At 71.8% G+C, this 203,125-nt stretch carries 169 protein-coding genes, 3 tRNA genes, 4 pseudogenes and 1 riboswitch (1 of these 177 cut by a window edge); of the genes and pseudogenes, 78 read left to right on the top strand and 98 right to left on the bottom strand.

Annotated features, from left to right (window positions below; all coding sequences use genetic code 11):
• Positions 1–363: 363 nt before the first annotated feature.
• On the bottom strand, positions 364–1,371 hold the full coding sequence (locus ACFPZJ_RS22865; protein WP_381024622.1) for a stage II sporulation protein M: 1,008 nt from the start codon (positions 1,369–1,371) through the stop codon (positions 364–366).
• 137 nt (positions 1,372–1,508) lie between these two features.
• Between ACFPZJ_RS22865 and ACFPZJ_RS22860 the strand changes: the two genes are divergently transcribed.
• Positions 1,509–2,498, top strand: a complete 990-nt coding sequence (locus tag ACFPZJ_RS22860; RefSeq protein ID WP_381024620.1) for an RDD family protein — start codon at positions 1,509–1,511, stop codon at positions 2,496–2,498.
• 59 nt (positions 2,499–2,557) lie between these two features.
• Here the strand turns inward: ACFPZJ_RS22860 and ACFPZJ_RS22855 are convergent, their stop codons facing one another.
• Positions 2,558–3,172, bottom strand: a complete 615-nt coding sequence (locus ACFPZJ_RS22855; RefSeq protein ID WP_381024617.1) for a hypothetical protein — start codon at positions 3,170–3,172, stop codon at positions 2,558–2,560.
• Between the two features lie 146 nt (positions 3,173–3,318).
• On the bottom strand, positions 3,319–4,776 hold the full coding sequence (ahcY, locus tag ACFPZJ_RS22850) for an adenosylhomocysteinase (RefSeq protein WP_381024615.1): 1,458 nt from the start codon (positions 4,774–4,776) through the stop codon (positions 3,319–3,321).
• 352 nt (positions 4,777–5,128) lie between these two features.
• Here ahcY and lepB point away from each other — a divergent pair, with 352 nt between their 5' ends.
• Positions 5,129–5,794 carry a signal peptidase I gene (gene lepB, locus ACFPZJ_RS22845; protein ID WP_381024612.1) on the top strand — a complete coding sequence of 222 codons (666 nt, stop codon included), beginning with the start codon at positions 5,129–5,131 and terminating at the stop codon, positions 5,792–5,794.
• Between the two features lie 63 nt (positions 5,795–5,857).
• Here the strand turns inward: lepB and ACFPZJ_RS22840 are convergent, their stop codons facing one another.
• The 7 genes and pseudogenes from ACFPZJ_RS22840 to ACFPZJ_RS22810 all read right to left on the bottom strand — a co-directional run bounded on the left by ACFPZJ_RS22840 (position 5,858) and on the right by ACFPZJ_RS22810 (position 12,354).
• Entirely contained in the window at positions 5,858–6,838 is a 981-nt protein-coding gene (locus ACFPZJ_RS22840; protein ID WP_381024610.1) for a cation diffusion facilitator family transporter, read from the bottom strand.
• 146 nt (positions 6,839–6,984) lie between these two features.
• Positions 6,985–8,136 carry a mannose-6-phosphate isomerase, class I gene (gene manA / locus ACFPZJ_RS22835; protein WP_381024608.1) on the bottom strand — a complete coding sequence of 384 codons (1,152 nt, stop codon included), beginning with the start codon at positions 8,134–8,136 and terminating at the stop codon, positions 6,985–6,987.
• Positions 8,137–8,243: 107 nt separating this feature from the next.
• Positions 8,244–9,371 carry an SIS domain-containing protein gene (locus ACFPZJ_RS22830; RefSeq protein ID WP_381024605.1) on the bottom strand — a complete coding sequence of 376 codons (1,128 nt, stop codon included), beginning with the start codon at positions 9,369–9,371 and terminating at the stop codon, positions 8,244–8,246.
• Between the two features lie 174 nt (positions 9,372–9,545).
• The gene (locus ACFPZJ_RS22825; protein ID WP_020940431.1) at positions 9,546–9,716 is read right to left on the bottom strand and encodes a Trm112 family protein; all 171 of its coding nucleotides are present in this window, start codon (positions 9,714–9,716) and stop codon (positions 9,546–9,548) included.
• 145 nt (positions 9,717–9,861) lie between these two features.
• Entirely contained in the window at positions 9,862–11,226 is a 1,365-nt protein-coding gene (locus ACFPZJ_RS22820; RefSeq protein WP_381024604.1) for a phosphomannomutase/phosphoglucomutase, read from the bottom strand.
• A 104-nt stretch (positions 11,227–11,330) separates the two neighbouring features.
• Positions 11,331–11,722, bottom strand: a pseudogene (locus tag ACFPZJ_RS22815) (L-lactate permease); the annotation flags it as partial.
• A gap of 209 nt (positions 11,723–11,931) precedes the next feature.
• Positions 11,932–12,354, bottom strand: coding sequence for a DUF3499 domain-containing protein (locus ACFPZJ_RS22810; RefSeq protein WP_200705038.1), 423 nt, complete (start codon positions 12,352–12,354; stop codon positions 11,932–11,934).
• A 295-nt stretch (positions 12,355–12,649) separates the two neighbouring features.
• Between ACFPZJ_RS22810 and ACFPZJ_RS22805 the strand changes: the two genes are divergently transcribed.
• Entirely contained in the window at positions 12,650–13,099 is a 450-nt protein-coding gene (locus ACFPZJ_RS22805) for a metallopeptidase family protein (RefSeq protein ID WP_381024602.1), read from the top strand.
• Positions 13,100–13,333: 234 nt separating this feature from the next.
• Here ACFPZJ_RS22805 and ACFPZJ_RS22800 read toward each other — a convergent pair whose 3' ends face one another.
• The 3 genes from ACFPZJ_RS22800 to ACFPZJ_RS22790 all read right to left on the bottom strand — a co-directional run bounded on the left by ACFPZJ_RS22800 (position 13,334) and on the right by ACFPZJ_RS22790 (position 19,051).
• A complete protein-coding gene (locus ACFPZJ_RS22800) occupies positions 13,334–14,839 on the bottom strand; it encodes a DUF5719 family protein (RefSeq protein WP_381024600.1) in 1,506 nt (501 codons plus the stop codon).
• Entirely contained in the window at positions 14,836–18,573 is a 3,738-nt protein-coding gene (locus ACFPZJ_RS22795) for a glycosyltransferase family 2 protein (RefSeq protein ID WP_381024598.1), read from the bottom strand. Before ACFPZJ_RS22795 ends, ACFPZJ_RS22800 begins: the two co-directional genes overlap by 4 nt.
• Before the next feature lie 214 nt (positions 18,574–18,787).
• Entirely contained in the window at positions 18,788–19,051 is a 264-nt protein-coding gene (locus ACFPZJ_RS22790) for a WhiB family transcriptional regulator (RefSeq protein ID WP_003975777.1), read from the bottom strand.
• Positions 19,052–19,765: 714 nt separating this feature from the next.
• On the opposite strand from ACFPZJ_RS22790, the gene ACFPZJ_RS22785 reads away from it, so the two are divergent.
• Genes ACFPZJ_RS22785 through ACFPZJ_RS22770 form a run of 4 tightly spaced genes read left to right on the top strand, consistent with a single transcriptional unit; the run spans position 19,766 to position 23,652 of the window.
• On the top strand, positions 19,766–20,266 hold the full coding sequence (locus ACFPZJ_RS22785) for a cysteine dioxygenase (protein ID WP_381024595.1): 501 nt from the start codon (positions 19,766–19,768) through the stop codon (positions 20,264–20,266).
• A 58-nt stretch (positions 20,267–20,324) separates the two neighbouring features.
• The gene (gene cofD / locus ACFPZJ_RS22780) at positions 20,325–21,284 is read left to right on the top strand and encodes a 2-phospho-L-lactate transferase (protein ID WP_381024592.1); all 960 of its coding nucleotides are present in this window, start codon (positions 20,325–20,327) and stop codon (positions 21,282–21,284) included.
• Complete coding sequence (locus tag ACFPZJ_RS22775; RefSeq protein WP_381024590.1) at positions 21,281–22,591, top strand: coenzyme F420-0:L-glutamate ligase; 1,311 nt, start codon at positions 21,281–21,283, stop codon at positions 22,589–22,591. The genes cofD and ACFPZJ_RS22775 overlap by 4 nt, the downstream gene beginning before the upstream one ends.
• A 59-nt stretch (positions 22,592–22,650) precedes the next feature.
• A complete protein-coding gene (locus tag ACFPZJ_RS22770; protein ID WP_381024587.1) occupies positions 22,651–23,652 on the top strand; it encodes a DNA-3-methyladenine glycosylase family protein in 1,002 nt (333 codons plus the stop codon).
• Positions 23,653–24,114: 462 nt separating this feature from the next.
• Here the strand turns inward: ACFPZJ_RS22770 and manB are convergent, their stop codons facing one another.
• Positions 24,115–25,197 (bottom strand): mannose-1-phosphate guanylyltransferase, encoded by a 1,083-nt coding sequence (gene manB / locus ACFPZJ_RS22765; RefSeq protein WP_381024584.1) that lies wholly within the window; start codon positions 25,195–25,197, stop codon positions 24,115–24,117.
• Between the two features lie 164 nt (positions 25,198–25,361).
• Positions 25,362–26,948 carry an N-acetylmuramoyl-L-alanine amidase gene (locus ACFPZJ_RS22760; protein ID WP_381024581.1) on the bottom strand — a complete coding sequence of 529 codons (1,587 nt, stop codon included), beginning with the start codon at positions 26,946–26,948 and terminating at the stop codon, positions 25,362–25,364.
• 150 nt (positions 26,949–27,098) lie between these two features.
• Here ACFPZJ_RS22760 and ACFPZJ_RS22755 point away from each other — a divergent pair, with 150 nt between their 5' ends.
• The 6 genes from ACFPZJ_RS22755 (at position 27,099) to ACFPZJ_RS22730 (ending at position 36,756) form a co-directional block, all read left to right on the top strand.
• Entirely contained in the window at positions 27,099–27,854 is a 756-nt protein-coding gene (locus ACFPZJ_RS22755) for a TIGR03089 family protein (protein WP_381024579.1), read from the top strand.
• A gap of 169 nt (positions 27,855–28,023) precedes the next feature.
• Positions 28,024–29,322, top strand: a complete 1,299-nt coding sequence (locus ACFPZJ_RS22750) for an LCP family protein (RefSeq protein ID WP_381024576.1) — start codon at positions 28,024–28,026, stop codon at positions 29,320–29,322.
• A 239-nt stretch (positions 29,323–29,561) separates the two neighbouring features.
• A complete protein-coding gene (locus ACFPZJ_RS22745; protein ID WP_381024573.1) occupies positions 29,562–31,316 on the top strand; it encodes an LCP family protein in 1,755 nt (584 codons plus the stop codon).
• A 114-nt stretch (positions 31,317–31,430) separates the two neighbouring features.
• Positions 31,431–33,146, top strand: a complete 1,716-nt coding sequence (locus tag ACFPZJ_RS22740; RefSeq protein ID WP_381024571.1) for an LCP family protein — start codon at positions 31,431–31,433, stop codon at positions 33,144–33,146.
• 122 nt (positions 33,147–33,268) lie between these two features.
• A complete protein-coding gene (locus tag ACFPZJ_RS22735; RefSeq protein WP_381024568.1) occupies positions 33,269–35,053 on the top strand; it encodes an LCP family protein in 1,785 nt (594 codons plus the stop codon).
• A 62-nt stretch (positions 35,054–35,115) separates the two neighbouring features.
• Positions 35,116–36,756: an LCP family protein gene (locus tag ACFPZJ_RS22730; RefSeq protein WP_381024565.1), complete on the top strand. Its 1,641-nt coding sequence runs from the start codon at positions 35,116–35,118 to the stop codon at positions 36,754–36,756.
• A 38-nt stretch (positions 36,757–36,794) separates the two neighbouring features.
• Here ACFPZJ_RS22730 and ACFPZJ_RS22725 read toward each other — a convergent pair whose 3' ends face one another.
• Positions 36,795–37,844 (bottom strand): glycosyltransferase family 2 protein, encoded by a 1,050-nt coding sequence (locus ACFPZJ_RS22725; protein WP_381024562.1) that lies wholly within the window; start codon positions 37,842–37,844, stop codon positions 36,795–36,797.
• A 130-nt stretch (positions 37,845–37,974) separates the two neighbouring features.
• Here ACFPZJ_RS22725 and ACFPZJ_RS22720 point away from each other — a divergent pair, with 130 nt between their 5' ends.
• Positions 37,975–39,456, top strand: a complete 1,482-nt coding sequence (locus ACFPZJ_RS22720) for an LCP family protein (protein WP_461097561.1) — start codon at positions 37,975–37,977, stop codon at positions 39,454–39,456.
• Between the two features lie 9 nt (positions 39,457–39,465).
• Here the strand turns inward: ACFPZJ_RS22720 and ACFPZJ_RS22715 are convergent, their stop codons facing one another.
• Entirely contained in the window at positions 39,466–40,023 is a 558-nt protein-coding gene (locus tag ACFPZJ_RS22715; protein WP_381024557.1) for an acyl-CoA thioesterase, read from the bottom strand.
• Positions 40,024–40,141: 118 nt separating this feature from the next.
• Between ACFPZJ_RS22715 and ACFPZJ_RS22710 the strand changes: the two genes are divergently transcribed.
• Positions 40,142–41,443, top strand: a complete 1,302-nt coding sequence (locus tag ACFPZJ_RS22710; protein ID WP_381024555.1) for an LCP family protein — start codon at positions 40,142–40,144, stop codon at positions 41,441–41,443.
• A gap of 61 nt (positions 41,444–41,504) precedes the next feature.
• Here the strand turns inward: ACFPZJ_RS22710 and ACFPZJ_RS22705 are convergent, their stop codons facing one another.
• On the bottom strand, positions 41,505–41,870 hold the full coding sequence (locus ACFPZJ_RS22705) for a four-helix bundle copper-binding protein (protein WP_381024552.1): 366 nt from the start codon (positions 41,868–41,870) through the stop codon (positions 41,505–41,507).
• Positions 41,871–42,011: 141 nt separating this feature from the next.
• Positions 42,012–43,169 carry an acyl-CoA dehydrogenase gene (locus tag ACFPZJ_RS22700; protein WP_381024551.1) on the bottom strand — a complete coding sequence of 386 codons (1,158 nt, stop codon included), beginning with the start codon at positions 43,167–43,169 and terminating at the stop codon, positions 42,012–42,014.
• 185 nt (positions 43,170–43,354) lie between these two features.
• Between ACFPZJ_RS22700 and ACFPZJ_RS22695 the strand changes: the two genes are divergently transcribed.
• Positions 43,355–44,698 (top strand): UDP-glucose dehydrogenase family protein, encoded by a 1,344-nt coding sequence (locus tag ACFPZJ_RS22695; RefSeq protein WP_381024548.1) that lies wholly within the window; start codon positions 43,355–43,357, stop codon positions 44,696–44,698.
• A 191-nt stretch (positions 44,699–44,889) separates the two neighbouring features.
• Here ACFPZJ_RS22695 and ACFPZJ_RS22690 read toward each other — a convergent pair whose 3' ends face one another.
• Positions 44,890–45,393 (bottom strand): CGNR zinc finger domain-containing protein, encoded by a 504-nt coding sequence (locus ACFPZJ_RS22690; RefSeq protein WP_381024546.1) that lies wholly within the window; start codon positions 45,391–45,393, stop codon positions 44,890–44,892.
• A gap of 117 nt (positions 45,394–45,510) precedes the next feature.
• Here ACFPZJ_RS22690 and ACFPZJ_RS22685 point away from each other — a divergent pair, with 117 nt between their 5' ends.
• Both ACFPZJ_RS22685 and ACFPZJ_RS22680 read left to right on the top strand, forming a co-directional pair.
• The gene (locus ACFPZJ_RS22685; protein ID WP_381024543.1) at positions 45,511–45,870 is read left to right on the top strand and encodes a VOC family protein; all 360 of its coding nucleotides are present in this window, start codon (positions 45,511–45,513) and stop codon (positions 45,868–45,870) included.
• A 25-nt stretch (positions 45,871–45,895) separates the two neighbouring features.
• Positions 45,896–46,282: a VOC family protein gene (locus tag ACFPZJ_RS22680; RefSeq protein ID WP_381024540.1), complete on the top strand. Its 387-nt coding sequence runs from the start codon at positions 45,896–45,898 to the stop codon at positions 46,280–46,282.
• Between the two features lie 49 nt (positions 46,283–46,331).
• On the opposite strand, the gene ACFPZJ_RS22675 is transcribed toward ACFPZJ_RS22680, so the two are convergent.
• The 3 genes from ACFPZJ_RS22675 to ACFPZJ_RS22665 are packed head-to-tail and all read right to left on the bottom strand — an operon-like array spanning position 46,332 to position 49,187.
• The gene (locus ACFPZJ_RS22675; RefSeq protein ID WP_381024538.1) at positions 46,332–47,525 is read right to left on the bottom strand and encodes a dipeptidase; all 1,194 of its coding nucleotides are present in this window, start codon (positions 47,523–47,525) and stop codon (positions 46,332–46,334) included.
• A 4-nt stretch (positions 47,526–47,529) separates the two neighbouring features.
• Positions 47,530–48,051 (bottom strand): 5-(carboxyamino)imidazole ribonucleotide mutase, encoded by a 522-nt coding sequence (gene purE, locus ACFPZJ_RS22670; RefSeq protein WP_381024535.1) that lies wholly within the window; start codon positions 48,049–48,051, stop codon positions 47,530–47,532.
• Positions 48,048–49,187, bottom strand: a complete 1,140-nt coding sequence (locus tag ACFPZJ_RS22665) for a 5-(carboxyamino)imidazole ribonucleotide synthase (protein ID WP_381024532.1) — start codon at positions 49,185–49,187, stop codon at positions 48,048–48,050. The genes purE and ACFPZJ_RS22665 overlap by 4 nt, the downstream gene beginning before the upstream one ends.
• 153 nt (positions 49,188–49,340) lie before the next feature.
• Between ACFPZJ_RS22665 and ACFPZJ_RS22660 the strand changes: the two genes are divergently transcribed.
• Positions 49,341–49,832, top strand: coding sequence for a GtrA family protein (locus ACFPZJ_RS22660; protein ID WP_381024530.1), 492 nt, complete (start codon positions 49,341–49,343; stop codon positions 49,830–49,832).
• 13 nt (positions 49,833–49,845) lie between these two features.
• Here the strand turns inward: ACFPZJ_RS22660 and ACFPZJ_RS22655 are convergent, their stop codons facing one another.
• Together ACFPZJ_RS22655 and ACFPZJ_RS22650 are read right to left on the bottom strand one after the other, a co-directional pair.
• Positions 49,846–51,120, bottom strand: a complete 1,275-nt coding sequence (locus ACFPZJ_RS22655) for an ATP-binding protein (protein ID WP_381024528.1) — start codon at positions 51,118–51,120, stop codon at positions 49,846–49,848.
• A gap of 42 nt (positions 51,121–51,162) precedes the next feature.
• Entirely contained in the window at positions 51,163–51,840 is a 678-nt protein-coding gene (locus ACFPZJ_RS22650; protein WP_381024525.1) for a response regulator transcription factor, read from the bottom strand.
• A gap of 507 nt (positions 51,841–52,347) precedes the next feature.
• Between ACFPZJ_RS22650 and ACFPZJ_RS22645 the strand changes: the two genes are divergently transcribed.
• Positions 52,348–53,844, top strand: coding sequence for an oligopeptide:H+ symporter (locus tag ACFPZJ_RS22645; protein WP_381024522.1), 1,497 nt, complete (start codon positions 52,348–52,350; stop codon positions 53,842–53,844).
• 512 nt (positions 53,845–54,356) lie between these two features.
• Here ACFPZJ_RS22645 and ACFPZJ_RS22640 read toward each other — a convergent pair.
• The 4 genes and pseudogenes from ACFPZJ_RS22640 to ACFPZJ_RS22625 all read right to left on the bottom strand — a co-directional run.
• Positions 54,357–55,184, bottom strand: a pseudogene (locus ACFPZJ_RS22640) (hypothetical protein); the annotation flags it as partial.
• A 168-nt stretch (positions 55,185–55,352) separates the two neighbouring features.
• The gene (locus ACFPZJ_RS22635; RefSeq protein WP_381024519.1) at positions 55,353–56,048 is read right to left on the bottom strand and encodes an LPXTG cell wall anchor domain-containing protein; all 696 of its coding nucleotides are present in this window, start codon (positions 56,046–56,048) and stop codon (positions 55,353–55,355) included.
• A 319-nt stretch (positions 56,049–56,367) separates the two neighbouring features.
• Positions 56,368–57,054: an ATP-binding protein gene (locus tag ACFPZJ_RS22630; protein ID WP_381024516.1), complete on the bottom strand. Its 687-nt coding sequence runs from the start codon at positions 57,052–57,054 to the stop codon at positions 56,368–56,370.
• Between the two features lie 237 nt (positions 57,055–57,291).
• Positions 57,292–57,669 carry an STAS domain-containing protein gene (locus ACFPZJ_RS22625; RefSeq protein ID WP_381024514.1) on the bottom strand — a complete coding sequence of 126 codons (378 nt, stop codon included), beginning with the start codon at positions 57,667–57,669 and terminating at the stop codon, positions 57,292–57,294.
• A gap of 238 nt (positions 57,670–57,907) precedes the next feature.
• Here ACFPZJ_RS22625 and ACFPZJ_RS22620 point away from each other — a divergent pair, with 238 nt between their 5' ends.
• Both ACFPZJ_RS22620 and ACFPZJ_RS22615 read left to right on the top strand, forming a co-directional pair.
• Entirely contained in the window at positions 57,908–58,828 is a 921-nt protein-coding gene (locus ACFPZJ_RS22620) for an RNA polymerase sigma factor SigF (RefSeq protein ID WP_381024511.1), read from the top strand.
• A 273-nt stretch (positions 58,829–59,101) separates the two neighbouring features.
• The gene (locus ACFPZJ_RS22615) at positions 59,102–60,667 is read left to right on the top strand and encodes a ricin-type beta-trefoil lectin domain protein (protein WP_381024508.1); all 1,566 of its coding nucleotides are present in this window, start codon (positions 59,102–59,104) and stop codon (positions 60,665–60,667) included.
• A 120-nt stretch (positions 60,668–60,787) separates the two neighbouring features.
• Here the strand turns inward: ACFPZJ_RS22615 and hutI are convergent, their stop codons facing one another.
• The 4 genes from hutI to hutU are packed head-to-tail and all read right to left on the bottom strand — an operon-like array spanning position 60,788 to position 66,400.
• Positions 60,788–62,086, bottom strand: coding sequence for an imidazolonepropionase (gene hutI, locus ACFPZJ_RS22610; RefSeq protein ID WP_381024505.1), 1,299 nt, complete (start codon positions 62,084–62,086; stop codon positions 60,788–60,790).
• On the bottom strand, positions 62,083–63,447 hold the full coding sequence (locus ACFPZJ_RS22605) for a formimidoylglutamate deiminase (protein ID WP_381024676.1): 1,365 nt from the start codon (positions 63,445–63,447) through the stop codon (positions 62,083–62,085). Before ACFPZJ_RS22605 ends, hutI begins: the two co-directional genes overlap by 4 nt.
• Complete coding sequence (locus tag ACFPZJ_RS22600) at positions 63,438–64,667, bottom strand: allantoate amidohydrolase (protein ID WP_381024502.1); 1,230 nt, start codon at positions 64,665–64,667, stop codon at positions 63,438–63,440. Before ACFPZJ_RS22600 ends, ACFPZJ_RS22605 begins: the two co-directional genes overlap by 10 nt.
• Positions 64,664–66,400 carry a urocanate hydratase gene (gene hutU / locus ACFPZJ_RS22595; protein ID WP_381024499.1) on the bottom strand — a complete coding sequence of 579 codons (1,737 nt, stop codon included), beginning with the start codon at positions 66,398–66,400 and terminating at the stop codon, positions 64,664–64,666. Before hutU ends, ACFPZJ_RS22600 begins: the two co-directional genes overlap by 4 nt.
• Before the next feature lie 128 nt (positions 66,401–66,528).
• Between hutU and ACFPZJ_RS22590 the strand changes: the two genes are divergently transcribed.
• Positions 66,529–67,929 carry a type III PLP-dependent enzyme domain-containing protein gene (locus ACFPZJ_RS22590; RefSeq protein WP_381024496.1) on the top strand — a complete coding sequence of 467 codons (1,401 nt, stop codon included), beginning with the start codon at positions 66,529–66,531 and terminating at the stop codon, positions 67,927–67,929.
• A 111-nt stretch (positions 67,930–68,040) separates the two neighbouring features.
• Here ACFPZJ_RS22590 and ACFPZJ_RS22585 read toward each other — a convergent pair whose 3' ends face one another.
• Together ACFPZJ_RS22585 and ACFPZJ_RS22580 are read right to left on the bottom strand one after the other, a co-directional pair.
• Positions 68,041–68,640, bottom strand: coding sequence for a hypothetical protein (locus tag ACFPZJ_RS22585; protein WP_381024493.1), 600 nt, complete (start codon positions 68,638–68,640; stop codon positions 68,041–68,043).
• A 94-nt stretch (positions 68,641–68,734) separates the two neighbouring features.
• Positions 68,735–69,577: a MurR/RpiR family transcriptional regulator gene (locus tag ACFPZJ_RS22580; RefSeq protein ID WP_381024491.1), complete on the bottom strand. Its 843-nt coding sequence runs from the start codon at positions 69,575–69,577 to the stop codon at positions 68,735–68,737.
• Between the two features lie 315 nt (positions 69,578–69,892).
• Between ACFPZJ_RS22580 and ACFPZJ_RS22575 the strand changes: the two genes are divergently transcribed.
• From ACFPZJ_RS22575 to ACFPZJ_RS22565, 3 genes are all read left to right on the top strand, one after another.
• Complete coding sequence (locus tag ACFPZJ_RS22575) at positions 69,893–70,408, top strand: hypothetical protein (protein ID WP_381024488.1); 516 nt, start codon at positions 69,893–69,895, stop codon at positions 70,406–70,408.
• Positions 70,409–70,522: 114 nt separating this feature from the next.
• Complete coding sequence (locus tag ACFPZJ_RS22570) at positions 70,523–72,052, top strand: SPFH domain-containing protein (RefSeq protein ID WP_381024487.1); 1,530 nt, start codon at positions 70,523–70,525, stop codon at positions 72,050–72,052.
• A 221-nt stretch (positions 72,053–72,273) separates the two neighbouring features.
• Entirely contained in the window at positions 72,274–72,696 is a 423-nt protein-coding gene (locus tag ACFPZJ_RS22565) for a hypothetical protein (RefSeq protein ID WP_381024673.1), read from the top strand.
• Between the two features lie 707 nt (positions 72,697–73,403).
• Here ACFPZJ_RS22565 and ACFPZJ_RS22560 read toward each other — a convergent pair.
• Positions 73,404–74,798 (bottom strand): cystathionine beta-synthase, encoded by a 1,395-nt coding sequence (locus ACFPZJ_RS22560; protein ID WP_381024484.1) that lies wholly within the window; start codon positions 74,796–74,798, stop codon positions 73,404–73,406.
• A 209-nt stretch (positions 74,799–75,007) separates the two neighbouring features.
• Here ACFPZJ_RS22560 and ACFPZJ_RS22555 point away from each other — a divergent pair, with 209 nt between their 5' ends.
• The 3 genes from ACFPZJ_RS22555 (at position 75,008) to ACFPZJ_RS22545 (ending at position 78,596) form a co-directional block, all read left to right on the top strand.
• On the top strand, positions 75,008–76,027 hold the full coding sequence (locus ACFPZJ_RS22555) for an SGNH/GDSL hydrolase family protein (protein WP_381024483.1): 1,020 nt from the start codon (positions 75,008–75,010) through the stop codon (positions 76,025–76,027).
• A gap of 272 nt (positions 76,028–76,299) precedes the next feature.
• Positions 76,300–77,517, top strand: coding sequence for an acetyl-CoA C-acetyltransferase (locus ACFPZJ_RS22550; RefSeq protein WP_381024481.1), 1,218 nt, complete (start codon positions 76,300–76,302; stop codon positions 77,515–77,517).
• A 296-nt stretch (positions 77,518–77,813) separates the two neighbouring features.
• Positions 77,814–78,596 carry a hypothetical protein gene (locus tag ACFPZJ_RS22545; RefSeq protein ID WP_381024479.1) on the top strand — a complete coding sequence of 261 codons (783 nt, stop codon included), beginning with the start codon at positions 77,814–77,816 and terminating at the stop codon, positions 78,594–78,596.
• Between the two features lie 54 nt (positions 78,597–78,650).
• Here ACFPZJ_RS22545 and ACFPZJ_RS22540 read toward each other — a convergent pair whose 3' ends face one another.
• Positions 78,651–78,962 (bottom strand): hypothetical protein, encoded by a 312-nt coding sequence (locus tag ACFPZJ_RS22540; protein WP_381024476.1) that lies wholly within the window; start codon positions 78,960–78,962, stop codon positions 78,651–78,653.
• A gap of 102 nt (positions 78,963–79,064) precedes the next feature.
• On the opposite strand from ACFPZJ_RS22540, the gene ACFPZJ_RS22535 reads away from it, so the two are divergent.
• Positions 79,065–79,289 carry a DUF4287 domain-containing protein gene (locus ACFPZJ_RS22535; RefSeq protein ID WP_240119104.1) on the top strand — a complete coding sequence of 75 codons (225 nt, stop codon included), beginning with the start codon at positions 79,065–79,067 and terminating at the stop codon, positions 79,287–79,289.
• Positions 79,290–79,374: 85 nt separating this feature from the next.
• Here the strand turns inward: ACFPZJ_RS22535 and ACFPZJ_RS22530 are convergent, their stop codons facing one another.
• From ACFPZJ_RS22530 to ACFPZJ_RS22520, 3 genes are all read right to left on the bottom strand, one after another.
• Positions 79,375–80,286, bottom strand: a complete 912-nt coding sequence (locus ACFPZJ_RS22530; protein WP_381024473.1) for a Bax inhibitor-1/YccA family protein — start codon at positions 80,284–80,286, stop codon at positions 79,375–79,377.
• A 235-nt stretch (positions 80,287–80,521) separates the two neighbouring features.
• Positions 80,522–81,697 (bottom strand): 4-hydroxybenzoate 3-monooxygenase, encoded by a 1,176-nt coding sequence (locus tag ACFPZJ_RS22525; RefSeq protein WP_381024471.1) that lies wholly within the window; start codon positions 81,695–81,697, stop codon positions 80,522–80,524.
• 162 nt (positions 81,698–81,859) lie between these two features.
• A tRNA-Leu gene (locus tag ACFPZJ_RS22520) sits at positions 81,860–81,943 on the bottom strand.
• A 422-nt stretch (positions 81,944–82,365) separates the two neighbouring features.
• Between ACFPZJ_RS22520 and ACFPZJ_RS22515 the strand changes: the two genes are divergently transcribed.
• Complete coding sequence (locus ACFPZJ_RS22515) at positions 82,366–83,136, top strand: ABC transporter ATP-binding protein (RefSeq protein WP_381024468.1); 771 nt, start codon at positions 82,366–82,368, stop codon at positions 83,134–83,136.
• 41 nt (positions 83,137–83,177) lie between these two features.
• Positions 83,178–85,706 carry an ABC transporter permease gene (locus ACFPZJ_RS22510; RefSeq protein ID WP_381024466.1) on the top strand — a complete coding sequence of 843 codons (2,529 nt, stop codon included), beginning with the start codon at positions 83,178–83,180 and terminating at the stop codon, positions 85,704–85,706.
• Positions 85,707–85,762: 56 nt separating this feature from the next.
• On the opposite strand, the gene ACFPZJ_RS22505 is transcribed toward ACFPZJ_RS22510, so the two are convergent.
• From ACFPZJ_RS22505 to ACFPZJ_RS22440, 14 genes are all read right to left on the bottom strand, one after another.
• On the bottom strand, positions 85,763–87,055 hold the full coding sequence (locus tag ACFPZJ_RS22505) for a class I SAM-dependent methyltransferase (RefSeq protein ID WP_381024463.1): 1,293 nt from the start codon (positions 87,053–87,055) through the stop codon (positions 85,763–85,765).
• A gap of 320 nt (positions 87,056–87,375) precedes the next feature.
• On the bottom strand, positions 87,376–88,764 hold the full coding sequence (locus ACFPZJ_RS22500; protein WP_381024460.1) for an NAD(P)/FAD-dependent oxidoreductase: 1,389 nt from the start codon (positions 88,762–88,764) through the stop codon (positions 87,376–87,378).
• 491 nt (positions 88,765–89,255) lie between these two features.
• Positions 89,256–90,197, bottom strand: coding sequence for a Ppx/GppA phosphatase family protein (locus ACFPZJ_RS22495; RefSeq protein ID WP_381024457.1), 942 nt, complete (start codon positions 90,195–90,197; stop codon positions 89,256–89,258).
• Positions 90,194–90,727 carry a DUF501 domain-containing protein gene (locus ACFPZJ_RS22490; protein WP_381024454.1) on the bottom strand — a complete coding sequence of 178 codons (534 nt, stop codon included), beginning with the start codon at positions 90,725–90,727 and terminating at the stop codon, positions 90,194–90,196. The genes ACFPZJ_RS22495 and ACFPZJ_RS22490 overlap by 4 nt, the downstream gene beginning before the upstream one ends.
• 80 nt (positions 90,728–90,807) lie before the next feature.
• A complete protein-coding gene (locus tag ACFPZJ_RS22485; protein WP_381024452.1) occupies positions 90,808–91,284 on the bottom strand; it encodes an FtsB family cell division protein in 477 nt (158 codons plus the stop codon).
• A gap of 126 nt (positions 91,285–91,410) precedes the next feature.
• On the bottom strand, positions 91,411–92,700 hold the full coding sequence (gene eno, locus ACFPZJ_RS22480) for a phosphopyruvate hydratase (RefSeq protein ID WP_381024449.1): 1,290 nt from the start codon (positions 92,698–92,700) through the stop codon (positions 91,411–91,413).
• Between the two features lie 268 nt (positions 92,701–92,968).
• Entirely contained in the window at positions 92,969–93,646 is a 678-nt protein-coding gene (locus ACFPZJ_RS22475; protein ID WP_381024446.1) for a transglycosylase family protein, read from the bottom strand.
• 4 nt (positions 93,647–93,650) lie between these two features.
• Positions 93,651–93,822, bottom strand: a riboswitch (cyclic di-AMP (ydaO/yuaA leader).
• A 205-nt stretch (positions 93,823–94,027) separates the two neighbouring features.
• Positions 94,028–95,020 (bottom strand): transglycosylase family protein, encoded by a 993-nt coding sequence (locus ACFPZJ_RS22470; protein ID WP_381024443.1) that lies wholly within the window; start codon positions 95,018–95,020, stop codon positions 94,028–94,030.
• Positions 95,021–95,165: 145 nt separating this feature from the next.
• Entirely contained in the window at positions 95,166–96,473 is a 1,308-nt protein-coding gene (locus tag ACFPZJ_RS22465; RefSeq protein ID WP_381024440.1) for a cytochrome P450 family protein, read from the bottom strand.
• Positions 96,474–96,628: 155 nt separating this feature from the next.
• Entirely contained in the window at positions 96,629–97,630 is a 1,002-nt protein-coding gene (locus ACFPZJ_RS22460) for a nucleoside triphosphate pyrophosphohydrolase (protein ID WP_381024438.1), read from the bottom strand.
• Positions 97,631–97,716: 86 nt separating this feature from the next.
• A complete protein-coding gene (locus tag ACFPZJ_RS22455) occupies positions 97,717–98,364 on the bottom strand; it encodes a SurA N-terminal domain-containing protein (protein ID WP_381024436.1) in 648 nt (215 codons plus the stop codon).
• Between the two features lie 145 nt (positions 98,365–98,509).
• Positions 98,510–99,997, bottom strand: coding sequence for a serine/threonine-protein kinase (locus ACFPZJ_RS22450; RefSeq protein ID WP_381024670.1), 1,488 nt, complete (start codon positions 99,995–99,997; stop codon positions 98,510–98,512).
• A 38-nt stretch (positions 99,998–100,035) separates the two neighbouring features.
• On the bottom strand, positions 100,036–100,704 hold the full coding sequence (locus ACFPZJ_RS22445; protein WP_381024434.1) for a hypothetical protein: 669 nt from the start codon (positions 100,702–100,704) through the stop codon (positions 100,036–100,038).
• A gap of 167 nt (positions 100,705–100,871) precedes the next feature.
• Positions 100,872–103,148 carry an N-6 DNA methylase gene (locus tag ACFPZJ_RS22440; RefSeq protein WP_417801333.1) on the bottom strand — a complete coding sequence of 759 codons (2,277 nt, stop codon included), beginning with the start codon at positions 103,146–103,148 and terminating at the stop codon, positions 100,872–100,874.
• A gap of 192 nt (positions 103,149–103,340) precedes the next feature.
• Here ACFPZJ_RS22440 and ACFPZJ_RS22435 point away from each other — a divergent pair, with 192 nt between their 5' ends.
• From ACFPZJ_RS22435 to ACFPZJ_RS22425, 3 genes are all read left to right on the top strand, one after another.
• Positions 103,341–104,027: a hypothetical protein gene (locus ACFPZJ_RS22435; protein ID WP_381024432.1), complete on the top strand. Its 687-nt coding sequence runs from the start codon at positions 103,341–103,343 to the stop codon at positions 104,025–104,027.
• A gap of 68 nt (positions 104,028–104,095) precedes the next feature.
• Positions 104,096–104,926, top strand: coding sequence for a hypothetical protein (locus ACFPZJ_RS22430; RefSeq protein WP_381024430.1), 831 nt, complete (start codon positions 104,096–104,098; stop codon positions 104,924–104,926).
• Positions 104,927–105,013: 87 nt separating this feature from the next.
• A complete protein-coding gene (locus tag ACFPZJ_RS22425; RefSeq protein WP_381024427.1) occupies positions 105,014–105,358 on the top strand; it encodes an SDR family oxidoreductase in 345 nt (114 codons plus the stop codon).
• 28 nt (positions 105,359–105,386) lie between these two features.
• Here the strand turns inward: ACFPZJ_RS22425 and ACFPZJ_RS22420 are convergent, their stop codons facing one another.
• A complete protein-coding gene (locus ACFPZJ_RS22420; protein ID WP_381024665.1) occupies positions 105,387–106,121 on the bottom strand; it encodes an HNH endonuclease family protein in 735 nt (244 codons plus the stop codon).
• A gap of 220 nt (positions 106,122–106,341) precedes the next feature.
• Here ACFPZJ_RS22420 and ACFPZJ_RS22415 point away from each other — a divergent pair, with 220 nt between their 5' ends.
• A complete protein-coding gene (locus ACFPZJ_RS22415) occupies positions 106,342–106,521 on the top strand; it encodes an antitoxin (RefSeq protein ID WP_381024425.1) in 180 nt (59 codons plus the stop codon).
• A 260-nt stretch (positions 106,522–106,781) separates the two neighbouring features.
• On the opposite strand, the pseudogene ACFPZJ_RS22410 reads toward ACFPZJ_RS22415, so the two are convergent.
• From ACFPZJ_RS22410 to ACFPZJ_RS22395, 4 genes and pseudogenes are all read right to left on the bottom strand, one after another.
• Positions 106,782–107,102 (bottom strand): annotated as a pseudogene (locus ACFPZJ_RS22410) (helix-turn-helix domain-containing protein); the annotation flags it as partial.
• Between the two features lie 298 nt (positions 107,103–107,400).
• Entirely contained in the window at positions 107,401–110,934 is a 3,534-nt protein-coding gene (gene mfd, locus ACFPZJ_RS22405) for a transcription-repair coupling factor (protein WP_381024422.1), read from the bottom strand.
• A gap of 327 nt (positions 110,935–111,261) precedes the next feature.
• Entirely contained in the window at positions 111,262–113,826 is a 2,565-nt protein-coding gene (locus ACFPZJ_RS22400) for an ABC transporter permease (protein ID WP_381024420.1), read from the bottom strand.
• Positions 113,823–114,611, bottom strand: a complete 789-nt coding sequence (locus ACFPZJ_RS22395; protein ID WP_381024417.1) for an ABC transporter ATP-binding protein — start codon at positions 114,609–114,611, stop codon at positions 113,823–113,825. Before ACFPZJ_RS22395 ends, ACFPZJ_RS22400 begins: the two co-directional genes overlap by 4 nt.
• 494 nt (positions 114,612–115,105) lie before the next feature.
• On the opposite strand from ACFPZJ_RS22395, the gene ACFPZJ_RS22390 reads away from it, so the two are divergent.
• The 4 genes from ACFPZJ_RS22390 (at position 115,106) to ACFPZJ_RS22375 (ending at position 119,574) form a co-directional block, all read left to right on the top strand.
• Entirely contained in the window at positions 115,106–116,608 is a 1,503-nt protein-coding gene (locus ACFPZJ_RS22390) for an MFS transporter (RefSeq protein ID WP_381024414.1), read from the top strand.
• A 21-nt stretch (positions 116,609–116,629) separates the two neighbouring features.
• Positions 116,630–117,133, top strand: coding sequence for a GNAT family N-acetyltransferase (locus ACFPZJ_RS22385; protein WP_381024412.1), 504 nt, complete (start codon positions 116,630–116,632; stop codon positions 117,131–117,133).
• A gap of 399 nt (positions 117,134–117,532) precedes the next feature.
• Positions 117,533–117,964, top strand: a complete 432-nt coding sequence (locus tag ACFPZJ_RS22380; RefSeq protein ID WP_381024409.1) for a DUF485 domain-containing protein — start codon at positions 117,533–117,535, stop codon at positions 117,962–117,964.
• Positions 117,961–119,574, top strand: coding sequence for a sodium/solute symporter (locus ACFPZJ_RS22375; protein ID WP_381024407.1), 1,614 nt, complete (start codon positions 117,961–117,963; stop codon positions 119,572–119,574). The genes ACFPZJ_RS22380 and ACFPZJ_RS22375 overlap by 4 nt, the downstream gene beginning before the upstream one ends.
• 70 nt (positions 119,575–119,644) lie before the next feature.
• Here ACFPZJ_RS22375 and ACFPZJ_RS22370 read toward each other — a convergent pair whose 3' ends face one another.
• From ACFPZJ_RS22370 to ACFPZJ_RS22360, 3 genes are all read right to left on the bottom strand, one after another.
• Positions 119,645–120,535 (bottom strand): cellulose-binding protein, encoded by an 891-nt coding sequence (locus ACFPZJ_RS22370; protein ID WP_381024405.1) that lies wholly within the window; start codon positions 120,533–120,535, stop codon positions 119,645–119,647.
• Between the two features lie 232 nt (positions 120,536–120,767).
• Entirely contained in the window at positions 120,768–123,593 is a 2,826-nt protein-coding gene (locus ACFPZJ_RS22365) for an SUKH-4 family immunity protein (RefSeq protein ID WP_381024403.1), read from the bottom strand.
• A gap of 7 nt (positions 123,594–123,600) precedes the next feature.
• Positions 123,601–124,656 carry an SMI1/KNR4 family protein gene (locus tag ACFPZJ_RS22360; RefSeq protein ID WP_381024400.1) on the bottom strand — a complete coding sequence of 352 codons (1,056 nt, stop codon included), beginning with the start codon at positions 124,654–124,656 and terminating at the stop codon, positions 123,601–123,603.
• 307 nt (positions 124,657–124,963) lie between these two features.
• Between ACFPZJ_RS22360 and ACFPZJ_RS22355 the strand changes: the two genes are divergently transcribed.
• Both ACFPZJ_RS22355 and ACFPZJ_RS22350 read left to right on the top strand, forming a co-directional pair.
• Positions 124,964–125,524: a YwqJ-related putative deaminase gene (locus ACFPZJ_RS22355; protein ID WP_381024398.1), complete on the top strand. Its 561-nt coding sequence runs from the start codon at positions 124,964–124,966 to the stop codon at positions 125,522–125,524.
• Positions 125,525–125,656: 132 nt separating this feature from the next.
• Positions 125,657–126,151, top strand: coding sequence for an SUKH-3 domain-containing protein (locus tag ACFPZJ_RS22350; RefSeq protein ID WP_381024396.1), 495 nt, complete (start codon positions 125,657–125,659; stop codon positions 126,149–126,151).
• 51 nt (positions 126,152–126,202) lie between these two features.
• Here ACFPZJ_RS22350 and ACFPZJ_RS22345 read toward each other — a convergent pair whose 3' ends face one another.
• Positions 126,203–127,516: a sensor histidine kinase gene (locus tag ACFPZJ_RS22345; RefSeq protein ID WP_381024394.1), complete on the bottom strand. Its 1,314-nt coding sequence runs from the start codon at positions 127,514–127,516 to the stop codon at positions 126,203–126,205.
• 167 nt (positions 127,517–127,683) lie between these two features.
• Here ACFPZJ_RS22345 and ACFPZJ_RS22340 point away from each other — a divergent pair.
• The 8 genes and pseudogenes from ACFPZJ_RS22340 (at position 127,684) to ACFPZJ_RS22305 (ending at position 134,071) form a co-directional block, all read left to right on the top strand.
• Positions 127,684–128,404: pseudogene (locus ACFPZJ_RS22340) on the top strand (GNAT family protein).
• 14 nt (positions 128,405–128,418) lie between these two features.
• Positions 128,419–128,494: transfer RNA gene (locus ACFPZJ_RS22335), tRNA-Gln, on the top strand.
• A gap of 133 nt (positions 128,495–128,627) precedes the next feature.
• Positions 128,628–130,076, top strand: a complete 1,449-nt coding sequence (gene glmU / locus ACFPZJ_RS22330) for a bifunctional UDP-N-acetylglucosamine diphosphorylase/glucosamine-1-phosphate N-acetyltransferase GlmU (RefSeq protein ID WP_381024391.1) — start codon at positions 128,628–128,630, stop codon at positions 130,074–130,076.
• A 137-nt stretch (positions 130,077–130,213) separates the two neighbouring features.
• Positions 130,214–131,194, top strand: a complete 981-nt coding sequence (locus ACFPZJ_RS22325; protein WP_381024389.1) for a ribose-phosphate diphosphokinase — start codon at positions 130,214–130,216, stop codon at positions 131,192–131,194.
• Between the two features lie 219 nt (positions 131,195–131,413).
• Positions 131,414–132,010: a 50S ribosomal protein L25/general stress protein Ctc gene (locus tag ACFPZJ_RS22320; RefSeq protein WP_381024387.1), complete on the top strand. Its 597-nt coding sequence runs from the start codon at positions 131,414–131,416 to the stop codon at positions 132,008–132,010.
• 69 nt (positions 132,011–132,079) lie between these two features.
• On the top strand, positions 132,080–132,682 hold the full coding sequence (gene pth / locus ACFPZJ_RS22315; RefSeq protein ID WP_381024384.1) for an aminoacyl-tRNA hydrolase: 603 nt from the start codon (positions 132,080–132,082) through the stop codon (positions 132,680–132,682).
• A 42-nt stretch (positions 132,683–132,724) separates the two neighbouring features.
• Positions 132,725–133,234, top strand: coding sequence for a hypothetical protein (locus ACFPZJ_RS22310; protein ID WP_381024381.1), 510 nt, complete (start codon positions 132,725–132,727; stop codon positions 133,232–133,234).
• Positions 133,235–133,372: 138 nt separating this feature from the next.
• Positions 133,373–134,071: an LPXTG cell wall anchor domain-containing protein gene (locus ACFPZJ_RS22305; protein WP_381024379.1), complete on the top strand. Its 699-nt coding sequence runs from the start codon at positions 133,373–133,375 to the stop codon at positions 134,069–134,071.
• 66 nt (positions 134,072–134,137) lie between these two features.
• Here the strand turns inward: ACFPZJ_RS22305 and ppc are convergent, their stop codons facing one another.
• A complete protein-coding gene (gene ppc, locus ACFPZJ_RS22300) occupies positions 134,138–136,879 on the bottom strand; it encodes a phosphoenolpyruvate carboxylase (protein ID WP_381024377.1) in 2,742 nt (913 codons plus the stop codon).
• A 290-nt stretch (positions 136,880–137,169) separates the two neighbouring features.
• Here ppc and ACFPZJ_RS22295 point away from each other — a divergent pair, with 290 nt between their 5' ends.
• Together ACFPZJ_RS22295 and ACFPZJ_RS22290 are read left to right on the top strand one after the other, a co-directional pair.
• Entirely contained in the window at positions 137,170–138,192 is a 1,023-nt protein-coding gene (locus tag ACFPZJ_RS22295) for an acyl-CoA desaturase (RefSeq protein ID WP_381024374.1), read from the top strand.
• Positions 138,189–138,866, top strand: coding sequence for a TetR family transcriptional regulator (locus ACFPZJ_RS22290; RefSeq protein WP_381024371.1), 678 nt, complete (start codon positions 138,189–138,191; stop codon positions 138,864–138,866). The genes ACFPZJ_RS22295 and ACFPZJ_RS22290 overlap by 4 nt, the downstream gene beginning before the upstream one ends.
• A gap of 117 nt (positions 138,867–138,983) precedes the next feature.
• Here ACFPZJ_RS22290 and ACFPZJ_RS22285 read toward each other — a convergent pair whose 3' ends face one another.
• Positions 138,984–139,805 (bottom strand): trans-aconitate 2-methyltransferase, encoded by an 822-nt coding sequence (locus tag ACFPZJ_RS22285; protein ID WP_381024368.1) that lies wholly within the window; start codon positions 139,803–139,805, stop codon positions 138,984–138,986.
• Positions 139,806–139,948: 143 nt separating this feature from the next.
• Between ACFPZJ_RS22285 and tamR the strand changes: the two genes are divergently transcribed.
• Positions 139,949–140,446 carry a MarR family transcriptional regulator TamR gene (gene tamR, locus ACFPZJ_RS22280; protein WP_030242768.1) on the top strand — a complete coding sequence of 166 codons (498 nt, stop codon included), beginning with the start codon at positions 139,949–139,951 and terminating at the stop codon, positions 140,444–140,446.
• On the opposite strand, the gene ACFPZJ_RS22275 is transcribed toward tamR, so the two are convergent.
• Entirely contained in the window at positions 140,405–141,172 is a 768-nt protein-coding gene (locus ACFPZJ_RS22275; RefSeq protein ID WP_381024366.1) for a LuxR C-terminal-related transcriptional regulator, read from the bottom strand. The genes tamR and ACFPZJ_RS22275 overlap by 42 nt on opposite strands.
• 301 nt (positions 141,173–141,473) lie before the next feature.
• On the opposite strand from ACFPZJ_RS22275, the gene ACFPZJ_RS22270 reads away from it, so the two are divergent.
• Positions 141,474–141,929: a GNAT family N-acetyltransferase gene (locus ACFPZJ_RS22270; protein ID WP_381024363.1), complete on the top strand. Its 456-nt coding sequence runs from the start codon at positions 141,474–141,476 to the stop codon at positions 141,927–141,929.
• A 91-nt stretch (positions 141,930–142,020) separates the two neighbouring features.
• Here the strand turns inward: ACFPZJ_RS22270 and galK are convergent, their stop codons facing one another.
• From galK to galT, 3 genes are read right to left on the bottom strand one after another with little or no spacing between them, the layout of a single operon-like run.
• Positions 142,021–143,193 (bottom strand): galactokinase, encoded by a 1,173-nt coding sequence (gene galK / locus ACFPZJ_RS22265; RefSeq protein WP_381024360.1) that lies wholly within the window; start codon positions 143,191–143,193, stop codon positions 142,021–142,023.
• Positions 143,194–143,215: 22 nt separating this feature from the next.
• On the bottom strand, positions 143,216–144,178 hold the full coding sequence (galE, locus tag ACFPZJ_RS22260; RefSeq protein ID WP_381024358.1) for a UDP-glucose 4-epimerase GalE: 963 nt from the start codon (positions 144,176–144,178) through the stop codon (positions 143,216–143,218).
• Entirely contained in the window at positions 144,175–145,260 is a 1,086-nt protein-coding gene (galT, locus tag ACFPZJ_RS22255; protein WP_381024355.1) for a galactose-1-phosphate uridylyltransferase, read from the bottom strand. Before galT ends, galE begins: the two co-directional genes overlap by 4 nt.
• A gap of 206 nt (positions 145,261–145,466) precedes the next feature.
• On the opposite strand from galT, the gene ACFPZJ_RS22250 reads away from it, so the two are divergent.
• Entirely contained in the window at positions 145,467–147,155 is a 1,689-nt protein-coding gene (locus ACFPZJ_RS22250) for a sodium:solute symporter family protein (protein ID WP_381024352.1), read from the top strand.
• A 29-nt stretch (positions 147,156–147,184) separates the two neighbouring features.
• Positions 147,185–147,514 carry a hypothetical protein gene (locus tag ACFPZJ_RS22245; RefSeq protein ID WP_381024350.1) on the top strand — a complete coding sequence of 110 codons (330 nt, stop codon included), beginning with the start codon at positions 147,185–147,187 and terminating at the stop codon, positions 147,512–147,514.
• A gap of 820 nt (positions 147,515–148,334) precedes the next feature.
• Here the strand turns inward: ACFPZJ_RS22245 and ACFPZJ_RS22240 are convergent.
• The 10 genes from ACFPZJ_RS22240 to rsmI form a co-directional block, all read right to left on the bottom strand.
• A complete protein-coding gene (locus tag ACFPZJ_RS22240; RefSeq protein ID WP_381024347.1) occupies positions 148,335–149,027 on the bottom strand; it encodes a helix-turn-helix transcriptional regulator in 693 nt (230 codons plus the stop codon).
• Positions 149,028–149,397: 370 nt separating this feature from the next.
• Positions 149,398–151,209: an outer membrane protein assembly factor BamB family protein gene (locus tag ACFPZJ_RS22235; protein ID WP_381024344.1), complete on the bottom strand. Its 1,812-nt coding sequence runs from the start codon at positions 151,207–151,209 to the stop codon at positions 149,398–149,400.
• A 153-nt stretch (positions 151,210–151,362) separates the two neighbouring features.
• The gene (locus ACFPZJ_RS22230) at positions 151,363–153,171 is read right to left on the bottom strand and encodes an ABC-F family ATP-binding cassette domain-containing protein (RefSeq protein ID WP_381024341.1); all 1,809 of its coding nucleotides are present in this window, start codon (positions 153,169–153,171) and stop codon (positions 151,363–151,365) included.
• 98 nt (positions 153,172–153,269) lie between these two features.
• Entirely contained in the window at positions 153,270–154,397 is a 1,128-nt protein-coding gene (locus tag ACFPZJ_RS22225) for a peptidoglycan recognition protein family protein (protein WP_381024339.1), read from the bottom strand.
• 139 nt (positions 154,398–154,536) lie between these two features.
• Entirely contained in the window at positions 154,537–155,463 is a 927-nt protein-coding gene (locus tag ACFPZJ_RS22220; RefSeq protein WP_381024663.1) for a 4-(cytidine 5'-diphospho)-2-C-methyl-D-erythritol kinase, read from the bottom strand.
• A 6-nt stretch (positions 155,464–155,469) separates the two neighbouring features.
• On the bottom strand, positions 155,470–156,336 hold the full coding sequence (rsmA, locus tag ACFPZJ_RS22215; RefSeq protein WP_381024336.1) for a 16S rRNA (adenine(1518)-N(6)/adenine(1519)-N(6))-dimethyltransferase RsmA: 867 nt from the start codon (positions 156,334–156,336) through the stop codon (positions 155,470–155,472).
• Between the two features lie 20 nt (positions 156,337–156,356).
• Positions 156,357–157,862: a ubiquitin-like domain-containing protein gene (locus ACFPZJ_RS22210; RefSeq protein ID WP_381024334.1), complete on the bottom strand. Its 1,506-nt coding sequence runs from the start codon at positions 157,860–157,862 to the stop codon at positions 156,357–156,359.
• A 120-nt stretch (positions 157,863–157,982) separates the two neighbouring features.
• Entirely contained in the window at positions 157,983–158,882 is a 900-nt protein-coding gene (locus tag ACFPZJ_RS22205; RefSeq protein ID WP_381024331.1) for a TatD family hydrolase, read from the bottom strand.
• 80 nt (positions 158,883–158,962) lie between these two features.
• Positions 158,963–159,379 carry a hypothetical protein gene (locus ACFPZJ_RS22200; protein WP_381024329.1) on the bottom strand — a complete coding sequence of 139 codons (417 nt, stop codon included), beginning with the start codon at positions 159,377–159,379 and terminating at the stop codon, positions 158,963–158,965.
• A gap of 212 nt (positions 159,380–159,591) precedes the next feature.
• A complete protein-coding gene (gene rsmI / locus ACFPZJ_RS22195; RefSeq protein WP_381024327.1) occupies positions 159,592–160,440 on the bottom strand; it encodes a 16S rRNA (cytidine(1402)-2'-O)-methyltransferase in 849 nt (282 codons plus the stop codon).
• Positions 160,441–160,502: 62 nt separating this feature from the next.
• Here rsmI and ACFPZJ_RS22190 point away from each other — a divergent pair, with 62 nt between their 5' ends.
• The 6 genes from ACFPZJ_RS22190 to ACFPZJ_RS22165 all read left to right on the top strand — a co-directional run bounded on the left by ACFPZJ_RS22190 (position 160,503) and on the right by ACFPZJ_RS22165 (position 167,843).
• Entirely contained in the window at positions 160,503–162,251 is a 1,749-nt protein-coding gene (locus tag ACFPZJ_RS22190) for a dolichyl-phosphate-mannose--protein mannosyltransferase (protein WP_381024325.1), read from the top strand.
• A 234-nt stretch (positions 162,252–162,485) separates the two neighbouring features.
• Positions 162,486–162,998, top strand: a complete 513-nt coding sequence (locus ACFPZJ_RS22185) for a DUF6232 family protein (RefSeq protein ID WP_381024322.1) — start codon at positions 162,486–162,488, stop codon at positions 162,996–162,998.
• Positions 162,995–163,309: a hypothetical protein gene (locus ACFPZJ_RS22180; RefSeq protein WP_381024320.1), complete on the top strand. Its 315-nt coding sequence runs from the start codon at positions 162,995–162,997 to the stop codon at positions 163,307–163,309. The genes ACFPZJ_RS22185 and ACFPZJ_RS22180 overlap by 4 nt, the downstream gene beginning before the upstream one ends.
• Before the next feature lie 223 nt (positions 163,310–163,532).
• Positions 163,533–165,164 (top strand): penicillin-binding transpeptidase domain-containing protein, encoded by a 1,632-nt coding sequence (locus ACFPZJ_RS22175; protein WP_381024317.1) that lies wholly within the window; start codon positions 163,533–163,535, stop codon positions 165,162–165,164.
• A 117-nt stretch (positions 165,165–165,281) separates the two neighbouring features.
• Positions 165,282–166,961: a penicillin-binding transpeptidase domain-containing protein gene (locus ACFPZJ_RS22170; protein WP_381024315.1), complete on the top strand. Its 1,680-nt coding sequence runs from the start codon at positions 165,282–165,284 to the stop codon at positions 166,959–166,961.
• A 10-nt stretch (positions 166,962–166,971) separates the two neighbouring features.
• Positions 166,972–167,843, top strand: a protein-coding gene (locus tag ACFPZJ_RS22165; protein ID WP_417801332.1) for an IS5 family transposase whose coding sequence is annotated in 2 segments (ribosomal slippage) — positions 166,972–167,332 and positions 167,332–167,843 — 873 coding nt in all. Because the reading frame shifts where the segments join, the coding sequence is not laid out codon by codon here.
• Between the two features lie 52 nt (positions 167,844–167,895).
• Here ACFPZJ_RS22165 and ACFPZJ_RS22160 read toward each other — a convergent pair.
• Entirely contained in the window at positions 167,896–168,258 is a 363-nt protein-coding gene (locus ACFPZJ_RS22160) for an SsgA family sporulation/cell division regulator (RefSeq protein WP_381024309.1), read from the bottom strand.
• Between the two features lie 168 nt (positions 168,259–168,426).
• Here ACFPZJ_RS22160 and ACFPZJ_RS22155 point away from each other — a divergent pair, with 168 nt between their 5' ends.
• The 6 genes from ACFPZJ_RS22155 (at position 168,427) to ACFPZJ_RS22130 (ending at position 173,281) form a co-directional block, all read left to right on the top strand.
• Positions 168,427–169,476, top strand: a complete 1,050-nt coding sequence (locus ACFPZJ_RS22155) for an energy-coupling factor ABC transporter permease (protein WP_381024306.1) — start codon at positions 168,427–168,429, stop codon at positions 169,474–169,476.
• 1 nt (position 169,477) lies between these two features.
• Positions 169,478–170,239 carry a cobalt ECF transporter T component CbiQ gene (gene cbiQ / locus ACFPZJ_RS22150; RefSeq protein ID WP_381024303.1) on the top strand — a complete coding sequence of 254 codons (762 nt, stop codon included), beginning with the start codon at positions 169,478–169,480 and terminating at the stop codon, positions 170,237–170,239.
• Positions 170,227–170,985: an energy-coupling factor ABC transporter ATP-binding protein gene (locus ACFPZJ_RS22145; protein ID WP_381024301.1), complete on the top strand. Its 759-nt coding sequence runs from the start codon at positions 170,227–170,229 to the stop codon at positions 170,983–170,985. Before cbiQ ends, ACFPZJ_RS22145 begins: the two co-directional genes overlap by 13 nt.
• Positions 170,982–171,455 carry a MarR family winged helix-turn-helix transcriptional regulator gene (locus ACFPZJ_RS22140; RefSeq protein WP_381024299.1) on the top strand — a complete coding sequence of 158 codons (474 nt, stop codon included), beginning with the start codon at positions 170,982–170,984 and terminating at the stop codon, positions 171,453–171,455. Before ACFPZJ_RS22145 ends, ACFPZJ_RS22140 begins: the two co-directional genes overlap by 4 nt.
• A gap of 105 nt (positions 171,456–171,560) precedes the next feature.
• A complete protein-coding gene (locus ACFPZJ_RS22135) occupies positions 171,561–172,022 on the top strand; it encodes an organic hydroperoxide resistance protein (protein ID WP_381024296.1) in 462 nt (153 codons plus the stop codon).
• 74 nt (positions 172,023–172,096) lie between these two features.
• Positions 172,097–173,281, top strand: coding sequence for a serine hydrolase domain-containing protein (locus ACFPZJ_RS22130; RefSeq protein WP_381024294.1), 1,185 nt, complete (start codon positions 172,097–172,099; stop codon positions 173,279–173,281).
• Here the strand turns inward: ACFPZJ_RS22130 and ACFPZJ_RS22125 are convergent.
• The 5 genes from ACFPZJ_RS22125 to ACFPZJ_RS22105 form a co-directional block, all read right to left on the bottom strand.
• Positions 173,278–173,556, bottom strand: coding sequence for a DUF1876 domain-containing protein (locus ACFPZJ_RS22125; RefSeq protein ID WP_381024292.1), 279 nt, complete (start codon positions 173,554–173,556; stop codon positions 173,278–173,280). The two genes, ACFPZJ_RS22130 and ACFPZJ_RS22125, sit on opposite strands and share 4 nt — an antisense overlap.
• Before the next feature lie 81 nt (positions 173,557–173,637).
• Complete coding sequence (locus ACFPZJ_RS22120; protein WP_381024289.1) at positions 173,638–174,483, bottom strand: EamA family transporter; 846 nt, start codon at positions 174,481–174,483, stop codon at positions 173,638–173,640.
• Complete coding sequence (locus ACFPZJ_RS22115) at positions 174,480–174,995, bottom strand: YbaK/EbsC family protein (RefSeq protein WP_381024286.1); 516 nt, start codon at positions 174,993–174,995, stop codon at positions 174,480–174,482. Before ACFPZJ_RS22115 ends, ACFPZJ_RS22120 begins: the two co-directional genes overlap by 4 nt.
• 438 nt (positions 174,996–175,433) lie before the next feature.
• On the bottom strand, positions 175,434–177,644 hold the full coding sequence (locus ACFPZJ_RS22110; RefSeq protein ID WP_381024283.1) for an MMPL family transporter: 2,211 nt from the start codon (positions 177,642–177,644) through the stop codon (positions 175,434–175,436).
• 115 nt (positions 177,645–177,759) lie between these two features.
• On the bottom strand, positions 177,760–178,365 hold the full coding sequence (locus ACFPZJ_RS22105) for a TetR/AcrR family transcriptional regulator (RefSeq protein WP_381024281.1): 606 nt from the start codon (positions 178,363–178,365) through the stop codon (positions 177,760–177,762).
• Positions 178,366–178,519: 154 nt separating this feature from the next.
• Here ACFPZJ_RS22105 and ACFPZJ_RS22100 point away from each other — a divergent pair, with 154 nt between their 5' ends.
• Entirely contained in the window at positions 178,520–181,972 is a 3,453-nt protein-coding gene (locus ACFPZJ_RS22100) for a S41 family peptidase (protein ID WP_381024278.1), read from the top strand.
• A 56-nt stretch (positions 181,973–182,028) separates the two neighbouring features.
• On the opposite strand, the gene ACFPZJ_RS22095 is transcribed toward ACFPZJ_RS22100, so the two are convergent.
• The 4 genes from ACFPZJ_RS22095 to ACFPZJ_RS22080 form a co-directional block, all read right to left on the bottom strand.
• Positions 182,029–182,253 carry a hypothetical protein gene (locus ACFPZJ_RS22095; RefSeq protein ID WP_381024276.1) on the bottom strand — a complete coding sequence of 75 codons (225 nt, stop codon included), beginning with the start codon at positions 182,251–182,253 and terminating at the stop codon, positions 182,029–182,031.
• Between the two features lie 76 nt (positions 182,254–182,329).
• Positions 182,330–183,214: an SDR family oxidoreductase gene (locus ACFPZJ_RS22090; RefSeq protein ID WP_381024273.1), complete on the bottom strand. Its 885-nt coding sequence runs from the start codon at positions 183,212–183,214 to the stop codon at positions 182,330–182,332.
• Positions 183,211–184,128: an alpha/beta fold hydrolase gene (locus ACFPZJ_RS22085; RefSeq protein ID WP_381024271.1), complete on the bottom strand. Its 918-nt coding sequence runs from the start codon at positions 184,126–184,128 to the stop codon at positions 183,211–183,213. The genes ACFPZJ_RS22090 and ACFPZJ_RS22085 overlap by 4 nt, the downstream gene beginning before the upstream one ends.
• Positions 184,125–185,648, bottom strand: coding sequence for a flavin-containing monooxygenase (locus ACFPZJ_RS22080; protein ID WP_381024268.1), 1,524 nt, complete (start codon positions 185,646–185,648; stop codon positions 184,125–184,127). Before ACFPZJ_RS22080 ends, ACFPZJ_RS22085 begins: the two co-directional genes overlap by 4 nt.
• 134 nt (positions 185,649–185,782) lie before the next feature.
• Here ACFPZJ_RS22080 and ACFPZJ_RS22075 point away from each other — a divergent pair, with 134 nt between their 5' ends.
• The gene (locus ACFPZJ_RS22075; RefSeq protein WP_381024266.1) at positions 185,783–186,436 is read left to right on the top strand and encodes a MerR family transcriptional regulator; all 654 of its coding nucleotides are present in this window, start codon (positions 185,783–185,785) and stop codon (positions 186,434–186,436) included.
• Here the strand turns inward: ACFPZJ_RS22075 and ACFPZJ_RS22070 are convergent.
• On the bottom strand, positions 186,433–187,236 hold the full coding sequence (locus tag ACFPZJ_RS22070; protein WP_381024263.1) for an exodeoxyribonuclease III: 804 nt from the start codon (positions 187,234–187,236) through the stop codon (positions 186,433–186,435). The two genes, ACFPZJ_RS22075 and ACFPZJ_RS22070, sit on opposite strands and share 4 nt — an antisense overlap.
• A gap of 77 nt (positions 187,237–187,313) precedes the next feature.
• On the opposite strand from ACFPZJ_RS22070, the gene ACFPZJ_RS22065 reads away from it, so the two are divergent.
• Positions 187,314–187,790 carry a GNAT family N-acetyltransferase gene (locus ACFPZJ_RS22065; protein ID WP_381024261.1) on the top strand — a complete coding sequence of 159 codons (477 nt, stop codon included), beginning with the start codon at positions 187,314–187,316 and terminating at the stop codon, positions 187,788–187,790.
• Positions 187,791–187,919: 129 nt separating this feature from the next.
• On the opposite strand, the gene ACFPZJ_RS22060 is transcribed toward ACFPZJ_RS22065, so the two are convergent.
• From ACFPZJ_RS22060 to galU, 7 genes are all read right to left on the bottom strand, one after another.
• Positions 187,920–187,993, bottom strand: a tRNA-Ala gene (locus ACFPZJ_RS22060).
• Between the two features lie 94 nt (positions 187,994–188,087).
• Positions 188,088–189,245 carry a divisome protein SepX/GlpR gene (sepX, locus tag ACFPZJ_RS22055; protein ID WP_381024258.1) on the bottom strand — a complete coding sequence of 386 codons (1,158 nt, stop codon included), beginning with the start codon at positions 189,243–189,245 and terminating at the stop codon, positions 188,088–188,090.
• A 172-nt stretch (positions 189,246–189,417) separates the two neighbouring features.
• Entirely contained in the window at positions 189,418–190,044 is a 627-nt protein-coding gene (locus tag ACFPZJ_RS22050; RefSeq protein WP_381024255.1) for a GNAT family N-acetyltransferase, read from the bottom strand.
• 26 nt (positions 190,045–190,070) lie between these two features.
• A complete protein-coding gene (locus ACFPZJ_RS22045) occupies positions 190,071–190,571 on the bottom strand; it encodes a MogA/MoaB family molybdenum cofactor biosynthesis protein (protein ID WP_381024253.1) in 501 nt (166 codons plus the stop codon).
• Positions 190,568–191,077 (bottom strand): cyclic pyranopterin monophosphate synthase MoaC, encoded by a 510-nt coding sequence (gene moaC, locus ACFPZJ_RS22040; RefSeq protein WP_381024252.1) that lies wholly within the window; start codon positions 191,075–191,077, stop codon positions 190,568–190,570. Before moaC ends, ACFPZJ_RS22045 begins: the two co-directional genes overlap by 4 nt.
• Before the next feature lie 129 nt (positions 191,078–191,206).
• Positions 191,207–192,529, bottom strand: a complete 1,323-nt coding sequence (gene glp / locus ACFPZJ_RS22035) for a molybdotransferase-like divisome protein Glp (RefSeq protein ID WP_381024250.1) — start codon at positions 192,527–192,529, stop codon at positions 191,207–191,209.
• Complete coding sequence (gene galU / locus ACFPZJ_RS22030; RefSeq protein ID WP_381024247.1) at positions 192,526–193,437, bottom strand: UTP--glucose-1-phosphate uridylyltransferase GalU; 912 nt, start codon at positions 193,435–193,437, stop codon at positions 192,526–192,528. The genes glp and galU overlap by 4 nt, the downstream gene beginning before the upstream one ends.
• 92 nt (positions 193,438–193,529) lie before the next feature.
• Between galU and ACFPZJ_RS22025 the strand changes: the two genes are divergently transcribed.
• Positions 193,530–194,144 (top strand): 5-formyltetrahydrofolate cyclo-ligase, encoded by a 615-nt coding sequence (locus ACFPZJ_RS22025; RefSeq protein ID WP_381024244.1) that lies wholly within the window; start codon positions 193,530–193,532, stop codon positions 194,142–194,144.
• A 66-nt stretch (positions 194,145–194,210) separates the two neighbouring features.
• On the opposite strand, the gene ACFPZJ_RS22020 is transcribed toward ACFPZJ_RS22025, so the two are convergent.
• On the bottom strand, positions 194,211–197,036 hold the full coding sequence (locus tag ACFPZJ_RS22020) for a penicillin acylase family protein (protein ID WP_381024241.1): 2,826 nt from the start codon (positions 197,034–197,036) through the stop codon (positions 194,211–194,213).
• Between the two features lie 255 nt (positions 197,037–197,291).
• Between ACFPZJ_RS22020 and ACFPZJ_RS22015 the strand changes: the two genes are divergently transcribed.
• From ACFPZJ_RS22015 to mscL, 6 genes are all read left to right on the top strand, one after another.
• A complete protein-coding gene (locus tag ACFPZJ_RS22015; protein WP_381024239.1) occupies positions 197,292–198,815 on the top strand; it encodes a potassium/proton antiporter in 1,524 nt (507 codons plus the stop codon).
• Positions 198,816–199,146: 331 nt separating this feature from the next.
• The gene (locus ACFPZJ_RS22010; RefSeq protein ID WP_381024236.1) at positions 199,147–200,436 is read left to right on the top strand and encodes an MFS transporter; all 1,290 of its coding nucleotides are present in this window, start codon (positions 199,147–199,149) and stop codon (positions 200,434–200,436) included.
• Between the two features lie 67 nt (positions 200,437–200,503).
• Positions 200,504–200,821 (top strand): FmdB family zinc ribbon protein, encoded by a 318-nt coding sequence (locus tag ACFPZJ_RS22005; protein ID WP_381024233.1) that lies wholly within the window; start codon positions 200,504–200,506, stop codon positions 200,819–200,821.
• A gap of 77 nt (positions 200,822–200,898) precedes the next feature.
• On the top strand, positions 200,899–201,741 hold the full coding sequence (locus tag ACFPZJ_RS22000) for an S-methyl-5'-thioadenosine phosphorylase (RefSeq protein WP_381024231.1): 843 nt from the start codon (positions 200,899–200,901) through the stop codon (positions 201,739–201,741).
• A gap of 455 nt (positions 201,742–202,196) precedes the next feature.
• Positions 202,197–202,721 (top strand): CpaB family protein, encoded by a 525-nt coding sequence (locus ACFPZJ_RS21995; protein ID WP_381024229.1) that lies wholly within the window; start codon positions 202,197–202,199, stop codon positions 202,719–202,721.
• Between the two features lie 129 nt (positions 202,722–202,850).
• Positions 202,851–203,125: the 5' portion of a large conductance mechanosensitive channel protein MscL gene (gene mscL / locus ACFPZJ_RS21990; RefSeq protein ID WP_381024227.1), read on the top strand. Its footprint extends 202 nt past the window's final position; the window shows 275 of its 477 coding nt (coding positions 1–275); it begins with the start codon at positions 202,851–202,853; its stop codon lies beyond the right edge, outside the window.

Below are 203,125 nucleotides of genomic sequence, written 5' to 3'. Positions count from 1 at the left end.
TTTCCTCCGGGCGCTTCCCTTCGGTGTTTCCGACTCTATCAGATCCTTTCGGACCCGATTCCCGGTCGGCGGGATTTGCCTTTCGGCTGCCTTTCCAGGTTCCGCTTCCGCGTTTCCCTTTCCGGCGCTTCCGAGTTTATCAGAGGTTTCAGGCCGGACTGACCGGCCATCCATTTCCGATGTGATCGGGAGGAGGCTTCTGCGAAATCAGCGTTTCAAGAAGCAGATAGATGTTCCCTGCTACCGGAGCGGGCGATACCTCATCTCCAGGCAACTGTTCGAATCTACCTCCCCACACGGTCCGTGTCAACGGCTCCTGCGGGGCGAAGAGGAGACTAGCAGCTCAGCTGACGTGTCCGCACATCAGGCGGCTGTGGGCACGGTGGCGCTGCGCTCGTCGGCTTCGAGGTCGCCGGTTTCGCCCGCCCGTGCCGCACGGCCCCCGAGGATGTACACGTAGGCCAGGAAGGCCAGCTCGGCGGCGACTCCGATGCCGATCCGAGCCCAGGTGGGGAGGTCGGACGGGGTCACGAAGCCCTCGATGGCGCCGGAGACGAAGAGCACCAGGGCCAGGCCTATCGCCATGCCGATGGCGGCTCGGCCCTCCTCCGCGAGGGCGGTGCGCCGGGTGCGTGGGCCGGGATCGATGAGGGTCCAGCCGAGGCGCAGGCCGGTGCCTGCTGCCACGAAGACCGCCGTCAGTTCGAGGAGACCGTGCGGAAGGACGAGACCGAGGAAGGTGTCGAGCCGGCCGGCGGAGGACATCAGCCCGGCGCCGATGCCGAGGTTGAGCATGTTCTGGAAGAGGATCCAGATGACGGGCAGGCCCAGGAACACGCCCAGGATCAGGCACAGGGCCGCGGCCCAGGCGTTGTTCGTCCAGACCTGGGCGGCGAAGGACGCCGCGGGGTGGCTCGAGTAGTACGTCTCGTACTGGCCGCCGGGACGGGTGAGCTCCCGCAGCTCGCTGGGGGCGGCGATGGTGGCCTGCACGTCGGGGTGGGTGCCGATCCACCAGCCGAGCAGGGCCGCGACGGCGGTGGACAGGAGCGCCGTGGGCACCCACCAGTGGCGCGACCTGTAGACGGCTGCCGGGAATCCGTGGGCGAGGAACCGGGTGACATCGCGCCAGGAGGCACGGCGGGTGCCTGTCACGGCACTACGCGCGCGTGCGACCAGTTGACTGAGTCGGCCGGTCAGCTGAGGGTCGGGGGCGCTGGACTGGATCAGGGAGAGGTGAGTGGCGGCGCGTTGGTAGAGGACGACGAGTTCGTCGGCCTCGGCGCCGGTGAGGCGGCGCTGGCGCCGGAGCAGCGCGTCGAGGCGGTCCCACTCCGCGCGGTGGGCGGAGACGAAGACGTCCAGGTCCATCTGTGTGCCTGCTCCTCGGCTGTACGGGCGGCGGCTCGTCGGGGCTCAGCTTGATCTGCTTGTCGTACTGCGGTGCGATGTGCCCTCAGCTTGGCAGACTGGCGGTGTCGGGGGCAGGCCAGGGAAGGACGGCGGGCGTGAGTGAGCTGGTGACGGGCGAGGCGGTGGCGTTGGAGCTGCGTCCCGCGAGGCTGCCCAGCAGGGCGCTTGCGGTGTTGCTCGATCTGGTGGTGGCCGTGGCGGTGTATGTGGCGGTGGTGATCGCCCTGGTGGCTTCCACGGCCTCGCTGGACGAGGCGGCGCAGACCGCGGTGTCGATCGCGACGTTCGTCCTTGTGCTGGTGGGCGGGCCGATCGCCGTCGAGACGCTCACTCATGGGCGGTCGCTCGGGAAGGCGGCGTGCGGACTGCGGGTGGTGCGGGACGACGGGGGGCCGATCCGCTTCCGGCATGCGCTGGTGCGGGGTCTGATCGGGGTGATCGAGATCCTGATGACGTTCGGGGTCGTCGCCTGTATCGCCTCGCTCGTGTCGGTACGCGGGCGGCGGCTCGGGGACGTGTTCGCGGGCACGCTCGTCGTAAGGGAGAGGGTGCCGCTCGCGCGGACGGGGTTCGTGCCGCCGCCTCCGCCCTGGCTGGCCGGGCGGTTCTCCGGGCTCGACCTGTCGGCGGTCCCCGATGGTCTCTGGCTGGCCATACGGCAGTACCTGACGCGGATGCAGCAACTGGACCCCCAGGTGGGCCGGGCCATGGCGGAGCGGCTGGCCGCTGATCTCGCGGATCGTACGGGCGCTCCGGTGCCGCAGGACGTTCCGCCCCCGGCCTATCTGGCCGCGGTGGTGCACGAGCGGCAGGCACGGGAGGCCCGGCGGGCCTTCTCGCCCGCGGCTCCGGGAAACTTCGAGCCTCCGGTCGTGTGCCCTGTTTCGACGGCTACCGGACACGAGCAGCCTCGGGCCGGTGGAGACGCGGCCCCACAGCCTGCTCCGTACGGCTCGGGAGTGGCTTCGCTCGGTGGGCAGGGCGGGGACGCGGCCGGCGAGGGCACGCCGCCGACAGTCGTGCGAGGCGGGCGGGGCCTGGAGGCCGCCGACCGTCCCGCCACCGGGTTCGTGCCGCCGGCGTAGGTACGCCGCAGGCTCAGGCACCTGCGGGGGCTCAGGGCCCCGTGGGACTCAGGTGCGACTCAGGGGAACACCGACGGCGGCGACTCCAGGTCCTCCAGCTCGATGCCGGGGGCCGCAAGAACCACGTCGCCGGTGATGTGGACCGTGTGCTGCTCGCCGGTGTCCAGGGCTGTGACCTGGTATTCGTCCACGGTCAGAGGGCCGTTGTCAGTGGCGTGTGTTTCCCTGTTCACCAAGGCCCAGGACTGGTCCACGGTGCGGGGGGCGAGGACCGGTTCCGTGAGGGCGACGAGGCGTACGCGGGTGGCCGGGCCGGAGGGGGTGAGGCGCAGGAGACGGGCAGTGGCGACGAGGAAGGCGGGGGACGTGCCGGTGAAGGCGTGGGCGCGCACATTGCCTTCCGTGGCATGGGTGCCGGTGGGATCGGTGCGGACCCAGGTGACGCCGTCGAGGGCCGCGCCGCGCACCTGCCATTCGGCCGCGTGGAGTTCCAGGCGGATGGGACGGCCGAGTTCGTCGAGCGTGAGGTCGACGGAGCCACGGTGATCGCCCGCGGGGGTGGTCAGCTGGGAGACGTAGCGCCAGCCGGAGGGGCCGACGGCGCAGTGGAAGTGTTCTTCCGCGAGGGGGGTGTGATCGTGCGGATCGTGGAGCGAATAACGGCCGCGGGGCATGGAGGTCCTGGGTCTTGACGGGCTGGTCCGGCCGCTGGTCGGGCGAACGGGGCAGGCCCCCGGCACGGGGGTGCGGGGGCCTGCCTCGGAGGACCTGCGGGTGAGGAGCGCGTCCGTGCACGGGCGCGCTCCCCACGGGGCGCGGCTCAGTAGCGGTAGTGGTCCGGCTTGTACGGGCCTTCGACCTTCACGCCGATGTACTCGGCCTGCTCGGGGCGGAGCGTGGTCAGCTTCACGCCGAGCGCGTCGAGGTGGAGGCGGGCGACCTTCTCGTCGAGGTGCTTGGGCAGCACGTAGACGCCGGTCGGGTATGCGTCGGGCTTGGTGAACAGCTCGATCTGGGCCAGGGTCTGGTCCGCGAAGGAGTTGGACATCACGAACGACGGGTGGCCGGTGGCGTTGCCCAGGTTCAGCAGGCGGCCCTCGGACAGGACGATGATCTTCTTGCCGTCGGGGAAGGTCCAGGTGTGGACCTGGGGCTTGATCTCGTCCTTGACGATGCCGGGGACCTTGGCGAGGCCGGCCATGTCGATCTCGTTGTCGAAGTGGCCGATGTTGCCGACGATGGCCTGGTGCTTCATCTTGGCCATGTCCGAGGCCATGATGATGTCCTTGTTGCCGGTCGTGGTGATGAAGATGTCGGCCTTGTCGACGACCTCGTCGAGGGTCGTGACCTGGTAGCCGTCCATCGCGGCCTGCAGGGCGCAGATCGGGTCGATCTCCGTGATGATCACGCGGGCGCCCTGTCCGCGCAGGGACTCCGCACAGCCCTTGCCCACGTCGCCGTAGCCGCACACGACCGCGGTCTTGCCGCCGATCAGGGTGTCGGTGGCACGGTTGATGCCGTCGATCAGGGAGTGGCGGCAGCCGTACTTGTTGTCGAACTTCGACTTGGTGACGGCGTCGTTGACGTTGATCGCCGGGAACAGGAGGGTGCCGTCGCGCTGCATCTCGTACAGGCGGTGGACACCGGTCGTGGTCTCCTCGGTGACACCGCGGATCTCGGAGGACAGCTGAGTCCACTTCTGCGGGTTCTCGGCCAGCGTGCGGGTCAGCAGTTCGAGGATGACACGGTGCTCGTCGGACTCGGCCGTGTCCGGCGAGGGGACCTTGCCGTCCTTCTCGTACTCGACGCCCTTGTGGACGAGCAGGGTGGCGTCACCGCCGTCGTCGAGGATCATGTTCGGGCCGCCGGTGGGGCTGTCCGGCCAGGTCAGGGCCTGCTCGGTGCACCACCAGTACTCCTCCAGGGTCTCGCCCTTCCAGGCGAAGACCGGGACGCCCTGCGGGTTGTCCGGCGTGCCGTTCGGACCGACCGCGATGGCGGCCGCGGCGTGGTCCTGGGTGGAGAAGATGTTGCAGGAGGCCCAGCGGACCCGGGCGCCCAGGGCGACCAGCGTCTCGATGAGGACGGCGGTCTGCACCGTCATGTGCAGGGAGCCGGTGACACGGGCGCCAGCGAGGGGCTGCGCCTCGGCGTACTCCTTGCGGATCGCCATCAGGCCCGGCATCTCGTGCTCGGCGAGGGTGATCTCCTTGCGGCCGAACTCGGCCAGAGAGAGGTCGGCGACCTTGAAGTCCTGTCGGTTCTCGACAGTCGTCATTGCGAGCTGCTCCTCGGGGTTGGGTCGAGGTGTGTACGGCTGATCTGCGCGGCGGCGGACACAGGGGTGCCCGAAAGAGGACACAGGCATGCCCGCGTACGCGCAGCGCAGTCCGTCGGAGGCCCTCTCTCCCTCGGTCGGCCCGTGTCGGGCCGCCCGACCGCCATCAGCAGCGACGTCTGGCTCCGTCCCAAGCTACACCGGACGCCCCCGCCATCCCCAGTCCGCCTCCGAACACATCAGGCCGATCACGAACGTGAGCGGGGTCCGTCCGGGGTGGCACGGAGGGGCACGATCAGTCGCTACGCTCTGCGTCCGCGGATGTCCCGCGGGCGGGGAGAGGGATGGGGCGGTGCGGAAACTCGTGGTGGCGGCCTGGGTGTCCGGGCTGGTAGGTCTCGTGGCGGCGGTCGGGTGTGTCGCGGGTCTGGTGACCGGTTACACGGCGAGGACGGTGACGAGCGACAGCATGACCCCGACTTACAGGGCCGGGGAGCGGGTCATCTTCGAGCGGGTCGGCGGGTCCGGTGTCGGGCGGGGTGATGTGGTGCTGTTCAGCGCGCCGGATCGGTACGGCTTCGACGGGTCGGTGATGCAGCGGGTCGTCGGGGTGGGAGGTGATCGCGTGGTGTGCTGCACGGCCATCGGCACGCCGGACGAGCGGATCAGCGTCAACGGGAAGCCGTTGCCGGAGCCGTACCTGGCTGACGGCGTGGCCGACGGTATGGGCCGGCCCTACGACGTGCGGGTGCCCGAGGGGCGGCTGTTCCTGCTGGGTGATCACCGGGCGAACTCGAGGGACTCGCGGTTCTTCGCGGAGGACCACGGTGGGGCGGTGCCCGTCGGTGCCGTGCAGGGCAGGATGACGGACGACTGGACCGGGCCGGCGCTGCTCGCGTCGGGTGCGCTGCTCGGGCTGGTCGGCGCGCTGGCCGGGGTGGGTCTCGGGATCGCCGCCGTCGTCGTGCGGCGCCGCCGGGCGGCTGCTCCGTCGGCGCCATGGCCGGGGCTGGTCTGAGGGAGCGCGGATAGCAACGGGGCCCGCCGACGGATCGGCGGGCCCCGCGGTCGTTCGCAGGGGTCAGTGCCCCTCGGCGTGCGGGGTGGGGCCGCCGGGCGACGCTTCGCGGTCGGGGCCCTTGGCGACCTCGGCCTCGCTGTAGACGTCCGGCTCGAGGTAGATGACGCGGGCGATCGGGACGGCCTCGCGGATCCGGGCCTCGGCGGCGTCGATGGCGGAGGCGATCTCGGTGGCCGTGTCGTCGTGCTGGACGGCGATCTTGGCGGCGACCAGCAGTTCCTCGGGGCCGAGGTGGAGCGTGCGCATGTGGATGATGCGGGTGACCGTGTCGCCGTCGACGATCGCGGCCTCGATCTTCTGGACCTCCTCGGCGCCCGCGGCCTCGCCGAGCAGCAGCGACTTCGTCTCGACGGCGAGGACCAGGGCGATCAGGATGAGCAGCACACCGATGCAGAGGGTGCCGATGCCGTCCCAGACGCTGTCACCGGTGAGCAGGGCGAGGCTGACGCCGCCCAGCGCCAGGATCAGGCCGACGAGGGCGCCGAGGTCCTCCAGGAGGACGACCGGCAGCTCGGGGGCCTTGGCGTGGCGGACGAACTCCTTCCACGAACGCTCGCCGCGCAGGACGTTGGACTCCTTGATCGCGGTGCGGAAGGAGAAGGTCTCGGCGATGATCGCGAAGACGAGAACGCCGACCGGCCAGTACCAGTGCTTCAGCTCGTGCGGGTGCTTGATCTTCTCGTAGCCCTCGTAGAGGGCGAACATGCCGCCGACCGAGAAGAGCACGATGGAGACGAGGAAGGCGTAGATGTACCGCTCGCGCCCGTAGCCGAAGGGGTGCTGCGGGGTGGCCTCGCGCTTGGCCCTCTTGCCGCCGACCAGCAGCAGGGCCTGGTTGCCCGAGTCGGCGACCGAGTGGACGGACTCGGCAAGCATCGACGACGATCCGCTGAAGAGGAACGCCACGAACTTCGCTACCGCGATCGCGAGGTTGGCGACGAGTGCCGCCACGATCGCCTTGGTGCCGCCTGACGCGCTCATGTGTTCGCGTTGTCCCTTCGTACGCGTGTTCCTGGGCCGTGGCGCACGCCGTCGTACGCCGTCCCGGACTTTGCCCGTGCTTGACGGTGGGCCATTGTTGCAGCCCGGCCGGGCAGCGGTGTGTCAGGTAGCCGTCATGGGGACGTTCATGCGACCACCGTGGCCCGGAAGAGAGTGCCCGTGCCGGACACTTCGGCCTTTTCGCCCGCGGGGACGAAGACGGACCGACCGGGGTTCAGCTCGTGCTCCCCCGCCCGTACGGTGCCGGCGGTGCAGAGCAGGATCTGCGGGGTCGCCGCAGTGAGGTCGTGGGCGGCGGCGCCGGCCGGGAGGACGTACCGGGACAGGCGGAACTCGTCGATCGGCGTCTCGTAGACCTCCTCGCCGTCGGGGGACGCCTCGGGGCGCAGCACGCCCGGGTCGCTCGGTTCGAAGCGGACGATGCGCAGGAGCTCGGGCACGTCGACGTGCTTGGGGGTCAGGCCGCAGCGCAGCACGTTGTCGGAGTTGGCCATGATCTCGACGCCGAGGCCGCTCAGGTAGGCGTGCGGGACGCCCGCGCCGAGGAACAGGGCCTCCCCGGGCTGGAGCCGGACGTGGTTGAGCAGCATCGCGGCGATGACGCCGGGGTCGCCCGGGTAGTGGTGGGCGATGTCGGCGTACGGGGTGTAGGCGCCGCCGAGGCGGTCGCAGGCGGCCGCGGCCTCGGCCACCGTGTGGGCCATCTCCTCGGGGTCGGCGGTGAGGATCGCGGTGAGGACCTCGCGCAGCGCCGCGTCCGCGGGGTGGGCGTGCAGCAGGTCGACGTACGGCTTGAGGGAGTCGACGCCGAGGCCGTCGAGCAGGCCGGCGGCCTTCAGCGGGTCGCGGAAGCCGCACAGGCCGTCGAACTCGGTGAGCGCGCAGATCAGTTCGGGCTTGTGGTTGGCGTCCTTGTAGTTGCGGTGCGGGGCGTCCACGGGGATGCCGCGCCGCTCCTCGTCCTGGTATCCCTGCCTGGCCTGCTCCAGGTCGGGGTGCACCTGCAGGGAGAGCGGGGCGCCGGCGGCGAGGATCTTCAGCAGGAACGGCAGGTGGGGGCCGAACCTCGCGACACAGGCCGGTCCGAGCTCCTTTTCGGGGTCCGCGTCGATGACATCGACGAGCGTGCCCCGGTCGGTGCGCGAGGGTGCGCCCGGGTGGGCGCCCATCCACATCTCCGCCTGCGGCTCGCCGGTCGGTTCGACGCCGAGCAGCCGGGGGATGGCGGTGGGGGAACCCCAGGCGTAGGGGCGGATGGTGTTGTCGAGGCGGTCCATGGGGCTCTGGATTCTCTCTGCGGGTTCCGTGTGCGGTGGCCGGGCCCGAACGGCGTACGAGTACGAGACGTGTACGGGGTACGGCGGTCAGGGCGTCCTGGGCAAGGTCAGGCCCTCGAGGCGAGCGCCAGGTAAACGGCGGCGAAATCCGTGACGGCGATCAGTTCAGCGAGGGTCTCCAGTTCGTCGCCGGCCTCGGGCTCCAGTTCGCTGATCGGCGTGTCGTGGCTGAGGGCCAGGTCGCGGGCGGCCGGGGCGGCGGTGAGGTTGCCGATCGGGCGGTCGCGGAGCAGGACCACGCGCGCGTGCAGGGCCGGCGGTTCCTCGACGCGGTCGCGGAAGAAGTCGTCGGGGTCCGCGCCGGCGGCGAGCGGGCCCGCGAGCAGGGCGCTGTGCGCGGCGAGCGCCTCCGGCAGTTCGGCGACGACCGCCGGACTGCCGGACAGCTCGGCGAGCGCGGCGGCGAAGCGGCGGCCGGCCGGCCCGGCCGAGGTGCCCTCGGTCCACACGATCGGGAGGGTGTCGGCGAGTTCGGCCGCCAGGGTCTTGGCGGGGTTGCTGTACGTCGCGATGGCGGGCCCGCAGCGTTCGGCGATGTGGTCGAGGCGGTCGGCGACCTTCTCCAGGGCGTCGGGCGGGGCGCTGAGCACGCCCGTGCGGTCCAGCAGGGCGAGGAATGGGGTCAGCAGCGCCCACAGCACACCGGGCGCGGACGCGGCGAGCGGTTCGTCCTGCTCGTACGGGGCGGTCGCCATCGGGACGAACAGACCGTGCGAGCCGTGCACGGCTTCGGCGAGCGGTGAGCCGGCGGGGGCCACCGCGACGACGGTGCAGCCGCGGCGGTAGGCCTGCTCGGCGAGGAGCGACAGGCCCGGTTCGGTGCCGTCGGGGGTGGCGATCAGGAGCAGGTCGACGGAGCCGGCCCAGCCAGGCAGCTCCCAGCGCAGGGCGCCGGCCGCGGGGGCGACGCCCGTGGGGGCGAGGCGGGTGACGGGGCTGCCGGGGCCGGCGAGCGTGCCGAGCAGGTCGGCGGTGTGGGTGGCGGCGGCGCCGGGGCCCGCGATGAGGACGGCGCGGGGGCGGCCGTCGGGTTTGAGGCCGTTGATGCCGGCCTCGGCGCAGTGCCGGGCGGCGGTGCGGACCCGGGCGCCGGCTTCGGCGGCACCGCGCAGCAGGCCGCGCTGGTCGGCCTCGGCGAGGCCCTCCGGGGAGTCGAGCAGCGCTTCGTCGAGCATGGGCGGGAGCCTCCGATCGCCGGGATCCGTTACGACGGTGTCCGTGACCTACGACGGTGTCCGTGACGCCGGGTGTTCAGGTACGCCGGACGGTCAGGCACGGGTGTGCCCGACCGGGTGGGTTTGCACCGGGTGCGTGCGCTCGCGCGGGGCACCGGGTGCGGGCCCGGGGCCCTACGCGGGGCGGCGGGCCTCGTCGACGAGGAGGACGGGGATGCCGTCGCGCACGGGGTACGCCAGGCCGCAGTCCTGGCCGGTGCAGATCAGCTCGGCGTCCTGCTCCTTGAGAGGGGCGTGGCAGGCCGGGCAGGCGAGGATCTCCAGGAGGCCGGCTTCGAGCGGCATGGTGCGTTCCCTTCGGGGCGGAGCGGGTGCGTTGTGGCGTGTGCGGATGTGCCTGGTCAGGTTACCGCCGGTGGCGCTGGGAGGAGCGGGGCCGGGCGGGTCGGGTGGGGTGCCGCCGCGCCGGGCACGGGGCAACCCGCGGGGGTCAGCCTCTGATGATCGCCAGGGCCTCGTCCCTGATCTTCGCCATCGTCGCCTGGTCCCGGGCTTCCGCGTTCAGGCGCAGCAGCGGTTCCGTGTTGGAGGGGCGGACGTTGAACCACCAGTCGGCGCCGGAGACAGTGAGGCCGTCGAGTTCGTCCAGTTCGATGCCTTCGCGGCCCTCGTAGGCGGAGCGGATCGCGGCGAGGCGGGCAGCCTGGTCGTCGACCGTGGAGTTGATCTCGCCGGAGCCGGCGTAGCGGTCGTACTGGGCGACCAGGGCGGACAGCGGGCCGTCCTGGCCGCCGAGGGCCGCCAGGACGTGCAGCGCGGCCAGCATGCCCGTGTCGGCGTTCCAGAAGTCGCGGAAGTAGTAGTGGGCGGAGTGCTCGCCGCCGAAGATCGCGCCGGTGCGGGCCATCTCGGCCTTGATGAAGGAGTGGCCCACGCGGGTGCGTACGGGTGTGCCGCCGTTCTCCTTCACGACCTCCGGGACCGACCAGGACGTGATCAGGTTGTGGATGACGGTGCCCCTGCCGCCGTGCCTGGCGAGTTCGCGGGAGGCGACCAGGGCGGTGATCGCCGACGGGGAGACCGGCTCGCCGTGCTCGTCGACGACGAAGCAGCGGTCGGCGTCGCCGTCGAAGGCGATGCCGAGGTCGGCGCGCTCCTCGCGGACCCGCTTCTGCAGGTCGACGAGGTTGGCCGGGTCGAGCGGGTTGGCCTCGTGGTTGGGGAAGGTGCCGTCCAGCTCGAAGTACAGGGGAACGAGGTCGAGGGGCAGGCCGGAGAAGACCGTCGGGACCGTGTGGCCGCCCATGCCGTTGCCCGCGTCGACGACGACCTTCAGGGGGCGGATGGAGGTCACGTCGACGAGGGAGCGAAGGTGGGCCGCGTAGTCGTCCAAAGTGTCGCGCCGCGTGACGGTGCCCCGGCGGGCGGCCGGCTCGGGGGCTCCCGACTCGCTCCACCGCTCGACGAGTTCGCGGATCTCGGCGAGGCCCGTGTCCTGGCCGACCGGGGCGGCGCCCATGCGGCACATCTTGATGCCGTTGTACTGGGCCGGGTTGTGCGAGGCCGTGAACATCGCGCCCGGCAGGTTCAGCGCGCCCGAGGCGTAGTAGAGCTGGTCGGTCGAGCACAGGCCGATCTCGGTCACGTCGGCGCCCCGGGCCGCCGCCCCGCGCGCGAAGGCCCGCGACAGGCCGGGCGACGAGGGCCGCATGTCGTGCCCGACGGCGATGGCGCTCGCGCCGGTCACCTGGACGAAGGCGGCGCCGAACAGCTCGGCCAGGGACTCGTCCCACTGGTCGGGGACGACACCGCGTACGTCGTACGCCTTCACGACCTGCGACAGATCAGCAGCCACGGCCAACCTTCCTGAAAAAGTCCTGTCGGTCACCCCAACCTACTCGCACCCCCTGACACCGCGCTGCGGGTCCGCCCGAGCGGACCCGCAGACGTAACCTCAGGTCAGGGCAGCATCCAGTCCAGGACCGGAGTGGTCTGCCCCACGACGATCAGGCACATCACCAGCAGGAGCCCGAGGCTCCACGGCAGCACCGTGCGCAGCAGTCCCCCTCACGCCCCGCCAGTCCGACGGCCGCGCAGGCGATGGTGAGGTTCTGCGACGAGATCATCTTGCCGAGCACACCACCAGAACTGTTGGCGGCGGCCAGGAGTTCCGGCGCCAGCCCCGGCTCTGCGGCCGCGTTCACCTGTAGGGCGCCGAAGAGCGCGTTGGCCGAGGTGTCCGACCCGGAGACGGCGACGCCGAACCAGCCCAGCACCGGCGACGGGAAGGCGAGCCCCGCTCCGGCCGCCGCCACGAAGGGGCCGATGCTCGCGGCCTGCCCGGAGAGGTCCGCAGGCCAGCGCGGGCACCCAGGTCTCGCACAGCCCGCGCCGCCCGTCCATGAGCCCGACCTGCACGAGGGGCACGACGAGGGCCAGCAGCGGTGTCTGGCGGCCCACCACGGAGGGCACGGCGTCCAGCGGCAGCCCGGTCGGATGCGGGACTGCGCCAGCGCGTGAGGCGACGCCAGTTGGGCCTTCGGACCGCCGGGGTGGGTTTCTAGTTGTCGGGCGAACGCAGCACTCGCAGGTGCCCGCGTCGCGCGACCTCCATGGGGTCCGCGCTGCGCGCTCCGCCGCCGGCCTCGGCCGCCCTCTCCTGGGGGCGGGCCGCTTCGCGCACGGCGTTGGCAAGCGCTTCCAGGTCGTCGCCGCTGGGCCGGGCGGGAGCGGAACCGTCCAGGAGCCTGACGACCTCCCAGCCGCGCGGGGCGGTGAGGCGCTCGGAGTGCTCGGCGCACAGGTCGTAGCAGTGGGGTTCGGCGTAGGTGGCGAGCGGGCCGAGAACCGCGGTCGAGTCGGCGTAGACGTACGTCAGCGTCGCGACGGCGGGACGGCCGCAAGCGGTGCGCGAACAGCGACGTACAGGGCTCACGACGTTGGACGGTACCGCACTCTTGAGCGGGCCGCGACGACTCTCCACGAGGTCACTCCACCGTGTCGTGGTGTGAAACGCCCCACAGCCCCCTGTCGGCCCGCCTCGCTGACCTGCCGGGACAGCGCCGTCCGGTCGGCCGAACATTGCTGAAACCGGTCACCACTCGGCACAAACCCCATCAATTGCCTTGACTTCACCGGTCTCGGAGAGATACGGAAACGAGCCCAACCTTGGCTGGAATGGTCATGTAGCGACATGCCGTACGGGTCGGCCGGATGCGGCCCGCGTTGCCGTGTGGGGCCGGGCACGCGGGCGCGGCGGGGACTACCCTTCACCAGTGATGGACAAGCCCGTAACGCCCCGTGCCGCCGGCCCCGGGCCCCGTCGCCGTGATCGCCACGGTCGGGGCATGCGCGGCCCGATCGCACCGCCGCAGGTGCCGCTCGCCGCGAGCCGCGCGGAGGCGTTCGCGGACCTGGTGCAGGACTCCGTGGAACGCCTGGAGCGACGGTGGCCGCAGCTCGCCGACATCGACTTCCTCGTCCTTGAGGTGCCGCGTCTGGACGGACCCGGCCAGGTGTGGAGCGATGAGGCGGTGCCGCTGGGCGGGACGGTTCCGGCGCGTGACGGGCGGCCCGCGCGGGTGGTCGTGTACCGGCGGCCGGTGGAGATCCGTACCAAGGGGCGGGACGAGCGGGCGGCGCTGGTGCACGAGGTCGTCGTGGAGCAGGTCGCGGAGCTGCTCGGGTTGACGCCGGAGACGGTGGATCCGCGGTACGGGGAGGACTGAGGGGGCGGGCGGCGGCGCCGAGCGCCGGAGGCCACTGTGCCGGTGCTTTCAGGTCCTGGGGGCTGCGGCTCGGGCCTGGTGAGTGCGCGACCCGGTGCTGCGGGGACCGCGCTGCGCCCACCCGCGCCGCACCAGCGGCACGACTGCCGCAGCCGGGCGGGGCGCGCCCGCGTGCACGGCCCCGCCGGTCCTATCGCCACGGCACCGACCGGTCCCACCTCTGCAGCACCGGTCCTACCTCTGCAGCACCGACAGGTCCTCGTCCGCCACCGGTACCGCCACCGTGCCCCGGTCGTCCGGCAGGGTCTGGACGGTGAAGCCGGGGATTCCGTTCTCCGTCGCCTCCAGGGTGCGGGCCGCGTACACCGGGCCGCCCGACACCGGCTCGACCGTCAGGGCGTACGTGCCCTTCAGGCCGTTCGGCAGCGGCGGCTCGATGTCCTGGGTGGTGCCGGCCTTGATCGTGTACGTCTTGGACAGCGCCGTGCCGCCCTCGCTGCCCGCCGACGCGGTCACCTTGACCGTGGCGGTGCCGTTGGGAGCGGCCAGGGACAGGGTGCTGCCCTTCGCGCTGTTGTCCGCCGACGTCGCGCGCGTGCCGACGGGCCGGGTCGCGGGGATGAACGCCGTCTCCTGCTTGTCGCCCTCGCCGCGCACGACCCTCACCGCCGCGACGACCGGCACCGCCCGGTCCGTCGGGGTCAGCACCAGCGACCCGGCCTCGCCCCGCGTGACGTCCCCCAGGTCGACGGCGGTCGTCATGCCGCCCTTCACGTGCACCGTCTCGTGCCCGGCAGGCGTGATCATGCCGGAGGGCGAGGCGAGGCGCAGGGTGAGGTCGGCGTCGGCGTCGTCCGGTGTGAAGGCGATCAGGCGGACGGCGGTGGCGTCCTTCGGGATGCCCGGTATGACCAGGCTGCCGGCCGGGTCGGTGGACGCGGCCAGCCAGTCACCGCCGAGCTTGTCGTCCAGGGCCTGCACGGCCGCGCCGACCCGACCGCTGCGCACACTGACGTGCACGGTGAGGTTGGTCTGCGGCTCGTCGGTGAGCGTGGACAGCAGGATCGGCTCGCTGGAGTGCGGCTGGACCGTGATGCCCTCCCCAGTGGTGGACTTCAGGTCGCCGTCCTTGCCGTACAGCTCGATGTCGACCACGGCGGCCGAGTCATCGGGGTTGGTCAGGTGCACGTAGTCGGTGCGGTCGGCCGCCGTGCTCGCGCCCGGGAACCAGAAGTCCGTGTCGGGAGCCGTGCAGTTGACGCCCTGCAGCCCCCGCCCGGTGCCCGCGGCGACCTCGGTGGTCTCCTGCACGGTCCAGCCTGGCGCGAACCTGCCCTCGGCGGTCCCGACGAGCGCGGGCGATTCGGCGCCGGAGGTATCGCCCGTCACCGGCTTGCCGGGCTCCTTGGGTTCCAGGACGGGCTCGGCGGACTTCTTCTGCTCGTCCTTCTTGCCGCCGGTGCCCGTGTCCCCGGACTGCTCGGCGGCGGCCTGGAGTTCGGCCTTGCCGCCGCTCCCCGTGCCCTTCGTGACGGGGGTGAACGACGTGAACGACGTCTCGGCCAGGTCGGAGGTGCTGGGCGCCGGACACAGCAGGCTCGTGCGCTCCACGGGCAGTTGGGCGGCCGCCTTCGCGGCGGTGCCCGGGCCGGTGGCCTCCGGCGCGGACAGCGCCGCGAATCCGGTGACGGCGGCGAGCGCGGTCGCGCCGGCGATCAGGGACAGGGTCGTGCGGTTCACTGCTGGCTCCCGTCGGGACGCTCACTGCCCGTGCCGTGGGGGTGGTGCGGTGGTTGCGCCGGGTCGTACGCCGGGTCGTAACCCGGCTGGTACGTCTGGTCGTACGACGTGTCGTAGGAGGCCGTCTGGGCCGAGCCGCCGTACGCGTACGGGTACTGCCCGCCCTGGTGCTGGTCCGTCTGGTACGGGTCCGCCTGGTACGGCTGCTCGTACCCGCCCTGCGGGTACTGCCGGCCGTCCTGGTACTGCCCGCCGGCGTATCCGCCGCCGTACCCGGCGCCCGGGTAACCGGCCGCGTCCCATTGGCCGTAGGACTGCTGCTGCGGGACGCCCACCGGTGTCTGGTCCTCGGAGGGCGCCGGCGGAGCCGCGGGAGGCGCGAACTCGTCGCCCCGGCCCGTCTCCGCTGCCTCACCCCCGCCCGTCTCCGCGGCCTCCGCCTCGGCCTGGGCGCGCAGGCGCCGTGCCCGGCGGCCCTCGCCGGCCACGGGCTGCGCGGGAACGACCGGCTCGTCGGGCAGGTCGTCGTCGACGTCGCGGCGCCGCCCGGGCAGGGCGAGCACGACGAGGACGACGGCCAGGGCGCCCTGCGCCCACAGCCAGGCGGTGTGGCCGACGGGGTCGTCGTAGGTGACGTCCAGCTTCCCGCCGGAGGCGGGCAGTTCGAAGCCCTGGGCCCAGCCGTCGACCGTGGTGGGGGTGAGCGGCTTGCCGTCGAGGGTGGCGGTCCAGCCCTCGGCGGCCGAGTCGGCCAGCCGCAGGATCCGGCCTTGTGGGCCGCTCGGGATCGTCGTGTGGATGTCGACCGGGCCGGCCGCGACCGGCTGCGGCCGAGCCGAACCGGCGCCCGTGGCGGAGCCGGACACGATGGTCGCGCGTGCCACCTCCTGGTCGACCCGCCACAGCGCCCCGCCCGCCTGCTGGCTGAGCCGGCTCAGGCCGGGCGTGGCGTCCAGTACGCGCGTGACCTCGCGGGGCGCGCCCTTGTGGACGAGGACGTAGCGCACGGCGAAGCCGCCGAGCTGGTCGGCCTGGTCGGCGCCGGAGCCGGCGACGAGGTTGGCGACGACCTTGTCGAGCTTGGGGTTCTCGCCGTCCGCCGCGGCGAGTTCGCCGTCGCCCATCCGCGCGCCGGAGCCGCGCACGAGCATGTAGCCGACGTGGGCCGGGGAGTCGCTGTCGAGGACGAGAGTGCGGGCCTGGTCGCGCGTGCTGCTCTCCTCGGCGACGAACGCGGGGACCTGCGTGGGGTCGCGCCGCTCCAGCGGCCCGTCGGCACCGCGGATCATCCAGCCGGCGGCGACGAGCAGCGGCCCGGCGGCCGAGGCGAAGGCGATCAGCGCGGCGACCGGCTGGCGCCAGCCGAAGCTCTGCTCGGCCACCCGTGCGCGTGCGCCGTCGGCACCGAGCACGGCGGCCGCCAGGAGGGCGATGCCGTAGACGAGCGTCGCGGGTCCGGCCCACGTCGAGCCGTTGGAGAGGACCGCGAACACGAAGCCCACCAGGGCGACGGTCCAGGCGGTCCAGATGCCCAACTGGCGCTCGGCGCGCAGCAGGGCGGCGAGCGCGGCCAGCACGATGCCGAAGAGCATCAGCCCGCTGACGGTGCCGGGCCCGCCGGGGCTCGCGCCGAGCAGGTCGAGGGCGGAGGCGGAGGCGGAGCCGTACTCCAGGCCCGCTTCCCTGAAGAAGCCGAACGGGAGCAGCGACAGCGACCAGGGTGCGAGGACCAGCAGCGGCGTTCCCGTCTGGGCGAGGAAACGCAGCCCGTAGGCCGTGATGTCGCTCCTGCACAGCGCCAGCACGCCCACACCGAGGAGCAGGGCGATGGGCCACACGATCGGGGTGAACGCCGTGGCGATCGTCAGCAGCAGCGCGTACGCCCAGGTGGCGCGCCAACTGCCGCGCGTGCCGGAGGGGTTGGCGAGGCCGCTGGCCGCGAGGCCCGCGCGCGCGAGGAGCGGCAGCAGGACGGCGAGGACGGCGGTGCCGATGCGGCCGCCGGCGAGCGCGCCGGTCGCGGCGGGCAGGAAGGCGTAGACGACGGCCGCCCAGGCGCGCAGCAGCCGGGACTCCACGAGCGGGCGGGAGGCGAAGTACGCGGTGAAGCCCGCCAGCGGAACCGAGCAGACCAGCAGCACCGTGACGGCGAGCCCGGTGGAGCCGAACAGCAGGGAGGCCAGCAGCGCCACGACCGCGAGGTAGGGCGGCGCGGCCGAGGTGCCGCCCGCGCCCACCGCGTGCCATGCGTCCGTGTACCGCGACCACAGCTCGCCCGAGTCCGCGGGGGCGGGCAGCAGGGCACCGCCCGCGAGGGCGCCGCCGCCCAGGAGTTCACGGCAGGCGACAAGGGAGACGAACAGCAGCACCAGGAAGAGCACCGGGCCGGGCTTGCGGGCGATGCGCTTGAGCCGGACGAACTGCTCGATCTCCAGGAAGTCCGCGTCGTCGCCGCCGGGGCCCGACTCGATGCCGCCGCCGTGCCGTCCCGCCCCGGAGGCGACCTCGGGGTCGGAGCGGCCGACGAGGTTGCTCGCGACCTGCTCGACGGTGACTCGGACGGTCGCGCCGGGCGGCGGGAACAGGGCCCGCAGCTCGTCCTTGCCGACCTGGGGGACGCCTCTCGCGCGCCGCCCGGAGATGATCCGCTCGGGCCGCAGCAGCGTGCCCATGAGGCCGCGGATCTCGTCGACGGCCTGTCCGGGGACCTTGCCGACGAGGTAGGCGAGGGTCCGCAGCAGCGTGCCGAGAACGAGGCGCAGCAGCACCCAGGGCAGCACGGCCGTACGGGCGTTGACGAGGAGGGTGTAGACGGCGCCCGCCTTGTCGACCTTGTGCGGGGAGGCGGCGGTGCGGCCCACGCAGTCGACGGTGCGGCGCTCGCGGGAGGCCGCCTCTGCGTGCCGTACGACCGCCTCGGGGGCGACCAGGACGCGGTAACCGGCGGCGTGTGCCCGCCAGCACAGGTCGACGTCGTCGCGCATCAGGGGCAGGTACCGGTCGAAGCCGCCGAGCTGTTCGAAGACGTCGCGCCTGACGAGCATGCCGGCGGTGGACACCGACAGCACGGACCGGACGTGGTCGTGCTGTCCCTGGTCCTGTTCGCGACGGTCCAGGCCGGTCCAGCGGCGGCCGGAGTTGGCGATGGTGACGCCGACTTCCAGCAGCTGCCGCCGGTCGTACCAGCCGCGCAGTTTGGGGCCGACGACGGCGACGTCCTCGCGGCCGAGCTCGTACTCGTTCTCCACGACCCTCAGCAGCTGGGCGAGGGCGTCGGGTTCGGGAGCGCAGTCGTCGTGCAGCAGCCACAGCCACTGCACCGGCTCACCGTGCGGGAGCTCGGGCAGGTCGTAGGCGTCGTCGCGCCACGTGCGCGTGACGGGGTCCCAGCCGCTGGGGCGCTTGAGGTACGGCAGCTCGTCGGGGGTGAGGACCGGGGCCGTGCGGTTGCACTCCTCGACGGCCTGGCCGAAGCCGGTACGGCGGGCGAGGTGCAGCACGCGGTCGTCGCCGAGGGCGTCGGTGACCAGCCGGGCGGAGTCGTCCGCACTGCCGGTGTCGGCGGCCATGGCGTACTGGACGGGGCGCTCCTGGCCGAGCAGCCCGGCCAGCGCGTCGGGCAGCCAGCGGGCGCCGTCGTGGGAGACGAGGACCGCGGTCACCACATGACGCGGAAACTCAGGTGTGGCAGCGGCCTCCTGGTGGACGGCTGCCGTGTGGCTGTGCACGGACATCGAGGTACGGGCCCCGGTTCGGTGGACTGCGGTGGACGCCTGTGCCCGGTGGGGGCAGCGGGGCGTCTCGGACGAGCGACCACACTATCGGCTGGGCAGGACGACGACCCGCCGCCTGTGGATAACCCATCCGCGACGGGCCGTTCCAGACGTGTGAGCGTCCTTGTCCGCGTAAGGGTCCGTACGGATGTCGGTGAAGAACCGGTGAGACCGGTCAGACTGCGGCCTTCTTCAGCCGGCGGCGCTCCCGCTCGGACAGGCCGCCCCAGATGCCGAAGCGCTCGTCGTTGGCGAGGGCGTACTCGAGGCACTCGGAGCGGACTTCGCAGGCGAGGCAGACCTTCTTGGCCTCGCGGGTCGATCCGCCCTTCTCGGGGAAGAAGGACTCGGGGTCGGTCTGGGCGCACAGCGCGCGCTCCTGCCAGCCGAGTTCCTCGTCCGCGTCGTCGACCAGCAGTTGCTGCACCAGCTCGGTCATGTGCGCCCCTCGTCTGTTCTTTCCGCGTCCCCGTGATGTAGCCGTTACCGTTCCGGCTGAACGACACGAGTGAAATTACAAGTGTGCTGCTCCGGGCGAGTCAAGCCGAGATCTGCTATTGGGCCCCTTATTCACTCTGCGGAACCAAGCCCGCACGGAAAGTGTTCAAATCACCCTAAACCCCGACACACCGACGAGGTCCCTGAGGGTCACCAGTCCACACAGAGCCTGTACGGAAAAGGACGCCCAGGCGTTCGATCCCGTTCCGGCACGCGCACCGAAGCGAACCGGATCACAGTCGGATCACGAGATCGCAACGGGGCACGGCCGCCCGGATGGACGCCATGTGTCCCGACAGGGCCGTGAGCAAACCTTTCACCTTTCAGATGAACCGGATGAGGTGAAACACATCCCACATAACGGGCGCCAAGTTGACAGTGGAGGTGTGAACCGGTGTCCTTGTGGGCATGCTCGCGAACTCGGCACTCACCCCGACCCGCTCCGCCGGGTCCCACGGTGCTGCCCGCGCTCGCTGTAGCTGTTGCTGTTCCGGCTGTTGAGCCCAACGCGCTCCGGCCGCCGCTGAGTCATACGCGACTCGGCCGCCGCTTCCTCCGCTCCCACCAGGGCACCCCGTCGCCGCCCCGACCCGGGCACACGCGACGCGCGACACCCCCACCGACTTCTCGCCTCGCCAAGGAACCCCCGCACTCCATGAACAGCGACAGCGACCTGCAGATCGCCGGCGACCTCCTCGAAGTACCGCACCTGCTCCAGGCACCGCGCGAGCACCCGGCCACCGTCGCCGAGTTCGTCGGCCTGGCCCGCTCCATCGCCGCCGACCGCTCCCAGTGGGAGCACCTCGTCCGGTACGACGCGACCACCCGCTGGTACCACCGGCTGCGCACCGGCCCCGGCTACGAGGTGTGGCTGCTGTCCTGGGTGCCCGGGCAGGGCAGCGGACTGCACGACCACGGCCGCTCCTCCGGGGTGCTGACCGTCCTGGACGGCACGCTGACCGAGCGCACGGAGCGCGGCACGCGCGCGTTGGCGCCGGGCGCCCAGCGGGTGTTCGCGCCCGGATATGTGCACGAGGTGGTCAACGACGCGCTGGAGCCCGCGGTCAGCCTGCACGTCTACTACCCGGGCCTGACGGAGATGCCGATGCACACGGCGGCCGCCCCGCACTGCGAGCCGCGGGCCGTGACGGCCTGAGGCCGCGCATCCCTCGACTGGCCGACGCGCTGTCGTACCCGCCTGCAAGACTTGCCCCATGCGCATTGTGGTTCTGGCAGGCGGCATCGGTGGTGCCCGGTTCCTGCGCGGTCTGAAGCGGGCCGTGCCGGACGCGGACATCACGGTCATCGGCAACACCGGGGACGACATCCACCTCTTCGGGCTGAAGGTCTGCCCGGACCTCGACACGGTGATGTACACGCTCGGCGGCGGCATCAACGAGGAGCAGGGCTGGGGGCGGGCCGACGAGACCTTCCACCTCAAGGAGGAGCTCGCCGCGTACGGCGTCGGGCCGGAGTGGTTCGGGCTCGGCGACCGGGACTTCGCCACGCACATCGTGCGGACGCAGATGATCGGCGCCGGGTATCCGCTGAGCGCGGTGACGGAGGCGCTGTGCGACCGCTGGCGGCCGGGCGTCCGGCTCATCCCCATGACCGATGACCGGGTGGAGACCCATGTGGCCGTCGAGATCGACGGGGAGCGCAGGGCCGTCCACTTCCAGGAGTACTGGGTGCGGCTGCGGGCCTCGGTCCCCGCCGAGGCGGTCGTGCCGGTGGGGGCGGAGCAGGCCAAGCCCGCGCCCGGTGTGCTGGAGGCGATCGCCGAGGCCGACGTGATCCTCTTCCCGCCGTCCAACCCGGTCGTCTCGGTCGGCACGATCCTCGCCGTGCCCGGCATCCGAGAGGCGATCGCCGACGCCGGGGTGCCCGTCGTCGGCCTCTCCCCGATCGTGGGGGACGCGCCCGTGCGCGGCATGGCCGACAAGGTGCTGGCGGCGGTCGGTGTGGAGTCCACGGCCGCGGCGGTGGCCGAGCACTACGGCTCCGGTCTGCTGGACGGCTGGCTCGTGGACCCGGTCGACGCGCACTCGGTGGCGCGGATCGAGGCGGCGGGCATCCGCTGCAGGGCCGTACCGCTGATGATGACCGACCTGGACGCGGCCGCGCGGATGGCCCGGGAGGCACTGGCGCTGGCGGAGGAGGTGCGGGGGGCGTGAGCGCACCGCTCAGCGACGGCTACCGGGTCTGGGCCGTGCCCGGGCTGCCCGAGGTCCAGCCCGGCGACGACCTGGCCAAGCTGATCGCCGCAGCCGAGCCCGGGCTCGCGGACGGGGACGTGCTGCTCGTCACCTCGAAGATCGTCTCCAAGGCGGAGGGCCGGATCGTCCACGCCGCCGACCGGGAGGCCGCGATCGATGCGGAGACCGTACGGGTCGTCGCCCGGCGCGGTGCCCTGCGCATCGTCGAGAACCGGCAGGGCCTGGTGATGGCCGCCGCCGGGGTCGACGCGTCCAACACCCCCTCCGGGACGGTCCTGTTGCTGCCCGAGGACCCGGACGCGTCCGCCCGGGCCGTCCGCGACGGCCTGCGCGACGCCCTGGGCGTCGACGTCGGGGTGATCGTCACCGACACGTCCGGGCGCCCCTGGCGGGCGGGGCTCACGGACGTGGCGATCGGCGCGGCCGGTGTCCGCGTACTCGACGACCTGCGCGGCGGTACGGACGCGCACGGCAATCCGCTCAGCGCCACGGTCGTGGCCACGGCGGACGAACTGGCCGCCGCCGGCGATCTGGTGAAGGGCAAGGCCGCCGGGCGGCCCGTCGCCGTCGTGCGCGGGCTGCCGCACGTGCTGGCCGAGGACGACGGGGAGGGGGCGCGGGCCGTGGTGCGGGGCGCGCGGGACGACATGTTCCGGCTCGGCACGTCCGAGGCGGTGCGGCTGGCGGTGACCCAGCGCCGCACGGTCCGGGCCTTCACCGACGAGCCCGTCGACCCCGGAGCCGTCCGGCGTGCGGTCGCCGCCGCCGTGACGGCGCCGGCACCGCACCACACGACGCCGTGGCGTTTCGTCCTGCTGGAGTCCGCGGACTCGCGCGCCCGTCTGCTGGACGCCATGCGGGACGCCTGGATCGCCGACCTGCGCCGCGACGGAAAGACCGAGGAGTCCATCGCCCGGCGAATACGGCGCGGAGACGTCCTGCGCAACGCGCCGTACCTGGTGGTTCCCTGCCTGGTCATGGACGGCTCGCACACCTACGGGGACACGCGGCGCGACGCGGCCGAGCGGGAGATGTTCGTGGTCGCGGCGGGCGCCGGCGTCCAGAACTTCCTGGTCGCGCTCGCCGGGGAACGGCTCGGCTCGGCATGGGTGTCCTCGACGATGTTCTGCCGCGACGTGGTGCGCGAGGTCCTGGGCCTGCCGGAGCACTGGGATCCCATGGGCGCGGTGGCGGTCGGCCACCCGGCCGAGGAGCCCCGGCCGCGGCCGGAGCGGGACGCGGGGTCGTTCATCGAGGTGCGGTGACCGCGCCCCGTCCGCGCCTACTCTCGTAACACCTCCCTCCTCTCCCCGGGACGTCATTCATGGCAGGACGCTTCGCTCCCCGGCCCACGCGTACGACGGTGCGCGGCGGGCATGTCGCCGTGCCCGCGGGCATACCGCGCCAGGCGGCGGCGCCGGGGCGGATGCGCACCTGGGTGCCGGACGGGCCGCTGGACCTCGGGCTGGTGCTCGGGCCGCTGCGGCGCGGCCCCGGCGACCCGACGTTCCGGGCGATGCCCGACGGCTCCGTGTGGCGCGCCAGCCGGACGCCGTGCGGGCCGGGGACGCTGCGGGTGCGGATGTCCGCCGGGCAGGTGTCCGGTGAGGCGTGGGGGCCGGGGGCCGAGTGGCTGCTGGAGCGGTTGCCCGAGCTGCTCGGGGCCGCCGACGACCCGTCCGCGTTCGTGCCCCGGCACCGGGTGGTCGCGCTCGCCCGGCACCGGCGGCCGGGGCTGCGGCTGACCAGGACCGGGCTGGTGCTGGAATCGTTGATTCCGTCGATCCTCGAGCAGAAGGTCACCACGGACGAGGCGTACCGGGCGTGGCGGCTGCTCGTACGGAAGTACGGGGAGCCCGCGCCGGGGCCGGCGCCGGGGCGGATGTACGTGATGCCGGATCCGCGGACCTGGGCGCTGATCCCGTCCTGGGAGTGGCACCGGGCGGGGGTCGACAACAAGCGGGCGTCGACGATCCTGCGTGCCGTACGGGTCGCTGCGCGGCTGGAGCAGGCGGTGGGGATGGCTCCGGTGGACGCGCAGGCACGGCTGGAGGTCGTGCCGGGGATCGGGCCATGGACGTCGGCGGAGACGGTGCAGCGCAGTCATGGGGCGGCGGACGCGGTGACCGTCGGGGATCTGCATCTGCCGGGGATCGTGGGGTGGGCTCTGGCCGGGGACCGGGATGCGGACGACTCGGTGATGCTGGAGCTGCTGGAGCCGTATGCGGGGCAGCGGCATCGGGCTGCCCGGTTGATTCTGCTGAGCGGGAGGGTGCCGCCGCGCAGAGCGCCGAAGATGCCTCGGTGGGACATCGGGGGGTTGTGAGGGGTTTCCCTCCGGGTGGCTGGTTGCGTGTGCTCGGCGCTGGTGACGGGGCGGGGCGGGGCGCGGCCCAGCGCTACGGGGTGACTGCCGTCGGCACGGCCGGGGGCACGTACTGCCAACTGTCCGGTGACACCCGCCCGGCGTTCGCGCTGAGGCCGGGTGGGTGCGCGGCCCAGCGCTACGGGGTGACTGCCGTCGGCACGGCCGGGGGCACGTACTGCCAACTGTCCGGTGACACCCGCCCGGCGTTCGCGCTGAGGCCGGGTGGGTGCGCGGCCCGGCGCTACGGGGTGCCGCTGCGCCCACCCGTGCCGCTCCAGCGACACGACTGCCCGCAGCTGGGGCAGTTGGGCGGGGCGGTTGCCCGCAGCTGGGGGCAGTTGGGCGGATCGCAGCCAGCCGGCACGACTGCCCGCAGCTGGGGAGTTGGCCGGGCGGGTGCGAGGCGTGTCGGGTGTGGTGCTACTGGTCCGGGGAGAAGCGGAGGGCGCCTGCGGGGATGCGGGCGTCGCACCAGACTCGGGCGCCCTCGCGCAGTTCGTTGTCCGGGCCCACCACCGCACCGTCTCCTATGACCGTGCCGGTGAGCACGGAGCGTTCGCCGACGCGGGCGCGGATGCCGATGAGGGAGTCGGTGATCACCGCGCCGGGCTCGATCACCGCGCCCGGCAGGATCGTGCTGCCGAAGACGCGTGCGCCCTCCGCCACGAACGCGCCCTCTCCCACCACCGTGCCGCCGGCCAGCTTCGCGTCGGGGGCGACCGTCGCCGTCGGCAGGACCAGGCGGTCGCCGCAGCGGCCCGGCACCGCCGGGGACGGGGCACGCCCCAGGACCAGGTCCGCCGAACCCCGGACGAACGCGGCCGGGGTGCCGAGGTCCAGCCAGTACGTCGAGTCGACCAGGCCCTGCAGATGGGCTCCGGCCGACAGCAGGTCCGGGAACGTCTCCCGCTCCACCGAGACCGGCCGGCCCTGCGGGATCGTGTCGATGACCGAGCGCCGGAAGACGTACGCGCCCGCGTTGATCTGGTCGGTGACGATCTCCTCGGGGGTCTGGGGCTTTTCCAGGAAGGCCAGGACGCGGCCCGTGTCGTCCGTGGGGACCAGTCCGTACGCCCGAGGGTCCGTCACCTTCGTCAGGTGGAGCGAGACGTCCGCGCCCGTCGTCTCGTGGGTGCGCACCAGTGCGCGGATGTCCAGGCCCGTCAGGATGTCGCCGTTGAAGACGAGCACCGGGTCGTCGGGGCCCGAGTGCAGCCGGGACGCCACGTTGCGGATGGCGCCGCCCGTGCCGAGCGGCTCCTCCTCCGTGACGTACTCGAGGTGGAGGCCCAGCGTCGACCCGTCGCCGAAGTACGGTTCGAAGACCTCGGCCAGGTACGACGTGGCCAGCACGATGTGTTCGACGCCCGCCGCTCTCGCTCTGGCCAACTGGTGTGTGAGGAAGGGGACCCCGGCCGCCGGGACCATCGGCTTCGGCGTGTGCACCGTGAGCGGGCGCAGCCTCGTGCCCTTGCCGCCGACCAGGAGGATCGCTTCTGTCACCTGTCGTCTCTGCTTCCTGCCGGGACCGGCCGAACTGTCTTTCGGCCGGCCAGTGTATGCAGACCGTTCCATGGCGCCTTCGATGGCCGTGCGGTGTTCCGCCCCCTGCCCCCCGATGGCGGTGAACGTGGTCTCCGGCAGCAGACCCGACCGCCTGGGCGGCCTCAGCGGCCCTGGTAACGGGCCGCGGTCGTACGGGCCGAGCCGAGCTTGCGGTAGAGCTTCCCCCCTGGGCACTCCGTGGCGAACCCGTCCCGGTGACCGGAGATCACGTTCAGTCGTACGTTCATGCCTTTTCGGTAGAGATTGCCACCCCCGGACTTCAGGTATGTCTTCCCCTTGGGATTCATCCCGTGCAGCCCGAGCTTCCACGCGGTGAGCCGGGCGATGGCCTTGACGGCCGAGGAGGACGGCTTGGTGGCGGTGAACGAGCCGAGTACGGCGATGCCCATGCTGTTGCTGTTGAAGCCGAGGGTGTGAGCGCCGAGGACCGGCTTCGCCACGCCCCCGGCGCGGCCCTCGTAGATCCTTCCGCACTTGTCGATGACGAAGTTGTAGCCGATGTCGCGCCAGCCCATGCTCTTGACGTGGTAGCGGTAGATACTGCGGATGAGTGAAGGGGCCTGCGAGCAGCTGTAGTTGTTGCCGGAGGCCGTGTGGTGCACGAAGGCCGCCTTCACCTTCTTCGTGTAGACGAACTTCTTCTCGCGCAGCTGCTCGTTCGCGCCCCAGCCCCGGCGCGTGACGATGGCCGGGCGCGGACCGATGTAGGGCTTGGCCTGCCGCTCGGTCCGGTCGGCGCCGTTGAGGGAAAGCGGCTCCCGCTCCGCCGCGGCGGGGCCCTGCTCCGTCGTGGCCGGGCTCTCCACCGTCACGCCCGGGCGCTCCTCCCTCACCCCCGGGCGCTCCACCGTCGCGGCCGGGCTCTCCTCCGTCGCGGCCGGGTCCTGCTCCGTCGCGGCCGGGCCCTGCTCCGTGGTGGCCGGGCTCTGCTCGGTCTCGGTGGGGCTCTCCTCCGTCACCGCCGGGCTCTCCGCCGGGATCTCGGTGGCGCCGAGGGGCGCGAGGTCGGCGTTGGCCGCGGACGCGGCGGTCGCCTCGGCGCTCAGCCCGCCGACGCGGGTGCCGGACGGCGGCGCGGCCTCGCCCGGGTCGACGAGTTCCAGGCGCAGGCCCGGGGGCAGTTGGGAGGTGGGCGCCTCGCCGGGTGTACCGGCACGGTGGTCGTGTCCCGGCTCCGCGCGTACGCGGACCTCCACGCCGTCCGAGTCGCCCACCCACAGCGGTGCCGTGGCGCCGCGCACCCGGCCCGAGGTGCGCTCGGGCGTGTCGGGGTCGGCCGCGTGGTCGGCGTTGTGCGTCTCGACGTCCTGCCAGCCGGACCAGGTGCCGGTGGCGGCGGCGCGGGTGCGCACCTGGACGCGGCCGTGCAGTTCGGTGCCGGGGTCGTCCCAGACGACACCGACGAGGGAGAACCGCCGTACGTCCCGGGCGGGCAGGCCCTCCTCGCCGGGGGCGCCCGCGGTGCGGTCGCGGGTGAGGGGTCGGAGGGGCAGCGACTGGGTGCTGCCGGGGACGTGCGGCTCGGTGGCGGAGCGGGCGGCCGTCGCCTCGGCCGCCGGACCGGCGGTCGTGGCCGCTTCCGCCGTCGGCACCGGTCTCGCGGTCGACGCGACTGCGGGCGGGGTCAGCGGAAGGGCGAGGGTCGCCGCGCAGGTGACACCGATTGAGGAAGCAAGGAATCCACGCATGCCCCTGATCTTGGACATATCTACTGATATCTGTCCATCGGGGAGTTGAGGGGGCGTCGGGAGGCGTTCGCCCGAACCGGTGGCGCTTCCGGGGCGAACCGGTGACCCGCCACGCGGTGCGCGGCGGCCGCGCCGCGTACGCTTGCCCGGGTGAACGCCACCGATCGCACCCCTGCCGACCTGCTGAGTTCCGCGCTCGCCGCGGACCCGGGACGCCCCCTGGTGACCTTCTACGACGACGCCACGGGCGAACGCGTCGAATTGTCGGTGGCCACCTTCGCCAATTGGGTGGCCAAGACCGCGAACTTGCTCCAGGACGAACTCTCCGCCGAACCCGGGGACCGGGTCGCGCTGCTGCTGCCCGCGCACTGGCAGACGGCGGTGTGGCTGCTGGCGTGCGCGTCGGTCGGGGTGCTCGCCGACGTCGACGGGCAGCCGGGCGCGGCCGACCTGGTGGTGAGCGGGCCGGACACGCTGGAGGCGGCCCGGGCCTGTTCCGGTCCGCGGGTGGCGCTGGCGCTGCGGCCGCTCGGGGGGCGCTTTCCGCAGACCCCCGAGGGGTTCGTCGACTACGCCGTGGAAGTGCCGGGGCAGGGGGACCGGTTCGTGCCGTACGCGCCGGTCGATCCGGAAGAGCCGGCGCTGATCGTGGCCGGACGGGAGTTCAGCGCGGCCGAGGTGGTCGAGCGGGCTCGGGCGGAGGCGTCGGGGCTGGGGCTGATCGGGCCGGGGTCGCGGATCCTGTCGGGGTTGCCGTACGACACCTGGGAGGGGTTGAACGCGGGGTTGTACGGGCCGCTGGCCACGGGAGGTTCCGTGGTGCTGTGCCGGAATCTGGAGCGGTTGGGGGACGAGGCGCTGGACAAGCGGGTGGAGAGCGAGCGGGTCACGGCCATCGCCCGGTAGGACCGGCACTGCCTCTGCTGCCAAGTCGACGTGACGGGCCGGCCCCTCCCCCGTTCGGCCCAGCAGCACCCACCCCTCACCGTCGACCCGGGCCATGGTCGTAGGAGCAGCAGCAGACGCGCAGACGCACGCACCGCACGCTCGTACGCCATGAGGGGTGGACCCGGTCATGAGCGACACAGCAAGGGGTCTCGGGCCCGGGGTGGGGGCCTCGGCCACCGGGCAGGGGCTGGGGAGGCGGCGTCGGCGGCGGTGGGTGCGGGGCTCCGGGCTCGTGACGGTCCTGGTGGTGGGCGGTGCCGCCGGTGCCGGGTGGGCGGTGTACACCAAGCTGGACGGGAACATCACCCCGGACGAGGCGGCCGCGGCCGAACTCGCGCGGTTCGAGAAGGAGCGGCCCACCGCGCTGGTCGAGGACGCCCGCAACATCCTGCTGATCGGATCGGACTCGCGCTCCGGCGACGAGAACCGCCGCTACGGCCGGGACTCGGGCACCGAACGGTCCGACACCACCATCCTGCTGCACCTGTCCGCGGGCCGGCACAGCGCCACGGCCGTCTCGATACCCCGTGACCTGATGGTCGACGTGCCCGGCTGCCGCCGGCGCGACGGCAGCCGCTCCGAGCCGACGTTCGCGATGTTCAACCACGCCTTCCAGGTGGGCGGTTCGGCCTGCACCATCCGAACGGTCGAGAAACTCACCGACATCCGCATCGACCACCACGTCGTCGTCGACTTCCACGGGTTCAAGGAGATGGTCGACGCGGTCGACGGTGTCGAGGTGTGCCTGAAGGAGCCGGTCGACGACAAGGACGCCAAGCTCAAACTGCCCGCCGGACGCGTGAGGCTCGACGGCGAGCAGGCCCTGGGCTACGTCCGCGCCCGCAAGTCCCTCGGCAACGGCAGCGACACCGACCGCATGGACCGCCAGCAGAGGTTCCTCGGCGCGCTCGTCACCAAGGTGCGCAGCAACGACGTGCTGCTGAATCCGGTGAAGCTCTATCCCGTGCTGGACGCGGCCACGTCCTCCCTCACCACCGACCCGGATCTGGCGAGTCTGCGTGGTTTGTACGAACTCGTACGCGGGCTGCGCGACATCCCTACCGAACGGGTGCAGTTCCTGACCGTGCCACGGGAGTCGTACGTCTACGACGCCAATCGCGACCAACTCGTGGAACCCGCGGCGGAGAAGCTGTTCGAGCGGCTGCGCACGGACAGGCCGGTGGTGGTCGCGCGGAACGTCGCACGGGGTTCGGCCGCACAAAGCCGGGAAAGCGGGGATTCGCACGAAGGGCCGTCCGGGGATTCACCTTCGGATTCCCCTACGGAGGCGCACGGCCTCGGCACGGACGGTGACGGAAAGGCCGGCGCAAAGGGCGGCGTGAAGCGGCCCGGCGAACCAGTCGCGGACGTTTCCCCCGCACCGACGTTCCGCGGGAACACCGCCGCCGAGGACAGCTGCGGGTAAAGCCCATGCAACGCGGTGAACTTTTGTCCGAGGAAATGGGCGAATTGCCCAGGTGTAGGGACGTGGAATTTGTCACCGCCGTCGCCCGACGCTGAACTGGGCCGTTAGTGTGAGCGATCCGGTGCGTCCGGCCCCTGAGGTCCATAGGTCCGTCCTGAGGTCGCGCACTGTACGACCGAGACCCGAGCGCCTTGAAGGGGGAAGGCGCCGCGTGGCCCCGACGGAGGATTCGGACAACCGTGGACGCGCAAGGCCGTGGGCGGGCGGAGAACATCGATCCCGCAGACCAGTGGGTACTCAATCCGAACACCGGCGAATACGAACTGCGACTGGCCCCTTCCGCACCGCAGTCGGCGGTGCCCGGGCCGCGCAGGGCCGCCTCCCCCCGCGGGGGCGCGGCGGTGCGCAGCCGTACTGCGGCACCGGGCCGTACGCGGCCTTCGGAGTCGCCCGGCCGTGACGTCCCGCCGGCGCGCAGGCGCCGCGGGGCACCCGCCGAGCCGCCGCCGGGGCGGCGCGGCCGGCGTCCGGCGAAGAAGTCGAAGACCAAGAAGGTCCTGCTGTGGACGGGCGGCACGATGGCGCTCGTCCTGATCGCCGCCGCGGGCGCCGGCTACCTCTACATCGAGCACCTCAACGGCAACATCACCTCCGTCTCGGACGACGGCGCGTCCACCGGTGGCTTCAGCAAGGACAAGGCGATCAACATCCTGCTGATCGGCACCGACAAGCGCACCGGCAAGGGCAACGACAAGTACGGCGACAAGGGCAGCGTCGGCCACGCCGACACCACGATCCTGCTGCACGTCTCCAAGGACCGCTCCAACGCGACCGCGCTGAGCATCCCCCGCGACCTGATCGTCGACATCCCCGACTGCCCCACCACACAGGAGGACGGCTCGACGAAGGTCATCCCCGGTTCCACGGGGGTGCGCTTCAACACGAGCCTGGGGCAGGACGGCCGTACGCCGAGCTGCACCATGCGGACCGTCACCGAGCTGACCGGGGTGAAACCCGACAACTTCATGGTCGCCGACTTCAACGCGGTCAAGACGCTGACCACGGCGGTCGGGGGCGTCGAGGTCTGTCTGGCCAAGGACATCGACGATCCGGACTCCAAGCTCAAGCTGTCCAAGGGGACGCACACCATCGAGGGCGAGCAGGCGCTGGCGTACGTGCGCACCCGGCACTCCGTCGGCTTTGGCGGCGACCTGAGCCGGATCGGGCTGCAACAGCAGTTCCTCAGCGCGCTGATGCGCAAGCTGAAGTCGAACGACACGCTCTCCAGCCCGTCCAAGATGATCAAGCTGGCGGAGGCGGGCACCAAGGCGCTGACCGTCGACTCCCAGCTGGACAGCATCAACAAGCTGAAGGACCTCGGTCTGGAGCTGGGCAAGCTCAACACCAAGAACCTGACGTTCACGACGATCCCGGTGATCGACAACCCGGCGGAGAAGGTCAAGTCGACCGTCGTCCTCGACGAGTCCAAGGCCCCGCAGGTGTTCAAGATGATCCAGAACGACGTGTCGTTCACCGAGGTCAAGCAGAAGCAGAAGCAGAAGCAGAAGAAGGAGAAGGCCGCCGTCGCCGCGCGGCTGAAGGGCACCAAGGCGCCGGCATCCGAGGTGCGGGTGCGCATCCTCAACGGCGGGGCGCGCCCGGGCAGCGCCCAGGAGACCCTGGCGTGGCTGCAGACCGAGGAAGGCGTCGAGAAGTCGGAGAACGCCGGCAACGCGCCGGCGGAACTGAGCAAGACCACGCTCGAGTACGCGCCCGACCAGGCCGACCAGGCGCGCCGGCTCGCCGACATCATGGGGCTGTCCGCCTCGGCGATGAAGCCGGGCGAGAGCGTGAGCAACTCCCAGGGGCTGCCGACGATGACGCTGACCCTGGGCAAGGACTTCGAGGGCGCGGGCGTGCCCCTCACCACTCCGTCGAAGGCGCCGGAGGGGGTCCAGAAGTCCACGGCGGACAAGGTCGAGTGCGCCAAGTGACCTGACGGGCCTGCGGTACGTCCTACAGGGCGTACCGCAGGCCCGTTCGACGCGTACGTCCTCCGGGGCGTACCGCACGCCGCTCGTCGGCGCAGGGGTGGGGGAGACAGGGCGATGACGCAGAGCAGTGTGCACGGGGAGGGGACGCGTCCGGGTGCCGTACCGCGGCAGCCGGGCGCGGGGGGCAGGACCGCACGGGACAGCGACGGGGAGGGCCCCAGCGCGGACGGCGGCAGAGGCGGCGGCGGATCCGGCGGCGGGGGCAGCCGGCGCCGCAGCCCGGGGCCCGGGCGCGGGCAGCGCGTGCTGCGCTGGTCGGCGACGACCCTGGCGCTGCTCATCCTCGCCACGGCCGGGGCGGGTTACCTGTACTACCGGCACCTGAACGGCAACCTCGAGAAGGGCCAGCGCAGCAGCGGCGACTCCAAGGTGAGGAAGGCCGAGCCGAACGCGGCCGGGCAGACGCCCCTGAACATCCTGCTGATCGGCTCCGACAGCCGTAACTCCGCCGCGAACCTGAAGCTGGGCGGCAACAGGGCGAGCGTCGGCAGCAAGCCGCTGGCCGACGTGCAGATGCTGATCCACCTGTCGGCGGACCGCAGGAGTGCGGCGGTGGTGACCGTTCCGCGCGACACCCGCGTCGACATACCCGAGTGCAGGGACCCGAAGACCGGCGAGACGTACCCGGCGACCAACACCATCATCAACGAGTCGCTGGCCCGCGGCGGCGCCGGCTGTACCCTGGCCACCTGGGAGAAACTCACCGGGGCCTACATCGACCACTGGATGATGATCGACTTCGCGGGCGTGGTGAGGATGGCGGACGCCGTCGGCGGTGTCGAGGTCTGTGTGAAGCAGAACGTGTGGGACCGCCCGCTGCCGGGCCAGCGCGGCGGCTCCGGGCTGAAGATGACGGCCGGCAGGAAGAACGTCAAGGGCGAGCAGGCCCTGCAGTGGCTGCGCACACGGCACGCCTTCTACAGCGACCTGGGGCGTGCCAAGGCCCAGCGCATGTACATGAACTCGATGATCCGCACGCTGAGGAAGCAGAACGTCTTCACCGACACCGGACGCCTGATGAGCCTGGCCGAGGCGGCCACCAAGTCCCTGAAGGTGTCGGAGGAGATCGGCTCGGTCAAGGAGCTGTACGACCTCGGTATGCAGCTCAAGACGGTGCCGACCGACCGGATCACCATGACGACCCTGCCGACCGTGCAGGACGCGGAGAACGCCAACCACCTGGTGCCGGCCGGCGCCGACGCCGCGAAGATCTGGTCGATGATCCGCGACGACGTGCCCTTCGACGACAAGGGTGAGGGCAGGGGGGGCGCCGAGGCGGACGGCAAGGACGGACCGTCGGGCGCGAAGAAGTCGACGGGCCGTAAGGAGAGGGCCTCCGACGATCCGGCCGCGCCCGACAGCGAGATCGGCGTCCTGGTGCGCAACGCCACCCGGTCCGCGACGCTCGGCCCGGTCGGCGGCCGGGCGGGCGCCCTGGCCCGGCTGCTCGTGGAGAAGGGCTTCACACGGACCGCGGCGGACACCTCCGCGGCCGTGTCGGAGGACAGGACCTCCGTCCGCTACCCGAGCGCGGAGTTGGAGGGCGACGCGCAGCGTGTCGCCGAGTCCCTGGGCATTCCGCCGAGTGCGGTGCAGCGCTCGACGGAGGTCTCCGGGGTCACGCTCGTCGTGGGCGCCGACTGGCGCGAGGGCACGGCCTACCCGAAGGAGCCGGCGCCGCAGGCCGGGGACGTCCCCGAGAGCGCCGACGCGATGAACGGGTCGGACAGCGGCCAGTGCATGGACGTATACGCGCCCTACCGCTGGTAGCCACCGGCCCAAAGCCCCCTCGCGGGCGGCGAATTGGTTCACAGCAGTCACTCCGGACCCACCGGGCGGATAGTGTGAGTGGTCCTGAGCTGCCCGTACCCGACGGAGGAATCGGACACACCTTGGACGCACACGGCCGTGGGCGGGCGGACGACGTCGACCCCGCAGACCAGTGGGTACGCAACCCGAACACCGGCGCATACGAACTGCGCCCGCATCCCTCCGCGCCGCGGCCGTCCGTCCCCGGACCCCAAGGCGCGGACGGCCCGCACGAGGCGGGGAGCGGCCGTACGACGGCTCCCGGCCGCTCGGTGCCGCCGCAGCGCGGGCGCCGGCCGGAGCACAGGCCGGGACCGGGAACGTCGGGCCGGGGAAAGCCCCGCCAGGAGACCCCGGGCAGGGGAGCGCCGGGCAGGAGGACGCCGGGCACCGGCAGGTCCGGGGCTCGCAGGTCCGCGCAGCGCAGGCCGAGGGCCGGGAAGGTCCTGCTGTGGACCGGCGGCACCATGGCGTTCGTCGTGCTCGCCGTCGGCGCGGCCGGCTACTTCTACCTGCGGCACCTGGAGGGCAACTTCTCGACGGAGGACGTCGGTGACGTCGGCAAGAGCAGTTTCAGCAAGGACGAGGCCTTCACGATCCTGGTCATCGGCACCGACAAGCGCACGGGCGCGGGCAACGAGGGCTACGGCGACAAGGGCAGCACGGGGCACGCCGACACCACGATCCTGCTGCACGTCGCCGAGGACCGCTCCAACGCCACCGTGCTCAGCATCCCGCGCGACCTGATCGTCGACATCCCCGACTGTCCCACGAAGCAGGCCGACGGCACGACGACGGCGGTGCCGGGGTCGCAAGGCGTCCGCTTCGGGTGGAGCCTCGGCCAGAACGGCCGGGACCCGGGCTGCACCATGCGCACGGTGGAGGAGAACACCGGCATCCCGGTCGACCACTTCATGATGGCCGACTTCAACGCGGTCAAGACGCTCACCACGGCGGTGGACGGCGTCGAAGTCTGTGTGGAGAAGGCCGTCGACGACAAGGCGTCCAAACTGGTCCTGCCCCAAGGCGAGTCGACGGTCGAGGGCGAGCAGGCCCTCGCCTTCCTGCGCACCCGCAAGAGCTTCGGCAACAGCGGCGACCTGGACCGCATCAAGGTGCAGCAGCAGTTCCTGGCCTCGCTCCTGCGCAAGATGTCCTCCAGCGACACGCTCACCAGCCCCGCCAAGCTGTGGAAGCTGGCCGAGGCCGCGTCCGAGGCGCTGACCGTGGACAAGCCCATCGGCAAGGTCGGCGCCCTCAAGGACATCGCGCTGGAACTGAAGAAGGTGCCGACGAAGAACATCACCTTCACCACCGTCCCGGTGCGGGACAACCCCGCCGAGACGGTGAAGGCGACCGTCGTCCTCGACGACTCCAGGGCGCCGCAGGTGTTCGACATGATCAAGGACGACGTGTCGTTCACGGAGGTCAAGAAGCAGCAGAAGAAGGAGAAGGCCGCCGTCGCCGCCCGGCTGAAGGGCGAACAGGCCCCGGCGTCCGAGGTGCGCGTGCGCATCCTCAACGGCGGCGCGGAGCGCGGCAGCGCCCAGGAGACCGTCAACTGGCTGCAGATCGACCAGGGCGTCACCAAGGCCGAGAACGCCGGCAACGCCCCGGCCGCACTGCGCCGGACCACGCTCGAGTACGCGCCCGACCAGGCCGACCAGGCGCGCCGCCTCGCCGCCCTGATGGGGCTGTCCGCCTCGGCGATGAAGCCCGGCGAGAGCGTCACCAACGCCCAGGGCCTGCCCACGATGACGCTCACCCTGGGCAAGGACTTCCGCGGCGCGGGCCTCTCCCTCACCGCTCCGGCCAAGGCGCCGGACGTGCCGAAGTCCACGGCCGACAAGGTCACCTGCGCGAGTTGACGTTTCCAGGGCAACTGACGGGCCCGTCGTGCGTCTAACAGGACGCATGGCGGGCCTGTTCCATGGCGCGAGGAGCGGGGAGGGCGGGACAAGTGACCCAGAACACGGTGGAGGCGGACGAGGCGGTCCGGGACGTCCGGCCGGAGCCGGCTCCGGCTGCCGGCGGGGGCGACGCCCTCACCGGCGACCGGCACCGCCCCGGCGGCCGACGGCCGCGGCGCGGCCACCGCGTGCTCAAGTGGTCGGCGGCCGTCCTCGCCGTCGTGGTCCTCGGCGCGGCCGGCGCCGGCTACCTCTACTACCGGCAGCTGAACGCCAACATCAAGAAGGTCCCCCTCAACCTCGGTGAGAACAAGGTCGCCGAGCCGACGCCGAACGCCGCGGGCCAGACCCCGCTGAACATCCTGCTCATCGGCTCCGACGCCCGGGACACCGAGGAGAACCAGGAACTCGGCGGCGCCCGCGAGACGTTCGGCGCCACACCGCTCGCGGACGTCCAGATGCTGGTCCACCTGTCCGCCGACCGGACCAACCTGTCGGTCATCAGCATGCCGCGCGACACCCTCGTCCACATACCCAAGTGCACCGACCCGGAGGACGGGACGGTGTACCCGGCGAGCAACGGCCGGGTGATGACGAACCAGAGCCTCGGGCACGGCGGTCCCGGCTGCACGGTGGCCACCTGGCAGGAGCTCACGGGCATCCACATCGACCACTTCGTGATGGTCGACTTCGCGGGCGTGGTGTCGATGGCGGACGCCGTCGGCGGCGTCCCGGTGTGCGTGGACGCCAACATCCACTCCCGCGACAGCCAGGGCCACGGCTCCGGACTGAAGATGCGCAAGGGCACGCACCCCGTGAAGGGCGAGCAGGCCCTCCAGTGGCTGCGCACCCGTTACGGCTTCGAGGACGGCAGCGACCTCGCCCGCGCCAAGGCCCAGCACCTGTACATGAACTCGATGGTCCGCCAGCTGCGCGAGAACGCCACCCTGAGCAGCCCCAACAAGCTGCGCAAGCTGGCCGAGGCGGGCACCATGGCGCTCACCGTCGACCCCGGCCTCGACACCGTCAAGAAGCTGTACGACCTCAGCACCGAGCTGCGGAAGGTGAAGCCGGAGCGGATCACCATGACCACGATGCCGAACCGGTACGTGGGCGCGCGGGTCGAGCCGACGCAGGACGCCGAGAAGCTCTTCCGGCTGGTGCGCGAGGACATCCCCCTGGACGGCAAGGGCGGCACGGGCGCCCCGAAGAAGACCCAGGAGAAGTCCGCCGACCCGGCCGCCGCCGACGACGAGATCGCCGTCCAGGTCCGCAACGGCACACGCACCGACACCCTGCCCGCCGCCCGCGGCCGCGCGAGCACCGTGACCGCACTGCTCGTGGACCAGGGCTTCACCAAGGCGTTCGCCGACACGACCGGGTCACTGAGCGAGGACCGCACGGTGGTCCGCTATCCGAGCGCCGACCTGGAGGGCGACGCCCAGCGGATCGCCACGTCCCTCGGCATCCCGCTGAGTGCGGTGCAGCGCTCCACCGACGTCACCGGCGTCACGCTCGTGGTGGGAGCCGACTGGCGCGAGGGCACGGCGTACCGGGCGCCGAAGGCCGAGGACAACACGACCCCCAAGACGGCCGAGGCGCTCAACGGCGCCGACGAGACGGCGTGCATGCACGTGAACCCGGCCTTCACCTGGACCTGAACGGCCGCGGCCCCTCCGCCTCCGGGAGGGGCCCGGGCTCAGACCGCCGGTCCGCCGGCGGCGGCGTCCGCCCGCACGGGGGGCCGCCGGCTCGCGATCACCTTGCGGGCCAGCGACCGCGGACTCGTCAGGAAGCCCCAGCCCCACGACATGTGCATGGTGGCCAGCGCGACCGGGATCTGGAGCCGCGCCTTCAGCGGCAGCCCCCGGCCCGCCGGGACGGACCCGAGCAGGATCGCCGCGAGGTAGCCGGCGGGCACCACGAAGCCCAGGGGGTGCAGCAGGGCCCCCACCACGGTCCCGGCCGCGATCGCACACACCGCGGTCGGCGGGGCGAGGTACCGCAGGTTGATGGAGCCCTCGTGGTAGCGGGCGACGACGTGCCGCCAACGGCCGTAGTCCTTGTACTGCTTGGCCAGTGCCCGCACGCTCGGCCGCGGCCGGTAGGACACCTTCAGCTCGGGCGAGAACCAGATCAGCCCGCCGGCCTCGCGGATGCGGTAGTTCAGCTCCCAGTCCTGGGCGCGGATGAACTCCTCGTTGTAGCCGCCCTGCTGCTCCAGCGCCGCACGCCGGAACACCCCGAGGTACACGGTCTCGGCGGGCCCGGCCGCGCCGCCGGTGTGGAACGAGGCGTTGCCCACACCGATCCTCGACGTCATCGCCGCCGCGACGGCGTGCTCCCAGTCGTTCTCGCCCTCGGCGTGCATGATGCCGCCGACGTTCTGGGCGCCGGTCTCCTGAAGGAGCCGTACGGCGGTGGCGATGTAGTTCGGCGAGAGCATGCCGTGCCCGTCGACCCGGACCACGATGGGATGCCGGGACGCCTTGATGGCGGCGTTCAGCGCGGCCGGCGTACGACCGCTCGGATTGGGCACGGTGTGCACGCGCGGATCTTCGGCCACGAGCTCGGCGGCGATCTCGTCCGTGCGGTCCGTGGACGGACCGAGGGCGATCACGACCTCCATCTCGCCGGCGTACTCCTGCGCGAGGATCGCTCGGACCGCTCCACGCAGATGCCGCTCCTCGTTGAGGACCGGCATGATGACAGACACGGCGGGCAGCTGCACGTCGGGATTGGCGTTCATAGGGGGCTCACGTTACCGCGAACGGGGGACACCGTTGCGCGCCGCCGGCCTCGGTGACCCGGGCCACAGATCGTATGGGCCTACGGTGCTCGCGGATCCCACGTACGGCCGTCGTCCGCAGGAGTCCCCTTTGCCCACACCGCCCCGGTCCCCCCGGCCCCAGCCCGGCCCGCAGCGCCGCCCCCAGCCGTCCCGCCGCACGCCCCCGCGACCGGCGGCCGTACGGCGGAAGAAGCCCCGCTGGGCCATGCGTGCGGTCACGACGCTGTCCGTGGTGGTCCTGGCCTCCGCCGGCATCGGGCACACGGTGATCTCCAGCCTCGACGCGGACATCAGCCGGGTCGACCCCTTCAAGGACATGAAGAACCGGCCCCGCGCCGGGCACGGCATGAACGTGCTGCTGGTCGGCACCGACGGCCGCGACAAGATCTCCAGGGAAGAACGGAGCAGGTACCACCTGGGCGGCGCGCCCTGCCGCTGCACCGACACGATCATGATCGTGCACATCTCGGAGGACCGGGAGCGTGCCAGCGTGGTGAGCCTGCCGCGCGACTCGTACGCCGTGACGCCCCCGCACACCGACCGGAACTCCGGCAAGAGGCACGGCGGGCACCCCATCAAGCTGAACGCGGCGTACGCGGAGGGCGGGCCGGAACTGACCGTGCGCACGGTCGAGAAGATGACCCGCGTGAAGATCGACCACTACCTGGAGGTCGACTTCGCCAGCTTCATGAAGACGGTGGACGTGGTCGGCGGGGTGGAGATCTGCACCGCGGACCCGCTGAAGGACAGCCACACCGGGCTGAACCTGCCGGCGGGCCGGCACCTGCTCAAGGGCGGGCAGGCCCTGCAGTACGTGCGCGCCCGGTACGTCGACGGCGCCTCCGACCTCAGTCGGATGAAGCGTCAGCAGCGCTTCATGGCGGCCCTCGTCGCGCGGGCCACCTCCTCCGGGATCCTGCTGAACCCGATGAAGTTCCGCGACATCACGCACGCGGTCCTCGGCTCGGTCCGCGCCGACAAGGGCTTCGGCACGGACGAACTGCTGGACCTCGGCCGGGCCATGCGCAACTTCTCCCCCTCCTCCTCCGAGTTCACGACGGTGCCGATCGGGCGGATGGGCTACGCCGTGAAGGGCGTCGGCTCGACGCTGAAGTGGGACCCCGTCAAGTCCGAGCGGGTCTTCCGCGCCCTGCGCGAGGACCGGCCGCTGTCGGTGAGACGTCCGCGCGGTTCGGCGGTGCTCGTGCCGGTCGCCCCGCAGCAGATCCGCGTCCAGGTGGAGAACGGCACGAGCATGCCGGGCCTCGGCCGCAAGGCGGACACGGCCCTCGCGGGCGTCGGCTTCCGCACGACCCGGGCGCCGGTGAACGCGAAGAACCTCACCGTGACCCGCACGGTCGTCGCCTATGACCCCCGCTGGGACCGCTCGGCCAAGTCCCTGGCGACGGCCCTGCCCGGCAGCGAACTGCGCCCGGTGAAGGGGCAGGGGGCCACGCTGAAGGTGATCCTGGGCACCGACTTCGGGCAGGTCCGCAAGGTACGCGCGGAGAACCAGTCGGAGGGTGAGTTCGGGGTGGTACGGGGGGACGAGGTGAAGTGCGCGACGTAGCGCCGGTCGTCAGTCCTCGAAACCCTCCGCCGCCCGCTTCTCCCGCAGCTCCATGATCGCGCGGCGGCGGGCCAGCCGGTGGGTGCGGCGGATCTGGGCCTCCTGGTAGCGGCGTTTGTCCTGTTCCGTCTCGGGGAGGACCGGCGGCACCCGGCGCGGCTTGCCGTCGGCGTCCACCGCGGCGAAGACGAGATAGGCCGAGCCGACCTGGGTGGGCGGCGTGGACTCGTTCCAGCGTTCGGCCAGGACCCGTACGCCGACCTCCATGGAGGTCCGGCCGGTCCAGTTGACCTGAGCCTTCACATGCACGAGGTCACCGACGCGCACCGGCTCGAGGAAGGCCATCTCGTCCATCGACGCGGTGACCGCGGGCCCGCCGCTGTGCCGCCCGGCGACCGCGCCCGCCGCGTCGTCCACCAGCTTCATGATCACCCCACCGTGCACCGTCCCCAGAAGGTTCGTGTCGTTGTGGGTCATGATGTGGCTGAGGGTGGTGCGGGACGCCGAGGTCGGCTTGCCGGGGATATCCGGAGTGCCCGACTCCGCAGCTGGGGCCTGGTCTGTCATGGCCTCCACCTTATGCCGAGGCGGCATGCGGGGGATTTGTGTCAGCTTCGCCACAGCCTTGCCCTGATTTTCCGACGACCCTTGTATGCCGCACAGCCGTGCCCTGCACACTGAGCCCATGAATGATTGGCCCGAGGCATGGTCCGACGACAACCGCGGCAGCCGGTACGGACGCGGAAGCGCGAGCGCACACCCCGAGGGCGCGCGCGTGATGCGGCAGGTCCGCCGCGGTCCGGCGGCGCCGCCCGGGCAGGGCGCCTACGGCGCTCCCGGCCGCCAGGCACCGCCGTACGGCGCCGGAGGCGTCCCGCAGCAGCCGTCGTACGTGGACGGCAGCGGCTATGACAGCGGCTACAACACCGGCCAGGTCTACGGCTCGCCCGGCGGCCGCGGCCCCGGCGGCCCCGGCGGCGACGGCACGTACGCGCCGCGCCCCGCGCCGAACTGGCGGCGCCGGATCAAGGTGACGGCGATCACCGTCGCGACCGTGCTCGTGGTGACCACCGTCGCCACGTACTTCTGGGCCGACTCCAAGCTCAACCGCGAGGTCGACCTGTCGAAGGTCATCGACCGGCCGGAGGCGGGCGAGGGCACCAACTACCTGATCGTCGGCTCCGACAGCCGCGCCGGCATGTCGGCCGAGGAGAAGAAGAAACTGCACACCGGGTCCGCCGAGGGCAAGCGCACGGACTCGATGATGATCCTGCACACCGGCGGCAACGGCCCGACGCTGATCTCCCTCCCCCGCGACTCGAATGTGACGATCCCCTCGTTCAAGGGCTCGGACTCCGGCAAGTTCTACCCGGGCACCGGCCGCCAGGTGAAGCTGAACGCGGCGTACGCGGAGGACGGTCCCGAACTGCTGGTCCGCACGGTGGAGGCCAACACCGGCCTGCACATCGACCACTACGTGGAGATCGGCTTCGCCGGCTTCGCGAACATCGTGGACGCGGTCGGCGGCGTGGAGATGGACATCCCGCAGGACATCAAGGACACCAAGTCCGGCGCGAACTTCAAGAAGGGCAAGCAGACCCTGAACGGCGAGGAGGCCCTGGCCTTCGTCCGCACCCGGTACGCGCTCAGGGGCTCCGACCTGGACCGTACGAAGAACCAGCAGAAGTTCCTCTCGGCGCTCGCCAACCAGGTCGCCACCCCGGGCACGATCCTCAATCCGTTCAAGCTGTACCCGACGATGGGCGCGGGCCTGGACTCCCTCGTCGTCGACAAGGACATGGGCCTGTGGGACCTGGCCTCGATGTTCTGGGCGATGAAGGGCGTCAGCGGCGGCGAGGGCAAGTCGATGAACATGCCGATTGCGGGCAACGCCGCGAACGGCAACCTGCAGTGGGACACCGCGAAGCTGAAGACGCTGGTGAACCAGCTGAAGAACGACGAAAAGGTCACCGTCTCGGGCAACTGAGCGTGGCCGCACGGCACTTGGGGGCACCCGGCGGGTGCCCCCAAGCTGCTGCCGGCGGTCGTCACATCGTGGCGCCCGCCATCGTCCGGCAGGTCTCCGAACACCGGCGACACGCCTCGGCGCAGCGCATCATCTGGGCGTCGTCCGGCATGGACATACACGCCTCGGCGCACATGTCGCAGGCCCGGGCGCACATCGCGCACATCTCGGCCGCCATGGGCGAGCGGCGCATCATCATGTCGGCGCACATGCGGGTCATCTCGGCGCAGTCCATCAGCGCGCGCATGATCTGCATCTGGGCCTGGCCGCCCATCTGCAGGCAGGAGCTCATGGTCTCCTCGCACACGGTGTGGCAGGTCATGCAGGCGTCGACGCAGGCCTGCATCTCCGGGCTCATGGTGGTCGTGGTCGCGGGCTGCTGGGTCATGGCTCCTCCTGGGGGACGGTGGAGGCCGGGGTTCGGCCCCCGGTCCTTTCCGTCCTACGCCTGCCGGGCCGCTTCCGCCACGGGGCGGACGGAAACAGCCCCCGGCCGAGTGGGCCGGGGGCTGCGCCGAGGTGTCGCGGGTTACGGCAGGTTGCGCGCCATGACGATGCGCTGGACCTGGTTCGTGCCCTCGTAGATCTGCGTGATCTTCGCGTCGCGCATCATGCGCTCCACCGGGTAGTCGCGGGTGTAGCCGTACCCGCCGAGGAGCTGGACAGCGTCCGTGGTGACCTCCATCGCCACGTCGGAGGCGAAGCACTTGGCGGCGGCGCCCTGGTAGGTGAGGTCGGCGTCGCCGCGCTCGGAGGCGGCGGCGGCCTGGTACGTCAGGGCGCGGGCGGCGGAGATCTTCATCGCCATGTCGGCGAGCATGAACTGGATGCCCTGGAAGTCGGCGATCGGCTTGCCGAACTGCTTGCGCTCCTTGACGTAGCCCTTGGCGTAGTCGAGCGCGCCCTGGGCGATGCCGAGGGCCTGGGCCGCGATGGTGATGCGGGTGTGGTCGAGGGTCTTCATGGCCGTGGCGAAGCCGGTGCCCTCCTCGCCGATCATGCGGTCGGCGGGGATGCGGACGTTGTCCAGGTAGACCTCGCGGGTGGGCGAGCCCTTGATGCCGAGCTTCTTCTCGGGGGCGCCGAAGGAGACGCCCTCGTCCGACTTCTCGACGACGAAGGCCGAGATGCCCCGGGAGCGCTTCTCCGGGTCGGTGACCGCCATCACCGTGTAGTAGTCGGAGACGCCCGCGTTGGTGATCCAGCGCTTCACGCCGTTGAGGACGTAATGGTCGCCGTCGCGGACCGCCTTGGTCTTCATGCCGGCCGCGTCCGAGCCCGCGTCCGGCTCGGAGAGGCAGTACGAGAACATGCCGTCGCCCTTGGCGAGCGGGGTCATGTACTTCTTCTTCAGCTCCTCGGAGCCGGAGAGGATCACGGGGAGCGAGCCGAGCTTGTTCACGGCCGGGATCAGGGAGGAGCTGGCGCACACGCGGGCCACCTCCTCGATCACGATGACCGTGGCCAGCGCGTCGGCGCCGGCGCCGCCGAACTCCTCGGGCACGTGCACGGCGTGCAGGTCGTTGGCGACCAGCGCCTCGAGCGCCTCCTGCGGGAAGCGGGCCTCCTCGTCCACCGTGGCGGCGTACGGCGCGATCTTCGCCTCGGCCAGCGAGCGGACGGCGTCACGGAGCATGTCGTGCTCCTCGGACGGGCGGTACAGGTCGAAGTCAGCCGATCCGGCCAAGGTCTCTCACGCTCCAAAACGCTGCGATGGTGGCGCTAACTACCGTTAAGTAATCAAAATTTTATGGGGTCGCCCACACGAGTGATACGTGAGCTTGGTGACAGCGGGAAAGTTGCCCGGTGAAGCGCGTTCCCATGCCCCGGCTATGCTCGGGCGCGCACCTGCCGTAGACCCCTGGAGCACCCATGGCCCTCAAGATCACCGTGATCGGCACCGGTTATCTCGGCGCGACACACGCCGCGGCCATGGCCGAGCTGGGGTTCGAGGTGCTGGGGCTCGACGTCGTGCCCGAGAAGATCGACAAACTCCGGCGCGGTGAGGTCCCGATGTACGAGCCGGGGCTGGAGGAGCTGCTGCGCAAGCACGTCGCCGGTATCGAGGGGTCCAGCGGGCGACTGCGCTTCACCATGGACTTCGCCGAGGTCGGCGAGTTCGGCGACGTCCACTTCGTCTGCGTGAACACCCCGCAGCGGCACGGCGAGTACGCCTGCGACATGTCGTACGTCGACTCCGCGATCGCCTCGCTGGCCCCGCATCTGAAGGGGCCCGCCCTGGTCGTCGGCAAGTCGACGGTGCCCGTCGGCTCGGCCGACCGGCTGGCCGCCTACCTGGCCGAGCACGCGCCGGCCGGTGAGGACGCCGAGCTGGCCTGGAACCCCGAGTTCCTGCGCGAGGGCTTCGCCGTCCAGGACACGCTGCGCCCGGACCGCATCGTGATCGGCGTACGCAGCGAGCGGGCCGAGAAGCTGCTGCGGGAGGTGTACGCGACACCGGTCGCCGAGGGCTCCCCGTTCGTGGTCACGGACTTCCCGACCGCCGAACTGGTGAAGACCTCGGCGAACTCCTTCCTCGCCACGAAGATCTCGTTCATCAACGCCATGGCGGAGGTCTGCGAGGCCGCGGGCGGCGACGTCGCCAAGCTGGCGGAGGCCATCGGGTACGACGACCGGATCGGCAAGAAGTTCCTGCGCGCCGGGATCGGCTTCGGCGGCGGCTGTCTGCCGAAGGACATCCGGGCGTTCATGGCGCGCGCCGGTGAGCTGGGCGCCGACCAGGCGCTGACCTTCCTGCGGGAGATCGACTCCATCAACATGCGCCAGCGCGGACAGATGGTGGAGCTGACCCGGCAGGCGCTGGGCGGCGGGCCGTTCCTCGGCAAGCGGGTGGCCGTCCTCGGCGCGACCTTCAAGCCCGACTCGGACGACGTACGGGACTCGCCCGCGCTCAACGTGGCCGGGCAGATCCACCTTCAGGGCGGCCAGGTCACGGTGTACGACCCCAAGGGCATGGACAACGCCCGCCGCATCTTCCCGACCCTCGGTTACGCCGACTCGGCGCTGGAGGCGGTGCGGGGGGCCGACATCGTGCTGCATCTGACGGAGTGGCGGGAGTTCCGCGAGCTGGACCCGGAGGCCCTGGGCGAGGTCGCGGAGGCCCGGGTCATCCTGGACGGCCGCAACGCGCTGGACCCGGAGCGGTGGCGCAAGGCCGGGTGGACGTACCGGGCGATGGGGCGTCCGAAGGCCTGAGTCCGGTACACCCGGCACCGATTGAGCGACACGGGTGGGCGCCGCTCCGGCCGGGGCTCAGCCGGCCGGAACGACGCCCGCACCCATTCTCCCCGCTCCCCCACCCTCCAGGAACCGCTTTCCACGAAGAGCCCGGGACACCGACCCCGTTTCCGCGGGTGCCCGCTGCCGGACCGGAAGGAGAGCGAGGGTCAGTCCTTCGCCCGGTACCGGCGCATCTTCGCCCGTGCCCCGCAGACCTGCATCGAGCACCAGCGGCCGCGGCCGGCGGGGCTGCGGTCGTAGTACGCCCAGTGGCAGTCGGCGGCCTCGCAGGCCTTGAGGCGGTTCCAGGTGCCCGCGACCAGCGCCTCGGCGACGGCCGCCGCGACACGGGAGAGCAGGGGGCGGGTGTCGGCGGGGGCCAGGGCGGCCGAGCCGCTGTCCGGGTCGACCGTCACCACCAGCGGCGCGCCCGCCAGCAGATCGCCGAGCGGGGTCACCGCGCGGTGCGGCGGGTGACCGGCATGGGCGAGCAGGGCCGCGCGCAGCGACTCGCGCAGTTCGCGCGCCTGCTCGATCTCGTCCTCCGTCAGGCCGAATCGCGCGTGCCCCTGCGCCGTGTCCAGCGAGTCGGCGTCCGACTCGATGTCCAGTGTGTTCACCAGGGCCTCGACCAGGGCCAGTCCCCCGGGTGCGGGCGATCGCTCACTCATGCCTGGACGGTACCTCCCGAATCCCCTTGCGATGTTACCGATAGTGCGGGAGCATGCGGTAACGCCGTTACTGGTTACCCGCTCCTACGGGTAACGCAGGTCTTCGAGGAGGAAGTCATGGCTCTCGCCGAACTGGGTGTCGTCGTCCTGGACTGTCCCGACCCGCGCGCGCTGGCCGGTTTCTACGCCGAGGTGCTCGGCGGAACCGTCGAGGGCGAGGGCGACTGGGTGGACCTGAAGGTGCCGGGCGGCCCGTCGCTGGCCTTCCAGGCCGCCCCCGGGTACGTACCGCCGCGCTGGCCCGCGCCCGACCACTCGCAGCAGTTCCACCTGGACCTGACCGTCGAGGACCTGGACGCGGCCGAGAAGGGCGTGCTGGCGCTCGGCGCGAAGCCGCTGGACGCGGAGGACCGGTCCCGGAGCTTCCGGGTTTACGCGGACCCGGCCGGGCACCCGTTCTGCCTCTGCGCCTGCTGACCGTCTGGTGACACTGGGAGGTCTCATGCCCGCCGCGCGTCTGCGTTCCGTCGTCGTCGACTGCCCCGAGCCGCTGGAACTGGCCCGTTTCTACGCGGGCGTCGCGGGTGGCACGCCCGAGCAGGAGGCCCCGGACTGGGTGGTGCTCCAGGTCCCCGGCGGGCCCCGGCTGGCCTTCCAGCGGTCGCCCGGGCACCGCCCGCCGCAGTGGCCCCGGGCCGACCAGAACTCGCAGCAGTTCCACCTCGACTTCGACGCCGGGTCCACCTGGGAGGAGGTCGACGCGGCGGAGGAGAAGGCGCTGGCGCTGGGGGCGCGGGTACTGGACCGGGAGGACTACGAGAAGAAGGACTTCCGGGTGTACGCCGACCCGGCCGGGCACCCCTTCTGCCTCTGCCGGATCGAGCACTGATCCGGCCGAGGGGATCCCGGCGATCAGCCAGGTGATCCGTCGGGCCGCCTCACGCGCCGCCCGCCGGCTGCTGCGGTTCCTCGATGGTCGCGTTGGACGGGCCGCGCGTGGCCTGGAGACCGCGGGCGACGTCCTCCGCCGCGCCCAGCACCCGCACCGCGTTCTGCCAGGTCAGCTTGGCCAGGTCGGTTCTCGACCAGCCGCGCTCCAGCAGTTCGGCGATGAGGTTGGGGTAGCCGGAGACGTCGTTCAGGCCGTCGGGGGTGAAGGCCGTGCCGTCGTAGTCGCCGCCGATGCCGAGGTGGTCGATGCCGGCGACCTCGCGCATGTGGTCGAGGTGGTCGGCGACGGTCGCGGCCGTGGCGACCGGGCGCGGGTGCCGTTCCTCGAAGGCGCAGTGCACCTTCATCGCCTCGGGCGTGGTGTCCAGGGGGTGGAAGCCGTGCGCGCGCATGTTCTCGTCGGCCGCGGCGGTCCAGTCGACCGCCGCCTGGAGCACGAACTTCGGTACGAACGTCACCATCGCCACGCCTCCGTTGGCGGGCAGCCGCTCCAGCACGTCGTCCGGGATGTTGCGCGGGTGGTCGCAGACGGCCCGGGCGGAGGAGTGGGAGAAGATCACCGGCGCGGACGTGGTGTCGAGCGCGTCCCGCATGGTCGTCGCGGCGACGTGCGAGAGGTCGACCAGCATGCCGATCCGGTTCATCTCCCGTACGACCTCACGGCCGAAAGCCGACAGCCCGCCGACGCCCGGCTCATCCGTCGCCGAGTCCGCCCACGGCACGTTGTCGTTGTGCGTGAGGGTCAGATAGCGCACGCCGAGCGCGTACAGGCCGCGCAGCGTGCCGAGGGAGCACGCGATGGAGTGGCCGCCCTCGGCGCCCATGAGGGAGGCGATCCGGCCCTGGCCGCGCGCGGCCTCCATGTCGGCGGCCGTCAGCGCGGGGGCCAGGTCCTTCGGGTGGCGTGCCAGCAACTGCCGTACGCAGTCGATCTGTTCGAGGGTGGCCGCCACCGGGTCGGGCAGGTCCGCGCGGACGTACACCGACCAGAACTGCGCACCGACCCCGCCCTCGCGCAGCCGCGGGATGTCGGTGTGCAGGTGGGCGCCCTGGTGGACGGCGATGTCCCGGGCGTCGAGGTCGTAGCGGACCTGTTGGCGCAGCGCCCAGGGCAGGTCGTTGTGCCCGTCGACGACGGGGAACTCGGCGAGGAGCGCGCGGGCGTCGTCGAGGGAGGTCATGCGGTCACTTCCCGAAGCCGAAGCCGCCCGTGCCCTCGACCTTGGCGCGCAGGCGCTTGCCCTTCTCGGTGGCCTGGTCGTTCAGGTCCTGCTGGAAGTCGCGCATCTTCTGCAGGAGTTCCTCGTCGTGCGCGGCGAGGATGCGGGCCGCGAGCAGACCGGCGTTGCGGGCGCCGGCGACGGAGACCGTCGCCACCGGGACACCGGCCGGCATCTGCACGATCGACAGCAGGGAGTCCATTCCGTCGAGGTACTTCAGCGGGACCGGGACACCGATCACCGGCAGCGGGGTCACCGAGGCGAGCATGCCGGGCAGGTGGGCGGCGCCCCCCGCCCCGGCGATGATCACCTTCAGTCCGCGCTCGGCGGCCCGCTCCCCGTACGTGATCATCTCGCGGGGCATGCGGTGCGCGGAGACCACGTCGACCTCGTAGTCGATCTCGAACTCGTCGAGGGCCTTCGCGGCGGCCTCCATGACGGGCCAGTCGGAGTCCGACCCCATGACGATGCCAACAACGGGGCTCATTCGGTGATCGTGCCTCTCAGGTAGCCGGCAGCGTGACGGGCGCGCTCCAGCACGTCGTCCAGGTCGTCGCCGTAGGTGTTGACGTGACCGACCTTGCGGCCGGGCTTCACGTCCTTGCCGTACATGTGGATCTTCAGCTGCGGGTCGCGGGCCATGCAGTGCAGGTACGCCGAGTACATGTCCGGGAAGTCGCCGCCGAGGACGTTGACCATGACCGTCCACGCGGCGCGCGGGCGCGGGTCGCCGAGCGGCAGGTCGAGGACGGCCCGCAGGTGGTTGGCGAACTGGGAGGTGACCGCGCCGTCCATCGTCCAGTGGCCCGAGTTGTGCGGGCGCATCGCGAGCTCGTTGACGAGGATGCGGCCGTCGCGGGTCTGGAACAGCTCCACCGCCAGGTGACCGACGACGCCCAGCTCCTTCGCGATACTCAGGGCCATCTGCGACGCCTGGAGCGACAGCGACTCGTCGAGGTCCGGAGCGGGGGCGATGACCGTGTCGCAGACGCCGTTCACCTGCCGGGACTCCACGACCGGGTAGGCGACGGCCTGGCCGTGCGGCGACCGTACGACGTTGGCGGCCAGCTCGCGCACGAAGTCGACCTTCTCCTCCGCGAGGACCGGCACGCCCGCCCGGAAGGGCTCGGCGGCCTCCTCGACGGAGTCCACCACCCACACGCCCTTGCCGTCGTACCCACCGCGGACGGTCTTCAGGACGACGGGGAACCCGTCCCCCTCGTCCGCGAACGCGGCCACGTCCTGCGGGTCCGAGACGATTCTGTGCCGCGGGCAGGGCACGCCGATCGCGTCGAGCCTGGCACGCATCACGCCCTTGTCCTGGGCGTGCACGAGCGCGTCGGGGCCGGGGCGGACGGGAATGCCGTCCGCCTCCAGGGCCCGCAGGTGCTCGGTGGGCACGTGCTCGTGATCGAAGGTGATCACGTCACAGCCGCGTGCGAACTCGCGCAGCGTGTCCAGATCGCGATAGTCGCCGATGACGACATCGTTCACGACCTGCGCCGCGGAATCCTGAGGAGTGTCACTGAGAAGCTTGAACCTGATGCCCAACGGGATGCCAGCCTCGTGTGTCATACGAGCGAGCTGACCCCCGCCGACCATGCCGACTACCGGGAACGTCACACGCCTAGGGTATCGGCCACGCCACGGTGGCCGGATTCCCGGCCTCCCCCGGCCCTGTCCCGCCTCGCCCGGCTCGTCCGCAGGAAGATCGCGCGGGAGGGTGGTTAGCATGGCGGGGTTGACGCCAACCGACGGACGGGGGCCTGCACGACCATGGGACGTGGTTCCTCGGGGCTCCGACGGCTCGTACACGAGGTCGCCAAGTTCGGCGCCGTGGGCGGTGCCGGTGTACTGGTCAACCTGCTCGTGTTCAACCTGCTGCGGCACACGACCGACCTGCAGGTGGTGCGGGCGGGCGTCATCGCGACGATCGTCGCGATCGTCTTCAACTACCTGGGCTTCCGCTACTTCACGTACCGGGACCGCGACAAGAGCGGCCGCACCCGGGAGATGACCCTGTTCCTGCTGTTCAGCGCGGTCGGCCTGGTGATCGAGAACGGCGTGCTGTACGTGGCGACGTACGGATTCGACTGGAACACACCGCTGCAGAACAACATCTTCAAGTTCCTCGGCATCGGCATCGCCACGCTGTTCCGCTTCTGGTCCTACCGCACGTGGGTGTTCCGGGCGCTGCCGGCCCGGGGAGCGGTGACGGGCGGGGGCTCGTTCCCGAAGAAGGAGCGGGCCAGGCAGCGGGTGCCGTAGGCGGGCCGGCGCCTCAGCGCACCGTCGGCCGCTCCTCGTCCGCCTTCTTCTCGGACGGCGGCGTCCGCGACAGGAACAGCCCGAAGACCGGCGGCTTCGTCTGGAGCATCTCCAGTCGGCCCCCGTCCGCCTCGGCGAGGTCCCGTGCCACCGCCAGCCCGATGCCCGTGGAGTTGCGGCCGCTGATCGTCCGCTCGAAGATCCGTGCCCCCAGGTCCGCGGGTACGCCGGGCCCCTCGTCCGTCACCTCGACGACCACCTGGTTGCCGGTGACCCGGGTGCGCAGCGCGACTGTGCCGCCGCCGTGCATCAGCGAGTTCTCGATGAGCGCGGCCAGCACCTGCGCGACCGCCCCCGGGGTGCCCACCGCCTGCAGGTGCCGCTTGCCGGAGCTGACGATCGCCCGCCCCGCGCTGCGGTAGGCGGGCCGCCACTCCGCGAGCTGCTGCTGGATGACCTCGTCGAGGTCGAAGGTGACGGCGGAGCCGGTGCGCGGGTCGCGGGAGTTCGTCAGCAGCCGCTCCACCACGTCCGTCAGCCGCTCCACCTGCGTCAACGCGATGGTGGCCTCCTCCTTCACCGTCCCGAGCTCATCGGTGAGGGTGATCTCCTCCAGCCGCATCGACAGCGCCGTCAGCGGCGTGCGCAGCTGGTGGGAGGCGTCGGCGGCCAGTCGCCGCTCGGCGGTGAGCATGCGCGCGATGCGTTCGGCGGAGGAGTCCAGCACGTCCGCGACCCGGTCCAGCTCGGGGACGCCGTACCGCTTGTGCCGGGGGCGCGGGTCGCCCGAGCCGAGGCGCTCGGCGGTCTCGGCCAGGTCGGTCAGCGGCGAGGCCAGCCGGTTGGCCTGGCGGATCGCCAGCAGCACCGCGGCGATCACCGCCAGCAGCGCCACCAGTCCGATGATCAGCAGCGTACGGCCGACCTCCCGGGTCACCGAGGAGCGCGGCTCCTGGACGGTGACCGTCTCGCCCTCCTCGCCGGGGGCGGTGGCGCTGATGACGTCGCCGCTGGGCTTGGTGCCGACCTCTATGGGCCGCTCGCCCGGAATCCGGATCACGGCGTAACGGTCCTGCGTGACCTGGTCGCGCAGGATCTCCGCGTCGACCTGCTCCGAGATGAGGAGCCGGCTGTCGACGATGCTGGCCACCCGGACCGCCTCGGACTCCACACGGTCCTGGGCACTGTTGCTGATCGTGCGGGTCTCGACGATGACGAGGGAGACGCCGAAGACGGCGATGACGACGAGCACCACGGCGAGCGTGGACTGGATCAGTCGACGGCGCATGTCCTCTTACCCAATGTGAACCCGGCGGGGAGTCCCCGGGGCTCAGCTCTTCTCGAAGCGGAAGCCCACGCCGCGCACGGTGGCGATGTAGCGGGGGTTGGCCGCGTCGTCGCCGAGCTTCTTGCGCAGCCAGGAGATGTGCATGTCGAGGGTCTTGGTGGACGACCACCACGTGGTGTCCCAGACCTCCCGCATGAGCTGGTCGCGTGTGACCACCCGCCCGGCGTCGCGCACCAGCACACGCAGCAGGTCGAACTCCTTCGCGGTGAGCTGGAGCTCCTCCTCGCCCATCCAGGCGCGGTGCGACTCGACGTCGATCCGCACGCCGTGCGTGGCCGGCGGCTGCTGCGGCTCGGTGGCGCCGCGCCGCAGCAGGGCGCGGACGCGGGCGAGCAGTTCGGCGAGCCGGAACGGCTTGGTGACATAGTCGTCGGCGCCCGCGTCGAGCCCGACGACCGTGTCCACCTCGTCGGCGCGCGCGGTCAGGATGAGGATCGGCACGCTGTGGCCCTCGGCGCGCAGCCGGCGGGCGACCTCCAGACCGTCCATGCCGGGCAGTCCGAGGTCCAGCACCACCAGGTCGACGCCGCCCTGGATTCCGGCGTCCAGAGCGCTGGGGCCGTCCTCACGCACCTCGACCTCGTACCCCTCCCGGCGCAGGGCGCGGGCCAGCGGTTCCGAGATGGACGCATCGTCCTCGGCGAGCAGTACTCGGGTCATGAAGTGATGGTAGTCCCGCCGTGGCAAGAGCCGGGGTGAGATCGTGCGCCTCGATTCCTACCTCCGGCATACCCCCTTCTTACCTTCACGAGTGCCGTACGGACCTCTGCCTGTGGGGTGCAATCCTGTAATGGACCTTCGAATGGGTGACCGTGGTTCCCTGGAAACCTGTGATCCGTGTCTCAAGTCCTTCCATATCCGGCTGTGTCCTGCCGTATGGTGAACCAACGCCTGTAGCACTGCGGGGACCTTTGGCGGTCATTTTGACGCTGAAGGTCTCTTTTGTGTGCGGGCTGGTTCCCGCCAGCCATCGAAGCAATGACCTGTGGCCGGGCCTCGTAGCGCAGCGACGCGCGTAGAGGCGTGGATCCCGGTGGACGCCGTCCACCGCTCCGTGATCCGGAGCGGACCTCCCTGGGCGTGGGGTGGACGGACCGGACCGCCGGTGCCGGCCGCCCCACCGGGCGCGCACCTCGCGCGACGCGTCCCGACCTGCAAGGAACGACCATGGCGTCCAGCCTGACGAAGGACTCGGTCCGCCCGGGCACCCCCGGTTCCGAGAAGACCTTCTTCGGCCACCCCCGGGGTCTGGCCACCCTCTTCATGACGGAGATGTGGGAGCGCTTCTCCTACTACGGCATGAGGGCTCTGCTCCCGCTGTACCTCGTCGCTCCGGGCGGCCTGCACCTCAGCGCCGGCACCGCGACCGCGATCTACTCGGTGTACGTGTCGCTGGTGTACCTGCTCGCGATGCCGGGCGGCTGGTTCGGCGACCGCGTCTGGGGACCGCGCAAGACGGTGGCCGTCGCCGGTGCGGTGATCATGCTCGGCCACCTCACCCTCGCCCTGCCCGCGTCGGGCACGTTCTACGCGGGCCTGGGCCTGGTGGCCATCGGCTCCGGCCTGCTCAAGGCCAACATCTCCACGATGGTCGGCCACCTCTACGACGGCCCGGACGACCCGCGCCGCGACGGCGGGTTCACCGTCTTCTACATGGGCATCAACCTCGGTGCCTTCGCCGCGCCGCTGATCATCGGCACCGTCGGCGAGAGCGTCAACTGGCACCTTGGCTTCGCGCTCGCCGCGCTCGGCATGGCCCTGGGCCTGGCCCAGTTCCTGATCGGCAGCCGCCACCTGGACACCCGCTCCAGCGTCGTGCCCAAGCCGCTGTCCGCCGACGAGAAGACCTCGACCCTGCGCAAGGCCGCGCTCTGGGCGGGCATCGCCGTCGTCGCCTACGCGATCCTCGGCGTCTCCGGCCACTACACGCTGAACTGGGTCCTGGTCCCGCTGACCCTGCTCGGCGTGATCATCCCGACCCTCGTCCTGGTCCGCATCAAGCGCGACAAGGAGCTCGACCGCGCCGAGCAGTCCAAGATGTCGGCGTACATCTGGTTCTTCGTCGCCGCGGCCGTCTTCTGGATGATCTACGACCAGGGCGGCTCGACCCTGTCGATCTTCGCCTCGTCGTCGGCCGAGAACAGCGTCCTCGGCTGGGGCTTCCCGGTCTCCTGGTACCAGTCGGTCAACCCGGTCCTGATCATGGCGCTGGCCCCGGTCTTCGCCTGGTTCTGGCTGGCGCTGAACCGGCGGGGCAAGGAGCCGAGCACGGTCGTGAAGTTCGCCTCGGGTCTGGTCCTGGTGGGCGCGTCCTTCTTCCTCTTCCTGGCCCCGCTGTCGATCGCCGAGGGCGGTCACAAGGCCGCCGCGCTCTGGCTCGTGGCGATCTACTTCACGCAGACCGTCGGTGAGCTGCTGCTCTCCCCGGTGGGCCTGTCGGTCACGACGAAGATGGCCCCGGCCAAGTACGCCTCCCAGATGATGGGCGTCTGGTTCCTGGCCGTCACCGCCGGTGACGCCACGACGGGCCTGCTGTCCATCGCCGGCGTCGACCTGAACAAGACGGGCATCGTGGCCCTGGAGGCCACGCTCGCCGTGGTCGCCGGTTCCGCGGTGTGGATGTACCGCAAGAAGGTCAAGGAACTCATGGGCAACGTCCACTGAGGCCTGGCCGGCCCGGCTGGACGCGTTACTGGAGGGCCATCGCACCGGGAGGTGCGGTGGCCCTCTGGCTTGTGCTCGGCGTCGCTGCCGAGGCCGGAGCGGACGCGCGACGCGGCGGGGCGCCGCCCGCGCCCACCCGTGTCGCCCTGCGGGTACCTTCCGGGCCCTTGACGGCCCTGGGGCACGCATGCCCGCGGCTGTCCCGAGCGAGGTGCGGTCGCCCACGGCGGGAAGGGGACGCGGCGGAAGGGGCGTGTCGGGGGTGCCCGCCGCAGCGGGCTGCCGGACCCGCCGAGCACCCCCTGCGGGAGACCGTGGTCAGGAGCCCGGCCTCGACGTACACCTTCTCCACGGGCCGGGTGGACAGGGCAAGACCCGGATGGCAGACCGAGGACGGACACCCGCGGCGCGGCCCCGATCCCGTCCCCCACGCGCAGGCGCTGCACCCGCCCCCACCGAAGCCGCGCAGGCCGCCGCAGGCATCACGCTCCCGGCCGAACCGCCGGAGGCACCCGCACCCGGTCCACCAGCGCCATCCCCACCCGGAACACCGCGGTCGGCACGACCAGGAACACCAGCACCCAGAACAGCGTCACGCCCCAGGGCCGGCCGACCGTCCACGGCTGCTCCGCCAGGACCCTCCCGCCGTACTTCAGTGACACCGTGTAGTCACCGTGCGCCCCGCCCGCCAGCCGCACCGGCAGTTCGATCCTCGCCTTGTCCCCGGGCCGGACCGTCCCACGCCACCGCTGCTCCTCCCACTGCGGCGCGTACACGCCGTGGGAGGTGCCCACCTGGAAGACCGGGTCCTTCACCGCGGACGCCCCCACGTTGCCGACGGTGACCACGAGCGTGCGGGCGGGCGGCGAGCCGAACCAGGTCAGCAGCCTGCCGGCGTCCTCGTCGGCATCCGCCAGCCGGGGAGCCGCGAGGACGGACAGCCGCCCCCCGGCCGCCTGTGCCGGCAACGGTTCGACCGCGTGCCCGGCGACCTGGAAGGCCACGTCGGCCTCGGCCCTCGGCCCGGTGACCGTCGCCAGGTGCACCACGCACGGGCACGGCACCGGCGGCTCGACCACCGGCAGCTTTCCCCTGAAGCGCCCCTCCGCGCCCACGGTGACGGCCCGCCCGTCCCCGTTGGCGCAGGAGTTCGTGCCGCCGGTCACGCCCCGGGACGGCGTGGACTGCCCGCAGATCAGCACCATCACCAGGGCACGCGGCCGCCAGCCGGCACCGGTGACGGTGATCGAACTCCCCGTACCCGCCTGCGACGTCGACAACTCGACGGAGGGCCCGAGGCCGACCTCGGACGTCACGGCCCCGGCGGCCACGGCACCCACCGCACCAGCGGCATCCACGCCCACACCCGCACCCACCCGGGCGCCGGCACCCGCGCCCGCACCCGGCAGCACGAGCAACGCACACACCGCCGCCCACACCACCGCCCTGCGCACGGCGCCAGTCCACCTCCCCGCTCCGTCAACTCCGGCCGGCCCCGCGGGCACTGATCAACGCCGCACCCGCTCCGCCTGGTTCCGCCGGGTGAGCCACAGCGTCCCCGCCGCTCCCACCAGCAGCACCGTCCCGCCCAGCGTGCCGAGGGCGATCGCCGAGTCCTCGGGCCCGGTCTGCGGCAACTCGGCCCCCGAGCCGGAGCCCGTATCGGCCCCCGCGCCCGCCCCGGTCCCACCACTCGCGGCCGTGACGTCGAGCGTCAGCGACGGCTCCGGGTCGTTCGTCGGCGTGCACGTGGTGGTCGTACCGAGCGCCTTGATGGTGAGCACGGCCGCCGTGAAGGTGACCTCACCGCTCTTCTTCGGCGTGTACGTACCGCTCAGATCGCGGATCTTGATCGGCGTGTTCGCGGGGATCGCCGCGTCGTTGGCCGGGCCCCTCACCGTCAGGACGCCCTGGTCCGCACCGCCCAGTTGGATGGTGGCGCTCGGGTTCATCGCCCCCTTGCCCAGTTCGACCGGGCTGGCCGAGACGCCCTTCTGCCACGACATGGTGATCCTGTAACCGCCGCCGCTCTTGACGCCCTTGATGTCGATGGGCGAGACGGCACTCTTGTCGCCGATCGGCGTCTTGCACGCGTAATGGACGTCGACGACCTCGGCCCGGGCTGCGGGGGCGGCCATCACCACCGCCGAGCAGGCCAGAGCCGCGACGGACGCGAGCGCGGCGGTTCGTTTCCGGTACGACACGGTCCCGCTCCCCTCCCCTTCCTGGTTCCTGACGGTGCATCAGACAGGGCCGTCAAGGTACGCCCGGGGCCGTGAGGAGGGAAGACACAGCGCACACCGGATGTGTGGCGATCCAGCGCGCACGAGGTGAGGTAAGCGGGGAAGTACAGCGGGACGCAGCAGACGCGTCATCCAGGGACCCGCACAGGGACGTACGCGGGAACGCGCACAGAGGCGTACGAACACCCCCAAGAGGAAACACAAAGACAGGAAGGACCTGGAAACGGACGGCGCCCTGACAACCCGGCCAAGCCCGGCCCGCCCCGCACCCGGCCCGACCCTACGCCGGAGCCCCCAGCTCCGCCCACACCGTCTTGCCCGCGACTCCGGGCGTCCGGACGACCCCCCAGTCCAGGCACAGCCGCTGCACGATGAACATGCCGTGACCGCCCGGCCGCCCGGCCCGGTGCGGGGTGCGCGGGGCCGGCTGGCCGGCGCCCCGGTCGGAGACCTCGACGCGGATCACCTTGTTGTCGCAGCGGATCCACAGCTGGTCGGGGCCCTCGGCGTGCAGGCAGGCGTTGGTGACCAGCTCGGAGACGACGAGCAGCACGTCCTCGGCGGCGGCCCGCTGGTCGGCGGTGGCGGCGGGCAGCCAGCCCCACGCGTACAGGGCCTGGCGGGTGAAATCACGGGCGAGCGGCACGACGCCGCTCTGGTCGTCGAAGCTCAGTCGACGGGCCTGGGTCCCCGCCGCGGCCGACTCCCCTGCGGCGGTCTCGGCCCCGCCGGCCGGCACGGCACCACCCCCGTCGGCCACCGGGGGCACGGCACCACCCGCCGCGCCCGCAGCCCCCGCCCCGGAGGGCGCGGCACCGCCTGCCACGCCGGACGCTCCGGGCGACCCGCCCCCGCCCTTGTCGGACGGACCGGTCGCCGCCGCCGGTACGCCACCTTCGGGCGGCCCGGAAGCGCCGCTGGGCTCCGGACCGCGGTCGCCCGGCGAGTAAGGCCGGGTGGTGCTCATCAGCGCTTCACCTCACCGATTCACCAGTTCACGATGTAGAAATTCGTACACAGTCGATTACGCAGGGCACGGCACGTCGGTTCGCGGCGCCCCGGCACCCGACTACCGACGGATACAGGATGTCTCCTGCCCGACCGGACCGGCAGAACACCCCCGGATTCGGCACGAAAGCCGTGACGGGAGGAGAACACCGGTCCAGGGGGGCGGCGGGGGCACCACGACGGTCCGCCTGCGCGCTCAGTCGGCCTCGTCGGCCAGGGCCGCCTCGACGGAGTCGTGGACGGTGAACACCGCGTCCGCCCCCGTGATCTCGAACACCCGCGCGACCACCGGCTGCATCCCCACCAAGTGCACCCCACCTCCGGCGGCCTCCGCCTTCAGCCGTGCGCCGAGCAGCACGTTGAGCCCCGTGGAGTCACAGAACTCCAGGCGCGCGCAGTCGATGACGAGCCGACTGAATCCCTTGGCGAGGCAGTCCTCAAGTGGCTCACGCAACAGATCGGCGGTGTGGTGATCCAACTCACCCGCCGGGGTCACGACGGCACTGGGGCCTTCTTCTCGCACCTCCACCAGAAGCCGGCCCGACTGTGCGCTGCCGACCGTCCCGCGGTCCATGCCGTCTCTCTCTCCCGACGTCGTGACTGTTGCTGACGCCCTCGAACACTACGCCTTCCCTTCACACTCCGACACCCGAACAATCACCCACAAACGGACATATGCGAACACAATGCACTTGCGGCAGGCTCAGGGAAGCGGGTAGGGCTAGTAAGGACACGCACCCGACACGGCCGGCTTTGGAGGCGCCGCACACCGCAGTGCACGTACTGGCTTCGGCAGCCATATGCCGAGAACGATGGAGGACATCATGTCACCCCGGCTCGACGCATCGCGTACCCACAAAGCGACGTCGACACCCCCTCCGGAACATCTGGATCCCATCGAGCGCGACGTACGCGTCGACGACGGCGTACTCGCCGGACTTCCGGACATCCCCCCGTACGACGAAGTGGACGCGGTCGACGCACGGGCCCTGTCCAAGACCCTCTTCGAGCGGCTGGAGTCCCTCGAGGAAGGCACCCACGAGTACGCGTACGTACGCAACACGCTCGTCGAACTCAATCTCGCCCTGGTCAAGTTCGCCGCCTCCCGGTTCCGCTCGCGCAGCGAGCCGATGGAGGACATCATCCAGGTCGGCACCATCGGCCTGATCAAGGCGATCGACCGCTTCGAGCTCTCGCGCGGCGTCGAGTTCCCCACTTTCGCGATGCCGACCATCATCGGCGAGATCAAGCGTTTCTTCCGCGACACCTCGTGGTCCGTGCGCGTACCGCGCCGGCTTCAGGAACTGCGGCTCGACCTGGCCAAGGCCGGTGACGAGCTGGCCCAGAAGCTGGACCGCGCCCCGACGGTGACCGAACTGGCCGAGCGCCTCGGCATCTCCAACGACGAGGTCGTCGAGGGCATGGCGGCGTCCAACGCCTACACGGCGAGCTCCCTGGACGCCCAGCCGGAGGAGGACGACGCCGAGGGCGCGCTCGCGGACCGGATCGGTTACGAGGACCACGGACTCGAAGGCATCGAGTACGTCGAGTCATTGAAGCCGCTGATCGCCGAACTCGCGCCCCGGGACCGGAAGATCCTGTCCCTGCGCTTCGTCGCGGGCCTGACCCAGTCGGAGATCGGCGAGGAACTCGGCATCTCGCAGATGCACGTCTCGCGCCTGCTGTCGCGGACGCTGGTGCGGCTGCGCAAGGGGCTGACGGTCGAGGAGTGACGGGGCCGGCGACCGTCAGGCAGCCGGCACGACAGTCGCCGTCGCCGGTCTTCGAGGTGACGGGCTGGGCTCGCGCCCGGCGCCCCGTCGGCGCCGGATGTCCAGGCCTGCCGGGCTTGGGCACCGGGTGCCGACCGGGCGCCGGGCGCGCCTCGGTTACCCACGGAAACCCCTTTTCTCACCTGCCCCCGTCCACCACTATGGGCAACCCCTACTGGCCGGTACATCAGCACCGGCGGAGCGGTTTGCACAGGGCGATGAGGAGGCGGGGCGATGGTGCGGGCCGACGGGACCGGTGACGCCGCAGGAGACGGCGAGTACGGCGGCGAGTACGGCGGTGTCTCCGACGCGCGGCTGACCGAACTGCTGCGCGCCGACACCTCGGCCGCGTACTCCGCCGTACGGGAGCTGCGCGCCCGGCACGGCGCGTCGGTGCTCGCCTACGCCCGTCTGTGCACCGCGAGCGAGTCGTCGGCCCGCCATCTGGCCGCACAGGTCGTCACGCTCGCCGCCCGCCAGATCGCGCGCGGCACCGAACCCGGCGGCCCGCTGCGCCACCATCTGCTGCTGCTGACCGCGCGGGTGGCCGCCTCCTGGGCGGCGGACGAGCGGTCCGCCGGACTCGACGCCGGACTGCTGCTCGTCCTGAACACGGCGGGCCCCGGCGGCCCGGTGCCGCCCATGCTGGCGGCGTTCCGCACCCTCCCCCACCGCGCCCAGGGCCTGATCTGGTACGCGCTCGTGGAGCGGGAGCCCGAGGACGAGACGGCCACCCTGCTCGGCCTCACCCGCGAGGACGTGACCTACGGCTCGGCCGCCGCGCTGCAGAGCCTGGCCCGGGCCTGCCTGCGGTCCCGGCTGGCCGCCTCCGACGACGCCCGGTGCGGCGACTTCCGCAGGCTGATCGAGGAGTCGGTACGGCCGGACAGCCCCCGCCGCAGTGCGGACCTGCACACCCACATGGCGCGCTGCGCGCACTGCACGGCCGCGTACGAGGAGTCGTGCGCCCTGCGGGACACGCCCCGCACCACGCTGGCCGAGGGGCTGCTGCCGTGGGCGGGCACGGCGTACGCGACGCGCGCGGCGCAGGAGGGCCTGCCCCGCGCCGACTCGCGTACCGGGCCGGTGGCCTGGCCCCCCTCGCGGCGCTTCGCCCTGGCCTCGGCGGCGCTCGGCGTGGCCGTCGTGCCCCTGCTGGTCCTGCTGCTGTCGCCGGACAACGGGCCGCCCCGGCAGGCGGCGGGCTCGGTGGTCACCCCTCCCCCACCGCCCGTGACGGTGACGGCGACGGTGTCGGCCACCCCCTCGCCGTCCCCCTCGGCGACGAGCAGGCCGCCTTCGCCCTCCTCCTCCCCTTCCGCGACGCGCAGTTCGCCCCCTTCCCGCACGCCGCGCCCCACGCCGTCCCCCACACGCGCCACACCGACGTACCGGCCGCCGGGCCCCGGGTACGCACAGGTGGTCAACCTCGCCTCGGGCCTGTGCCTGGACATCGAGGGCGACCCGGGGAACGGCACGGACGTCACCACGGCGACCTGCACGTCCGCGCGCGACCAACGATGGCGGGTCGACCCCGGGCGCGGCGTGCTGCAGTCGTACGCCTACCCCGACTACTGCCTGGACAGCCGCGGTTCGGTGTACCGGGGCGTCGGCATCTGGGAGTGCTCGGCGGTACAGGGGCCCAACGGCCAGAACCTGAGGTTCGCGGTGGACTCCCGTGGCGTGATCCGCCCGGGCATCGCCCCGGACCACGCGGTGACACCGGGCGGGGACGACACGGTGTCCCTGATGCGGGAGGCGGGGCGGGCGGACCAGCGGTGGCGGGCGGGGGCCTCCTGACCGGGTACGCCGGTCGGACCGCCCGTACGACCGCATCCGCCGGTCGGACGACCCCCACGACCGCACCGACCGCTTCGACCGCATCCGCCGGTCGGACCGCCCGTACGACCGGACCGCCGGTCAGACCACCCGTACGCCCCGCCGCCAGACTCCCGCGACCAGCGGTACGCCGGGCCGGTACGCCAGGTGGACGTGGCTCGGGGCGTCGAGGAGGGTCAGGTCGGCCCGGGCTCCCGGTGTGAGGCGGCCGATGTCGGTACGGCGCAGGGCCTGGGCGCCGCCCGCCGTGGCGGACCACACCGCCTCGTCGGGGGTCATGCCCATGTCCCGGACGGCGAGCGCGACGCAGAACGGCATGGACGAGGTGAAGGACGAGCCGGGGTTGCAGTCCGTGGACAGGGCGACTGTGACGCCCGCGTCCAGGAGGCGGCGGGCGTCGGGCCACTGGGCGCGGGTGGAGAACTCGGCGCCCGGCAGGAGGGTGGCGACCGTACGGCTGTTGGCGAGGGCGTCGATGTCCGCGTCGGTCAGGTGGGTGCAGTGGTCGGCGCTGGCCGCGTCCAGTTCGACCGCCAGCCGCACGCCGGGTCCCTGGGAGAGCTGGTTGGCGTGGATGCGGGGGTGGAGGCCCTTGGCCTTGCCCGCGGTGAGGATGGCGCGGGCCTGGTCGCCGTCGAAGGCGCCCTTCTCGCAGAAGACGTCGATCCAGCGGGCGTACGGGGCGCAGGCGTCGAGCATCTCGCCGGTGACCAGGGCGACGTAGCCGGCCGGGTCGTCGGCGTGGTCCGGGGGGACGATGTGGGCGCCGAGGTAGGTGACCTCGTCGGTGTGGCGGGCGGCGAGGCGCAGGGCTCGGGACTCGTCGGCGACGGTCAGGCCGTAGCCGGACTTCGTCTCGAAGGTGGTGGTGCCCTGGCGGAGCGCCTCGCGGAGGTAACGGGTGAGGTTGGCCTCCAGTTCCTCGTCGGTCGCGGCGCGGGTGGCCGCGACGGTCGTACGGATGCCGCCCGCGCTGTAGGGCCGCCCCGACATCCGGGCGTTGAACTCCTGCGTCCGGTCGCCCGCGAAGACGAGGTGGGAGTGGGAGTCGACGAAGCCGGGGAGGACCGCCCGGCCATCGGCGTCGACCCGACTGTCAGTGGCGGGTGCTTTGCTTTGATGACCGGTCCACGCGATGCGGTCGCCCTCGATGACGACGGCCGCGTCCTGGATCAGTCCGAGGGGGGATCTGTCACCCAGGGAGGGGTCGTTGGTGACCAGGGCGGCGATGTTGGTGATGAGCGTGCTCGCGGTGCTCGCGGAGTGGGCGGGGCTGACGGTCGTCGCGTTGCTCATGGCGTCCTTGCTGGCCTGGTCGGCGGTGGGGTCGGGTTCGGGGGCGGGAGGGGGCCGCGCGGGTGGTGGGCGGCCGGGGGTCATCCGCGCAGGGCTGCGACGGCGTCCGCGAGGGCCTTCGGCACATCCGGCACGAGGGTGTGGACCCCGTCCCGGACGACGTGCCGGCCTGCCACGACCGTATGCGACACGTCTGCTGCCGACGCGGCGAATACGGCCGTCTCGGCACCGAGCCGCGGAAGCGGCCCTGCCGTCCTGACCGAGTCGAGCGCGATCGTCGTGAAGTCGGCCAGCGCGCCGGGCTCCAGGGAGCCCGCGTCGTCCCAGCCGAGGGCCGCGTGGCCGTCGGCCGAGGCGGCGCGCAGCAGGGCCGCCGCCGTCCAGTGACCTCGCGTACGGGTGCGCAGGCGCTCGTTGAGCTCCATCGCCCGCGCCTCTTCGAGCAGGTCGATCACGGCGTGGCTGTCGGAGCCGAGGCAGAGCGGGGAGCCTTCGTTCTGGAGGGCGACGGCAGGCCCGATGCCGTCGGCGAGGTCCCGCTCGGTCGTCGGGCACATGCAGGTGCCGGTGCCGCTGCCGCCGATGAGGGAGATGTCCTCGGCGGTGAGGTGGGTGTTGTGGACGCCAGTGGTGCGCGGCCCCAGCACACCGTGCAGGGCGAGGAGCTGCGTCGGGGTGCACCCGTGGACCTCCAGGCACGCCTCGTTCTCGGCGGTCTGCTCCGACAGGTGCACATGCAGCGGGGCCCGCCGCTCCTCGGCCCACCGCGCCACGGTCGCCAACTGGTCGGCGGGCACGGCCCGTACGGAGTGGATCGCCGCCCCGATCCGTGCGTGATCCCGCTCCTTGAGAACTGAACAGCGTTCGGCCCAGGCCTCGGCGTCGCCGTCGGAGAAGCGGAGCTGGTGGGTGTTGGGCGGCTGTCCGAAGCCGGAGGAGAGGTAGGCGGTGTCGAGGAGGGTGATGCGGATGCCGACTTCGGCGGCGGCCGCGACGAGGGCCTCGCCCATGGCGTTGGGGTCGGCGTACGGGGTGCCGCCCGGGGCGTGGTGGACGTAGTGGAACTCGCCGACGGCGGTGATGCCGGCGAGGGCCATCTCGGCGTACACGGCACGGGCGAGCGCGTGGTACGTGTCGGGGGTCAGCCGGTCGGCGACGGAGTACATGACCTCGCGCCAGGTCCAGAAGGTCCCGGAGCCGACCTGCACGGTGCCGCGCAGGGCGCGGTGGAAGGCGTGCGAGTGGGCGTTGGCCAGGCCCGGGAGCGTCAGTCCGCGGAGGATCTCGGCGCCGGGGGGCGGGGTGGGGGTGTCGGTGCGGACGGCGGTGATGCGGCCGCCGTCCCTCGCGGCGGAGCCGCTGGTGGACACCGTCACGGTCACGCCCGGCTCGACGCGGGTGTCGAGCCAGGCGTACTCCAACCAGTACGTCCGCGTCACGTGCAGGCCAGTCCTTCCACTACGTCGGCGAGGGCGAGCACTCCAGCCACGCAGTCGTCCTCGGCGGCGAACTCGGCCGGGGAGTGCGAGACGCCCGTGGGGTTGCGCACGAACAGCATGGCGGTGGGGATGCTGCCGGACAGGATCCCGGCGTCGTGTCCGGCGCCGGTGCCCAGCACGGGGACCTTCAGGCCGCTGTCCCGGTCCGGGTCCTTGCCGAGGATGCGGGCGAGTTCGTCGCGCAGGGCGTGGTCGAACTCGACGACGGGGGTGAAGGACTCGCGGACGACGTCGAGGTCGACGCCGTGTGCCTCGGCGCACTCCCGGGCCGCCTTCTCGATGCCGCCGACCACACGGTCCAGGCCGTCCTGGTCCTCGGCGCGGGAGTCGAGCCAGCCGCGCACCAGGGAGGGGATGGCGTTGACGCCGTTCGGCTCGACGGTGATCTTGCCGAAGGTGGCGACGGCTCCGGCCAGGCGGGCCTCGCGGCGGGCGGCGAGCACGGTCTCGGCGTAGGACAGCATGGGGTCGCGGCGGTCGGCGAGCCGGGTGGTGCCGGCGTGGTTGGCCTCGCCGCGGAAGTCGAACCGCCACCGGCCGTGCGGCCAGATGGCGCTGGCGATGCCGACGCGGTCACCGGACAGGTCGAGGGCCCGTCCCTGCTCGACGTGGAGTTCGACGAAGGCGCCGATGCGGGCGAGCCGATGCGGGTCCGGTCCGATGGCGTCGGGGTCGTACCCGGCGGCTTCCATGGCCCGCGGCAGCGTGATGCCGTCGCCATCGGTGAGCCGGTGCGCCTGCTCACGGGTGAGCTGCCCGGCGGTGAGCCGGGACCCGACACAGGCGAGCCCGAAGCGGGCGCCCTCCTCGTCGCCGAAGTTGACGATCCCGAAGGGCTTGCGGAGCCGGGTGTCCCGGGCCCGCAGTTCGTCGAGGGCGGCGAAGGCGGACACGACGCCGAGGGGCCCGTCGAAGGCGCCGCCGTCCGGCACCGAGTCCAGATGCGAGCCGGTGACCACGGCGTCGCCGTCGGCGGGGTCGCCGAGCCAGGCCCACTGGTTGCCGTTCCGGTCGACCTCGTAGCGCAGACCGCGTGACTCGGCCTGCGCCTGGAACCAGGCCCGGCACTCGGCGTCGGCGCCGGTCCAGGCGAAGCGGCGGTAGCCGCCGGAGGCGGAGCCGCGGCCGACCGGCAGCAGCTCCGCCCACATGCTGTGGAAGCTCACGCCTCGTCACCCTCGCGGACCGCGTCGTCGCCCTCGCGCATCGGCACGCGGACGCCCCGCTCCCGGGCGACCGACTCGGCGATGTCGTACCCGGCGTCGACGTGCCGGATGACGCCCATGCCGGGGTCGTTGGTCAGCACGCGGCGGATCTTCTCGCCGGCCAGCCGGGTGCCGTCGGCGACCGTGACCTGTCCGGCGTGCAGGGACCGGCCGATGCCGACGCCGCCGCCGTGGTGGAGGGACACCCAGGACGCGCCGGAGGCCACGTTGACCATGGCGTTCAGCAGCGGCCAGTCGGCGATGGCGTCGGAGCCGTCGAGCATGGCCTCGGTCTCGCGGTACGGGGAGGCGACGGAGCCGCAGTCGAGGTGGTCGCGGCCGATGACGACCGGCGCGGACAGCTCGCCGCCGGCGACCATGTCGTTGAACCGCTCACCGGCCTTGTCGCGTTCGCCGTAGCCGAGCCAGCAGATCCGGGCGGGCAGGCCCTGGAAGTGGACGCGCTCGCCGGCCATGCGGATCCAGCGGGCCAGGGACTCGTTCTCGGGGAAGAGGTCGAGGATGGCCTTGTCCGTCTTCGCGATGTCGGCGGGGTCGCCGGACAGGGCGGCCCAGCGGAAGGGGCCCTTGCCCTCGCAGAAGAGGGGCCGGATGTAGGCGGGGACGAAGCCGGGGAAGGCGAAGGCCCGGTCGTAACCGGCGAGTTGCGCCTCGCCGCGGATGGAGTTGCCGTAGTCGAAGACCTCGGCGCCGGCGTCCTGGAAGCCGACCATCGCCTCGACGTGCTGTGCCATCGACTCGCGGGCGCGGGTGGTGAAGCCGGCCGGGTCCTTGGCGGCGGCGTCGGCCATGTCCTCGAAGGCGATGCCGAGCGGCAGGTAGGCCAGCGGGTCGTGGGCGGAGGTCTGGTCGGTCACGATGTCGACGGGGGCGCCCATCGCGAGCAACTGCGGCACGAGTTCGGCGGCGTTGCCGAGGACGCCGATGGAGAGGGCCTTGCGCTGGTCCCGGGCCTCCACGGCCAGGTGGAGGGCGTGGTCGAGGGAGTCGGCCCTGACGTCCAGGTAGCGGTGCTCGATGCGGCGGTCGATGGCGCGCGGGTCGCAGTCGATACAGATCGCGACGCCGTCGTTCATGGTGACGGCGAGCGGCTGGGCGCCGCCCATGCCGCCGAGTCCGGCGGTCAGGGTGATGGTCCCGGCGAGGGAGCCGCCGAACTTCTTCGCGGCGACGGCGGCGAAGGTCTCGTAGGTGCCCTGGAGGATGCCCTGGGTGCCGATGTAGATCCAGGAGCCGGCCGTCATCTGCCCGTACATGGTCAGGCCGAGGGCCTCCAGGCGGCGGAACTCCTCCCAGGTGGCCCAGTCGCCGACGAGGTTGGAGTTGGCGATGAGCACGCGCGGGGCCCACTCGTGGGTCTGCATGACGCCGACCGGACGGCCCGACTGGACGAGCATCGTCTCGTCCTGCTTGAGGGTGCGCAGCGTACGCACCATCGCGTCGAAGGACCGCCAGTCACGCGCGGCCTTGCCGGTGCCGCCGTAGACGACGAGCTTGTCGGGGTGCTCGGCGACCTCCGGGTCGAGGTTGTTCTGCAGCATCCGCAGGGCGGCTTCCTGCTGCCATCCCAGGGTGCTCAGTTCCGTGCCGCGTGGTGCTCGGACAGGACCGGGGGGCGGCCCGTCGAGCCTCGTTCGAGGCTGGAGGGAGACGGGCGGGCGGGGTCCTGACATGGTCTGCCTCCTGGGGGGTGCTCCCGGCGGATTGTGGCTGCGGATATTCACATCCTGACCTTATGAATAGAACTAGTCAATACGTCGGGGGGTCGGCGTGGGCGCGCCGGGGATGTTTGGCTGGAGGCATGGGCACGTACATCGACGTGACGGGGGACGGCGTGGGCGACGACGGCCAGGTGGGCGAGGGCGCCGAGCGGGCGGCGCGGCGGGACCAGGCGGTGCGGGCCGCCGTGGAGCAGGGGCTGCTGGGGCCGGACACCCCCATCGTCGGCCTTCTCGACGTCACCGGCATCCGGGAGACGGCGGCGGAGCTGAGGGCGGCGTTCGACGCGGTGACGGCACCGGGCACGCCGGTGCTGCACGCCTTCGCGGTGAAGGCGACGCCGCTGGTGCCGGTGCTGCGGCTGCTGCGCGCGGAGGGTGTCGGCGCTGAGGTGGCGAGCCCGGGTGAGCTGGCGCTGGCCCGCGCGGCCGGGGTACCGCCGGCGATGACGGTCCTCGACTCCCCCGCCAAGACACCGGCCGAGCTGCGCGAGGCCCTGGCGCTCGGGATCGCCGTCAACGCGGACAACCCCCAGGAGCTGGAGCGCATCGACGGCCTGATGAGGTCCGGCGTCAGCCGGTCCCCGCTCGGCATCCGGGTCAATCCGCAGGTCGGCGCGGGCTCCATCGAGGCGCTGTCCACGGCGACGGCGACCTCGAAGTTCGGGGTGGCGCTGCGGGACGAGGGCGCCCGGGAGTGGGTCGTACGGGCGTACCTGGACCGGCCGTGGCTGACCCGGCTGCACGCGCACACCGGGTCGCAGGGCGTTCCGCTGTCCCTGATGGCGCGGGGCGTGGCGGAGGCGTACGCGCTGGCGGAGGAGATCAACCGGCGTGCCGGGCGGCGCCGGATCGACACGCTCGACATCGGCGGCGGACTGCCGGTCAACTTCGCCTCGGACGCGACGACACCGACGTACGCGCAGTACGCGCGGACGCTGAGGGAGACGGTGCCAGGGCTGTTCGACGGGCGGTACGGGCTGGTCACCGAGTTCGGGCGCTCACTGCTGGCCAAGCACGGCACGGTGGTGGCGCGCGTCGAGTACGCCAAGAGCGCGGGCGGGCGTGCGGTCGCGGTGACGCACGCGGGGGTGCAGGTGGCGACGCGGACGGTGTACGCGCCGGAGAACTGGCCGCTGCGGATCGCCGCGTACGACGCCAAGGGGCGGCCGAAGGAGGGGCCCGCCGTCGTGCAGGACATCGCCGGTCCGGCCTGTTTCGCGGGGGACCTGCTGGCCGAGGGGCGGGAGTTGCCGCTGCTGGAGCAGGGGGACCATGTGGCGGCGCTGGACACGGGCGCGTACTACTTCGCCCACCACTACGCGTACAACTCGCTGGTGCGGCCCGGGGTGTACGGCTTCGGGCCGGACGGGGCGGGAGGCGTGGTGTTCGCGGTCGTGCGCTCGCCGCAGGGGATCGAGGAGGTCGTGGTGGAGGCCGGTGGAGCGCACGCGGATGCGCTGACGTCCGGTCTCGCACCGTAGGGGTGCGGGCGTCCCACCGGGTGGGTAGGGGCCGTCGTGGCTGGTCGCGCAGCTCCCCGCGCCCCTCGGGGCGACGCGGTCCTGCGCGACCAGGCAGTGACGGGGTGATGGCTACACCAGGGCCGGGGTCTTCTTCCGTGCGCCGCCCGGGGCCGCGTCCCCGGCCGCGATTCCCGTGCTGCGGTACGCCTTCACGGCCTTGCCGGATGGGCGTCCGCCCGCGCGGAGCCAGTCGACGCGGACCCACAGCAGGGCCTCCCCGGCCCGCTCGCGGCGTCCGATCCACGCGGCCTTCAGCCACAGCCCGACGGCGCAGCCCGCCAGCAGCATGCCGCCCGCCGCCGGAGCGGCGAAGGAGCTGCCCAGGGCGGCGAGAAAGGCGAGCAGCAGCCACCAGCGGTGGCCCCGACGCCAGTTGCGGGTGGTCACCGCCCGGTCCTGGAGCACGTCGTGCTTGCCCGCGCGGGCCGCCGAGCCGGACAGGGCGACGTACCGCCCGCGCCGCGCGTACGCGACGACGGCCGTCGCCACGACGAACAGCGCCGCCCCGGCCAGCACGCCGATCCGGCGCCCGGTCAGTCCCGGCACCAGCAGGCCGGTGCCCGCCGCGAACACACCCAGCCACCACAGCGGAGCCGCTCCCGCCCGTACGACGACGGCCACCCGAGCCAGCCCCTGTCCTCCGCGCGTCACGTTCAGCCTCCCGTCCATCCGTGCAGTCCTGCGAAGCGTTCGCTCAGTGTCTTAGGACACCGACGCTAGCGAGGCAAGGTGAGACGCGTCTGAGAAACACGGTGCCCCGGTGTCACTCCACGAACAGGCCCCGCGCCGCCGCCTTCGCGTCGAACTCCTCCAGCCGGGCCTGGGCGTCGGGGAGGTCGTCGCACATGGCCTCCAGCAGGACCCGGCCCAGCAGCATCGGCGCGCAGGCCGTGTCGAAGGCGAGGCCCGTGCCGACGGCGGCGGGCAGCAACAGGTCGGACACCTTGGCGACGGGCGCGAAGGCGGAGTCGGCGACCGTGACCACGGTCAGCCCGCTCCCCTTGGCGTAGGCGAGGGTGTCGACGACCTCGCGGGGGTGCCGGGGCAGCGCGAAGCACAGCAGGGCCGTCGCCCCGGCGCGCACGGCGGCGTCGATGCGGTCGTGGAGCATCGTGCCGCCCTCGCCCAGCAGCCGGACGTCCGGGTGGACCTTGGCGGCGAAGTACGCGAAGCCGTGCGCCTGGGCGGCCGCCGCGCGCAGCCCGAGCACGGGCAGGGGCCGGGAGGCCGCGAGCAGCCGCCCCGCCTGCCGCACGGGACGGGGGTCGGCCAGGACCTCCGACAGGTGCCGCAGGTTCTCGATCTCCGCCTCGACGGCCTGCTGGTACTCGTTGTACGAGCCCGCCTGCGGGGCCGGTTCGGCGGGGGCGACCTCACGCAGGTGGCGGCGCAGGGCCGGGTAACCGTCGAAGCCGAGGGCGACGGCGAAGCGGGTCACGGACGGCTGGCTGACCCCGGCCAGCTCGGCGAGCTCCACGCTGGACAGGAACGGCACGTCGGCGGCGCGCCGCACCATGCTGTGCGCGATGCGGCGCTGGGTCGGCGTCAGCCGGTGCCCCTCGAAGAGCGCCTGCAGCCGCGCGGCAGGGCTGTCGTTCGCGCTCATGACGTGCTCCCCCTCGCCTATTCAGTAGCTGAGGATTCTGCATGAGCATATGCAGACCAGCAAGCGTTCCCGAAGGGAGCGGCAGGTGTCTCGGAGCGGCAGGCCCAAATGAGCGTGTTCATTTCAGAATGAGAGGGCGCTTGACGCAGCGTCACAGAGCGTCGGGGAGGTCACCCGCCTACGGCCCGCCGACTGTGCAGGGCGCGGCATGGAAGCAGCGTGAAGATTGCCGGAAGCAGGCAATGTCTCGTGGAGGGCCGCGTGTGAAGATGCCTGCGACAACGGGGGTAGGGCAAGGAGAGGCGGTGTGCGCGGATGGCCTGGTTTCTGGGGCTCGGCATTGCGGGGGTCGTCCTCCTTGCCCTGTCGCTCGTCCTCGACGGCGTGCTGGAGGGGCTGTTCGACGGTGTCGCCGTGCTGGACGGCATCGTCGACGGGCTGCTGTCGCTGCCCGTGATCGCCGGTTTCGTGTCCATGCTCGGTTTCTCCGGGGCGATCATCCTGGAGACCACCGGGCTGGGCGCGGTGGGGGCCACGGTGATCGGGGTGCCGGCCGGTGTCCTCACCGGCTGGTTCACCTACCGCCTGAGCCGGGCCCTGATGGACGGATCGTCCGGAGCCGCTCCGCGTGACGACGATCTGGTCGGCACGTCCGGCTCGGTGGTGACCGCGATCCCCGCCGGTGGCTACGGCGAGGTGCTGGTGCACCGGGCCGGGCAGCCGGTGAAGCTCTCGGCGAAGAGCCCGGTCGCCGTGGCGCGGGGAGCCGAGGTCTGGGTCGAGCAGGCACTGTCGCAGTCGGCGGTGTCCGTCCGTCCGGTCGAACGCTGACCCGGCGCAGCCGCTCACTCCGGCCGACGGCGCTCCGGCCGTGCCCTCGCGCCGTTCACCTTCACGCAACCCTTACCGAACGCCGTCCTGAGGGAGGGCTGAGGGGACAACACCATGAGTTCTGTCGTTATCGCGGTCGGAGGAGTCGTCGTACTTCTCGTGCTGATCGCGCTGGTCGTCGTCAGCCGGTACAAGGTCGCCGGTCCGAGTGAGGCGTTCATCGTCACCGGGCGGCGCGGGAAGAAGGCCACCGATCCGGAGACCGGGCGGGTGTTCACGGACAACAGCGGGCAGAAGGTCGTGGTCGGCGGCGGCGTGTTCGTGGTGCCGTTCGTGCAGCAGAAGTTCACCCTGGACCTGTCCTCGCGGCACATCCCGGTCGCCGTGCGCGGCGCGGTCACGCTGCGCGGGGTGAAGGCCAACCTGGAGGGCGTCGCCATCGTCAAGGTCGGCGGCAGTGAGGACGCGATCCGGGCCGCCGCGCAGCGGTTTCTGATGCAGCAGGACGGCATCGTCGGCTTCACCCAGGAGGTGCTCTCCGGCGCGCTCCGCGCGATCGTGGGCCGGATGTCGGTGGAGGACATCATCCGCGACCGGGCCGCCTTCGCAGGGCAGGTGGCCGAGGAGGCGGAGGCGAGCCTGTCCGGGCAGGGACTGGTGCTGGACGCCTTCCAGATCCAGGACATCACCACCGAGGGCTCCTACCTGGAGGACCTCGGCCGGCCCGAGGCCGCCCGGGCCAAGCAGGAGGCCGACATCGCCGAGGCGGTCGCCCGGCGCGCCGCCGAACAGGCCCGGCTGAAGGCCGAGGAGGAGATCGCCGTGGCGCAGCGGACGTTCTACCTCAAGCAGGCCGAGATCAAGGCCGAGACCGACGAGGCCGCCGCGCGTGCGGCCGCCGCCGGTCCGCTCGCGGAGGCGGCCCGGCAGCAGGAGATCCTCGCCCAGCAGGAGAAGGTCGCCGAGCGGCAGGCCGCGCTGACCGACCGCCAACTCGACACCCAGGTCCGCAAGCCCGCCGACGCCCAGCGCTACGCCGCCGAACAGGAGGCCGAGGCCAAGCGCGTGGCCCGGGTCAAGCAGGCCGAGGCGGAGCGGCTGGCCGAAATCGCTGCCGCGCAGGCGGAGGCCGAGCGGGCCCGGCTGACCGGCGAGGGCGAGAAGCAGCGGCGGTCCGCGCTGGCTGAGGCGGAGGCCGTCGAGGGCCTGAAGCAGGGTGAGGCCGAGCGGTCCCGGCGCGCGGCGATAGCCGAGGCGGTCCGGCTGGAGGGCGAGGCGGAAGCGGCGGCGATCGGCGCCAAGGGTGCGGCCGAGGCCGAGGCGATGCAGAAGAAGGCCGAGGCCTTCGCCCAGTACGGCGACGCCGCTGTGCTGGAGATGCTGGTGGCGGTGTTGCCGCAGGTCGTCGCGAAGGCGTCCGAGCCGCTGAGCGCCGTGGACAAGATGACGGTCATCTCCACGGACGGCGCGAGCCGGCTGTCGCGCACGGTTGCCGACAACGTCGCGCAGGGCGTCGAACTCCTCAGCTCCACCACGGGCGTCGACCTCGCCGAGCTGCTGAAGGGCATCACACAGGGCAAGGGCGCAGCGCAGCCCACGGCCACACCGGCTGGCGAGGCGAACGGAAAGATCCAGATCGGCTGAGCCCGGGAGGACCGGTTCAGGGGCCTGCGGCGTCGAGCCGCCGGGCCCCTGAGCCACCGATGCCCTCGGGCATGCCTCGGCGCGGCACCCTTCGCACCTGCGCACGTACGAAGAGACGGGGCCCTATGTCCGGCGTCCGCCCGGCAGACTGGAGCCCGGACACGGGGGATATCCCCAGTGCGGCGGCCGACCCGGCTCCCTACGGTGAGTGCATGACCGGAATGGACGCGCGGGACACCGACCTGAAGAAGGAACTCGACGCCACCCTGCAGGCGCGCAGGGATCTGGGCGAGGAGTACGAGTCCGCGCTGGTCGACTCGTTCCTGGAGAAGGTCGACCAGCGCATCGACGGCGCGGTCGAGCGCCGGGTGCGCAGGCAGCTGGCCGAGCAGCAGCTGGCAACGGCCCGGGACTCGCGCGCGCCGCAGGCCACGGACTCCTGGGGGGAGCGCTTCGGCTTCGGGATCGTCTCCCTCGTCCTCGCGGTGCCGCTGTCCGGCATCGGGGGCGGTGTCGCCGGGCTCTCGGGTCTGCTGGTCGCCTGGGCCGGCATCGTCGGCGTCAACGTCGTACAGGCCGCCCGCACCCGTCCCCACCTGTTCCGCCGCCGCAGGCCGTCTCAGGACGACGGCTGGGAGGACTGACCGCCGAGCTCGGTGACCGGCTCCCGCCGGACACGCTGCCGGGCCCGGTCACCGGGCCCCGCCGGACAGGCCGCCGCCCCTGCCCGACGGCCCTGGACGTGGACGGCATCGGAGACGGCGCAGCGGCTGGCCCTGCCGGGGACCTGGGGGTCACGCGTCTTCGAAGCCACGGAACACGTGATCGTCCCACCCGCCACTGACAAGGGGCCTGCCGCACGAGCTTCCGGCGCCAGGCCTGCCGCCGGAAGCTGTGCGCGGGGACCGCCGCACCCCCGTCACCGGGGGGCGGGACGACGGCGGTCCCCGCGAGGGACGCGGGCCGGGTCAGGGCCGGGCTTGCGCGTCCGTGGCGTCCGTGGAGGTCCGGGAGCCGCTCCGGAGGTCCTGTGACGCCGTTCTGCGCCGGCCGGGGCGGGGAGCCGCTCCCGCCCTGCCGACACCCACCAATGTGCCGGACCCGTGTTAAGCGGGTGCTGCGCGGACGTGACGCGCTCGTACCACTTCCGCGAAGTCCTCGAAGATCGCGGACGCCCCAAGTGCACTGCGGACACGGGCAGTTCACCGCAGGTTCGCCTCCGGTTCCCCGGCCCGGGGAAGGAGGCTCCTTCTCGGGCTCCCCCGCTTCCCCGGCCCGGGGTGGCCCGGAGAAGGGAGCAACCTCCCGGGCGGCCCCGCGTTCCCGGGCCTGCGCGGCCCGGGACAGGACGCTACTTCCCCGACTTCCCGGTCTCGGCGAGGAAGGCCAGCAGGTCCTGCCGGCTGACCACCCCGGTCGGCTTGCCCTCGACGAGGACGATGGCCGCGTCCGCCTTGCCCAGGACGGCCATCAGGTCGCCGACGGGTTCGCCGGAGCCGACCTGCGGCAGCGGAGCGGACATGTGCTTCTCGATGGGGTCGTCGAGCGAGGCGTTCTTGCTGAACAGCGCGTCCAGCAGCTCCCGTTCCACCACCGACCCCACGACCTCGGCGGCCATCACGTCCGGGTGACCGGCGCCCGGCTTGACCACCGGCATCTGCGAGACGCCGTACTCGCGCAGCACCTCGATGGCCTGGCCGACCGTCTCGTCCGGGTGCATGTGGACGAGCGAGGGCATGCCGCCGTCCTTGTCGCTGAGCACGTCGCCGACGCGGGCGCTCGGGCCCTCGTCCTCCAGGAAGCCGTAGTCGGCCATCCACTCGTCGTTGAAGATCTTGCTGAGGTAGCCGCGCCCGCTGTCCGGCAGCAGCACCACTACGACGTCGTCCGGGCCGAGCCGCTCGGCGACCCGCAGCGCCGCCACGACCGCCATGCCGCAGGAGCCGCCGACCAGCAGGCCCTCCTCCTTGGCCAGGCGGCGGGTCATCTGGAAGGAGTCCTTGTCGGACACGGCGACGATCTCGTCCGCGACCGTGCGGTCGTAGGCGGTGGGCCAGAAGTCCTCACCGACGCCCTCGACGAGGTACGGACGCCCGGACCCGCCGGAGTAGACGGACCCCTCGGGGTCTGCACCGATGACCTTCACCCGACCGTCGCTGGCCTCCTTCAGGTAGCGCCCGGTGCCGGAGATGGTCCCGCCGGTGCCGACGCCGGCCACGAAGTGGGTGATCCTGCCCTCGGTCTGCTCCCACAGCTCGGGGCCCGTGGAGTGGTAGTGCGAGAGCGGGTTGTTGGGGTTGGAGTACTGGTCGGGCTTCCAGGCGCCCGGCGTCTCGCGCACCAGCCGGTCGGAGACGTTGTAGTAGGAGTCCGGGTGCTCCGGGTCCACCGCGGTCGGGCACACGACCACCTCGGCCCCGTACGCGCGCAGCACGTTGATCTTGTCGGTCGACACCTTGTCGGGGCACACGAAGATGCACTTGTACCCCTTCTGCTGCGCCACGATGGCCAGCCCCACACCGGTGTTCCCACTGGTCGGCTCGACGATCGTGCCGCCCGGCTTGAGCTCCCCGCTCTGCTCGGCCGCCTCGATCATGCGCAGGGCGATGCGGTCCTTCACGGAACCGCCCGGGTTGAAGTACTCCACCTTGGCCAGGACGGTCGCCCTGATGCCCTTGGTCACGCTGTTGAGCCTCACCAGCGGGGTGTTGCCGACGAGGCTGATCATCGAGTCGTGGAACTGCACCGTTGTCTCCGGTCGCTGCAAAAGATGTGGTCGTCGTGGTGCCGCCAGCCTAGGCCCTGTCGCCGGGTCCGCGTCGTGCGCCAGATCCGGCGAGGGGGCTCGGGGCCCGCCGATGCCCCGTGCCGGTCGTTCACTCCCTGTTGAGATTGGGCAACGCCCTGTACGGGGCAAGCACTGGGGGTAGGGGTTCGAGGAGGTGGCGGCGACGCATGACGAGCATGTCGAGGGCGAGGGTGGCCCGGCGGATCGCGGCCGGCGCGGCGTACGGCGGTGGAGGGATCGGCCTGGCCGGTGCGGCCGCGGTCGGGCTGCTGCTGGCGGAGGCGCACCTGGCGCGGCGCCGGGTGGGAAACGGCACGTCTCCCCATGTGCCGAACGCGGACGGTCTGTACGGCCGTACCTGCGCCGCTCCCGGTGAGGCGCCGCTCAGACTGACGATGCTGGGCGACTCCACGGCCGCCGGGCAGGGGGTGCACCGGGTCGGGCAGACACCGGGAGCGCTGCTGGCGTCGGGGGTCGCGGCCATCGCGGAACGCCCGGTGGAGCTGCGCACGGTGGCGGCGCCCGGGGCCCGCTCCGACGACCTGGACCGGCAGGTGGCGCTGGCGCTGGCGGACCCCTCACGGGTACCCGACGTCTGCGTGATCATGATCGGCGCGAACGACGTCACGCACCGGATGCCGCCGACCCGCTCGGTGCGTCATCTGTCGACGGCGGTACGGCGGCTGCGTACCGCCGGCGCGGAGGTGGTGGTGGGCACCTGCCCCGATCTGGGCACGATCGAGCCGGTGCAGCAGCCGCTGCGCTGGCTGGCCAGACGGGCCTCCCGCCAGCTGGCGGCCGCCCAGACGATCGGAGTGGTCGAGCAGGGCGGCCGTACGGTGTCGCTGGGCGACCTGCTGGGCCCGGAGTTCGCGGCGAACCCGCGGGAACTGTTCGGCCCCGACAACTACCACCCCTCCGCGGAGGGTTACGCGACGGCGGCGATGGCGGTCCTGCCGACGGTGTGCGCCACCCTCGGCCTCTGGCCCGCCGAGGAGGAACGCCCGGACGCCTCACGCCGCGAGGGATTCCTGCCGGTGGCCAAGGCGGCGGCCGAGGCGGCGGAGGAGGCCGGCACGGAGGTCACGGCGGCGATGCCGACGGGCCCCCGCGGCCCCTGGGCCCTCCTCAAACGCCGCAGGCGCCGGCGCCTGCCCGAACCGGAGCCCGCGGCGCCCTCACCTTGAGCGGTGGGGCGCCGGGCAGCGCGGCCGGCCGGGCAGAGGAGCCGACCGGGCACAGCGACCGCGGTGCCGGGCACCCGGCAGCGCGACGGCCGCCGGGGGTGAGGGGCACACCCCCGGCACGGCCACGGCAGGCGCACCCCCTCCTCCCTCGACAAAGCAAGCGCTTAGAAAAGTGCGGTCCTAGTCACACCGCGACACCCGTGACCCGGCCCATACGTACGGGTAACTTCCCAACCAGCCCTGCCAACCACCCGGTATGCCCTGGAGCCGTGATGCCCGAAGCCGTGATCGTCTCTGCCGCCCGCTCCCCCATCGGCCGCGCCAACAAGGGCTCCCTGAAGGACCTGCGCCCGGACGACCTGACCGCCACGATCGTCCAGGCCGCCCTCGCCAAGGTCCCGCAGCTGGACCCGAAGGACATCGACGACCTGATGCTCGGCTGCGGACTGCCCGGCGGCGAGCAGGGCCACAACCTCGGCCGCGTCGTCGCCGTGCAGATGGGGATGGACCACCTCCCCGGCTGCACCGTCACCCGCTACTGCTCCTCGTCGCTGCAGACCTCCCGTATGGCCCTGCACGCCATCAAGGCCGGTGAGGGCGACGTCTTCATCTCGGCCGGCGTGGAGATGGTCTCCCGGTACGCGCACGGCACCTCCGACCACCCCGACACGCACAACCCCCTCTTCGCCGAGGCCGAGGCCCGCACCGCCGCCGTCGCCCAGAGCGAGGGCTCCACGTGGCACGACCCGCGCGAGGACGGCCTGCTCCCCGACCCGTACATCGCGATGGGCCAGACCGCCGAGAACCTGGCCCGTGCCAAGGGCGTCACCCGGCAGGAGATGGACGAGTTCGGCGTCCGCTCGCAGAACCTCGCCGAGGAAGCCATCAAGAACGGCTTCTGGGAGCGGGAGATCACCCCGGTGACCCTCCCCGACGGCACGGTGATCAGCAAGGACGACGGCCCCCGGCCCGGCGTCACCCTGGAGGCCGTCGCCGGACTCAAGCCGGTCTTCCGTCCGGACGGGCTGGTCACCGCCGGCAACTGCTGCCCGCTCAACGACGGCGCCGCCGCCCTCGTCATCATGAGCGACACCAAGGCCCGCGAGCTGGGCATCACCCCGCTCGCCCGGATCGTCTCCACCGGCGTCTCCGGCCTGTCCCCGGAGATCATGGGCCTCGGTCCGGTCGAGGCCTCCCAGCAGGCCCTCGGGCGGGCCGGGCTGACCATCGACGACATCGACCTGGTGGAGATCAACGAGGCGTTCGCCGCCCAGGTGATCCCCTCCTACCGCGACCTGGGCATCCCGCTGGAGAAGCTGAACGTCAACGGCGGCGCCATCGCCGTCGGCCACCCCTTCGGCATGACCGGCGCCCGCATCACCACCACGCTCATCAACTCCCTGCAGTTCCACGACAAGCAGTTCGGCCTGGAGACGATGTGCGTCGGCGGCGGCCAGGGCATGGCGATGGTCATCGAACGCCTCAGCTGAGCGCACCGACCGCGGCACGCACCGCGGCCGCACCGTAGTCGGCGCGGCACCGACGGTGAACCTTGGGCCCGGAACCCTGGAAACACCAGGGTTCCGGGTCGTTTTGTGACCCAATCTCCCCCAGGATGTGACCTATCTCGCTCACGCCAGTGATCACGCAGGTCAGAGCCGCGCACCCCCGACCCCTGAACCAAAAGACCTGTCCGTTTCGTGACGTTACGCACTGACAGCGGGTTAGTCCGCCCTTCAAGCTGATGTAGGAAGTCGGGGGTCGACTTTGAACCGGGAGTACGTCAGTGAGCGCCATGCCGATCGCCTTGCTGGTCACCACGGCCGCCACGGGCGCCGTGGGCGTCGCCGTCCTGCGCACCCTTATGCAGCTGCGCCGCCAGGTCACGGCGCTGCACACGGAGCTCGTCGAGAACCCCGCCGCCGCCACCCGCGCTCTCCTGCCCGCCGCCCGCACCACCGCGGACGCCGACGAGATACGCGCCGCCGTGGCCGAGGCGCTCGCCGAGGAGCGGGAGCGGGAGCTGGCCGAGGCACGGGCGTTCTGGGCCGCCCAGGAGGCCCGTGACGCGTCCGAGACGCCCTCCCTGCTCGGTCTGCCCGACACCGAGCTGTTCCTGCCCCGGCAGGCCGATTTCGCGGGTCTGGAGCCGGTCACCGAGCCGGGCGCCGATGCCGACGAGGTGACGGGCGAGTCCGCCGAGCTGGCCGCGGCACGCCGCCGCCACCCCTCGCACCCCGACTTCGTACCGGTCTCGTCCCCCCTCGTGAACGACCACGAGCGCACGGTGGCGACCCTGGAGGGGCTGGCCGCCTCCCGCGTGGAGCTGACCGACGTCCGCCCGGGCCCGCTCGGCACCCTCGACGTGTACGTCTTCTCCGACGGCACGACCCTGTGCATGACCCCGGGCCACCGCGAGACGGCGGAGCACCTGGCCAAGGCCGTACGCGCGGGCGAGACGCCCGTCCTGCTGGGCGGCTCCGGCGTCTCGGGCGCCTACACCCTGACCTTCCGGTGCGGCGACGAGAACGTCTACATCCTGGCCGACAGGGTCATCGCGTCCCTGTGACGGCCCGGGGCCCGCACGATCGGCCGCCCACCTCCCGCATCCGGCCAGGACCCCTCACACCCCCGCCCGCTTCTGCGCCTCCTCCACCACGCGCACCGCTTCCTCCACCTCGCCCTCACCGCGCAGCACCAGCGCCAGATCGTGCCCGGCGACGGTGATCTGGTCCGCGGCGGCGAACATCCCCGCGTCCGGCATCTCCCGAGGCTCCACGTCAGGAGCCTCCAGGGACTGCGCCCACCGGGCCAACCGCCTGGCCAGCGCCAGCGCCTCCGCGGCGGCGCCCCGCTGCAGCCGGCTCTGCGGAGCGGCCCTCAGACGATCGGCGAAATGATCCACGGCACGGGTGAGAGGCGTCGTATCAACCACGCCGCGAGCCTACGCACCCCGGCGGGACTGTTGCCAACGGGCGAACACTCAGGCACCGTGACCTGAAGGACCGGCTTACATCCCATGCGTCCGGAGGCGCCGATGTCCCACGTCCTCTCCGAGGAGACCCACCGCAACATTCTCGCCCGCATCCCCCATTGCACCGGTCGTGAGATCTCCGACTGGCTGCGCACCGTCGAAGAAGGCCCCGCCCTCCGTTTCGAGGAGAAGGTCAGTTGGCTCCGCCACGAGCACAACCTCGCGTACGGCCACGCCAAGGCGATCATCCATGAGTACGACCTGAGGAGGGCCGCGCGAAGGCTCTAGGCGCCCACCGCCTGATCCACGACGAAGGGCCCCGGACGGATCCGGGGCCCTTTCACGCGCCTGTGGGCGTCGGTGGCTGCTCGCGTCAGTCGTTGCTGTTGAGGATCGAGATGAGCCTCAGGAACTCCAGGTAGATCCACACCAGCGTCAGCGTGAGGCCGAAGGCCGCGAGCCACGCCTCCTCACGCGGGGCGCCGTAGGCGACGCCGTCCTCGACCTGCTTGAAGTCCAGGGCGAGGAAGCAGGCGCCCAGGATGACGCCGATGACGCCGAAGACGACCCCCAGCGCACCGCTGCGGAAGCCGAGGCCGTCACCGCCGCCGAACACCGCGAACAGCAGGTTCACGGTCATCAGCAGGATGAAGCCCAGCGCGGCCGCCATCACGAAGCCGACGAAGCGGCGGTTGACGCGGATCCAGCCGGCCTTGTACGCCACCAGCACACCGACGAAGACCGCCATGGTGCCGAGCACGGCCTGCATGGCCGCACCGCTGGCGATGCGGTTGTCGACGATGTTGGAGACGACGCCGAGGAAGACGCCCTCGAACGCGGCATACGTCAGGATCAGCGCCGGCGAGGCCTTGCGCTTGAAGGACTGGACGAACGCCAGGACCATGCCGATCAGCGCGGCGCCGATGCCGATGCCGTAGGACCGGCTGAGGTTGGCGTCGTCGATCGGCAGCAGGGCCCAGGAGAGGGCGGCCGTGAGGATGAGTACACCGAGCGTGCTCGCCGTGCGCATCACGACGTCGTCGATGGTCATCCGGCCGGCGGTGACCGGAGCCTGCGGCGGCGCGCCGTACTGCAGGTCCTGCTGGGCGTAAGGGTTCTGCGCGTAGGGATTGCCGGCCGGCTGGGCGTACGGGTTGCCCTGCGCGTACGGGTTGCCCTGCGTGGCGACGGCGGGGCCCCCGGCCTGCGGCGCGGTGTTGAAGCCCGCGTAGCCGTTGTCGCGGCTGAACCCCCGTCGCGAGAAGACCGGGTTTCTGCTCCTCATTTCACTCCTCCATGGCCACCCTGCGTAGCCTTGGCTCAAGAGTAATAGAAAGGCAAAGGATTGACCCTAGTGCTTGGGGAGGATCTTTCCCTCGCTGTGCTGCGCAACACGCTACGCGGGTCGGTGATTCCCAGCACGTGAGGGGGCCGTTCATGACCAACCTGCGACGCGCCCGGAACCGGCCGGAGACCCCCTCCTTGTGCCCCTGCGACAAGTACCCCTTGGCTGGGCGGCCTCACCCGAAAGGGAAGCCGGTGTACGCCTCGGCGAGGTCGGTCTCGGCGGCGCGGGAGGCGGTGAGCCGCTCCAGACGGGCGAGCTGCAGACGGTCCTCGAAGGGGGTGGCGCCGGGCGCGCGGTGCAGCAGGGCCGTCATGTCGTACGAGAAGCGTTCGGCCTGCCAGACGCGGCGCAGGCAGGTGGCCGAGTAGGCGTCGAGGAGGTCCGCTGATCCGGTACGCCTCTCATGGGTGAGCGCCCGGGCGAGGGTCACGACGTCGCCGACCGCCAGGTTGAGCCCCTTCGCCCCGGTCGGCGGCACGATGTGCGCCGCGTCCCCGGCGAGGAACAGCCGGCCGTACCGCATGGGCTCGTGGACGAAGGAGCGCATGGGCGTCACGGACTTCTGGGTGATCGGGCCGCGGCGCAGTACCCAGTCGTCGGCGGTCTCGAGGCGGAGCTCCAGCTCGTCCCAGATCTCCTCGTCGCTCCAGCTCCCGGCGTCCGTTCCGGCGGGCACCTGGAGGTAGAGGCGGGAGACGGACGTCGAGCGCATGGACAGCAGGGCGAAGCCGCGGTCGTGGCGGGCGTAGACGAGTTCGTCGTGCGAGGGCGGTACGTCGGCGAGGATGCCGAGCCAGCCGAAGGGATAGGTCCGCTCGAACACCCGGGAGAGGGAGGCGGGGACCGCCTGCCGTGAGACGCCCCGGAAGCCGTCGCAGCCGACGACGTAGTCGCACTCCAGGACCTCCTCGGCGCCCTCGTGCCGGAAGCGGATCCGCGGCCGGTCGGTGTCGGCGCCCTCGACGGCCAGCGCCTCCGCCTCGAACAGCAGCGGGCCCCCCTCCTTGAGCTGGAGGGCGATGAGGTCCTTGCAGACCTCCGTCTGGGCGTAGACCGTCACGGACCGCCCGCCGGTGAGGGCGGGGAAGTCGACGCGGTGACGCCGCCCGGCGAACCGCAGTTCGATGCCGTCGTGGCGCAGGCCCTCGCGGTCCATGCGTTCCCCGGCACCGGCCGCGCGCAGCACGTCCGTGGTGCCCTGCTCCAGGATCCCGGCGCGCTGGCGCCGTTCGACGTAGGAGCGGTCGCGGCCCTCCAGGACGACCGCGTCGACGCCGGCGTTGTGGAGCAGTCGGGCGAGCAGGAGGCCGGCGGGGCCGGCTCCGATGATGCCGACGGTCGTGCGCATGGGCGCCCCTTCCCTGGGTTCGTCTCCGGACACTCGCGGCCCCCACCGTTCGTGTAGTGAACTTTTTTTCACTGACTGTGTGGCGTGAGTCTCCGACGGCACGCGCTCGCTGTCAACGGGTCTGCCGTGAAGTCTTCAATGAACGGTGCAGGGGTCGGAAGGTGCCCGGAGCCGGACTCGAACCGGCACGCCCGCGAAGGGGCAGCGAGGTTTAAGCTCGCCGTGTCTGCATTCCACCATCCGGGCAGGCCATGGGCTCCGCATCGAGGTTCCGAGCCTATCGGGACGCATCCCCCGGACAGCGGAAGGGCGGGCCGATGTTGTCTTATTTTATTGACGTCTGAGGGTGCATCAGCACTCGGTACACGCCATCCGCACTTGCCAACAGCCTTGCGTGCGGCGGTCGGCCACGCATGCGGAATGACGGAATTTCACCGTCCGAACGAGGGCACTCCACCTGTTCTCGACATGGTTCCCGGCTTGTTCTCGACACCGCGCCCCACCGGGCCGTCCGTCAGGGTCGCCCGTCATCCCCAGGTATGACGCGGCCCCACGCGATCCGACCCGAGTCGGCCCCAGGAACCGGATCAACGGGTGACTCCACGGCGGGACACGGCCGGAACCATGGATGACGTCCCGAACGCAGTCGTCCCGACAGGAGTCTTTCCGTGACCACCACCCCCCTCGCCGACCGGACCACCACCGTGGCCGCGCGCGCCACGGACCTGTCGAAGATCTACGGGCAGGGCGAGACCCAGGTGGTCGCCCTCGACCGGGTCTCCGTCGACTTCCGCCAGGCCGAGTTCACCGCGATCATGGGGCCCTCCGGCTCCGGCAAGTCGACGCTGATGCACTGCGTGGCCGGTCTGGACACCTTCTCCTCCGGCTCCGTGCGCATCGGCGACACGGAGCTGGGCTCCCTGAAGGACAAGCAGCTGACCAAGCTGCGCCGGGACAAGATCGGCTTCATCTTCCAGGCGTTCAACCTGCTGCCGACGCTGACCGCCCTGGAGAACATCACCCTCCCGATGGACATCGCGGGCCGCAAGCCGGACAGGCAGTGGCTCGACTCCGTCATCGGCATGGTCGGTCTGGCGGACCGTCTGAGCCACCGGCCCTCCCAGCTGTCCGGCGGTCAGCAGCAGCGCGTCGCCGTGGCGCGGGCGCTGGCCTCCAAGCCCGACATCATCTTCGGTGACGAGCCCACCGGAAACCTCGACTCGCGCTCCGGCGCCGAGGTCCTGGGCTTCCTGCGCAACTCCGTGCGGGAGCTGGGCCAGACGGTCGTGATGGTGACCCACGACCCGGTGGCGGCGGCGTACGCGGACCGGGTGATCTTCCTCGCCGACGGACGGATCGTGGACGAGATGCACCGGCCGACGCCCGACTCGGTGCTCGACCGCATGAAGCGGTTCGACGCCAAGGGCCGCACGAGCTGACGTCCCCTCACCCCCACTGACTCTCTGGACTTGAGACAACCATGTTCCGTACCGCCTTGCGCAACGTGCTCGCGCACAAGGCCAGGCTCCTGATGACCGTGCTCGCCGTGATGCTCGGCGTGGCGTTCGTGTCGGGGACCCTGGTCTTCACCAACACCATCTCCGACGCTTACCAGAAGAGCTCCGCCAAGGGCTTCGACCGGGTCGACGTCGCCGTACAGCCGAAGTACCGGGACGCCGAGGGCGACAAGCTCGGCGAGCTCCACGAGCTGAACCGGGCGGTGCTCGATCGGAGTTCCCGGGTCCCGGGCGCCGCACAGGCCATCGGGGTCGTCACCGGCTTCACCGCCATGGCCGACAAGGACGGCAAGCTGATCGGCGACGGCTTCCAGTCGCAGGGCGGCAACTACTGGGGCACCAAGGACCCCCGCTACCCGCTCGTCCGTGGACACGCCCCCAAGGGCCGGGGCGAGATCCTCATCGACTCCGCGACCGCCGAACGCACCGGCTACCGGGTCGGCGACACCGTGCGGCTCTCGGTCGACGGACCGGTCCTGACACCGAGGATCACGGGCGTCTTCACCACCGACGACGGCAATGTCGCGGCCGGCGGCAGCCTCGCGCTGTTCGACACCGCGACCGCGCAGCAGCTGTTCGGCAAGGCGGGCACGTACGACCAGATCGACGTCACCGCGAAGGCCGGCGTCACGCAGGCGGCGCTCAAGGCCGAGCTGGACAAGGCGCTGCCGAAGGACGTCGTCGAGACCACGACCGGCAAGCGGCTCGCCGACGACCAGGCCAGGGCGATCACCGAGTCGATGAGCGGGATGCGGACGGCCCTGCTGGTGTTCGCCGGCATCGCGCTGTTCGTCGGCACGTTCATCATCGCCAACACCTTCACCATGCTGGTCGCCCAGCGCACCAGGGAACTGGCGCTGCTGCGCGCGGTGGGCGCCTCGCGCCGGCAGGTCACGCGGTCGGTGCTGGTCGAGGCATTCGTGGTCGGCGCGGTCGCCGCCGTGACCGGTCTGCTCGCGGGCATCGGCATCGGGGCCGGACTGCGGTCGCTCCTGGGATCGTTCGGGGCGACCGTCCCCGACGGGCCGCTGGTCATCACGCCGGGCACGGTCCTCACCGCCTTCGCGGTGGGCATCCTGGTGACGATGCTGGCGGCCTGGCTGCCGGGCCGCCGGGCCGCGAAGATCCCGCCGGTGGCGGCGATGAGCAGCGTGCACGCCAAGGCGACCACCAAGTCGCTGGTGCTGCGCAACACGCTGGGGGCGCTGTTCTCGGCCGCGGGCGTCGCCGTCGTCCTCGCGGCCACGACGATGAACGGTTCGGACGGGCAGGCCCCTATGGGGCTCGGCGCGGTCCTGCTGATCATCGGCGTGTTCATCCTGACTCCGCTGCTGTCCCGCCCGCTGATCGCGGCGGCGGCGCCGGCGCTGCGCGCCTTCGGCGTCTCCGGCAAGCTGGCCCGGCAGAACTCGGTGCGCAACCCGCGCCGTACGGCCGCCACCGCCTCCGCGCTGATGATCGGGCTCACCCTCATCACCGGCATGACGGTGATGGCCGGCAGCCTGCAGAAGTCCATCGACAAGATGGCGGCCTCCGCGGTCCGCGCCGACTACGTGGTGTCCATGGCGAACGGCAACCTCCTGTCGCCGGACGTCGAGCGGAAGCTGAAGCGGACCGACGGCGTCACCGCCACCAGCCCGCTGCGCCTCGCGCCCTCCCGCATCGACGGCGAGACCGAGTACCTGACCGGTGTCGACGGCGCCACGATCGGCGAGCTCACCGACCTCGAGGTCGACGACGGCTCCTTCCGGGTCGGCGGCGGTCAGGTGGTGGTGGACCAGGACACCGCCAAGCTGCACGGCTGGAAGGCCGGTTCGAGCTTCACGACCGCCTTCGAGGACGGCGAGAAGCGGAAGCTGACGGTCGCCGGGGTCTACGAGGGCAACGAGCTGATCCGCGGCATCATGATCGACACCGCGACGCTCGCGCCGCACGAGTCGGACCCGGCCGACATGCAGGTCATGGTGAAGACCGCCGACGGCGCCTCGGGGGCGACGAAGGACCGGCTGGTCGAGGCCCTCGGCACCAACCCGGCGATCAAGGTCCAGGACAAGAAGGACCTCTCCGACGAGGTCGCGAGGATGTTCACGCTGATGCTGAACATGGTCTACGGCCTGCTGGCGATGGCAGTGATCATCGCGGTGCTCGGCGTCATCAACACCCTGGCCATGTCGGTGTTCGAACGCTCCCAGGAGATCGGGATGCTGCGGGCGATCGGCCTGGACCGCAAGGGCACCAAGCGGATGGTCCGCCTGGAGTCCCTGGTGATCTCCCTGTTCGGCGGGGTGCTCGGCATCGGACTGGGCGTGTTCTTCGGCTGGGCGGCCGGTGAGCTGCTGGCCTCGAAGATGGCGACGTACGAACTCGTCCTGCCCTGGGCCCGGATGGCCGTCTTCCTGCTGCTGGCCGCTACGGTCGGCGTGCTCGCGGCGCTGTGGCCGGCGCGGCGGGCGGCGCGGCTGAACATGCTGGCGGCGATCAAGGCGGAGTAGCCGGGACGTACCGCTCGGGCCCCGTTCCCGCCGGCGGGAACGGGGCCCTTGGCGTGTCAGTTCCAGGTACGGGCCCGCAACGGCATGCCGGACATGCCCGACTCGGGGGTCTTCACGGCCAGGACCTGGTTGACGCCGATGCGGTTGTGCTCGAAGGCGAGCGCGGAGGCGGCCATGTACAGCCGCCAGACACGAGCGCGGCCGGGGCCGGTGAGCTGCGTGGCCCGGCCCCAGTCGGCCTCCAGGTTGGCGACCCAGCGGCGCAGGGTGAGGGCGTAGTGCTCGCGGATCGACTCGACGTCGCGCACCTCGAAACCGGCGCGCTCCAGCTGTGTGACGGTCATGCCGATGGGCTGCAGCTCGCCGTCGGGGAAGACGTAGGAGTCGATGAACGCGTCGACCTCGTAGCGCGACTCGTCCCGTTGCGGGCGTCGGGCGATCTGGTGGTTGAGCAGCCGGCCTCCGGGCCTGAGGAGGCGGTGCAGATCGGTGGCGTACTCCAGGTACCGTTCGGCGCCGACGTGTTCGGCCATGCCGATGGAGGAGATCGCGTCGTACGGTCCGTCGCGCACGTCGCGGTAGTCCTGTACCCGGATCTCGGCCTTGTCCGTGAGCCCCTCGTCGGCGACGCGCTTGCGGGCGTAGGCGGCCTGTTCCTGGGAGAGGGTGACGCCGACGACGGTGGCGCCGTGCTCACGGGCGGCGTGGATGGCCAGCGAACCCCAGCCGCAGCCGACGTCGAGCAGACGCTGACCCGGCTTCAGGGCGAGCTTGCGGCAGACCAGTTCGAGCTTGTCGCGCTGGGCGGTTTCGAGGGTGCTGTCCGGGGCGGGCCAGTAGGCGCAGGAATACACCATGGACGGCCCGAGGACGATCTCGTAGAAGTCGTTGCCGACGTCGTAGTGGTGGCTGATGGCGCGTCTGTCGGTGCTCCTGGTGTGCAGGTGACGGCGGGGCCTGCGGGCCTCCTCGCGGGGCGGGGCGGGCGGCAGCGGGGGCCCGGCGAGCCGGAGCAGCCCGCGTACGGCGGACCTGACCTCGGGGTCGCGCAGGGCCTGGGCGAGGGTGCGGGCGTCCTCGCCGCGCTCCCAGACGATGCCGGCGAGCAGGTCGAGCGCGGTGTAGAGGTCTCCGTCGATGTCGAGGTCGCCGGCGACCCAGGCGCGCGCGAGGCCCAACTCCCCGGGCTTCCACAGGAGGCGGCGCAGAGCGCGGCGGTTGCGTACGACCAGGGTCGGCGCGGTGGGCGGGCCCGCTTCCGAACCGTCCCAGGCGCGGATGCGCAGCGGGAGCGGGGCTCCCACCATCTGTTCCACGAGGCCCTTCAGCCGCGGTGCGGCGTCTGGCATGGTGCACCACCTCCGTGACAGGTGATCCCGGAATGTCCACACCCACGTAAACACCTACGGGGCCGAAGCGCAGTCCCCGGCACGCGTCATGCCTTCGCAAAACCGTCTCTGCACGCCCGGGAGGCGGCGTGCCGCCCCGCCATGACGGTCTGCCGAGCACCTGCCCTTCGGCTCCGCCCCTGCCCCGGTCCTTGCCCACCCCACGCCCGGGACAAGCCCCGACCGGCCGCCGTTCGCAAGGAGAGAACCCCACCCGACGCCGAAGGACCTCCCGCACCACGGATGGCGGGAGGTCCTTCGGGTGGTTCAGGCGCCTGGGGTCAGGAGGCCTTGGCCTTCTCCTCGGTCTTTTCCTTCGGGGCGGCGGCGACCGGTGCCGGCTTCGCGGCCTCGTAGAACTCCTCGCGCGGGGACTCGATGGCGCCCAGGGACACCACCTCGCGCTTGAGGAACATGGCGAGGGTCCAGTCGGCGAAGACGCGGATCTTGCGGTTCCAGGTCGGCATCGCCAGACCGTGGTAGCCACGGTGCATGTACCAGGCGAGACGTCCCTTGAGCTTGATCTTCATCTTGCCCATGACGATCATCGCCACGCCCTTGTGCAGGCCGAGACCCGCCACCGCGCCCTTGTTGGCGTGGCTGTACTCCTTCTGCGGGAAGCCCCGCATGCCGGAGACCACGTTGTCGCCGAGGACGCGCGCCTGGCGCAGCGCGTGCTGGGCGTTGGGCGGGCACCAGGCGTTCTCGTTGCCGGCCTTGCGGCCGACGAGGTCCGGGACCTGGGCGTTGTCGCCCGCGGCCCAGATGTAGTCCGTGCCCTTGACCTGGAGCGTCGGCTCGCAGTCGACGTGGCCGCGGGGACCGAGGGGCAGGCCGAAGCGGGCGAGGGCCGGGTTCGGCTTGACGCCGGCGGTCCAGACGATGGTGTTGGAGTCGACCTCGAGGCCGTTCTTCAGCACCACGTGGCCGTCGACGCAGGACTCCATGGAGGTGGACAGGTAGACCTCGACGCCGCGGCCCTCGAGGTGCTCCTTGCCGTACTTGCCGAGCTTGGGACCCACCTCGGGCAGGATCTTGTCGGCGGCGTCGACCAGGATGAAGCGCATGTCCTCGCGGGACACGTTCTTGTAGTACTTCGCCGCGTCGCGGGCCATGTCCTCGACCTCGCCGATGGTCTCCGCACCGGCGAATCCACCGCCCACGAAGACGAAGGTGAGCGCCTTGCGGCGGATCTCCTCGTCGTTGGTGGAGTCGGCCTTGTCGAGCTGCTCGAGAACGTGGTTGCGCAGGCCGATGGCCTCCTCGATGCCCTTCATGCCGATGCCCTGCTCGGCGAGGCCGGGGATCGGGAAGGTGCGGGAGACCGCGCCCATGGCTATGACCAGGTAGTCGAAGGGCAGCTCGTACGCCTCGCCCACCAGCGGGGCGATCGTGGCGACCTTGCGGTCCTGGTCGATGGTGGTGACCCGGCCGGTGAGGACCTCCGCCTTGGGGAGCACGCGCCGCAGCGGGACGACGACGTGACGCGGGGAGATGCTGCCGGCGGCGGCTTCGGGGAGGAAGGGCTGGTAGGTCATGTACGACCGGGGGTCGACGACCGTGACGGTCGCCTCTCCGTAACGCATCTTCTTGAGGATGCGCCGAGCTGCGTACAGGCCTACGTACCCACCGCCTACTACGAGGATCCTGGGACGCTCCGTGGTGCTCATGCCATCGAGTATCCACCCGCCTCAGGGGGGTGGCTCGTGCGCCCCTTCACAAGCTCCGGCGGGGCCTGTGTTACACTCCCGCGCCCACGTGACGGACGTCATGGTGGCGAGCGGGAACCGGCCTCCGGCACGGACCGTTGTCAATGCCGCGTGAGCTGCCTCTCTGGGTCGCTCGTCCCCCTGTGAGGCCGCTCGCCGACCCCTCGGCGGGTCTCTCCGGAAGCACCGTGAAAGTCCCCTTCTGAACGTGTTCAGGGGCCGGTTGACCCCCCGGACGGGTCAACGGGGACGCTTTCTTCGTCCTGCCGGGCCCAATTCCTTGTGAAGAACTTCACGAACTTTTTCGGCGGGATGTCACCGGGACGCCCGGGAGCCCCCGGAGAGCGTGCTCAAACGGCGTCCGGGCCGCTCAGCCGGGGTTGAGAACCGGGTGGCCTGGGGTAGCGCACCGGGGGTCCGGGGGTCGGAAACCGGGGGCCTGACCTGCCGGGTCAGGCGACGGACCAGGCGATGCCGTCCAGGATGTCGTGTTCGCTCACCACGACCTCCTCCGCGCTGATCCGCTCCATGATCGACAGCAGGACGAGGGCGCCCGCGCCGATCACGTCCACCCGGCCCGGGTGCATCGACGGGATCGCCGCGCGTTCGGCGTGGGTGGAGTGCAGCAGACGGGTCGTGATCTCGCGGACCCGGTCGTGGGAGACGCGGGAGTGGTGGATCGCCGTCGAGTCGTACTCGGGCAGGTCCTGCGCGATCGCCGACACCGTCGTGACCGACCCGGCCAGGCCGACCAGCGTGCGTGCCTCGCGCAGCGGGACGGTCTCCTCGGCGAGGTCGAGGGCGGCCTCGATGTCGGCGCGCATCGCGGCGATCTGCTCCTCGGTCGGCGGGTCGGACACGACCCCGTCCCTGACGAGGTGGCGCTCGGTCATGCGGACGCAGCCGACGTCGACGGAGCGCGCCGCGCGCACGTGGTCGTCCCCGACGACGAACTCGGTCGAGCCGCCGCCGATGTCCACGACGAGGAACGGCCGGTGCAGGTCCTGCCGTCCCGTCAGCTCCCGGGTGGCGCCGGTGAAGGAGAACTCGGCCTCCTGGTCGCCGGTGATGACCTCCGGCTCGACGCCCAGGATGTCCAGCACCCCGCGTACGAATTCGCCCCGGTTCTCGGCGTCCCGGGAGGCGGAGGTGGCCACGAAGCGCAGCCGCTCCACGCCGTGCTCCTTGATGATCCCGGCGTACTCGCGGCAGGCCGCGAAGGTCCGCTCCAGCGCCTCGGGCGCGAGGCGTCCGGTGCGGTCGACGCCCTGCCCGAGGCGGACGATGGTCATCCGGCGGTCCAGGTCGACGAGCTCGCCGGTGGCCGGGTCCGCGTCGGCGACGAGGAGCCGGATCGAGTTCGTACCGCAGTCGATCGCGGCGACACGGGTCACTGGTCGTCCTCCTCGGCCGTGGTCGTCACGCACGGTCCCTTGCGCCACCACTCCGGCAGCATCGCCAGGGCCTCGTCACCCAGGGGGTTGACCCCGGGCCCGGCCGCCAGCGAGTGGGCGACCAGCACGTGCAGGCACTTCACCCGGTCCGGCATGCCGCCGGCACTCGGGAAGCCCGTCAGCTCCTCGATCTCGTCTCGGCGCCGGATGTAGTCCTCGTGCGCGGCGCGGTAGGCGGCGGCCAGCTCGGGGTCGGTCGCCAGCCGGTCCGTCATCTCCTTCATCACGCCGTCGGCCTCCAGCGTGCCGATCGCCGAGGAGGCGCGGGGGCAGGTCAGGTAGTACAGCGTCGGGAACGGCGTCCCGTCGGGCAGCCGCGGTGCCGTCTCCACGACGTCCGGCTGTCCGCACGGGCAGCGGTGCGCGATCGCGCGCAGCCCGCGCGGGGGCCGCCCGAGCTGCTGCTTGAAGGCCTCGACGTCCGCGTCGGTGGGTGCGGTGCGCGGAGTCGTCGGCGGAGGCGTTTCCATACCTGTCTTTCTACGGTGTCACTGCGGTCTGGGTGTCACTGAGGTCTGGGGTGTCACTGGCCGTCACCGCGGTCCGGGTCTCACTGGTCGGAGGCGTCGGACTTGTCGACTCCGTCCCAGACGTTCGAGTACCAGGGGCGGTCGGCCGCTCCCAGGTCGGCGCGCGAGCGCTCGGCCGCGCCCGGGTCGATCACGATGTAGCCGGTCTCGCCGGGCATGACGTAGTGCAGCCGCTCGCGGATCTGCTGCTCGGCGTACGCGTCGTCCTTCCAGCGTGCCTTGGCGTCGCGCAACTGCTCGACCCGCTGCCGGGCCCGCTCCTGCTGCCGCTGGAGGTCGGCGATCTCGGCGCGCTGGGAGACGTACTGCCGCATCGGGTAGGCCAGGGCCACGATGAGCGAGCACAGCACCAGGGCGAGCAGCGCGGCCCGGCCGGTCAGCCGGGAGCGGCGGGCCTGGCGCCGGGTCTGCGAGCGGTAGACCCGGGCCGCGGTCTGCTCCCCGATCAGCCGGATCCTGGTCGCGGTGGAGAAACGGTCCCGGTCCTTCACGGCCATGGTCGCCCCGCCTCCCGTTCACATGTCACACGCGCGTACGTCCCCGCACACGGTACGGGACCGAGTACGGGGACGTACGTACGACTGGCTAAGCCTTGACCCGTCGAGGGTCAGCCCTTGCCGTGCTCAGTGGTTCGCGGAGCGGAACCGCGGGAAGGCGCTGCGGCCGGCGTACACCGCGGCGTCGTCGAGGATCTCCTCGATGCGCAGCAGCTGGTTGTACTTGGCGACGCGCTCGGAGCGGGCCGGTGCGCCGGTCTTGATCTGGCCGCAGTTGGTGGCGACGGCCAGGTCGGCGATGGTGACGTCCTCGGTCTCGCCGGAGCGGTGGGACATCATGCACTTGAAGCCGTTGCGCTGGGCCAGCTCGACGGCGTCCAGGGTCTCGGTCAGGGAGCCGATCTGGTTCACCTTCACCAGCAGGGCGTTGGCGGCGCCCTCCTCGATGCCGCGGGCCAGGCGCTCGGGGTTGGTGACGAACAGGTCGTCGCCGACGAGCTGGACCTTGTCACCGAGCTGGGCGGTGATGGTCTTCCAGCCCTCCCAGTCGTCCTCGAACAGCGGGTCCTCGATGGAGACGAGCGGGTACGCCTCGACGAGCTCGGCGTAGTACTCGGTCATCTCGGCCGCCGAGCGCTCCTTGCCCTCGAAGACGTACACGCCGTCCTTGTAGAACTCGGACGCGGCCACGTCGAGGGCGAGGGCGATCTGCTCGCCGGGGGTGTAGCCGGCCTCCTTGATCGCCTCGAGGATGAGGTCGAGGGCCTCGCGGTTGGAGCCGAGGTTCGGGGCGAAGCCGCCCTCGTCGCCGAGGCCGGTGGCCAGGCCCTTGCTCTTCAAGACCTTCTTGAGGGTGTGGTAGACCTCGGCGCCCCAGCGCAGGGCCTCGGAGAAGGACTCCGCGCCGATCGGGGCGATCATGAACTCCTGGATGTCCACGTTGGAGTCGGCGTGCGAGCCGCCGTTCAGGATGTTCATCATCGGCACCGGCAGCAGGTGCGCGTTGGGACCGCCCAGGTAGCGGAAGAGCGGCAGGTCGCTGGCCTCGGAGGCGGCGTGGGCGACGGCGAGCGAGACGCCGAGGATGGCGTTGGCGCCGAGGGAGCCCTTGTTGTCGGTGGCGTCCAGGTCGAACATCGCCTGGTCGATCAGGCGCTGCTCGGTGGCGTCATAGCCGACCAGCTCCGGGCCGATCTGCTCGATCACGGCGAGGACGGCCTTCTCGACGCCCTTGCCCAGGTAGCGGTTCGAGTCGCCGTCGCGGAGCTCGATGGCCTCGAAGGCGCCCGTGGAGGCGCCGGACGGGACGGCGGCACGACCGGTGCTGCCGTCGTCGAGGCCGACCTCGACCTCGACCGTGGGATTGCCTCGGGAGTCCAGGATTTCCCGGGCTACGACGACGTCGATGGACGGCACGAGCATCTCCTTCTTGCGATGTGACGCGGGGTCCCCCCGGGCCGACGCCCGGCAGGTGCAGTCCGCGGTGGGCTCTGCGAGACGAGCCTAACCGGCTCCGGGGGATCGGCCAGCCGGTCACCCACACTGTGGACGGAACCGAGAATAAATTGTTTCCGAACGGAACAAAAGGGGGTTGTGTCCCGTGGATTTTCGGGACATGACCCCGCCCCGGCGCGTACGGGGGAACACGCACCGGGGCGGGAGACGGGGAGGGCCGCTGCTCCTCTTACTTCAGGTGCAGCTGCTGGCCCGGGTAGATGAGGTCGGCGTCCTGGACGATGTCCTTGTTCAGCTGGAACAGCTTCTCCCAGCCGCCCTTGACGTCGCGCTCGGCCGCGATGGAGCTGAGGGTGTCGCCCTCGACGACCTTGTACTCGCCGTCGCCCTTCTTGACCTTCTTGCCGGTCGGGGTGGTGACGGTCTTCTGGCTCTTCTCGGCCTGGGCCGGGCGCTCGGCGGAGCGGGAGGCCGGCTGCTGCTCGGTCTCACGGGTCTCGGTGGAACCGGTGCTCGCCGAACCGCCGTTGTACGGGGCGCTCGACAGGTTCTTGCCGCAGACCGGCCAGGCACCCTTGCCCTGGCCCGCGAGGACCTTCTCGGCGATCTCGATCTGCTGCGCCTTGGTGGCCTGGTCGGCGGTGGAGGCGTACTGGGTGCCGCCGTACGCGGCCCAGGTGGAGGCGGAGAACTGCAGGCCGCCGTAGTAGCCGTTGCCGGTGTTGATGGACCAGTTGCCGCCGGACTCGCACTGGGCGACGGCGTCCCACTCGGAGGCGGTGGCGGCGGAGGCGTTGCCGGCCGCCATCAGCGGGGCGGCGACGGCGGCGCCGGCGACACCGGCCATGGCGACGGCGCGAACGGCCCTGGACGGACGACGGTGCTTGCCCTTGCTGGAAAACAGCATGGATGGATCCCCTCACCGACGCCTGCGAGGTGAGCTGTCGGGTTCGGGCCGGTTGAGTTGCCCGGCCGCGCCCCTCACGGGACACGGCTTCACCCCCAGCCGGATCCAGCAGCCTCAACTGCCGGGCCCGGCGCCTACCTTGGGTCCCCCGCTCCTGCCTACGGCGCGTGACGCGACGACTGTTCCCATGCGGCCGCCGGCAGGATTCGGCGTGACGGCAGCAGGGGCTCGCGGCTTGCGAGCGGTCATGACCGTAGACACGCGATCCGCGGAATTTCAAAGACGATCAGGGCTTCTGAGATCTATCTCTCATCACTCTTACAAAGGACATTCAACGCAAACGGTGACCCGAACTCCCGCTGTTCTGCGGTCCGTTTCTCGCTACTCTTCTCCCGCTACGACCCCGACTTCAAGGGTCTGACCGGGGAGGATGAGGTCCGGGTCGGCGCCGACGACCTTCTCGTTCTCGGTGTAGAGAGCGCGCCATCCGCCCCTGAGGTCAAGGGAGTCGGCGATGGACCACAGACTGTCCCCGGCGCGCACGGTGTAGGAGCCGTCCACCGCGTCACGCGCGTCCGCGTCACCGCGCGAGGCATGCCGGCCCGTCGACTCTGCCGCGCGAGCGCGCTCCGCGCCCTCCTCGGCACTGGGGCCGCGATGCCGGCCGGTGGCGGCCGACCCGGTGTCGGTCAGCGCCGAAGAGCCGACGTTTCGCCCCGCGTTGTCCGCATCTTCGCTGCCGGAGTCGCCCGCGGACGTACCGTCGGCAGCCTGTGCGCCACCCTCGTCGGAGCCGGCAGACGTGCCCGACTTGGCCGATTCGTCCCCGATATCCGACGACCCGTCAGACGAAGTCGAGGGGGAGGGCGACCCGGAGGAGCCCAGGAGGCCGGAAGAGCCGGAGGAGTCAGAGGAGCCGGAAGAGTCGGACGAAGTAGAAGAGCCGGACGATCCCGAGGTGTCGCCCGCCACCCCGGTGTCGATGTCGAGCGTGGCCGAGTCCTTGTCCAGGCCGGCGAGCAGCCCGCAGGTGCGCCAGACGCCGACCCCTTGGTCGGCGAGGATTCTCTCGGCGACGGCTATCTGCTGGGAACGGCTGGCCAGGTCCGGGCTCGCGGCATAGTCGAGGCCGCCGTACGTGTCCCAGTTCTCCTGGGAGATCTGCAGGCCGCCGTAGTAGCCATTGCCGCTGTCCTGGCTCCAGGCGCCGCCCGTCTCGCAGTCCGCGACCCGGTCCCAGGTCGTTCCGTCGGCCGCGCTCGCGCCGGTCGCCCCGAGAAGCGGGATCGCGATGGCGGAGCCGGTCACTCCGGCCGCGACGAGGAGGGCCGGAGCCTGACGGGGGCGACGGTGACGACCGTTCCCGGAGAGCATACGGAGACCTTTCACGAGACAGCGGTGACCGGCACGGCGGGCTGTTCGCGGCCGCCGCGCTGATGGGTGAACGTATCGGCAGACGATCACTTGTCACAAGTTCATGCCGCGCAGATCACGTGAAGATCACAGAGGTGAGGGTGTGTCACGTTTGCGCCGATGGCGGGGACGGTCGTGCCGCTTCGGCAGGGGGTGTGAACTCCACCGGCAGGGTGCGCAGCCCGCGCATGATGAGCCCGCCGCGCCAGCGCAGATCGGCCGGGTCCGCCGCGAGCCGCAGGTCCGGGAGGCGGGTGAGGAGCGTGCCGAGCGCGGTCTGGCCCTCCAGTCGGGCGAGCGGGGCGCCCAGGCAGTAGTGGATGCCGTGGCCGTAGCCGAGGTGCTGGTTGTCGCGGCGGGAGAGGTCGAGCAGGTCGGGGTCGGCGAACCGTTCCGGGTCCCGGTCCGCGGCGGCGAGGACGACGAGGACGGGGTCGCCGGGAGCGATGTCCTGCCCGCCGATGGCCAGCGGCTGTGTGGCGAACCGCCAGGTGGCGAGCTCGACGGGGCCGTCGTAGCGCAGGAGTTCCTCGACGCCGGTCTCCAGCAGGCCGCGTTCACCGGCGGCGAGGGACTTCTGGAGCCGGTCCCGCTCGTCGGGATGGGTGAGGAGGGCGTACGTCCCGTTCCCGATCAGGTTGACGGTGGTCTCGAACCCCGCGAAGAGAAGGATGAAGGCCATGGCGGCGGCCTCGTTCTCGGTGAGGTGCTCGCCGTGGTCGGAGGCGCGGATCAGGCCGGAGATGAGGTCCTCGCCGGGGGCGGGTTCGGGCGGGAGCGCCTCGCGCTTGCGGTGGATGAGGTCGGCGAGGTACCCGCGCATCTTCTTCACCGACCGCGCGACCCCGCCCCGGGGACCGCCCTGATGGCGGATCATCATGCCCGCCCAGTCCCGGAAGTCGTCCTGGTCCTCGGGCGGGACCCCGAGCATGTCGCAGATGGCGTAGATGGGGAGCGGGAAGGCGAACTCGTGGATGAGGTCGGCGGAGCCGGTGGGAGCGAACCGGTCGATGAGCCGGTCGGTCAGCTCCTGCACCCGCGGGGCGAACTCGGCGACGCGGCGTGGTGTGAACGCCTTGCTGACCAGCCGGCGCAGGCGGGTGTGGTCCGGCGGGTCGATGTTGAGCAGATGCGTCATCAACTCGGCCTTGCGCTCCCCGGGGATCCCGGTCTTGCCCTTGGCGTGCGCGGGCTCGTCGTGGTGCGCCGGGTTCTTGGAGAGCCGGTTGTCGGCGAGCGCCTGCTTGGCGTCGCCGTACCGGGTGACCAGCCAGGCCTCGACCCCGCTGGGGAGCCTCGTCCTGTGCACGGGGGCGTGCTGCCGGAGCCAGGCGTAGGCGGGGTAGGGGTCGGTGGCGAACTCCCAGGTGAAGAGTTCCGGGGCGGGGCTGTCGGGGGTGGGCCGGGTGGTCACTCCTCGACGGTATCCAAAGGTCGCTCCGCGGGCCGTTCCGCCCCGGCCCTCTCCCGGTCCCGCCAAGCCGCGCCGCCGCACCCGTAGGCGACCACCGCCGCCGACGACTGCCCGCGAGGGCGGCGCTCCTCAGGCGTCCACCCCCTCGGCGCTCCTCAGGCGTCCACGTCCTCGGCGGCCCGCACCGCGTCCCGGTAGGCCCGGGCCGCGGCCCGCAACGCCGCCTCCGGGTCCACGCCCTCCGCCTCGGCGCGGACGGCGAGCGCCAGCAGCTCGTAGCCGACGCCCTCGACCTGGGGCAGCGGGACGTCGAGGCCCGCCGTACGGGCGCGGGACGCCAGCTTGGCGGCGAGGGCCAGGCCCGGCTGGCCGAGGGGGATGCCCTCCGTGACGGAGGTGCGCTGCTTCTCGGCCGCCTTGGTGCGCAGCCAGTGCTCCTTGACCTCCTCCGGGGTCGTCGCCGTCTCGTCGCCGAAGACGTGGGGGTGGCGGTGGATGAGCTTGGTGACGATGCCGGCGGCGACGTCGTCGATGGAGAAGGGGTGGTCCCCGTCCTCCTCGGCGATGCGGGCGTGGAAGACGACCTGGAGCAGGACGTCGCCGAGCTCCTCGCGCAGTTCGTCGCGGTCGCCCTCCTCGATGGCCTCGACGAGCTCGTACGCCTCCTCGATGCCGTACTTCGCCAGGCCCTTGTGGGTCTGCTGTGACGACCAGGGGCATTCGGCGCGGATGCGGTCCATGACCTGGACGAGGTCGAGGAGGCGGGCGCCCGGCAGGTCGTAGGAGGCGGGGAGCAGCTCCAGCTCGGGCATCTGGACGCGGCCGGAGCCGGCCAGGCGGGCCAGGCCGTCCGTGAGGGCGGGTTCGCCCTCGCCGGTCGCCACCACGACCACCGTGCGGCCTCCCGCGCAGGCGTCGATCAGTTCCTCGGCCGTCGGGGACGCCTCGTCGACCGGTATGCCCGCCTCGCGCAGGTACGGCAGCTGCGGGTGGGCCGCGTCCGCGCACAGCACCCGGTCGGCCGCGTGCAGGGCCTGCCAGGCGGGCCAGGACAGCAGGCCGGGGGCGACGCGGTGGCTGGTGGTGAGCAGGACGATGCGGCCGGTGGCGGCGTCCGGGCCGGTGCCGGGGGTGGCTTCGGGACTCGTTGCGTTCACGGTTCGAAGCTAACCCACGGACCGACCGGGGGATCAGTTGTCCACAGGGCCGAGCCGTCCAGGGCGCCGGCGGTCAGCCCGTGTCGTCACGTCGTCCGCTGTGCCTGTGCCGCGGTGACGTCCCGGACCCACGGGGTTTTCGCGTCGACGCGGCTGCTCTTCTGGACGTCCCAGGTGCCGTAGCGGGGGTTGAGGTCGACGTTCAGTTTCTCGGAGGCCTTGGACAGGGCCTTCCAGAAGTCCGGGCGGCTGGTGTCGGTGCCGAGCTTCTCGGCGAGTTTCTGGGCCTCCAGCTGGAGGCGGAGGTTCTCGTCGAGGCGCTGCGGCGGGATGCCGTACTGCTGGAGCCAGGCCGTCTCCAGCGCCTTGGCGCCGCCCGCCTGCTGCTCCAGGCCGGTGCGCATCTGCTGGATCTCCCGCCGGGTGACGGTGACGCCCGCGTCCTGGGCGGCGCGGTGCAGCACCCGGTCGAGGACCAGGGTGTGCAGCGTGTCGCGGGTGAGGGTGCCGGTTGCGGCGATGGCCTGCTGGTACTGGGCGTCGTTCCGCACCGCCGCTCGCTGGGCGGCGCGCACCTCGTCGACCCGCCGCTCCAGCTCGGAGACGGTGATCCGCTGGCCCCCGACGACGGCCGCCGCACCGGGGCGCGCATCGTTTCCGCAGGCGGTGAGGAGGGGCGCCGCGGCGGCGATCGCGGCGGTGAGGACGAGCGCGGTGCGACGGCGGCGGTGCAAGGAAACCTCCCGAGGAGATTGTGCGACGGTGCACAAAGTCTTGCGGTGATCGATGGTAGGCAGCGGCCGAGCTCTGGCCAACCCATTCGACCAACGATTCACCACGACTTCCGGCACCGCCGCGCCACGGCCGCCGCCGCGACGGTCAGCCGCGCACCTGTCCCAGCCACTGCAGGGTCCGCCGGAGCTCGGCGGCGAGCGGGTGCCCGGGGCCGTGCGCGCGCTCCAGCTCGTGCAGCAGACGGACCAGCGTGTCGTGCGCGGCGGCGCGGTCACCGAGGGCGAGGAGGAGGTGGCCGATGCGGCGGCGGACGTCGTAGGCGAGTTCCGGGTCGCCGGCGGCGACGTACCGGTTCTCGTAGTACGGCAGCAGCGCGCGGTACTCGGCGAGTGCCGCCGCCGGTTCGCCGAGCTGCTCCAGGCACTGGGCGGCCTCGTAGCGGAAGCGCAGGGACTGCGGGTCGGCCTGGCCGGCCTCGGCGGCGCGTTCGTCGGCGAGGCGGCGCAGTTCGGGCAGCGCCCGCCGGTACTGGCCGTCGTCCAGGAGCGTGGCGGCGTACTGCTTGCGCAGGGTGCGGACGACCGGGGAGTGCTCGCCGTGCTGTTCGGCGGCGACGGGCAGGATCGCGCCGAGGATGTCGACGGCCTGGGTGATGCGGCCCTCCCCGAGGAGGCGTTTGACCTCGTCGACGGCCCGGGCGACGTCCGGCTTCTCGGCGACCTGCTGTGCCGGGGCGGGCTGCGGCGCGGGGGTGCGGGCGCGGTCCGGCCAGGGGGCGTGCGGACGCAGGAAGGGGCGGGTGGGGTCGAGCGGCGCACCGGTGGGGGTGCCGCGCGCGGGCAGGAGCAGTTCCAGGTGCTCGTACACCTCCTGCGCGGAGGCGGGGCGGTGCTGCGGGTCCTTGGCGAGCAGGCGCAGGACCAGGGCTTCCAGGGCCTCGGGGACCTCGGGGCGGGTGCGGCGCACGGGCAGCGGCGGCTCGTACAGGTGCCGGTGCAGCACGCCGAGGGCCGTGGAGCCCGCGAACGGCACGTCGCCGCTGAGGAGTTCGTGCAGCAGGACGCCGAGCGCGTACAGGTCCGTGTACGGGCCGACGGCGCCGCCCATCGCCTGCTCCGGGGCCATGTAGGCGGGCGAGCCGATCGGGGAACCGGTGTGCGTGAGGCGGGTGGTGTCGGTGTCCATGACGGAGGCGACGCCGAGGTCGAGGACGGTGACCGTGCCGTCCTGCCTCACCATCACGTTGCGCGGCTTGAGGTCGCGGTGGACGATCGGCACGGCGTGCACGGCGCTGAGCACGGCGCACAGTTGCGCGGCGACCGCGACCGCCCACTGCCAGGGGTACGGGTCGTGCTCGGCGAGGTGGTCGGAGAGGTCGGCCCCGTCGACGTACTGCATGACGAGGAACAACTCCTCGCCCTCGCTGCCCGCGTCGTGCACCGTGACCAGGCCGGGGTGGTCGACCTGCGCGGTCACCCGGCACTCGCGCACGAACCGGCGGCGCAGTTCGTCGGCCTCCTGGCCGGCGACCTTGTCGGGGCGCAGCAGCTTCACCGCCACGCGCCGGTCGAGCCGCTGGTCGTACGCCGTCCAGACCTGTCCCATGCCGCCCTGCCCGATGAGCGTGGACAGTTCGTAACGGCCGGCGACGAGGCGTCCCGCCGCCACGCTCACCGTCCGCCCTCGTGCCGGCCCTCGGTGCCGCCTTCGTTGCGGCGCAGGTAGTCGCTGAGTTCGTCGAGCTCGGCACGGACCTGGTCGATGCGGGCGGGCGTGGGGCGCTGGGGCGGCGCGGTGGGCGGCGGGGGCTCCGGCAGGGGTGTGGGGGACATGGGGGGCGGGGTGTGCGGGGCCTGGGGCGGCTGCGGGCGGTGCGGGGGCCGCGGCTGGGGCGTCGCGGAGTACGGGGACGGCGTCGACGGCGCGGGCGCGGAGGGCGGGTAGCCGTACGCCGGTGCCGGCGCGGGCGCCGGCTGGGGGGCGTATCCGCCGTAGCGGAGCTGGTGGAAGTGCCGTATGTCCGCGGCCAGGTAGTACGCCATGGCGGCCACGAGCGTGCCGAGGAGCAGGGCCATGCCCGTCCAGCCGCCTACGGTGTGGACCTCGTCGCCGGGCTCGGTGCCGAGCAGGACGAGCGCGAGGACGTCGGCCAGGATGGCGAGGACGAACAGCGTCCAGTCGAGCGCCCGGCGCGTGACGATCGCCAGGCGCAGCAGCATCGTCCACGCCAGCAGGCCGATGCTGAAGATCGAGATCACCACGAACAGCACGCGCAGGAAGACCAGCCACCCCGTCGGGGGTGGCTGCTTCACCGGCTGCGTGTAGCCGTGGCCATGCATGACAGCTCCTGATGCCTGAGGTGGGCGCACGAGGGCGGCCGGTGTCGGGCGACGCCGGCCGTGCGAATGCCGCTTCGAGCGTATAGGCCGACACGGACAAGCGGTCCCGGGTTGTACCGAACCGTTGTCGTGCTGATCACTTCGTGCGAATCGCGGCGGGTTTCGGCTCAGCCGGGCGCGACCGTACCGTCCGTCAGGCCGTCGTACATCCCGCGCACCAGCTGCTCCCCGAGCCGGCTCGTGCGCCGCAGCGCCCGCTCGAACGCGTCGAGTGCGCGGAAGCGGTCGCCGTAGCGCCGTTGCTCGTCCAGGGGCAGGCGGGGCAGTTGGAGCCGGCGCACGTCGAGCCGGGTGGCGGTGGAGGCATAACTGCTGGCCTGGCGGTTGTTGGCGGTGCCGCGCAGGAATCCGGCGAGGAACCAGGGGTCGAGAGCGGTGGGATCCGGGCGCAGCAGGACGAGGTTGCGCCCCAGGGCCGCCCCCCGCGTCTCCGCGTCGATGACGCGTGCCACGGAGCCGCCGCCGAGCACCGGGACCACGACGTCGCCGGACTCGGTGAGCACCGGCTCCTCGTCGCTCTCGGGCAGTGTCCCGGAGGGGCCGGTCCCGGCGAGCACGTCGTGGTCGGTGAGCACGGGCACGCGCGCGTGGCCGCCGTTTCCGCCCGTGCGCAGCACCAGGGCGCCGCCGCGCGCGAGTTCGCCGACGGTGGTGAGCGGCCAGCGGGGTGCGGGGTGCGCGGCCGGCGGGGTGAGGTCGGCGGTCAGCCGCAGCGTCTCGCCGAGGCGCTCGCGCACGACGGTGAGCTGTTCGGCGCCGTCGGCCGCCGTCGGGGGCGGCAGGTGGCGGGCCGGCGCCAGGTCGACGTCGTCGTCGAGGAGGGCGATGACGGGCAGGGAGCGGGCCAGGCCGGGGCGTTCGTCGAGGCGGCCGGCCCGGTCGAAGGCGCGCCAGGCGTCGAGGACGGCGTCGCGCACCGCCCGCCAGTCGGGTCCGCCGCGCACCTCGCCGGCGAACTGACCCGCGTCGGCCAACAGCACCTCGGGGTGTGCGGGGGCCTGCGCGGGCGTCTGTTCGGGCCGTCGGAGCAACCACAGGTGGAGCGGGAGGTTGTACGGGGGTGCCGCGCCGACCGGCAGCGCGATGACGGCGCGCAGCGCGCCGCGGCGCAGCAGGTCGGCGCGGATGCGCCGACCGGAGCGGCGGGAGGCGGCGGCGGGGGGCATCAGGAGCACGGCAGTGCCGCCGTCGCGCAGGCGGGCGAGGGCGTGCTGCACCCAGGCCAGCTCGGACTCGTTGCGGGCCGGGAAGCCGTACTCCCAGCGCGGGTCGTAGGCGAGTTCGTCATGGCCCCAGTTGCGCTCGTTGAACGGGGGGTGGCACAGGACGGCGTCGGCGCGCAGCCCGGGGTGGGCGTCGGTGCGCAGGGTGTCGCCGACGGCGGCGTGGACGGGGACCTTGGTGTGCAGGGCGAGCCGGAGCGCGGTGAGCGCGGCGAGGTCGGGGGCGCTGTCCTGCGCGTACAGCTCCTGGTCGGAGCGGGAGGCCGCGGCGCGCAGCAGGGCGCCGGTTCCGCAGGCCGGGTCGAGCACGGTGCGCGCGGGGCCCGCCAGGTCGGCCATGAGTCCGGCGAGGTCGGCGGGGGTGAGCGTGTACTGGCGCGGGTTGGCGTCGAGGTGACGGCCGAGCAGGAACTCGAAGGCCTGACGGGCGCCGAGTTCGGCGGCGAGCTCGGCCGCGCCGCGCAGGAGGGGGGCGGAGGCGAGGAGGGCGGAGCCGGCGGGGGGACGTACGGCTGGAGCCCCTGCGGCGGGGGGACGTGCGACGGGGGAAGATGCGGCTGGGTGGGTGTTCACGGCGGCCGGGTCGTCGTCCCGGTGGGGGGCGGGCACCGGGGTCCGGCCGTTCACAGTCCCGGAGGTGTGAACAGTCGGCGGCGCGGGGGCGGACGGCTGGGTGTTCACAGCCGGGCTCGCCTGCCCCGGGCCCGCACGGTGGGCTCCGCCGCGCTCCTCCTCGTCCCGTACCGGGCCGAATCGTGGTGTGAGCACCTGCTCCAGCGCTCCGGGGAGCATCGCCGCGAGCCGCTCGTCGGAGCCGGCGCTCAGCTCCAGCCAGACGGTGGGGCGGTCGTGGATCAGCAGCAGCGCGCAGCCGACGTGGGTGAGGGCGGAGACGGGGCCCTCGGGATGGCCCACGATGTGCTGCCAGACGCGTTCCCGCAGGGGTACCTCGGCCAGTTTGCCGTGCCGGCGCAGCCAGCCCTCGACCTCGGCGAGGGCGAAGGATGGGCTCGTCTCGGTGCCGCCGACCGGCTTGGGGAAGTCGGGGTGCCGACGGCGCCAGTTGCTGACGGCGGCCCGCCCCACTCCCGCGAGCCGCGCGATTCCGGCGGCGGTCACTTCTGTGGCGTTGTCCTGCACCCGCCCCGCTCCCCTCGTCATGTGTGGTGCCGAGCATACCGACGACCGTGACATTCGTACGTTCACGGCCGTGTACACACTCGACTCCGTGAACCATGTTGACTCGGTTCACAAGCTCTGCTCTCATTGGTCCATCGAACGAGCGGCGGCCGTCAGGGAGCGGCGGTCGCGTCATGGGGCGGCCCCGTTTGCCGCCGGGGGGAGAGCACAGTCATGGGCATGAAGAGCAAGGTCGCGCTGGGCGCCGTCGTGGGGATCGTGGTCATCGGCGCGGTGTCGGCGAACGGCGGCGGGGACGGCAGCGGCTCCAGCACCTCCAAGGGCTCGTCGGCCGGTGCGCAGCGCACGGCCGGAGGCAAGCAGGCGGAGAAGGAGGCCAAGGCGGAAACCGCCGAGAAGAAGGTCGCGTTCGAGGGGGACGGGGACTTCCAGGTCGGTACGGACATCAAGCCCGGCACCTACCGCACCACCGGCAACGACGACGGCCTGTGCTACTGGGAGCGCGCCAAGGACGCCTCCGGCGAGATGGACTCGCTGCTGGCCAACGACAACGTGACGGGCACCAGTTACGTCACCGTCAAGGCCACCGACAAGATCTTCACGTCGAACGGCTGCAACGACTGGGAGGCCGTCGGCCCGAAGGCCAAGGGCTCCCCCGACGCCACGCCGGCCGGCGACGGCGGCATGCTGAGAGTCGGCCTCGACATCGCGCCCGGCACCTACAAGTCCACCGGCAACACCGACGACTCCTGCTACTGGGAGCGCAGCAAGGACGCCGAGCACTCGATCGACTCGATCATCGCGAACGACAACGTGACCGGTACGGCCGTCGTCACCATCAGCTCCTCGGACGGCTACTTCAAGACGACCGGCTGTCAGGACTGGAAGAAGACCGCCTGACCGCCCGGGGCGCAGCCCCGCATCCGCTTCACGGGCCGTCCGGCCCGCCTGATCACCAAGGAACTCCCATGCGTCGTACCGCGCTTGCCGCCCTCTGTCTCGCCGCCGCCACCACGGGGCTCACCGGCTGTCTGCCCGGCGGGGACAAGGCGGACAGCAAGCCGAGCGCGTCCCGCCAAGCCGGCCAGCACGGCACGGACGGCCGGACGGACCACTCGGACGCACCGAGCACGCCCCAGGAGAAGAAGAAAGAGCCCTTCGCCGGACTGACCGGCGGGCAGATCGCCGAACGGGCGGTGAAGGCCACCACCGGCGCCTCGTCACTGCGCATGACGGGCGACCTGCCCGACGACGAGAGCGGCGGCACGATCCGGATCGACATGGCCCTGGACAAGAAGGGCGAGTGCGCCGGGACCATGAGCCTGGACGGCGAGGGCGAGGCCGAGCTGATCAAGACCGGCGACACCCTCTACATGAAGTACGACGAGGCGTTCCTGCGCGCCCAGAGCGAGGGCGAGCCCAAGGCGGACACGGACGCGGCCGTGGCCCTGCTCGCCGGGAAGTGGACCAAGATGTCCGCCACGGGCGCCGATGCCAAGGACATCGCGACCTTCTGCGACCTCGACTCGGTGCTCGGCGGCACGGAGGACGGACACTCCCTCGCGACCCGCGGGAAGACGACGACCGTCGACGGGACGCCCGCGCTCACCCTGCACGAGAAGGACCGCAAGGAGCGCCACACCCTGTACGTCGCGACCGAGGACGAGCCGTACGTGCTGCGCCTCGACAGCCTCACCCCCGGCGACAAGGGCTCCATCACCCTGAGCGACTACAACGAGCCGGTCCCGGCCCAGAAGCCCAGCGGTGACGTCCTGGACCTGGACGCGCTGAGCGGCTGACACGCACGAGGCCCGGGGCCGGGTGCGCGGCCCGGGCTGAGGGCGCGGCCCGGGCTGAGGGCGCGGCCCGGGCTGAGGGCGGGTTGCATGTCGAGCGTCTCCGCGGTCGGCGATGCCGCTCGCGTCGACTACGGCAGCGCGAAGGCCGGTCTGATCGGTTTCGCCAAGTCGCACGCCCTCCAACTCGGACGGCACGGCATCACCGCCAACGCCATCGCCCCGGGCTTCGTCGTCAGCGACATGACCAGGGCGTCCGCCCGGCACCTCGGCCGCGACTTCGAGGAGTTCCGGCGCAGTGCGGCGCGGTCCATCCTGGTCGGGCGGGTGGGCGAGCCGGAGGACATCGCCCACACGGCATTCTTCCTGGTGAGTCCCGAGGCGGGATTCGTCTCCGGCCAGGCGGTCCACGTCGCCGGCGGACCGGTGGGCTGAGGACCAGCGCCACCGACTCCGGCGCTCCTCAACCGCCGCACTGGCGCAGCATCATCCGCTTGTCCGGTTCGGTGACCGGTACCTCGTACTTGACGGCGACCTGGGCGAACCGGACGGCGTAGGCACACCTGATCCGTGTGTTGGGCGGCAACCAGGACGCCGGTCCGGAATCGCCCTTGGCCGAGTTGGCCCGCCCTTCGACCGGGATCAGATTGAGCACGTCGTTGGCGAACTGCTCACGTTTGCTCTCCGGCCAGCGCGACGAACCCATCTGCCAGCTGTACGACAACGGCACCACGTGATCTATCTGCACCTCGGAGGCCTGCCGTTTGCGCCACGCGATGGTCGTCCCGGTGTACGGGTCGTCCAGCGTCATGGCGATCACCACGCAGTCCGAGCCGGCTCGGAAACGAAGGTTCCGACCGTCGCGACGAATGAGATCGTTGCGGGTGTCGCATCCGTTCCTCGCGAGTGGCACACCGTCGGCCGTGTCCATCCACGCGTAGCCGAACTCGTCCCGCTCGTAGCCGGTCCTCGGACCTCGCCCCTTCGTGGCCAGCTCCTCGATGAGCTTGCGGGCCGCGGCCTTGTCCGCGTCCGTGGTCACCGGCGCGAGCCCTGGTTTGGTGCCGTCCGGATTCTCGAGTGGGCTGACCGCCCGTCCCGCCGGTGCGGCCGGCCCGGCTCCCGCGGAGGTGTCGTCCTGGCCGAGACCCTCGCATCCCGAGACGAGCAGCAGGACGGCCGCCAGCGCCGACGCCACCCGGACACGGCGTGCGTTGCCCGCTCCCTTGTGACTCGTGTCCCCCTCAGTGAGCACCGCTCACCCCTCCCCTTGCTTCCCGGTTCCACCCCCGCGCGGGCGGGCTCTGGCTGGTCCCACCGTAGCGAGCGGGAGGTCCAGACCACACCGGACCCAAATGGGCATTCCCCCCATCTCGCGCGTATCGTCATTTTTGAATCACCTCCGGAAGGAGCTCTGGATGGGCATCTTCGACAAGCTCAAGAGCCAGGCACGCAAGAGGGGCAAGGAACCCTCCGACGCCGCGGAACGGAAGATCGACGAGAAGACCGGCGGCAAGTACGAGGACCGGGTCGACACCGGGCAGCAGCACATCGAGGGCTCGCTCGGCATGGACCGCGAGCGGCCCGAACAGCAGTAGGGATCGGCAAGGCCTCTTTCCAGCCGTCCGGCCGGAGACTCACGGAGGACAGAAGACCCTGTCGGTCACGGCACGCTAAGGCACGGCTTCCGGCAGGTACCGCGCCCGCGTCCGCCGCCCGGCGGGATCGCGTTGCACCACGAGGAACACCGAGGCCGTCCGCGCAGGCCCGGCGCCCGCGGGCGGCTTCCCGTGTCCGGGCAGAGCGGCGGGTGCTGCGGCTCCGGGCCGCTCACCGCGTCGCGGCGTGACTCCGACGCTCAGACCTTTTCGATGCCCAGCGTCGTCTCCGACGGCAGCAGCCCGGAGGCCAGGACCGCCACCCAGTAGTCACCGAGGAGTTCGGCGAGGCGTGCGGTGCCGTCCGGGCCGAGGGCCTGCCAGGGTCCGGCGGCGAGACGGTCGGTGTCCTCCTCCACGCGGCGACGCAGGTCGCGACCCGCCTGCGCAGCCGTACCGTCTCCGTCGACCAGGCCGCGGGCGGCCAGGCGGTCGCGCGCGGCGGCCCATTCGACCGCGCTCCAGCCGCGGCTCTCGAAGCGTTCGACGGACGCGGCGCCTCTAGCGGCGAAGGAGACAACTCCGGTGGCGCCTCACCGCCCCGGTGGCGCCTCACCGCTCCGGTGGCGGCTCGGCGTCCGGGCGAGCGCCTGACGCTGACACGGTGGTGCCGCGGTGCCTGGCCGTGAGGGCGGCGCGTATAGCGGCGCGGGTCGCGGCAGGCTCGCTGCGGCGCTGCGCGAGGCCACCGGCGCACGTGTGCGCCCGGTGGGCACACGCGGGCGTCCGGTAGGCGCGTGCGAGCGTCCAGTGTGCACGTACAAGCGTCCGGTGGCCCGACGAGCCGCCCGCCCGAAGTCCTTGCCCCGCCCCCTGGTGTCAGGAGCCGAGGATCGACGTCAGGAACTCCCCGACCCACCCCAGCAGTTCCCGCCCGACCAGCGGCTTCCCGCCGACCTTCGCGGTCTTCGGGCGCGGCACCAGCACCTGGTGCACCGCCGGCTTGACGACGCTGCCCGGGTACAGCCGCTTCACCCGCAGCTCCTGCGACTCGCGCAGATCCACGGGCGCGAAGCGGATGTTGTTGCCCTGCAGCACGATCTCGCCGACGCCGCACGCACGCGCGAGCATCCGCAGGCCCGCCACCAGCAGCAGGTTCTCCACCGGCTCCGGCAACTTGCCGTAGCGGTCGACGAGTTCCTCCCGTACCGCCTTGACGTCCTCCTCCGTGTTGGCGGAGGCGATGGCGCGGTACGCCTGCAGCCGGAGCCGCTCGCCCGGTGCGTAGTCGTGCGGGACGTGAGCGTCCACGGGCAGCTCGATCTTGACCTCGAGCGGCGGCTCCTCCTCGATCCCGCCGGTCTCCAGCTGCCGCCGGTAGTCCGCGACCGCCTCACCGACCATACGTACGTACAGGTCGAAACCGACGCCCGCGATGTGGCCGGACTGCTCGCCGCCGAGCAGGTTGCCCGCGCCGCGGATCTCCAGGTCCTTCATCGCCACGTACATGCCGGCGCCCATCTCCGTGTGCTGGGCGATGGTCGCGAGCCGCTCGTGCGCGGTCTCGGTCAGCGGCTTCTCCGGCGGGTACAGGAAGTACGCGTAGCCACGCTCCCGGCCACGTCCCACACGGCCGCGCAGCTGGTGCAGCTGGGACAGTCCGAAGGTGTCACCGCGCTCCACGATCAAAGTGTTCGCGTTGGAGATGTCGATGCCGGACTCCACGATCGTCGTGGACACCAGCACGTCGAACTTCTTCTCCCAGAAGTCGACGACGACCTGCTCCAGCGCGGACTCCGACATCTGGCCGTGGGCGGTGGCGATGCGCGCCTCGGGGACGATCTCCCTGAGCCGGGCCGCCGCGCGGTCGATGGACTCGACGCGGTTGTGGATGTAGAAGACCTGGCCCTCCCGCAGCAGCTCACGGCGGATCGCCGCGCCGATCTGCTTCTCCTCGTACGGGCCCACGAAGGTCAGTACCGGGTGCCGCTCCTCCGGCGGCGTGGTGATCGTGGACATCTCGCGGATGCCGGTCACCGCCATCTCCAGGGTTCTGGGGATCGGGGTGGCCGACATCGTCAGCACGTCGACGTTCGCGCGCAGCTTCTTCAGCTGCTCCTTGTGCTCGACACCGAAGCGCTGCTCCTCGTCGACGATGACCAGGCCCAGGTCCTTGAACTTCGTCTCGGACGAGAACAGGCGGTGGGTGCCGATGACGACGTCCACCGAGCCGTCTCTGAGGCCTTCCAGGACCGCCTTGGCCTCGGTGTCGGTCTGGAAACGGGACAGCGCCCGGACGTTGACCGGGAACTGCGCGTACCGCTCGCTGAACGTCCCGAAGTGCTGCTGCACCAGCAGGGTGGTCGGCACCAGTACGGCCACCTGCTTGCCGTCCTGCACGGCCTTGAAGGCGGCCCGCACCGCGATCTCGGTCTTGCCGTAACCGACGTCGCCGCAGATCAGGCGGTCCATGGGGACCGACTTCTCCATGTCCTCCTTGACCTCGGCGATCGTGGTGAGCTGGTCGGGCGTCTCCGCGTACGGGAAGGCGTCCTCCAGCTCCCGCTGCCAGGGGGTGTCGGAACCGAAGGCGTGGCCGGGGGCGGCCATCCGGGCGCTGTACAGCTTGATCAGGTCGGCCGCGATCTCCTTGACGGCCTTCTTGGCGCGGGCCTTGGTCTTCGTCCAGTCGGCGCCGCCCAGACGGTGCAGGGTCGGGGCCTCGCCGCCGACGTACTTGGTGATCTGCTCCAGCTGGTCGGTGGGGATGTAGAGACGGTCGCCGGGCTGGCCGCGCTTGGCGGGGGCGTACTCGACCACCAGGTACTCGCGGGTGGCGCCCTGCACGGTGCGCTGCAGCATCTCGATGTAACGGCCCACACCGTGCTGCTCGTGGACGATGTAGTCGCCCGCCTCCAGGGTGAGCGGGTCGATGGTCTTGCGGCGGCGGGCCGGCATGCGGGTGCCGTCGCGGCCGGCGGCCTTCTGCCCGGACAGATCGGTCTCGGTCAGCACGGCGATCCTGAGCGCCGGGTCGACGAAGCCGTGCTCGATGGAGCCGCACGCCACGTGCACGACGGACGGGGAGATCTCGCCCAGGTCGGCGTCCAGGCGGGCCGCGATGCCCTCACCGCCGAGCACCTCGACCGTACGGGCCGCCGGGCCGTGGCCCTCGGTGACGAACACCGTGCGCCAGCCGTCGGCGAGCCAGCCCTTGGTGTCGGCGAGGGCGCGGGCGGTGTCGCCGCGGTACGTCTCGGGCGCGTGCATGCCGAGCTTGAGGGTGTCCGCGTCGAGCTCCTCGTCGGCGGCGAACGGCGACACGGACCACCACATCATGCCCAGCTCGCGGGCCCGGTCCCGGACGTCCGCGATGGACCACAGCGACGCGGCGCCGACGTCGATGGGCGCCTCGCCGCCGCCGGCGGTGGCGGCCCAGGACGCCTGGAGGAACTCCTGCGAGGTCGCCACCAGGTCGGCGGCACGCGTACGGACCCGCTCCGGGTCGCACACCACGGCCATGGAGCCCTTGGGCAGGACGTCCAGCAGCAGCTCCATGTCGTCGACGAGGACCGGCGCCAGGGACTCCATGCCCTCCACCGCGATGCCCTCGGCGATCTTGCCGAGCAGTTCGCCGAGCTCGGGGTGCTGCTCGGCGAGGGCACGCGCACGCGTGCGCACGTCCTCGGTGAGCAGCAGCTCGCGGCAGGGCGGCGCCCACAGGCCGTGCTCGGCGACCTCGAGGGAGCGCTGGTCGGCGACCTTGAAGTAGCGGATCTCCTCGACGTCGTCGCCCCAGAACTCGACGCGCAGCGGGTGTTCCTCCGTGGGCGGGAACACGTCGAGGATGCCGCCGCGTACGGCGAACTCGCCGCGCTTCTCGACGAGCTCCACGCGCGCGTACGCGGCGGCGGCGAGGGCGTCGACGACCTCGTTCAGGTCGGCGGTCCGGCCCGTCCGCAACGACACCGGCTCCAGGTCGCCCAGACCCTTGACCTGCGGCTGCAGCACGGACCGCACGGGCGCGACGACGACGGAGACCGGGCCGGTCTCGGGGTCGTCGCCGCTCGGGTGGGCGAGCCGCCGCAGGACGGCCAGGCGTCGTCCCACGGTGTCGCTGCGGGGGCTGAGCCGCTCGTGCGGGAGCGTCTCCCAGGACGGGTACTCCACCACGCCCTCCGGCGGCAGCAGGGAGCGCAGGGCGGCGGCCAGGTCCTCCGCCTCGCGCCCCGTCGCCGTCACCGCCAGCACGGGGCGGCCGGCCTCCCGGGCCAGGGACGCCACCGCGAAGGGGCGTGCCGCGGGCGGACCGACCAGGTCGACGTGCATGCGGTTGCCGTCTTCGGCCGCCCTGATCGCTTCCGCGAGGGCGGCGTCCTTGACTACGGCGTCGAGCAGACCGTGCAGGCTCATTCGGGGCGCTTTCCGTCCAGGGGTGGGCAACACGACGGGCCCGACGCGCGCTGCGGGCCGGGGGTCTCCAGCCTACGACGCTGCGTGGGCTGGGCGGTGGGGCTGTGGACAACGCCCCTGCCGCCAGGTGCTGGGCATCGCCGCTCAGGTCGCCAGGGTGCCCCGCCCCGCCTTTGGCCCCCGGCCTCTCCCCCCGCCCGCAGTTGCCCGGGACGCCGGGTGGGACGCCCTGGAAGCCCGGGCGGAGGTCGGGTGACGCACTCGGCGCCGGGGAGTCCTCGAAGGACTCCCCGGCGCCGGCTCCCCCGCAACCCCCGTGCGCGGTGGCTACTCGGTGGCGATCGCGTTCAGGACGTTCATGCGGCCCGCGCGGAACGCCGGGATCAGTGCGGCGAACAGGCCCACGAACGCCGAGCCGATGAAGACGCCGATGATCGTCGGCCAGGGAATCTCCAGGACGTTCAGACCCTCCAGGGCCAGCAGCCTCTGGGCCGTCGCACCCCAGCCCATGCCCAGTCCGAGGCCCAGCAGCGCGCCGAAGAGGGCGATCACCACGGACTCCATGCGGATCATGCGGCGCAGCTGGCGGCGGGAGAGGCCTATCGCCCGCATCAGGCCGATCTCCCTCGTCCGCTCGACCACCGACAGGGCCAGGGTGTTCACGACGCCCAGGACGGCGACGATGATCGCCAGGGCCAGCAGGCCGTACACCATGTTGAGCAGCTGGCCCATCTGGTCCTTCAGCTCCTCCTTGTAGTCGGTCTGGTCGCGGACCTGGTACTGCGGGTACCGCTCCATCGACTCCTTCAGAGCCGCATACGCCTGCTCCTCCTGGCCGTCCTTCGCCTTGGCGAACATGATCGAGCTCGGCGGCACGAGACCGGCCGGGAGGTACTTCTCCATGGTCGCGGTGCTGATGTACCTCGCGCCCTGGTCGAAGGCGGCGTCGTCGTCCGTGATGGCCGCCACCCTCAGTTTCGCGGTCTTTCCGCCCTTGAAGGCGACGGTGACGGTGTCACCGACGTGCACGCCGTGCTTCTTGGCGTAGTCGGAACCGACCGACATGGCGTCCTTGCCGTAGGCGTCCGCCAGCGTGCCCGCGGTGGTGGGGCGGCGCAGGTCCTGGGCGTACGTCGGGTCGGCGGCCGTGACGCCGGTGTCGTCGGTCCTGCCGTCGGGCGAGGTCAGTGTGGCCTCCAGCTCCCGGTAGCGGGTGACGTGGGCCAGGCCCTCGGACTGCTGCATCGCCTTCTCGGCCTGCGGCACGATCCGCTGGTTGCCCTGCACGATGAAGTCCGCGCCGACCGACTTGTCCAGTTCGCTGGTGGCCGAGGCGACCATCGAGGAGCCGACCACGGACAGGCAGGCCACCAGGGCCAGACCGATCATCAGGGCCGCGCCCGTGGCGCCGGTGCGGCGCGGGTTGCGCAGCGCGTTGCGCTCGGCCATGCGCCCGACGGGGCCGAGGGCCCGCAGCAGCACCGCGCTGATCACCCGGACCACGCCGCCGGCCAGCAGCGGGCCGATGACGACGAACCCGATCAGGGACAGGACCACGCCCGCGCCCAGCATCAGCGCGCCGTCCGCGGCCCTGTCCGCCGTGGCCGCCGCGTACAGGGCGAAGGCACCCGCGCCCGTCAGCACCAGGCCGACCAGGCCCCGCACCCAGCCGGCCCTGCCGTCGGCGGGCGTACCGGCGTCGCGCAGCGCGGCCATCGGGGACACCTTGCCGGCACGGCGGGCGGGCAGGTAGGCGGCGAGGACGGTGACGACGATGCCCAGCACGAGACCTGCCACGGGGGTGGTCATCCGCACGGTCAGGTCGTCCGTGGACAGGTTCATGCCCGTCATCGACATCAGCTTCATCAGGCCGATCGCGATGCCGACACCCGCGCCGACACCGAGGATCGAGCCGACGACACCCAGCAGCAGCGCCTCCACCAGCACCGACCGGTTGACCTGTCGGCGCGAGGAGCCGATGGCCCGCATCAGGCCGATCTCGCGGGTGCGCTGGGCCACCAGCATCGAGAACGTGTTGATGATCAGGAAGACGCCGACCAGGAACGCGATGCCGGCGAAACCGAGCATGGCGTACTTGATGACGTTCATGAACTCGCCGACGTCCTCGCGGTTCTCGTCGGCGTTCTCCTTCTGCGTCTGGAGCTTGTACGTGCCGTCCAGGGCGCGGGAGACGTTCTGCTTGAGTGCCGTGTCGCTGACACCGGACGCCGCGGTGACGTTGATCTGCGTGAACCGGCCGGTGGAGCCGAGCAGTTCGCGCTGCGCGGTCGGGGTGTCGAAGAAGACGATGGCGGCACCGGGGTTGGTCACCTTGAAGGTGGCGATGCCGACGATCCGCGCGGTGAAGTCGCCGGCGACGGAGATCGTGCGCAGTTCGTCGCCGAGCTCGAGGTCGTGCTTGTCGGCGGTGTCCGCGTCGACCATCATCTCGGTCGGCCCGCGCGGGGCGTGCCCGGAGGTGATCTCCATCGACCGGAGGTCGTTCTTCGTCCAGTTGCCCGCGATGGTCGGGGCGCCGTTGGTGGAGCCCATGTTCTTGTTGTCGCCGTCGACGACGGTCACGCTGGACGAAACGACCGCGCCCTCGGCGGACTTGACGCCGTCGGCCTTCGTCACCTGCTCCAGTGTGGCCGCCGACAGCGACGCCGGCCTGCCGTTCTGCGGGGTCTCGTCGTTCCTGGCCCCCTTCGGGGCGACCGTCACATCGGGAGCGGTCGTCGCGAAGAGCTTGTCGAACGTCGTGTTCATCGTGTCGGTGAACACCAGCGTGCCGCACACGAACGCCACCGACAGCAGCACCGCCACCGCCGACAGCGCCATCCGCCCCTTGTGCGCGAAGAAGTTGCGCAGCGACGTCTTCAAGACGGTCATGACGTACGTCCCCGGGCGTCGAAGTCCTTCATGCGGTCCAGGACCTGCTCGGCGGTCGGCTGGTACATCTCGTCGACGATGCGGCCGTCGGCGAGGTACAGCACACGGTCGGCGTAGGAGGCGGCGACCGGGTCGTGGGTGACCATCACGATGGTCTGCCCCAGCTCGTCGACCGAGCGGCGCAGGAAGCCGAGCACCTCGGCGCCCGCGCGCGAGTCGAGGTTGCCGGTCGGCTCGTCACCGAAGATGATCTCGGGCCGGGCCGCCAGTGCCCGTGCCACGGCGACCCGCTGCTGCTGACCGCCGGACAGCTGGGTCGGCCGGTGCTTGAGCCGGTCGGCGAGCCCCACGGTCTCCACCACGCGCGCCAGCCAGTCCCGGTCCGGCTTGCGCCCGGCGATGTCCATGGGCAGCGTGATGTTCTCTATCGCGTTCAGCGTCGGCAGCAGGTTGAACGCCTGGAAGATGAACCCGATCCGGTCCCGGCGCAGCTGCGTGAGCTTCTTGTCCTTCAGGCCGGTGATCTCGGTCTCGTCGAGGTAGATCTGCCCGGACGTCACCGTGTCGAGACCGGCCAGACAGTGCATCAGCGTGGACTTGCCCGACCCCGAGGGGCCCATGATCGCGGTGAACTGGCCGCGGGCGATGTCCACGTCGACGTGGTCGAGGGCGACGACGCGGGTCTCCCCGGACCCGTACGCCTTCACGACCTGCCGCGCCCGCGCGGCAACGGCCGTACGCCCTCCAGTACCCCCGTGCCTGGGAATGGTTACAGCCGATGTCACGGTATGTCTCCTATGTCGGTCAGATGTCGGTCAGCAGGTGCGGAAGGCGGTCGACGGTCGACGGCCGCTTCGCGCGGAACGGGTGCGGATGCCTGTGCGGACGGGATGACGCGTTCGGTCCGACGTGCATCAGTCTTGCGGCGGGAGGGGGCCCGGCGCGCTGGTGTTCAGCGCACTCTTCTCCTGGGGAAAACCCCACCCCCACTCCTGCGGTTCACCGCCCCCCAGCGGTGTACGACCAGGTTAGGGAGCGGACCCGCCCCGCCTCGTCCTCCGGCGGTACGAACCCTCCCCAGGCCGTAGTACGGAGGTACCCCTAGGGGCAGTCCACCGAAGGGTGGAGCATTTCTCGGGGTTCGCTCCACCCGCCGGCCCGGTCAGGCTCCACCCTCCCGCCACGTCAGGGTCAAGTGGGAAGCTGTCCGACGGCCGATGCGTGCAAGGGGCAGGCACCGGTACGGGGGCCGGACAGCGAGGCGAAGGAAGGATTCCGGGTGGGCAGCACCGGCAGCGCCAGACCCGCGGCGCGCGACACCGTACGACCCGCCGCGACCGACCGGCGCGGGGCCGTGGTCGCCGCCCTGATGCTCACGATGGCGCTGGCGGCTCTCGACTCCACCATCGTCTCGACCGCCGTCCCGCAGATCGTCGGCGACCTGGGCGGTTTCTCCGTCTTCTCCTGGCTGTTCTCCGGCTACCTGCTGGCCGTGACCGTCACCCTCCCGGTGTACGGCAAGCTCTCCGACACCTTCGGCCGCAAACCCGTCCTGGTCGTCGGCGCGGCGCTGTTCCTCCTGGGCTCCCTGCTGTGCGCCCTGGCCTGGAACATGGGCGCGCTCATCGCCTTCCGCATCGTGCAGGGCCTGGGCGGCGGCGCGCTCCAGGGCACGGTGCAGACCCTCGCCGCCGACCTGTACCCGCTCAAGGACCGCCCCAGGATCCAGGCCAAGCTGTCCACGGTGTGGGCGGTGTCCGCGGTCGCCGGCCCGGGCCTGGGCGGGGTGCTCGCCGCGTACGCCGACTGGCGCTGGATCTTCCTGGTCAACCTGCCGATCGGCGCGGTGGCCCTGTGGCTGATCGTGCGTCATCTGCACGAGCCGCGGCGAGAGCCGGACGCACGCGCGCGTGTGGACTGGTCGGGAGCGCTGGCGGTGTTCGCGTGCGGCGGCGCGCTGCTCACGGCGGTGGTGCAGGGCGGGGTGGCGTGGGAGTGGCTGTCGGCGCCCTCACTGGCCCTGTTCGGTACGGGACTCGCCCTGCTGGTGGTCACGGTCGTCGTGGAACGCCGGGCGGCGGAGCCGATCATCCCGGGTTGGGTGTGGCGGCGACGCACCATCGCCGCGGTGAACCTCGCGCTGGGCGCGCTGGGCCTGCTGATGGTGGCCCCGACGGTCTTCCTGCCCACCTATGCCCAGGCGGTCCTGGGCCTGGCGCCCGTGGCGGCCGGATTCGTGCTGTCCGTATGGACGTTGAGCTGGCCGGTGTCGGCGGCGTTCAGCCAGCACGTGTACCGCAGGATCGGCTTCCGCAACACCGCGCTGCTCGGCATCGGCGCGGCGGCGGCGGTCCTGTTCGTTTTCCCCTTTCTGCCGTATCCGGGCCGGGCGTGGCAGCCGGCGCTGCTGATGCTGCTGCTCGGCGCGGCGCTGGGCCTGTTCCAACTTCCGCTGATCGTCGGGGTGCAGTCGACGGTGGTGTGGGAGGAGCGCGGTACGGCGACGGCGTCCGTGCTCTTCTGTCGCCAGACGGGCCAGACGGTCGGGGCGGCGGTCTTCGGAGCGGTCGCCAACGGTGTGCTGGCCGCCCGGCTCGGCGGCGCGGGCGACCTGGACTCGGTGACCGGGGCGCTGGACGCGGGCAGGGTCCCCGAGGTGACCCGGCGGGCGATCGCGGACGCCGTGCACGCGGTGTACCTGGGCGCGGCGTGCGCGGCGGCACTGGCGTTCGTGGTGCTGCTGGTGCTGGCGCCGCGGACATTCCCGGTGCTCAAGGACTGAGCGGTCCGTATCCTCGCGCCCATGGCGACCTGGGTGACCCTGGAGCGGCTCCGCGCCGACCACGCGGACGCGTTGCTGGCCTTCGAGCAGGAGAACCGGGCGCACTTCGCGCGGTCGGTCTCCGACCGTGGGGACGCGTACTTCACCGAGTCCGGGTTCGCCGAACGCCATCGGGCGCTGCTCGCGGAGCAGCACGCGCGTGTGTGCCACTTCCATGTCGTCCTGGACGAGGAGGGGCGCCTGGTCGGCCGCGTCAATCCGGTCGACGTGGCGGACGGCCGCGCCGAAGTCGGCTACCGCGTGGGTGAGCGCGCGGCGGGCCGGGGCGTGGCGACGGCGGCCGTCGCGGAGGTGTGCCGACTGGCCGCGGCAGCGTACGGGCTGACGTCCCACACGGCGGTCACCACCTTCGGCAACCCGGCCTCCATGAGGATCCTGGCCCGCAACGGCTTCACGCCCGCCGGAGCAACGACCGTGGACGGGCGGCCGGGGGTTCGCTATGTGCGCCGGCGTCTGACGTACTGACCTGGGGCCTTGCTCGGCGCGCTGTCCCGGCGACTCGGCGTTCGCGTCGATGTCGCTTCGCCCCGGGCTGGACCAGATCCCGGCCTCCGGCTGGATCAGCAGGGCGGCGACGGGCAGACCGAGGACGCTACGCAGTTGCGGCGCTGAGGAATCCCGCGGGCGTCGCCGCTTCGGTCGGGCCCGCGTGCCGTCGTCGTAGGCAAGGGCGCCGACCGACCGCCCAAGATGCCTGGTTAACGCCGGTAACGTCACAGCTCGGACAAGGCAAGCGCATACCGACCACTCAGTTTGATGAAAACGTCGCGCCCTTCGGGGCCGCCGAGTAGCGTGCGTGGCTCGCACCCCCCCATCTCCCTGCGGTCCGCCGCACCCGGACCCGAGCCGCGCAAGGAGCACGGGATGTCCCACGACCCGTATCCCCACCGACCGCCCGACGTCTCGCCGCCGTACGCGACCTACCCCTGGCAGCCCCCGGTTCCGCCGTCGCCCGAGCCGGACCGGCGGCGGGGGCCGCGGCGGCCCGTGCTCGGCAACCACAGTGACCTGCGGATGCTGCGCAGCGCCTACCGCTGGCAGCGGCGCACGGCCACGCTCACCGCGCTCGGCTACTTCGTCCTGTTCCTGATCCTGTCGGCGTCCGCGCCGTCGTTCATGACGAGTACCGTCAGCGACGGACTGCCCACCGGCCTGCTGCTCGCCCTCGTCCAGGTCCCGGTCACCTGGCTGGCGATCGCCCTGTACGAGCACACCGCCCGCCGCCACGTCGACCCGATCGCGGACCGCATCCGCCGGCAGGCCGCACTGGACGCCAAGCGGGAGGCTGCCCGGTGACCACCGAGTTCAGCGGCAACGCCCAGGAGATGTCCCTGGTCGGCTTCTCCGCCGTCGCCACGATCACGCTGCTGCTGTGCGTGATGACCGGCCCGGACCGGGACGACCTCGACGAGTTCTACACCGGCTACGGCTCCCTCTCCCCGATGCGCAACGGCCTGGCGATCGCCGGCGACTACATCTCCGCCGCGACCGTCCTCGGCACCACCGGCGTGGTCGCGCTGTGCGGGTACGACGGGATCGTGCTGGCGCTCAGCACGGCCCTGTCGTTGATGCTGCTGATGTTCCTGCTGGCCGAACCCCTGCGCAACGCGGGCCGGTTCACCATGGGCGACGCGCTGGCCCGGCGCATGCCGGGACGCGCGGTGCGTATCGCCGCGTGCGCGGTGACCCTCGCCGCGCTGCTGCCGATGATGCTGGTGCAACTGGCGGGCACCGGACAGCTGATGTCGTTCATCCTCGGCTTTACCGGCGAGACGATGCAGACGGGCTGCATCATCGGCGTGGGCGCGCTGATGATCAGCTACGCGGCGATCGGCGGGATGAAGGGCACCGCCCTCATCCAGATCCTGAAGATCGTGATGCTGCTCGGTTCCGGCGCGGTGGTCGCCGTGCTGGTCCTGGACAGGTTCGGCTGGGACCCGGGCGCCCTGTTCACCGCGGCCGCCGGCAACAGCGGCGTGGGCTCGGCCTTCCTCGCCTCCGGGCTGCAGTTCGCGGGTGGTCCCCACCCCGGACTGGACATGATCACCTCGCAGCTGACCGTGGTCCTCGGGGGCGCGTGCCTGCCGCACGTCACCATGCGCATGTACACCGCCTCCAGCGCACGGCAGGTACGCCGTTCGATGTCCTGGGCGGTGTCGAGCGTGGCCCTGTTCGTGCTCGTCATCACCGTCGTCGGCTTCGGCGCGACCGCGCTGATCGGCCGGACGGCGGTCGCACAGGCCGACCCGCGAGGGAACACGGCCTATCTGCTGGGCTCCCAGGCGGTGTTCGGCGCGGAGGTCTCCACGGCGGAGACCTTCCTCTTCACGACCGTGACCACGGCGATCTTCCTCACCCTGCTCGCCTCCGTCGCCGGCATGATCCTCGCCTGCGCCAACTCCCTCGCCCACGACGTCTTCGCGGCCCGCGTGCAGCAGATGTCGGCGCGCCGCGAGATGACACTCGCCCGGGTCTCCGCCCTCGCGGTGGGCGTCCCGGCGATCCTCCTGGCCACCCTCGTGCAGCATCACAGCCTGCAGCCCCTGGTGACCCTCTCCTTCTGCCTGGGCGCCTCGGCCGTCGCACCCGCCCTCGTCTACAGCCTCTTCTGGCGCCGCTACACCCAGGCCGGCCTGCTGTGCACCCTGATCGGCGGCTCCCTGGCCGTCCTGCTCCTCATGCCGGGCACCAGCCTGGTCTCCGGCTCACCCGTCGCCGCGTTCCCCCACGCCGACTTCAACTGGTTCCCCTTCACGACGACGGGCCTGGTCTCCATCCCCGTCGGATTCCTGTGCGGCTGGCTCGGCACGGTGGCCTCCGGCCGGGCCAAGGCGGAACAACAGCGGCACCAGTACGAGGCGGTGGAGGGGTTGATCCTGGCGGGGGCGGCGCGGAAGGGCAGTTGAGCGGGGGTGGGAGTGGAGACTTGAGAGTGGGGAGTGGGGTGAGCCGGGAGAGCGTGCGCCAGGCGCCGCCTCACTCCGCCGAAGCCACCCTGCCCGTCACCGCCGCCAGGCTCTCCCGTACGTGCTCCATCTGGGCTCGCAGTTCCTCGGCCCTCTCGGCGTGCTCCCGCAGCACCCGCTCGGTCTCCTGGGCGATCCGCTCCTCCTGTGCCCGCGCCTCGGCGACGAGTCGCGCCGCCCGGGCCCCGGCCTCCTCCTCCCACTGCCGCGCCGACTCCCGCGCGGCGGCGACGTCCTGTTCCGCCTCGGACACCGCTGCCTCCGCACGGGCCACCGCCGCCGCGTGAAGCACGTCCAGAGCTGCCGCCCGGTCGGCCTCGTCCCGCTCGGCCTCGGCCCACCGCTCGGCGTGCTCCCGGTCCTGCCCGGCCAGCATCCCGGAGGTACGCTGCCGCATCTCCCGCAGCGCGGCCAGCGCCTCACCGCGCCGCTCCTTCCCCTCGCGCCGGGCCGCGGTCCGGATCTCGTCGGCCTCGGCGCGCGCCAGGCGCAGCGACTGCCGGAAGCGTTCGTCGGCCTCAGCGCGCACGGCACCGGCGTACACCTGCGCGGACTCCCGCGCACCGGCCGCGTGCGCCCGCGCCTGCTCCGCGAGACGGCGCGCCTCCCGACGCGCGTCCTTCCGTACCGCCGCGGCCTCCTCCCGCCCCAGCTCGAACACGTGCCGCGCCCGCTCCCCGAGAGACTCGTACGTCTGCGGAGCCAGCCCCGCCAACGTCTCCCGGAGCCGCGCCAGTTCCTCCCCCATCTCCCGGGCGAGCACGGTGAGCCGGGCGGCTCTCTCCCAGGCGGCGTCACGGTCCCGGGAGAGGGTGGCGGCGTACGCATCGACCTGCTCGGGACGGTAGCCGCGACCCCGTACGGCCACGAAACCGTGCGGCGACACCGATGCGCTGCTCATCCTCGGACCCCTCTCCACCAGACGGACACGACAACGAACCCCAAAAGGGATGATGTCGCGCACATCTTGGCGGGTCAGACGGAAGTGTGCATAACCCGACACTCCGCGGCGAGCCCGCGTCCGGACCACACCCGGGACCCGCAGCGTGGACCGGGCCACGAACGGGCCGGGCCCGGTCGCCCCGAGTGGCGACCGGGCCCGGCCCGTCTCGTACGTCAGCGGCGGCCGCGTGTCACAGCAGCCCGTCCCACATCTGCTCCAGCAGCACCGACCACCAGCTCTCCGGCGACCCGAGCGCGGCCGGGTCCAGCGCGGCCAACTGCGCCTGGAAATCGACGGTCCAGCGCCCCGCCTGCTCCTGGTTCAGCCCGAACCGCAGCCGCCACATCCGCCCCAGCAGGGCGAGGCAGCGCTGCAACTCCGGCAGGCCCGTGTTCACGAACTGCGGCGGTACGGGCGCTCCGCCCGGCCCGGCCTCCACCGGCACGGCGACGATGTTCGCGGTGCCGTACTGCACGCAGATCGCCTTGCCGAAGTCGCTGCCCAGCACCAGGTACGAGCCCGCGTCCGAGGCCGGCTGCACCCCGCGCTCGGCCGCCAGCTCCGCCAGCGTCGGCACCGGACGCCCCGGCTGGGCCTGCGCCCAGAAGAAGGGCCCCATCTCCACCGGCAGTCCGGCCACCACCAGCGAGTGCGCCACCACCGGCGGCACACCCTGCCGGGACACGGCCGCATGCTCGAACCGGAAGATCCCCGGACCGAACGCGGCCCCCAGCTCCTGCGCGACGCCCTCCGGCGGAATCGGCGGCACCGCCTGCACCGGCGGCAGCGGCGCACGCACCGGCGCCGGACGCGCCGGGCCGTCGGCCACCTGGTGCAACTCACCCTGGTGCGCGAGCAGTTCCCGCATGCCCTGCTGCCTGCTCGCGTGGTCGGTGCCGTAGGGAGCGATGGACGTGATGCGCGCCTGCGGCCACTGCTCGCGGATCATCCGCGCGCAGTACGCACCCGGCAGCTCGCACGACTCCAGCTCCGTGTGCAGCTCCAGCACCCGGTCCGGGGGCACGTTCATGGCCCGCAGTTCGTGGAAGATCTGCCACTCCGGGTGCGGCGTACCCGGCGCCGAACGCCGGATCAGCTGCTGCTCGGAACCGTCCTGCGCGCGGTAGCGCAGCACGGCCTGGTAGCCGGGGCCGACGGTCGGCCGGCCGGTGGGCTGCTGCGGGTAGCCGTACGCCGACGGCTGCCCGGGCCTGGGCTGCCCCGGCGGGGGCATCGCACCGGGCGGCATGGGCTGGTGCGCCGCGGGTGGCATCGGCTGGGGGGCGCCGGGCACGCCGGGCGGCGGCGGAGGCGCACCGGGAGCGCTGGGAACGCCGGGAGCCTGTGGCGGCGGCGGAGGCGTGCCGGGGGCACCCACCGGGGGGCCGGCCAGCACGGTCTCCGCGTGGTGAACGGGTCCACGTCCGCCCCCGGAAGCCCCCTGCGCGCCGGGCGCGGCAGGCGCACCCGGAGGACCCGGGGGCTGCGGCGCACCTGGAGCGCCCGGAGCACCTGGAGCAGCCGGGATACCCGGCGTGCCCGGTGCGCCCGGGCCCATCCGGCCCGGTTCGGACAGCATCGTGGCGGCATGGTGGACACCACCGGGCGGCGTACCGCCGGGAGCGTTCGGCGCACCGGGCGGGTGCGGGACACCCGGCGGGGCCGGCGGAACCGGAGGCTGCGGCGCGCCCGGCGGAGTCGGGCCCCCGGACGGGCCCTGGACGCCGGGCTGGTTCGGCGTGCCAGGAGCCTGCGGAGGCTGCGCGGCACCCTGTCCGGTGCCCTGGCCGCCGCCCGGCCCCTCGGGCCCGAGGGCCGACACGAACTGCGTCGGCACGTAGCCGCCCCCCGGACCACCCGGCGCACCGGGCCCCGGCGGCGGCGCAGGCGCACTCCCCGGCCACGCGCCCGGCGTACCCGGAACGCCCGGAGGAGGAGGCGCGGTCGAACCGGCCCCCCGTCCACGACGGGGCGGCGGAGCCGCCTTGCTGGTCGCGGCATCGGCGATGTCCCCCGCGTGCGGCGCGGGCGGCGCACCGGGCCCACCCGGCGGAGGCGGCATACCAGGACCACCGGCACCACCAGGACCGCCCGGCCCCTGCGGATACCCGTACGACGGCACACCCGGCGGAGGCGGAGGCGTACTGCCCCGCTGCCCACCCGGCCCCGGCGGATATCCGTACGTCGGCGCGCCCGGCGGAGGCGGAGGCGTGCCGGGAGCACCCGGCGGCGGCGCACCGTGCGCACCGGCAGCCCCACTCCCCTGCGAACTCCCCGAAGATACCGGTGCGTTCGGCTCGTCGACCGCCGGGGCCAGCGCCGTAGGCGGAAGCTGGCTGCCGCCCGACATCAGCGCCGTCTCGGCGTCCGGCGTCACCGCGGGCGGCGGCGCATCGTCACCGGCCTCGCTCAGCGGCGGCGCGAACACGGTCTCGGGCAGCGGCACCGAACGGTCGTCACCGGCATCGGCGTTGGTGTCCGTACCCGCCCACGGAGTCGCCCCCGCGGGCACGTCGAAGTCGCTCCCCCCGGCGGCCGGCCACGACGCGCCACTACCCGGCACCTCACTCCCGGCGACACCGGCACCGGCACCGGCACGGTCACCACCACCCCCGCCGGACGCCTCCCCCCGCCGGTCCGCACTCCCCAACCTGTCCGCCGCCTCCTGCAACCACTCCGGCGGAGTCAGCAAGAACGACGTCTGGTTGAGGTCCACCCGCACGGCAGGCGCCGGCGACGGCTCGTCCACCGGATCCGGACGGCCGTACTCCTCCTCGTACCGGCGAATCACCTCGCCCACCGGCAGCGAAGGCCACAACGTGGCCTCCCCGCTGTCCCGAGCGATCACCAGCCGCTGCGCGCCCCCGTCCGAACGCGGCCCGTCCGCACGGTCCTCCGCCCACACCACGAACCCGAGGCCGAACTCCCGCACCCGCACCTCGCGGTGCTGGTACGCCGGCACGTCCCCGTTGATCCACTCCTCGGCGCGCTCCTGCGCCTGCGCGAACGTCACCATCGCCGACTCACTCCCCCACCGAAGACGCCGAAGCGGCAGGCGAAGCGGAGGCAGCCGACGACACCGGCACCGCCCGCGCGAACCCGCCGTCCACCATCAGATTCGCCACCGTCTCCAACTCCGGCGGATTCCCGGCCAGCCGGGCCAGGAAGACGTCGAAGTCGTCCCCGCACGGCAGCAGCAGCCGCTCCACGCGCTCCGCCGGCGACCACGAAGGATCCACGTCCCGCGCGTCGTCGTACGCGCAGAACCACACCGACCCGATCCGCTCGCCCTTCACCTTCACCGCCAGCAGCCCGCCCTGGACGAACGCGACACCCAGATAGTCCTTCGTCAGGTGGTCCCGCAGACACTTGTTGACGTACACCAGGTCATTGACCGCCGCCTCGTCCCGCACCGTGAAGAACGGCTGGTCGATCAGCAGCCCCAACTCGGCGTCCAGCGCCGCGCCCACCGGCGCACACCCACCCGCCGCCTTCACGAACGACCGGTACGCGCCCGGCAGCCGGTACCCCAGATCCTCCTCGACCTGCAGCACCTGCGACTCCGTCACCGCCACCCCCGACTTCGGCAGCCCGAAGTGCGCCGGACGCGTCTCCTGCAACGGCCGCGTGCCCCGCTTGCCCTGGTCGACGTTCGCGGTCGCGACACCCCCGTGGTGCCGCAGCAGCGCCTTCACCTCGACCGGCACCAACTCCAGCCGCCGCGTACCCGCCACGTGGTGCCACGTCCAGCCGTGCGGCGTCGCCACCGCCGGCACCGTGTCCCACAACTCGTGCCCCGACGCCGACAGCGCCGCGTTCGCCGACACGTAGTCCGTCAGCCGCAACTCGTCGACCCCGAACCCCTCCGGCGGCTCCGCGATCTCCGCGGCGGCCCGCGCGTACGGCGAGAAATCGGGGTAACCACGCTCGTCCACCCGCACCCCTCTCGGGTGACGGGCCGCCCGCACCGGGTCCGGGAAATGCACGACCTGCCCGGCGTACGCCGCGTTCGGCGGCGCGGCTTGTCCCCCGGCCTGGCGGCCGGGAGGTACCCCCAGCCCGAGCCGACCTGTCGTCATGGCGGTTGCCCCCTGCGGCATTCTGTACGACCCGTAGCGGCCGTCTTCGGCGCACTACGACCCGTATCGACTGTCACGTCCTTCTCCACGCGTCACCCACATGGATCGCGGTGCCGACAGCCTATGCGGTACGCCGACACCGGTCACCGGCACCGGCCACCAGCCCCTCCGCATCCGTGACCAGCCGTCACCCCACCGTGACGGCATGCCCGGACCCGGGCGTGTCGCCCCGCCCCAGCTTCCGCACCAGCCACGACATTTGGCACTCTGTGACCTCCCGGGGGATGCACACGAGGGGAAGACGATCATGAGCGCGACGCAGACGGGACCACACACCGGCCGCCCCGGCGACCCCCGGTCCGCCACCCCCGGGCCCGGTGCCGCCCGCTCCGGCGACCCCCGCATCGGCTGGAGCGCCACCGACACCCCTCACGCCCCCGTCCTGCGCCACCGCCGCGACGGCATCCTCCCCACCATCGCCGCCGCCCTCTCCGTCCGCGGCACCACCCTCACCGGCACCGCCGCCCGCGGCGACACACCCCCCGCCCTGCACCCCCTCGTCCAGGACTTCCTCGACACCCTCACCAGCGCCCAGCGCGACCGCTTCACCGGCCGCTGCGCCGAGACCATCCTCATCTCCCGCCACATCACCGCCGCCGACGCCGCCCGCAGCAAACGCGCCGCCCGCAAACCCATGACCAACGGCGAAGCCCGCAAAGCCCTCAAGCAGGCCAAACTCACCGCCCGGCGCATCCGCGAGGACGGCGACCCCCTGCACGGCAGCTTCGCCGCCCCCTGCCGCGCCTGCACCGCGCTCAGCGCCCACTTCGGCGTCCGCATAGTCGACCCGGCGGCACAGAACGGCTGACCCCCTCCCCCACCCGCGCCACGACACCCCCACCACGACGCCCACCCCGGTCGCCACACCGCGACCTCGCCGACCCCCGCCTCGACTCACCCAGTCACAGCTACCTCAGCAACCTCAACGGACGAAGGGCAGATGCACGCCGACCGCCACTCCACCACCCGCTTCCCCGTCCCCGTCGACGCCGCCCTGCGCGCCGCCGGCTGGCAACCCGGACGCTGGGACATCAAACAGGCCGAAATCTGGGCCGACGCCCTGCGCGACCATGCCTCCCCCGCCGGACACCGGCACACCGTCTTCCCCGCCGCGGTCGAGGCCTGGGCCGAATTCGGCGGCCTCCACATCGCCCCCACCGGACCCGGCCGCCAGGTCGCCCCCGCCGCCCTCCACCTCGACCCCCTGCACGGACTCCACATGGCCCGCACCCTCGGCGATCTCGGCCGCGCCCTCGACACCGAGGTCTGCCCCCTCGGCGCCGAAACCGACACCCACGCACTCCTCGCCATCGACACCGAAGGCCGCGTCTACGCCCTCGACCACACCGGCGACTGGTACCTCGGCCCCGACATCGACCAGGCCCTCGCCGCCCTCATCTCCGGCACAGAACCCGTACGCCTCACAGTCGGCTGACCGCACAGCCGGCCGACCGCCATCGGCTCACCGCCATCGGCAGCCCGCGGCCTACGACGCCGGAATCACCGCCGACACCCGGAAGCCCCCCGCCTCCGTCGGCCCCGACACGAACACCCCGCCCAGCGCGGCGACCCGCTCCTTCATGCCGACCAGCCCGTTCCCCCCGGACGGCAACCCCGCCGACGACGCAGACTCCTCCGGCGGAGGCTCGTTCTCCACCTGCATCGCTATCTCCGACACCCGGTGCGCGAGCCGCACATACGTCTTCGCCCCCGCCGCGTGCTTGTGGACGTTCGTCAACGCCTCCTGCACCACCCGGTACGCCGTCTGCTCCACCTCCGGCGCGTACGACCGCGCCTCCCCCTCCACCGACAGATCGACCACCATCCCCGCGGCAGCCGACTGCCCGACCAACTCCTCCAACTCCGACAGACACGGCCCCTCCGCCGCGCCCGCGTCCTCCACCGCCCGCGACGCCGCGGCAGCCGCGGCCACCCCCACAGCGACCAACGGCACCGCCGGCTCCCGCCGCCCCGCACCGTCACCGCCGCTGCGCAGCACCCCGAGCATCTCCCGCAACTCGGTCAGCGCCTGCCGCCCCATGTCCCCGACCAGCGCCGCGTTCTTCACGGCCTTCTCGGGATCCTTCCGCGCCACCGCCTGCAACGCCGCCGCGTGCACCACCATCAGACTCACCCGGTGCGCGACGACGTCGTGCATCTCCCGCGCGATCCGGGTCCGCTCCTCGTTCCGCGCCCACTCGGCCCGCTCCTCGGCCCGCTCCGCGAGCAACTGGAGCTCCCGCTCCAGACTGTCCGCCCGCTCCCGCAGGCTCTCCATCAACCGCCGCCGGGCCCCGATGTACAGCCCGAGGAGCACCGGAGGCGCCGTCAGCCCGAGCGAGGTCGTGATGCTGGCGAAGGGCACGAACCAGTCCCCGAGATCCAGATCCCCCCGCACCATGTCCTGCCGCACCCGCACGAACGTCACGATCAGCGTGCCCACCAGCGACATCCCCGCCAGCGAGGCGATGATCCGCCGGGGCAGCTCCGACGCGGCCAGCGTGTACAGGCCCACGATGCCCATCAGGAAGCCCATCTGGGCCGGCGTGACCGCGATCGTGACGAGCACGACGGCGATCGGCCACTTGCGCCGCACCACCAGCACGGAACCGGCCAACAGGCCGAACACGACCCCCGCGACCGCCGGGACCCCCGCGTCCCGTGCGAACGGAATCCCCTCGACTCCGCACTCCAGCGCGGACAGCGCACCCAGCCCGACATCGAGCACGGCACTGCGCCGCCTGGCCCACCACCACGGCCCTCCCCGGGCCGTCACATGCTCTTCCCCCGTCGTGGTCATGCCTCCAGCCTACGGTCGGCCGGTGCCGGTTTTCCGGCGAGTTTCGACGACCGCCCCACACCACACTGCGTGACCGTTCGCTCGCGAAACCGCCCGATATCCCTCGAACTGCTGAATCGCTCACCGTTCGACCCCGGAGCCGATCATTCCGCCCGGACGGTATGCGTATGGCACATGCACCAGGCAAATACACCGACTTCGAGAACCTTCGGGAACGGGCGGTGGCGCTGCGGCGGGCAGGGCTCAGCCGACGCCAGATCCGCGACCGGCTGCACGTCGACAACAACGACATCCTCAACCGCCTCCTGGAGGGCGAACCGCCACCCGAGTGGACCAGGCACCCGAACCCGAAGGACGCAACAACGGGCTCTCATGCGGGCAGGACTCGAACGCCTGCGCACCGCACAGGACGAGGAACGCCGACGCATCAAGGAGGACGCGGCGCGCGAGATCGGCGAGCTCACCGACAGACAGCTGTTCTTGGCGGGCGTCGCGCTGTACTGGGCGGAGGGCGCCAAGAGCAAGCCGTACGACAGCCGTGAGCGAGTGGTCTTCGTCAACAGCGACCCGGGCGTCATCCACGTCTACCTCGCCTGGCTCGACCTGCTCGGCGTGGGTCGGGACCGCCTGCGCTTCCGGGTGCTCATCCACGAGTCGGCGGACGTCGACGCGGCCCACCGGCACTGGGCGGACCTGGCCGGCGTCGACGCCTCGGTCTTCGCCAAGCCGACGCTCAAGAGGCACAACCCGAAAACGGTCCGCAAGAACACCGGGGACACGTACCACGGCTGCCTGGTCGTCTCCGTCGCACAGTGCGCCGAGCTGTACCAGCGCATCGAGGGTTGGTGGAGCGGCATCGTTGCCCACGCGCGAGCACGTCTCCGGTAAGGTCTGAAGCGCTGTCCCCCGTGGTGTAACTGGCAGCACACTGGTTTTTGGTACCAGCAGGACAAGGTTCGAATCCTTGCGGGGGAGCCAACAGCAGCCAAGACCTCAGTTCGGGTCCTGACCGATGAACCCCCGGTCAGGACCCGCACTCATACCCCCCACAAAACCCCCCGGTATCCTGCGGATGTCCACCCCCACCCCATCCACAGCCGAAGGGCATCCCGTGAGCGCCAACCGCCCGGCAGCCGTCGTCGTTCTCGCAGCGGGTGAGGGCACCCGTATGAAGTCGGCCACACCCAAGGTCCTGCACGAGATCTGCGGTCGCAGCCTCGTGGGACACGTGCTCGCCGCCGCCGGTGAGCTGCAGCCCGAGAACCTGGTCGTCGTGGTCGGCCACGCCCGTGAGAAGGTCACCGCCCACCTCGCCGGGATCGCCCCGGACGTGCGCACCGCGGTCCAGGCGCAGCAGAACGGCACGGGGCACGCCGTCCGCATGGCGTTGGAGGAGCTCGGCGGTGCCGTCGACGGCACCGTGGTCGTCGTCTGCGGGGACACCCCGCTGCTGACCGGCGAGACGCTGCGGTCCCTGGCCGCCACCCACACCTCCGACGGCAACGCGGTCACCGTGCTGACCGCCGAGGTGCCGGACGCGACCGGGTACGGCCGTATCGTCCGGGACGAGGCGACCGGTGCGGTGACGGCGATCGTGGAGCACAAGGACGCCTCCGACGCGCAGCGGGCCATCCGTGAGATCAACTCGGGTGTCTTCGCGTTCGACGGGCAGTTGCTCTCGGACGCATTGAAGAAGGTCCGTACGGACAACAGTCAGGGCGAGGAGTACCTGACCGATGTGCTGGGGATCCTGCGGGAGGCCGGTCATCGCGTGGGGGCGTGTGTGGCCGGCGACCACCGGGAGATCGCGGGGATCAACAACCGTGCGCAGTTGGCGCAGGCGCGCCGGATCCTGAACGACCGGTTGCTGACCGTGGCGATGCTGTCCGGTGTGACGGTGGTCGATCCGGCGACGACGTGGGTCGATGTGACGGTCACCTTCGAGCAGGACGTGACGGTCCATCCGGGTACGCAGCTGTGTGGTGCGACGCATCTGGCGGAGGGTGCAGAGGTCGGGCCGAACTCCCGGCTGACGGACACCCGGGTCGGTGCGGGCGCGCGGGTGGACAACACGGTGTCGCTCGGTGCGGAGATCGGGCCGGAGGCGTCGGTCGGGCCGTACGCGTATCTGCGTCCGGGGACGCGGCTGGGGCTCAAGGGCAAGATCGGTACGTACGTCGAGACGAAGAACGCGGTCATCGGTGAGGGGACGAAGGTTCCGCATCTGTCCTATGTCGGTGACGCGACGATCGGTGAGTACACGAACATCGGTGCCGCGAGTGTCTTCGTGAACTACGACGGGCAGGACAAGCACCACACCACGGTCGGCTCTCACTGCCGTACCGGTTCGGACAACATGTTTGTGGCGCCTGTCACGATCGGGGACGGCGCGTACACCGCTGCCGGGTCGGTGATCACGAAGGATGTGCCGCCCGGTTCGCTGGCCGTGGCCCGTGGTCAGCAGCGGAATATCGAGGGTTGGGTGGCCCGTAAGCGTCCGGGGAGTGCGGCCGCGAGGGCGGCTGAGGCGGCTTCCCGGGAGGCGGACAGCGGCGACTGACCGGAAACCGGCGCTCTGAACAGGGCGTACCGTGATAAGTGCACACCCGCACCCCACCAGCTGAGACGGCTCCCCGCACCCAGCGGGGGTCGGCCTGCTCGACAACCCAGCTGCGACACCTCTGAGGAGAAAGTGCTGTGACCGGGATCAAGACGACCGGCGAGAAGAAGTTGATGTTCTTCTCCGGCCGCGCCCACCCCGAGCTTGCCGAGGAGGTCGCCCACCAGCTGGGTGTCGGGGTCGTTCCGACGAAGGCCTTCGACTTCGCCAACGGTGAGATCTATGTGCGTTACCAGGAGTCGGCGCGTGGTGCCGACTGCTTCCTGATCCAGAGCCACACGGCTCCGATCAACAAGTGGATCATGGAGCAGTTGATCATGATCGACGCGCTGAAGCGCGCGTCGGCGCGGTCCATCACGGTCATCGTGCCGTTCTACGGTTACGCGCGGCAGGACAAGAAGCACCGGGGGCGTGAACCGATCTCGGCGCGTCTGATCGCGGACATGATGAAGACGGCGGGCGCCGACCGGCTGCTGACGGTGGATCTGCACACGGACCAGATCCAGGGCTTCTTCGACGGGCCGGTGGATCACCTGTTCGCGCTGCCGCTGCTGGCGGACTACGTGGGCGCGAAGGTGGACCGGGACAAGCTGACGGTGGTCTCTCCGGACGCGGGCCGTGTGCGGGTGGCCGACCGGTGGTGCGACCGGCTGGGCGCGCCGCTGGCGATCGTGCACAAGCGGCGGGACAAGGACGTGGCGAACCAGGTGACCGTCCATGAGGTCGTGGGTGAGGTCGAGGGCCGCGTGTGTGTGCTGGTCGACGACATGATCGACACGGGTGGGACGATCTGTGCCGCTGCGGACGCGTTGTTCGCGCACGGTGCGGAGGACGTGATCGTGACGGCGACGCACGGTGTGCTGTCGGGTCCGGCGGCGGACCGGTTGAAGAACTCACGGGTGAGTGAGTTCGTGTTCACGAACACGCTGCCGACGCCGATGGAGCTGGGCCGTGATCTGGACAAGATCAAGGTGCTGTCGATCGCGCCGACGATCGCGAGTGCGGTGCGTGAGGTCTTCGAGGACGGTTCGGTGACGAGCCTGTTCGACGAGCAGTAGGCGTCGAGGGACAGGAGCCGAGCAGGAAGGGTTCCTCAGGGGCCCTGGTGATCGTTTTGGGTGCGGCCTCCCTGGCCGGGTAAACTGCTGCAGTTGCTCGGCGAGGGAGGCCGTACTCCGTGGTGAACGGGGTGCCGGCGGTCCGTTATCGACGCGCTCTTCGTAGCAGGCCGTTCGTGGCCGGGTGACCACGTCCGTTTCTGACTTCGAGGAGTGATCATGTCCGAGGTGAAGCTCACCGCCGAGACGCGTACCGAGTTCGGCAAGGGTGCCGCCCGTCGTATCCGTCGTGACAACAAGGTTCCGGGTGTGCTGTACGGGCACGGCGGTGACCCGGTGCACCTGACCCTCCCGGGTCACGACCTGCTGCTGGCGCTGCGTACGCCGAACGTTCTGATCAACCTGGACATCGACGGCAAGACCAGCGAGCTGGCGATTCCGAAGGCTGTGCAGCGTGACCCGCTGAAGGGTTTCCTGGAGCACGTGGACCTGCAGCTGGTGCAGCGCGGCGAGCAGGTCAACGTCGAGATCCCGGTTCACACCGAGGGCGAACTGGCCCCGGGTGGCAACCTGCTGGAGCACGTCCTGAACGCGCTGCCGGTCGAGGCCGAGGCCACGCACATCCCGGAGTCCGTGACCGTCTCCGTCGAGGGTCTGTCGGCGGGTGACTCCATCCTCGCCAAGGACATCCCGCTGCCGAAGGGCACGACGCTGGCCGTCGACGAGGACACGGTCGTCCTTCAGGTGCTGGCCGCGCAGGCCGAGGAGGCGCCGGAGGGTGCCGAGGCCGAGGGTGAAGAGGCCGCCGAGGCCTGATCCTCGTCGTCGTCGTTTCGTCGGCCGCTGTTCCCGCGCGGGGCAGCGGCCGACGCGTATGAAGGAGACATGGACGTGACGACCGAGGCCAATGCGCCGTGGCTGATCGTGGGTCTGGGCAATCCTGGGCCGGAGTACGCGAGGAACCGGCACAACGTGGGCTTCATGGTGGCCGATCTGCTGGCGGAGCGGATCGGGGGGAGGTTCAAGCGGGCCGGGAAGGCGCAGGCGCAGGTCGTGGAGGGCCGGATCGGGCCGCCGGGGCCGGCGAACCGGCGGGTGGTCCTGGTGAAGCCGATGTCGTACATGAACCTGTCGGGCGGGCCGGTGAACGCGCTGCGGGAGTTCTACAAGGTGCCGGTGGCTCACGTGGTGGCGGTCCATGACGAGTTGGACATCGACTACGGGGCGCTGCGGCTGAAGCTGGGTGGCGGGGACAACGGTCACAACGGGCTGAAGTCGATCACGAAGGCGTTGGGGGCGGAGTATCACCGGGTGCGGTTCGGGATCGGCCGGCCGCCGGGGCGGATGCCGGTGGCGGATTTCGTGCTGAAGGATTTCTCGTCGGCGGAGCGCAAGGAGCTGGACTACTTCGTGGACCGGGCGGCGGACGCGGTGGAGTGTCTGGTGATCGAGGGCTTGGAACGGGCGCAGAGTACGTACAACTCCTGACTTGTCACCCATCGGAGTTGACCGGCTGTGTGGGTATGGCCAATGATCCCGGCCATGCCTGCCACAGCCACTGCCGCTGCCACCCGCCACGGTGCCCATGCTGTTCTGCGGTTCGGGCGGTTCGCGGTGATGAGTACGGTCGCGGTGCTGATCCTGATCGCGGGTGTGTGGGCGTCGTGGGGGACGGCGCAGCACGTGATGCTGACCAAGGGGCGGGAGCGCGGCACGGTCGAGGTGACGCGGTGCGGGCAGGACACGTGTACGGGTCCGTACGCGCCGTTGTCGCAGGGGTCGCAGCCGCGGGCGAAGGTCGTCGTGGAGAAGTCGATCGCGGTCCGGGAGGGGCGGACGTACACGGTGGTCGTGAAGCCGGGCGGTGACGAGGTGGTGCGCTCCGGTCCGGCCGGGATCGTGTACGCCTGGATTCCGTTGGGTGGTGCGCTGCTGTTGGCGTCGGTGGTGGTGGCGGGCGGGCTGTTGCGGACGCGGGCCGCGTGGCTGCTGGCAGGTGTCGGGTTCGCCCTGCTCACGGCCGCTTTCGTGGCGGTCTGAAGCCTTTCGGGGGATGCCTCGTCAGCAGGGCGATGCACTGTTGTCGGTTCGTGATTGACCTCCGGTCAGATGTGGCAGGATGCTGAGCCGCCCCCTCCACATCTCCCTGTTCACCTCTCGAAGATGGACTACTGCTTCATGCGATCCCTCACTCGCGTCGGCGCTGTCTCCGCCGTCGCTTCGGCGGCCTTCCTCCTTGCTCCGGCCGCCCACGCCACGCCTCCCGGCGACAACGGCACGGTCAAGATCCACGACGCTTCGACCGGCGAGGAACTGCGCCGCAACGAGCCGCACGTGTGCACGTTCTACCTGGACGCCTTCGGATTCGACGGTGCCCAGGAGGTCGACTGGCACATCGACGCCATTCCCCCGAGCGAGAACAAGGGCGAGACGGTGAAGTCCGGCTCGCTGACGCTGGACGATCAGGGCCACGCCCGTACCGAGGACCTGTCGCTGCCCGACGGGCACTACAAGCTGTACTGGACCTTCGAGGGCGAGAAGGGCTCCGCCAAGCACAAGGTGTTCTGGACGGACTGCGAGGACGCGCAGGAGCCGGGCGGTTCGGTGCCGTCGGCGTCGGCCTCTCCGTCGGCCTCGTCGGGTGCGTCGCAGGAGCCGTCGGGTGAGCCGGGGGCGTCGGCGAGCCCGAGTTCGCCGGCCGGTGCGGGTGCGACGGCGTCGCCGTCACCGTCGCCGTCCGCGCAGGGCGGTGTGGAGGGTGACCTCGCCGAGACCGGCAACGGGGCCCCGGTGGGTGTGCTGTCCGGCGTCGCGGCGGCGCTGGTCGCGGCCGGCGGGTACCTGGTGTTCCGCCGCAGGAAGATCAGCCGCGGCTGACGTGGAACGCGCCGTGCCCCCGAGCCCGTACGAGGCTCGGGGGCACGGTCGTGTCCGGGGTCGGGGTCAGCCGGTGTTGCGCAGGCCCGCCGCCACGCCGTTGACGGTCAGCAGCAGGGCGCGGGAGAGCAGCGGGTCGGGTTCCTCGCCCGCGGCCGCCGCGTCGCGCTGGCGCTTGAGCAGGGCGACCTGGAGGTAGGAGATCGGGTCGAGGTAGGCGTCGCGGATGGTGAAGGTCTGCTTGAGGACGGGCTGGGCGTCGAGCAGTTCCTTCTCGCCGGTGACCCGCAGCACCTCGGCGACGGTGAGCTCGTGCTCGGCCTTGATGGTGTCGAAGACGTGCTTGAGCTCGTCGGGGACGAGGGTGTCGACGTAGTGCTGGGCGATCCGCAGGTCGGTCTTGGCCAGGGTCATCTCGACGTTGGAGATGAAGTTGCGGAAGAAGTGCCACTGCTGGTGCATCTCGTCCAGGACGGTGTCCAGTCCGGCCTCCCGCAGGGCCTTCAGGCCCGAGCCGACGCCGAACCAGCCGGGGACGATCTGCCGGGACTGGGTCCAGCCGAACACCCAGGGGATGGCGCGCAGTCCGTCGAGTCCGGCACCGGAGTCGGGCCGGCGGGAGGGCCGGGAGCCCAGGTGCAGGTCGGCGAGCTGGTCGACGGGGGTGGAGGCGAAGAAGTACGCGGGCAGGTCGGGGTCCTCGACCAGGCGGCGGTAGGCCGCGTGGGCGGCGTCGCTCACCACGTCCATGGCCGCGTCCCAGCGGGCCAGTGCCTCCACCGACTGGCGGGGCGCGGTGTGCAGGGCGGAGGCCTGGAGGGTGGCGGCCACCGTCAGTTCCAGGTTCTCCCGGGCCAGGGACGGGATGAGGTACTTGTCGGAGATGACCTCGCCCTGCTCGGTCACCTTGATCTCGCCCTCCAGGGTGCCCCAGGGCTGGGCGAGGATCGCGTCATGGGTCGGGCCGCCGCCGCGGCCGACGGTGCCGCCGCGGCCGTGGAAGAGGCGGAGCCGGACGCCGTAGCGGTGGGCCACGTCGCGCAGGCGGCGCTGGGCGCGGTGGATCTCCCACTGGCTGGTGGTGATGCCGCCGAACTTGGAGGAGTCGGAGTAGCCGAGCATGACCTCCTGCACGTCGCCCCGCAGCGCGACCAGGCGCCGGTAGGACGGGTCGGAGAGCATGTCCTCCAGGATCGTGTCGGCGGCCTTGAGCTCGTCGGTGGTCTCCAGCAGCGGCACGATGCCGATCTTCGCCCAGCCGGCGTGCAGGTCGATCAGACCGGCCTCGCGGGCGAGGACGGCGGCGGCGAAGACGTCGTCGGCGCCCTGGCACATGGAGATGATGTACGACTCGATGACCTCGGGTCCGAAGACCTCCAGGGCGCGCTTGACGGTCTGGAACACGCCGAGGGTCTTCTCGCCGGCCGCGTCCACGGGCGCCGGGGTCGGGGCGAGGGGGCGGCGGGAGCGGAGCTCCTTGGCGAGCAGCTTGGCGCGGTACTCGCGGGGCATGTCGGCGTACCGCCAGGACTCCTCGCCGAGGCGGTCGAAGAGCTGGCCGAGGGCGTGGTGGTGGGCGTCCGCGTGTTCGCGTACGTCCATCGTGGCGAGCTGGAGGCCGAAGGCCGCCAGGGTGCGGATGGTGCGGGCCAGACGGCCGTCGGCGAACAGGCCGCCGCGGTGCTCGCGCAGTGACGTCTGGATGATCCGCAGGTCCTGGAGCAGCTGGCTGGTGCCGAGGTAGTCGCGGCCGGGCTCGTGGCGGGTGCCCTTGGCGAGGCGCTGCTTGGTGTTCTCCAGCTTCTGCCGGATGCAGGTGGCCTTGAGCCGGTAGGGCTCCTCGGCGTTGAGGCGCTTGTAGCGGGGGCTGATCTCGGGGAGGTTCTCCAGGTCCGCCTGGAGCGAGGAGAGCAGTTCCTCCGTCGCGCCGGTGTAGCGGATCGAGTTGGAGAGGAAGCCGCGCAGCTCGTCGATGGTGTCCAGGGCGTCGTTGATGCCGTGTTCGTGCTGGAGGATGAGGACGTCCCAGGTCACCTGGGGGGTGACGTTGGGGTTGCCGTCGCGGTCGCCGCCGATCCAGGTGCCGAAGGTGACGGGGCGGGTGTCGTCGGGCAGCTTGACGCCGACGCGCTCCAGCTCGGCGGTCAGGTCCTCCAGGACGTCGCCGACCGCGCCGGCGTGCAGCTCGTCGAGGTAGTAGATCGCGTTGCGTGCCTCGTCGGCCGGCTCCGGGCGGACCACGCGCAGCTCGTCGGTCTGCCAGACCAGGTCGATGTTCTCGGCGAGGCGGATGTCCAGGCGGCGCCGGTCGGACTCGATGACCGGGGTCTCCAGGAGCGCGGCGATGCGCCGGAGCTTGTTCAGCACCGACCGGCGCGCGGCCTCGGTGGGGTGGGCCGTGAAGACCGGGCGGACGTTGAGGTGCTCCACGGTGCGGCGCAGGTGCTCGGGGTCGGCGTCCTTGAGCCGGTCGGCGGTACGGGAGAGCAGGCCGCCCTCGGCGGCGCGCCGGGCGCGCAGCTCACGGCCGCGGTGGACCTGCTCGGTGACGTTGGCCAGGTGGAAGTAGGTGGAGAAGGCGCGGACCAGCTTGGCCGCCGTCTCCAGTTCCGTGCCGCGCAGCAGCTCGGCAGCGGCCTCGCCGTCCTCTCGGGTGAGGCGGCGGACCTTCTCGACCAGTTCGAGCAGCTCGGGGCCCTCCTGCCGGACGAGGGTCTCACCGAGGAGGTCGCCCAGTCGGCGGATGTCGGCGCGCAGCTCGCTGCTGGTCGTCGTGGACCGCTTAGTCAGGTCGTCGGCACTGCTCACAGGTGCGGCTCCTTGCAGTGTTGAAGCTCGTCTGGGAGGGGTACCCGGACGGCGTCTCGCGCGGCGGGTGCCGCTTACGGGGCCGGACATCCGGGAAAAACTCAGAACGGACCGCGCTGTCCGACCGACAACAGGATATGTGTCGGTCGTGACGCGCAGGCCACGGGCTCTTGCCGCCGGGCGAGGCACTGCCATACTTACGAAGCCGTAGGTTACGGAACCGTAGGAAAGCCTGCGTGTTTCGGCAGCCCGGCGACAGCCCACATCCACATACCCCCCAGGGGACGCGTATGACCAGTAGTTCCGATGTGATCGAAGAAGCGCCGAAGAAGACACCCGGTCAGGCAGGCGATGCCGCCGAACCCTCCGCCACGCTGGGCGGCGAGCAGAAGCGCTCCATCGAGCAGATCACCCTTCTTCTCTTCATCACCGTTCCGTTCCTGGCGCTGCTGGCGGCAGTGCCGCTGGCGTGGGGCTGGGGAGTGAGCTGGCTGGACCTAGGTCTGCTGGTGTTCTTCTACTTCCTCGGCTGCCACGGCATCACCATCGGTTTCCACCGCCACTTCACGCACGGTTCGTTCAAGGCCAAGCGGCCGCTCAAGATCGCGCTGGCCATCGCGGGGTCGATGGCGGTCGAGGGTCCCCTGGTGCGGTGGGTCGCCGACCACCGCAGGCACCACAAGTTCTCCGACGCCGAGGGCGACCCGCACTCGCCGTGGCGTTTCGGCGAGACCGTCCCCGCCCTGATCAAAGGCCTGTGGTGGGCGCACATCGGCTGGATGTTCGACGAGGAGCAGACGCCGCAGGACAAGTACGCCCCGGACCTGATCAAGGACAGGACGCTCCGCACGATCTCCCGCCAGTTCGTCCTGTGGACCGTGGTCTCGCTCGGGCTTCCGCCGCTGATCGGCGGCCTGGTCACGATGTCCTGGTGGGGCGCGTTCACCGCGTTCTTCTGGGGTTCACTCGTCCGGGTGGCGCTGCTGCACCACGTGACGTGGTCGATCAACTCGATCTGCCACGCGGTGGGCAAGCGTCCGTTCAAGTCGCGTGACCGTTCGGGCAACGTGTGGTGGCTGGCGATCCTGTCCTGCGGGGAGTCCTGGCACAACCTGCACCACGCCGACCCGACGTCGGCGCGGCACGGTGTGGAGCGCGGCCAGCTGGACTCCTCGGCGCGCCTCATCCGCTGGTTCGAGATGCTGGGCTGGGCGTACGACGTGCGCTGGCCGTCACGCTCACGTATCGATTCCCGCCGTTACTCCGGGGAAGGCGGCTCCCGGCGGGGGAAGGAGCCCGTCAAGGCGGCATGATGGTCGCTGTGGCGACCGACTCGAGCAGCACCCCCAGCAATGACAAGCCGCGGCGCGCACGTCGCACCCGGATGACCGGTGCCGAGCGCCGCCAGCAGCTGCTGGAGATCGGTCGCACCCTCTTCGCGGCGAAGGGCTTCGAGGGCACGTCGGTGGAGGAGATCGCGGCGAAGGCCGGGGTCTCCAAGCCGGTGGTGTACGAACACTTCGGCGGCAAGGAGGGGCTGTACGCGGTGGTGGTGGACCGCGAGATGCGGCGCCTGCTGGACATGGTGACCAGCTCCCTCACCGCGGGCCACCCCCGCGAGCTGTGCGAGCAGGCGGCGTTCGCGCTGCTGGACTACATCGAGGAGTACACGGACGGCTTCCGCATCCTGGTCCGTGACTCCCCCATCCCGCAGTCGACGGGTTCCTTCGCCTCGCTGATCTCGGACATCGCGACGCAGGTGGAGGACATCCTGGGCCGCGAGTTCAAGTCCCGCGGCTTCGACCCGAAGCTGGCCCCGCTGTACGCGCAGGCCCTGGTCGGCATGGTCGCCCTGACCGGCCAGTGGTGGCTGGACGTCCGCAGGCCGAAGAAGGCCGAGGTGGCCGCGCACCTGGTGAACCTGGCGTGGCACGGCCTGGACGGGCTGGAGCAGAAGCCGCGGCTGATCGGGCACCGCAAGAGCTGAGCCGGCGGCCTCACCGTCCGTCGTGGCTGAGGGCATCCCCCAGGAGGAGCTCCGACGCCTCCCCGGCCCGCGAGCGTGATATCCCGGCCGGGGCGCTGTCGATCCCCAGGTCGCTGATCACGCCCTCTCCTTGCGGGCCACGGCGAAGACGCGGCGGAACGGGAACGGCGTGCCGTGCGGGCCTGCCGGGTAGGCCTCGCTGAGTGCGTGACGGTATTCCGCGAGGAACTCCGCCTGCGCCCCGGGCTCGTCGGCGAGGGCGGTCAGCACGGGCCGCAGGCCCGTTCCCTTCACCCAGTCCAGTACCGGGTCCTCCCCCTGGAGCAGATGGACGTACATCGTCTCCCACACGTCGGCGGTGCAGCCGAGGGCGGTGAGGTGCTCCAGGTAGGTCTCGGGGCTGTGCACGGCGCCGGAGTGGCGGAGGGTTCCGGCGAGGCGGTCGCGCCAGTGCGGGGCGTCGGCGAGCTCGCGCATCAGCCGGTGGCTCGGCGCGTCGAAGTTGCCGGGCACCTGGAAGGCGAAGGTGCCGCCGGGCGCGAGTCCGGCGATCCAGTCGGGGAAGCGGTCGATGTGCCCGGGCACCCACTGGAGCGTGGCGTTGCTGATGATCAGGCCGTACGGCTCCGGCGGGCTCCATGTGCGCACGTCGGCGTGGGTGAAGGAGAGGCGGCCGCCGCCCGGGGTGGGGCCCTCGTGGTCGACGTGGGCCTTGTCGAGCATCTCGGTGGAGTTGTCGTAGCCGGTGATGCGGGCGGTGGGCCAGCGGTCGGCGAGCAGGGCGGTGACGTTGCCGGGGCCACAGCCGAGGTCCGCGATACGGGGCGCGGGGCCGGGCGGTTCGGGCACGCGGGCGAGGAGGTCGGTGAAGGGGCGGGCGCGGTGGCCGGCGTGACGCAGGTACTGGGCGGGGTCCCAGGTGGGGGCTGCTGCGGGCATGGGGCCTCCTGGCGTGACCGGTGGGCGTGGACCGTCGGCACCTCGCGGTCGACGGGTACCCAGCGTCACCGAGCATTTCTCTCGATGTCAAGAGAATCGACATCAAGAGACTTCACATCGACACAACCACTACACTGATCGCCATGGAGGACGAGGTCGATCGGCTGGTCGCGGCGTGGCGCCGGGAGCGCCCTGACCTCGACGTGGAACCGCTCGAGGTGCTCAGCCGGGTGAGCAGACTGGCCCGGCACCTGGACCGGGCACGCCGGCTGGCCTTCTCCGAGCACGGTCTGGAGCCGTGGGAGTTCGACGTGCTGACCGCGTTGCGCCGCGCGGGCACCCCGTACCAGCTCTCGCCCGGGCAGTTGCTCACCCAGACCCTCGTCACCTCGGGCACGATGACGAACCGCATCGACCGCCTGGCGAAGAAGGGCCTGGTGGAACGCCTGCCCGACCCCAGTGACCGCCGGGGCGTCCTGGTGCGGCTGACGGACGAGGGCCGGGACCGCGCCGACCAGGCCCTGGCGGGTCTGCTGGACCAGGAGCGCGCCATCCTCGCGGAGCTCTCCCGCGCCCAGCGCGGCGAACTGGCGGGGCTGCTACGCCAGCTGACCGCCCCGTTCGACAACATCCCCGGCTAGGTCGACGGGCCCGACACCGGCCCGCCGGGCCAGGGCCACGGCGGCGAGGGTGGAGTGCACGCCCAGTTTGCCCAGCACGTTCTGCATGTGCGTGCGCACGGTGTGCGGGGAGAGGTAGAGCCGTTCGGCGACGGCCTTCCTGCCCAGCCCGGCGACCATGCAGCGCAGCACCTCCCGCTCCCGGGGCGTGAGGGACTCCACGAGCCGCTCGCTCTCGGTGCGGTGCTTGCGGGCGGCGGTCAGTTCCCGCAGCACCCCCGTCAGCAGGGCGGGCGGCAGATGGGTCTCGTCGCGCAGCACGCCTCTGATGACGGTGAGCAGCCGGGACAGCGAACAGTCCTTGGCCACCCAGCCAGAGGCGCCGGCCTGCAGGGCGAGCGCGGCCCGGCGGGGATCGTCCTTCTCGGCGAGCACGACGATCCGCACGTTCGGCTGCGCGGAGCGCACCCCCGCGACGAGCGAGATCCCGTCGACGAGCCCGTCGGCGTTGGCCTCCTGCACGGGCACGGCGGGCCTGACGCCCGGCACGTTGCCGCCCAGATCCGCGTCGACGAGCAGCACGTCGTACCGCCGCCCCTCGGCGGCGGCCCGCTCCAGACTGCGCAGCGCGGCCGGGCCGCTGCCGGCCGCGGAGACGTCCACGTCGGGCTCGGCGGCCAGGGCCGCCGCGAGCGACTCGGCGAAGATGCGATGGTCGTCGACGACCAGGACTCGGATGCGCACCACGAAACCCCCTTCCCCAGGCTCCTGAAGAGCAGGGGATACCCCATCGTCGGAAGACGACACCGGCCCGGGTACGACGCCCCAAAGTGCCCAGGTCCGCCGTGTCCGTCCTTGCCGCCACCTGGCCGGGTCGCCGCAGCCGCACGGCCGCCGCCGTGCAGAAACCGCTACCCCCACTCCGGGCGTCGTACCCGGCTGTCTCGCCCCCTGATCGGCACCGGCCCCCACCGGCGCTGTTTCATCAGGGTACGGGCGGCGGCCTGGAGCGGAAGGACATTTGCAGAACTGGCTGTCCTGCGCGTTTATGGTGTGCCGCATGTTTCGTCTTGAGACAGAAGTCGACAAGGCCCGACGTGATCTGCTCCGCGCGCGTCTGCGCGACACGAACACGGCGGCGTCCGAGGTGCTGCGCGCCCTGCGCGGCACGCCCGACGAACGGGAGACCCCCCTGCACGTGTGGGCCATGGACGGAGCGGACCGGCTGGCCGCCGGCCTGGTCGGCCACACCTGGGCGACCTGGCTGCACGTGACCTACCTGTGGGTGGACGAACGCCACCGCGGCGCGGGCCTGGGCACCCACCTCCTGGCGGAGGCGGAACGCGTCGCCTCCCGCCTCCGGGGATGCCGCAGCGCCCGGGTGGAGACGTGGGACTTCCAGGCTCCGGGGTTCTACCGGAAGCAGGGCTACGAGGTGGTGTGCGTGATCCCCGACTATCCGCCGGGGATCACGGAGTACACGTTGGTGAAACGGCTGGGGTGAGCCCGAGCCGCCCGGCGTGCGGTACGAACCGGTGACGGCGCCCGAGCCGCCCGGCGTGCCGGTACGAACCGGTGACGGCGCCCCGGCCCTCTCAGCGCAGCCGCCGCGCCCCCGCCGAAGGGACCGCCTCGAACACCCGGGGGGCGATGAAGTCCGCTGCCGCGAAGGCCTCCTGGATCGCCTTGGTGACCGGTTCCACGTCCGCCTCCTCCGCGAGGACGATCGCCGAGCCGCCGAAGCCGCCGCCGGTCATACGGGCACCCAGGGCACCGGAGGACAGGGCCGTGTCGACGACGAGGTCGAGTTCGGGGCAGGAGATGCGGAAGTCGTCGCGCAGGGAGGCGTGCCCCTCGACCAGGACCGGGCCGATGGCGCGGGTGTCGCCCGACTCCAGCAGCGACACGACCCGTTCCACGCGCTGGTTCTCCGTGACGATGTGGCGGACCAGGCGGCGGACCTCCTCCTCGTCGCCCAGGCGGGCCAGCGCCGCGTCCAGTCCGGCGTACGGCACGTCCCGCAGCGCGTCGACGCCGAGCAGGGCCGCGCCCTTCTCGCAGCCGGCGCGGCGCTTGCCGTACTCGCCCTCGCTGTGGGAGTGCTTGACCTGCGTGTCGACGACCAGCAGCCGCATGCCCTCGGCGGCCAGGTCGAAGGGGATCTGCTTCTGGGACAGGTCGCGGGTGTCGAGGAACAGGGCGTGGCCGGCCTCGCAGCAGGCCGAGGCCGTCTGGTCCATGATGCCGACCGGCGCGCCGACGTAGACGTTCTCCGCGCGCTGGCACAGGCGGGCCAGCTGCCAGCCTCTCAGGCCCAGTGCGAACAGGTCGTTCAGGGCGAGCGCCACCACGACCTCCAGGGCCGCCGAGGAGGACAGCCCGGCGCCCGCGGGGACCGTCGAGGACAGGTGGATGTCGGCGCCGGTCACGGTGTGGCCGGCCTCGCGCAGGGCCCAGACCACGCCCGCCGGGTACGCCGTCCAGTTCTTGTCCGACTCGGGGGCGAGGTCGTCCAGGACGAGTTCGCAGACGCCGCCGGCGGTGCCCTCGATGTCCGCGGAGTGCAGGCGCAGTACGCCGTCCTCGCGGCGCGCCACCGCCGCCACCGCGGTGTGCGGCAGGGCGAACGGCATGACGAAGCCGTCGTTGTAGTCGGTGTGTTCGCCGATGAGGTTGACCCGGCCCGGTGCCGCCCAGACCCCGTCCGGGTCGGCTCCGTACAGCCCCCTGAACCGCTCGGCGACCGTGTCGGCAACAGCCTCGCTCATGCCCTGACCCTTCCGTACTTTGCTACTTGCCGCGCCGCTGCGCGAATTCCCACGCGTCCGCGACGATTCCCGCGAGGTCCGCGCGGGACGGGTTCCAGCCGAGCTTCTCGCGGGCCGTGACGGCCGACGCCACCAGGACCGCCGGGTCGCCGCCCCGGCGGGGGGCCACGACCTCGGGGATCGGGTGGCCCGTGACCTGCCGGACCGTCTCGACGACCTCGCGGACGGAGAAGCCGTTGCCGTTGCCGAGGTTGCAGATCAGGTGCTCGCCCGCGGTGGCGGCGTCCAGCGCCAGCAGGTGTGCCTCGGCCAGGTCCGCGATGTGGATGTAGTCGCGGACGCAGGTGCCGTCCGGCGTCGGGTAGTCGTCACCGTAGACGGAGATCGCCTCGCGCCTGCCCTGGGCGACCTGGAGGACGAGCGGGATGAGGTGCGACTCGGGTTCGTGGCGCTCGCCGTACTCCCCGTACGCGCCCGCCACGTTGAAGTAGCGCAGCGAGACCGCGCCGAGGCCGTGGGCCGCCGCCTCGCCGGTGATCATGTGGTCGACGGCGAGCTTGGAGGCGCCGTAGGGGTTGGTGGGGCGGGTCGGGGCCGTCTCGACGATCGGGACCTGCTCCGGCTCCCCGTAGGTCGCCGCCGTGGAGGAGAAGACCAGCTTGCCGACACCGGCGCCGCGCATGGCCTCCAGCAGCGCCATGGTGCCGCCGACGTTGTTGTCCCAGTACTTCTCCGGCTTCACGACCGACTCGCCGACCTGCGAGAACGCGGCGAAGTGGAGGACGCCGTCGTACGACGCGTCCAGCCACTTGGCGGCGTCGCGGATGTCGCCCTCGATGAAGTCGGCACCGGCGGGCACGCCCTCGCGGAAGCCCGTGGAGAGGTTGTCGAGCACGACAACCTCGTGACCGGCCTCCAGCAGGTGCTGGGCGACGACGCTGCCGACGTAGCCCGCGCCGCCCGTCACCAGGTACTTCCCGCTCATGAACTCGCTACCTCTCGCAGTCGCTCGGCCGCGCGCTCCGGCGGCACGTCGTTGATGAACACGTTCATGCCGGACTCGGAACCCGCGAGGAACTTCAGCTTGCCGGAAGTGCGTCGGATGGTGAAAAGCTCGAGGTGGAGCGCGAAGTCCTCGCGGACGACGCCGTCGAACTCCTCCAGCGCGCCGAACGGTGCCTGGTGCCAGGCCGCGATGTACGGCGTCGGAGGCTCACCCGCCCCCTCTCTCCCTCCACCCGGCCCATCGAAGATCCGGTCGAAGCGCCTCAACAGTTCCAGATAGACCTTGGGGAACTCTGTGCGCGCCGCCTCGTCGAGCGCCAGCAGGTCGGGCACACGCCGCTTGGGGTACAGGTGCACCTCGTACGGCCAGTGCGCCGCGTACGGCACGAAGGCGACCCAGTGTTCGCCCTCCAGGACGACCCGCTCGTCGGCCAGCTCGCGCTCCAGCACGGCGTCGAAGAGGTTCTCCCCGCCGGTCGCCTCCTTGTACAACGCCAGCCGGCGCAGCATCAGGGCGGTGCGCGGGGTGGTGAACGGGTAGGCGTAGATCTGCCCGTGCGGGTGCTGGAGGGTCACGCCGATCTCCGCGCCCCGGTTCTCGAAACAGAACACCTGCTCCACGGAGGGCAGATGCGACAGCTCCGAGGTGCGGTCCGCCCACGCCTCCAGGACCAGGCGCGCCTGCTCCTCGGTCAGGTCGGCGAAGGAGGCGTCGTGGTCGGAGGTGAAGCAGACGACCTCGCAGCGGCCGGAGTCGCCGGCCAGCGAGGGGAAACGGTTCTCGAAGACCACGACGTCGTAGGAGGAGTCCGGGATCTCGCTCAGCCGGTCGCCCTCGGAGGGGCACAGCGGGCACTCGTCGGCCGGCGGGTGGTAGGTGCGGCCCTGGCGGTGCGAGGCGATGGCGACGCTGTCGCCGAGCAGCGCGTCGCGGCGGATCTCGGACGTGGTGACGGTACGGTCCAGCGGGCGGCGGTCCGCCGCGTTCCGCACGGTGTCGTCACGCAGGTCGTAGTAGATGAGCTCGCGACCGTCGGCCAGCAGGGTCGAGGTCTTCTTCACGCCGGACTCCTCATTCGAGCCACTCACTGTCCAGCCCCGCAGTCAGGGCCACTCACTCTTCAAACATAACCGAACACACCAAAACATGACTCCCCCCATTCGTCAACATCACAATCAAACAAAGAGCGTCATCACGAGTGTTCAATTCCTGAACACAGAGGCGTAGGTTCCGCTACGGATCAGTTCGCGCAACGAAGCGAGTGCTTATGCAGACCCCCACAACCCCCACATATCTGGCTGCAGAGCTTCGGCTCCCCACCAACTGGCTCGACTACACGATCCTCGGCATCTACTTCGTCGTCGTCCTGGGCATCGGCTTCGCCGCCCGGCGCTCGGTGAAGACCAGCCTCGACTTCTTCCTCTCGGGACGCTCCCTGCCCGCCTGGGTCACCGGCCTGGCCTTCATCGCGGCCAACCTGGGCGCCACCGAGATCCTGGGCATGGCCGCCAACAGCGCGCAGTACGGCGTGTACACCACCCACTGGTACTGGATCGGCGCCATCCCGGCCATGGTCTTCCTCGGCCTGGTGATGATGCCGTTCTACTACGGCTCCAAGGTCCGCTCCGTCCCGGAGTTCCTGCTCCTCCGCTTCGACAAGTGGGCCCACCTGCTCAGCGCGGTCCTCTTCGCCTTCGCGGCCATCCTGATCGCCGGCGTCAACCTCTACGCCCTCGCCATCGTCGTCGAGGCGCTGCTCGGCTGGCCGCAGTGGGTGGCGATCGTCGTCGCCGGCTTCTTCGTCCTGGCGTACATCACCCTCGGCGGCCTGTCCTCGGCGATCTACAACGAGGTCCTGCAGTTCTTCGTGATCCTCGCCGCGCTCATCCCGATCACCGTGCTCGGGCTGAAGAAGGTCGGCGGCTGGGACGGCCTGTCCGACTCCCTGACCCGGACGCACGGCGGCGACTTCATGACCGCCTGGGGCGGCACCGGCATCGGCAGCCCCAACCCGCTGGGCGCCAACTGGCTGACGATCGTCCTCGGCCTCGGCTTCGTCCTCTCCTTCGGCTACTGGACGACGAACTTCGCCGAGGTGCAGCGCGCCCTGTCCGCGAGGAACCTCTCGGCGGCCCAGCGCACCCCCCTCATCGCCGCGTTCCCCAAGATCTTCATCGTCTTCCTGGTGATGATCCCGGGCCTGGTCGCGGCCGTGCTGGTGCCCCGGATCGGCACGGCCGGCTCGGACCTGCAGTACAACGACGCGATCCCGTACCTGATGGAGCAACTGCTCCCCAACGGCGTCCTCGGCATCGCGGTGACGGGTCTGCTCGCCGCCTTCATGGCGGGCATGGCGGCCAACGTCTCGTCCTTCAACACGGTGTTCACGACCGACATCTGGGCGAAGTACGTGGTCCGGGGCCGCGAGGACGACTACTACGTCAGGTTCGGCCGCGTGATCACGGCGATCGGTGTCCTGGCCTCGATCGGCACGGCGTTCCTGGCGTCGTCCTTCTCCAACATCATGAGCTACCTCCAGACGCTGTTCTCCTTCTTCAACGTGCCGATGTTCGTGGTCTTCATCATCGGCATGTTCTGGAAGCGGGCGTCGATGAAGTCGGGCTTCTGGGGCCTGATCGCGGGCACCACCGCCGCGATGGTCAACTACTTCGTCATCTACAAGGAGGGCATGATCGACATCCCCTCCGACCAGGGCGCCAACTTCGTCTCCGCGATCGCCGGGTTCGTCGCGGGCGCGGTGGTCATGGTGGCGGTGTCGCTCTTCACCAAGCCGAAGCCGGCCGAGGAACTCCAGGGCCTGGTCTACGGCACGCGCTCCCCGGGGATGGCCGAGCCGCCCGCCGTCGGCGACGACGCCTGGTACCGGAAGCCGGCGCTGCTGGGCTGGGGCGCGGTGGTGCTGGCCGCGGCCTGCTACATCCCGTTCTCGTTCTGACCGCTTTCCGACTGGGAGCTTGAGAGACCATGTCCGAACACTCCGGATACTCCGGATACTCCGAGAAGGACGTCCAGCAGGAAGTCACCGAGCTGGAGGGCAAGTCGGCCACGGCGGCGCGGTTGTTCGACATCCGGCGCATCATCGGCGGGCTGTTCGTGGTGTACGGCGTCATCGTCACGATCGCGGGCCTGGTGGCGTCCGACGCCGACATCGACAAGGCGGAGGGCGTGAACATCAACCTGTGGACCGGCCTGGGCATGCTGGCCCTCGGCCTCTTCTTCCTCGCCTGGCAGAAACTCAAGCCGACGACCCCGCCACCACCGGGTGCGGTGCCGGGGGATGAACGGGGACAGTGAGGGCCACGGAGCGCCGGGTGTCGTGTCGCCCTCTCCACGATCCGGCCGGCGCTGACCGCCGCGCCCGGCCCGGACGCCGACGCACGGCGTAGCGACTGGCTGGGTGCTCAACTCGGCGCAGGCGCGGCCCGGAGTGGCGCTGCGGCTTGGCGGATGCGCCACCCGGCCCCGCGTGGCACCGGCTGCACCCACCCGCGCACAACCACGTCGGCTCAGCCCGCGCGAGCGCACGCAGCCCCTTCCACGACACCCCGCGTGGCGCCCACGCAGAGCGAATGCCGTACCGGCACCGACTGGGCGCCCAGCCCGACGGCTGAGACCGCGGCGTGCGCCACCCGGCGCTGACTGGGCGCCCCGCGTGGCGCCTGCGACCGGGCAGGTGCGAAACACGACGCCAGGGAGGTGCCGCTGCTCGCAGCCGAGCGCTACGTGCAGCGGTACGCGCCCGCACTCGCCCACGGCGGGAAGGGGTCGTGTCGGGGGGTGTCCGCCCGCAGCGGTTGGCGCGTCAACGGCAGTGGCTCACCAAGGCACTCCATCGCGCCGTTTCCGAGGACGGACACCCCTCGGCGCGGCCCCGACCCACCAGCGACGGCAGGCGCTACCGCAACCTCACGCAACGCGCGCAGGCCGCCGGAGGCATCCCGCACCACCCACCAACCGCGTCCGGCGGCGCTCACCGCGGCATCCCGCGCCCGATCCGACAACTCTCCCGCGCCACCCATGACCACCGCGAGCACCACCACCCACCCGCACAGGCCGCCGCAGACGCCCCGCCCCCGCGCACGCACGCCGCCCAAGCCGCCGCAGGCACCCGCACCTACGCGTCCGGCAGCCCCGACCGCGGTACCTCCCCCGCCCGGTCCAGCAGCCCCGTCCGCGCCGCCAGTGCCGCCGCTTCCAGGCGTGAGCCGACGCCCAGTTTCATCAGGACCCGCTGGACATGGGTGCGGGCCGTCGACGGTGCGATGCCCATGCCCGCCGCGATCACCCGGGTGTCCTCGCCGTCGGCGACCCGGACCAGTACCTCGACCTCCCGAGGCGTGAGCATCCGCAGCAGGCGCTGGCCCTCGTCGTCCGGCTGGGCGGCGGGGTTGAGCAGCTCGCTGAACGCCCCCTGCAGCAGCGCGGGCGCCACCGCGGCCTCCCCCGCCCGCGCCTTCATGATCGCCCGCTCGACACCCTCTATGCGCTCGTCATGCCGGACATAGCCGGAGGCCCCGGCCGCGAACGCCGCCGCGATGCCCCGCGGACTCGGCACCGGCCCCAGCACGAGCACCGCCACCTGCGGCCGCTCCTGCTTGATCTTCACCACCGGATCGAACGCCCCGGGCTCCGCCGGGGTCGCCGTCCCCAGCAGACACACCTCCGGCGCGCGGCTGATCACCAGTTCCGCCGCCCCGGCGGCCGGCGCCGCCGCGGCCAGCACCCGGTGCCCCCGCAGTTTCAATGCCGAGGCCAACGCCTCGGCCAGCAGTCGGTGGTCGTCGACCACCATGAGCCGCACTCCCATCGAGCAACCCCCCAGTCCCCCCAATGGATCCACAGCCGCCCACGGATGCCCACTGGTCCGCGCGGACAGGAGCCCCCCTCATGGCCCCCCGCCCTTCATGCCCCCGGAAGCTACACGCTTGTTCGACGTTGCGCTCCCCCTACCGGCGAGAATCGCCCCGGAACGCCGAAGTTCCTCGCATTCGCGAGTCATTCGAAGCATTCGAGGGCCATTCGAAGCTGATGAGCGGTACGTGCACGGCCCCGCCCCTGAACAGGGACGGGGCCGCAACCCTACAACGGCGGACGGCGCCGGATCTCCTCGATCAGCGGCCACCGTCAGCCCTGGATCAGCACACGATCAACACACGATCAGCGCTGGTCAACGCTGATCAGCTCGTACCGAACGCGATCGCCAGGTACTCCTTGTCCTGCGTGCCGGACCGCCTGGACGAGGCGTACACCTGCGACATGTACAGACGCCCCTGCCCGAATTGCATCTCCGAGTACTCCGGCAGCATCCTGGTCTCCACGTCCCGCACCGCCTCCGTGGCCGGGTTCTCCAGCAGCGTCGTCACCTTGAAGCTGCCGCCGTCCACGCTGACGATCTGCCCGCCCTTGTCGTACGGCGGGCGCTTGTACGCCAGCAGGTTCCCGCCGTCCATGCGAAGCGGCGAGATCACGTACCCGTCGCCGGCGTCCGCCCGCTGACCGGTCTGCTTCCCGGTGGCCAGGTCGAAGGCGATGATCTCGTTGGTGCGGCTGTACTTGCCGGTCCCCTCGTGTTCCTCGGTCGGCACGTACAGCCGGTCGTTGCCGACCACCATCTGCGTGCAGTTCTCGATCCTGGAGACACGGTCGCAGCGGCCGGCGAGCTGCTCGCCCGGCGCGGAGATGCGGGTGCGCAGCTTGCCGGTCCTGTTGTCGATGGAGAAGTAGTCCGAGATGCCGCTGCCGTCCCCGGCGCTGTCGCCGACGTCGGCGGCGACGACGAGCGGGTCGGTCGAGACGATGCTGGCGTACTCGATGCCCTGCGCCAGCTTGTACTCCGAGATCACCTTCCCGGACTTCGGGTCGATGGTCTGGACGTGCAGCTGCCGCTCGCCGTACGAGCCGCACTTGCGCAGCGCCACCAGCTTCGCGCCGCCGCCGTACCCGGCGTCGTAGCAGGAGTCGCTCGGCTTCGGGCTCCACAGCGCCTTGCCCGAGACGTCGAAGGCGGCGCCGCCGCTGGTGCCGCCGACGGCGACGGTGTTCCCGCTGAGCGTGATGTTGTCGAAGGTGGTCGGCCGGTCACCGTCCTTGACCGTCTTCGTCCACAGTCTCCTGCCCGCGTCGAGGTCGAGCACCGCGACCTGGCTGCAGCCGTGCGAGGGCTCGGCCTTGGTCGGCATCGCGGGCTGGAAGAGGACGGCCGTCTTGTTGTCCGCGGTGACATGGCGGCTGGCCGTGCACACCGGGCCGGGCAGCGGGATCGTCCAGAGCTTGGTGCCCTTGTCGGGGTCGTAGCCGACGATCTCGGCGATGCCGCTCTTGACGTACGCCTTGTCGGTGAGCCACGAGCCGGAGACGACGACGGAGCTGTCGCCCTTCTTCAGCGCGGGCATCGGGACCTGGAAGAGGACCTTGGACGCGGGGTCGGCGGGCACCTTCTCCTTGCCGCCGGAGGCGACGCCCCCGGTGCCGCCGCTCGTGTCCTCGCCCCCGCCGGTGCCGCCGCTGGTACTCGCCGTGTCGTCCTTCTTGCCGTCGTCCTCGCCGGACGCGTACCACACGCCGCCGACGATCAGCGCGATCGCCACGACCGCCGCGACGATGACGAGCAGCTGCGCGCTGACCTTCCGCCCGCCGCCCGGCTGTCCCGGATGCGGATGCAGCGGCACGGCCGCCTGCGGATGACCGTAGCCGGGCTGCCCGCCGTACGGTCCCGGCTGCGGCTGCCCGTACGGGCCCGGCTGCTGACCGGGGTAGCCGTAGCCGGGCGGTGCCTGCGGGTAGCCCGGGGCCTGCGGGTAGCCGAAACCGGGCTGCGGCTGCGGCTGCTGCGCGGGCGGAGGCGGGGGCGGGGTGTGCGGAGCCGGGGGCGTCTGCGGTGCCTGCGGATGGCCGTACCCCGGCTGCTGCGGTGGCGGACCCTGCGGTGCGCCGAACCCGCCCTGCTGCGGAGCCTGGCCCTGCGGCGGCTGGTTGGGCGGCTGGGTCATCAGCGGCTTCCCCCGTTCCTCACTGATTTCTAGCCACGCCCTGAGGTACGCGAGGGCCCCAGAGCCGTCTTCAGGTAGTTCTCAGACGGCTCTTTCTATCACCCGGCTCGGACAGCGGAACGGGCCGTGTCCGCCCCGGTCCCCCTCGGCGGCTCAGGCGTCCTCCGCCAGTTCCAGCCAGCGCAGCTCCAGTTCCTCACGCTGACCGGCCAACTCGCGCAGTTCGGCGTCGAGTTCGGCCACCTTCGCGAAGTCGGTGGCGTGCTCGGCGATCCGGGCGTGCAGCTTGGTCTCCTTCTCGGAGATCTTGTCCAGCTGCCGCTCGATCTTCTGGAGCTCCTTCTTGGCGACGCGCAGGTCGGCGGCGCTCTTCTCGGAGGCGGGCCGCTCCGCGACGGGCGAGGGCACCGAGGCGGCCGCGGCCTCCTCGATCCGCCGGCGCCGCTCCAGGTACTCGTCGATGCCGCGCGGCAGCATCCGCAGGGTTCCGTCGCCGAGCAGCGCGAACACCCGGTCCGTCGTCCGCTCGATGAAGAACCGGTCGTGGGAGATGACGATCATCGAGCCGGGCCAGCCGTCGAGCAGGTCCTCCAGCTGCGTGAGGGTCTCGATGTCGAGGTCGTTGGTGGGCTCGTCGAGGAAGAGGACGTTGGGCTCGTCCATCAGCAGCCGCAGCAGTTGCAGCCGGCGGCGCTCACCGCCGGACAGGTCGCCGACGGGCGTCCACTGCTTCTCCTTGCTGAAGCCGAACGTCTCGCACAGCTGCCCGGCGGTCATCTCGCGTCCCTTGCCCAGGTCGACGCGCTCCCGCACCCGCTGCACGGCTTCCAGCACCCGCCAGTTCGGGTCGAGTTCGGCGACCTCCTGGGACAGGTAGGCGAGCTTGACGGTCTTCCCGACCCGGATGTGCCCGCCCGCGGGCTGCCGTTCGCCGTCGCTGTACGCGGCGTCGGCGAGCGCCCGCAGCAGGGACGTCTTGCCGGCGCCGTTGACGCCGACCAGGCCGATGCGGTCGCCCGGGCCGAGCTGCCAGGTGAGGTGCTTGAGCAGCACCTTGGGGCCGGCCTGGACGGTCACGTCCTTCACGTCGAAGACCGTCCTGCCGAGCCGCGAGGAGGCGAACTTCATCAGCTCGCTGCTGTCCCGGGGCGGCGGTACGTCCTTGATGAGCTCGTTGGCGGCCTCCACGCGGAAGCGCGGCTTGGAGGTCCGGGCGGGTGCCCCGCGCCGCAGCCAGGCCAGTTCCTTGCGGACCAGGTTCTGCCGCTTGACCTCCTCGGTGGCGGCGATGCGCTCGCGTTCGGCGCGGGCGAAGACGTAGTCGGAGTAGCCGCCGTCGTACTCGTGGACGGTGCCGCGCTGCACGTCCCACATGCGGGTGCAGACCTGGTCGAGGAACCAGCGGTCGTGGGTGACGCACACCAGGGCCGACCGGCGGGCCCGCAGATGCGCGGCCAGCCAGGCGATGCCCTCGACGTCGAGATGGTTGGTGGGCTCGTCGAGGACGATCAGGTCCTGCTCCTCGATGAGCAGCTTGGCGAGCGCGATCCGGCGCCGCTCGCCGCCGGAGAGCGGGCCGATGACGGTGTCGAGGCCCTTGGGGAAGCCCGGCAGGTCGAGACCGCCGAACAGCCCGGTCAGTACGTCCCTGATCTTGGCGTTGCCCGCCCACTCATGGTCGGCCATGTCGCCGATGACCTCGTGCCGGACGGTGGCCTCGGGGTCGAGGGAGTCGTGCTGGGTGAGCACGCCGAGGCGCAGCCCGCCGGAGTGCGTGACGCGTCCGGTGTCGGCCTCCTCCAGCCTGGCCAGCATCCGGATCAGGGTGGTCTTGCCGTCCCCGTTCCGGCCGACGACCCCGATGCGGTCTCCTTCGGAGACGCCGAGCGAGACGCCGTCGAGGAGGGCACGGGTGCCGTACACCTTGCTGACGTTCTCGACATTGACCAGGTTGACGGCCATTTCTCTCCTGCGCAGGCGGCTGTGTCGATGTGCGGCTCCGCCGCGTGGGTCAGCCTCCCAGCGTAACGGGCGCGGGAGGCCGACCTGTCGGCCGTCCGTCAGCGGGAGGCGGTGGCGCGGACCTCGGTGAGGAGCTCGTACATCGTCCGCCCCGGGCAGTCGGTCTGGAGCCAGTCGCGGTGACCGCTGACGGTGGTGACCTCCTTGGTCACGCCGTTGATGGGGTTGGTGTACGTGATCGTCGCCTCCGGGGCGAGGCCCTTGAAGCGGGCGATCACCTTGATCAGCCGGGTCAGGGACGCCTTGGCGGCGTCGGTGGGGCCGGTGTCGGTCAGGTTGCCGAGGAGGGCGATGCCGAGGTTGCCGGAGTTGAAGCCGGCGGTGTGGAAGGCGGTGACGACGTTGCCGCCCTTGTCGAAGGCGGGGATCGCGTCGTCGCTGGAGTAGCGGCCCTCGTAGACGGTGCCGGCCTCGTCGATGAGGAAGTGGTAGCCGATGTCGCCCCAGTCGAGGGTGACCGCGTGGTACTCGTAGATCGCGCGGACGGTCGCCGCCGGGTCGGGGTCGTCGTTCGGTGTGTCGGTGTGGTGGACCGTGATCGCCTGCAACGGGTAGTACTGCTCGGGCGAGTTGACCTTGCCGTCCTTGAAGCGCTTGGACTCGTCGGCGCCCCAGGCGGGGCGGGAGAGGTAGCGCACGCCCCGTACGCGGGTGGGTTCCGAGGGCACCTTGAAGGTGCGCCGGGGGCCGTCGGTAGTGTCGATCGCCAGGGAGCGCACGCCGGTGGCCCCGTCCGGCGCCTCCACCTCGTACGCCGTGGCCTCGCCGGCCGGGACCAGCGCCGTGCCGCCGCCCTCGACGGTGGCGCATCCGCCGCTGAGGGTCTGCCAGGTGCCGGGGGAGGCGTGGCCGTCGGTGAAGCGGATGCCGGCGGCGTCCTGGGTGCCGTTCCAGCGGACGCCGACGTAGGAGGCGGCGAAGGCGGTGGTGGCCCGGCCGGTGCCGGTGGCGGTCTCGGCGCGGGTGGCCGGGAAGGTCTCGGCCGTGGTGCCGGGCTCCGTGCCGGAGGCGGGGGTGCTGCCGGAGCCGTCGGTCGCCGCGAAGACGACCGGGGCGAGGGCGGTCCCGGCGGCCACGGCTCCGGCGGCGCCGATCACACCGCGCCGGGACAGGCGCGGCTTCCTGCGGTGGGAGGGGGCGGGAGTGGGGGTGGGGGCTTTCGACACGGCAGTCGACCTTCCAGCCGTTCACATGACGGGCGGCGCGCCAAGGGAGTCGGTGGCGCATGGTTGCTTGAATCGTCAAGTGAGGCTAGCCGTCACTGGTGTCACATCCGTACTGCGATGGCAGTATTTGGTGTGGAGATCAGGCGAAGAATGTTTGACTCCGGTCGTTTCTGATGACCGTGGCGCCCGGCGCGGGACCCGTCGCCGTGCGCACGCTGCGGCACGTGCCGGACGTCCTGAGCGCCCCGGCCACCGCTGCCGCCGACTCCGGGTCCCGGGCGAGGAACGCCGTGGTCGGGCCGGAGCCGGAGACCAGCGCGGCAAGCGCACCGGCGGCGCGGCCGGCCGCGAGGGTGCCGGCGAGCTCCGGGAACAGCGACAGGGCCGCGGGCTGGAGGTCGTTGGAGACGGTTGCGGCGAGCGCGTCGGGGTCGCCCTTGGCGAGCGCGTCGAGGAGTTCCTGGGAGGCGACGGGGGCGGGGATGTTGGTGCCCTCGCCGAGCCGGTCGAACTCCCGGAAGACGGCCGGGGTGGACAGGCCCCGGCCGGCCATCGCGAACACCCAGTGGAAGGCGCCGCCGACCTCCAGGGGCTGGAGCTTCTCGCCGCGCCCGGTGCCCAGCGCCGCCCCGCCGACGAAGCTGAACGGCACGTCGCTGCCCAACTCGGCGCAGATGTCGAGCAGTTCCTCGCGGGATGCGCCCGTCCGCCACAGCGCGTCGCAGGCGAGCAGGGCGCCCGCGCCGTCCGCGCTGCCGCCCGCCATGCCGCCGGCGACGGGGATGTCCTTGGCGATGTGGAGGTGCACGTCGGGCGTCCGGCCGTACCGTTCGGCGAGCGCCAGGGCCGCGCGCGCCGCCAGGTTGGTCCGGTCGAGCGGCACCTGCCCGGCGTCCGGTCCGTCGCAGGTGACACGCAGTCCGCCGGGCGACGGGGTGACGGTGACCTCGTCGTACAGGCCGACCGCCAGGAAGACGTTGGCCAGGTCGTGGAAGCCGTCGGGGCGGGCGGGGCCGACCGCGAGCTGGACGTTGACCTTGGCGGGGACGCGGACGGTGACGCTCACGGCCACTTACTGGGCCTCCTTGTGCTCGGCGATGCGGGCGAACTCCTCGACGGTGAGGGACTCGCCGCGTGCCTGCGGGGAGACACCGGCGGCGACGAGGGCCGCCTCGGCGGCCGGCGCCGAACCTGCCCATCCGGCGAGCGCGGCCCGCAACGTCTTGCGGCGCTGGGCGAACGCCGCGTCGACGACGGCGAAGACCTCGGCCTTGGAGGCGGTGGTCTTGACCGGCTCGGTGCGGCGGGTCAGGGACACCAGTCCGCTGTCGACGTTGGGCGCCGGCCAGAAGACGTTGCGGCCGATGGCGCCGGCCCGCTTGACCTCGGCGTACCAGTTGGCCTTGACCGAGGGGACGCCGTACACCTTCGAGCCGGGCGCGGCGGCGAGGCGGTCGGCGACCTCCGACTGGACCATGACGAGGGTGCGATCGATGCTCGGGAAGGTGTCGAGCATGTGCAGCAGCACGGGGACGGCCACGTTGTAGGGCAGGTTGGCCACCAGCGCGGTGGGGGCGGGGCCGGGGAGTTCGGTGACGTGCAGTGCGTCGGAGTGGACGAGCGCGAACCGGTCGGCGCGCTCCGGCATACGGGCGGCGATGGTGGCCGGGAGCGCGGCGGCCAGCACGTCGTCGATCTCCACGGCGGTGACGCGGTCGGCGGCCTCCAGCAGCGCGAGGGTGAGCGAGCCGAGTCCCGGACCGACCTCGACGACCACGTCCTCGGGGCGGACGCCGGCGGTGCGGACGATACGGCGGACCGTGTTCGCGTCGATCACGAAGTTCTGGCCGCGTTGCTTGGTGGGGCGGACGCCGAGGGCTGCCGCCAGTTCGCGGACGTCGGCGGGGCCCAGGAGGGCGTCGGGGGCGGGGCTGGTCACGGCCCAAGCCTAACCGTGGCTCACCCGTGCAACCGCGCCCCGCAGTGCGGCCAGGGGCTGGTCCCCCGCCGGATGTACAGCTTCTTCGCCCGGTACGTCTGTTCCGCGGCCGGTGCGTCCTGCGGGCGGCCCCGGCCGCCGAGGCTGTGCCAGGTCGGGGTGTCGAACTGGTAGAGGCCGCCGTAGGTGCCCGAGGGGTCCACCGCGTCGGGCCGGCCGCCGGACTCGCAGGCCGCGAGGGCCTTCCAGTCGAGGTGGTCGGCGCCCCGCACGGACGTCGGCTGCGGTTGGGTGCCGACCTTCACCAACTGGGGGCGCGGCTCGCGCACCAGCTCGGAGCTCAGGAGGCGCGGCTTCTGCTTGACACCGTTGACGGTGCGCACGGAGTAGGTGACGCGGCGCAGGCCGGGCAGGCCCGCCTGTTCGACGACCTCCGTGCCCCGGAACAGGGAGGGGTCCTCCATCCGCCGCACCGGGAAGGGGACCGCCTCCTCGCGGACCTCCTTGCCGCGGGTGATCCGCAGCACGGTGACGGTCTGCCCGTCGCGGGGGAAACTGCCGGGCGGCACAGAGGTGGTGTCCTGGCCGCGCAGGGTGATGCCGGCCTCCTCGACGGCCTCCCGCACGGTCGCCGCGTTGGTGCGGACGGTGCGCGCCCGGCCGTCCGCCATGATCGTCACCGCGCGTTCGGTGCGTACGTCCAGGGCGAGTCCCGCGCGTCCGATCCGCCGGGAGCGCGAGGTGGACACGTAGGCGCCTTCCGCGCGCACGCCCAGTTGCCTGAGCGCCCCCTCGACCGTGCGCGCCGTCGTCCACACCTCGCGCCGCCGGCCGTCGAGCGTGAGCCTGACGGGGCGCCCGTAGCGCACCGCGACCTCGTCGCCGCTGGTGAGCTCTGAGCCGGGCGCGGGCGCGACCACGTCGTGCGCGCCGACCTCGACGCCCTCCTCGGCGAGCAGTTCGGTCACGTCGTCGGCGAAGGTGTGCAGTGTGCGCTGTTCGCCGTCGACGCTCAGCTCGATCGCCTTGTCCTTGGCGACGAACGCGGTGGTGCCGCCCGCCAGGAACGCCACGACCAGCGCCTGTGGCAGCAGACGGCGCATCGAGCCGTCCGAGCGCTCGGCGTACCGGGCCTTGCGCCGGCGCGCGGCCCGCCGGCCCCCGGTCGGCCGCGCGACGGGCGCGGCCGCCGGCGCCTGCGCCCTGGGCCCGCCCTGCCGGGGCACCGCGGGCTCGGCCCGCTCGTAGGCGGGCCGGTAGGTGTCCTCGTACGGGACGCCGCCGTAGGGGACGCCATTCCGGTACGGGACACCGTCCGGATAGGGGACACCGTCCGGATAGGGGACACCGCTCGGGTACGGGACCCCGTGCGGGTACGGGACCCCGTGCGGGTACGGGACCCCGTGCGGGTCGTCGTACAGGGTGCTGTACGACGACGTCGGGGCGCCGTACGCGTCGAGACCGCCGTGCGCCTGCGGCTCGTGTGTGCCGTACGTCTCGTGGGTCTCGTACGGGGAGTTGCTCACGCCGACACGCTCCAGGGGGCGGAGGGGTCCATAGGGGGTCCGGATCGGGCCACCAGAACCTAGCGGAGTGATCGTCACTCTCCAAAGCGACGCGACTACGCACAGTCGTGCGGGGGTGGGTCAGTAACCGAAGGCCCGTGCCGTGTTCGCCGCGAGGGCGGTGGCCATCGCGTCCTCGCCGATGCCGCGCACGGCGGCCATCGCGCGCACCGTCACCGGGACGAGATACGGCGCGTTGGGCCGTCCGCGGTAGGGCGCCGGGGTCAGGAAGGGCGCGTCCGTCTCGACCAGGACGAGGTCCAGCGGGGCCACGGCGAGGGCGTCGCGCAGGTTCCCGGCGTTCTTGAAGGTGACGTTGCCGGCGAAGGACATGAAGTACCCGGCGCTCGCGCAGATCTCCGCCATCTCCGCGTCGCCGGAGTAGCAGTGGAAGACGGTGCGCTCGGGGGCGCCCTCCTCCTTCAGGACGCGCAGCACGTCGGCGTGGGCGTCACGGTCGTGGATGACCAGGGCCTTGCCGTGCCGTTTGGCGATCTCGATGTGGGCGCGGAAGGACCGCTCCTGGGCCGCCTTGCCCTCCGGGCCTGTGCGGAAGTAGTCCAGTCCGGTCTCGCCGACGCCCTTGACCTGGGGCAGCGCGGCCAGCCGGTCGATCTCGGCGAGGGCCTCGTCCAGCGCCGCGTCGCCGCCGGGCGCGCGGGCGCCCTGCCGCGACCAGCCGTCGGGGTCCCCGTGGACGATGCGCGGGGCCTCGTTCGGGTGCAGCGCGACGGTCGCGTGGACGCTGTCGTACGCCGCCGCCGTCTCGGCCGCCCACCGGGAGCCCTTGAGGTCGCAGCCGACCTGCACGACCGTCGTGACGCCCACCGACGCGGCCCTGGCGAGGCCCTCCTCGACGGTGCCGGACTGCATGTCGAGGTGCGTGTGGGAGTCGGCGACCGGCACCCGGAGGGGCTCCGGGAGCGGCGGGGCCGCGTTCTTGTCGCGGTCGTCCTGTCGGCCGGGGGCGTTCGAAGGCATGCCCCGATCCTACGAAAAGAGGGGTGCCCTCCCCGGTGGGGGAGAACCGGGGAGGGCGCCGGCGGGGAGGGCCGGCAGTCTCAGCTCGCCTTGCGCTGGAACGGGTGCAGGAGATCGGACAGGTGCCAGTGGTGGTGCTCCCCGGGCGCCGCGGCCTGTGCCTCGGCCGCGGTCGTCGGTGCCTGCACCGGTCCGGCGGGCGGCACGCGGTGCGGCCGGTGCGCGGCGTCCCGGGCCGAGGAGACCTGGCCCGCCCGCATGATCCGTACGACGCGACCGTCGCAGTTCTGGCACGTCGGGCGGCTCAGCGGCGAGGGCACGACTTTGCCGTCCGCTACGTACAGGACGAACTCGTGGCCTTCGGCGTCCGTGTGGTGCTCTATCTCGTAGGACTGCTCCCAGCCGTGTCCGCAGCGCATGCAGGCGAAGGAGTACGACTCGTTGACGACGGCGGACGCTCCGTTGCGAAGGCCGTTCTGCTCTGCGATCTCGCTCATGCCAGCTCCTGGTGTCCGCTGGAGGGGACCGGATGCGGTCCCGCCCCCCAGTGGACTCCTCCGCCGGCGCCAAAGCAGCAGAACTGTCGAGTGTTGGCGGCGATTTGGGCGTTCCTTGCCCCAGCACCCCGGCGGCTTTGCCCGCGCATGGGGCGCGCGCTCATCCGACAAGCGCCCTGCTCAGAGGGGGTTTCACGCCCCCGTGACGTTGCTCACGCCCCGGCGTTCTTGGCCGCCACCACCGCATCGAACACCTGCCGCTTCGGCACCCCGGCCTCCGCGGCCACCGCCGCGATGGCCTCCTTGCGCCGCTCCCCCGCCTCCTCGCGCACCCGCACCCGGCGCACCAGCTCCGCCGCGTCGACCTCCTCGGGCCCCCGCTCCGGTGCCCCCTCGACCACGACGGTGATCTCCCCGCGCACGCCCTCGGCCGCCCACGCGGCCAGCTCGCCCAGCGGACCCCGCCTGACCTCCTCGTACGTCTTGGTCAGCTCCCGGCACACGGCCGCGCGGCGCTCCGCCCCGAACACCTCGGCCATCGCGGCGAGCGTGTCGTCGAGCCGGTGCGGGGCCTCGAAGTAGACGAGGGTGCGCCGCTCCCCGGCCACCTCCCGCAGCCGGGACAGCCGCTCCCCCGCCTTGCGCGGCAGGAACCCCTCGAAGCAGAAGCGGTCCACGGGCAGCCCGGACAGCGCGAGCGCGGTCAGCACGGCGGACGGCCCGGGCACGGCGGTGACCCGGACGTCCTTCTCGACGGCCGCCGCGACCAGCCGGTACCCGGGGTCGGACACGGACGGCATCCCGGCGTCGGTCACGAGCAGCACGCGTGCCCCGCTCACGAGTTCCTCGACCAGTTCCGGCGTACGGGCGGCCTCGTTGCCCTCGAAGTACGACACGACGCGCCCCTTGGGCGTGACCCCCAGCGCCTGGGTGAGGCGCCGCAGCCGCCGGGTGTCCTCGGCGGCGACCACGTCCGCGCCGGCCAGTTCCTCAGCGAGCCGGGGCGGGGCGTCCGCGATGTCGCCGATGGGGGTGCCTGCCAAAACAAGGGTTCCTGTCACGTTTCCATCCTCGCAGGGGCCATCCGCGGGACTCCCACAGACGGGTTCCCTACGATGGCGCGGTGACCAGTACAGCGTCGTCCACGGACTCCACGGACACCCGGCAGGGCCAGGCGCCGCACGAGCAGCGGCCCGACTGGCAGCAGCGGCTGCGCCGTTTCGGCTACTCGGTGGGCCCGGCCGACGATGTCCGTGACCGCCTGGTGCCGCCGTACACCGAGCCGGGCCCGCGCCTGTGGGCGGTGCTCGGCGTCCCGCACACCCTCGCGGGCCGCATCACGCGCTGGTCGGCCTGGGGCGGTCCGCTGCTCGTCACGCTCCTCGCCGGTGTCCTGCGGTTCTGGAACCTCGGCAACCCGAAGGCGGTGATATTCGACGAGACGTACTACGCCAAGGACGCGTGGGCGCTCGTCCACCGCGGGTTCGAGGTCAACTGGGACAAGAACGCCAACGACCTGATCCTGTCGTCGAACGGGCACGTCCCCATCCCGACGGACGCGGCGTACGTGGTGCACCCGCCGGTCGGCAAGTACGTCATCGGGCTCGGCGAGCTGATGTTCGGGTTCAACCCGTTCGGCTGGCGGTTCATGACGGCGCTGCTCGGCACCCTCTCCGTGCTGATGCTGTGCCGCATCGGCCGCCGCCTGTTCCGCTCCACGTTCCTCGGCTGCCTGGCGGGCGCGCTGATGGCGGTGGACGGGCTGCACTTCGTGATGAGCCGCACCTCGCTCCTCGACGGCGTGCTGATGTTCTTCGTGCTGGCGGCCTTCGGCTGTCTGCTGATCGACCGCGACCGGGCACGCGCGAGACTGGCCGCCGCGCTGCCGGCGGACGCCGACGGCCGGGTCCGTCCCGACGCGCACACCGCGGAGACCGCCCGCCTCGGCGCGCGCCCCTGGCGCTGGGCGGCGGGCCTGATGCTGGGGCTGGCCATCGGCACCAAGTGGAACGGCCTGTACATCCTGGCCGCGTTCTGCGTGATGGCCGTGCTGTGGGACGTCGGCTCCCGCCGGGTCGCCGGGGCGCGGCACCCGTACAGCGCGGTCCTCAAGCGGGACACGCCCCTGGCCTTCCTGGCGACGGTGCCGGTCGCGCTCGTCACCTACCTCGCCTCCTGGACCGGCTGGATCCTCTCCCCCACCGACGGCAGCGGCGGCTACTTCCGCAACTGGGCCGCGACCGACGGCAAGGGCGGCAACTGGACCTTCCTGCCCGACTGGCTGCGCAGCCTGTGGCACTACGAGCACCAGGTCTACGAGTTCCACGTCGGCCTGTCCTCGCCGCACACCTACCAGTCCAACCCGTGGAGCTGGCTCGTCACCGGCCGCCCGGTGTCGTACTTCTACGAGTCGCCCGCGCCCGGCAAGGACGGCTGCCCCGTCGACGCGGGCGAGAAGTGCGCCCGCGAGGTGCTGGCGATCGGCACGCCGCTGCTGTGGTGGGTGGCCTGCTTCGCGCTGCTGTACGTGCTGTGGCGCTGGCTCTTCCGCCGCGACTGGCGCGCGGGCGCGATCGCCTGCGGCATCGCGGCCGGCTACCTGCCCTGGTTCATGTACCAGGAGCGCACGATCTTCTACTTCTACGCGATCGTCTTCGTGCCGTTCCTGTGCCTGGCGGTGGCCATGCTCCTCGGCGCGATCATCGGCCCGCCCCGCTCCACCGACTTCCGCCGCGTCGCGGGCGCGACGGGCGCGGGCGTCCTGGTCCTGCTGATCGCCTGGAACTTCGTCTACTTCTGGCCGATCCACACGGGCACGGCGATCCCGATCGACTCGTGGCGCTCGCGGATGTGGCTGGACACCTGGGTGTGACAGGAGTGGTGGCGGGCGCCGGCGGCGTGACCGCTGGAAACCGTCACCGTCCGCACGCCGACCGGTCAGGAAGCGGCAGATCCCGGACCCGGCCGGTCGCGGGAGGAGCACTTCGCGTCATCCGCGGAGGCCGCCTGCGCGCGCTCACTACGGTCGTGCCCTCATTCCACGTAGGCGCGTGACCGGACACCTGGTTCCGGCACCCACGGCGCCGAGAAAACTGGGGGGCGGCCGGTGGCGTATACACGCGGCATCACGGACGTACACATCAGCAAGGGCGCTCTGTGGATCGGGTCGGACACCTATCCACTGCGCAACATCGCCCACACCTCGCTGAGGGAGCTGCACCCGGACCGGAACGCGGCCAGGTCGCGGTTCGTCAGGCGCCTGATCGCCAAGGTGTTCCTGCTGCTCTTCGGGCTGGGGCTCCTTCAGGCGTCCGCGCTGCTCGGCGGCATCGTGGTGCTCGTCGTCGTCGCGGCGGGCATACGCGACTACCTGGAACTGCAGAGGGTGCTGAACGCGCCGGTCCTGTACGTCCTGCAGATCACCACGTCGGGGACGCCGAAGACCGCCCTGACCACCGACGACAGGAACGGTCTGGAGCAGATGTTCCGTCAGCTGATGGAGGCGATGGACAACCCCGACATCCAGGTCCACTACCAGATGCCCACCTACAACATCACCGGTGGCGATCACATCTACCAGTTCGGGGACAGCAACACCGGAAAGGTGGTCACGCCGTGAACGGCGACTCGGTCCTGCAGTTCGGCAACGGCAACATCGGCATCATCAAGGCCCAGGGCGTACCGGACCCGCAGGCCGCGCTGGAGCAGATGATCAGCGCGGCCCTGGCGCTGCGCGACCGGGTCTCCACGGACGACCAGCAGGTCATCGACACCGCCCTCGACGTGATCCGGGACGGTGGCGCGGCCGACCCCGGCCGACTGCGTCAGGCCCTCGCCGGCATCGCCGGGATCGCGGCCTTGGTCGGCGAGGTGGGCGCCCCGGTGCTGGGCGCGGTGCGCACGCTCACGCAGGCGGTCGGCCTGCAGTGAGGCCGAGCCGGCCCGGGCGTACGTGACACCGCCCGGGCCGGCAGCACCGGCGGCGCCCCTCCCCGGCGTTCGCCTTCCCTGCATCCCTGGCGTCAGCGTCCCCGGCGTTCGAAATCCCCGCCCCATGAGTCCCGTCTTCCACATACAGTGCCGTGGGGGACGCGCGGATCTGAACGCGTTCAGTAAAGCCCCACGAGGGTGCCGACGGGGAGGGGACAGCCTGATGGGCAAGGGGGTCAAGGCCGCCGTGATAGGCGGCGTGTTCGCGGTGATGGTGGGCGGCGCCGGATACGGCGGCTACAACATCGTGAACGCGCTGAACGGCGGCGGGGGTTCGGGCGGGAGCGCCACGGAGAAGCGGTCCGGGCCGCCGAGCGGCGACGAGGTCCAGGAGACGACCCGGAAGTTCTTCGCGGCGTGGGAGAAGGGGCAGGCGGCCCAGGCGGCGGCCCTGACCAACAACGCCGTGGCGGCCGAGCCGCTGCTGACGGCCTACGCCGAGGAGGCGCACCTCACCGACGTGCGGATCACCCCCGGCGGCGCGAGCGGCGCCCGCGTGCCGTACACGGTCAAGGCGAACGTGACCTTCGACGGGAAGTCCGAGCCGCTGACGTACAGCAGCGAGCTGACCGTCGTGCGCGGGGTGACGACCGGGCGGGCGCTGGTCGACTGGCAGCCGTCCGTCGTCCACCCGCAGCTGCGCAAGGGCGACACGCTGGTCACCGGCGAGTCGGCGAGCCCGCCGATCGAGGCCGTGGACCGCGACGGCACCGTGCTCACCAAGGAGAAGTACCCGTCCCTCGGGCCGATCCTGGACGCCCTGCGCGACAAGTACGGCGACAAGGCCGGCGGCGCCCCCGGCGTCGAGCTGGCGATCCGGCACGCCGACGAGGCCGCCGCCGACACCCCGCTGCTGACCCTCGCCAAGGGCAGACCCGGCACGCTGCGCACCACGCTCAGCGCCGGTGTGCAGGCGGCCGCCGAGCGGGCGGTGAAGAAGTACGACGATTCCTCGGTGGTGGCCGTCAAGCCGAGCACCGGAGAGGTGCTGGCGGTCGCCAACCACCGCGACGACGGATTCAACGCGGCCTTCCAGGGCGAGGTCGCCCCCGGCTCCACCATGAAGATCATTACGGCGGCGATGCTCATCGACAACGGCGTGACCTCGATGAACGGCCCGGCGCCCTGCCCGGACGACGCAATGTGGCAGGGCCAGACCTTCAAGAACCTGCGGGGCATGAAGGCCGACACCGGCGCCACGCTCGCCAACAGCTTCCTGCGCTCCTGCAACACGGCCTTCATCAAGCTCATCGACGAGGACCCGCTCACCGACGAGTCGCTGACCCGGGAGGCCGAGGAGCGGTTCGGGCTGGGCCGCAACGACTGGAAGACCGGCATCGAGTCCTTCGACGGCAGGGTCCCCGCCGTCAGCGGGCCGGACCGCGCCGCGAACGCCATCGGCCAGGGCCAGGTCCAGATGAACCCGCTGAACATGGCCTCGGTGACGGCCACCGCGATCACCGGCACCTTCCGCCAGCCCTACCTGGTCTCGCCGCGGCTGGACGGCCGGCAGCTGGCGCGGGCCGAGGGGCTGCGGGCGAGCACCGCCGCCCAGCTGAAGCAGATGATGCGCCTGACCGCCACCCAGGGCACCGCCGAGGAGGCCATGGCCGGGCTCAGCGGCGACATCGGTGCCAAGACCGGTTCCGCCGAGGTCGACGGGGTGGCCGACGCCAACAGCTGGTTCACCGGGTTCCGCGGCGACGTCGCAGCGGCGGCCATGGCCGAGCGGGGCGGCCACGGCGGGGACGCGGCCGGGCCGATTGTCGCAGCCGTGCTACAAGCGGGCGGCTGACCTCGCCCGCGCGTCACCCGCTCAGGTCAGGACTCTAGGGTGGTGGCCGTCGTTGGTGTCGGTGAGGACTACGAGGGCTGCGGGGACCCTGGGGAATTCGCGGAGGAAACGGAAGCCGTGGGCAACAGAAGGCGCGTCGCCGAGCGACGGAAGACGAGACCCGCCGTGATCGGCGGGATGATCGCCGTGGTCGTCGGCGGTGCCGGTGTCGCCGGCTACGCGCTGTTCGGCGGCGGGGCCGCCGCCGACAACGGGACGGGGTCCACGTCCGCGGCCACCGACCAGAGGCCGAAGGTCAAGACCGGCCCGCTGTCCGCGACGGAGGTCACCACCACCGCGCGCGCCTTCCTCACCGCCTGGCAGGCCGGCCAGGTCTCCCGGGCCGCCGCTGCCACCGACGACCCCACGGCGGCCAGGACGCTGCTGACCGGCTACACCAAGGACGCCCACATCAAGGGCGTCACCCTCACCGCGGGCCCGCGCACCGGCGACAAGGTGCGGTTCTCCGTCAAGGGCACGGTGTCGTACAAGGGCACCGACAAACCGCTCGCCTATGACAGCGAGCTGACCGTCGTGCGCCGCATGGGCGACGGGAAGCCGCTGGTCGACTGGCACTCCTCCGTCGTCCACCCCGATCTGAAGGACGGCGACAGGCTGGTCACCGGCGAGGCGGGCACGCCCCCGGTGAAGGCACTCGACCGGGACGGCGGCGAGCTGACCACCGAGAAGTACCCCTCGCTCGGCCCGGTGCTGGACGGGCTGCGCGAGAAGTACGGCAAGAAGGCCGGCGGCAAGGCGGGCGTCGAACTGCGGGTGGTCCGCGGCAAGTCCGCCCAGTCGTCCGAGCTGTCCGACAAGACCCTGCTGGAACTGAGCAAGGGCACGCCCGGCACGGTGGAGACCACGCTGGACCCGGCCTTGCAGGCCGCCGCCGAGCGCCAGGTGGCCAGGAAGGCCCGGGCGTCGGTGGTGGTGCTGCGGCCGTCGACGGGCGAGATCCTCGCGGCGGCGAACTCCTCGAAGGGCTTCAACACCGCCTTCCAGGGCTCCCTCGCGCCCGGCTCCACGATGAAGGTCATCACCTCCTCGCTGCTCATCGAGAAGGGCCTGGCCTCGGCGGACAAGAAGCATCCCTGCCCGAAGTACTTCACCTACGGCGGCTGGAAGTTCCAGAACGACGACAAGTTCGAGATCAAGGACGGCACGTTCAAGGCGAGCTTCGCCCGCTCCTGCAACACGGCCTTCATCAGCCAGGCCCCGAAGCTGGAGAACGACGATCTGACCAAGCAGGCTCAGCAGGTCTTCGGCCTGGGGCTGAACAACTGGGCGATCGGTGTGCCGTCCTTCGACGGCGCGGTGCCGGTGCAGTCGGCGGCCCCGATGGCGGCCTCGCTGATCGGCCAGGGCGGGGTGCGGATGAACCCGCTGAACATGGCCTCGGTGTCGGCGACGGTGAAGGCCGGTGTCTTCCGTCAGCCGTACCTGGTCTCCCCGAAGGTGGACGGGCGGCAGCTGGCTACGGCCTCGCGCACGATGTCCGCGGGCACGCTGTCCCAGCTGCGCGAGCTGATGTCCTACACGGCGGCGTACGGCACGGCGGCCGAGGCGATGGCCGGGGTGAGCGGTGACGTCGGCGCCAAGACCGGCTCCGCCGAGGTCGACGGCCAGAAGAAGCCGAACGGCTGGTTCACCGCCTACCGGGGCGACCTGGCGGCCGCGGGTGTGGTCCAGGCGGGGGGCCACGGCGGCGACACGGCCGGCCCGATCGTGGCGGCGCTGCTGAAGGCGGGGGGCTAGGCAGTTTCGTTTGGATCAGTCGGTCGTTGGTCCGGGTGTGCCGTTGACTGATGCGCAGTGGGCGCGGATCGAGCCGTTGCTCCCCGACCGGACGCCGAAGCGTGGTGGCCGCTGGCGGGACCACCGTGAGGTGATCGACGCGATCGCCTACAAGTTCCAGACCGGGACGCAGTGGGTGCACCTGCCGGAGAAGTACGGCAACTGGCGGGGTGTCTACAACCGGCTGCGGATGTGGGCCGTCGACGGCACCTGGGAGCAGGTGTTCACCGCCCTGGTCGCCCAGGCCGACGCGGACGAGGACCTGGACTGGGCCGTCTCGGTGGACTCCACGATCGTGCGGGCTCACCAGCATGCAGCGGGGGCCCGCAAAAAGGGGCCCCGGCCGGCGAGCCGGACGACCATGCCATCGGCCGATCCCGCGGCGGACTGACCACGAAGATCCACCTCGCCGCCGACGGCCGGTGCCGGCCACTCGCATTCGTTCTCACCGCCGGCCAAGCCGGCGACGCTCCCGCCCTCACGGACGTCATGGCCCGCTTGCGCGTTCCCCGACCTCGTGGACGGCCTCGCACCAGGCCGGACCTGGTCCTGGCCGACAAGGCGTACTCCTCCCGCGAGATCCGTGACCACCTGCGCAAACGCGGCATCCGCGCGGTGATCCCGGAACGGGCCGACCAGCAGGCCAACCGGAAGCGGCGCGGGCAGGCCGGCGGCAGACCACCGGCCTTCGACCGGGAGGCATACAAGCAACGCAACACCGTCGAACGGTGCATCAACCGCCTCAAGCAGTGGCGCGGCATCGCCACCCGCTACGAGAAGACCGCCACCATCTACTTGGCCGGACTCCACATCGCAGGCATCTTCCTCTGGTCCACCCGATGATCCAAACGAGACCGCCTAGTCGGGGGGCTCACCGGGAATCGCCGGTCAGGCGTCAGTGCACGACCGGTTCCGCGGCGGCCAGGTACGTCCGCCGCAGGAACCGCAGCAGCGCCTTCGTCTCGAACTGCACGACCGAGACCCCGTCCGGGGAGTGGAACTCCACGACCGCCTGCACGCGCCCGCACGGCCACACGCGCACGTCTCCGCTCTCGGCCGGCGCCCGCAGGCCCTGCTCCAGCAGCGACCGGGAGAAGGTCCACTCGGGCCCGGTGCCGGGCAGCCCCACCCCGACCGACCGCGGGTCCCGCTCGGGGTCGTAGCGCAGCTTGACCGGCACGGCTCCCTGTTCGTCCAGCACCTGGACGTCCGAGTCCGTGAGGATGTGAGCGCGTGCGTACTGTTCGACTACGGACATCGGCCGGCCCCTTACGGTGCGCTACCTGTCTGGAAGCTGTGCGTCCGCCCCCTCTCCAATGTCGCATATTTTCCGTATCGCGCTTCCGGGCGACGGACATATCACATCTGAGATGCACGAGGCACTCGCTCTTGCAAGTCATTCGCATCAAGCCACTATCATCGAACGGTGCATGTACCTGACGGATTCATCAACGCCCCCACCTCCGCCGTCACCGGAGTCGTCGCCGCGGGCGCCATCGCGGTGAGCCTGCGCGGTGCCCGCCGGGAACTCGACGAGCGGACGGCACCGCTGGCGGGCCTCGTGGCGGCGTTCATCTTCGCGGTGCAGATGCTGAACTTCCCGGTCGCGGCGGGCACCAGCGGTCATCTGCTCGGCGGCGCGCTGGCCGCGATACTCGTCGGCCCCTACACAGGGGTCCTGTGCGTCTCCGTCGTGCTGCTGATGCAGGGCATCCTCTTCGCGGACGGCGGTCTGACCGCGCTCGGCGTGAACATCACCGACATGGCGATCGTCACGACGGTGGTCGCGTACGGCCTCTTCCGCGGTCTGGTGAAGGTGCTGCCCCGCACCCGGCGCTCGGTGACCGCCGCCTCCTTCGTCGCCGCCCTCGTCTCGGTCCCGGCCTCCGCGCTGGCCTTCACACTGCTCTACGCCGTGGGCGGCACCACCGACGTGTCGATCGGCAAGGTCGCCACCGCCATGGTGGGCGTGCACATCCTGATCGGCCTCGGTGAGGCCGCGATCACCGCTCTGACCGTCGGCGCCGTCGTCGCCGTCCGTCCGGACCTGGTGTACGGGGCGCGCGGGCTGCGCCAGAAGCTGAAGCTGCGGGTCGGCGGCGAGCTCGTGGACGTACCCGACGCCGAGCCCGCCCCCGTAGCCGCCAGGGCCTCGCACCGCACGGTGTGGATCGCGGGCCTTGTCACCTCGCTGGTGCTCGCCGGGTTCGTCAGCTTCTACGCCTCCGCCGATCCCGACGGCCTGGAGAAGGTCGCCGCTGACCACGGCATCGACAAGAAGGCCGAGGACCACGCGATCGCCGACTCCCCGCTCGCCGACTACGGCGTCAAGGAGGTCGAGGACGCCCGCCTGTCCGGGGGGCTGGCGGGCGTGATCGGCGTCGGTGTCACGGTCGTGGCCGGCAGCACGGTGTTCTGGGCGGTGCGCCGCCGTCGTACCGCCGACTCCTCCCCCACGGCCGTGGAGAACGTCTGAGATGGGCGCCGGGCACGCGCACAAGCTGTACCGGCACGGGCACTCGCCCGTGCACGGTCTGCCGCCGCACACCAAGCTGGCCGCCGCCTTCGCCTTCGTGGTCGTCGTGGTGTCGACGCCGCGGGAGGCGATGTGGGCCTTCGGGCTGTACGCGGTGCTGCTCGGTGTCGTGGCGTACGTCGCGCGCGTGCCCGCCGGTTTCCTGCTCAAGCGGCTGCTGATCGAGGTGCCGTTCGTGGCGTTCGCGGTGCTGATGCCGTTCGTGGCGGAGGGCGAGCGCGTCGACGTGCTCGGGGTGTCCCTGAGCGTGAGCGGACTGTGGGGTGCCTGGAACGTGCTCGCCAAGGGCACCCTCGGCGTCGCCGCCTCCGTCCTGCTCGCCGCCACCACCGAGCTGCGGGAGATCCTCCTCGGCCTGCAGCGGCTGAGACTCCCGCCGCTGCTGGTGCAGATCGCCTCGTTCATGATCCGCTACGGCGACGTCATCACCGACGAGATGCGCCGCATGCGCATCGCCCGGGAGTCGCGCGGCTTCGAGGCGCGGGGCGTGCGGCAGTGGGGCGTGTTGGCGAAGTCGGCGGGCGCGCTGTTCATCCGTTCCTACGAGCGCGGCGAGCGGGTCCACCTGGCCATGATCAGCCGCGGATACGCCGGTTCGATGCCGGTCATCGACGAGGTGACCGCGTCCCGGGCGCAGTGGTCGTACGCCCTCGCCCTGCCGTTCGCCGCCCTCGTCGTCTGTCTGCTGGGATGGGCCCTGTGACACCTTCGCTGGAAGTGGCCGGTCTGGCCTTCGCGTACCCGGACGGGCACCAGGCCCTGTTCGGTGTGGACTTCACGATCGGGCGCGGCGAGCGGGTCGCGCTGCTCGGCCCGAACGGCGCCGGCAAGACGACCCTGGTGCTGCACCTCAACGGCATCCTGACCGGCGGCACGGGCACGGTGAAGGTCGCCGGGCTGCCGGTCGGCAGAGAGCACATGGCCGAGGTCCGGCGCCGGGTCGGCATCGTCTTCCAGGACCCCGACGACCAGCTGTTCATGCCGACCGTCCGGGAGGACGTGGCGTTCGGGCCGGCGGCGGCCGGGCTGAAGGGCGCCGAGCTGGAGGAGCGGGTCGACCGGGCGCTGGAACGGGTCGGCATGGCGGGGTTCAAGGACCGGCCCCCGCACCATCTGTCCTTCGGCCAGCGGCGCCGGGTGGCCGTCGCGACCGTGCTGGCGATGGAACCGGAGATCCTGGTCCTGGACGAGCCGTCGTCCAACCTCGACCCGGCCTCACGCCGCGAACTGGCCGACATCCTGCGCTCGCTGGACGTGACCGTGCTCATGGTCACGCACGACCTGCCGTACGCCCTGGAGCTGTGTCCGCGCTCGCTGATCCTCAGCGACGGTGTGATCGCGGCGGACGGCGCCACGGGCGAGCTGCTCGCGGACGAGGAGCTGATGCGGGCCCACCGTCTGGAGCTGCCCTTCGGCTTCGATCCGCGGTCCGTGACAATGGGCGCGTGACGAACCGCGACGAGGGCGACGGGACCGGGCACTCGCTGCTGCTGGACGAGCAGCTGTGCTTCGCGCTGTACGCCGCCCACCGGGCGGTGACGGCCGCCTACCGGCCGCTCCTCGACGAGCTCGGCCTGACCTATCCGCAGTACCTGGTCCTCCTCGTGCTGTGGGAGCGCGGCGAGACCACGGTGAAGGAGCTGGCCACGGCCCTGCGCCTGGACTACGGCACGGTCTCACCGCTGCTGAAGCGGCTGCAGGCGGCGGGCCTCGTACGGCGTGAGCGGTCGGCGCGCGACGAGCGGTCGGTGCTCGTCGGGGTCACCGGGCGCGGAGCTCAGCTGCGGGAGCGCGCGGAGCGCGTGCCCGGCGCGCTGCTCGCGGCCACCGGGCTCGACGGCATGGACGTCACGCGGCTGCGCGAGGAGCTGTGGCGGCTGGCGGCGAGGGCGGACCCGGCCTCGGGCGGGACCGGCTGATCCCGTGTTACCCACGGTTGCTACCCCCTGGTAACCAGGACGGACCCGCCGGCCAGTACCTTGTGCGCGATGTACTTGCGCACATGATTCCGGGGGAGGGCCCTCATGACCGAGGCGGCCACGACCGACGGCACCGCCGTCGACACCCGTCCGACGAAGATCATGTACGTCGCCGAGGCCACCGCGCACGGTGGCCGCGACGGCTATGTGATCAGCCAGGACGGTCAGCTGGACCTGAAGGTGGCGATGCCGCCGGAGCTGGGCGGCGACGGCAACGGCACCAACCCCGAGCAGCTCTTCGCGGCCGGCTACAGCTCCTGCTTCCACAACGCGCTGATCATGGTCGGCAACCGCGCGGGGTACGACCTGAGCGGCTCCACCGTCGCCGCCAAGGTCGGCATCGGCCCCAACAAGCAGCGCGGCTACGGACTCGCGGTCGCGCTCAGCGTCTCCCTGCCGGTGCTGGACGCGGACCTCGCGGCCAAGCTGGTGGACGAGGCGCACGAGGTCTGCCCGTACTCGAACGCGACGCGCGGCAACATCGACGTCACGATCCTGCTGGGCTGAGGAAGCCAGGGAATCGCAGGCTGCGAACGGGCGTTGCCCTCACTGTCGCAGGAGATCGGGAAGGGACGGCGGACGTGGACGTGCACGGCACAGTGGCCGAGGGCTTCGAGCCGGTCAGGGAGGCGTTCGTCCGCAACTTCACCGCACTCGGTGACCGCGGCGCGGCCGTCGCCGTCTACCGGGACGGGCGCAGGGTCGTCGACCTGTGGGGCGGCGCGCGGGACGTGGACGGTGACGCCGGTGACGTGCCCTGGGAGCGGGACACCGCCCAGGTGATCCGCTCGGCGACCAAGGGCGTCGCCGCCGCCGTCCTCCTGCTGCTGCACCAGCGCGGGGGACTGGACCTGGACGCGCCGGTCGGGCACTACTGGCCGGACTTCAAGGCGTACGGCAAGGAACGGGTGCTGGTCCGGCACGTCCTCGGACACCGGGCCGGCCTGCCGGTCCTGGACCGGCCGCTGACCCCCGAGGAGGCCCTCGACCCGCTGCGGGGCCCGCGGGCCGTGGCCGCGCAGGCGCCCGTGTGGGAGCCGGGCACCGACCACGGCTACCACGCGCTGACGTACGGATGGATCCTCGACGAACTGGTCCGGCGCGTGACGGGACAGGGCACCGGCGAGTGGCTCGCGACGCAGATCGCCGGCCCGCTGGGCCTGGACCTGTGGCTGGGGCTGCCGGAGCCGGTGGAGGCGGCGGGCCGGGTGGGCCGGGTCGGCCGCGTCGAGGGCCCGGAGCCCGCCGGAGGTCCGCGGCTGCGGCCCAAGCGCTCGGTCACCGAGGCCTACCAGGACCCGGATTCCCTCACCCGCCGGGCCTTCGCCGCGATCACCCCGTTCCCCGACCAGAACGACCCGGCGTACCGCAGGGCGGCGCTTCCCGCGACCAACGGCATCGCGACGGCGGACGGACTGGCCCGGTTCTACGCGGCGCTGATCGGCGAGGTCGGCGGAGTGCGGTTGTTCGCCCCGGGCACGGTCGGCCTCGCCCGCGCCGAGGAGTCGGCGGGCCCGGACCGCGTCCTGGTCGTCAACACCCGCTTCGGCCTCGGCTACATGCTGCACGGCACCGCCTCCCCCCTCCTCTCCCCCGGTTCCTTCGGCCACCCGGGACGCGGCGGCGCCCTCGGCTTCGCCGACCCCGAGTCGGGGATCGCCTTCGGCTACGTGACCAACGGCTTCCGCAGGACGGTGACGGCGGACCCGAGGGCGCAGGCACTGGTACGGGCGGTACGGACGGCTCTCGGCGGAGCCATCGCCTAGATGTGGATCGGGTGGGAGGTCCGTCCCGAGGCCTGGTCGATCTCGTCGTGCGCCTTGGTCAGCAGCCGCATGGCGAGCTCGTTGAGCGCCCGCGCCCCGGCGATCTCCTCACCGACCCTCGGCTGATTAGCGTCGGTCCGGTGCCGGGTCGCGTGCCCGTGTGCCCGTACCTCACTGCCGTCGGGCAGCCGGACCAGCGCGACCGCCTTCGTGTGCTGGTCGTCCTCCTGGAACTCCAGCTCGACGTGCCATCCCACCGTGGTGTGCATTGTCATGACGATCACCTCCGGAACACCTAGTTCCAGAGTGCTCCCGACGGCGTCCGGACGCACCCACTGGGGGACGGGCGGACCGGGCTAGCGGGTGTGCAGCATCAGCCCGATGCCGACGACCAGCAGCCCGGCCGCGGCGATGCGCGGGGCGCCGAAGCGTTCCTTGAAGAAGACCGCGCCGATCGCCGCGCCCACGATGATCGAGGACTCCCGAAGCGCGGCGACGGGCGCGAGCTCCGCCCTGGTCTGTGCCCACAGGACGAGGGCGTACGCGGCGACGGACAGGGCCGCGCCCAGGAGTCCGACGCCGAGGTGGGGCCGGAGCTCGGCGAGGGCCCGCCCGCGCCGGCGCCACAGGGCGTACGCCGGGATGACGGTGCCCTGCACCGCCATCAGCCAGGCGATGTACCCGAGGGAAGAGCCCGAGGCCCGCACGCCCAGGCCGTCGACGACGGTGTACGCCGCGATGGTCAGCCCCGTGGCGAGAGCCGCCCCGATCGCCGCCCAGTCGGGCCGGCGACCGCGCAGGCCCCACAGGGCGACGCCGGTCAGCCCCGCACAGGACACCGCGATGCCGGCGGCGGCCCAGCCGTCGGGCACCTCGTGCGCGAAGACGGCGGCGAGCACCGTGACGGCCAGGGGAGCGCTGCCCCGCGCGATCGGATAGGCCTGGCCGAAGTCCCCCAGCTGGAAGGACCGCATCAGCAGCGCGTAGTAGGCGATGTGGATGGCGGCCGAGCCGAGCAGGTACGGCCAGGCGCGGTCCGCCGGGAACGCCACGAACGGCGCGGCGGCCAGCCCGATCAGCAGCCCGCCGCCGGATATCAGCGTGAACCCGACGAGCTTGTCGGTGATCCGGTGGGCGAGGGCGTTCCAGGCGGCGTGGGTGACGGCGGCGAGCAGGACGGCGGCGGTGACCAGCGGGGTCACGAGGTGCGCTCACGCACGTCCACGAGAGTGCCGCCGGCGTGGGCGATCAGGGCCTTGGGCTCCAGGGGGAAGACGGTGTACGGGGTGCCGGCCGCGGCCCACACGGTGTCGTGGCCGAGGAGTCCGCGGTCCGCGAGCACCCGGGTCCGCCGCTTGTGCCCGAAGGGCGGCACGCCGCCGATGGCGTACCCGGTGATTTCGCGTACGACGTCGGCCCTGGGCCGGGTCACCTTCTGCGCCCCGAGCTCCCGGCGGACGAGTTCCACGTCGACCCGGGAGGCCCCGTCCATGAGGACGAGGACCGGTTCGCCGTCCGCGGCGAAGATCAGCGACTTGCAGATCTGGCCGAGTTCGCACCCGATCGCGGCGGCGGCCTCGGCGGCGGTACGGGTCGCGTCGGGGAAGCGGCGCACCCGCGTGGTGAGCTCCTCCAGCCCGAGTTCCCGCAGGGCTTCGGCGAAGCGGGGGTGGGCTCCGGAGCCCTCGGCGTCAGGGGCGGCTGTCGTCGTCATGGAGGGCACGGTAGCGGTACGTGTATGAGACATGCGACTGGGTTACGGCGCCCTGCGGACCCGCCCCCAGCCGCCCGCGCAGTCGGTCGGCGAACCGCGGTGAAGAAGGTGCTGATGCCGGTCGCGCGGGCGGTGGGAGCGTTCCTGGCGACGAAGTGGCTGCCCGGGGTGCGGCGTCGAGGGCGCGCTGCCCGCGCCCGTCGCGCGCCGTCCGCCGGCACTCGGCCGGCCTCCCGTACCGCCCCGACCGGGACACGGTCACGCCAGGACCGATGTAGGGCAGGTGCTGTCCGCTGTGGTCCGCCAGGTCCGGGCGGGACGGAGGACAGCGTGACGACATGACGCAGCCGGTGAGGGGCCCCTCTCAGCGGGTCCCTCACCAGCGGGTCCCTCACCGGCCGGACCGGCACGAAGGCAGGCAGCCCGGTGCGGGTGGCGTCAGACGCGGGCCGGTTGTGGCTCGCCGTCCTTGTTCGCGTCGGCCGCAGCGCGCAGCCCCTCCCCCTCGACGTCCACGTTGGGCAGGGCGCGGTCCAGCCACTTCGGCAGCCACCAGGCCTTCTTGCCGAGCAGGGCCAGGACCGCCGGGACGATGGCCATGCGGACGACGAACGCATCGAAGAAGACCGCGATCGCCAGGCCGAAGCCGATCATCTTGATCATGGACTCGCTGGAACCGATGAACCCGGCGAAGACCGCCATCATGATGACCGCCGCCGCGGTGACGACCCGCGCGCCGTGCTTGAAGCCGGTCACCACCGCCTGGTTCGGCTTCTCGCCGTGGACGTAGGCCTCCCGCATCCGGGTCACGAGGAACACCTCGTAGTCCATCGCCAGGCCGAAGACCACACCGACCATGAAGATCGGCATCATCGACATGACCGGACCGGTCTCCTCGACGCCCAGCAGGCCGGACAGCCAGCCCCACTGGAAGACCGCGACCACCGCGCCGAGCGCCGCCATGACGCTCAGCAGGAAGCCCAGCGCCGCCTTCAGCGGGACCAGGATCGAGCGGAACACCACGATCAGGAGGAGGAAGGCCAGGCCGACGACCAGGACCAGGTACGGGACCAGGGCGTCGTTGAGCTTCTGCGAGACGTCGATGTTCATCGCCGTCGCGCCGGTGACCAGGACGTTCGCGTCCGTGTCGGCCTTCACCTCCGCGCCCGTGTCACGGATGGCGTGCACCAGGTCCTCCGTCGCCGCCGACGACGGCTTGGAGTCGGGGATGACGGTGATCGTCGCCGTGTCCCCGGCCTTGTTGGGCGCCGGCGGCGTCACCGTCACGACGTCCTTCAGGCCCTTGATCCCGTCGGCGACGTCACCGAAGGCCCCCTGCGGGTCGGCGCTGTCCTTGGCGTCGACCACGACCATCAGCGGACCGTTGAAGCCGGGGCCGAAGCCCTCGGACAGCAGGTCGTACGCCCGGCGCTGCGTGGTGGACGTCGGCTGCGAGCCGTCGTCGGGCAGGCCCAGCTCCAGGGAGGACGCGGGGACGGCCGCCACGCCCAGGCCGACGACGCCGAGCAGCAGCACCGCGACCGGGCGGCGTACGACGAAGCTCGCCCAGCGCGTGCCCATGTTCGGGCGCCCGGGCTTCTTCGGGGTGCGCCCGCCGCCGAGCAGCCTGCTCTTCTCGCCCGCCGGGCGGACCCTGCGGCCGGCGTAGCCGAGCAGGGCCGGGATCATCGTCAGCGCGATCAGCACCGCGATGGCGACCGTGCCGGCCGCCGCGACGCCCATCTTGGTCAGCATCGGGATGTTGACGACGGACAGGCCGACCAGGGCGATGACGACCGTCAGGCCCGCGAAGACCACCGCCGAGCCGGCCGTGCCGACGGCCCGGCCGGCCGCCTCCTCCCGTCCGCGACCCTCGGCCAGTTCGGCGCGATAGCGGGAGACGATGAACAGCGCGTAGTCGATGCCGACCGCCAGGCCGATCATCGTGGCCAGGGTGGAGGTGGTGGAACCCAGGTCCAGGGTGCCGGCCAGGGCCGTGATCGTGGAGACGCCGATGCCGACGCCGACGATCGCGGTCAGCAGCGGCAGACCGGCCGCGAGCAGCGAGCCGAAGGTGATGACGAGGACCACCGCGGCGACCGCGATGCCGATGATCTCGCTGGTGCCGGTGTGCGGGACCGCCTGGAGCGCGTCACCGCCGACCTCGACGGTCAGCCCGGCGTCCCGCGCGTGCTGCGCAGCGTCCTCCAGGGCGTCCTTGCTGGCGTCCTGGAGCTCCATGCCGGAGACCTTGTACGACACCTGCGCGTAGGCGATCGTGCCGTCCTTGCTGACGGCCCGGGCCTGGTAGGGGTTGGTGACGGAGGCGACCTCGGAGCCGTCGGACAGCTCCCGGACGGTCTTGTCGACGGTCGCCCTGTTGCCGGCGTCGGTCATCTTCTCGCCGTCCGGCGCCTTGAAGACGACCCGGGCGGTGGCGCCGTCGGCGCTCATCCCGGGGAAGCGCTCTTCCAGCAGGTCGAAGGCCTTCTGGGCCTCCGTACCGGGGATGGAGAATGAGGTGGTGCCCGCTGCGGGGGCGCCGGCCGCGCCGACGCCCGCGAGCGTCAGCAGCGCCACCCATATCAAGGCGACGACGTGCCGTCGCCGGAAGGCGAGCCGGCCGAGTTTGTAGAGGAACGTGGCCACGAGGGCGTACTCCCGGTCAGGTCGTGGGTTTCAGGGCAGGGGTGATCAGCCCGACGACGTGAGCGGTGACGTCAGGTGGGTGGTGATTCGGGGTGGGGCTGACTCGGGGGACGTGTCAGGGGGTCGGGGTCGGCACGCCGAGGGCGGGGAGGACCACGGCGTCGACGTACGAGGTGAGGAATGCCTTGGTCGGCGGCTGGTCGTCGAGCAGCGCCCGGGTGACGAACCCGCCGACCATCATGTGCAGCAGGAAGTCCAGCGCGGGGCAGTCCGGGCGGACCTCGCCCCGATCGACGGCGCGCTGGATCATGCGCCGGAACTCCGCCATCTCCGGGCCGACGAACTGCTCGCGGAACTCGTGACGCAGTTCCGGGTCGTTGTGCATCGCCATCGCCACACCCCGCATCAGCGCGGAGTTCCGCTCGATGGTGCAGTCGTCGTCCTGCGCCACCAGGGCGTGCAGATCGCCCCGGAGGGACCCGGTGTCGATCTCGCCGATCTCGCCGGGCTTGGTGTGCCGGATGGCCTTCACGACCAGCTGGGCCTTGCCGCCCCACTGGCGGTAGAGCGTCGCCTTGCTGGACCGGGTGCGGGCGGCCACGGCGTCCATGGTCAGGGCGTCGTAACCGACCTCGCGGAGCAGGTCGAGCACGGCCTCGTACAGCTCAGCCTCGCGCTCGGGGGTGATCCGACTGCGACGCGCCGTCGCGGCCTCAGTCATCTCTCTCACCTTCCTGATCCGAACGACACCGTTTCGTACGGCACGACTGTAGCGCAGCACCGAAGAAAACGAAACCGTTTCGTACGTGAGCGGGGTCACGACGCCCGCCACATCACGAGTTGCCCCGCTTCGCCCCCCGGAAAAGCATGGTGAGGTGAGCTATCTGCGCCTCCCGCACCTCCATGACGATCTCCTGTGCTTCGTGGCCGAGGACGACCTCTGGCTCGCACCCCTCGACGGCCCCGGCCGCGCCTGGCGGCTCACCGTCGACCGCACCAAGGTCGGCCACCCCCGCTTCTCCCCCGACGGCCGCCACCTCGCGTACACGAGCTGGCGCAGCCTGGTGCCGGAGGTCCATCTGGTGCCCGTGGACGGCGGCCCGGGCCGCCAGCTCAGCTACTGGGGCAGCGCCGACACCCGGGTGTGCGGCTGGGCACCGCCCGACGAGGAAGGGCACACCGCGATCCTCGCCGTGGCCTCGCACGGCGAGCCGTTCTCGCACTACACCTGGGCCTACAAGCTCTCCCCGGACGGCGACCCCGGGCGCAAGCTCCCCTGGGGCCCGGCCTCCGACATCCAGGTCGCCGACCTCGACGGCGTGCGCAAGACGCTGCTGCTGACCGGCACGCCTCCGCACGAACCGGCCGCCTGGAAGCGCTACCGGGGCGGCGCCACGGGACGCCTGTGGCTGCACGGGCAGCGGCTGCTGGCCGAACTGGACGGCCATCTGCACTCCCCGATGTTCGTCGCCGGCCGGATCGCCTTCCTCTCCGACCACGAGGGCGTCGGCAACCTCTACTCGTGCGCGTACGACGGCACCGACCTGCGCCGCCACACCGACCACGACGCGTTCTACGCCCGGCACGCCTCCAGTGACGGCGCACGGGTGGTCTACCAGTGCGCGGGTGACCTGTGGATCGTCGACGACCTGGCCCCGGACTCCGTACCGCGTCGGCTCGACGTGCGGCTCAGCGGGCCACGCGCCGGACGGCGCCGGTACCCGGTCCCGGCGGCGCAGCACATCGACGGCATCTCCGTCGACGAGACCGGCCGCGCGAGCGCCGTCGTCGTCCGCGGCAGCCTGTACTGGCTCACCCACCGGGACGGCCCGGCGCGCACGCTCACCGACGCCCCGGGGGTGCGGGTGCGGATGCCGGAGATGCTCGGCGAGAGCGGGCAGGTGGCGTATGTGACCGACGCGGAGGGCGAGGACGCGATCGAGATCGCCTCCCTGCCCCGGGCGACCGGCGACCGCGCGCCCCGGCGGCTGGCCTCGGGGCGGCTCGGCCGGGTGCTGGAGCTGGTCTCGGACCCGGAGGGCCGCCGGCTGGCGGTCGCCTCGCACGACGGACGCCTGCTGCTCGTCGACATCGGGGAAGACGCGGGAGAAGAGGCCGGGACGGGCACAGGGGAAGAGGCCACGGCGGGCACCGGCGAAAGCACCGGGGACGCCGCGGCAGGCACCGGCGAAAGCACCGGGCAGGCCGCAGCCGGCACCGGCGAAGGCACTCCGGCAGGCACCGGGGAGGACACCGGCGAAGGCCCCGCGGAGCGCACCGGGCCGGAGGAGGGCACGGGCGGTGAGGTCACCGAGCTGATCCGGTCGATCAACGGGCCCGTGCGGGACCTGGCCTTCTCACCGGACGGGGCATGGCTGACCTGGTCGCATCCGGGCATCGGCCGCACCCTGCGGCAGATCAAACTGGCCCGTGTCTCCCGCACGGGGCAGGGGGACGGGCTCGTCGTCGACGTCACCAACGGCCGCTTCGAGGACGAGAACCCGGTGTTCACCCGGGACGGCCGCTACCTCGCCTTCCTCTCCTGGCGCGGCTTCGACCCGGTGTACGACGTGCACACCGGCGACCTGTCCTTCCCGCTGGGCTGCCGCCCCTACCTGGTGCCGCTGTCGTCGGCGACGCCCTCCCCCTTCGCGCTGAACCCCGAGGGCCGTCCGGCCGCCGGCGGGCTGGACCCGCTGGACGAGGAGGAGACCGGTGAGCCCGGCGCGGTGACGGTCGAGGTGGAGGGGCTGGAGAGCCGGGTGACGCCGTTCCCCGTCACCGCCTCGAAGTACTCGGCGCTGTACCCCGTCGCCGGCGGCGGACTCGTCTGGCTGCGCTGGCCGATCTCGGGCGCGCTGGGCGAGACCTTCGCCAACCCGGACGATCCGAGCGAACGCCCGACCCTGGAGTACTTCAACGTCACCAAGGCGAAGAAGTCCGAACTCGTCGGCCACCTGGACTGGTTCGCGGTGAGCGGCGACGGCACCCGGCTGGTGCTGCTCGACGAGGGCGACCTGCGCGCGGTGCCCGCCACCGAGCCGGGTGACAGCGACTCCACCACCTGGATCGACCTGCGCCGCATCCTGCACCAGGCCGACCCGGCCGCCGAGTGGCGCCAGGCGTACGAGGAAGCCGGGCGGCTGATCCGCGCTTACTTCTGGGAGCCGGACATGTGCGGCATCGACTGGGACGCGGTGCTGCGGCAGTACCGCCCGCTGGTCGAACGGGTCGCCTCCCCCGACGAGTTCGCGGACCTGCTGCGCGAGGTGCTGGGCGAGCTCGGCACCTCCCACGCGTACGTCGTGCCCGCCCGCCGCAACGAGGGCCCGGCGCACTACCAGCGCTGGCAGGGGCTGCTGGGCGCCAACTTCGTCCATCGGGACGAAGGTTGGATGGTCAAGCGGATCCTGCCCGGCGACTCCTCCGACTCCAGGGCCCGCTCCCCGCTGGCCGGCACGGGCATCCGGGAGGGCGCGGTCCTCACCCATGTGGACGGCCGCCCGGTGGACCCGGTCGCGGGCCCGTATCCGCTGCTTGCCGGGTCGGGCGGCACGACGGTCGAGCTGACCTTCAGGCCGGCGCAGGGCGAGGGCCCGCCCCGCCGGGTCGCCGTCGTCCCGCTCGTCGACGAACGCCCGCTGCGCTACCAGGACTGGGTGGCCAAACGCCGTGACGTGGTCCGCGAGTTGAGCGGCGGCCGCTGCGGCTATCTGCACATCCCGGACATGGGCGGCTCCGGCTGGGCGCAGTTCAACCGCGACCTGCGCATGGAGGTCTCACGCCCCGCGCTGATCGTGGACGTGCGCGGCAACGCCGGCGGCCACATCAGCGAACTCGTCATCGAGAAGCTGACCCGCACGATCCTCGGCTGGGACCTCACGCGCAACGCCCAGCCCGTGTCGTACACCTCCAACGCGCCGCGCGGACCGGTCGTGGCGCTGGCGGACGAGGCGACCTCCTCCGACGGCGACATGATCACGGCCGCCTTCAAGCTGCTGCGGCTCGGCCCGGTGGTCGGTCAGCGCACCTGGGGCGGTGTGGTCGGCATGACCGGCCGCCACCGCCTCGGCGACGGCACGGTGATCACGGTGCCGATGAACGCGGCCTGGTTCGACGCCTACGGCTGGTCGGTGGAGAACAAGGGCGTCACCCCCGACCTGGAGATCCCGCGCACTCCCCTGGACTGGGCGGAGGGCCGTCACGCCCAGCTGGCCGACGCCGTCCAACTGGCCCTCCAGCTGCTGGAGTCCACCCCGCCGGCGACACCGCCGACGTACAGCGACGTACCGGACCGCTCCCGGCCGAAGCTGCCGCCCCGGATGTGAGAAGGGGCGCCCTGGGGGCGCCCCTTCCGCTCAGCACACGACGTCAGGACTCAGGCTTACCGGTAGTCCTGGTCGTAGTCCTGGTCGAGGCGGTCCTCCGTCTCGCGCTCCATCGGGTCCATGCTCTCGTCACGCTGACGGCCGCGCTCACCGCGCTCGCGCTCGCCGCGCTCACCGCGCTCGCCGCGCTCCTGGAGCCGCTCCCTGGCCTGCTCGGCCTTCTGCTTGGCCTGCTGCTGCCACTGCTCGGACTTGTCCTGGAACTGGTCCTTCATGCCCATGTGGGTTCACTCCCGTGGGGGGTGAGGGAATCTTGCTCGACCAGATTCACACGGGCGGTGACCCTGCGCATGTCGATCAGTCACCCTGCGTCATCCTCTGCTGTTCGTCGGCGGCACCGCCCGCCCCGACCAGCCCGGTGCGCATGCCCGTCAGCCGTTCCGCGAACCGCCGCATCTCCCGCTGGCCCACGGTGCCTATGACGCCGGGCAGATACCCGCGCACGCCCTGCATGCCCCGCAGCCACCACTGCCCGTACACATGGCTCGACCGCCGCTCGATCCCGGCGACGATCCGGTCGACCGCAGGCCCCAGCGGATACGTCTTGCCGGCCGGCCAGGGCAGCCGCTGCCTCAACTCCCGCATGACGTCGTCCTGGTCGGCACCGCGCACCATGTCGGTGTCGGTCCACGACAGGTAGCCGACCCCGACCTTCACGCCCCGGTGGCCGACCTCGGCGCGCAGGCTGTGCGCGTACGCCTCCACCCCGGACTTGGAGGCGCAGTACGCCGTCATCATCGGAGCCGGAGTGATCGCCGCGAGCGACGCGATCTGCAGCAGGTACCCCCGGCTCTCCAGCAGCGGCGGCAGGAACGCGCGGGCCGTCACCGCCGAGCCGATGAGGTTGACCTCGATCACCCGCCGCCAGGACTCCGGGTCGGAGTCGACGAACGGCCCGCCCGTGGCGACACCGGCGTTGGCGACGACGATGTCCACCCTGCCGAAGCGCTCCTTGACCTCGCGGGCCACCTGCGCCATCGCCTCGTGGTCGGTGACGTCGGCGTGCCAGTGGGCGCTGTCGCTGTGCAGCCGTGCGGAGACCTGCTTGAGCGCGTCCGGCTCAAGCCCGACCAGCGCCGTCCGCACACCGCGCGCGGAGAGCTTGCGGGCCAGCAACTCCCCGACGCCGCGGGCCGCTCCGGTGACGACGGCGACCCGCCCTTCCAGACTGCCCCTGCTCATGCGCCCTCCTTCACCCGGAGACGGGTGGTGACGAGTGTCCGTATCTTCGCGCTGACCAGCTCGGGGGCCTCGACGGGCGTCATGTGGCCGACGCCGGGCAGTTCGGTGACGCCGAGGCAGTGCGGCAGTGCGTCGGCCAGGGCCCGCGCGTGCGCGGGCGGCGTCAGCCGGTCCGCCGTGCCGACGACGATCTCCGCGGGCACCGTCAACTCCCGGACCGCGTGGTCGAGATCGAGCAGGTCGAGCACCTGCGACCAGGCGTAGCGCACCGAGCGGGGGCAGGCGTGCACGATCCGGGCGCACGCCTCCACCATGTGCGGGGCCGAATCCGGGCCCATCGTGGCGTACTTGAGGATCCGGCGGGCCAGGGGCGTGACCGGCCCGAGCGGCGCCCGGGAGCCGAGGATCCGCCGGGTCAGCCAGGTCCGCGGCCGCCCGGGCCGCAGCGGTACGACGGTCGAGGCGGCGACCAGCTGCGAACTGCCCGTGCTGCACAGCAGTACGGCCGCCGCGTGGGCGCGCAAGCCCTCCCTCCCGGACGCGGCCATCACCGTCATCCCGCCCATGGAGTGCCCGGCGATCACGGCCCTCTCGCCGGGCGCGAGCGTGGCGCGCAGAACGGCTTCCAGATCGTCGGCGAGGGCGTCGGCGCTGCACGCGGGGCTCGCCGGGCTGCGTCCGTGGCCGCGCTGGTCGTAGGCGATGACCCGGTGGTCGGCGGCCAGGTCCCGGATCTGGGCCGCCCAGAAGGCGGTCGAGCAGGTCCAGCCGTGGGCGAGGACGACCGCGGGGGCTCCCTCGGGCCCGTGCACCTCGACGTGCAGCCGGGCGCCGTCGGCGGAGACGGCGGTCAGTTCACGGGTGGGTGTGGGCGGGGCGTAGGGGCCGGAGGTGACGTGCGTCAGGCGGCTCACGCGCTCACCTCCGCGTCCTGCCGCTCGGCGGCGTCACACCGTGCGGGGGCGCGCAGGACGTCGTACTCCGCGAGGTCCACGCGCCGCGTCGCGCGCCGGAACTCGCTCGTCGTACCGGGCCAGATGGTGGTGTTGCGGCCGTTGGCGTCCAGGTACCAGCTCGTGCACCCACCGGTGTTCCACACCGTGCGCTTCATCCGTTCCTGCACCCGGTGGTTCCAGGCGCGCACGGCGTTCGGGCGGGCGTCGAGGGCGACCCGGCCGCCGAGGACGTCGAGCTGCCGGATGTAGTCCGCCATGTAGGTCAGCTGCGACTCGATCATGAGGATCATGGACGAGTTCCCCAGGCCGGTGTTGGGCCCGATGATCGTCATCCAGTTGGGGAAGCCGGCCGCGGAGGCGCCGCGCAGGGCCTCCATCCCGTCCTTCCAGACCTCGGCGAGGGTCTTGCCGTCCGCGCCGACCACCCGCTCGGCGATGGGCATGTCGGTCACGTGGAAGCCGGTGCCGAAGATGATCGCGTCGATCTCCGCGGTGGTGCCGTCGGCGGCGACGAGGGTCGAGCCGCGCACCTCGCTCAGACCGCCGGTGACGACGTCCACATTGGGCCGGGCGAGCGCCGGGTAGTAGTCGCTGGACAGCAGGATCCGCTTGCAGCCGATGCGGTAGTCGGGGGTGAGCCTGGCGCGCAGGGCCGGGTCCTTGATGGCGCGGGCCATGTTGCGCCGGGCCAGCTGCTCGACGAAACCGAGCTCGTTCGGGCGCTTGGTGAACGCCTGGACCTGCAACTCCCGGATGCCCCACAGCAGTCCGCGGCGCAGCTGGGCGGTGAAGGGCAGCTGCCGGTGCAGCCACCGCTCGGCGCCGCTGATGGCCCGGTCCACGCGGGGCAGGACCCACGGCGGGGTGCGCTGGAAGAGGGTGAGCTTCCCGACGACGGGCTGGATGGACGGCACGATCTGGATGGCGGAGGCCCCTGTGCCCACCATCGCGACGCGCTTGCCGGTGAGGTCGTAGTCGTGGTCCCAGCGGGCGGAGTGGAAGACCGTGCCCGGAAAGGAGTCCAGCCCCGGGATGTCGGGGATCTTCGGGTCGGACAGGGGCCCGGTGGCGGACACCACGACGTCGGCGGACAGGTTCCCCGCGCTGGTCTCGATGTCCCAGCACAGCCGCTCGCCGTTCCAGGCCATCCGCGTCACCTCCGAGTTGAGGCGGATGTGCGGCCGCAGCCCGAAGACGTCCGTGACGTGCTCCAGGTAGGCACGGATGTGCTGCTGCCCGGAGAAGGTGCGCGGCCAGTCCGGGTTGGGCGCGAAGGAGAACGAGTAGAGATGTGACGGAACGTCACACGCGCACCCCGGGTAGCTGTTGTCCCGCCAGGTGCCGCCGACGCTGTCCGCCCGTTCCAGCACGACGAAGTCGGTGATTCCCTCCCGGCGCAGCCGTACGGCGGCGCCCAGCCCGCCGAACCCGGACCCGACCACCGCGACCCGTACATGCTCGTGTTCGTCTTCGGCCATGCCACGCCTCACTTCCGCACTCGCCCGGAACTCTGCCAGTGAACACTGGCGCAATGGGAGGGTAGAGCAGCTCCGTACTCCTGGGTAGGGGGCGGTACGAGGAAGTTACCGACGGTACGCCTTAAGGTGCCCTGGTGGCCGAGAAGCGTGAGTACCGCATGGAAGAGCTGGCCCGGCTGGCCGGCATCACCGTCCGCACCCTGCGCTTCTACCGCGAACGCAAGCTGATCCCGCCCCCGCGCCGCGAGGGCCGTATCGCCTGGTACGACGACCATCACCTGGCCCGTCTGCGGACGATCAGCGCCCTGCTGGACCGCGGCCACACACTGAGCGGCATCGCCGAACTGGCGGAGGCCTTCGACCACGGGCGGGACGTCGCCGACCTGCTGGGCGTGGGCACCCCCACCGAGGAGGAACCGGTCCGCCTCACCCCCGAGGAGCTCGCCGCCCGCTTCGAGGGCGAGGTCACCCCCGAGAACCTGGCCGCCGCCATGGAGCTGGGCTACCTCGGCACCGACGGCGACGAGATCGTCCACATCAGCCGCCGCCTGCTGGACGTGTCGTCGGCGCTCGTCCGCGAGGGCATCCCCCTCGCGGAGGTGCTGGCGGCGGGCCGGCAGGTCCGCCGGCACGCCGACGCACTCGCCGGACTCTTCGCCGACCTGGTGCTGCGCCACGCCTCCGAGGAGGACCTGCCCCGCCTGCGCCCGCTGGCCCGCAGCGTGGTGGAGGCGGAACTGTCCCTGGCCCTGGACCGCCGCATGCGCGGACAGAGCGAGCCCGGCTAGCGGTCGTAGACCACGGTGACCGGCGCGTGGTCCGACCACCGCTCGGCATGCGTGGCCGCCCGTTCCACGAACCCCTTGACGGCCCGCTCGGCGAGCCCGGGCGTGGCCATCTGGTAGTCGATGCGCCATCCCGTGTCGTTGTCGAACGCCCGCCCGCGGTACGACCACCAGGAGTACGGCCCGGCCACGTCGGGGTGCAACGCCCGTACGACGTCGACGTACCCGCCGTCCGCCGGGTCGAGGACCCGCCCCAGCCACTCCCGCTCCTCGGGCAGGAAGCCGGAGTTCTTCGTGTTGCCGCGCCAGTTCTTCAGGTCGGCCTCGCGGTGGGCGATGTTCCAGTCACCGCAGACCAGCACCTCGCGGCCGTCGGCGGCGGCCCGCCGGCGCAGCTCCTTGAGGTGGGCGAGGAACTCGCCCATGAAGCGCGTCTTCTCGTCCTGCCGCTCGGTGCCGACCTCGCCGGAGGGCAGGTAGAGGGAGGCGACCGTCACACCCGGCAGGTCGGCCTCGACGTAGCGCCCGCTGTCGTCGAACTCGGTGGAGCCGAAGCCGATCCGGACGCGGTCGGGTTCGCGGCGCGTGTACAGGGACACACCCGCCCGGCCCTTGGCGGCGGCGGGGGCGTGGACGACGTGCCAGCCGTCGGGCGCGCGGACGGGCTCGGGCAGCTGCTCCGGCTCGGCGCGCACCTCCTGCAGGCACAGCACGTCGGCGGAGGTCTCCGCGAGCCACTCCACGAAGCCCTTCTTCGCGGCGGCGCGCAGTCCATTGACATTGACGGAGGTCACGGTGAGCACCCCGGCACGATACCGGCACACTGGACGGGGACCGGATGCCGGGAACAACCGATTCGTACACATGTACGATGACCGGCATGATGATACGTCGCGTCTCCTTCGACCACCCCGACGCCGTCAAGCTCAACGACCGGGTACAGGCCGAGTACCACGTGCGTTACGGCGACGGCGGCGACGCCACCCTTCTGGACCCGTCGGACTTCGAGCCGCCGAACGGCCTGTACCTGCTGGTGTACGACGAGAACGACAGCCCTGTCGCCTCCGGCGGCTGGCGCGCCCAGGACGCGAACGGAGCGGGCAACCGCGACGGGGACGCGGAGCTGAAGCGGATGTACGTGATCGAGGAGATGCGCGGCCGGGGGCTGGCCCGCCGCGTCCTGGCCGCCCTGGAGGAGGACGCCCGCACGGCCGGCCGCATCCGCATGGTCCTGGAGACCGGCACCAAGCAGCCGGAGGCGATAGCCCTGTACACCTCCAGCGGCTACGAGCCGTGCGAGAAGTTCGGCTACTACCGCTTCCACGAGGCGAGCCGCTGCTTCGCCAAGGCGCTGTGAGCCGGGCCACACGACGGCACGGCAGAGCGAGCCACTCGACGGCTCTGTGAGGCGGGCCACCTGAGGGCCAGTCACGGGCAGGACACACGACAGAGCCCCGTCGGGATCCCGACGGGGCTCTGTGCTGCGTGGACCTGAGGGGATTTGAACCCCTGGCCCCCTCGATGCGAACGAGGTGCGCTACCGGACTGCGCCACAGGCCCTTGCAACGAGTGAAACTTTAGCACCCCGATCGGCCTGCTTGGAAATCCGTTCCCGGGGCGGAGGGCGCAGGCGGTGCAGGTGGGATGCCTGCGGCTACTCGTTGGCCGCCCGGGGCCGCTCGCCGTCCTCGTACTGGTCGAACAGCGGCGTGCGGCCGCGTTCCCTGGCGCGCCGGGCCGATGCCACCCGCCGGGCCTCACCGCGCGCGGCGTCGTCCGCCTCCCCGGGGGCCGCGGTCTCTCCCGGCGCCTCGTCGTCCGTGGCACCCGCCCCGTCCGGCGGGACGGTGCTCGACCGCGCCGAGCTCCAGGTGTCCGGGGCGCCGAGATCCACGTCGGGCGTGGCACGGGGGGCGACCGGGGCGGTGACGTACGTCGGCAGCGGCACCGGCACCGGGTCCCAGCTGTCGCCCTGCCCCGGGCGGCGCTGCCGCTCGCGCTGCTGGTCGACCCACTCGGCGTGGTCGGTCTGCTCGACGAGCGCGCGGCGGTCCGCCGCGAGCGCCGACAGGCCGGGGTCGGTCACCGGCTCGGGCGCCTGGTGCGGTTCGTCGGCCTCCTCGCCGGGGGACGTCTCGGCGGCGCGCCGGCGCGGCTGGCGTCGGCGTTCCCGCAGCCGCTGGGCGGCGACCTCGGCCCGGCGGCGGTCCATCTGGTAGGCGAACCGGCGGCGTTCCTGGGAACGCAGGTAGGCGATGTACGCGCTGAGCAGCACGGCGGGCACCCCGGGCGCCCACAGGAACGCGAGCCCCCCGACGGCGGCGACGATCGCGCCGAGCGTGAAGGCGAGGAAGAGCATGACGGTGGTGCGCCGACGACGTGCGAGGACCTTCGAGCGCTGGGCGCGCGCGGCGGCCGCCTGGGCCGCCTGGGCCGTCGGGGCGCGCCGGGCGGCGGGCACCCGCTCCGGGTGTCCGCGCTCCGGCTCCGGGCGCTCCCCGGTGGGCGACGGTACGGGGACCTGGGTCTGCGGGCGGGTCTGGGACACGGCGAAGGCCCGGACGTCCACCGAGTCGGTGACCGCGTCCGGGTCGACGGCGGCGGGCTCCCCCTCGTCGGCGGAGCGCGCCCGCAGGTCCTTGGCGTACCGGCGCTCCATGCCCGCGCGTCCGGACAGGAGCCGGATGGCGGTGCTGAAGCGTTCCGTCGGACGGGCCTCGTTCAGCTCGTCCTGCCTACGGAGCCACATCGGCACCAAGTAGGCGGCCCAGGCCCCGACAATGACTGCGTAGATGAGGCCGCTGCTGCTCACGCCTCACACGGTAGAGGGGTTTGCGTGAGGCCATCCGCCAATTGAGCCGGTGTGTCGCACGATCTGGCTGATATTTCGAACTTTTTTTGTGACCGTTCCGATCAGCGAACCGCGATGGCCGGCAATTCAAAGCCATGAGTCGGTGGTTGGCCGATCGAATTCGAACGTCTATTCAATTTCCGGGGCTGTGGTGGATTCCCGGGTTGCGCGGTTCGTCGTGGGAGCGTGCCCGGTGCCAGCGCCTGAGCAACCCTTCGGGCACCTCTTCCGCCGTGAGCGCGAAGACGAGGTGGTCGCGCCAGGCTCCGTCGATGTGGAGATAGCGCGGGCGCAGTCCCTCCTCGCGGAATCCGAGTTTCTCCACGACCCGGCGGCTGGGCCCGTTCTCCGGGCGAATGCAGACCTCGATGCGGTGCAGTCCGACGGTGCGGAAACAGTGGTCCACCACCAGCGCCACGGCGGTCGGCATCACTCCGCGGCCGGCGACCGCCTCGTCCACCCAGTAACCGATGTGCCCCGAGCACATCGAGCCCCAGGTGATCCCGGCGACCGTCAACTGCCCGACCAGCCGCCCCTGGTACTCGATGACGAACGGCAGCATCCGGCCCGCGTTCGCCTCGGACCTCAGGTGGCGGACCATCTGCCGGTAGGTGGGGCGGTGCGCCAGCGGCCCGCCGGGCGCGGGCGGCGGGATGGTGGCCTCCCAGGGCCGCAGCCAGTCACGGTTGCGCCGGTTGACCTCGCGCCAGGCCCGTTGGTCGCGCAGCTTTATCGGCCGGAGGAGGACATCGCCGTCCACCAGCTCGACGGGCCAGGATGGGCTGTTCAGCTCGCACCCCCCGTACCGGGTCTGGGGTGGTCGCCGCCGCGGATCTGGTCGACCGCGTGGACCAGCAGGGGTTCCAGGACGGCCAGGCCGTCCTTCACCCCGCCGGTGGAACCGGGCAGGTTGACGATCAGCGTGCGTCCCGCCACTCCGGCCAGGCCCCGCGACAGCGCCGCGGTGGGCACCTTGTCCCGGCCGAACGCCCGGATGGCCTCCGCGATGCCCGGCACCTCGTGGTCGAGCACCCTCCGGGTCGCCTCGGGGGTGCGGTCCGTGGGTGAGACGCCGGTGCCGCCGGTGGTCACGATCACGTCGTAGCCGGCCTCGACGCCGGCGCGCAGGGCGGCCTCCACCAGGTCGCCGTCGGGGACGACCCGCGGGCCGTCGACGGCGAAGCCGAAGTCCTTGAGGCCGTCGGCGATCAGCGGGCCGCCCTTGTCCTCGTAGACACCGGCGGCGGCCCGGTTGGAGGCCGTGACGACAAGAGCGCGGTACGTCATGCCCGGCTCCAGTCGCCCGACTTGCCGCCCGTCTTCTCCTCCACCCTCACGTCCGTGATGACCGCCCCCTTGTCGACCGCCTTGACCATGTCGATCACGGTGAGCGCGGCGACCGAGACCGCGGTGAGGGCCTCCATCTCCACGCCCGTACGGTCCGTCGTCTTCACGGTGGCCCGGATCTCCACCGCGTCGTCCGCGACCGACAGATCCAGTTTCACACCGGACACGGACAAGGGGTGACACAGCGGGATGAGATCGGGGGTGCGTTTGGCGCCCATGATGCCCGCGATGCGTGCGGTGGCCAGGGCGTCGCCCTTGGGGACGCCCTCGCCGCGCAGCAGCTCGACCACACGGGGCGAGACGAGCACGCGGCCGCTGGCGCGGGCGGTGCGCGCTGTCACGTCCTTCTCCGACACGTCGACCATGCGGGCGGCGCCCGCGTCGTCGATGTGCGTCAGTCGGTCCTGCCTGTCTCGGCCCTGCGTGCCTGGGTCCTGCGTACTCATGCGTGTGTGGCGCTCCCGGTCCGGGCCCGTCGCGGTGCGGCGCACGGGCCTGCTGTGCGCGACACGGTACCGCCAAGCAGGGGCGCCGGGCCGGGCAGGACCGCACCGCGGGCGCACGCGCGCGGGGGGTCAGCCCAGCAGGACGACCTCGACCTCGGTCCCGGGCTCTACGGTCTCGACGTCCTCGGGGACGACGATCAGCGCGTCGGCCTGCGCCAGGGCGGCGACCAGGTGGGAGCCGGCGCCGCCGACCGGGCGCACCGTGCCGTCCGCGTACGTGCCGCGCAGGAACTGGCGGCGGCCCTTCGGCGAGGTCAGCGCCCTGTCGGCCGTCAGGGTCGCCCGGGTCCGCGGCCGGTGGACGTCCTCCAGGCCCATGAGGGTGCGGATCGCGGGGCGGACGAACAGCTCGAAGGACACGTAGGAGGAGACCGGGTTGCCGGGCAGGGCCAGCAGCGGGGTGTGGTCCGGGCCGATGGAACCGAAGCCCTGCGGCTTGCCGGGCTGCATGGCGAGCTTGCGGAACTCCACGCCGCTGCCCGGCTCGTCCTCGTCGGCGACGTGGGCGAGGGCCTCCTTGACGACGTCGTACGCCCCGACGCTCACGCCGCCCGTGGTGACCATGAGGTCGGCGCGGACCAGTTGGTCCTCGATGGTGGAGCGCAGGGTCTCGGCGTCGTCGGCGACGGCGCCCACCCGGTAGGCGATGGCACCGGCGTCGCGGGCGGCGGCGGTGAGGGCGAAGCTGTTGGAGTCGTAGATCTGGCCGGCGCGCAGCTCCGCGTCGGGCTGGACGAGTTCGCTGCCGGTGGAGAGCACCACCACGCGCGGGCGTGGGCGGACCCTCACCCTGCCGCGGCCGATCGCGGCGAGCAGGGCGATCTGCGGCGGGCCGAGGACGGTGCCCTCCTTCAGGGCGCGGTCGCCGGCCTTGACGTCGCTGCCCTTGGCGCGCACGTGCGCGTGTGCCTCGGCCGGGCGGTAGACGTGGACGTGACCCTCGGCGCCCTCGGGGGCGAGGCTGCGGGCGCGCATGCCGCTGGCCGGGCCCTCGCCGATCCCGCCGTCGGTCCACTCGACGGGCACGACGGTCTCGGCGCCGGGCGGCAGCGGGGCGCCGGTCATGATGCGGGCGGCCTGGCCGGGGCCCACGTGCAGCAGGTCGGCCTGGCCGGCAGCGACGTCCCCGACGACCTCCAGGACCGCCGGGAACTCCTCGCTCGCGCCCGCGACATCCGCGACCCGTACCGCGTACCCGTCCATGGAGCTGTTGTCGAACGGGGGCAGGGACACCGGCACCGTGACGTCCTCGACCAGGACGCAGCCCTGGGCGTCGAGCAGGTTCAGCTCGATCGGTTCGAGGGGGCGGACGGTCGCGAGGATGTCCTCCAGGTGCTCGTCCACCGACCAGAGGTGGTCCGGGCCTGCGGTGCGGGGCGCGGCGCTGCTCAAAGTTGCTGCATCTCCTCGGTGACGTAACGGCTGAGCCAGGTCCGGAAGTCCGGGCCCAGATCTTCACGTTCGCACGCGAGTCTGACAATGGCACGGAGGTAGTCGCCGCGGTCGCCGGTGTCATAGCGGCGGCCCTTGAAGACGACGCCGTGCACCGGGCCGCCGATCTTCTCGTCGGCCGCGAGCTGCTGGAGGGCGTCGGTGAGCTGGATCTCGCCGCCGCGGCCGGGCTCGGTCTGCCGCAGTATGTCGAAGACGTGCGGGTCGAGCACGTAGCGGCCGATGATCGCGTAGTTGGAGGGGGCGTCGGCCGGGTCGGGCTTCTCGACCAGTCCGCCGACCTTGACGACGTCGCCGTCCTCCGTCGTCTCCACCGCCGCGCACCCGTAGAGGTGGATCTGCTCGGGGGCGACCTCCATCAGCGCGACGACGCTGCCGCCGCGCTGCTCCTGGACCTCCACCATGCGCTTGAGCAGCGGGTCGCGCGGGTCGATCAGGTCGTCGCCGAGCAGGACCGCGAAGGGCTCGTCGCCGACGTGCGGGGCGGCGCACAGCACGGCGTGGCCGAGGCCCTTGGGGTCGCCCTGGCGGACGTAGTGGATGGTCGCGAGGTCGCTGGACTCCTGCACCTTGGCCAGGCGCTCGGCGTCGCCCTTCTTCTCGAGCGCGGACTCCAGTTCGTAGTTGCGGTCGAAGTGGTCCTCCAGGGGGCGCTTGTTGCGGCCCGTGACCATGAGGACGTCGTCGAGGCCGGCGGTCACGGCCTCCTCGACCACGTACTGGATCGCCGGCTTGTCGACGACCGGCAGCATCTCCTTGGGAGTGGCCTTGGTGGCCGGCAGGAACCGGGTGCCGAGGCCTGCTGCGGGAATGACAGCCTTGCTGATCCGAGGGTGCGACTGAATCATGCCCGACACCTTATCCGGTGCCTTTGCATGGAATCTGAGGCTCCGGTTATTTGGCTCTCATATGAGCGTATTGGAACGGTACGGGAACGACCTTGGTACACAACGGACGTACGAACGACCCTGACAAGCGGACGTTGCGGCGGGAGCTCCTCGCGGTGAGGAACAGGTTGACGGCCGATGACGTGCGGGAAGCCGCGGCCGCGCTGGCCGTGCGGGCGCTGGGGCTGCCCGAGTTGGCGCGGGCGCGCACGGTGGCGGCCTACGTCTCCGTGGGGAGCGAACCCGGCACGCTCGCGCTGCTGGACGCGCTGCGCGCGCGGGGCGTGCGCGTCCTGCTGCCGGTGCTGCTCCCCGACAACGACCTGGACTGGGGCCTGTACGGCGGGGAGGGCTCCCTCGCGCGCGTGCAACACGGCGGGAGGATGGCCCTGTTCGAGCCGGCCGGGGAGCGTCTCGGGCCGGAGGCCGTGACCGCCGCCGACGCCGTCCTGCTGCCGGGCCTGGCGGTGGACGCGCGCGGGATGCGGCTGGGGCGCGGCGGCGGATCGTACGACCGGGTCCTGGCCCGCCTGGAACGGGCGGGGGCGGATCCCGCGCTGGTGGTGCTGCTGTACGACGCCGAGGTCGTCGAGCGCGTCCCCGAGGAGGCCCACGACCGGCCCGTGCACGCGGTGGTGACACCGTCGGGGGTGCGGCGGTTCGGGTGACCGGGCGGGGATGACGGAAGGGGCCCGCACGCGCGCGTGCGGGCCCCTTCCGTCAGGGTGCGGACGTCACGGCCGGAGCACCAGCGTGTCGCGCGTGCTCTTGTCGACCGCCTGGTCCGAGAACGACCAGGGCAGCAGCTCGCCGTCGGCCCACTTGTCCGTCTGGTCGACGTAGTGGGCGCTGTAGGCGTGTCCCGAGGCGCCGGTGAGGTTGATCCACCGCGACTTGTCGAGGTCGCCGAGGTTGACCACCATCCGCATCGACGGCACCCACACGACGCCGTAGCCGCCGGCGGCGTTCCAGCCGGTCGCGTTGACCGCGGCCTCGCCGCCGCTGAGCTTCCAGGGGCCCCGGTTGAGGACGTACTGCAGGAAGCCGGGGCCGTCCGTGCCCAGGGTCTGGTTCTTCAGGAACAGGCGGTGCAGCCGGCCCCAGCTCCAGGTGTCGATGTCCTTGCCGAGCTTGGCGGTCAGCTCCCAGCGGGCGTCGACCATGGCGCGCTTGAACAGCTCGTCGCGGTTGTCCGCTCCCTCGCGGTTGCCGGCCTCGGGCGTCTTCCACCAGTCGCTGTCGGGCTGGTCCATGAGCGTGCGGACCACCTCGTACCAGCGGTCGCCGCCGTCCGGCTGCGCCTGGTCGGGCTCGCGCTGGCCGCACTCGCGCACCTTGTCGGTCCGGTCGACGGGCCCGGTGGTGTTGACCGGGTCCACCCACAGGCACTGCCCCTTGACCCGCAGCTCCTTGGGCAGTTTGTTGCCGAAGGCGAGCTTGAGGATGTTGCGCCACACGGCGTTGAAGTACGCGGCGGCCGCCGAGTCGGCGTCCTGGGTGTAGTCCCAGCCCTCCAGCAGCTTCTGCGCCTCGCGCACGTCCTTGTCGCCGGTGTCGATCTTCAGCAGCCGGGGCACGAGCAGCTTGGCGATCTCGTTGCTGTTGTCGAGCTGCATCTGGCGCATGTCGTCGGTGGAGATCTTCCCGCCGTCCTTGATCTTCGACTCGATCAGGTCGGTGATGCGCTGGCTGCGGGCGCCGTAACCCCAGTCCGTGGTGAGGGTGTAGGGGTACTTGTCCTTGTCGACGACGGCCTGGTTGGCGGTGACGATGTAGCCCTGCTTCGGGTCGTACTCGTAGGGCAGCTGGTCCTGCTTGAGGTAGCCGGTCCAGCGGTACCGGGGGTCCCAGCCCGGCGCGGGGATCGAGCCGTCGTGGCCGTCCGCGCGCGTGGGGATCTTTCCGGGCAGCGTGTAGCCGATGTGGTCGCGGGTGTCGGCGTAGATCAGGTTCTGCGAGGGCACGTCGAACAGGGCGGCCGCCGCGCGGAAGTCGCTCCAGTCCTTCGCCCTGTCCATCGCGAAGACGGCGTCCATGGTGGTGCCCGGCTGGAGCGCGGTCCAGCGCAGGGCGACGCCGTAGCCGTCGCCGCGGTCGGGGGCGGCGGTGTCGACTCCGGCCTTCTTGCCGACCTTCACGAGCTCGTCGGAACGGTCGGACAGCAGGGGTCCGTTGTTGGTCTCCCGGACGACGATCTTCCGGGACTCACCGCCGGCGACCTTGATGGTCTCCTCGCGCGTGGTGAACGGCTTGACCTTGCCGTCGTACAGGTAGCCGTCGCCGGTGATCTTCTCCAGATAGAGGTCGGTGACGTCGACGCCGGAGTTGGTCATGCCCCAGGCGATGTCCCGGTTGTGGCCGATTATCACGCCGGGCATGCCCGCGAAGGTGTAGCCGGTGACGTCGTACTGGCACTTGGCGGAGACGCTGCGGCAGTGCAGGCCCATCTGGTACCAGACGGACGGCAGCGAGGGCGACAGGTGCGGGTCGTTGGCCAGCAGCGGCTTGCCGGTGATGGTGTGCTCGCCGCCCACGACCCAGGAGTTGGACCCGATGCCGTTGCCGTTGACGCCGACGGCCGTGGGCAGGTCGTCCAGGACGCCCTGGAGGCCCGTCAGCTGGCTCTGCAGGGCCGAGGTGCCCGAGGAGGTCCCGGTGCCGGTTCCGCCGCCCGCGGAGGTGCCTGCCGTGCCCGCGGTGCTCCCGGTGCCGGCTCCGGTGCCCGCCGTGCCCACCGTGTCTGTTCCGGTGCCCGTGCCGGTGGTGCCGTCACCGCCGTCGAACGTCTGCGTGAGCTCGTTGTACTGGCCCTGCTGGACGATCGTCTTGTTGCGGCCGTAGGGGTACTCCGGGTACAGGTCGGCGATCTGCTTGGGGCCCAGGCGGCTGGTCATCAGGGCCCGGTCGATCTCGTCCTGCATGTTGCCGCGCAGGTCCCAGGCCATCGCCTTCAGCCAGGAGACGGAGTCGACCGGGGTCCACTTCTGCGGCTTGTAGTCGTTGGTGAACCCGAGCGCCGCGTACTCCAGGGAGATGTCCTTGCCGTCCTTGCCCTGGAGGTAGGCGTTGACTCCCTTGGCGTACGCCTGGAGGTACTTCTTCGTGGCGGCCGACAGCTTGGTGTCGTACTCCTGCCTGGCGATCCGGTCCCAGCCCAGGGTGCGCAGGAACTCGTCGTTCTTCACCTGGCTCTTGCCGAACATCTCCGACAGGCGGCCGGCCGTCATGTGGCGGCGCACGTCCATCTCGTAGAACCGGTCCTGCGCCTGGACGTAGCCCTGCGCCATGAACAGGTCCTCGTCGGTGGAGGCGTAGATCTGCGGGATGCCGTAGCCGTCGCGTTTGACGTCCACGGGTCCCGACAGGCCCTCCAGCGTGAGGGAGCCCTTGGTCTGCGGGAAGGAGGCGCGGACCGTGCTGATGGACCAGTACGCCCCGTAGGCGACGCCGCCGATCAGGGCCAGCACCAGTACGAGCACGATCAGACGGGCTCTGCGCCCCTTCTTCCTGCCGGACTTGCCGGGCTGCTGACCCGTGGAGGCGGTGGTGTTGGGGGGCATCGCTGTCCTTGCTGTCCTAACGCGAGCGGCAGGTTCGGCTGTGCTTTTAACTGAGCGCTGGAGCAACGATAGGCGCAGGGCCCGACACCACTGGACGCGGAGTCGAGAACCGGCGCGTACGAGCGTTCGATCTTGCCCGGTCGATCGTCAAGAAATCGTCAAGAGTTAGGTAAGGTAACAAAGTAGTTTGCTGCGAAGCGTCCCGGCTTCGTGTGCGATGTACGTGGTACGTGAGCTCCCGCGCGGGGTGCGCGTGTGAGCCAGGGAAGGAAACGGCCGCTGACTGTCCACCACCTCAACCAGCTCCTGCTCGTCTGCTCGCTCGTCCTGATCGTCGCCGTCGCAGCGGTCCGGGTCTCCTCGCGCAGCGGGCTCCCCAGCCTGCTCGTGTACCTGGGCATCGGCGTCCTCATCGGACAGGACGGCATCGGCGGCATCCACTTCGACAACGCCGAGCTGACCCAGGTGATCGGGTACGGGGCCCTGGTCGTGATCCTGGCCGAGGGTGGTCTGGGCACGAAGTGGAAGGAGATCAAGCCCGCCCTGCCGACCGCCTCCACGCTGGCGCTGGCCGGGGTCGCGGTGAGCGTCGGGGTGACGGCGTCGGCCGCGCACTTCCTGATCGGGCTGGAGTGGCGTCAGGCCCTCATCATCGGCGCGGTGGTGTCCTCGACCGACGCGGCGGCCGTCTTCTCGGTGCTGCGCAAGGTTCCCCTCCCCACGCGCGTGACGGGCACGCTGGAGGCGGAGTCCGGCTTCAACGACGCCCCGGTGGTCATCCTCGTGGCCTCGCTGTCCACGGCCGGACCGGTGGACCACTGGTACGTCCTGCTGGGCGTGATCCTGCTGGAGCTGGCCATCGGCGCGGCCATCGGGCTCACGGTGGGCTGGCTGGGCGCCTGGGGCCTCAGGCATGTGGCGCTGCCCGCCTCCGGCCTCTACCCGATCGCCGTCATGGCCATCGCCGTCATGGCGTACGCGGCGGGCGCGACGGCCCACGGCAGCGGCTTCCTCGCCGTCTACCTCGCCGCCATGGTGATGGGCAACGCCAAGCTGCCGCACTGGCCGGCCACCCGCGGGTTCGCCGACGGGCTCGGCTGGATCGCCCAGATCGGCATGTTCGTCCTGCTCGGCCTGCTGGTCACCCCGCACGAACTGGGCGAGGACTTCGTCTCGGCACTGGTCATCGGGCTGGTGCTGACCATGGTGGCCCGTCCGCTGAGCGTCGTGGTGTCCCTGCTGCCGTTCCGCGTGCCGTGGCGGGAGCAGGCCCTGATGTCCTGGGCCGGGCTGCGCGGCGCCGTGCCCATCATCCTGGCGACCATCCCCATGGTGGAGGGTGTCGAGGCCAGCCACCGGATCTTCAACATCGTCTTCGTCCTGGTCGTCGTCTACACGCTGCTCCAGGGGCCGACACTGCCGTGGCTCGCCCGCAGGCTGCACCTGGGCGACGGGCAGGAGGCCGCCGACCTCGGCATCGAGTCGGCTCCCCTGGAGCGGCTGCGCGGGCATCTGCTGTCGGTGGCGATCCCCGAGGGGTCGAAGATGCACGGCGTCGAGGTCCACGAGCTGCGGCTGCCGACCGGCGCTGCCGTCACCCTGATCGTCCGGGAGGGCAAATCGTTCGTCCCGCTGCCCACGACGGTCCTGCGGCGCGGCGACGAACTGCTCGTGGTCGCCACCGACCCCGTCCGCGACGCGGCGGAGAAGCGGCTGCGCGCGGTGGGACGCGGCGGCAAGCTGGCCGGGTGGCTGGGCGTCAACGGGACGCAGGACTAGAAACCCAGGCACACCAGGCACCAGGCACCAGGCAGACCGGGAACGCGAGGAACGAACGCAGCGAGCAGGCCCGCAGGAGTAATCCCAGGCGACGGGGCGCATGGTGCCCGGTTTCACAGGTACGCCGCGCTTGATCCCTGTAGGATGCAGGCGTCACCCAGATCGAACCAACTCTGCCTGACGCAGAGCTGGCGCGACCGCATGGCGGCCGGGACACCCCTCCTCGACTCAGCGGGCCCCGGTATCTACCGCAGTCCGCGCAAGAGGACAGCTCTCGGCGTGCCCGTGACGTGAACGGGCGGCGCTACCAGGCGGCAGAAAGGCACGGGCCGTGGCGTCCACGGTCACCACGTCGAAGAACTCGGCGACGCCCTCGCGCCCGGGATACGGACAGCTGCTGCGCACCCGCGGCGCCTGGACGTTCCTGCTCCCCGGCTTCGCGGCGCGCCAGCCGTTCGCGATGCTCACCCTCTCCATCGTGCTGCTCGTACAGCACACCACCGGCTCGTACGGCGCGGCAGGCGCCGCCGCGGCCGTCACCGGCGTCTCCATGGCGCTGTTCGCGCCCTACAGCGGCCGCCTCGCCGACCGCTACGGGCAGCGTGCGGTCCTGGTCCCGGGCGTCCTGGTGCACGCCCTGGCGGGCCTGACCCTGACGGCGTTGGCCCTCGGCGACGCGCCCTTGTGGGCCCTGTTCGCGGCTGCCGTGCCCACGGGTGCCTCGGTGCCGCAGATCGGGCCCATGGTGCGCGCCCGCTGGGGCGTGAAGCTCAAGGGCTCCCCGCTGATGACCACGGCCGCGGCCTTCGAGTCCGTCACGGACGAGCTGACCTTCGTCGTCGGCCCGCTGCTGGCCACCGCGCTGTGCACCGCCGTGCACCCGGCCGCCGGCCTGGTGACGGAGGCCTCCCTGACACTGCTCGGCGGTCTGCTGTTCGCCGCGCAGCGGAGCACCCAGCCGTCGGTCACCGCCGCGGCCGGGCACGCGCGCGTGGAGCAGGTCTCCGCCCTGCGCGTCCCCGGGGTGCGCGTGCTGATCGTGACGTTCCTGGGCATCGGGTCCGTCTTCGGCGGCATGCAGGTCTCGCTGGCCGCGTTCACCGAGTCGATCGGCGAGCCCGGTCTGAACGGCGTCCTGTACGGCGTCTTCGCCGCGGGCAACATGCTCTCCGGCATCGTCTGCGGCGCCATCGCCTGGAAGGCGGCCCCGCAGCGGCGGCTGGTCGTCGGCTACACGGCCCTGGCGCTGGCCGCCTCCGGGCTGTGGGCCGCGCACTCGGTGCTGCTCCTGGCCGGTCTCGGCCTGCTGGTCGGCATGTGCATCGCGCCCACCCTGATCACCGGCTACACCCTCGTCGAGAGCCTGGTCCCGGCCGGTGCCCGCACGGAGGCCTTCACCTGGCTGACCGGCGCGGTCGCCCTCGGCCAGGCCGCGGCCGTCACGGTCGCCGGACAGCTGGAGGACCGCTTCTGGGACGGAGCAGGTTTCCTGGTCCCGATGGGCGGCACGCTGCTCGCCCTGGTCACCCTGCTGGCGCTGCGCTCACGGCTGGCGGCGGGGCCCCGCGGGCGGACCGTCGCACGTGGCGTGGGTCACCGCGTCCCCCTTGCGGTGGACTGAACGCAAGGAATAGGTCACTATGGTTCGTCGTTAGCACTCATTGAGTGAGAGTGCCAGGAGGAAGACAGTGCCGACGTACCAGTACCAGTGCACCGAGTGCGGCGAGGGCCTCGAGGCGGTGCAGAAGTTCACCGACGACGCCCTCACGGACTGCCCGAGCTGCAAGGGCCGCCTGAAGAAGGTGTTCTCGGCGGTCGGCATCGTCTTCAAGGGCTCCGGCTTCTACCGCAACGACAGCCGCGGCTCCTCGTCGAGCAGCTCCCCGGCGTCGTCGAAGTCGTCGAGCTCCTCCTCGTCGTCCTCCGACTCGGGCTCGTCCTCGTCGTCCGCGTCGTCGAGTTCGTCGTCCAGCTCGTCGTCGAGCTCCAGCAGCACCGCCGCGTAAGGCCCGCTTCTCACGGGACCCTGTCGTCGACCGACGACAGGGTCCTCGGCGTTCGCGCGTGCGGTTAGGGTGCGAGCATGGTGAACAAGGCGAACGCCGAGATCGGCGTGATCGGCGGCTCCGGCTTCTACTCCTTCCTCGACGACGTGACCGAGATCCAGGTGGAGACCCCGTACGGGCCGCCCAGCGACTCCCTCTTCCTGGGTGAGGTCGCCAGCCGGCGGGTCGCCTTCCTCCCCCGGCACGGCCGCGGCCACCATCTGCCGCCGCACCGCATCAACTACCGGGCCAACCTGTGGGCGCTCAGGTCGGTCGGCGCGCGCCAGATCCTCGGGCCGTGCGCGGTGGGCGGCCTGCGCCCCGAGTACGGACCGGGCACGCTGCTGGTTCCCGACCAGCTGGTCGACCGTACGAAGTCCCGGGCGAACACGTACTTCGACGGGCTGCCGCTGCCCGACGGCACGATGCCGAACGTGGTGCACGTGTCGCTGGCCGACCCCTACTGCCCCACCGGACGGGCCGTCGCGCTGAAGGCGGCGCGCGGGCGGGACTGGGAGCCGGTGGACGGCGGCACGCTGGTCGTGGTCGAGGGGCCGCGCTTCTCGACCCGCGCCGAATCGCTGTGGCACCAGGCCCAAGGCTGGTCGGTGGTGGGCATGACCGGACATCCCGAGGCGGCGCTCGCCCGCGAGCTGGAGCTCTGCTACACCTCGCTGACCCTGGTCACGGACCTCGACGCCGGAGCCGAGACCGGCGAGGGCGTCTCCCACGAGGAGGTGCTGCGGGTGTTCGCGGCGAACGTGGACCGGCTGCGGGGTGTGCTGTTCGACGCGGTGGCGGCGCTGCCCTCCACGCAGGAGCGGGACTGTCTGTGCGCGACGGCGCTGGGCGGGATGGATCCGGGGTTCGCGCTGCCGTGAGCGCCGGGGGCGGGGCGGGTGCTGAGGCCGGGGTGGGTCGGGCGCCGGGCGGGTTCGGGCGCTGGGACCGGCGCCGGGCGGGTTCGGGCGCTGGTACACCGGTGCCGGGCGGGTTCGGGTGCTGGTACACCGGTGCCGGCGCCGGGGTGGAACGTCACCTTCGGGTGAGCGAGTTGTCCACAACCGGAGAGTAGATCCACAGGCCGGAGTGGGCGGCGGCGTGAGGCCTCATCGTGGGACGCGCCAGCACATCGCGGGCTGGCAAGCCCGATCCCTCGTCCCCGGTGGTGGTCTCCGTGTCGCTGCGTCCTTCCCTGCATCGGTCCGCTTCATTGTCTCTGCCTGCTTCTTCACCTCTGTCTGCCTCTGCACCTCCGTCTGCTTCTTCACCTCTGTCCGCTGTCACCGCCTCGACGCCCCCCTCCGCTCCGTGCCCGGGCCCGCCCGGTGCCGATGTGCCTCCTCCCTGCGAGGTGCCGCCCTTCGCTCCCGTACGGGTGCGGGGAGGATGGCGTGGGCGTGGCCCACTCGTACGGCATCGCTGGCGGGCCCTGGCGGCCGGGCTCGCCGTGACGGCGGCCGCGCTGGTGGCGGCCGGACCGCAGGACTCCGACGGGGCCCGCGGACATCCGCCGGGCCCGCCGTCCAGCCGTGCCGCGTCGTCGGCGGCGGCCGGGGACCGTCCCGGCCGCCCGCTCCGCACCGTGGGCACGGTGACGGCACCGGTGCGGATCGCGGACGCGGCCGCGGTCCGGTTGCTGCGGCCGGGCGACCGGGTCGACGTCATCGCCGCCGTGGACGCGGTGACGGGCGGCGAGGCCCGGGCGGTCGCGCGGGGGGCGCGGGTGACGAAGGTGCCGGAGCCCCTGGAGGGTGCGGCGGACGGCGGGGCGCTGGTCGTGCTGTCGGTGCCGCGCGCCACCGCGGCGCGCCTCGCGGGCGCGAGCACGACGGCGCGGCTGGCGGTGACGCTGTGGTGAGCGGGGCGCTGTGCGCCGCCCCGTCACATGCCTCCTACGAGGGACCCGGCTGGACAGTCCGGCCCAACGTTGACGTAGGTTGCGGAGCGTTTCGTTCCACAACCCGCTTGTACGAAAAGAGGCCCCGAGGTGAGCGAGAAGAAGGAGCCGAGCGTCTGGCAGGGCTTCAAGGCCTTCCTGATGCGCGGGAACGTCGTCGATCTGGCTGTCGCGGTGGTGATCGGCGCCGCCTTCACCAACATCGTGAACTCGGTGGTGAAGGGCATCATCAATCCGCTGGTCGGCGCGTTCGGCACCAAAAGCCTGGACCACTACAGCTCATGTCTGAAGGCCCCCTGCAAGGTGGCCGCGGACGGCACGGTGACGAGCGGTGTCCCGATCATGTGGGGTTCCGTCCTCGGCGC

Origin of the sequence: Streptomyces bullii (genome assembly GCF_042657145.1) — a bacterium.
GTDB classification, from domain to species: domain Bacteria; phylum Actinomycetota; class Actinomycetes; order Streptomycetales; family Streptomycetaceae; genus Streptomyces; species Streptomyces bullii.
Note: the sequence above shows the minus strand (reverse complement) of the source record. Positions and strands in the feature narration are given on the sequence as shown.

Bases quoted from the DNA above. Each gene is read 5' to 3' on its own strand.
- ACFPZJ_RS22865 (WP_381024622.1), bottom strand. From the start codon at position 1,371: ATGGACCTGGACGTCTTCGTCTCCGCCCACCGCGCGGAGTGGGACCGC.
- ACFPZJ_RS22855 (WP_381024617.1), bottom strand. From the start codon at position 3,172: ATGCCCCGCGGCCGTTATTCGCTCCACGATCCGCACGATCACACCCCC.
- ahcY (WP_381024615.1), bottom strand. From the start codon at position 4,776: ATGACGACTGTCGAGAACCGACAGGACTTCAAGGTCGCCGACCTCTCT.
- ACFPZJ_RS22840 (WP_381024610.1), bottom strand. From the start codon at position 6,838: ATGAGCGCGTCAGGCGGCACCAAGGCGATCGTGGCGGCACTCGTCGCC.
- manA (WP_381024608.1), bottom strand. From the start codon at position 8,136: ATGGACCGCCTCGACAACACCATCCGCCCCTACGCCTGGGGTTCCCCC.
- ACFPZJ_RS22830 (WP_381024605.1), bottom strand. From the start codon at position 9,371: ATGCTCGACGAAGCGCTGCTCGACTCCCCGGAGGGCCTCGCCGAGGCC.
- ACFPZJ_RS22825 (WP_020940431.1), bottom strand. From the start codon at position 9,716: ATGCCGCTCGAAGCCGGCCTCCTGGAGATCCTCGCCTGCCCGGCCTGC.
- ACFPZJ_RS22805 (WP_381024602.1), top strand. From the start codon at position 12,650: ATGGACAAGCCCGTAACGCCCCGTGCCGCCGGCCCCGGGCCCCGTCGC.
- ACFPZJ_RS22795 (WP_381024598.1), bottom strand. From the start codon at position 18,573: ATGTCCGTGCACAGCCACACGGCAGCCGTCCACCAGGAGGCCGCTGCC.
- ACFPZJ_RS22790 (WP_003975777.1), bottom strand. From the start codon at position 19,051: ATGACCGAGCTGGTGCAGCAACTGCTGGTCGACGACGCGGACGAGGAA.
- ACFPZJ_RS22785 (WP_381024595.1), top strand. From the start codon at position 19,766: ATGAACAGCGACAGCGACCTGCAGATCGCCGGCGACCTCCTCGAAGTA.
- cofD (WP_381024592.1), top strand. From the start codon at position 20,325: ATGCGCATTGTGGTTCTGGCAGGCGGCATCGGTGGTGCCCGGTTCCTG.
- ACFPZJ_RS22770 (WP_381024587.1), top strand. From the start codon at position 22,651: ATGGCAGGACGCTTCGCTCCCCGGCCCACGCGTACGACGGTGCGCGGC.
- ACFPZJ_RS22760 (WP_381024581.1), bottom strand. From the start codon at position 26,948: ATGCGTGGATTCCTTGCTTCCTCAATCGGTGTCACCTGCGCGGCGACC.
- ACFPZJ_RS22750 (WP_381024576.1), top strand. From the start codon at position 28,024: ATGAGCGACACAGCAAGGGGTCTCGGGCCCGGGGTGGGGGCCTCGGCC.
- ACFPZJ_RS22740 (WP_381024571.1), top strand. From the start codon at position 31,431: ATGACGCAGAGCAGTGTGCACGGGGAGGGGACGCGTCCGGGTGCCGTA.
- ACFPZJ_RS22730 (WP_381024565.1), top strand. From the start codon at position 35,116: ATGGCGCGAGGAGCGGGGAGGGCGGGACAAGTGACCCAGAACACGGTG.
- ACFPZJ_RS22725 (WP_381024562.1), bottom strand. From the start codon at position 37,844: ATGAACGCCAATCCCGACGTGCAGCTGCCCGCCGTGTCTGTCATCATG.
- ACFPZJ_RS22715 (WP_381024557.1), bottom strand. From the start codon at position 40,023: ATGACAGACCAGGCCCCAGCTGCGGAGTCGGGCACTCCGGATATCCCC.
- ACFPZJ_RS22710 (WP_381024555.1), top strand. From the start codon at position 40,142: ATGAATGATTGGCCCGAGGCATGGTCCGACGACAACCGCGGCAGCCGG.
- ACFPZJ_RS22705 (WP_381024552.1), bottom strand. From the start codon at position 41,870: ATGACCCAGCAGCCCGCGACCACGACCACCATGAGCCCGGAGATGCAG.
- ACFPZJ_RS22695 (WP_381024548.1), top strand. From the start codon at position 43,355: ATGGCCCTCAAGATCACCGTGATCGGCACCGGTTATCTCGGCGCGACA.
- ACFPZJ_RS22690 (WP_381024546.1), bottom strand. From the start codon at position 45,393: ATGAGTGAGCGATCGCCCGCACCCGGGGGACTGGCCCTGGTCGAGGCC.
- ACFPZJ_RS22685 (WP_381024543.1), top strand. From the start codon at position 45,511: ATGGCTCTCGCCGAACTGGGTGTCGTCGTCCTGGACTGTCCCGACCCG.
- ACFPZJ_RS22680 (WP_381024540.1), top strand. From the start codon at position 45,896: ATGCCCGCCGCGCGTCTGCGTTCCGTCGTCGTCGACTGCCCCGAGCCG.
- ACFPZJ_RS22675 (WP_381024538.1), bottom strand. From the start codon at position 47,525: ATGACCTCCCTCGACGACGCCCGCGCGCTCCTCGCCGAGTTCCCCGTC.
- purE (WP_381024535.1), bottom strand. From the start codon at position 48,051: ATGAGCCCCGTTGTTGGCATCGTCATGGGGTCGGACTCCGACTGGCCC.
- ACFPZJ_RS22660 (WP_381024530.1), top strand. From the start codon at position 49,341: ATGGGACGTGGTTCCTCGGGGCTCCGACGGCTCGTACACGAGGTCGCC.
- ACFPZJ_RS22655 (WP_381024528.1), bottom strand. From the start codon at position 51,120: ATGCGCCGTCGACTGATCCAGTCCACGCTCGCCGTGGTGCTCGTCGTC.
- ACFPZJ_RS22650 (WP_381024525.1), bottom strand. From the start codon at position 51,840: ATGACCCGAGTACTGCTCGCCGAGGACGATGCGTCCATCTCGGAACCG.
- ACFPZJ_RS22645 (WP_381024522.1), top strand. From the start codon at position 52,348: ATGGCGTCCAGCCTGACGAAGGACTCGGTCCGCCCGGGCACCCCCGGT.
- ACFPZJ_RS22630 (WP_381024516.1), bottom strand. From the start codon at position 57,054: ATGAGCACCACCCGGCCTTACTCGCCGGGCGACCGCGGTCCGGAGCCC.
- ACFPZJ_RS22625 (WP_381024514.1), bottom strand. From the start codon at position 57,669: ATGGACCGCGGGACGGTCGGCAGCGCACAGTCGGGCCGGCTTCTGGTG.
- ACFPZJ_RS22620 (WP_381024511.1), top strand. From the start codon at position 57,908: ATGGAGGACATCATGTCACCCCGGCTCGACGCATCGCGTACCCACAAA.
- ACFPZJ_RS22615 (WP_381024508.1), top strand. From the start codon at position 59,102: ATGGTGCGGGCCGACGGGACCGGTGACGCCGCAGGAGACGGCGAGTAC.
- hutI (WP_381024505.1), bottom strand. From the start codon at position 62,086: ATGACCCCCGGCCGCCCACCACCCGCGCGGCCCCCTCCCGCCCCCGAA.
- hutU (WP_381024499.1), bottom strand. From the start codon at position 66,400: ATGTCAGGACCCCGCCCGCCCGTCTCCCTCCAGCCTCGAACGAGGCTC.
- ACFPZJ_RS22590 (WP_381024496.1), top strand. From the start codon at position 66,529: ATGGGCACGTACATCGACGTGACGGGGGACGGCGTGGGCGACGACGGC.
- ACFPZJ_RS22585 (WP_381024493.1), bottom strand. From the start codon at position 68,640: ATGGACGGGAGGCTGAACGTGACGCGCGGAGGACAGGGGCTGGCTCGG.
- ACFPZJ_RS22580 (WP_381024491.1), bottom strand. From the start codon at position 69,577: ATGAGCGCGAACGACAGCCCTGCCGCGCGGCTGCAGGCGCTCTTCGAG.
- ACFPZJ_RS22575 (WP_381024488.1), top strand. From the start codon at position 69,893: ATGGCCTGGTTTCTGGGGCTCGGCATTGCGGGGGTCGTCCTCCTTGCC.
- ACFPZJ_RS22570 (WP_381024487.1), top strand. From the start codon at position 70,523: ATGAGTTCTGTCGTTATCGCGGTCGGAGGAGTCGTCGTACTTCTCGTG.
- ACFPZJ_RS22565 (WP_381024673.1), top strand. From the start codon at position 72,274: ATGGACGCGCGGGACACCGACCTGAAGAAGGAACTCGACGCCACCCTG.
- ACFPZJ_RS22555 (WP_381024483.1), top strand. From the start codon at position 75,008: ATGACGAGCATGTCGAGGGCGAGGGTGGCCCGGCGGATCGCGGCCGGC.
- ACFPZJ_RS22550 (WP_381024481.1), top strand. From the start codon at position 76,300: ATGCCCGAAGCCGTGATCGTCTCTGCCGCCCGCTCCCCCATCGGCCGC.
- ACFPZJ_RS22535 (WP_240119104.1), top strand. From the start codon at position 79,065: ATGTCCCACGTCCTCTCCGAGGAGACCCACCGCAACATTCTCGCCCGC.
- ACFPZJ_RS22530 (WP_381024473.1), bottom strand. From the start codon at position 80,286: ATGAGGAGCAGAAACCCGGTCTTCTCGCGACGGGGGTTCAGCCGCGAC.
- ACFPZJ_RS22525 (WP_381024471.1), bottom strand. From the start codon at position 81,697: ATGCGCACGACCGTCGGCATCATCGGAGCCGGCCCCGCCGGCCTCCTG.
- ACFPZJ_RS22510 (WP_381024466.1), top strand. From the start codon at position 83,178: ATGTTCCGTACCGCCTTGCGCAACGTGCTCGCGCACAAGGCCAGGCTC.
- ACFPZJ_RS22505 (WP_381024463.1), bottom strand. From the start codon at position 87,055: ATGCCAGACGCCGCACCGCGGCTGAAGGGCCTCGTGGAACAGATGGTG.
- ACFPZJ_RS22500 (WP_381024460.1), bottom strand. From the start codon at position 88,764: ATGAGCACCACGGAGCGTCCCAGGATCCTCGTAGTAGGCGGTGGGTAC.
- ACFPZJ_RS22490 (WP_381024454.1), bottom strand. From the start codon at position 90,727: ATGGAAACGCCTCCGCCGACGACTCCGCGCACCGCACCCACCGACGCG.
- ACFPZJ_RS22485 (WP_381024452.1), bottom strand. From the start codon at position 91,284: ATGGCCGTGAAGGACCGGGACCGTTTCTCCACCGCGACCAGGATCCGG.
- ACFPZJ_RS22475 (WP_381024446.1), bottom strand. From the start codon at position 93,646: ATGCTGTTTTCCAGCAAGGGCAAGCACCGTCGTCCGTCCAGGGCCGTT.
- ACFPZJ_RS22470 (WP_381024443.1), bottom strand. From the start codon at position 95,020: ATGCTCTCCGGGAACGGTCGTCACCGTCGCCCCCGTCAGGCTCCGGCC.
- ACFPZJ_RS22445 (WP_381024434.1), bottom strand. From the start codon at position 100,704: ATGCATGGCCACGGCTACACGCAGCCGGTGAAGCAGCCACCCCCGACG.
- ACFPZJ_RS22440 (WP_417801333.1), bottom strand. From the start codon at position 103,148: ATGACGAGGGGAGCGGGGCGGGTGCAGGACAACGCCACAGAAGTGACC.
- ACFPZJ_RS22435 (WP_381024432.1), top strand. From the start codon at position 103,341: ATGGGCATGAAGAGCAAGGTCGCGCTGGGCGCCGTCGTGGGGATCGTG.
- ACFPZJ_RS22430 (WP_381024430.1), top strand. From the start codon at position 104,096: ATGCGTCGTACCGCGCTTGCCGCCCTCTGTCTCGCCGCCGCCACCACG.
- ACFPZJ_RS22425 (WP_381024427.1), top strand. From the start codon at position 105,014: ATGTCGAGCGTCTCCGCGGTCGGCGATGCCGCTCGCGTCGACTACGGC.
- ACFPZJ_RS22415 (WP_381024425.1), top strand. From the start codon at position 106,342: ATGGGCATCTTCGACAAGCTCAAGAGCCAGGCACGCAAGAGGGGCAAG.
- mfd (WP_381024422.1), bottom strand. From the start codon at position 110,934: ATGAGCCTGCACGGTCTGCTCGACGCCGTAGTCAAGGACGCCGCCCTC.
- ACFPZJ_RS22400 (WP_381024420.1), bottom strand. From the start codon at position 113,826: ATGACCGTCTTGAAGACGTCGCTGCGCAACTTCTTCGCGCACAAGGGG.
- ACFPZJ_RS22385 (WP_381024412.1), top strand. From the start codon at position 116,630: ATGGCGACCTGGGTGACCCTGGAGCGGCTCCGCGCCGACCACGCGGAC.
- ACFPZJ_RS22380 (WP_381024409.1), top strand. From the start codon at position 117,533: ATGTCCCACGACCCGTATCCCCACCGACCGCCCGACGTCTCGCCGCCG.
- ACFPZJ_RS22370 (WP_381024405.1), bottom strand. From the start codon at position 120,535: ATGAGCAGCGCATCGGTGTCGCCGCACGGTTTCGTGGCCGTACGGGGT.
- ACFPZJ_RS22365 (WP_381024403.1), bottom strand. From the start codon at position 123,593: ATGGTGACGTTCGCGCAGGCGCAGGAGCGCGCCGAGGAGTGGATCAAC.
- ACFPZJ_RS22360 (WP_381024400.1), bottom strand. From the start codon at position 124,656: ATGACGACAGGTCGGCTCGGGCTGGGGGTACCTCCCGGCCGCCAGGCC.
- ACFPZJ_RS22355 (WP_381024398.1), top strand. From the start codon at position 124,964: ATGAGCGCGACGCAGACGGGACCACACACCGGCCGCCCCGGCGACCCC.
- ACFPZJ_RS22350 (WP_381024396.1), top strand. From the start codon at position 125,657: ATGCACGCCGACCGCCACTCCACCACCCGCTTCCCCGTCCCCGTCGAC.
- ACFPZJ_RS22345 (WP_381024394.1), bottom strand. From the start codon at position 127,516: ATGACCACGACGGGGGAAGAGCATGTGACGGCCCGGGGAGGGCCGTGG.
- ACFPZJ_RS22320 (WP_381024387.1), top strand. From the start codon at position 131,414: ATGTCCGAGGTGAAGCTCACCGCCGAGACGCGTACCGAGTTCGGCAAG.
- pth (WP_381024384.1), top strand. From the start codon at position 132,080: ATGGACGTGACGACCGAGGCCAATGCGCCGTGGCTGATCGTGGGTCTG.
- ACFPZJ_RS22310 (WP_381024381.1), top strand. From the start codon at position 132,725: ATGATCCCGGCCATGCCTGCCACAGCCACTGCCGCTGCCACCCGCCAC.
- ACFPZJ_RS22305 (WP_381024379.1), top strand. From the start codon at position 133,373: ATGCGATCCCTCACTCGCGTCGGCGCTGTCTCCGCCGTCGCTTCGGCG.
- ACFPZJ_RS22295 (WP_381024374.1), top strand. From the start codon at position 137,170: ATGACCAGTAGTTCCGATGTGATCGAAGAAGCGCCGAAGAAGACACCC.
- ACFPZJ_RS22290 (WP_381024371.1), top strand. From the start codon at position 138,189: ATGATGGTCGCTGTGGCGACCGACTCGAGCAGCACCCCCAGCAATGAC.
- ACFPZJ_RS22285 (WP_381024368.1), bottom strand. From the start codon at position 139,805: ATGCCCGCAGCAGCCCCCACCTGGGACCCCGCCCAGTACCTGCGTCAC.
- tamR (WP_030242768.1), top strand. From the start codon at position 139,949: ATGGAGGACGAGGTCGATCGGCTGGTCGCGGCGTGGCGCCGGGAGCGC.
- ACFPZJ_RS22270 (WP_381024363.1), top strand. From the start codon at position 141,474: ATGGTGTGCCGCATGTTTCGTCTTGAGACAGAAGTCGACAAGGCCCGA.
- galK (WP_381024360.1), bottom strand. From the start codon at position 143,193: ATGAGCGAGGCTGTTGCCGACACGGTCGCCGAGCGGTTCAGGGGGCTG.
- galE (WP_381024358.1), bottom strand. From the start codon at position 144,178: ATGAGCGGGAAGTACCTGGTGACGGGCGGCGCGGGCTACGTCGGCAGC.
- ACFPZJ_RS22250 (WP_381024352.1), top strand. From the start codon at position 145,467: ATGCAGACCCCCACAACCCCCACATATCTGGCTGCAGAGCTTCGGCTC.
- ACFPZJ_RS22245 (WP_381024350.1), top strand. From the start codon at position 147,185: ATGTCCGAACACTCCGGATACTCCGGATACTCCGAGAAGGACGTCCAG.
- ACFPZJ_RS22240 (WP_381024347.1), bottom strand. From the start codon at position 149,027: ATGGGAGTGCGGCTCATGGTGGTCGACGACCACCGACTGCTGGCCGAG.
- ACFPZJ_RS22235 (WP_381024344.1), bottom strand. From the start codon at position 151,209: ATGACCCAGCCGCCCAACCAGCCGCCGCAGGGCCAGGCTCCGCAGCAG.
- ACFPZJ_RS22230 (WP_381024341.1), bottom strand. From the start codon at position 153,171: ATGGCCGTCAACCTGGTCAATGTCGAGAACGTCAGCAAGGTGTACGGC.
- ACFPZJ_RS22205 (WP_381024331.1), bottom strand. From the start codon at position 158,882: ATGCCTTCGAACGCCCCCGGCCGACAGGACGACCGCGACAAGAACGCG.
- ACFPZJ_RS22200 (WP_381024329.1), bottom strand. From the start codon at position 159,379: ATGAGCGAGATCGCAGAGCAGAACGGCCTTCGCAACGGAGCGTCCGCC.
- ACFPZJ_RS22175 (WP_381024317.1), top strand. From the start codon at position 163,533: ATGGGCAAGGGGGTCAAGGCCGCCGTGATAGGCGGCGTGTTCGCGGTG.
- ACFPZJ_RS22160 (WP_381024309.1), bottom strand. From the start codon at position 168,258: ATGTCCGTAGTCGAACAGTACGCACGCGCTCACATCCTCACGGACTCG.
- cbiQ (WP_381024303.1), top strand. From the start codon at position 169,478: ATGGGCGCCGGGCACGCGCACAAGCTGTACCGGCACGGGCACTCGCCC.
- ACFPZJ_RS22145 (WP_381024301.1), top strand. From the start codon at position 170,227: ATGGGCCCTGTGACACCTTCGCTGGAAGTGGCCGGTCTGGCCTTCGCG.
- ACFPZJ_RS22135 (WP_381024296.1), top strand. From the start codon at position 171,561: ATGACCGAGGCGGCCACGACCGACGGCACCGCCGTCGACACCCGTCCG.
- ACFPZJ_RS22125 (WP_381024292.1), bottom strand. From the start codon at position 173,556: ATGACAATGCACACCACGGTGGGATGGCACGTCGAGCTGGAGTTCCAG.
- ACFPZJ_RS22115 (WP_381024286.1), bottom strand. From the start codon at position 174,995: ATGACGACGACAGCCGCCCCTGACGCCGAGGGCTCCGGAGCCCACCCC.
- ACFPZJ_RS22105 (WP_381024281.1), bottom strand. From the start codon at position 178,365: ATGACTGAGGCCGCGACGGCGCGTCGCAGTCGGATCACCCCCGAGCGC.
- ACFPZJ_RS22095 (WP_381024276.1), bottom strand. From the start codon at position 182,253: ATGGGCATGAAGGACCAGTTCCAGGACAAGTCCGAGCAGTGGCAGCAG.
- ACFPZJ_RS22090 (WP_381024273.1), bottom strand. From the start codon at position 183,214: ATGAGCAGGGGCAGTCTGGAAGGGCGGGTCGCCGTCGTCACCGGAGCG.
- ACFPZJ_RS22080 (WP_381024268.1), bottom strand. From the start codon at position 185,648: ATGGCCGAAGACGAACACGAGCATGTACGGGTCGCGGTGGTCGGGTCC.
- ACFPZJ_RS22065 (WP_381024261.1), top strand. From the start codon at position 187,314: ATGATGATACGTCGCGTCTCCTTCGACCACCCCGACGCCGTCAAGCTC.
- ACFPZJ_RS22045 (WP_381024253.1), bottom strand. From the start codon at position 190,571: ATGACGTACCGCGCTCTTGTCGTCACGGCCTCCAACCGGGCCGCCGCC.
- moaC (WP_381024252.1), bottom strand. From the start codon at position 191,077: ATGAGTACGCAGGACCCAGGCACGCAGGGCCGAGACAGGCAGGACCGA.
- galU (WP_381024247.1), bottom strand. From the start codon at position 193,437: ATGATTCAGTCGCACCCTCGGATCAGCAAGGCTGTCATTCCCGCAGCA.
- ACFPZJ_RS22020 (WP_381024241.1), bottom strand. From the start codon at position 197,036: ATGCCCCCCAACACCACCGCCTCCACGGGTCAGCAGCCCGGCAAGTCC.
- ACFPZJ_RS22000 (WP_381024231.1), top strand. From the start codon at position 200,899: ATGGTGAACAAGGCGAACGCCGAGATCGGCGTGATCGGCGGCTCCGGC.